Annotated in this window: 217 protein-coding genes, 1 tRNA gene, 1 other RNA gene, 1 pseudogene and 1 other annotated feature (2 of these 221 running past the window's edge); of the genes and pseudogenes, 170 read left to right on the top strand and 50 right to left on the bottom strand. The window is 41.3% G+C overall.

What is annotated here, in order from left to right:
• The 5 genes from rbsK to NST39_RS17565 form a co-directional block, all read right to left on the bottom strand.
• Nucleotides 1–108, bottom strand: the start of a protein-coding gene (gene rbsK, locus NST39_RS17585; RefSeq protein ID WP_341029561.1) for a ribokinase. Its footprint begins 771 nt before the window's first position; only the first 108 of its 879 coding nucleotides appear in the window; it begins with the start codon at nt 106–108; its stop codon lies off the left edge, out of view.
• Entirely contained in the window at nt 105–1,091 is a 987-nt protein-coding gene (locus NST39_RS17580; protein ID WP_044140089.1) for a LacI family DNA-binding transcriptional regulator, read from the bottom strand. The genes rbsK and NST39_RS17580 overlap by 4 nt, the downstream gene beginning before the upstream one ends.
• Before the next feature lie 117 nt (nt 1,092–1,208).
• Nucleotides 1,209–2,351 carry a Ger(x)C family spore germination protein gene (locus NST39_RS17575; RefSeq protein ID WP_341029558.1) on the bottom strand — a complete coding sequence of 381 codons (1,143 nt, stop codon included), beginning with the start codon at nt 2,349–2,351 and terminating at the stop codon, nt 1,209–1,211.
• Complete coding sequence (locus tag NST39_RS17570) at nt 2,341–3,438, bottom strand: GerAB/ArcD/ProY family transporter (RefSeq protein WP_044140087.1); 1,098 nt, start codon at nt 3,436–3,438, stop codon at nt 2,341–2,343. Before NST39_RS17570 ends, NST39_RS17575 begins: the two co-directional genes overlap by 11 nt.
• Nucleotides 3,428–4,909, bottom strand: a complete 1,482-nt coding sequence (locus tag NST39_RS17565; RefSeq protein WP_044140086.1) for a spore germination protein — start codon at nt 4,907–4,909, stop codon at nt 3,428–3,430. The genes NST39_RS17570 and NST39_RS17565 overlap by 11 nt, the downstream gene beginning before the upstream one ends.
• Nucleotides 4,910–5,656: 747 nt before the next feature.
• Between NST39_RS17565 and pgsB the strand changes: the two genes are divergently transcribed.
• The 5 genes from pgsB to NST39_RS17540 all read left to right on the top strand — a co-directional run bounded on the left by pgsB (nt 5,657) and on the right by NST39_RS17540 (nt 9,986).
• Complete coding sequence (pgsB, locus tag NST39_RS17560; protein WP_268453655.1) at nt 5,657–6,838, top strand: poly-gamma-glutamate synthase PgsB; 1,182 nt, start codon at nt 5,657–5,659, stop codon at nt 6,836–6,838.
• A gap of 15 nt (nt 6,839–6,853) precedes the next feature.
• On the top strand, nt 6,854–7,303 hold the full coding sequence (gene pgsC, locus NST39_RS17555; protein WP_012011488.1) for a poly-gamma-glutamate biosynthesis protein PgsC: 450 nt from the start codon (nt 6,854–6,856) through the stop codon (nt 7,301–7,303).
• An 18-nt stretch (nt 7,304–7,321) separates the two neighbouring features.
• A complete protein-coding gene (locus NST39_RS17550) occupies nt 7,322–8,488 on the top strand; it encodes a CapA family protein (protein ID WP_341029551.1) in 1,167 nt (388 codons plus the stop codon).
• Nucleotides 8,485–8,655: a hypothetical protein gene (locus NST39_RS17545; protein WP_165840213.1), complete on the top strand. Its 171-nt coding sequence runs from the start codon at nt 8,485–8,487 to the stop codon at nt 8,653–8,655. The genes NST39_RS17550 and NST39_RS17545 overlap by 4 nt, the downstream gene beginning before the upstream one ends.
• Before the next feature lie 107 nt (nt 8,656–8,762).
• Nucleotides 8,763–9,986, top strand: coding sequence for a C40 family peptidase (locus NST39_RS17540; protein ID WP_341029548.1), 1,224 nt, complete (start codon nt 8,763–8,765; stop codon nt 9,984–9,986).
• Between the two features lie 56 nt (nt 9,987–10,042).
• Here NST39_RS17540 and NST39_RS17535 read toward each other — a convergent pair whose 3' ends face one another.
• Both NST39_RS17535 and NST39_RS17530 read right to left on the bottom strand, forming a co-directional pair.
• The gene (locus tag NST39_RS17535; RefSeq protein WP_181462007.1) at nt 10,043–10,924 is read right to left on the bottom strand and encodes a Cof-type HAD-IIB family hydrolase; all 882 of its coding nucleotides are present in this window, start codon (nt 10,922–10,924) and stop codon (nt 10,043–10,045) included.
• A 586-nt stretch (nt 10,925–11,510) separates the two neighbouring features.
• Entirely contained in the window at nt 11,511–12,476 is a 966-nt protein-coding gene (locus NST39_RS17530) for an LCP family protein (protein ID WP_044140082.1), read from the bottom strand.
• A gap of 271 nt (nt 12,477–12,747) precedes the next feature.
• Here NST39_RS17530 and NST39_RS17525 point away from each other — a divergent pair, with 271 nt between their 5' ends.
• Nucleotides 12,748–14,112, top strand: coding sequence for a sugar porter family MFS transporter (locus NST39_RS17525; RefSeq protein WP_095117897.1), 1,365 nt, complete (start codon nt 12,748–12,750; stop codon nt 14,110–14,112).
• 137 nt (nt 14,113–14,249) lie between these two features.
• On the top strand, nt 14,250–15,647 hold the full coding sequence (locus NST39_RS17520) for a bifunctional glycosyltransferase family 2 protein/class I SAM-dependent methyltransferase (protein ID WP_185107751.1): 1,398 nt from the start codon (nt 14,250–14,252) through the stop codon (nt 15,645–15,647).
• A 13-nt stretch (nt 15,648–15,660) separates the two neighbouring features.
• Here NST39_RS17520 and NST39_RS17515 read toward each other — a convergent pair whose 3' ends face one another.
• The 5 genes from NST39_RS17515 to kduI all read right to left on the bottom strand — a co-directional run bounded on the left by NST39_RS17515 (nt 15,661) and on the right by kduI (nt 21,084).
• Entirely contained in the window at nt 15,661–16,806 is a 1,146-nt protein-coding gene (locus tag NST39_RS17515; protein WP_106067030.1) for a Ger(x)C family spore germination protein, read from the bottom strand.
• Nucleotides 16,803–17,903: a GerAB/ArcD/ProY family transporter gene (locus tag NST39_RS17510; RefSeq protein ID WP_113767778.1), complete on the bottom strand. Its 1,101-nt coding sequence runs from the start codon at nt 17,901–17,903 to the stop codon at nt 16,803–16,805. The genes NST39_RS17515 and NST39_RS17510 overlap by 4 nt, the downstream gene beginning before the upstream one ends.
• A 3-nt stretch (nt 17,904–17,906) precedes the next feature.
• Nucleotides 17,907–19,373 (bottom strand): spore germination protein, encoded by a 1,467-nt coding sequence (locus NST39_RS17505; protein ID WP_341029541.1) that lies wholly within the window; start codon nt 19,371–19,373, stop codon nt 17,907–17,909.
• A 105-nt stretch (nt 19,374–19,478) separates the two neighbouring features.
• A complete protein-coding gene (kduD, locus tag NST39_RS17500) occupies nt 19,479–20,252 on the bottom strand; it encodes a 2-dehydro-3-deoxy-D-gluconate 5-dehydrogenase KduD (protein WP_335351355.1) in 774 nt (257 codons plus the stop codon).
• A gap of 4 nt (nt 20,253–20,256) precedes the next feature.
• Nucleotides 20,257–21,084 carry a 5-dehydro-4-deoxy-D-glucuronate isomerase gene (gene kduI / locus NST39_RS17495; RefSeq protein ID WP_106067034.1) on the bottom strand — a complete coding sequence of 276 codons (828 nt, stop codon included), beginning with the start codon at nt 21,082–21,084 and terminating at the stop codon, nt 20,257–20,259.
• A 262-nt stretch (nt 21,085–21,346) separates the two neighbouring features.
• On the opposite strand from kduI, the gene NST39_RS17490 reads away from it, so the two are divergent.
• The 12 genes from NST39_RS17490 to NST39_RS17435 all read left to right on the top strand — a co-directional run bounded on the left by NST39_RS17490 (nt 21,347) and on the right by NST39_RS17435 (nt 35,787).
• The gene (locus tag NST39_RS17490; protein ID WP_335351354.1) at nt 21,347–22,357 is read left to right on the top strand and encodes a LacI family DNA-binding transcriptional regulator; all 1,011 of its coding nucleotides are present in this window, start codon (nt 21,347–21,349) and stop codon (nt 22,355–22,357) included.
• 86 nt (nt 22,358–22,443) lie between these two features.
• Nucleotides 22,444–23,460: a sugar kinase gene (locus NST39_RS17485; RefSeq protein ID WP_065097910.1), complete on the top strand. Its 1,017-nt coding sequence runs from the start codon at nt 22,444–22,446 to the stop codon at nt 23,458–23,460.
• Complete coding sequence (locus NST39_RS17480; RefSeq protein WP_268484653.1) at nt 23,432–24,031, top strand: bifunctional 4-hydroxy-2-oxoglutarate aldolase/2-dehydro-3-deoxy-phosphogluconate aldolase; 600 nt, start codon at nt 23,432–23,434, stop codon at nt 24,029–24,031. The genes NST39_RS17485 and NST39_RS17480 overlap by 29 nt, the downstream gene beginning before the upstream one ends.
• A gap of 118 nt (nt 24,032–24,149) precedes the next feature.
• Nucleotides 24,150–24,605 (top strand): GNAT family N-acetyltransferase, encoded by a 456-nt coding sequence (locus NST39_RS17475; protein ID WP_341029533.1) that lies wholly within the window; start codon nt 24,150–24,152, stop codon nt 24,603–24,605.
• A 67-nt stretch (nt 24,606–24,672) separates the two neighbouring features.
• Nucleotides 24,673–25,674, top strand: coding sequence for a sugar-binding protein (locus tag NST39_RS17470; RefSeq protein ID WP_341029530.1), 1,002 nt, complete (start codon nt 24,673–24,675; stop codon nt 25,672–25,674).
• Nucleotides 25,671–27,113, top strand: a complete 1,443-nt coding sequence (locus NST39_RS17465; protein ID WP_341029528.1) for a sensor histidine kinase — start codon at nt 25,671–25,673, stop codon at nt 27,111–27,113. The genes NST39_RS17470 and NST39_RS17465 overlap by 4 nt, the downstream gene beginning before the upstream one ends.
• Nucleotides 27,107–28,525 (top strand): response regulator, encoded by a 1,419-nt coding sequence (locus NST39_RS17460; RefSeq protein WP_341029526.1) that lies wholly within the window; start codon nt 27,107–27,109, stop codon nt 28,523–28,525. The genes NST39_RS17465 and NST39_RS17460 overlap by 7 nt, the downstream gene beginning before the upstream one ends.
• Before the next feature lie 101 nt (nt 28,526–28,626).
• Nucleotides 28,627–29,892 (top strand): ABC transporter substrate-binding protein, encoded by a 1,266-nt coding sequence (locus NST39_RS17455; protein WP_341029523.1) that lies wholly within the window; start codon nt 28,627–28,629, stop codon nt 29,890–29,892.
• Between the two features lie 61 nt (nt 29,893–29,953).
• Nucleotides 29,954–30,919: a carbohydrate ABC transporter permease gene (locus NST39_RS17450; protein WP_065098081.1), complete on the top strand. Its 966-nt coding sequence runs from the start codon at nt 29,954–29,956 to the stop codon at nt 30,917–30,919.
• On the top strand, nt 30,916–31,737 hold the full coding sequence (locus tag NST39_RS17445; RefSeq protein ID WP_341029520.1) for a carbohydrate ABC transporter permease: 822 nt from the start codon (nt 30,916–30,918) through the stop codon (nt 31,735–31,737). The genes NST39_RS17450 and NST39_RS17445 overlap by 4 nt, the downstream gene beginning before the upstream one ends.
• A 146-nt stretch (nt 31,738–31,883) precedes the next feature.
• Complete coding sequence (gene manA, locus NST39_RS17440; protein WP_341029518.1) at nt 31,884–32,834, top strand: mannose-6-phosphate isomerase, class I; 951 nt, start codon at nt 31,884–31,886, stop codon at nt 32,832–32,834.
• 322 nt (nt 32,835–33,156) lie between these two features.
• Nucleotides 33,157–35,787, top strand: coding sequence for a glucosaminidase domain-containing protein (locus NST39_RS17435; protein WP_268453695.1), 2,631 nt, complete (start codon nt 33,157–33,159; stop codon nt 35,785–35,787).
• Between the two features lie 17 nt (nt 35,788–35,804).
• Here the strand turns inward: NST39_RS17435 and NST39_RS17430 are convergent, their stop codons facing one another.
• A complete protein-coding gene (locus NST39_RS17430) occupies nt 35,805–36,992 on the bottom strand; it encodes a CDP-glycerol glycerophosphotransferase family protein (RefSeq protein ID WP_341029513.1) in 1,188 nt (395 codons plus the stop codon).
• Nucleotides 36,993–37,003: 11 nt separating this feature from the next.
• On the bottom strand, nt 37,004–37,774 hold the full coding sequence (locus NST39_RS17425) for a WecB/TagA/CpsF family glycosyltransferase (RefSeq protein ID WP_341029510.1): 771 nt from the start codon (nt 37,772–37,774) through the stop codon (nt 37,004–37,006).
• A gap of 374 nt (nt 37,775–38,148) precedes the next feature.
• Here NST39_RS17425 and tagD point away from each other — a divergent pair, with 374 nt between their 5' ends.
• From tagD to tagH, 10 genes are all read left to right on the top strand, one after another.
• Entirely contained in the window at nt 38,149–38,538 is a 390-nt protein-coding gene (gene tagD / locus NST39_RS17420; RefSeq protein ID WP_008343212.1) for a glycerol-3-phosphate cytidylyltransferase, read from the top strand.
• 97 nt (nt 38,539–38,635) lie between these two features.
• Nucleotides 38,636–40,102, top strand: coding sequence for an alpha-glucosyltransferase N-terminal domain-containing protein (locus NST39_RS17415; RefSeq protein WP_341029508.1), 1,467 nt, complete (start codon nt 38,636–38,638; stop codon nt 40,100–40,102).
• 48 nt (nt 40,103–40,150) lie between these two features.
• On the top strand, nt 40,151–42,409 hold the full coding sequence (locus NST39_RS17410) for a CDP-glycerol glycerophosphotransferase family protein (RefSeq protein ID WP_341029506.1): 2,259 nt from the start codon (nt 40,151–40,153) through the stop codon (nt 42,407–42,409).
• 298 nt (nt 42,410–42,707) lie between these two features.
• Nucleotides 42,708–43,919 carry a glycosyltransferase family 4 protein gene (locus tag NST39_RS17405; RefSeq protein ID WP_341029503.1) on the top strand — a complete coding sequence of 404 codons (1,212 nt, stop codon included), beginning with the start codon at nt 42,708–42,710 and terminating at the stop codon, nt 43,917–43,919.
• Complete coding sequence (locus NST39_RS17400; protein ID WP_341029501.1) at nt 43,916–45,205, top strand: glycosyltransferase; 1,290 nt, start codon at nt 43,916–43,918, stop codon at nt 45,203–45,205. Before NST39_RS17405 ends, NST39_RS17400 begins: the two co-directional genes overlap by 4 nt.
• 14 nt (nt 45,206–45,219) lie before the next feature.
• A complete protein-coding gene (locus NST39_RS17395; protein WP_341029500.1) occupies nt 45,220–46,497 on the top strand; it encodes a nucleotide sugar dehydrogenase in 1,278 nt (425 codons plus the stop codon).
• Between the two features lie 53 nt (nt 46,498–46,550).
• Entirely contained in the window at nt 46,551–47,294 is a 744-nt protein-coding gene (locus NST39_RS17390) for a hypothetical protein (RefSeq protein WP_341029499.1), read from the top strand.
• Nucleotides 47,295–47,300: 6 nt separating this feature from the next.
• Nucleotides 47,301–49,979 carry a glycosyltransferase gene (locus tag NST39_RS17385; protein ID WP_341029495.1) on the top strand — a complete coding sequence of 893 codons (2,679 nt, stop codon included), beginning with the start codon at nt 47,301–47,303 and terminating at the stop codon, nt 49,977–49,979.
• 258 nt (nt 49,980–50,237) lie between these two features.
• Complete coding sequence (locus NST39_RS17380; RefSeq protein WP_341029492.1) at nt 50,238–51,077, top strand: ABC transporter permease; 840 nt, start codon at nt 50,238–50,240, stop codon at nt 51,075–51,077.
• Nucleotides 51,078–51,096: 19 nt separating this feature from the next.
• On the top strand, nt 51,097–52,698 hold the full coding sequence (gene tagH, locus NST39_RS17375; RefSeq protein ID WP_341029491.1) for a teichoic acids export ABC transporter ATP-binding subunit TagH: 1,602 nt from the start codon (nt 51,097–51,099) through the stop codon (nt 52,696–52,698).
• Nucleotides 52,699–52,800: 102 nt separating this feature from the next.
• Here tagH and NST39_RS17370 read toward each other — a convergent pair.
• Both NST39_RS17370 and galU read right to left on the bottom strand, forming a co-directional pair.
• Nucleotides 52,801–54,152 (bottom strand): annotated as a pseudogene (locus NST39_RS17370) (IS1182 family transposase).
• Nucleotides 54,153–54,249: 97 nt separating this feature from the next.
• The gene (gene galU, locus NST39_RS17365; RefSeq protein WP_034660174.1) at nt 54,250–55,131 is read right to left on the bottom strand and encodes a UTP--glucose-1-phosphate uridylyltransferase GalU; all 882 of its coding nucleotides are present in this window, start codon (nt 55,129–55,131) and stop codon (nt 54,250–54,252) included.
• Nucleotides 55,132–55,400: 269 nt separating this feature from the next.
• On the opposite strand from galU, the gene wecB reads away from it, so the two are divergent.
• Complete coding sequence (gene wecB / locus NST39_RS17360; RefSeq protein ID WP_106067045.1) at nt 55,401–56,540, top strand: non-hydrolyzing UDP-N-acetylglucosamine 2-epimerase; 1,140 nt, start codon at nt 55,401–55,403, stop codon at nt 56,538–56,540.
• A gap of 81 nt (nt 56,541–56,621) precedes the next feature.
• Here the strand turns inward: wecB and tagU are convergent, their stop codons facing one another.
• A complete protein-coding gene (gene tagU / locus NST39_RS17355) occupies nt 56,622–57,542 on the bottom strand; it encodes a polyisoprenyl-teichoic acid--peptidoglycan teichoic acid transferase TagU (protein ID WP_044140056.1) in 921 nt (306 codons plus the stop codon).
• A 182-nt stretch (nt 57,543–57,724) separates the two neighbouring features.
• On the opposite strand from tagU, the gene NST39_RS17350 reads away from it, so the two are divergent.
• The 14 genes from NST39_RS17350 (at nt 57,725) to NST39_RS17285 (ending at nt 73,809) form a co-directional block, all read left to right on the top strand.
• Nucleotides 57,725–58,048 (top strand): hypothetical protein, encoded by a 324-nt coding sequence (locus NST39_RS17350; RefSeq protein WP_003212891.1) that lies wholly within the window; start codon nt 57,725–57,727, stop codon nt 58,046–58,048.
• Nucleotides 58,049–58,072: 24 nt separating this feature from the next.
• Entirely contained in the window at nt 58,073–60,181 is a 2,109-nt protein-coding gene (locus tag NST39_RS17345; protein ID WP_341029488.1) for a SpoIID/LytB domain-containing protein, read from the top strand.
• A gap of 15 nt (nt 60,182–60,196) precedes the next feature.
• A complete protein-coding gene (locus NST39_RS17340; RefSeq protein ID WP_341029485.1) occupies nt 60,197–61,687 on the top strand; it encodes an N-acetylmuramoyl-L-alanine amidase in 1,491 nt (496 codons plus the stop codon).
• Nucleotides 61,688–61,909: 222 nt separating this feature from the next.
• The gene (locus NST39_RS17335; RefSeq protein ID WP_408732768.1) at nt 61,910–62,497 is read left to right on the top strand and encodes a hypothetical protein; all 588 of its coding nucleotides are present in this window, start codon (nt 61,910–61,912) and stop codon (nt 62,495–62,497) included.
• 199 nt (nt 62,498–62,696) lie between these two features.
• Entirely contained in the window at nt 62,697–63,356 is a 660-nt protein-coding gene (locus NST39_RS17330; RefSeq protein ID WP_003213432.1) for a sugar transferase, read from the top strand.
• An 18-nt stretch (nt 63,357–63,374) separates the two neighbouring features.
• Nucleotides 63,375–64,826 carry a teichuronic acid biosynthesis protein TuaB gene (tuaB, locus tag NST39_RS17325; RefSeq protein WP_341029483.1) on the top strand — a complete coding sequence of 484 codons (1,452 nt, stop codon included), beginning with the start codon at nt 63,375–63,377 and terminating at the stop codon, nt 64,824–64,826.
• Complete coding sequence (gene tuaC / locus NST39_RS17320; protein WP_341029482.1) at nt 64,823–66,007, top strand: teichuronic acid biosynthesis protein TuaC; 1,185 nt, start codon at nt 64,823–64,825, stop codon at nt 66,005–66,007. Before tuaB ends, tuaC begins: the two co-directional genes overlap by 4 nt.
• A 79-nt stretch (nt 66,008–66,086) precedes the next feature.
• Nucleotides 66,087–67,424: a UDP-glucose 6-dehydrogenase TuaD gene (tuaD, locus tag NST39_RS17315; RefSeq protein ID WP_341029480.1), complete on the top strand. Its 1,338-nt coding sequence runs from the start codon at nt 66,087–66,089 to the stop codon at nt 67,422–67,424.
• A 14-nt stretch (nt 67,425–67,438) separates the two neighbouring features.
• Nucleotides 67,439–68,368: an NAD-dependent epimerase/dehydratase family protein gene (locus NST39_RS17310; protein ID WP_003212787.1), complete on the top strand. Its 930-nt coding sequence runs from the start codon at nt 67,439–67,441 to the stop codon at nt 68,366–68,368.
• Nucleotides 68,369–68,407: 39 nt separating this feature from the next.
• Nucleotides 68,408–69,865, top strand: coding sequence for a teichuronic acid biosynthesis protein TuaE (gene tuaE, locus NST39_RS17305; RefSeq protein WP_341029479.1), 1,458 nt, complete (start codon nt 68,408–68,410; stop codon nt 69,863–69,865).
• 72 nt (nt 69,866–69,937) lie between these two features.
• Nucleotides 69,938–70,615 (top strand): teichuronic acid biosynthesis protein TuaF, encoded by a 678-nt coding sequence (gene tuaF, locus NST39_RS17300; protein WP_341029476.1) that lies wholly within the window; start codon nt 69,938–69,940, stop codon nt 70,613–70,615.
• Nucleotides 70,616–70,638: 23 nt separating this feature from the next.
• Nucleotides 70,639–71,394, top strand: a complete 756-nt coding sequence (gene tuaG, locus NST39_RS17295) for a teichuronic acid biosynthesis protein TuaG (protein WP_341029475.1) — start codon at nt 70,639–70,641, stop codon at nt 71,392–71,394.
• Nucleotides 71,395–71,419: 25 nt separating this feature from the next.
• Nucleotides 71,420–72,610: a teichuronic acid biosynthesis protein TuaH gene (tuaH, locus tag NST39_RS17290; protein WP_044140361.1), complete on the top strand. Its 1,191-nt coding sequence runs from the start codon at nt 71,420–71,422 to the stop codon at nt 72,608–72,610.
• A gap of 131 nt (nt 72,611–72,741) precedes the next feature.
• Nucleotides 72,742–73,809, top strand: a complete 1,068-nt coding sequence (locus NST39_RS17285) for a glycosyltransferase family 4 protein (RefSeq protein ID WP_126741304.1) — start codon at nt 72,742–72,744, stop codon at nt 73,807–73,809.
• Nucleotides 73,810–73,845: 36 nt separating this feature from the next.
• Here the strand turns inward: NST39_RS17285 and NST39_RS17280 are convergent, their stop codons facing one another.
• Nucleotides 73,846–74,934 (bottom strand): LCP family protein, encoded by a 1,089-nt coding sequence (locus NST39_RS17280; RefSeq protein ID WP_065097931.1) that lies wholly within the window; start codon nt 74,932–74,934, stop codon nt 73,846–73,848.
• On the bottom strand, nt 74,919–75,587 hold the full coding sequence (locus NST39_RS17275; RefSeq protein ID WP_003212936.1) for a YigZ family protein: 669 nt from the start codon (nt 75,585–75,587) through the stop codon (nt 74,919–74,921). Before NST39_RS17275 ends, NST39_RS17280 begins: the two co-directional genes overlap by 16 nt.
• Nucleotides 75,588–75,808: 221 nt before the next feature.
• On the opposite strand from NST39_RS17275, the gene NST39_RS17270 reads away from it, so the two are divergent.
• The 24 genes from NST39_RS17270 to NST39_RS17155 all read left to right on the top strand — a co-directional run bounded on the left by NST39_RS17270 (nt 75,809) and on the right by NST39_RS17155 (nt 97,893).
• Nucleotides 75,809–76,984 carry a sensor histidine kinase gene (locus NST39_RS17270; RefSeq protein WP_003213166.1) on the top strand — a complete coding sequence of 392 codons (1,176 nt, stop codon included), beginning with the start codon at nt 75,809–75,811 and terminating at the stop codon, nt 76,982–76,984.
• A gap of 64 nt (nt 76,985–77,048) precedes the next feature.
• Nucleotides 77,049–77,738, top strand: coding sequence for a two-component system response regulator DegU (gene degU / locus NST39_RS17265; RefSeq protein ID WP_008348273.1), 690 nt, complete (start codon nt 77,049–77,051; stop codon nt 77,736–77,738).
• Nucleotides 77,739–77,955: 217 nt separating this feature from the next.
• Nucleotides 77,956–78,798, top strand: a complete 843-nt coding sequence (locus tag NST39_RS17260; RefSeq protein ID WP_113768803.1) for a DegV family protein — start codon at nt 77,956–77,958, stop codon at nt 78,796–78,798.
• A gap of 119 nt (nt 78,799–78,917) precedes the next feature.
• Complete coding sequence (locus NST39_RS17255) at nt 78,918–80,297, top strand: DEAD/DEAH box helicase (RefSeq protein WP_341029470.1); 1,380 nt, start codon at nt 78,918–78,920, stop codon at nt 80,295–80,297.
• 66 nt (nt 80,298–80,363) lie between these two features.
• Nucleotides 80,364–80,657, top strand: a complete 294-nt coding sequence (locus NST39_RS17250) for a late competence development ComFB family protein (RefSeq protein WP_106066158.1) — start codon at nt 80,364–80,366, stop codon at nt 80,655–80,657.
• Nucleotides 80,654–81,340, top strand: coding sequence for a ComF family protein (locus NST39_RS17245; RefSeq protein ID WP_341029469.1), 687 nt, complete (start codon nt 80,654–80,656; stop codon nt 81,338–81,340). The genes NST39_RS17250 and NST39_RS17245 overlap by 4 nt, the downstream gene beginning before the upstream one ends.
• 56 nt (nt 81,341–81,396) lie before the next feature.
• Complete coding sequence (locus NST39_RS17240) at nt 81,397–81,816, top strand: TIGR03826 family flagellar region protein (protein ID WP_341029468.1); 420 nt, start codon at nt 81,397–81,399, stop codon at nt 81,814–81,816.
• Nucleotides 81,817–81,895: 79 nt separating this feature from the next.
• Nucleotides 81,896–82,159: a flagellar biosynthesis anti-sigma factor FlgM gene (flgM, locus tag NST39_RS17235; protein ID WP_003213252.1), complete on the top strand. Its 264-nt coding sequence runs from the start codon at nt 81,896–81,898 to the stop codon at nt 82,157–82,159.
• A gap of 18 nt (nt 82,160–82,177) precedes the next feature.
• Nucleotides 82,178–82,660: a flagellar protein FlgN gene (locus NST39_RS17230; protein ID WP_034660146.1), complete on the top strand. Its 483-nt coding sequence runs from the start codon at nt 82,178–82,180 to the stop codon at nt 82,658–82,660.
• A gap of 15 nt (nt 82,661–82,675) precedes the next feature.
• Complete coding sequence (gene flgK, locus NST39_RS17225; RefSeq protein WP_282062832.1) at nt 82,676–84,196, top strand: flagellar hook-associated protein FlgK; 1,521 nt, start codon at nt 82,676–82,678, stop codon at nt 84,194–84,196.
• A gap of 9 nt (nt 84,197–84,205) precedes the next feature.
• Nucleotides 84,206–85,117 carry a flagellar hook-associated protein FlgL gene (flgL, locus tag NST39_RS17220; RefSeq protein WP_341029463.1) on the top strand — a complete coding sequence of 304 codons (912 nt, stop codon included), beginning with the start codon at nt 84,206–84,208 and terminating at the stop codon, nt 85,115–85,117.
• Nucleotides 85,118–85,165: 48 nt separating this feature from the next.
• The gene (locus NST39_RS17215; RefSeq protein ID WP_034660143.1) at nt 85,166–85,744 is read left to right on the top strand and encodes a DUF6470 family protein; all 579 of its coding nucleotides are present in this window, start codon (nt 85,166–85,168) and stop codon (nt 85,742–85,744) included.
• A 28-nt stretch (nt 85,745–85,772) separates the two neighbouring features.
• Entirely contained in the window at nt 85,773–86,207 is a 435-nt protein-coding gene (fliW, locus tag NST39_RS17210) for a flagellar assembly protein FliW (RefSeq protein ID WP_341029460.1), read from the top strand.
• On the top strand, nt 86,201–86,425 hold the full coding sequence (csrA, locus tag NST39_RS17205; RefSeq protein ID WP_003212955.1) for a carbon storage regulator CsrA: 225 nt from the start codon (nt 86,201–86,203) through the stop codon (nt 86,423–86,425). The genes fliW and csrA overlap by 7 nt, the downstream gene beginning before the upstream one ends.
• 153 nt (nt 86,426–86,578) lie before the next feature.
• Nucleotides 86,579–86,920, top strand: a complete 342-nt coding sequence (gene flaG, locus NST39_RS17200; protein ID WP_106066163.1) for a flagellar protein FlaG — start codon at nt 86,579–86,581, stop codon at nt 86,918–86,920.
• Nucleotides 86,921–86,940: 20 nt separating this feature from the next.
• The gene (locus NST39_RS17195; protein ID WP_341029455.1) at nt 86,941–88,470 is read left to right on the top strand and encodes a flagellar hook-associated protein 2; all 1,530 of its coding nucleotides are present in this window, start codon (nt 86,941–86,943) and stop codon (nt 88,468–88,470) included.
• Nucleotides 88,471–88,487: 17 nt separating this feature from the next.
• Nucleotides 88,488–88,892, top strand: coding sequence for a flagellar export chaperone FliS (gene fliS, locus NST39_RS17190; RefSeq protein ID WP_058013567.1), 405 nt, complete (start codon nt 88,488–88,490; stop codon nt 88,890–88,892).
• Nucleotides 88,889–89,230 (top strand): flagella biosynthesis regulatory protein FliT, encoded by a 342-nt coding sequence (gene fliT / locus NST39_RS17185; protein ID WP_003212921.1) that lies wholly within the window; start codon nt 88,889–88,891, stop codon nt 89,228–89,230. Before fliS ends, fliT begins: the two co-directional genes overlap by 4 nt.
• Before the next feature lie 13 nt (nt 89,231–89,243).
• On the top strand, nt 89,244–89,624 hold the full coding sequence (locus tag NST39_RS17180) for a hypothetical protein (RefSeq protein ID WP_003213093.1): 381 nt from the start codon (nt 89,244–89,246) through the stop codon (nt 89,622–89,624).
• 32 nt (nt 89,625–89,656) lie between these two features.
• The gene (locus tag NST39_RS17175; protein ID WP_341029451.1) at nt 89,657–91,342 is read left to right on the top strand and encodes a methyl-accepting chemotaxis protein; all 1,686 of its coding nucleotides are present in this window, start codon (nt 89,657–89,659) and stop codon (nt 91,340–91,342) included.
• Nucleotides 91,343–91,531: 189 nt separating this feature from the next.
• The gene (gene hpf, locus NST39_RS17170) at nt 91,532–92,095 is read left to right on the top strand and encodes a ribosome hibernation-promoting factor, HPF/YfiA family (protein WP_003213481.1); all 564 of its coding nucleotides are present in this window, start codon (nt 91,532–91,534) and stop codon (nt 92,093–92,095) included.
• A gap of 186 nt (nt 92,096–92,281) precedes the next feature.
• Nucleotides 92,282–94,807 carry a preprotein translocase subunit SecA gene (secA, locus tag NST39_RS17165; RefSeq protein ID WP_341029448.1) on the top strand — a complete coding sequence of 842 codons (2,526 nt, stop codon included), beginning with the start codon at nt 92,282–92,284 and terminating at the stop codon, nt 94,805–94,807.
• 67 nt (nt 94,808–94,874) lie between these two features.
• A protein-coding gene (prfB, locus tag NST39_RS17160; protein ID WP_217012112.1) for a peptide chain release factor 2 occupies nt 94,875–95,976 on the top strand; the annotation gives its coding sequence in 2 pieces (ribosomal slippage) (nt 94,875–94,946 and nt 94,948–95,976; 1,101 coding nt in all).
• A 123-nt stretch (nt 95,977–96,099) separates the two neighbouring features.
• Entirely contained in the window at nt 96,100–97,893 is a 1,794-nt protein-coding gene (locus tag NST39_RS17155; RefSeq protein WP_341029445.1) for a M3 family oligoendopeptidase, read from the top strand.
• A gap of 197 nt (nt 97,894–98,090) precedes the next feature.
• Here NST39_RS17155 and NST39_RS17150 read toward each other — a convergent pair whose 3' ends face one another.
• Entirely contained in the window at nt 98,091–98,825 is a 735-nt protein-coding gene (locus NST39_RS17150) for an alpha/beta hydrolase (RefSeq protein WP_265208588.1), read from the bottom strand.
• A gap of 189 nt (nt 98,826–99,014) precedes the next feature.
• On the opposite strand from NST39_RS17150, the gene NST39_RS17145 reads away from it, so the two are divergent.
• The 5 genes from NST39_RS17145 (at nt 99,015) to NST39_RS17125 (ending at nt 103,574) form a co-directional block, all read left to right on the top strand.
• The gene (locus tag NST39_RS17145; protein WP_003212797.1) at nt 99,015–99,863 is read left to right on the top strand and encodes a YitT family protein; all 849 of its coding nucleotides are present in this window, start codon (nt 99,015–99,017) and stop codon (nt 99,861–99,863) included.
• Between the two features lie 48 nt (nt 99,864–99,911).
• Nucleotides 99,912–100,247: a cytochrome c551 gene (gene cccB, locus NST39_RS17140; RefSeq protein ID WP_185107789.1), complete on the top strand. Its 336-nt coding sequence runs from the start codon at nt 99,912–99,914 to the stop codon at nt 100,245–100,247.
• A 380-nt stretch (nt 100,248–100,627) separates the two neighbouring features.
• Nucleotides 100,628–101,314, top strand: coding sequence for a cell division ATP-binding protein FtsE (ftsE, locus tag NST39_RS17135; protein WP_034660129.1), 687 nt, complete (start codon nt 100,628–100,630; stop codon nt 101,312–101,314).
• Nucleotides 101,307–102,197: a permease-like cell division protein FtsX gene (gene ftsX / locus NST39_RS17130; RefSeq protein ID WP_341029440.1), complete on the top strand. Its 891-nt coding sequence runs from the start codon at nt 101,307–101,309 to the stop codon at nt 102,195–102,197. The genes ftsE and ftsX overlap by 8 nt, the downstream gene beginning before the upstream one ends.
• A 111-nt stretch (nt 102,198–102,308) precedes the next feature.
• On the top strand, nt 102,309–103,574 hold the full coding sequence (locus tag NST39_RS17125) for a murein hydrolase activator EnvC family protein (protein ID WP_106067772.1): 1,266 nt from the start codon (nt 102,309–102,311) through the stop codon (nt 103,572–103,574).
• A gap of 49 nt (nt 103,575–103,623) precedes the next feature.
• On the opposite strand, the gene NST39_RS17120 is transcribed toward NST39_RS17125, so the two are convergent.
• Entirely contained in the window at nt 103,624–104,364 is a 741-nt protein-coding gene (locus tag NST39_RS17120) for a sulfite exporter TauE/SafE family protein (protein ID WP_341029438.1), read from the bottom strand.
• Between the two features lie 153 nt (nt 104,365–104,517).
• Here NST39_RS17120 and ctpB point away from each other — a divergent pair, with 153 nt between their 5' ends.
• The 3 genes from ctpB (at nt 104,518) to NST39_RS17105 (ending at nt 107,920) form a co-directional block, all read left to right on the top strand.
• Complete coding sequence (ctpB, locus tag NST39_RS17115) at nt 104,518–105,966, top strand: carboxy-terminal processing protease CtpB (protein ID WP_126741951.1); 1,449 nt, start codon at nt 104,518–104,520, stop codon at nt 105,964–105,966.
• Between the two features lie 344 nt (nt 105,967–106,310).
• Nucleotides 106,311–106,664 carry a swarming motility protein SwrAA gene (locus NST39_RS17110; protein ID WP_003212923.1) on the top strand — a complete coding sequence of 118 codons (354 nt, stop codon included), beginning with the start codon at nt 106,311–106,313 and terminating at the stop codon, nt 106,662–106,664.
• Between the two features lie 68 nt (nt 106,665–106,732).
• Nucleotides 106,733–107,920, top strand: a complete 1,188-nt coding sequence (locus tag NST39_RS17105) for a PDZ domain-containing protein (protein ID WP_341029432.1) — start codon at nt 106,733–106,735, stop codon at nt 107,918–107,920.
• A 10-nt stretch (nt 107,921–107,930) separates the two neighbouring features.
• On the opposite strand, the gene NST39_RS17100 is transcribed toward NST39_RS17105, so the two are convergent.
• Complete coding sequence (locus NST39_RS17100; protein WP_003213136.1) at nt 107,931–108,296, bottom strand: winged helix-turn-helix transcriptional regulator; 366 nt, start codon at nt 108,294–108,296, stop codon at nt 107,931–107,933.
• Between the two features lie 229 nt (nt 108,297–108,525).
• On the opposite strand from NST39_RS17100, the gene NST39_RS17095 reads away from it, so the two are divergent.
• Together NST39_RS17095 and NST39_RS17090 are read left to right on the top strand one after the other, a co-directional pair.
• Nucleotides 108,526–109,200, top strand: coding sequence for an NAD(P)H-dependent oxidoreductase (locus NST39_RS17095; protein WP_044139356.1), 675 nt, complete (start codon nt 108,526–108,528; stop codon nt 109,198–109,200).
• Between the two features lie 90 nt (nt 109,201–109,290).
• Nucleotides 109,291–109,515: a binding site (T-box leader), on the top strand.
• Nucleotides 109,516–109,590: 75 nt separating this feature from the next.
• Entirely contained in the window at nt 109,591–110,940 is a 1,350-nt protein-coding gene (locus tag NST39_RS17090) for an amino acid permease (RefSeq protein WP_341029429.1), read from the top strand.
• Nucleotides 110,941–110,986: 46 nt separating this feature from the next.
• Here the strand turns inward: NST39_RS17090 and NST39_RS17085 are convergent, their stop codons facing one another.
• The 8 genes from NST39_RS17085 to NST39_RS17050 form a co-directional block, all read right to left on the bottom strand.
• The gene (locus NST39_RS17085; RefSeq protein ID WP_341029428.1) at nt 110,987–111,979 is read right to left on the bottom strand and encodes a glycosyltransferase family 2 protein; all 993 of its coding nucleotides are present in this window, start codon (nt 111,977–111,979) and stop codon (nt 110,987–110,989) included.
• Nucleotides 111,980–112,009: 30 nt separating this feature from the next.
• Nucleotides 112,010–114,133 (bottom strand): ArnT family glycosyltransferase, encoded by a 2,124-nt coding sequence (locus NST39_RS17080; protein WP_341029426.1) that lies wholly within the window; start codon nt 114,131–114,133, stop codon nt 112,010–112,012.
• 148 nt (nt 114,134–114,281) lie between these two features.
• Nucleotides 114,282–115,700, bottom strand: coding sequence for a HAMP domain-containing sensor histidine kinase (locus NST39_RS17075; RefSeq protein ID WP_341029424.1), 1,419 nt, complete (start codon nt 115,698–115,700; stop codon nt 114,282–114,284).
• On the bottom strand, nt 115,697–116,383 hold the full coding sequence (locus tag NST39_RS17070; protein ID WP_113768125.1) for a response regulator transcription factor: 687 nt from the start codon (nt 116,381–116,383) through the stop codon (nt 115,697–115,699). Before NST39_RS17070 ends, NST39_RS17075 begins: the two co-directional genes overlap by 4 nt.
• Complete coding sequence (locus NST39_RS17065; RefSeq protein ID WP_341029421.1) at nt 116,380–117,363, bottom strand: YncE family protein; 984 nt, start codon at nt 117,361–117,363, stop codon at nt 116,380–116,382. The genes NST39_RS17070 and NST39_RS17065 overlap by 4 nt, the downstream gene beginning before the upstream one ends.
• A gap of 276 nt (nt 117,364–117,639) precedes the next feature.
• Entirely contained in the window at nt 117,640–118,974 is a 1,335-nt protein-coding gene (locus tag NST39_RS17060; protein WP_341029418.1) for an MFS transporter, read from the bottom strand.
• Between the two features lie 40 nt (nt 118,975–119,014).
• Nucleotides 119,015–119,587 (bottom strand): TetR/AcrR family transcriptional regulator, encoded by a 573-nt coding sequence (locus NST39_RS17055; RefSeq protein WP_341029417.1) that lies wholly within the window; start codon nt 119,585–119,587, stop codon nt 119,015–119,017.
• 90 nt (nt 119,588–119,677) lie between these two features.
• Nucleotides 119,678–122,209 carry a PEP/pyruvate-binding domain-containing protein gene (locus NST39_RS17050; protein WP_341029415.1) on the bottom strand — a complete coding sequence of 844 codons (2,532 nt, stop codon included), beginning with the start codon at nt 122,207–122,209 and terminating at the stop codon, nt 119,678–119,680.
• 284 nt (nt 122,210–122,493) lie between these two features.
• Here NST39_RS17050 and NST39_RS17045 point away from each other — a divergent pair, with 284 nt between their 5' ends.
• The 3 genes from NST39_RS17045 to uvrA all read left to right on the top strand — a co-directional run bounded on the left by NST39_RS17045 (nt 122,494) and on the right by uvrA (nt 127,904).
• Entirely contained in the window at nt 122,494–122,739 is a 246-nt protein-coding gene (locus NST39_RS17045) for a CsbA family protein (RefSeq protein WP_012011392.1), read from the top strand.
• A 295-nt stretch (nt 122,740–123,034) separates the two neighbouring features.
• The gene (gene uvrB / locus NST39_RS17040; RefSeq protein WP_044139364.1) at nt 123,035–125,020 is read left to right on the top strand and encodes an excinuclease ABC subunit UvrB; all 1,986 of its coding nucleotides are present in this window, start codon (nt 123,035–123,037) and stop codon (nt 125,018–125,020) included.
• A gap of 7 nt (nt 125,021–125,027) precedes the next feature.
• Entirely contained in the window at nt 125,028–127,904 is a 2,877-nt protein-coding gene (gene uvrA / locus NST39_RS17035; protein ID WP_065097951.1) for an excinuclease ABC subunit UvrA, read from the top strand.
• 233 nt (nt 127,905–128,137) lie between these two features.
• Here uvrA and NST39_RS17030 read toward each other — a convergent pair whose 3' ends face one another.
• On the bottom strand, nt 128,138–128,368 hold the full coding sequence (locus NST39_RS17030; protein ID WP_065097952.1) for a hypothetical protein: 231 nt from the start codon (nt 128,366–128,368) through the stop codon (nt 128,138–128,140).
• A 197-nt stretch (nt 128,369–128,565) separates the two neighbouring features.
• Between NST39_RS17030 and NST39_RS17025 the strand changes: the two genes are divergently transcribed.
• From NST39_RS17025 to NST39_RS17005, 5 genes are all read left to right on the top strand, one after another.
• The gene (locus tag NST39_RS17025; RefSeq protein ID WP_044139366.1) at nt 128,566–128,901 is read left to right on the top strand and encodes a membrane protein; all 336 of its coding nucleotides are present in this window, start codon (nt 128,566–128,568) and stop codon (nt 128,899–128,901) included.
• Between the two features lie 11 nt (nt 128,902–128,912).
• Nucleotides 128,913–130,004, top strand: coding sequence for a DUF4097 family beta strand repeat-containing protein (locus tag NST39_RS17020; protein WP_217012120.1), 1,092 nt, complete (start codon nt 128,913–128,915; stop codon nt 130,002–130,004).
• 6 nt (nt 130,005–130,010) lie between these two features.
• Nucleotides 130,011–130,205, top strand: coding sequence for a PspC domain-containing protein (locus tag NST39_RS17015; protein WP_044139369.1), 195 nt, complete (start codon nt 130,011–130,013; stop codon nt 130,203–130,205).
• Nucleotides 130,206–130,592: a phage holin family protein gene (locus tag NST39_RS17010; RefSeq protein ID WP_003213568.1), complete on the top strand. Its 387-nt coding sequence runs from the start codon at nt 130,206–130,208 to the stop codon at nt 130,590–130,592.
• 95 nt (nt 130,593–130,687) lie between these two features.
• The gene (locus tag NST39_RS17005; RefSeq protein WP_341029411.1) at nt 130,688–134,545 is read left to right on the top strand and encodes a metallophosphoesterase; all 3,858 of its coding nucleotides are present in this window, start codon (nt 130,688–130,690) and stop codon (nt 134,543–134,545) included.
• A 29-nt stretch (nt 134,546–134,574) separates the two neighbouring features.
• Here NST39_RS17005 and NST39_RS17000 read toward each other — a convergent pair whose 3' ends face one another.
• Genes NST39_RS17000 through nagA form a run of 3 tightly spaced genes read right to left on the bottom strand, consistent with a single transcriptional unit; the run spans nt 134,575 to nt 137,240 of the window.
• Entirely contained in the window at nt 134,575–135,300 is a 726-nt protein-coding gene (locus NST39_RS17000; RefSeq protein WP_341029409.1) for a GntR family transcriptional regulator, read from the bottom strand.
• A gap of 24 nt (nt 135,301–135,324) precedes the next feature.
• Nucleotides 135,325–136,050 (bottom strand): glucosamine-6-phosphate deaminase, encoded by a 726-nt coding sequence (gene nagB, locus NST39_RS16995; RefSeq protein ID WP_341029408.1) that lies wholly within the window; start codon nt 136,048–136,050, stop codon nt 135,325–135,327.
• Nucleotides 136,050–137,240 (bottom strand): N-acetylglucosamine-6-phosphate deacetylase, encoded by a 1,191-nt coding sequence (gene nagA, locus NST39_RS16990; RefSeq protein WP_341029407.1) that lies wholly within the window; start codon nt 137,238–137,240, stop codon nt 136,050–136,052. The genes nagB and nagA overlap by 1 nt, the downstream gene beginning before the upstream one ends.
• A 177-nt stretch (nt 137,241–137,417) precedes the next feature.
• Here nagA and hprK point away from each other — a divergent pair, with 177 nt between their 5' ends.
• From hprK to NST39_RS16950, 8 genes are all read left to right on the top strand, one after another.
• Nucleotides 137,418–138,350, top strand: coding sequence for an HPr(Ser) kinase/phosphatase (gene hprK / locus NST39_RS16985; protein ID WP_003212943.1), 933 nt, complete (start codon nt 137,418–137,420; stop codon nt 138,348–138,350).
• Between the two features lie 11 nt (nt 138,351–138,361).
• Complete coding sequence (gene lgt, locus NST39_RS16980; RefSeq protein ID WP_065097959.1) at nt 138,362–139,186, top strand: prolipoprotein diacylglyceryl transferase; 825 nt, start codon at nt 138,362–138,364, stop codon at nt 139,184–139,186.
• A gap of 20 nt (nt 139,187–139,206) precedes the next feature.
• Nucleotides 139,207–140,151 (top strand): nucleoside recognition domain-containing protein, encoded by a 945-nt coding sequence (locus tag NST39_RS16975; protein WP_044139376.1) that lies wholly within the window; start codon nt 139,207–139,209, stop codon nt 140,149–140,151.
• Nucleotides 140,148–140,798 (top strand): pyrophosphatase PpaX, encoded by a 651-nt coding sequence (gene ppaX, locus NST39_RS16970; RefSeq protein WP_065097960.1) that lies wholly within the window; start codon nt 140,148–140,150, stop codon nt 140,796–140,798. The genes NST39_RS16975 and ppaX overlap by 4 nt, the downstream gene beginning before the upstream one ends.
• Nucleotide 140,799: 1 nt before the next feature.
• Nucleotides 140,800–141,318: an acyltransferase gene (locus tag NST39_RS16965; protein WP_106067319.1), complete on the top strand. Its 519-nt coding sequence runs from the start codon at nt 140,800–140,802 to the stop codon at nt 141,316–141,318.
• 69 nt (nt 141,319–141,387) lie between these two features.
• On the top strand, nt 141,388–141,816 hold the full coding sequence (locus tag NST39_RS16960) for an Rrf2 family transcriptional regulator (RefSeq protein ID WP_003213266.1): 429 nt from the start codon (nt 141,388–141,390) through the stop codon (nt 141,814–141,816).
• A gap of 86 nt (nt 141,817–141,902) precedes the next feature.
• Complete coding sequence (locus NST39_RS16955; RefSeq protein ID WP_126740923.1) at nt 141,903–142,544, top strand: NAD(P)-dependent oxidoreductase; 642 nt, start codon at nt 141,903–141,905, stop codon at nt 142,542–142,544.
• Nucleotides 142,545–142,587: 43 nt separating this feature from the next.
• Nucleotides 142,588–143,226 carry a DsbA family protein gene (locus tag NST39_RS16950; RefSeq protein WP_126740922.1) on the top strand — a complete coding sequence of 213 codons (639 nt, stop codon included), beginning with the start codon at nt 142,588–142,590 and terminating at the stop codon, nt 143,224–143,226.
• 60 nt (nt 143,227–143,286) lie between these two features.
• On the opposite strand, the gene NST39_RS16945 is transcribed toward NST39_RS16950, so the two are convergent.
• Nucleotides 143,287–144,081 carry a C39 family peptidase gene (locus tag NST39_RS16945; protein WP_126740921.1) on the bottom strand — a complete coding sequence of 265 codons (795 nt, stop codon included), beginning with the start codon at nt 144,079–144,081 and terminating at the stop codon, nt 143,287–143,289.
• Between the two features lie 233 nt (nt 144,082–144,314).
• Between NST39_RS16945 and NST39_RS16940 the strand changes: the two genes are divergently transcribed.
• The 17 genes from NST39_RS16940 to NST39_RS16860 all read left to right on the top strand — a co-directional run bounded on the left by NST39_RS16940 (nt 144,315) and on the right by NST39_RS16860 (nt 160,024).
• Nucleotides 144,315–145,490 carry an ATP phosphoribosyltransferase regulatory subunit gene (locus tag NST39_RS16940; RefSeq protein WP_341029404.1) on the top strand — a complete coding sequence of 392 codons (1,176 nt, stop codon included), beginning with the start codon at nt 144,315–144,317 and terminating at the stop codon, nt 145,488–145,490.
• On the top strand, nt 145,483–146,124 hold the full coding sequence (gene hisG / locus NST39_RS16935) for an ATP phosphoribosyltransferase (RefSeq protein WP_003213329.1): 642 nt from the start codon (nt 145,483–145,485) through the stop codon (nt 146,122–146,124). The genes NST39_RS16940 and hisG overlap by 8 nt, the downstream gene beginning before the upstream one ends.
• A complete protein-coding gene (gene hisD / locus NST39_RS16930) occupies nt 146,121–147,410 on the top strand; it encodes a histidinol dehydrogenase (RefSeq protein ID WP_113768114.1) in 1,290 nt (429 codons plus the stop codon). Before hisG ends, hisD begins: the two co-directional genes overlap by 4 nt.
• Nucleotides 147,407–147,991: an imidazoleglycerol-phosphate dehydratase HisB gene (gene hisB / locus NST39_RS16925; protein WP_065097968.1), complete on the top strand. Its 585-nt coding sequence runs from the start codon at nt 147,407–147,409 to the stop codon at nt 147,989–147,991. The genes hisD and hisB overlap by 4 nt, the downstream gene beginning before the upstream one ends.
• Nucleotides 147,991–148,638, top strand: a complete 648-nt coding sequence (gene hisH, locus NST39_RS16920; RefSeq protein ID WP_065097969.1) for an imidazole glycerol phosphate synthase subunit HisH — start codon at nt 147,991–147,993, stop codon at nt 148,636–148,638. Before hisB ends, hisH begins: the two co-directional genes overlap by 1 nt.
• Nucleotides 148,635–149,372 carry a 1-(5-phosphoribosyl)-5-[(5-phosphoribosylamino)methylideneamino]imidazole-4-carboxamide isomerase gene (gene hisA / locus NST39_RS16915; protein WP_044139385.1) on the top strand — a complete coding sequence of 246 codons (738 nt, stop codon included), beginning with the start codon at nt 148,635–148,637 and terminating at the stop codon, nt 149,370–149,372. Before hisH ends, hisA begins: the two co-directional genes overlap by 4 nt.
• Entirely contained in the window at nt 149,369–150,127 is a 759-nt protein-coding gene (gene hisF / locus NST39_RS16910) for an imidazole glycerol phosphate synthase subunit HisF (RefSeq protein ID WP_341029402.1), read from the top strand. Before hisA ends, hisF begins: the two co-directional genes overlap by 4 nt.
• Nucleotides 150,124–150,753 (top strand): bifunctional phosphoribosyl-AMP cyclohydrolase/phosphoribosyl-ATP diphosphatase HisIE, encoded by a 630-nt coding sequence (gene hisIE, locus NST39_RS16905; protein ID WP_106066194.1) that lies wholly within the window; start codon nt 150,124–150,126, stop codon nt 150,751–150,753. The genes hisF and hisIE overlap by 4 nt, the downstream gene beginning before the upstream one ends.
• 130 nt (nt 150,754–150,883) lie before the next feature.
• A complete protein-coding gene (locus NST39_RS16900) occupies nt 150,884–152,341 on the top strand; it encodes a tetratricopeptide repeat protein (RefSeq protein ID WP_341029400.1) in 1,458 nt (485 codons plus the stop codon).
• A gap of 363 nt (nt 152,342–152,704) precedes the next feature.
• Nucleotides 152,705–154,096: a C40 family peptidase gene (locus tag NST39_RS16895; RefSeq protein WP_268453905.1), complete on the top strand. Its 1,392-nt coding sequence runs from the start codon at nt 152,705–152,707 to the stop codon at nt 154,094–154,096.
• A gap of 233 nt (nt 154,097–154,329) precedes the next feature.
• Nucleotides 154,330–155,280: a thioredoxin-disulfide reductase gene (gene trxB, locus NST39_RS16890; protein WP_034620189.1), complete on the top strand. Its 951-nt coding sequence runs from the start codon at nt 154,330–154,332 to the stop codon at nt 155,278–155,280.
• A 357-nt stretch (nt 155,281–155,637) separates the two neighbouring features.
• Entirely contained in the window at nt 155,638–156,102 is a 465-nt protein-coding gene (locus NST39_RS16885; RefSeq protein WP_003213484.1) for an 8-oxo-dGTP diphosphatase, read from the top strand.
• A gap of 39 nt (nt 156,103–156,141) precedes the next feature.
• Entirely contained in the window at nt 156,142–157,029 is an 888-nt protein-coding gene (rapZ, locus tag NST39_RS16880; protein ID WP_065098084.1) for an RNase adapter RapZ, read from the top strand.
• A complete protein-coding gene (locus tag NST39_RS16875) occupies nt 157,030–157,989 on the top strand; it encodes a gluconeogenesis factor YvcK family protein (RefSeq protein WP_126740918.1) in 960 nt (319 codons plus the stop codon).
• 17 nt (nt 157,990–158,006) lie between these two features.
• Nucleotides 158,007–158,957, top strand: a complete 951-nt coding sequence (whiA, locus tag NST39_RS16870; protein ID WP_044139391.1) for a DNA-binding protein WhiA — start codon at nt 158,007–158,009, stop codon at nt 158,955–158,957.
• Between the two features lie 26 nt (nt 158,958–158,983).
• A complete protein-coding gene (locus NST39_RS16865; protein WP_044139392.1) occupies nt 158,984–159,241 on the top strand; it encodes an HPr family phosphocarrier protein in 258 nt (85 codons plus the stop codon).
• 39 nt (nt 159,242–159,280) lie between these two features.
• Nucleotides 159,281–160,024, top strand: a complete 744-nt coding sequence (locus NST39_RS16860) for an arylamine N-acetyltransferase family protein (RefSeq protein WP_044139393.1) — start codon at nt 159,281–159,283, stop codon at nt 160,022–160,024.
• A gap of 50 nt (nt 160,025–160,074) precedes the next feature.
• Here the strand turns inward: NST39_RS16860 and NST39_RS16855 are convergent, their stop codons facing one another.
• Complete coding sequence (locus tag NST39_RS16855; protein ID WP_003212642.1) at nt 160,075–160,563, bottom strand: ribonuclease; 489 nt, start codon at nt 160,561–160,563, stop codon at nt 160,075–160,077.
• Between the two features lie 184 nt (nt 160,564–160,747).
• The gene (locus NST39_RS16850; RefSeq protein WP_065097976.1) at nt 160,748–161,725 is read right to left on the bottom strand and encodes a 2-hydroxyacid dehydrogenase; all 978 of its coding nucleotides are present in this window, start codon (nt 161,723–161,725) and stop codon (nt 160,748–160,750) included.
• Between the two features lie 554 nt (nt 161,726–162,279).
• On the opposite strand from NST39_RS16850, the gene NST39_RS16845 reads away from it, so the two are divergent.
• Both NST39_RS16845 and NST39_RS16840 read left to right on the top strand, forming a co-directional pair.
• On the top strand, nt 162,280–162,861 hold the full coding sequence (locus tag NST39_RS16845) for a beta-class carbonic anhydrase (protein ID WP_065097977.1): 582 nt from the start codon (nt 162,280–162,282) through the stop codon (nt 162,859–162,861).
• Between the two features lie 37 nt (nt 162,862–162,898).
• Entirely contained in the window at nt 162,899–164,521 is a 1,623-nt protein-coding gene (locus NST39_RS16840) for a SulP family inorganic anion transporter (RefSeq protein WP_185107815.1), read from the top strand.
• Nucleotides 164,522–164,549: 28 nt separating this feature from the next.
• On the opposite strand, the gene NST39_RS16835 is transcribed toward NST39_RS16840, so the two are convergent.
• Complete coding sequence (locus NST39_RS16835; protein ID WP_003213115.1) at nt 164,550–164,879, bottom strand: MazG nucleotide pyrophosphohydrolase domain-containing protein; 330 nt, start codon at nt 164,877–164,879, stop codon at nt 164,550–164,552.
• A 136-nt stretch (nt 164,880–165,015) separates the two neighbouring features.
• Here NST39_RS16835 and NST39_RS16830 point away from each other — a divergent pair, with 136 nt between their 5' ends.
• A complete protein-coding gene (locus NST39_RS16830) occupies nt 165,016–165,594 on the top strand; it encodes an LOG family protein (RefSeq protein ID WP_044139006.1) in 579 nt (192 codons plus the stop codon).
• A 59-nt stretch (nt 165,595–165,653) separates the two neighbouring features.
• Here the strand turns inward: NST39_RS16830 and clpP are convergent, their stop codons facing one another.
• A complete protein-coding gene (gene clpP, locus NST39_RS16825; protein WP_003212962.1) occupies nt 165,654–166,250 on the bottom strand; it encodes an ATP-dependent Clp endopeptidase proteolytic subunit ClpP in 597 nt (198 codons plus the stop codon).
• 225 nt (nt 166,251–166,475) lie between these two features.
• On the opposite strand from clpP, the gene NST39_RS16820 reads away from it, so the two are divergent.
• The 5 genes from NST39_RS16820 to abc-f all read left to right on the top strand — a co-directional run bounded on the left by NST39_RS16820 (nt 166,476) and on the right by abc-f (nt 171,423).
• Nucleotides 166,476–166,784, top strand: coding sequence for a TM2 domain-containing protein (locus NST39_RS16820; RefSeq protein ID WP_341029393.1), 309 nt, complete (start codon nt 166,476–166,478; stop codon nt 166,782–166,784).
• A gap of 117 nt (nt 166,785–166,901) precedes the next feature.
• Nucleotides 166,902–166,977: transfer RNA gene (locus NST39_RS16815), tRNA-Arg, on the top strand.
• A gap of 175 nt (nt 166,978–167,152) precedes the next feature.
• Complete coding sequence (locus NST39_RS16810) at nt 167,153–168,043, top strand: ABC transporter substrate-binding protein (RefSeq protein ID WP_341029989.1); 891 nt, start codon at nt 167,153–167,155, stop codon at nt 168,041–168,043.
• 165 nt (nt 168,044–168,208) lie between these two features.
• Nucleotides 168,209–169,378, top strand: coding sequence for a macrolide family glycosyltransferase (locus NST39_RS16805; RefSeq protein ID WP_106032178.1), 1,170 nt, complete (start codon nt 168,209–168,211; stop codon nt 169,376–169,378).
• A gap of 485 nt (nt 169,379–169,863) precedes the next feature.
• Nucleotides 169,864–171,423 (top strand): ribosomal protection-like ABC-F family protein, encoded by a 1,560-nt coding sequence (abc-f, locus tag NST39_RS16800; protein WP_341029988.1) that lies wholly within the window; start codon nt 169,864–169,866, stop codon nt 171,421–171,423.
• A gap of 15 nt (nt 171,424–171,438) precedes the next feature.
• On the opposite strand, the gene NST39_RS16795 is transcribed toward abc-f, so the two are convergent.
• On the bottom strand, nt 171,439–172,848 hold the full coding sequence (locus tag NST39_RS16795; RefSeq protein ID WP_268483100.1) for a polysaccharide deacetylase family protein: 1,410 nt from the start codon (nt 172,846–172,848) through the stop codon (nt 171,439–171,441).
• Nucleotides 172,849–173,133: 285 nt separating this feature from the next.
• Here NST39_RS16795 and NST39_RS16790 point away from each other — a divergent pair, with 285 nt between their 5' ends.
• From NST39_RS16790 to NST39_RS16775, 4 genes are all read left to right on the top strand, one after another.
• Complete coding sequence (locus NST39_RS16790) at nt 173,134–174,186, top strand: FecCD family ABC transporter permease (RefSeq protein ID WP_341029388.1); 1,053 nt, start codon at nt 173,134–173,136, stop codon at nt 174,184–174,186.
• Nucleotides 174,183–175,184 (top strand): FecCD family ABC transporter permease, encoded by a 1,002-nt coding sequence (locus NST39_RS16785; RefSeq protein ID WP_341029387.1) that lies wholly within the window; start codon nt 174,183–174,185, stop codon nt 175,182–175,184. The genes NST39_RS16790 and NST39_RS16785 overlap by 4 nt, the downstream gene beginning before the upstream one ends.
• Before the next feature lie 17 nt (nt 175,185–175,201).
• Complete coding sequence (locus NST39_RS16780; RefSeq protein WP_212045770.1) at nt 175,202–176,107, top strand: iron-hydroxamate ABC transporter substrate-binding protein; 906 nt, start codon at nt 175,202–175,204, stop codon at nt 176,105–176,107.
• A gap of 139 nt (nt 176,108–176,246) precedes the next feature.
• Nucleotides 176,247–176,471, top strand: coding sequence for a phage holin (locus NST39_RS16775; protein ID WP_106067305.1), 225 nt, complete (start codon nt 176,247–176,249; stop codon nt 176,469–176,471).
• Between the two features lie 88 nt (nt 176,472–176,559).
• Here the strand turns inward: NST39_RS16775 and slrR are convergent, their stop codons facing one another.
• Entirely contained in the window at nt 176,560–177,030 is a 471-nt protein-coding gene (gene slrR, locus NST39_RS16770; protein ID WP_106067304.1) for an HTH-type transcriptional regulator SlrR, read from the bottom strand.
• A 251-nt stretch (nt 177,031–177,281) separates the two neighbouring features.
• Between slrR and NST39_RS16765 the strand changes: the two genes are divergently transcribed.
• The 19 genes from NST39_RS16765 (at nt 177,282) to NST39_RS16675 (ending at nt 197,584) form a co-directional block, all read left to right on the top strand.
• Nucleotides 177,282–178,013: a YveK family protein gene (locus tag NST39_RS16765; RefSeq protein WP_335351267.1), complete on the top strand. Its 732-nt coding sequence runs from the start codon at nt 177,282–177,284 to the stop codon at nt 178,011–178,013.
• The gene (locus NST39_RS16760; protein ID WP_113768106.1) at nt 178,003–178,686 is read left to right on the top strand and encodes a CpsD/CapB family tyrosine-protein kinase; all 684 of its coding nucleotides are present in this window, start codon (nt 178,003–178,005) and stop codon (nt 178,684–178,686) included. The genes NST39_RS16765 and NST39_RS16760 overlap by 11 nt, the downstream gene beginning before the upstream one ends.
• A gap of 165 nt (nt 178,687–178,851) precedes the next feature.
• On the top strand, nt 178,852–180,726 hold the full coding sequence (locus NST39_RS16755; RefSeq protein ID WP_126740912.1) for a polysaccharide biosynthesis protein: 1,875 nt from the start codon (nt 178,852–178,854) through the stop codon (nt 180,724–180,726).
• Nucleotides 180,692–181,831: a glycosyltransferase family 4 protein gene (locus NST39_RS16750; RefSeq protein ID WP_268483088.1), complete on the top strand. Its 1,140-nt coding sequence runs from the start codon at nt 180,692–180,694 to the stop codon at nt 181,829–181,831. Before NST39_RS16755 ends, NST39_RS16750 begins: the two co-directional genes overlap by 35 nt.
• Before the next feature lie 2 nt (nt 181,832–181,833).
• The gene (locus NST39_RS16745; RefSeq protein ID WP_113768103.1) at nt 181,834–182,673 is read left to right on the top strand and encodes a glycosyltransferase family 2 protein; all 840 of its coding nucleotides are present in this window, start codon (nt 181,834–181,836) and stop codon (nt 182,671–182,673) included.
• Complete coding sequence (locus tag NST39_RS16740; RefSeq protein WP_341029381.1) at nt 182,666–183,796, top strand: glycosyltransferase family 1 protein; 1,131 nt, start codon at nt 182,666–182,668, stop codon at nt 183,794–183,796. Before NST39_RS16745 ends, NST39_RS16740 begins: the two co-directional genes overlap by 8 nt.
• Nucleotides 183,797–183,810: 14 nt before the next feature.
• Nucleotides 183,811–184,914 (top strand): EpsG family protein, encoded by a 1,104-nt coding sequence (locus NST39_RS16735; RefSeq protein ID WP_185107827.1) that lies wholly within the window; start codon nt 183,811–183,813, stop codon nt 184,912–184,914.
• A gap of 27 nt (nt 184,915–184,941) precedes the next feature.
• On the top strand, nt 184,942–185,964 hold the full coding sequence (locus NST39_RS16730; protein WP_065097989.1) for a glycosyltransferase family 2 protein: 1,023 nt from the start codon (nt 184,942–184,944) through the stop codon (nt 185,962–185,964).
• A gap of 5 nt (nt 185,965–185,969) precedes the next feature.
• Complete coding sequence (locus tag NST39_RS16725) at nt 185,970–186,998, top strand: polysaccharide pyruvyl transferase family protein (protein ID WP_065097990.1); 1,029 nt, start codon at nt 185,970–185,972, stop codon at nt 186,996–186,998.
• A gap of 28 nt (nt 186,999–187,026) precedes the next feature.
• Nucleotides 187,027–188,541 (top strand): MATE family efflux transporter, encoded by a 1,515-nt coding sequence (locus NST39_RS16720; protein WP_065097991.1) that lies wholly within the window; start codon nt 187,027–187,029, stop codon nt 188,539–188,541.
• A gap of 20 nt (nt 188,542–188,561) precedes the next feature.
• Nucleotides 188,562–189,155 carry a sugar transferase gene (locus NST39_RS16715; protein ID WP_081277146.1) on the top strand — a complete coding sequence of 198 codons (594 nt, stop codon included), beginning with the start codon at nt 188,562–188,564 and terminating at the stop codon, nt 189,153–189,155.
• On the top strand, nt 189,118–189,804 hold the full coding sequence (locus NST39_RS16710) for an acetyltransferase (RefSeq protein ID WP_065097993.1): 687 nt from the start codon (nt 189,118–189,120) through the stop codon (nt 189,802–189,804). Before NST39_RS16715 ends, NST39_RS16710 begins: the two co-directional genes overlap by 38 nt.
• Nucleotides 189,804–190,982 (top strand): DegT/DnrJ/EryC1/StrS family aminotransferase, encoded by a 1,179-nt coding sequence (locus NST39_RS16705; protein WP_065098089.1) that lies wholly within the window; start codon nt 189,804–189,806, stop codon nt 190,980–190,982. Before NST39_RS16710 ends, NST39_RS16705 begins: the two co-directional genes overlap by 1 nt.
• A 149-nt stretch (nt 190,983–191,131) precedes the next feature.
• Entirely contained in the window at nt 191,132–192,754 is a 1,623-nt protein-coding gene (nikA, locus tag NST39_RS16700; protein WP_065097994.1) for a nickel ABC transporter substrate-binding protein, read from the top strand.
• A gap of 18 nt (nt 192,755–192,772) precedes the next feature.
• On the top strand, nt 192,773–193,717 hold the full coding sequence (gene nikB / locus NST39_RS16695; RefSeq protein WP_044138987.1) for a nickel ABC transporter permease subunit NikB: 945 nt from the start codon (nt 192,773–192,775) through the stop codon (nt 193,715–193,717).
• Nucleotides 193,714–194,547, top strand: a complete 834-nt coding sequence (gene nikC, locus NST39_RS16690; protein WP_044138986.1) for a nickel ABC transporter permease subunit NikC — start codon at nt 193,714–193,716, stop codon at nt 194,545–194,547. The genes nikB and nikC overlap by 4 nt, the downstream gene beginning before the upstream one ends.
• 4 nt (nt 194,548–194,551) lie before the next feature.
• The gene (locus NST39_RS16685) at nt 194,552–195,367 is read left to right on the top strand and encodes an ABC transporter ATP-binding protein (protein WP_181462029.1); all 816 of its coding nucleotides are present in this window, start codon (nt 194,552–194,554) and stop codon (nt 195,365–195,367) included.
• Between the two features lie 13 nt (nt 195,368–195,380).
• Nucleotides 195,381–196,196 carry an ATP-binding cassette domain-containing protein gene (locus tag NST39_RS16680; protein ID WP_113768100.1) on the top strand — a complete coding sequence of 272 codons (816 nt, stop codon included), beginning with the start codon at nt 195,381–195,383 and terminating at the stop codon, nt 196,194–196,196.
• A 62-nt stretch (nt 196,197–196,258) separates the two neighbouring features.
• The gene (locus tag NST39_RS16675; RefSeq protein ID WP_106067299.1) at nt 196,259–197,584 is read left to right on the top strand and encodes an MATE family efflux transporter; all 1,326 of its coding nucleotides are present in this window, start codon (nt 196,259–196,261) and stop codon (nt 197,582–197,584) included.
• Between the two features lie 20 nt (nt 197,585–197,604).
• Here NST39_RS16675 and yvfG read toward each other — a convergent pair whose 3' ends face one another.
• Complete coding sequence (gene yvfG / locus NST39_RS16670) at nt 197,605–197,820, bottom strand: protein YvfG (protein WP_003213121.1); 216 nt, start codon at nt 197,818–197,820, stop codon at nt 197,605–197,607.
• 70 nt (nt 197,821–197,890) lie between these two features.
• Here yvfG and rpoN point away from each other — a divergent pair, with 70 nt between their 5' ends.
• Both rpoN and NST39_RS16660 read left to right on the top strand, forming a co-directional pair.
• Complete coding sequence (gene rpoN, locus NST39_RS16665; RefSeq protein ID WP_265208541.1) at nt 197,891–199,189, top strand: RNA polymerase factor sigma-54; 1,299 nt, start codon at nt 197,891–197,893, stop codon at nt 199,187–199,189.
• A gap of 172 nt (nt 199,190–199,361) precedes the next feature.
• On the top strand, nt 199,362–200,099 hold the full coding sequence (locus NST39_RS16660; RefSeq protein WP_106067297.1) for a FadR/GntR family transcriptional regulator: 738 nt from the start codon (nt 199,362–199,364) through the stop codon (nt 200,097–200,099).
• A gap of 28 nt (nt 200,100–200,127) precedes the next feature.
• Here the strand turns inward: NST39_RS16660 and NST39_RS16655 are convergent, their stop codons facing one another.
• On the bottom strand, nt 200,128–201,570 hold the full coding sequence (locus NST39_RS16655) for a sigma-54 interaction domain-containing protein (RefSeq protein WP_311771804.1): 1,443 nt from the start codon (nt 201,568–201,570) through the stop codon (nt 200,128–200,130).
• 209 nt (nt 201,571–201,779) lie between these two features.
• On the opposite strand from NST39_RS16655, the gene NST39_RS16650 reads away from it, so the two are divergent.
• The 13 genes from NST39_RS16650 to NST39_RS16590 all read left to right on the top strand — a co-directional run bounded on the left by NST39_RS16650 (nt 201,780) and on the right by NST39_RS16590 (nt 215,289).
• Nucleotides 201,780–202,973: an ornithine--oxo-acid transaminase gene (locus NST39_RS16650; protein ID WP_044138980.1), complete on the top strand. Its 1,194-nt coding sequence runs from the start codon at nt 201,780–201,782 to the stop codon at nt 202,971–202,973.
• A 106-nt stretch (nt 202,974–203,079) separates the two neighbouring features.
• A complete protein-coding gene (locus tag NST39_RS16645; RefSeq protein ID WP_341029372.1) occupies nt 203,080–204,495 on the top strand; it encodes an amino acid permease in 1,416 nt (471 codons plus the stop codon).
• Between the two features lie 314 nt (nt 204,496–204,809).
• Nucleotides 204,810–205,847, top strand: coding sequence for a sugar-binding transcriptional regulator (locus tag NST39_RS16640; RefSeq protein WP_003212739.1), 1,038 nt, complete (start codon nt 204,810–204,812; stop codon nt 205,845–205,847).
• 30 nt (nt 205,848–205,877) lie between these two features.
• The gene (gene gap, locus NST39_RS16635; RefSeq protein WP_044138978.1) at nt 205,878–206,885 is read left to right on the top strand and encodes a type I glyceraldehyde-3-phosphate dehydrogenase; all 1,008 of its coding nucleotides are present in this window, start codon (nt 205,878–205,880) and stop codon (nt 206,883–206,885) included.
• Nucleotides 206,886–207,098: 213 nt separating this feature from the next.
• Nucleotides 207,099–208,283, top strand: coding sequence for a phosphoglycerate kinase (locus NST39_RS16630; RefSeq protein ID WP_044138977.1), 1,185 nt, complete (start codon nt 207,099–207,101; stop codon nt 208,281–208,283).
• Between the two features lie 30 nt (nt 208,284–208,313).
• On the top strand, nt 208,314–209,075 hold the full coding sequence (tpiA, locus tag NST39_RS16625; RefSeq protein ID WP_003213530.1) for a triose-phosphate isomerase: 762 nt from the start codon (nt 208,314–208,316) through the stop codon (nt 209,073–209,075).
• The gene (gpmI, locus tag NST39_RS16620) at nt 209,068–210,603 is read left to right on the top strand and encodes a 2,3-bisphosphoglycerate-independent phosphoglycerate mutase (RefSeq protein WP_003213111.1); all 1,536 of its coding nucleotides are present in this window, start codon (nt 209,068–209,070) and stop codon (nt 210,601–210,603) included. The genes tpiA and gpmI overlap by 8 nt, the downstream gene beginning before the upstream one ends.
• A 29-nt stretch (nt 210,604–210,632) precedes the next feature.
• The gene (gene eno, locus NST39_RS16615; RefSeq protein ID WP_003212752.1) at nt 210,633–211,925 is read left to right on the top strand and encodes a phosphopyruvate hydratase; all 1,293 of its coding nucleotides are present in this window, start codon (nt 210,633–210,635) and stop codon (nt 211,923–211,925) included.
• A 256-nt stretch (nt 211,926–212,181) separates the two neighbouring features.
• Nucleotides 212,182–212,451 carry a hypothetical protein gene (locus NST39_RS16610; RefSeq protein WP_106032195.1) on the top strand — a complete coding sequence of 90 codons (270 nt, stop codon included), beginning with the start codon at nt 212,182–212,184 and terminating at the stop codon, nt 212,449–212,451.
• 58 nt (nt 212,452–212,509) lie between these two features.
• Nucleotides 212,510–213,277, top strand: coding sequence for an ABC transporter ATP-binding protein (locus NST39_RS16605; protein WP_341029370.1), 768 nt, complete (start codon nt 212,510–212,512; stop codon nt 213,275–213,277).
• Nucleotides 213,249–214,646: a hypothetical protein gene (locus NST39_RS16600; RefSeq protein WP_341029369.1), complete on the top strand. Its 1,398-nt coding sequence runs from the start codon at nt 213,249–213,251 to the stop codon at nt 214,644–214,646. Before NST39_RS16605 ends, NST39_RS16600 begins: the two co-directional genes overlap by 29 nt.
• Entirely contained in the window at nt 214,643–215,011 is a 369-nt protein-coding gene (locus NST39_RS16595; protein ID WP_341029368.1) for a hypothetical protein, read from the top strand. Before NST39_RS16600 ends, NST39_RS16595 begins: the two co-directional genes overlap by 4 nt.
• Nucleotides 215,008–215,289: a hypothetical protein gene (locus NST39_RS16590; RefSeq protein ID WP_044138971.1), complete on the top strand. Its 282-nt coding sequence runs from the start codon at nt 215,008–215,010 to the stop codon at nt 215,287–215,289. Before NST39_RS16595 ends, NST39_RS16590 begins: the two co-directional genes overlap by 4 nt.
• A gap of 22 nt (nt 215,290–215,311) precedes the next feature.
• Here NST39_RS16590 and NST39_RS16585 read toward each other — a convergent pair whose 3' ends face one another.
• Together NST39_RS16585 and NST39_RS16580 are read right to left on the bottom strand one after the other, a co-directional pair.
• Nucleotides 215,312–215,776: a GNAT family N-acetyltransferase gene (locus NST39_RS16585; protein WP_341029367.1), complete on the bottom strand. Its 465-nt coding sequence runs from the start codon at nt 215,774–215,776 to the stop codon at nt 215,312–215,314.
• 15 nt (nt 215,777–215,791) lie between these two features.
• Nucleotides 215,792–216,256, bottom strand: coding sequence for a hypothetical protein (locus NST39_RS16580; RefSeq protein ID WP_268484135.1), 465 nt, complete (start codon nt 216,254–216,256; stop codon nt 215,792–215,794).
• A gap of 117 nt (nt 216,257–216,373) precedes the next feature.
• Here NST39_RS16580 and NST39_RS16575 point away from each other — a divergent pair, with 117 nt between their 5' ends.
• A complete protein-coding gene (locus NST39_RS16575; protein WP_341029365.1) occupies nt 216,374–217,006 on the top strand; it encodes a MarC family protein in 633 nt (210 codons plus the stop codon).
• 55 nt (nt 217,007–217,061) lie between these two features.
• Here the strand turns inward: NST39_RS16575 and NST39_RS16570 are convergent, their stop codons facing one another.
• Nucleotides 217,062–217,598: a GbsR/MarR family transcriptional regulator gene (locus NST39_RS16570; RefSeq protein WP_012011291.1), complete on the bottom strand. Its 537-nt coding sequence runs from the start codon at nt 217,596–217,598 to the stop codon at nt 217,062–217,064.
• A 269-nt stretch (nt 217,599–217,867) separates the two neighbouring features.
• On the opposite strand from NST39_RS16570, the gene NST39_RS16565 reads away from it, so the two are divergent.
• The 4 genes from NST39_RS16565 to NST39_RS16550 are packed head-to-tail and all read left to right on the top strand — an operon-like array spanning nt 217,868 to nt 221,325.
• A complete protein-coding gene (locus tag NST39_RS16565; RefSeq protein ID WP_282061676.1) occupies nt 217,868–219,016 on the top strand; it encodes a betaine/proline/choline family ABC transporter ATP-binding protein in 1,149 nt (382 codons plus the stop codon).
• A gap of 13 nt (nt 219,017–219,029) precedes the next feature.
• The gene (locus tag NST39_RS16560) at nt 219,030–219,683 is read left to right on the top strand and encodes an ABC transporter permease (protein WP_003213477.1); all 654 of its coding nucleotides are present in this window, start codon (nt 219,030–219,032) and stop codon (nt 219,681–219,683) included.
• Between the two features lie 13 nt (nt 219,684–219,696).
• Nucleotides 219,697–220,614, top strand: coding sequence for an osmoprotectant ABC transporter substrate-binding protein (locus NST39_RS16555; RefSeq protein ID WP_044138967.1), 918 nt, complete (start codon nt 219,697–219,699; stop codon nt 220,612–220,614).
• Between the two features lie 21 nt (nt 220,615–220,635).
• Complete coding sequence (locus tag NST39_RS16550; protein ID WP_065098005.1) at nt 220,636–221,325, top strand: ABC transporter permease; 690 nt, start codon at nt 220,636–220,638, stop codon at nt 221,323–221,325.
• 80 nt (nt 221,326–221,405) lie between these two features.
• On the opposite strand, the gene NST39_RS16545 is transcribed toward NST39_RS16550, so the two are convergent.
• From NST39_RS16545 to NST39_RS16535, 3 genes are all read right to left on the bottom strand, one after another.
• Nucleotides 221,406–221,726 (bottom strand): winged helix-turn-helix transcriptional regulator, encoded by a 321-nt coding sequence (locus NST39_RS16545; RefSeq protein WP_106035619.1) that lies wholly within the window; start codon nt 221,724–221,726, stop codon nt 221,406–221,408.
• 82 nt (nt 221,727–221,808) lie between these two features.
• Entirely contained in the window at nt 221,809–222,210 is a 402-nt protein-coding gene (locus NST39_RS16540) for a helix-turn-helix domain-containing protein (protein ID WP_106029330.1), read from the bottom strand.
• Nucleotides 222,211–222,340: 130 nt separating this feature from the next.
• A complete protein-coding gene (locus NST39_RS16535) occupies nt 222,341–222,745 on the bottom strand; it encodes a helix-turn-helix domain-containing protein (protein WP_044138963.1) in 405 nt (134 codons plus the stop codon).
• A gap of 153 nt (nt 222,746–222,898) precedes the next feature.
• Here NST39_RS16535 and NST39_RS16530 point away from each other — a divergent pair, with 153 nt between their 5' ends.
• From NST39_RS16530 to ssrA, 7 genes are all read left to right on the top strand, one after another.
• Nucleotides 222,899–223,132 (top strand): helix-turn-helix domain-containing protein, encoded by a 234-nt coding sequence (locus tag NST39_RS16530; RefSeq protein WP_106067294.1) that lies wholly within the window; start codon nt 222,899–222,901, stop codon nt 223,130–223,132.
• Between the two features lie 26 nt (nt 223,133–223,158).
• Complete coding sequence (locus NST39_RS16525) at nt 223,159–223,449, top strand: AbrB/MazE/SpoVT family DNA-binding domain-containing protein (protein WP_341029363.1); 291 nt, start codon at nt 223,159–223,161, stop codon at nt 223,447–223,449.
• A 186-nt stretch (nt 223,450–223,635) separates the two neighbouring features.
• Complete coding sequence (gene secG, locus NST39_RS16520) at nt 223,636–223,869, top strand: preprotein translocase subunit SecG (RefSeq protein ID WP_003212746.1); 234 nt, start codon at nt 223,636–223,638, stop codon at nt 223,867–223,869.
• A 124-nt stretch (nt 223,870–223,993) separates the two neighbouring features.
• On the top strand, nt 223,994–224,740 hold the full coding sequence (locus NST39_RS16515; RefSeq protein WP_044138960.1) for an alpha/beta hydrolase: 747 nt from the start codon (nt 223,994–223,996) through the stop codon (nt 224,738–224,740).
• A gap of 19 nt (nt 224,741–224,759) precedes the next feature.
• Complete coding sequence (gene rnr, locus NST39_RS16510; protein ID WP_341029359.1) at nt 224,760–227,102, top strand: ribonuclease R; 2,343 nt, start codon at nt 224,760–224,762, stop codon at nt 227,100–227,102.
• Nucleotides 227,103–227,241: 139 nt separating this feature from the next.
• On the top strand, nt 227,242–227,712 hold the full coding sequence (gene smpB / locus NST39_RS16505) for an SsrA-binding protein SmpB (protein WP_003213153.1): 471 nt from the start codon (nt 227,242–227,244) through the stop codon (nt 227,710–227,712).
• A gap of 176 nt (nt 227,713–227,888) precedes the next feature.
• Nucleotides 227,889–228,250, top strand: a transfer-messenger RNA (tmRNA) gene (gene ssrA / locus NST39_RS16500).
• A 73-nt stretch (nt 228,251–228,323) separates the two neighbouring features.
• On the opposite strand, the gene NST39_RS16495 is transcribed toward ssrA, so the two are convergent.
• A complete protein-coding gene (locus NST39_RS16495) occupies nt 228,324–229,391 on the bottom strand; it encodes a site-specific integrase (RefSeq protein WP_319610335.1) in 1,068 nt (355 codons plus the stop codon).
• 252 nt (nt 229,392–229,643) lie between these two features.
• On the opposite strand from NST39_RS16495, the gene NST39_RS16490 reads away from it, so the two are divergent.
• Nucleotides 229,644–230,686, top strand: partial view of an AimR family lysis-lysogeny pheromone receptor gene (locus NST39_RS16490; RefSeq protein ID WP_319610334.1) — the 5' portion only. Its footprint extends 46 nt past the window's final position; 1,043 of the gene's 1,089 nt are visible here — the first part of the coding sequence; it begins with the start codon at nt 229,644–229,646; its stop codon lies beyond the right edge, outside the window.

Raw genomic sequence — 230,686 nt, 5'->3', positions numbered from 1 at the left:
GACGGTTTTAAATGATTCGCCTAACACTGTTTCACCGGTATTTGGTCGTTTATTCGAAGTGACGACTAAATCCATTGAACAGCTTCCTACTACGACAATATGACTCATTGTGAATCCACCTTTCTTGTGGTCTCTCGTTCAATAAAAGAGACGGGCATTTGGATAACTGGTTGATCTATAGGTTGTTTCTGAATCGCTTTGATTAACAGCTGTGCCGCTTCTTTTCCCATCTCATAGGCAGGCTGCCTAATCGTCGATAGGGAAGGGAAGAGCAGCTCGCTTTGCGGAATATCATCAAACCCAATGATTTGAACATCCTCTGGAACGGCTTTTCCGATCCGAAGTGCTTCGTGAATGACCGCTGTTGCGACGATGTCGTTACTGGCAATGATGCCATCTGTTTCAGGGTACAGCTGGAAAAGAGCCTTGGCACTCTTACGGGCTTCTTGAAAAGAAAATGAAGCATTAGACATCACATGGAAGTCGACACCCTTTTCGGTCAGTACATCGAGTGCACCCTTGAATCTCTGCCTCGCTGTTTGAAGGTGGGCAGGTCCTTTCAGCAGTGTGATCTGCCGGCTGCCGCGCCTGATTAATTCCATTGCAGCCATTTTCCCGCCAGCTGCAGTATCTGCAGATACAGAAGGTGCATGTGGAACGGTTCGATCTAAGAACACAACCGGCAATTCATCATCATTGTATATATCTGATTCAGGTTCGTTTGTGACAGCGATGACACCGACTACTTGATTTTGTTTAAATGTTTGTAAATAAGCCAATTCCTTTTCTCGATCTTCATCACTGTTTCCGAATAATAACCGAAAACCTTGCGCATGAATCTCATCCTCTACGCCTCTAGCAAGCTGAGGAAAGAAGGGGTTTGTGATATCAGGCAAGATCAAACCGATTAAGCGGGATTCTCTTTTGAAAAGGGATCTAGCCACTTCATTGGGAAAGTAGTTCAGCTCCTGCATCGCTTGTGTCACGCGAATTTTCGTATCTGAATGGACATATCCAGTATCGTTCAGTACGCGTGAAACAGTGGCAACAGACACTTGTGCAGCTTTTGCAACATCTTTAATTGTAGCCAATGGAGTGCCTCCCTTCGTGAATGTGTAACCGTTTACACAAATAGATTATCATGAAAGCTTTTAAATGACAATCTTAAAAAAATAAAAAAAGAAAAGAAAGATCACTTCTTCCTTTTCTTAACTAATAATCCCTGTTTGTGTAATATTGACTTTTACTTTTGGGATGATTTTTACATTTGGATAATCCGTAACCCAGTTCATTTTCATGAATTCATCATAGTGTCTTACCCGATATTTTCTGCCTAGGCTAAGGACGTCAGAGTTTGCTTCTTGCAGGGAGGCCACGACTTTTTCTGCTTCTTTTGTCAAAATTGCGGAAAGCCTTTTGTTGAGCATTTTAATTTTTTTATCTGTGTCTAGATTATCTTTCGGGTATTCAAGGATAGAGGTCGTGAATTCATACTCAAGAGAAAAGGTTAAGTTTCGATGGTCAGGATTGATAATGTTGATGTCTCTCTTTGAATCTGTCACTTGAATGGTGATGTAATTGTTCTCCTTTGATTTCATATCACTTCTTACTTTTTTAGTGAAGTTCGCATATTTGCCCATATTCTCGTCCATGACATTGAGAAGAATGGCATCTTGTCCGTACAGCTCACCTTTCTTTTTCTCATTATCAAATAGGGCTACGCCTTTTACACTCGTTAGTTTTTTCTCTTGATCATAGTAGAGTAACGGCAGTGTGAAATCCTCTCCGGTTTGCAGCATTTTGGAACGAATGCTTTGCATGTTTTTAGGTGCTACTTGGGAGGATTGAGATGCAGTGGTGATGAGGTTATTTAAATAATCGCTCACAATGACCTTTTCCTTGAGGAGCTGGTTGATTAATTCCACACAGGTTCCCCCCTGTACCACTGCAAGATTGGCGAGCAAAGGACTTTTTGGATCTCGATAGAACATATCTAAATAGGGGAGAAGGCTATTTTGAGCAAATTCATCACCGATTAGCATGACTCGCATTTTTGATATATCAATTTTTTGATCGACAATTCGGCTGAAGTTGGTTCTTGCTTTTCTTAATGTAGGAGCTTCAGTTGTAAGAACAGTGGTTAAATAGCTGCCTGTATTTCCTTGCGCCATGCTTTGAGACTGCTGCACTTTACGATAGGTGATGGAGAACTTCGCATTGTCGTCTTCTCCTTGATCAACCGTAGACGTTAACACAAGAGAGATATTTTTTAATAAGTTTTGATCCCAGCAGCCAGGCATGAAGATAAGCGATATACACATGAGGAGCGTCAGCGAAAACTTATGACGCATGCGATTTCACCTTCCCTTTAAGATGTTTGATAAAAATGATGATGGCCATAATGATCGGCAGTGTGTAAATAACTGAAATTTGAGCAATGGTCGTAAAGTCGTTAAAGCGCTGTATTCTAAAGTTATCGTTTGCGAGAAAACAGCAAGCCGCGTAGATGAAAATGGCAAAATAATAGACATATTTTTTATGCTCTTTTTTATTAAGTAGGCTCGCTAGGCCATTGGCACAGAAGTGAAGGTAATTGCTGAGTGTGGCAAGAATGACAAACACCCAGAAACTTAGAAAAATTAAATCTGTTCGTTCAATGATTCCGAATGTAATGGTCTTTAATAGATAAAGCACAGGATTTGGAATGATATCAAGCTCAATCGGGCTGAAGAACATAAAACAAATCAATGTAATAAATAGGTAGAAAAGCGTCGTGCATATATTTGAAATCGTCATGACCTTATACCGTTCTTTGATGGAACCTTTCATGAATGGAGAGATGATGAGAATCATTTCAAAGCCGTTCATCGAGAGCACCACATCTTTCAACCCAAGCTGGAACTGAGACAAATCCGTCTGGAAGAAAGGCATGAGGTAGTCAATATTGGTTCCTTTTAACGAATAGAACATGAGTAAAGACAACATGAGCAAAAAGGGGGTTAAGATAAAGTTAAACCTGACGACCGCTGTGATTTTTTCTTTTGCGATGTAGATGATAGAGATCGTCAGCAATAAATTAATGACCCAGTTTGGCGTAAGTGGCAGTACCCATATACCAAGTATTCTGGTGAAAATTGAGAGAACAACAATGCAGATCGAGGCAAAATAAACTGTATAAAGCCCGATTAAAATATGCCCTATCCATTTCCCATAGACTTTGATTAATGCTTGGAAGAACGATATGTCAGGATATTTTTGAATGATATAAATGAAAATGGTATTGATGATTTGAATAAATACGCCGGCTAAGATAATCGCCATCCAGCCATCGTGCCCCATATCTTTCATCAGCAAATGGGGAAGTGCTAAAATCCCAACACCAATTTGAGATTGGATGAGAAAAAAGACCGCTTGAGATGGAGATATTTTATTTTTCATTTTTCTTTTCCCATCCTCTCAATTGTTCAATTTGTTTTTTCCTTTGCGGATTTAAATAAACAGGACGCTGTTTGTACATCCACATAGGTAGTCGAATGACGGTGTCCTTTAAATCCTGCCAGTTAAAAGGTGTAACAGGTGATAAGTACGGTACACCTAATGATTCTAGGCGGCATAAATTCATGAGGACGATGGCAAGGCCAAATGAAATGCCGATAAAGCCAAACATTGACGCCATGAACATGAGCGGAAAACGCAGCATCCTGATGGTAGACGTCATTTCAAATGAAGGAAGGACAAAGGAAGCAACGGCAGTCACGGCAACGACAACGATAAGGACATTCGAGATGAGTCCTGCTTGTACTACCGCATCCCCAATGACCAAACCGCCTACGATCCCAATGGTCTGCCCGATGGGTTTTGGCAGACGCACCCCGGCTTCCCGTATGAGTTCAATGGTAATTTCCATCAGCATGGCTTCGATTAAAGGAGGGAAGGGAATCCCAATAATAGAATTCTTCATTGTCACGGCGAGTTCATCAGGGACCACCTCATAATGAAACCCAATCACGGCGATATAAAAAGATGGTAGTATGACTGCGATGATGCAGGCGAGATAACGCAAAATACGGATAAATGTAGCTGGAATCCAGCGGCTATTATAATCATCTGGTGATTGAAAGAAACTAAAAAAGGTGACAGGAAGAATAATTGCCATAGGGCTCCCGTCCATCAGCACCACAATACGACCTTCAAGAATGGCAGATCTCACCTTATCAGGACGTTCTGTATCAATCAGCTGCGGAAAAATAGAAAATGAATCATCTTCGATCGCCTCAACAATAGAACCAGGACTAATCAGCGTGTCTACTTTAATAGAAGAGATCCGTCTGTTTACCTCTTCTACCTTTTCCTGATTCGCTACATCAGAAATATAAACAATCGCAAGCTTTGTTTCTGATTTTGTACCGACCTTATGGTACTGAATGGCGAGCTTCCGATCATTTAAGTGAGAACGCAGTAAATATATATTCGTATCCAAACTTTCCACAAATCCATCATGAGCACCCGCAATGATGCTTTCTGAAGAAGGCTCAGAAATAGAGCGAAGCGGCGGCTGCCCGACAGCAAATAATTTGATCTGCGAGGAATTTTCATCAAGAAAGGCAATACTTCCTGCAATAATACTGTCAGTGATCAGAGTCAAGTCGCCTGTTTCAAGCGTACTAAGAGACTTTGTATAATCTTGTTTTCCAGGAGGACCTAACAAATTACCGATAATAAAGTTGTTCAGTTTGCCTTCATCAATTCTTGTTTTAATAAAAAACAGGACAGATTTCGTTTCATTCACCATTAACTCTCGGTATTCAAAATCGCCGCTTTGCTGAAATGTTTTTTTCAGAATCCGTATTTTTTCCTCGAAGCTGCCTGATAAAAAATGCAACCGTGTTTGCTCATTGCTGTTTGGCATCTTTAGCCTCCTCTCACAGATTTTTTAACCTTAGTGTAAGCGCGGAAGCTGATTTTATTCGTCGCCTTTGGGGAAAGCATGACATGAATTGACAACTTTCAACTAAAATCATATTAAAAATGTTAAGAAATGATGAATCTTGATAAAAACAAATGAATAATGTTTCATTGTGTAGGTCATAAGGATCGAATATCGTAAAGAACAGGCATTTCGAAATGATCAATAGTTGACATATTATCCCAATTTTTCGTGACCTGAAAATAAGCATATGACTTGATTTTTTATGAGGTGACCTTTGTCATAGGTCAACGTGTAGCGTTCTGACCGATGAAGATGACTTTCTAACCTGTTCCTTCAAAAATCAAAAACATTCCAAAACACGCACTATTCATTTAAAGCGCTGATACGACTGATGTTATAGAGTTTAAAGGGCTTTAAAACATTGATTCAAAATACATCTTAACAATTGTCAAAAAATTTAGGGAGAAAAGGACAAAAGATTTTTCGATGCTTGATGGTAACGCTTACTCTTGATTGAAGCCGAAATTCAGGCTGATTTTTGTCCGTCTTTTGGCCTTTTCATTTAAAGAGGAGCTAGGTCAATTCACCTTCTGATTAGAGGATTTTGGCATACGAGGAAGTGAAAGATTATGTTACATAATACCGATTGTGATTTTATGCTGAACCTATATACTGTTGATTGAATTTACATATCACACTCATAAAAAAAGGAGATGTAGATAAGCGATGTGGTTAATCGTTATAGCCTGTGTCATCATGTTAGGGATTGGCTTTATTGAAAAGAAGCGTCACCAGAAAAATATCGATGCCCTACCGGTGCGCGTCAATATTAATGGTATTCGCGGAAAGTCTACCGTTACAAGATTGACAACCGGTATCTTAATGGAGGCAGGTTATAAAACTGTCGGCAAAACAACGGGAACAGATGCAAGAATGATTTATTGGGATACGCCAGAGGAGAAACCGATTAAAAGGAAACCGCAAGGACCGAATATCGGTGAGCAGAAGGAAGTTATGAGAGAAACCGTTGAAAGAGGAGCAAATGCCATCGTCAGTGAATGTATGGCGGTAAATCCAGATTACCAAATCATCTTTCAGGAAGAGCTGCTTCAAGCGAATATTGGCGTGATCGTAAACGTTCTTGAAGATCATATGGACGTCATGGGGCCGACACTTGATGAAATAGCAGAAGCCTTTACAGCGACAATTCCTTACAATGGACACTTGGTTATTACGGATAGTGAATATACGGATTTCTTTAAAGAGATTGCGAAAAAACGCAATACAGAAGTCATTGTTGCAGATAATTCCAAGATTTCTGATGAGTATTTACGGAAATTTGAGTACATGGTCTTCCCAGATAATGCCTCACTTGCACTTGGTGTTGCACAGGCATTAGGAATTGATGAAGATACGGCGTTCCGAGGAATGTTAAATGCGCCACCTGATCCAGGAGCGATGAGAATTCTTCCATTAATGGATGCGAAAACACCTGGACACTTTGTAAATGGTTTTGCGGCAAATGACGCATCATCTACATTGAACATTTGGAAGCGTGTGAAAGAAATTGGCTATCCAACAGATGAACCGATTATTATCATGAACTGCCGTGCGGATCGTGTAGATCGAACGATCCAGTTTGCGGAGGATGTACTTCCTTATATTGAAGCAAGTGATCTCGTCTTAATTGGTGAAACAACAGATCCAATTGTAAAGGCATATGAAGATGGAAAAATTCCGGCTGACCACTTACACAACCTTGAATATCAATCTACAGAAGACATTATGAACATGCTTGAGAAAAAGCTTCATAATCGAGTGGTTTATGGAGTCGGCAATATTCATGGTGCCGCTGAACCGTTAATCGAAAAAATTCAAGAATACAAAATTAAGCAGCTTGTCAGCTAGGAGGAAATATAGAAAATGTTCGGATCAGATCTTTATATCTCGTTAATTTTAGGTGTTCTACTTAGTTTAATCTTTGCAGAAAAAACAGGAATCGTACCAGCTGGACTTGTTGTCCCAGGTTATCTGGCGCTTGTATTTAACCAGCCAGTCTTCATTTTAGTTGTCTTATCTGTCAGCTTGCTTACGTATGTCATCGTTCGCTTTGGTCTATCGAAATTTATGATTTTATACGGACGCAGAAAGTTTGCTGCGATGCTGATTACAGGGATTGCCTTAAAGCTAGTCTTTGATTTCTTCTATCCAGTGGTCCCATTTGAAATAGCAGAATTCCGCGGAATCGGTATTATCGTTCCTGGATTGATTGCAAATACGATTCAAAAGCAAGGTCTTACGATTACCCTTGGAAGCACGTTACTTCTAAGTGGTGCAACATTTGCCATCATGTATGTTTACTATCTATTTTAAGATAAGGTGTGTCCAATGATGAATAAAAAATTGAGCTTTCAGGAAAAGCTGCTGAAAATCACAAAGAACCAAAAGAAAAAAACGAATAAACATGTACTGATTGCTTTACCGATCGTCATTGCTTGTACATTTCTATTTACGTTTATCGGGCAAGCAAAAGTGCCAACTGTACAAAAGAATCCAGAAAACATCCTGACCGCTTCGTTTGTTGGTGACATTATGTTTGGAAGAAACGTAGAGAAAGTAACAGACCGTTATGGAAAACAGCATCTCTTTCGCTATGCCAAACCATACTTTGATGTGTCAGATTATGTGACTGGTAACTTTGAGCATCCAGTCGCATCAGACCTGGAACAAGCGGCGCAAAAGAATATTCATTTAAAAACAGATGAGGATTCTGTCAAAGCGTTGAAGGATTTGAATTTCTCTGTATTAAACTTTGCGAATAACCATGCGGCAGACTATGGTGAAAAAGGGCTAAACAATACGATTGATGCCTTTAAACAAGCTGACATGGATTATACAGGCGCAGGCCATAACCTTCAGGATGCGAAGCGGAACATTTCGTATAAAGAAGTAAATGGTGTCAAAATCGCTACACTTGGTTTTACTGATGTGTATGGGAAAGATTTTAAAGCAACGAATCGCCAGGCGGGTATCTTGCCAGCCGATCCATCTATCTTTATTCCGATGATTTCGCAGGCTGCTGAAAAGGCAGATATCGTCGTTGTTCATGCTCACTGGGGACAGGAGTACAACAATGAGGTAAACGATAGACAAAGAGAATTGGCAAGAGCGATGTCTAAGGCTGGTGCTGATATCATTATCGGTGCTCATCCGCACGTTCTTGAGCCAATGGAAGTCTATAACGGCACGGCGATCTTCTATAGCTTAGGAAACTTTATTTTTGACCAAGGCTGGTCAAGAACACGTGATTCTGCACTTGTTCAGTATCATCTGAATGAAGATGGAAAAGCGACATTTGAAGTTGTCCCAATGTACATCAAAGAAGCAACACCTGCTCCGGTTAAAGCAGGATCATTTGAATCAAAATCCATTATCCGTATGCTGACAAATGGTACGAATGCGGATTGGAAAGAAAAAGACGGACACATTTTCTTTGAAGTAGATCACGCTGATAAAGTTAAACACTTAAAAGAAAACGGAGGGAAAGAGAAGAAATGAAATTCATAAAAGCAAGCTGGCCGTTTGTTGCATTAATTTTAGTCTTTGTCTTTATGTCTGCTTTTAAATTTAGTGACAGCCTCACAGATCATGAAAAACAAAAGATCTCGGTTGAAATGCAGAAAATCGAACAACAAAAACAGTCAAAAACGGAAGCAAGTAAATAACTCTAACGAGCATAGAGGGCACGCATTGCGTGCTCTTTTTTGTCGAAAAAAGGTGTAAAAAGTTAGGTGTCATGCCGAAACTATAGAAGAAAGGAGGGAGAAAGATCATGAAATGGAAAGGAATAGTGATTGCTGGATGCGCGCTCGTAGGGCTGATGTTCATGTCTCAATCAGAAATATCTGCTCAAACAGTGTCTCCTTTGGAGCAAGCGGAAAAGCTGATTGGAACACCTTATCATAAAGGAGGAACCGATCCAAAAACGGGCTTTGACGCATCAGGGTTTACGCAATATGTGTACAAGACATCAGGAGTATTTGATTTGCCGCGGAAGGTAATCGACCAGTATCAGATTGGAAAAAAGATATCATGGGACAAAGCCCAGCCAGGTGACCTTGTATATTTTCGCAGCCTTGAAGAAACAAAGGATATCCCGACACATGTAGCGTTGTACGCTGGTAACGATCAGGTCATTCACATCACTCTTAGTCAAGGTGTCGTGAAAACAGACGTCAGCAAAAGCAAATACTGGACGGACCGATTTTATGCAGTCAAACGACTTCCCGGCACACCGGCAATCTCGGATAATCGTCTTGTGAAAGATGCGATGAAATATTTAGGTATTCCTTATGTATTTGGTGCAGCAGACCCTAAGATTGGCTTTGATTGTTCAGGCTTTTTACAATATGTATTTGAAAAATCACTAGGGATTTATTTGCCTCGAAGTGCTGAACAGCAGTGGATGGTTGGAGAAAAAGTAGCATTAAATGATATACGTCCTGGGGATTTTGTCTTTTTTAGCAACACATATAAGCCAGGCATTTCTCATGTAGGGATGTATATTGGCGGCGACCGTTTTATTCATGCGAGCCGTTCGGAAAGTGTGACGATTTCTTATTTGTCCGAATCGTATTGGCGAGAAAAATGGACAGGGGCGAAACGATTAACGGAGCTGAAATTAGCAAAAGAAGACCCGATTGTCTCAAAAGCCGCTACGTATATTGGAGAAGTTCCTTATGTCAAAGGTGGGACGAATCCAAAGCAAGGCTTTGACACAGCAGGGTTCACACAGTATGTGTATCGAGAAGTACTTGGTATTGAACTGCCTCGTTATGCGTCAGGTCAAGTCAAGGCAGGTACGCCTGTGAAACGGTCGGAGCTGAAGCCGGGAGATCTCGTTTTCTTTAGTGGAACGTCATTGATACCGGCCATTTATGCAGGATCAAATCAAGTCATTCATATGACCGTCTCAAATGGTGTCGTGCTTACGAATATGAAAACAAGTACGTACTGGAAGGATAAGTATGAGACGGCAGTTCGAATTAAAAAATAAAGAAAAAGCCCGATCCACGCTCGTATCGGACTTTTAGACTTCTCTCTAGGCGCTGATCAGACAAGCGTCTTTTTTTCGTGGAATTGATTTTGTAAAAGCAGATCAATAAAGTAAGCAACACCGTCTTCATGATTACCTTTTGTAATGTAGGTGCTCTTTTCTTTAATGACATCGACTGCATTCCCCATTGCAATGCGGTGGCCTGCTTCCTCAAACATGGATAGATCGTTGGGGCTGTCGCCGATCGCATAAATATGTGAGCGGTCTACGCCATAATGAGCTGCGAGCTTTTTAAGGGCATGTCCTTTTCCAGACTCTTTTGGAAGAACCTCAATGATATGTTTTCCAGAAGAGGTCAATGAAAGCTCAGGCATTTCCGCGAGGAGATCTCGTGCTTCCTGTAGTTTATTCATATCAAACGAGAAGCAGAGTAATTTATAGGTCGCTTCATTCAACTCAAAAATCTGACGAATATCATCCACTGGTTTGATGCCAAATTGTTTGAATTGAGTCATTGCCCCTTCCCATAAATCAGCTACATCTTCATTTGGATTCGCGCTTTTGATCACATCAAATTCTGCTTTCAGCTTCTCTTTTCCATCAAAAGGAGAGAGGAGCGCATCGTCCGTGTAGACCTCAAAGTAAATGTTTCGTTCTACTAATGCCTGAGCCGCTCGTTTTCCTGCTTCTTGGTCAAGTGTGATACGGCTGAAAAGTTCGTAACCTTCTGTATGAACGGTTCCGCCGTTTGCTGCAATAATAGGGATATCCAAATCGCCAAGCAGTTCCTTCACATCAAAAGTCGCCCGCCCTGTACAGATGGTGACAATATATCCCGCTTCCTTCGCGCGGATCAATGCCTCCCTGTTTTGAGCAGATATTTCACTTTTTGTATTTAAAAGTGTACCGTCTAAATCAATCGCAATCATTTTTTTCATCGCTGTCAAATCCTCCTTCATGCATGCAATAGCCTCTTCAAAGTATGTACGATTTCGTTCCTTCTCATGAGCAATACGATGCTTGTTCCTCTCTATCAAGGCTAAACAAAAATGATCGAATGATCAAGGAAATAAGCCAAAGGGGAAAAATCTGCATCATCGTCAGCAAGTAAAAAAGCGCCCCTTAGGGACGCTTTCAGCGTGTAGACAAACCCTCGCATTCGGTGTCAGTCCTGTGCGCCGATGCTTACGAATATTAAATTCGCTCCGCTTCTGTGCTCGTCCTTCCTAGAGTTCTATCGCGCTGAAAAGAAGACAAAGAGCTAAAATAAAAACCATTTTAGCCCTTTGTCAACAATCAAAAAGCGCCCTTTAGGGACGCTTCAGCGTGTAGACAAACCCTCGCATTCGTTGTCAGGTCTGCGCGCGGGTGCTCACGAATGTTAAATTCGCTCTGCGCCAGTGCTCGCCCTTCCTAGACTTCAAAGGTTTTCTATCACGCTGAAAAGAAGACAAAGGGCTAAAATCAAGATCATTTTAGCCCTTTGTCAACAATCTGAAGCGCCCTTTGGGGACGCTTTCTGTTTTATGATAATTCAAGCTGCTTCTTCAATTCAGTCTTCACTTCGTTTAGCTGGTTTTGATCCAATTGGTAATAATAAACCCCGTTTGGCTGGTAATCAGAGCCTTTAAGCTGAATGGTATCAACCGATTTCAATGACGTCAGAAGTGGGAAAAGCCCGACTAGCTCTTTCATTGAAAGGTTGGTCGCGACATTATCACCAAGCGTATCAATGATATTGTCATATGACGGAATAGATGTTAACGATTTTGATTTATCAAAAATGGCTTTTAATACTTCCATTTGACGCTGCCCGCGCATTAAATCACTATCTGCTTTTCTAGTTCTCACATATGCGAGAGCTTGATCACCGTCTAGCGTATGAGTTCCTGTTTGAAGCTGTACCTTGCCCTTTGTATCTTTTAGAACCTGTTTGACTACATATTCATCCTTGACGTTAATAGACACCCCATTTAGTTCATTGACGATCTCTTTAAATGCTTTGAAATTACTTTGGATCATAAAATCAACCGGAATATCTAGTAAATCTTCGACTGTACTCAAGGTTAAATCTGCACCGCCAAATGCGTGTGCATGTGTAATTTTGTCATAGCCATGCCCTGGAATATTTACATATGAGTCCCTTGGAATGCTTAATAATTTCACGGTTTTACTTGTACGATTGACGGTTGCTAAGACCATCGCATCGCTTCGTGCTTGTTTCACTGTTTCGCCCGGTCTGCTGTCAATACCAAGCAGCAAGACAGAAAAGCTGTCTTTACCAGGATCAAATGCTTCAATCCGTTTGACAGATTGAGCGCCGCGATCTAAAGATACTTGTGCTTTTTTTGCAGCGCTTGTCACTTTATAGTAGGCATAGCCTGTGACAGAAGCGGTTGTCAGTAAAAGGATACCGACTATAAATAGAGTGACTTTCACCCATGGTTTTAAACGCTTTTTTCCTTTGCGTTTGCTTCTTGATTGATCCATATATTTTAAACCCTCGCTATGATTTTTATAGTAAAGATGTCCCTCTTTTTACTTACAAACTAAAACAAATATACCTTAAAACGGGATATAGTGCGATGTTTTTTTCACTAACGCTTAATTGACGTTTCCTTATCGTAAAAAGTTTCAATGATACGCAAATGAAATATATTTGTCATAAAACATCGAAATGTTTGAAGTGACAGAAAGTGAGGAAAATGATTTTCCATAGAGAAACATCCAGTACATACAGAACAAAAGAGGGGTTATGAACATGAAAAATCGGAATGGATGGCTTTATTTTTTCGGCGCACTTGGCGGCGCCTTATATGGCTATGATACAGGTGTCATTTCTGGCGCCATCTTATTTATGAAAGAGGATTTAGGGTTAAACGCATTTACAGAGGGGCTTGTTGTCAGCTCGATTTTAATCGGAGCGATGCTCGGTTCCTCTTTATCTGGAAAGCTGACAGATCAATTTGGGCGGAAAAAAGCCATCATCGCCGCAGCGATTTTGTTTATTATCGGCGGATTTGGTACAGCCCTTGCTCCGAATACGGAAGTGATGGTCTTATTCCGAATTGTGCTAGGACTTGCTGTCGGGTGCTCGACCACGATTGTTCCATTATATTTATCTGAACTTGCTCCAAAGGAATCGAGAGGTGCACTGTCCTCATTAAATCAGCTCATGATCACATTTGGTATTCTTCTCGCCTATATTGTGAATTACGCTTTAGCGGATGCAGAAGCATGGCGCCTGATGCTTGGAATTGCGGTCGTGCCTTCTGTGCTTTTATTATGTGGGATTATGTTTATGCCAGAAAGCCCCCGCTGGCTGTTTGTCCATGGACAGGCAGACCGTGCGAAAGAGATATTATCTAAACTCAGAAAGAGTAAGCAAGAAGTGGAAGAAGAAATTTCAGACATTCAACAGGCGGAAAGTGAAGAAAAAGGCGGTTTTAAGGAATTATTTGAGCCATGGGTACGCCCAGCATTAATCGCTGGTGTCGGTCTTGCCTTTCTGCAGCAGTTTATCGGTACCAATACGATTATTTACTATGCACCAAAAACATTCACAAGTGTTGGCTTTGGTAATTCAGCGGCCATTTTAGGAACCGTCGGAATTGGGGCAGTGAACGTCGTCATGACGTTTGTGGCGATTAAAATCATTGACCGTGTAGGGCGTAAAGCGCTGCTCTTATTTGGGAATGCTGGCATGGTCCTAAGTTTAATTGTCCTGTCAGTGGTCAATCGATTTTTCGAGGGGTCAACAGCTGCAGGATGGACAACCATTATTTGTTTAGGACTCTTCATCGTCATCTTTGCTGTCAGCTGGGGTCCAGTCGTTTGGGTGATGCTTCCTGAGCTGTTCCCAGTACATGTCCGAGGAATCGGTACGGGCGTCTCTACCTTCCTCCTTCATACAGGGAATTTAATCATCTCGCTTACATTCCCAACTTTACTTAGCGCGATGGGTATCAGTAATCTCTTCCTCATTTATGCGGTCATTGGCGTAGGTGCCTTCTTATTTGTGAAATATATGGTGGCTGAAACGAAAGGGAAAAGTCTTGAAGAAATTGAAGAAGATTTAAAAAAGAGGAACCGTGCCGTCACAGGTGAAGAAGGAAAAACGGTGTGAACAATGACCAGCTGCACACATGCAGCTGGTTTTTCTTTGTTAAACAAACGTTTAATTAAGAAAGGACAATCTCTCATCTTCTGAACGTGCTGCATATGACATACATATGGAACAGACGGGCGAAAGGTGGAAATGAGATGAAAGGGAAAACGAGCATTGTCATCCTGACATACAATGAACTGCATTTAACGAAAAAATGTATCGACAGCATTAAGCAGCATACCCGAAGTGACCAATATGAACTCATCATCGTTGATAATGCGTCAACCGACGGGACGAAGGAATATGTGAGAGAGTTGAAAGATGTGATTTTCATAGAAAATGCAGAAAATCGAGGCTTTGCAAAGGGCTGTAATCAAGGAGCGAAAAAAGCGACAGGAGATAGCATTCTCTTTTTAAATAACGATACGATCGTGACGGAAAACTGGCTTTCTCCATTAAGAGAGGCGTTATTTGCATCAGAACGTATTGGGATGGTAGGACCAGTCTCCAATTATGTGAGTGGTCCTCAAATGGTCGAGCCATCGTATACAGATGTGAAGGAGCTCCCAGCTTTTGCGAAGAATTATACGGCTGCGAAAAAAGGTCAGAGAACTTATGTACATCGGCTTGTGGGATTTTGTCTGCTTGTGAAAAGAGAGCTTATTGAAGAGGTGGGTTTATTTGATGAACGGTTCGTGTATGGATCATTTGAGGATGACGACCTTTGTTTGAGATCCTTGCTCAAGGGATATCAGCTGCAAATCGTTCACGATTCATTTGTGCATCATCACGGTCATGCAACCTTTCGAGCAAATCAAGAAACGAACATCTCTACACTGTTTGCAGAGAACAGGCTTCGGTTTTTAGATAAATGGGGCATTGACCTCAATCTGATGGCTCCTCATCCGTACTTTGCGGCTCTGCTGCCTGAAGACGCTGTTTGTGTACTGGATGCGGGATGCGGCGCAGGAGCAACAGGGCTTGAACTAATGAATCGGCAGTCTGTTGACATGTACGGAGTAGAGGCTAATCCATTAAAAGCAGCCATCGCAAAGGCATATTACAAAGAAGTCATCGAGGCAAAAGCAGATAAGTACCCGTGGTTAGAGAAAGAGGCTTTTTTTGATGCGATCATTTTTTCGGATGTTTTAGAGCATGTGTCAGATCCTTGGCACATCATTGAACAAGCACACGCATCTTTAAAGCCAGGCGGCGTGATCATTTGTTGCCTGCCCAACATGATGCATGCAGAGGTGCTTCTCCCGTTAATGACAGGGGATTTTACGTATCAAGATGTAGGAATTTTAGACCGAGGTCACCTGAGGTTCTTCACACCAAATACAATGCGTGCGCTTTTCCCAGACCATTTGTTTGAACGGATGATCGAGCAGAGGATCAATGTTCCGATTAATCAAAACGTCCAATTGTTTTTTGACGAGGTGGCGAGAGTAGGAGTGTCACTTGGCTTTCAAACAAAAGCGTTGACTGATCAAGTGACTCTATATCAGCTTTTACTTGTCGTGCGTAAAAAAGGCGGCTCCCCTTCGGGATAACCGCCTTTTTGCTTTACCATTTAAAGCTTTTTGTTGCACCTTCTGCACCAAAGTTCAAGATGCTGACTTTGACATCGTAATCAATGGCTGCTTCTTGGAAGAGCCTATCCCACTCGGTACCATGCCGATCCCAATAGTCAGGATATTTCATACGGAACTGCTTGTTAAACAATATGGGATCAACGCCCACTTCTTTTTGCACATGATGGACCGCTTTTTGAATGCGTTCTTTAATTTTATGAGCAAAGATCCGCTCAAATCGTTTGATATACTGCTCATCGAATGAGTTTTCAGGAGGATATTGATCCTCAGACAATTTTCCATTAGTTTGTACGCTAATTTTAAAGGATACCTTTCCATTTTTCAGATAGGGCTCGACCTTCGTCTTTGCTTTTTTGATTTCATACGTTATCGGATAACCTTTGTAGGTGGCAGGTACAACGCCACCTGAAATTCGGTCCATCACCCAGTTTAAAGATTGGACATCCTTCGCAGGGATGAAACCGATCAGCTTACGTGTTTTTCCGTGAATGATGCCTGCTCCATCATAAATAAGTTCACCGTCTATCGCATCTACACTTTGCACAAGGAAGCTAACGCCCATCTGAAAGTAATCAGACGCCCGGCCAATACGTGTTGGCGGTGCGATCTTTCCGTTAAAGCTTCGATTTTTGGATGTTTCGAAGATATGCTCAACTGGGACCTTTTGCTGTGATTTCAATTTTTGGTTGATGATTTTTGACGCATCTCCTCGTGTCACGAGGAGATAGCTGCTTCGCCGAACCTCATCATCTCGAATAAAATGATTGAGTGTTCCTTGAATATCGTGTTGCTCCGCCTGGGTTTTACCAAACAAAAAGATTTTCAGGTGATCACTATAGATCGGCGGGTCCTTCAAGGCGACATTACTGACAGCCTCCAGCACATTTTTTCCCTTCGAGACAACATTCACATAGCCGGGAGAATCGGCTTCTTGTGTTCCGCCTGTTTTCGGTACAAGGTTTTGGTAGGTCAGCTTAACGCCATCCTCATCTTCCTCATCAATACCAACACCGCGTACAAACGATAGTTTTTCAATATCCTTTAAATCCCAGCATCCTGCTGATAGAAGGAAAAGACAGCAGGACAAAAAGATGAACATTACACGTCTTCCTCTCATGCAGAACGACCTCCCCATTTTTTGCGTATCATCAGCAGAACAGCTGTAATAAAAGGAATGGCTAAAACCGCGAACAATGCGTAGCCGAGTAAAGTAGAGTAGTAAAAGACTTCATTGATATTTCTCGGAAATAAAGAGAGGGCAGAGGTAATCAAAAACAGCAGCCATAGCAGTCTCGTTACATTGGTCGTCTTAAAGACCGTGTGACAGCCTTTAATCGCAAATTGGAAAAAGCCAAGCATACAAATAAACTGCTGGCACGTCCAGATCGTCAGCAAAAAAATGTCAAATCTTTCAATGAAGACCCCTTCAAGTTCTAGTGCTTGAATGAGGGAGACAGTGGGCCAGGTGAGGGATTTCGTTTCTCCAACGGTCATGGAACCAATCACAATAAAGAGCGTGAGAGAGTAGATAAGTGAGGTAATTCCGACCCCGATCGCAGCGGCCCATTTCGCCTTCGACCATTTGTCTTTATAAATAAGTGGTACAACAAACAAAATGACCTCAAAGCCTGTAAATTGAATAAATGTTTGAGAGAACAAATTACTGAAATCTTTAAACCCGTGTGCCATGACAGGACGTAAATAATCAAAATCGAATATTTTCAGACAAAACAGCATGAGCCCGATGTAAATGATCAAGGCGATGGGATAAATGTACGTGACCAATTTGACGACTGGGAAAATACCGCTTTTCAAATGATAGATCGCCACGAGAAGAAAAATCATCACAATTACTGCCATGGGAGTCGATTCCAGCAGGAAAAATTGGACCACTTCCCCGAGTACACGCGCTTCAAAGCCGACAATGCCTAGTAAATAGGCAATCAGCATTAAATTAAAGAACGTGCCAATGATGGCACCGGCTCCTTTTCTATTTGAGTCAAAAATGGTATCCGGCGCATTTTTTTCAGCAATCCATCCTAACAAAAAAGCAATGAAAGCAAAGATGACTCCCTGTATTAATACAATGATCCAGCCATCAGGGAATCCTGAATTGGCAGAACTGCGAGGAATGGTTAAAATTCCAGCGCCTATCATTGTAGAGCTGCACAGAATGGTGACTTGTAACAATGATAGCTTCTCAGCTCTGTACATCGTTTAATCTCCTTGTCTTTTGAGATTTTTTATTTTTGCTGTTTTCGGTCTCGATTTAAATAGCCCAATTGGTAAACGTACGTACGTATCCTTTAAATCTGAAAACGGTGAAGACAAAACAGGTGTGAAATAGTCAAAACCAAAGGTCTTTAATTGCATCAGGTGACAAAGCACAAATAAATAACACATGATTAAGCCATATAACCCCAACATCGCTGAACTGAAAATAGCCATAAACCGCAAGATACGCAGCGGGAAACTAAAGTCATAGGACGGTGCCGTAAAGTCAGCTAGTGCGGTCAGCGACACAATAATCACCATTAAGGCACTGACGATATTGGCTTGGACAGCCGCCTGACCAATGATGACGCCGCCAATGAGCCCAATTGTCTGCCCGATGGCTCTAGGAAGCCGAAGTCCAGCTTCTCGCAGCAGCTCTATCGTAAAAGACATAAGAATCGCCTCAACAACAGGAGGGAACGGAACATTCTGCCGGCTGCCTGCGATGGTGAGCGCCATCCGTGTGGGTAATAAGCCTGGATGATAAGAAACAAGTGCAATGTAAAGCCCGGGTAAAAAAATCGTGAGCAACACGGCGATATAACGGAGTAAACGTAAAAGAGTCGCGCTAGTCCATCTCTGATAATAATCTTCAGGTGATTGCATCAAGGCTGTAAAGGTCATCGGTAAAATGAGCGCAAAAGGAGTGCCATCGAGTAAAATTGACACTTTTCCTTCAAGCACAGATGCAATCACCCGGTCAGGACGTTCTGTATTTTGAATCTGCGGGAAAATGGAGATGTGGCTGTCCTCAATTAGCTGTTCAATATAGCCGGTTTCAGGGATGTCATCCATTTTGATTTCGGTCATGCGTGATAAAACATCTTCTACTAATTTAGGGTCAACAATATCACGAACGTACACAAGGGCTGCGGACTTTTTATTGCGAGTACCTACATTCACCTTTTGAATGACGAGGTTTGGGTCATTTGCCCGCTCGCGGATTAAAGCCGTGTTTTTTTCAAGATTTTCAATAAAGCCGATCCGAGGCCCTCTTACAAGGACTTCCGATTGCGGCTCTTCTACTTCTCTAAATTGAAAAAGGTTCGTTTGGAGCGCAAGTGCTTGAGCCGAGCCATCTACAAATAAAATAGCCCTGCCGTTATATAACTGCTCGATGGCAAGGTTCATATCCTCGAGCACGTCATTTTGGATGCCAAAGAACGTTTTAGACAGGGCTGGAAGCGTACTAGAATCAACCTCGGTGATATCCAGTTCCTTTTGCATGGGTGAAATGATTTGTTTGGAAAGCATCTCAAATTCTGTGAGTCCTTCAACGTACATGAGACATGCAGAGATAGCAGAAGGGCCAAATGAAAATGAGTGGAACACGATATCATCACTTTTCCCAGCAAAGCTTTTGACGCGCTTGATGACGGACGCTATATCTTGTTCAATACGACTTTTCATAATACCTCACCCTCATGTCATGTTTTTTATAGAGTGACTCGGATGGTGGAGAATTATGCAAATAGAAAAAAGAGAATCCCTGCAAATAGGAATTCTCTCGTCTGTTTATCTCGCAAGCCAACCGCCATCAACCGCTAAAATGTGACCGTTCAAATAATCAGAGGCTGGTGAGCTAAGGAAAACAGCCGCACCGGCTAGATCCTCAGGCTTTCCCCAGCGCCCGGCAGGAATTCGTTTGAGAATCTCTTCATTTCGATTCTCATCGTCCCGAATGGCTTGCGTGTTATTGGTCGCAATGTAACCAGGAGCGATCGCATTCACTTGTATATGCTGGTTCGCCCATTCGTTTGCAAAAGCCTTCGTCAGCCCTGCGACTGCGTGTTTACTTGCTGTATAAGCGGGGACAAAGACACCGCCTTGAAACGATAGAAGGGAGGCGATATTGACGATTTTCCCTTGCCTATTTTTCAGCATCTGCCGCCCAACCCTTTGGGTGAGGAAAAAGAGACTATTGATATTCACATCCATGACCGTATGCCAATCTTCCTCCGAATAATGAGCGGCCTGCTCTCTTTTAATGGTGCCAGCATTATTGATTAAAATATCGATCGTATGCTTTTGTAACATGGCATCGACAGCCTGCTTTGCAGTTTGAGGGTCGGAAAAGTCAACCTGAACCGCATGAAACGAGCGGCCCGCCTGTTCGACTAGTGTTTTCGTTTCCTCAAGCGGTGTGTGGTGGTATGTGCCGATAATATCTGCGCCTGACCTGGCAAGCGCCACAGCAATTCCCTGCCCAATGCCGGTTCCAGGACCTGTCACAAGGGCTGTTTTGCCTTCAAGAGAAAAGAGGGACGCTACATAGGATACTGTCGTCATCACATTACCTCAGCTGGTCCATTGGGACAAAGTCCATATCTTTAAACGTATAGTTCTCGCCCGCCATCGCCCAAATAAATGAATAATTCGATGTACCCGAGCCTGAATGAATGGACCAGGCAGGAGAAATGACCGCTTCCTCATTGGCCACAACGAGGTGTCTTGTTTCAGATGGCTCCCCCATAAAATGAAAGACACGAGCATCTTCTTCGATATCAAGATATAAGTACACTTCCATACGCCGATCATGAATATGAGCGGGCATCGTATTCCACGTGTTATTGGTTTCAAGCTGAGTGATTCCCATCATGAGCTGACAGCTTTGGATACCGTTTGCGTGGATGACTTGATACAGGTTTCGTACGTTTGAAGCAGACGCTTCCCCTAAGTGATTCGGTGTTAATTCAGCGATGGCTGCTTTTTGCGTAGGGTACGCTTGATGAGCTGTGGCTGATACAAGATAGAACTTGGCTCCCTCGCCTGATGAACTAGCAAACTGTACATCTTCGTGTCCAAGCCCAATATATAAGAAATCTTTGTGCTCCAGTACAAAGGCTTCACCATCAACAGTGACTGTTCCTTGACCGCCGACATTTACAATGCCGATTTCTCGTCTTTCAAGGAAATATTCCGTACGTAGAAAGTCGCCCGCATCTAATTTGAGCGGCTCTGCAGATGGCATGACTCCGCCAATCACCACGCGGTCCTCATGTGAATAGTAGAGCTTTAATTCACCGCTGACGAATAGTGTAGGAATATGAAAATGACGACGAAGTTCCTCTGTTGTAAAACGTTTGACCTGCTCAGGGTGTACAGCATAACGATTTTCCATTTGAAATAAGCCTCCCTTTCCATCTGAAACAAAGTATGGGTATTTTATTTGGTATCGGTTTCAAGGAAAATTTTAGAGGAAAAAGAGAGTGCCGTCAACTGTTATTTTGAAATCGCTTTCTTTTTGTTTATTTAAATGGTTTTTTGTCATCTCCAATCAAAAAAATCTTCTGGAATTTAAGAAATTATGATATGCTCATTTTAAGTTATTTGAAATCGGTTTCGAAACAAATGAGAAGATATTGATTGTGGGAGTTTTTTGAATGAAAGAGAAAAAGCAAACGAAAGTGACCATCAACGAAGTGGCCGCTTATGCAGGTGTTTCAAAATCAACTGTATCCAGATATATCAATGGCAGAACAAATGAAATTTCTACTGAAAAGGTCAAAAAAATTAAAAAAGCCATTGAGGAACTGCATTATCGTCCGAGTCAGCTCGCTCAAGGTTTGAAAGTAAGGAAAAGCAAGGTCATTGGGTTCATTGTAGCCGACATTACGAACCCATTCTCTGTAGCGACACTTCGCGGAGTCGAAGAAATTTGTGATGAATATGGATACAGCATCATGGTATGCAACACAGATAACCGACCAGAAAAAGAACGAGAAATGCTCCTCAAGCTGAATGCACATTATATTGAAGGGCTCATCATCAATACGACAGGTCAGAACAATGATATTCTGCAGGATTTGAAGAAAAACGGTGTGCCGATTGTCCTTGTTGACCGGAAATTACCTGAACTAAAAGTCGACACAGTGACAACGAATAACCGTGATATCACGATCCAGCTGCTTCAACAAATGTATGAGAAAGGCTATGAGCACATCGCCTTCTTTACTGAGCCGGTCGATGGAATCAGTCCTCGTGAAGAACGAAAAGAAGCATATGAACAGACAGCCATGAGTAAACATAAGAAGCCTATCATTGCAGAAATTGATTTGAAACAAAAGGAACAACTGCGAGAAGAGCTTGTCCATTTTGTCCAATTAAGCCAGCAGAAAAAAGCAATTTTAGCAGCCAATGGATTACTTATGCTGAAGCTGATCAGTGAGCTTGTAGAACTCGGGTTAAAGATTCCAGAAGATATAGGCATCGCAGGCTTTGATGATACAGAATGGTATAAGCTGATTGGGCCTGGAATCACAACGGTTGCCCAGCCATCTCATGAAATGGGGAAAGCCGCCATGCAAAAAATCAAGACTCGGCTTGAAGGGGATGAAAGTGCGCCCCAAACCATTCAGCTTGATGGAGAAATCATCGTAAGAAAATCCTTATAAACAACAGACAGAGAAGAGTATACATACGTGCATGCTCTCTCTTTTTCAACTAATTTGAAACCGGTACCGAGAAAGGGGAGAAATGAGTGAAAGCATTGGATGCGGTCACATTTGGGGAATCAATGGCGATGTTTTACGCAAAAGAAGCCGGAGAGCTTCATCAAGTGCATACATTTCAAAAGGCGCTTGCTGGTGCCGAAAGTAACGTAGCAGTCGGTTTGGCGAGGCTAGGTTTTGATGTGGGATGGATGAGCAAAGTCGGAGCAGATTCACTTGGCACATTTATTTTAGAAGAGCTTCAAAAAGAAGGAGTCGATACAAGTGCAGTGATCCGTTCAAATGATGGGTCTCAAACAGGGATTTTACTTAAATCCAAAGTGATAGATGGAGACCCTGATGTCACGTATTATCGTAAAGGCTCTGCTGCGAGCACAATGAGTCCAAGCGACTTTCCCGCGAATTATTTCAAACAGGCAGGACATCTCCATATGACAGGTATTCCGCCTGCATTATCCAGTGAAATGAGAGCGTTTTCTTTTCATGCTCTTCAAAAGATGAAAGAAGCAGGCAAAACCATTTCATTTGATCCAAACCTTCGGCTGCAGCTATGGGAAGAGGAGGAAGATATGATCCATACAGTGAATCAGATGGCTTTTCAAGTGGATTGGTTTTTTCCGGGGCTTGCAGAAGGGCAAAGGCTCACAGGCTGTCACGAGCCGGAAGAGATTGCAGATGTTTATTTGCAAAAAGGCGTCAAGCTTGTGGTCATTAAGCTCGGTGCAGAAGGTGCTTTTTATAAAAGTGCATCCAGTCAGGGGATTGTGAGCGGCTTTTATGTGTCAGATGTCGTGGATACAGTCGGTGCCGGTGATGGGTTTGCCGTGGGGGTTATCAGCGGGTTACTGGACGGTTTATCATATGAAAAATCTGTGACAAGAGGCAATGCTGTAGGGGCTCTTGCGGTGATGTCTCCAGGCGATAAGGACGGCCTGCCTACTCGGGAAGAGCTTCAGGCCTTTATGAAAGAAGCCAAGCGATATCACAGAAGGGAATATATGAAGGAGGATGAAGGATATGGGAAAGTCAGCAAGTTTGAGCGTTAAAGAACGTCTCGCGGCTTGTAAGCTGATCGCAGTGGTGAGAGCGGAGAGCGAAGCAGAAGGCATTGAGATCATTGAGCGTTTAAAGAAAAAAGGCGTTCGTGCCATTGAAGTGACGTATACCACGCCCAATGCTGAACACATCATCGCATCCTTTCAGCATGAGCAAGATCTGATTGTAGGAGCAGGCACAATCACCACCCTTCAGCAGGCGCAGTCAGCCATTGACGCAGGCTCGCAATTTATTGTTAGTCCAGGGTATCTCCCTGTCATTGGAGAGCATCTCTCATTTCACGACACACTCTATGTACCAGGTGTCCTCACCCCAAGTGAAATCATGCATGCAAAAGCAGCTGGATACTGCTTGCTCAAACTTTTTCCAAGCGGCTCCTTCGGTTTATCCTATATGAAAAACTTACAAGGCCCATTTCCAGACATTGAATTTATTCCAACGGGGGGTATTCATCCAGCCGATGTGCCAAAATGGCTGAAAGCAGGTGCAGTGGCAGTAGGGGTCGGAAGTCAGCTGGAAAGCAGTACGGCAGAAGAATTACAAGCAGTTCTTTCTTCATAAATAGGCACTATCAAATGAACAACTGGCAGATGAATGCCGGTTGTTTGTTCGTTTATCTGACATAATAGCAGGTGAATGCTGACTCTTCACGTACAATATTTGTGAAGGAGTGATAGATGTGTACATTCAACAAGATACACTCACGGATGGACAAATAGAGCAGCTGATGACCGATCATATAGAAGAAATGAAAGAGCATTCCCCGCCAGAAAGCATTCATGCCCTTCTGTTAGCTGATTTGAAAAAGCAAGATGTCACAGTGTGGAGTGTGCGAGATGGAGAGGAGCTTCTTGGCTGCGGAGCGTTAAAGGAGCTGTCAAGTGATCACGGCGAAATCAAATCCATGAGGACTGCAGCTCTCCATATGCGAAAAGGTGTAGCAAGGTATATGCTGAACCATCTTCTCCAAGAGGCAAAAAGCCGCGGCTATTCACGTATCAGTTTAGAGACAGGTGCGATGTCTTTCTTCGAGCCAGCAAGAAAACTATATGAGAGTGTTGGGTTTTATATTTGTCCGCCTTTCGGTTCATATCAAGAAGATCCAAACAGTTTATTTATGACAAAGGAATTATAGAGGTCGAGAGAGTATGCTTATAAGCAGCTCTTTTTTTATGCGCAATTTTTGAAAGGGGGAGGATGTGGTGAAAGTATCAAAGTGGATCGGGGTGAGCGCCTTTCTCACTTTTTGTGTCGTATCTGTCATTTTTTTAACATCATTAGGTCAAGATTTATTTAGAATTGAAAGCGCTTCCGAAAAGACGTCAACAACCTATCAATATCACTTTGTCCTTGTACCGGAGGAACTTGATAATGAATATTGGCAGCTGGTACAAAAGGGAGCTGCTGATGCGGCAGCCGCTCATCGCGTGTATTTAGAATATTTGGGTCCGAAGCAAGCCGATATAGACGACCATTTGAAAACCATTGATATGGCAATCGCAGGGCATGTCGATGGCATTATGACACAGGGTCTTGATGCGAAGAAATACAAACCGCTTTTTCAGAAGGCGAGGGATAAAGGCATTGATGTTGTCACCGTTGATACGGATGCAGAGGGGAGCAAGCGTCAAGTGTATGTAGGCACAGACAATTATTATTCTGGCTTTATCGCAGGACAGGCACTCATTGCAGATACAAAAGGCGAACAGTATGTAGGAATTGTCACAGGCAGGCTTGATGCCGTTCATCAAAAGCAGCGCGTCAAAGGGTTTCGAGACGCCGTCGCCGTTGAAAAACGCATTCATATTGCTGGAATAGAAGAATCAGCCATTACCAAATCAGGGGCCTCCGGTGCCGCGTATAAACTATTAAACGATCATGCGAAGCTCACTGCATTTTACGGTACGAGTGCATTAGATGGTGCAGGTATCATTCAAGCAACAGCGCAATATCAATCGTCCACAGACTTTTATGTACTCGCATTTGATACGTTACCAGATACGATTCAGTCGCTCGATGATGGAGAGATTGATGCCGTCGTTGTTCAGCACCCTTATGAAATGGGCTACCAAGCAGTGGAATCGCTTGTGCGTTTGCAGAAAGGTGAAAAAGAAGAACCGCTTCAATACACAGGAACGAGTGTGATTCGGCGCGAGGATCTGCCGCTGCAGCAAACAGACAGAAGGCAGGGGGTGCAGCCGTGAGAAGGATTCGAAGTAAGTTGCTACTGGCATTTTTAATCCTTGTGTTTGTTGGTAACGTGGCCGCTTTTTTCGTCTATTGGAGCAGCTCGAATATCACATCAGAATATAGCAGAAGCTTTCGTTCTTTTCTCCTGCTTAATGATATATCGACAGAGGCAAAAACGATGTATGAAAAGGTCAATGCGTATGCGATTGAAAAGGATCAGCAGTTTGCCAAAGAATATCTAGCTTCAAAACAAATAATGAAATCCTACGACCAGGCATTGCGAAAAGATGCCGGGCTTCATGCGGCAATTCCTTCTATTGAAAAATATCAATATATGATGCGGACGCTCATCAATGAAAGTGATGCGACCATGACATATGTAAAAGAAGGGAAAATCAAAGAATATGCAGCAAGTGTGAAGGAAGTAAGAACCGTCTCCTCCTACATACAAGAGCAAACGATGACCCTGCTTGATGATGAATTGTCTGAGTATCAAGTACTTTATCAATCTCTGCAAAAAAGACACCAAACCTATGCGCTCTTTACCCTATGTTTGTTTACGCTGTCCATTGGGGTCGCCTTATGGATGGCGTATATGATTGCTGGCGGGATATCAAGACCGATCGTCCATCTCTCTCGAAGCGTAAAGGAAGTATCAGAAGGAAACTTTGATGGAGCGGACTTGCATGTCACCTCAAAGGATGAAATTTCTGTATTAAATGAGGCTTTTCAGCGAATGCGTCAAGAGATGAAAATGATGATTGAAGAGATGAAACAAAAGGCAGCCTTAGATCAAAAAATCAAAGACATGAAGCTGAAAACGCTGCAAAACCAAATGAACCCACATTTTTTATTTAATACCTTAAACATCGTCTCACGCATGGCTTACTTAGAATCAGCGGATGCCACATCGAGGTTGATCCAATCTGTTTCCACTCTCATGCGTTATTCGCTGTCAGCTCTCAGTGCATCCGTTACGCTCGAACAAGAAGTAAAAGTGGTCAAAGAATATTTTCATATACAAGAAACGAGATTTGCCGATCGTATCACATGCAAAACGATCATAGATGAATCGTGTTTATCTGTACATATCCCAAGTCTCACCTTACAGCCGCTTGTTGAAAATGCCTTTATTCATGGCGTCGAACCAAAGGAGGAAAACGGGCTTGTCGAACTCTCGATCTATCAAGAAGGCGGCTATGTGATGATTCGGATTCGGGACAATGGGATGGGAATCAACGAACAAGAGAAAAGGAGATTGCTATCAGAAAAAGAAGAGGAAGATCCAAACATCTTGAGTAAAGGGCACTCGACAGGGATCGGTCTTCGAAATGTGATGTCAAGGCTGCATTTGTTTTATGGGGTAAAAGATGCCCTGCAAATTGACTCAAAGCCAAACGAAGGCACCACCATTCAATTGGCTATTCCGATGAAGGAGGGACCATCATGCTGAACGTGCTGATTGTGGATGATGAAAAAATAGAACGACTAGCAATGCGGAAGTTCATGACGGATTGGCTTCCAGAGTGTCATATCGCAGGAGAAGCTGAAAATGGAAAAAAGGCGGTTGAATTCGTGCGGACTGAGCCCGTTCATCTTGTACTCATGGATATTCAGATGCCGGGAATGGATGGACTCACAGCGATCAAGCAAATCAAAGCGAGCAGCCCTCATACAAAATTTATTATGCTGACAGCCTACGATACGTTTGATTATGCCAAGCAAGCGATGCAAGAAGGGGTGAAGCAATACCTCGTCAAACCGGCTGACAAAGATGAAACCATCGCCGCCATTCGCACGGTTGCGGCAGAGATTCAGCAGGAGGCGTCTCAGCGGCAGGCGGTGGCGGCCGGGCAGCAGTCAAAGTGGCTTGAAACTCATGTCATAAACGGTCAATCCTATACCTCTACGGAGTTTCAACAACTGTTTCATGAATTCGAAGCAGGTCTTGTCATCGCTGTGCAGCGGACAATCGGGGATCAGCTGTTGATGGATTTACAGACATCTCCCCTTTTTCATACGGTACCGATTCAGGTGAGTGGTGAGTTGTTTACATGTCTCATTTATCGTCACCAAGCGCCTGGTCATTTAAAGGCAGATGTCCTACAGGCGATTCGAACTGCCACCACAAACGATCAGCCTTCACCTGTCGTTGGCATAGGACACCCGGTCTCAAATCCGCTTTATCTTCAGAAAAGTGCAGCAGAGGCGAAGCTTTCCTATTATCAGCGAAAAAAGAGCCCCGGCGTTGTTCGTTATGGTTTTTACCAAACAGAAGAACAGTCTCATCCATTGATCCATCTGCCAGAGCTTGCAGACGATATGATGCAGGCAATGGAAGAAGGGAGAAGAGAGGATGCGCTCGCTTTATTCGATGCCTTTGAGCTAGAGGGGGCGACCCTTTCACAACTAAAAGAGCTGCTGATTTTATTTAAATCACGGCTACGAACAGACTGGCCAATATTAACGATCAGCACCGCAGCTGAATGCCGTCAGTGCTGTGAATATTTATTTGACGTGTACGAAGCAAGAAACCAGACTGTGAATGATATCGAGCGGGCAAAGCGATACATCAAAACGCATTTTTGTGAACAGATCACGCTGGAGCAGACTGCCGCCTATGTTGATTTAAGTCCAACCTATTTCACAAAACGGTTTAAAGACGAGACAGGGCTGACATTTAAAGAGTATGTGACCACCTGCCGGCTGGATAAAATCAAACAGCTTCTCAAAGACAGCTCGCTTAGTTTAAAAGAAATTACTTATCAGGCAGGATATACAGACCCCAATTACGTCAGCCGTGTGTTTAAGAAGATGGTGGGTTGTTCACCGAAGGAATATCGAAAACAGACCGTAAAAAAATGAAGAATTTCATAAAAAAGTGAAGAAGTTTGCCTAAAAAAAGCAAGGATCTGCCATTATACTTATTATGATAACGCTTACAAAATAGGGATGGGGGATCAATCATGAAGGTTAAATTAGGCTTTACGCTGTTAGTGCTTTGTATGCTTATCGTCACTGCCTGTAGTTCATCGACGAGCTCAGGTGCGAAAAAAGAGGGCGGAGCAGAGAAGCTCGACATTTTCTCTTGGTGGACTGGAGCAGGTGAAGAGGACGGACTGAAAGCACTTATTCAATTGTTTGAAGAGAAAAATAAAGACATCCCAATTGAAAATGCAGCCGTCGCAGGTGGTGCTGGTACAAATGCAAAGGCTGTTCTGACTAGCCGGATGCAAGGAAATGACCCGCCAGCTACATTCCAAGTACATGGCGGAGCGGAGCTGAATGAGAGCTGGGTCGCAGCAGGCAAAATGGAGCCGCTGGACGATCTATATGAAAAAGAAGGCTGGAAGGACAAATTTCCGGAATCACTCATCGACCTTGTCAGCAAAGATGGGAAAATCTATTCAGTACCAGTGAATATTCATAGGGGCAATGTGCTTTGGTATAACAAGAAGGTATTTGATGATGCAGGCTTAGAGCCGCCAACGACCTTTGATGAATTTTTCAAAACAGCAGATGCATTAAAGAAAAAAGGCATTACACCGCTTGCACTTGGTGATAAAGAGCCTTGGGCAGCGACGCATTTGTTTGAGAGTGTGCTGCTCGGCGTTTTAGGCGCTGATGACTATCAAAAACTTTGGGCTGGCGACATGAAAATGGATGACGCAAAAGTGAAGGAAGCGGCAGACATCTTTGGACGTATGCTTGAATATGTCAATGATGACCACAGCTCACGTAACTGGCAGGATGCCTCGCAGCTCGTAGCAAAAGGGGAAGCTGCAATGAATGTCATGGGCGACTGGGCGAAGGGGTACTTTGTGAATGATCTGGATCTGAAGGTGAATGAAGACTTTGGATACGTGGCGACTCCTGGCGCAGAGGGAAGCTTTATGGTGATCACCGATACATTTGGACTGCCAAAGGGCGTGAAACAGCCAGAAAACGTGAAGAAATTCTTATCTGTCTTAGGATCTGTGGAAGGACAGGATGCATTTAATCCGCTGAAGGGATCGATTCCGGCACGTGTGGATGCAGATGTTTCTAAATATGATGAATACGGAAAATCGGCGATGAAGGCATTTAAAGAATCAAAGCTGGCGCCGTCTCTCGCGCATGGTTCAGCTGCTGAAGAAGGGTTTGTGACAAAAGCGAATCAAGCCGTCAATATCTTCGTCACACAAAAAGAGAGCAGCCAGTTTGTTTCATCTTTAAAAGATTCAATGAAATAAAGACGAGGAGGCGGCGACTAAGCACCGCCTCTTTTTTAAAAAGGAGTGTAGCTTCATGCGTATGGATACATCGCCGATCACAAAAGCAGCAACACCTAAAGTCAAACGTGTTCAGAAAAAATGGAGTGGGGATCAGCTGCTTGCGCTTCTATTTTTAGCCCCGTCGGCTGTGTTGTTATTCATCTTTGTTTACGGCTTTATTGGCTGGACAGGGTATGTGTCATTATCAAATTGGACCTCGCTTGTTCCTGATTTCTCTTTCGCAGGGCTTCAAAACTATATGATGCTGTTTCAAGATTTCCGCTTTCAGTCTGATCTTCGGAACACGGTCTTTTTTACGCTATTCTTTATTGGAGCCGTTATTGCCTCTGGGCTCGCACTTGCGATTTTACTAGATCAGAAGATCAAGGGTGAATCTCTATTTCGGAATTTATTTTTCTTTCCAATGGCCCTTTCCTTCGTTGTGACAGGGGTCGTCTGGCAATGGATTTTAAACCCGTCCACTGGGGTGAATCTATTTTTAAAGACGCTTGGTATCCAGCCTAAGTGGTACACGGATACGAACATTTTAGCCGGATTTGTCTGGGGGAAAATTGAGTTTGGTATCCCTGCGGCAATGATTGCCGTCGTGATTGCAGCTGTTTGGCAGATGACTGGATTTTCTCTAGCGATGTATTTGGCTGGTTTGAGAGGCATTCCAGAGGAAGTAAGAGAGGCTGCTAGAATGGATGGCGCAACCGAGTGGCAGATTTACCGGAAGATTATTTTTCCTCTATTAAAACCGATTACTGCAAGTGTCATTATCATTATGGCTCATATTTCATTAAAGATTTTCGATTTGATTTACTCGATGACAGGACCGGGTGCAAACTTTGTCACAGATGTTCCGGGTGTTTACATGTTTGAAATGACCTTTAGAGGAAACCATTATGCAGGCGGTGCCGCCATCGCGATTGTGATGCTGATCTCTGTTGCGGTCTTTATCGTGCCATATCTCCTGTCGAGCCGGAAGGGGGCGTCATCATGACAGCTAGATGGTTTGTCCGTCCAGTCCTTTATGCTTTATTGATTTTGTGCAGTCTCTTTTTTCTGATGCCAGTCTATGTCATGCTCGTCACAAGCTTGAAGCCATTAAGTGAAGTGACCCTTGAGAAAATGTGGACGCTGCCGTCAACACTCGATTTTTCAAGCTATCAAATCGCATTTGAAAAGCTAGCGCCCAATTTAATGAATTCTCTTTATCTAGTCATTCCGGCTACCTTATTGTCAGCTGTCTTAGGGGCGATGAATGGCTATGTCCTATCAAAATGGCGTTTCAAAGGGTCAGAAGTGGTCTTTACACTGATGCTGTTTGGAATGTTTATTCCATATCAAAGTATCCTCATTCCACTCATTCAATTTTTACGCGAAGTCGGATTGTATAATTCGATTCCAGGTTTGGTGCTTGTCCATGTCGTATATGGACTCCCAATCACAACGCTCATGTTTCGAAACTTCTATGTGAGCATTCCTGATGAAATGATTGAATCGGCAAAAATGGACGGTGCAGGGTTTATCGGGATTTTCAGACATATGATTCTTCCGCTTTCGATCACAGGATTTGTTGTGGTCGCGATTTGGCAGTTCACAAATGTATGGAATGAGTTCTTATTTGCAGTCACGATGACCACTGCAGAGCATCAGCCAGTAATGGTTGCCTTGCAAAATCTATCTGGCAGTCAAATTGTGCAATGGAACGTCCAAATGGCAGGGGCGATATTGGCCGCACTGCCGACACTTTTGGTTTATATTCTGCTCGGAAAATACTTTGTCAAAGGGCTTCTCGCAGGCTCTGTCAAAGGATGAAATATTTTTGTGTTATCGTTTTCATTTGGTGTACTGAAAGGATTGACTTCTCTTTAGATAGCGTCATAATAAAAGTTGAGACTTGCTAGTTTTCATCAAGCTTGGCAAGGATTATCAAAGGGTAGCAAAGGGAGGAGTCATCCTGAATGAAGCAGTCACCAATTTTTTTACTGCCTGAATTGAAGGAGAGAATATGGGGAGGTACAGCCTTAAGAGATCAATTTGGCTATGATATTCCTTCTGATCAAACGGGAGAATGCTGGGCAATTTCTGCTCATCCAAACGGACCAAGTGTCGTGCAAGTCGGTCCATATAAAGGGAAAACGCTGATCGAACTATGGGACAATCACAGAGAATTGTTCGGGGGAATAAAAGGCGATCGATTCCCGCTGTTAACCAAAATTTTAGATGCAAACCAAGACTTGTCCGTTCAAGTTCATCCAGATGATGATTATGCGGAAAGACATGAAAATGGCGAGCTTGGAAAAACAGAATGCTGGTATATCATTGACTGCAAAGAAGGAGCAGAAATGATCTATGGGCACAATGCAAGAACACGAACTGAGCTTGTGACCATGATGAACAGTGGAGATTGGGAAGGTCTTTTGCGTCGTGTGAAGATTAAGCCTGGTGATTTTTATTATGTGCCAAGCGGTACCATTCATGCGCTGTGCGAAGGAACGCTTGTCCTCGAAACGCAGCAAAGCTCAGATACAACCTATCGAGTATATGATTATGAACGAAAAGATCAGAATGGCAATGAACGTGAACTTCATTTTGCGCAAGCCATTGATGTCACAACGGTTCCCCATGTAGATGGTTATGCAGATGAATCAGTTGAAACACGCCGTGGGCTGACCATTCGAACTTTTGTTGAAGCAGAGTATTTCTCTGTGTATAAATGGGAAATTGATCAAGCAGTAGAGCTTTCGCAAGATTATCCATTTTTGCTGTGCAGTGTAATTAGCGGGGAAGGGGCTCTAACGCATGATGGACATACATATCCACTGCCTAAAGGGGCTCATTTTATCCTGCCAGCTGAAACAGGGAGCTTCTCAATTGAAGGAACTTGTGAGCTGATTGTATCGCATATATAAAGGAAAAGAGGACTTCGAAGGGGTCCTCTCAGATTGTTGACAAAGGGCGAAAATGACCTTTATTTTTGCCCTTTGTCTTCTTTTCAGCGTGATAGAAAACCTTTGAAGTCTAGGAAGGACGAGCACCGGAGCGGAGCGAATTTGACATTCGTGAGTACCGAAGCGCAGACCTGACACCGAATGCGAGGGTTTGTCTACACGCTGAGAGGACTTCGAAGGGGTCCTCTATTTTTCTATTGCATAAATGACTTGAAAGAGTACTTGTTTTTGTCGATAAAGAGATTAGTAGACTATTATGCAAAGTAAGAGAGGGACAGTGAACGTGAAAAAAACCATCAAGATTATGTTACTCGCAGCTGCCTTTGGTATGACAATACAGACGGGCAAAGAAGCGCAAGCAGCCTCCTATGTCGATCAATCCATTTATACGATGAACACCTCAAAGGTATTTACAACAGAATCAGAAGTAAAAAAAGCAGTGGAAACATTGAAGAAGGACAAAAAGTGGACAGCCACTTATCAAACCTCAGGAAACACGTCGACCTATCAGCTCACTGCCTCAGGATATGAGTCACAAGCAGCAGCGAGTGCAAGTGCAGCTGCATTAAAAAAAGAGACGGGCATGAGCGGTACAGTGTCGCCAGTAGGTGACCGGCTTCCTTTACAAAAGGTCGTATCTGACCCCGTCAATGATCAAGCTCAGGCGAAAAAGCTCTCGCTCGAGCTAACGAAAACATCAGGACTTAATAGCACCTATGAAGTCATCAATCAAAGCAGACCTTCTTATCAGATCATTTCAGGAACCATTGATTCTGAAACGAAAGTCAAAAGTATTCAAACCGAATTACAAAAGCAGGCCGGTGTCACCAGTACATACCAAACTGAAAACAAAGCTGGCACTGTGTATCAGTTGATTTCAGGCGGTATCGTTGGACAAAGTAAGGCGAATACGATCCTACAAGGCTTTCAAAAGGAGTCTGGTTTAAAAGCGGTACTTCAAACGGTGACAGCAGGCAAGCCATATTACATCGTCACATCAGCTGCACAAGTGAGCCAGTCAAAAGCACAGACGCTTCTTACCCAGCTCCAAAGAGAAGCAAAGATCAGCGGAAAGATTCAAAAGACAGGCGCTTTAAAAAATGTGTATCGCTTGGAATCAGGCTATTTCAAAGACAACAAACAAGCATCCTCGGCTGCGGCCCAGATTAAGAAACAAACCGGCGCTACAGGGACTGTGCAGCGAGTGGGAAAAACAAAAAATTATATCGTGAAGCTCAATCAACTGAACGATACAGCATACGGAAAAACGGTGGCCTTTTTCAAGAAAAAGAAATGGCGCTACACATCAAAAAAGATCTCTTCTACACAGCCATATCAAGTAGTGACTGGAAACCTATTGGGAGATGATCAAGCGAAAAAAGCAGCAGCTTTCTTCCAAAAGAAAAAGGTATCAGCGACAACGAAAAAAACAGGTAAAGCATCTGACAGCACGTATCGACTTGTCGTCAATCAATCAGCGGACCAAGCGAAAATAAATAAAGGTGCCGCATATTTAAAAACGCAGAAGGTGACAAGCAGCATCACAACAAGTAAGGGACAAGCTGTCAGCAAAACGTATAGTCTCAAGACAACACCTGTATATGAGCAAAGTAAAGTCAAGCAGGCTCAAGAAATTATCAAGAAAAATGGCGTTGCCAGCAGTACAAAAACGCTGACAGAAGCGGTTAAACAATACCGGATCACGACAGAGCCGACGGTGAATCAGACAAAACTGAATCAAGCACTAAGCTATTTAACGAAACAAAAAATGAAAGCAGCTGCTCAAAAAACAGGCGCAGCTGATTATGCTCAATATCAGATCAAAACCGGTGCCATCTCAACAGCCGCATTGCGCGATCAAGGCATGGCATTTTTCAAAAAACGGAATGAACCAGCTGCTTATCAAACAACAACGAAGCCAACCTACAAAATCAACATTACGCAGCAATTCACAGGATTACCAACTGTAAATGCAGCGATTGCTTTTGTGAAAAGTCAATATGGCTGGACAGCTACAGCTGTAAAAATCAAAAATGGCCCAATGGTCATGCAAACGAACTACAACCTCACTGTCAATGAGATGGTGAACAAGCAAATGAAGGTGTCACCACAGACCGATGGCGCAGCCTATGTATATGCACCATATGTCGACACGGCGACGTCAACTGTGAATACGGACGGCTTAAATGTTCGTTCGACACCTGATTCGAGCTCTGCAAGCAACATCGTGGCACAGCTGAATAAAGGAGCAAAAGTGAAACAGCTTGGGAAAGAAGGAAACTGGATCAAGATCAGCCTTGGCTGGAGAAATGCAAGTGCAGCAGAGGTGCAAAAATATGTAGACCCAGCCAATATTGCGGAGGGCACTCAATCTTATTTTCAATTTCTGAAACTCTCTGAAGCTGCGAATCTCAATCCGGCAGAAGTGAATTCAAAGATTCTAGCAGGCAAAGGGATTCTTGCAGGTAAAGGACAAGCCTTTATTACGGCAGCGAAAACGTATCATATCAACGAAATTTATCTCATTTCTCACGCGTTGCTTGAAACAGGTAACGGAGGTTCCATTTTAGCGAATGGTACGATGTTTAATGGAAAGAAAGTATATAATATGTATGGCATTGGCGCATACGACAGCAATCCGAATTACCTCGGTGCAAAATATGCGTATGAACAGCAATGGTTTACGCCAGAGGCAGCCATTATTGGCGGGGCAAAATTCATTGGCAACAGCTATATCAATCACGCCACATACAAACAAGATACGATTTATAAAATGCGCTGGTCTAGTGCAGCGACTCATCAATATGCAACAGATATTGGCTGGGCATATAAGCAAGTCACTCGTATGTATAGCTTGTATAACTTACTTGATAACTATACGCTCTATTACGATATCCCGGTTTATAACAAATAAAAAAACGTCCGTGCTTCCTAATGAGAAGCCGGACGTTTTTTGTGTAAGAGCTGCTGTTCAATAAAGGATAAGAGTTGCTCACTAGACCTTCCCTTTGAATATTGATTCCATTCCTCGGCGAAGGTTTTGATTCGTTTTAGTTGATCTGATTCATTTAGATGAAGCAGCTCATTCAAGAGCATGTCTTGAGTGACGCAAGCCTTCCCAGGAATGATGTCCTCATACCGATCGACTAAACCGCGCTTCTCGCGATAAGTGTCTAAGTCATAAGTGAAGAATAAAACAGGCTTTTCAAGCAGCGCATATTCAAACACAATCGACGAGTAATCTGTGATCATGACATCGCATGCACAAAGCAATGGATAAAGCGACTGATCGGACACATCAAATATCCATTCATCGTCTGTTTCCGCCTTCGCTAAATGTTTGACCGCAGGATGAAGCTTGACGAGCAGAATATAATCGCCGTTTAGCTCTGTTTGTAATTGCTCCTTTGAAAAAGGCAGGACAAGCCCGTCCATTGCAAAGTCTCGATAGGTCGGTGCATAAAGCAGGATCTTTTTCCCTTTAGGAAATTCGTTTGGCTTCAAGGAAGACGGGCGCTGATCATAGTACACATCCGTCATCGGGACCCCAGTTGGTAAAAAACGTTCATCATTGACTCCAAATGAAGACTTAAAAATCTCTCGCATATGATCTGAGCCTGTAACGATATAATCGAAAGACGTATAGACTCGTTTGAACCGTTTGATGTCATCAGGACTTCGTTCCGAATTTGAAGCATCTTCAAGGCCGAATTTTTTCAACGCCCCATTGGCATGCCATACTTGAATACAGGTGGTAGAAGGACGTTTTCTGAGTACAGTTGTCATGAGAAAGTAATTATCTGTCACGACAACCTTGCTTTTAAACATCGTATAAATACATTGAATGAGATGGAGAGGATTTTTTTCATGAAAATAGCGAAATGACAGATGAGACTCGTCCTTTTCTATCGCAGAAGCATGCTTCGTATAGAGGACAGTAAGCTTCATCGTCATGTTCGCCTGTTTTTGATAAGTATCAATAAGAGCAGCTGCATTCTCTTGAAATGAAACAAGCAGCGTCACCTGGTTTTCCCGTGGTTTGACGCCGCTCATCAGCCATCCAATGAAAGAAACGAAAGCTGCATAGCTTGAAATGATCATTGAGCGTATATTTATCATTGGTCAGTCTCTCACAGCTGCTTCGTCTGATCCTTTACTTGCTCAGGATAGTAACGTTTTTTCCCTTTGTTTTCTTTCAATACGGCAAAAGCGTATTTAGGAATATTCAGCATTCGTTTCCATCTCCATGGATTCACAACAAGTCTGTACAGCCATTCTGTATTTGTTTTAATCATCCAGCGTGGTGCACGCTTCACCGTTCCGCTAAATACATCAAAGCTTCCGCCTAAACCGATGCAAACAGCCTGCGGGAATAAATGACGGTATTCATAAATAAAGTTCTCCTGATTTGGATATCCTAAAGCAACGAACACCATATCTGCTTTCGAGCGAGCGATTTGCTTTGCTACGAAACGTTTATCGGCTTGATAACCGTCACAGCTGCCTGCAATGACCACATTTGGATATTCCGTATCAATTCGCTGTTTAACAGCCTCAAGCACTTCTTTTTTTGCCCCATATAAAAAGATACTTTTAGACTGCTTGTTTGCTAGATCAAGCATAGACATGAAGACATCAAAGCCAGCAATTCTTGACTTAAGTGAACTTTGTATCATGCGTGACATCAGTACGACGCCCACGCCATCCGGCAGTACATAATCTGCAGAGGAGAGCACTTGATGATATGCATGATCCTTCATAGCTGCATAGCCGATCTCTGGATTCACTGTAGCTATCATTGCGCCTCTTTTCTGAGAAATATGGTGCTGGTTCATATAGCTAATAAATTCATCTAAATTGCTGTTTACATAAGAAAGGTTAGAGACCATCTCAGTTTGCATTGTTTAGACCTCCTTTTTTATCTAGTTATCTATAAACGTTCGTTCATTGTAAATTCATTCTTAACCTATAGATTATTTTATCACAGATGTTCCATGAAACATTAACAATAACTTTACAATCCTTTAAATTTCATGACATTTTCATCAATTCATATGAACGATACTCAATAAAACATTGATTTTTCGGACTTTCACTATTTTATCCATTAAATTGGAAATAGTTTGTCTTTACATTTTCTTAACCTTTCATAGGCATTGTGATATAATGAGGTTCCGAAGAATGAAAAAATACGAACGAAGATCATAGGATTACGGATAAACATTACTGCTTGAAGCAGACGAATAAGGATGAAAGAAAGGAGTTTATGTTTGCAATGAAGAAGGTTATTACTTACGGTACATTTGATTTATTACACTGGGGGCATATTAAGCTGCTCGAACGTGCAAAGCAGCTTGGAGATTACTTAGTGGTGGCCATTTCGACAGATGAGTTTAACTTACAAAAATCAAAAAAGGCTTATCATAGCTACGAGCATCGAAAGCTGATTCTTGAAACGATTCGTTATGTAGACGAAGTCATTCCAGAAAACAGCTGGGATCAAAAAGTCCGTGACGTGCAAGAGCACGATATTGATGTGTTTGTCATGGGAGATGACTGGGAAGGTAAATTCGATTTCTTAAAAGAGCATTGTGAAGTCGTGTATTTGAAAAGAACAGAAGGCATCTCGACAACACAAATTAAGGAAGAAATTGCTGGACTTTAATAGATCGAAAAAAAGTACTTCTTATCTTTTGGTGAGAAGTACTTTTTCATGTAAAATACAATGAGAAAGTTATCAATATTATTAAGGAGAGCTTCCTTTGTTTCAAAATTGGATGAAGAAAAAAGTTGAACACACATTGGATCAACCTGAACAACATGAAACAATGACATCAGTTGACATGCCTGATATGGACTACTACTTTATCATGGGTGATGTACCAAAACACGGTGAGCGCTTAACGAAGTCTTTAAAAGCGAGATTAAAGCCATTGGCTGACAAACATAAACGTAATGCCATTTTAACTTTGAATTATGATGCAAATGTGAAAGAACATATTCATAGCTTGGAGGAGACCCTTCTGCACCAAGTTGACATCTTGAATGTATTTGAGCACTATATTCTACCGGAAAGCGGAAGTAAAAGGCGTTACTCGGAATTTATCATCGGTACATCTTTTCAATCGATCAATGAAGCAGTGATGCCAGCAGAAGAATCAACAGTTCAGGTGACGAGATATGAACTGCCATCTTCCCCTATTTGTTATATTGATCAATATAATGAAGAGCAGCAATTAGTAAAGAGGGAAGAGTACAATTGGCAGGGCGTTTTGTGCAGAGTACAAAGCTTTGTTCCTCATACAGGCGCTCTTTACTTGGAGGAATTGATCAAGGATGATGGCAGCATCTTTATGGAGATCATTTACTCTGGTGATGCAAAAAAGAATCCAGTTCGCCATATCAATTGGTATAAAAAAACAGGAATTCAAACATTCACAAAGAAAACAGATATAAAACAACAATGGCTATCCAGCGTTCAATCACAAAATGACCGTATGAAACTGATGATCACAGAGGACCGAGATCAGGATCGCCACCTGTTTAAAATAGATCAACCTGAAACAACTTATTATGCTGCATTTGTGCATGATGCCCATTATGAAGAAGATCCACATCAACTCTATTCACAATATGGAGAATTATTTAAACAAATAAGGAAACAGCAAGTGGATGCCGTCTTCTTTGGGGATACTAAGCATAAAGAAGATGTCGAGAAGGTATTGGGAGAACAAGCCTATTTTTATCTTGTGCCTTCTGACGAAATGTCTGTTTGGAATACAGCCCTTCACCATATGCTCGAAAATCGTGAGCGTAAAGATGAACTGAGAAGGATCGTGGACCGCATGAAATGGGTTTTGCGTGATCTAGGCGCTGAACATCATGTTCTTCATCTTCAGCTTGAGCTGAAGGACGAAATGAGTCATGCGGATCATGTGCAAATCGATTTCGCAGGATATGATCGAGTGAATGGAGCTGAAATCATATCTCAAACAATCGATGAAAACCATCAAGTCAGCTTCCCAATTGGGCATTTTCAAACAAAGAAAAATATTGAAACCAATCAAACAAAATACGTTGATTTTTACATTCGTTTTAAAACAGAAGAACTTCAGGAAGTTTTGCAGCGTCTAGAAGTAGAGGAAGAGCTGCTCACCAATAAACCATCGTCAATCGATGGGTGGTCGTATCAAACGAAACAAGGAAACTATTCTTGGAAAGTAAAATAATGTGACAACACAGCGGTAAGATTTCTGAACAGAGGAGATTAACGATTAATGATTGAAGAGGGTATTCAAAAGAAGAGTGTCGTTGAAGGGTTAAAAAATCATCATGAGAAACTAGAAATGCTTATTCGCATCGACGATGACATGCCATTAACAGATAGAGAATTTTATTTGTTTATGAGGGAAAGGGTATCCAAACAAGAGCTTTTCCTTCCGCTTGTTCATCAAGAAGACAATCTATTCAAATTGGTATTGAGTGAATCAACGCTTCCGCTTGCATTAGAGCAGGGTCAGACATACAACCTGTATGTGACGGACTATCTGAGTGCAAACAAAGAAGAGGATGAGGACGAGCTTGAGGACTCGGCCTATGATTCTGATTCGGAAGAAGAGGAAGAAGAACTTAAAGAAACGGATCATGCCAAAGTAGAAGAGAAGTCGCCATACTATAAACGCCGTTTAAAAATGGAAATAGAGAAGCCAGAGCTGACTTTTTTAGAAAATAAAGGCGCGATGCTGAATGTCATCCCATATCGTACGGATAAAGGAAATGCATCGTTTAAAATCAAGCGTGAGCTAAAGGTTGTGAAATTCAATCATATCGAGCTCAACAAAGATTGTACGTTATCTTTATCTGGTTATGCAGGCATTCTCAGTGCAGAGCATCCTTATGAGATCAAGGAAGTAAAGCTTCTAGTGAAGAGAAATGGCGAAGAGCCAATTGAGCATCGTTTTCCGGTAAATATGACTCCAATAAAAGAGGAAGTGGTCAAATACCGTGATGATCAACAGGTACCTCAGCTTTATCAATTTCTAGCAGAAGTTCCTTTAGAGGAATTGACCTATTCGTTAAACAACCGCCTTGTATATCGCTTCTATTTTGAATTTATTTGCGATGTAGGTGGAGTAGAGGAGACTTTAACGACCACTTCTCTAGTCCTTGGAGATCGCTCAAACAAACTCAAAGGGCTTGTTCAAATTCATAAAAGAAATGATGTACCGATTCGATATGAGGTGTATCGAAAGAAAAAAAGACAAACGCTTGGTATTCGAATTAATGATTATACAATGAAAACACGTGCGAAGTACTATGTCAAAAGCAAGTGGAAGAAGTTCAAAAAGCAAATCGGCAAAATAAAAAAAGTCCGCAATCGTCTTGTGACAAGGACTTTCCAAACGACCTTTAAGCTAGCAAGTAAGCTGTCCGTTAAAAAGAAAACCGTTGTTTTTGAAAGCTTTAATGGAAAACAATTTAGCTGTAACCCGCGTGGGATCTATGAGTATATGAAAGAAAATCATCCTGAATATACATTGATCTGGAGCGTGAAAAAAGGGCACGAAGCACCGTTTAAGGAAAAGGATATTTACTATATCAATCGTCTGTCATTGAAATGGATTTTTGCTATGGCAAGAGCTGAGTATTGGGTCGTCAACAGCCGTTTGCCGCTTTGGGTCCCAAAACCTGACCATACAACATACCTGCAAACTTGGCATGGTACGCCGTTAAAACGACTGGCGATGGACATGGACGAAGTGCATATGCCTGGAACAAACACGAAGAAATACAAAAAGAATTTCACGAAAGAAGCATCGAATTGGGATTATCTCATTTCTCCTAATGCATACTCGACTGAAATCTTTACACGTGCCTTCCAATTTGAAAAGACCATGATTGAGTCAGGATATCCGAGAAATGACTTCCTTCACAATCAAAACAATGAAGAAACGATGAGAGCACTCAAACAAAAAATGAACCTGCCGCTTGATAAAAAGTTAATCTTATATGCTCCGACATGGAGAGACGATCAATTTTATAAAAAAGGGCAGTACAAATTTGATTTAGACCTTGATTTGCATGAGCTAAGAGCATCTATCGGAGACGACTATATCATCATTCTTCGTATGCACTATTTAGTAGCTGAAAACTTTGATTTAGGACCATATGAAGGCTTTGCCTATGACTTTTCTCATTATGAAGACATCAGAGACCTCTATATGATTTCTGATCTGCTCATCACAGATTACTCATCCGTGTTCTTTGATTATGCAAACCTCAAACGTCCGATGCTATTCTATGTGCCAGACATCGAAACATATCGTGACAAGCTGAGAGGCTTCTACTTTGACTTTGAACAGGAAGCACCTGGACCTCTTGTGAAAGAGACAGCAAGTGTCATTGACTGGGTAAGAGAAACAGAACAGCCAACCTTTTCTTTGCCAGCTTCATTCGCACCGTTTTATGAAAAATTCTGCTATTTAGAGAGCGGAGAGTCATCGAAACGGGTCGTAGAGACCGTTCTGAAATATTAATATTAAAAGATGAAGGGCATAAATCAGTTAACATACGATCGTTGTATGTTTATCTGCTTTATGCCTTTTAGTTACTTTAGTTTTAGAACTTTAAGCCTGAAATTATCTATTTTTCATAGTTGAATAGAGCTTTTTTTATCGAATCATGTTGAAATATAAAAGATTTAAAGGCTTTAGAATCAAAAATATGTTGTTTTTAATGCATCATAAACCTATAATTGTTGTTATAGTTAAAAAATTGTTTAAATATGTTGTGTTTTCCAATATCGATTGTCAATTGAAAGTGCAGGGGATTTGATTGTCAAAAAGGATTTTATTAATTACTCAAAATTTCTACCCTGAAATAGGTAGCGCTGGTAATAGACTCAAGAATATATTTTTGATGCTGCACAGAAAAGGTTACGATGTCAAAGTTTTAACAACTGATCCAACTTATCCAGAGAAGAACTTTTATGACCATCATGACCTTTGGGATGAAGAGGAATTAAATAACCAGGATGAAAGATTTATAAGAGTAAAAGTAAAGAATAAGAATTACGCATTTAATTTTTTAAATAGGCTCTTCTATTATTTAGAGATAATGTTTAGAATGATCATATTTATTTTTAAGGATAAAAATAAATATGATCTAATTTATGTTACAACTCCGCCAATATTTGTTGCCTTTGCTGGAATACTTGCTAAATTTAGATACAAAACAAAAATGATATTGGATATAAGAGACTTGTGGCCAGACTCATTAAAAGGAGTGGGTATATTTAAGAATCCAATGATCATTGGATTTTTTAAACTTGCAGAAAAATATGTTTACTCCAAGTCTGATCATATTATCATCAACAGTCAAGGTTTCCAAAAACACTTACAGGATCAAGAGGATAAATTGACTTTTATACCTAACTCTGCAAGACGTGAAGAGCTGCCAAAAAGTATAGCCAAAATGTCCAAAGAGTTTAAGGTAGTATTTGCAGGAAATTTAGGTTTGGCTCAAGATGTAAACGTCTTTCGAGATATTGTGATTAGATTAAAAGATTATAATATAAAATTTATGATTCTAGGATATGGTGTAAATAAAAAAGAATTAGAGAGAGAGATACTAGAAAGAGAATTGAATCAAGTTGAATTTATTATGCCAGTATCGAGAAAAGAGTGTCTTAAAATAATGGCAAATTGTGATATTGGGATAGCAACATTGAATCATTCAATCATTTTTGAAACGGTTCTGCCAGGACGTATTGTAGATTATTTGAGCTGTCAGTTACCTGTAGTGGCTTCACTTTCTGGATATTCAAAAAAATTGATTGAGCAAGAAAACGTAGGTTTAGTAGCTAAAACAAAAACGAGCGATGAAATGGTTTCTCTTATTTTAAGTCTATATCATCATCCGGAGTTGGTTCAAGAAATGAAAACAAATTGCGAGAAGTTTATTGAGAAGAATTTTTTATGGGATAATAATATTGTAATTTTAGATGATGTAATCAAAAATACTATAAAAAAGGTTAATGAAGCATGAAAAAAAATATATGTATGTTTGTATGGAATCACTTTACCAACGATGCTAGAGTTTTGAGAGAGTGTACTGCCCTGTCAGAAGCCGGATGTGATGTAGACCTAATCTGTATACACGATCCATCAATGGCTGAATTAAAGACATATGAAGAAATAAATGAACGATTCCGTGTCCACAGGGTGAAAAGGTACCCACAATGGTTAATTCTATTTCAATCCATGATGAAATTGTTAAAAGAGAAAAAATATCTTTTACTTCTTCTTATATTGGTTTGGGTCGCTGGTGTTTTTTATTTGCCGTTAATAACGATCCCTTTGACCATCCTTTTTTCAGTATTACTGATTAAAAAAGTAAGAACATTAATCATTAGAATAAGCATTTTTTTAAGAATGATCTTTAAAGGATTGCAAAAAAATTATGACGTATTTCATTCTAATGATTTAAATACCTTACCGCAGGGTGTTATTTGTTCAAAGGTAAAACTTTTAAATAGAAAAAAACTGATCTATGATTCGCATGAAGTTCAAACAAGTAGGACAGGGTATGATAGCAAACTATATGGGAAAATGGAATTTTTTCTGTTGAAGTTTGTTGATCAAATGATAGTCGAAAATCACACTAGAGCAAAATACAATGAAGATCTCTATGGTTTTTATCCTAATGTAGTGCATAACTATCCGTTCGATCAAAAAAAAGAAATAAAGAAAATTGATTTGCATGGAATTTTAAACATTCCTAAAAATGAAAAAATTTTATTGTATCAAGGCGGCATTCAAACTGGTAGAGGTTTAGAGAATTTAGTTAAGGCGGCACCTAATTTTAAAGAAGGAATCCTAGTCTTTATTGGTGATGGCCGAATTAAAAAAAATCTTATGAAATTAACTGAAGATATGAAGCTCACGGATAGAGTCAAATTTTTACCAAAAGTACCTTTGGAAGATCTCCCTAAGTATACAAAAAATGCATATTTAGGTTTTCAAGTACTGAATAACGTGTGCTTTAACCATTATTCAGCATCTTCAAATAAATTATTTGAATATATTATGGCTGGTGTACCTGTCGTTGCATGTGATTTTCCAGAAATCAAAAAAGTTGTTTCTGGTGAAAATATTGGAGTAGTAGTTGATTCTCACGATCCAAATTCAATCGCAGCTGGTGTAAACGAGTTAGTGTTAAATCTTGAAATGCGAAATCAGTACAGTGAAAATTGTTGGAAAGCAAAGCTTAAATACAATTGGGAACAAGAAAAAGAATCACTTCTAGCAGTTTATGGAAAAAACCAATATTAAGGAGAGTAAAGATGATGAAACTTTGTACAGTAGGTTTGGGGTATATTGGTCTGCCAACTTCAATTATGTTTGCGAAGCATGGAGTTGAGGTTGTAGGAGTAGATGTAAAACCAAGTGTAATAGATTCTTTAAATAATGGCACAATTCATATAGAAGAGCCTGGACTGCAAGATGCTTTAACTGAGGTCATTAAACTTGAAAAATTTAAAGCTTCATTAACACCAGAAGAAGCAGATGTTTTTATCATTGCTGTCCCTACTCCTAATAATGATGATATTTATAAATCATGTGACTTAACTTATGTTGAGAGCGCAGTAGAGAAAGTAATTCCATTCTTGAAAAAAGGAAATGTTGTTATAATTGAATCTACAATTGGTCCAAGAAGTATGGATGATGTCATTAAACCATTATTCGAAGAAAAGGGTTATGTTATTGGTGAGGATATATATCTAGTGCATTGTCCAGAGAGAGTGCTGCCAGGTCAGATCCTTCATGAACTAATCTTTAATAACCGAATTGTTGGCGGAATTACAGAAGCTTGTACTGAGGCTGGAGCAAAAGTATACAAAACGTTTGTTCAAGGCGAAATTATTAAAACAAATGCTAAAACAGCAGAAATGTCAAAACTAATGGAAAATACATTTAGAGATGTTAACATAGCACTGGCAAATGAATTGACAAAAGTGTGTAATGATCTAGACATTAATGCTTTAGATGTCATAGAGATGGCAAATAAGCATCCACGTGTAAATCTTCATACTCCGGGGCCGGGTGTTGGCGGTCATTGTTTAGCAGTAGATCCATATTTCATTATAGCAAAAGCTCCGGAAACAGCGAAAATGATTAACTTATCAAGGTCCATTAACACTTCTATGCCGTATTACGTTGTCGAAAATGTCGAAAAACTGATGCAAAAGGTATCAGGAAATAAGATTACAATTTTCGGACTTACGTATAAAGGAAACGTAGATGATATTCGAGAAAGCCCAGCAATGGAAATTTATCATTTATTGAAAAATCTCAATAAATATGAGATCAATGCATATGATCCGCATGTGAACCAGGATTTTGTAATAAGTAATTTGGAAGATTCGGTTGATCAATCTGATTTAATTCTGATTTTAACAGATCATCAAGAGTTTAAAGAATTTGATTTTGAAAAAATAGATGGTATGAATAATAAATTGATTTTTGATACGAAAAATGTTCTTCAAAATCGTCATGAAAGCTTCACTTATATAAATTTTGGGAATCTTTCTTCGGAGTTAAAAAAAGAAGAAGCCTTGGTTTAAATTTGATTTTCCTTGGTGGATGTAAAGCTTGGTTTTCATAGAAAGGAGCAGCAATGGATACACCTTCAAAAGAAATTTTTAATATTTTTAAAGAAAATGCTGAACAACCAGATAACTGGTTATTAACAAACACTAGGGGAAAAAGAGTCTTCTTTCAATTTGATTTAGGAGAAGAGGAAAAAAAATATCTATCTTTTATAGGCAAAGAAATCATTGAAGAAAGTTCTTTGTCCAAGCAGTCTGAAAAAATAGATACAATCGTGTTGGGGAATGCAACTGAATTTATGTTGGACACATATCGATTAGTGGACAAGACGTTGCCATTTTTAAAAGATGATGGTGTTTTGTTATTTTGGGTTAACCATGACCAAAATTCAATGCAAGTAAAGTCAATTTTATCCCTGTTACTTTACTTGCATAAAAAAGATTACAGGTTGGAACAAGTTGTTAGACCGTTATGGACAGGGTTTATTGCTATCCAGACAAGTTCTTATGAAATAGACTTTGCAGAAAATCTTTTAAGTGTTTTCTCTCGAATAAAACAAATAGAAGAAAAAAATCAAAATGAAAATCAAGTTACTGAATTAACTTCAAAGCTGTTAAAAAGGTTAGTAGAGGCAAAAGAAGAAAAGTTGAATTTAGTAACTAATGAGAGAAAAATATTAGAACAAGCTAATAAGACTGAAAAAGAACTAAACTTAATAAAAAGACGTTATGAAGCACTATCCTCATCCAAATTAGGTAGATTGACTCTAGCTTACTGGAGATATAAATCTCAAAAAAGAAAGAATAGGTGAATTTGTGTGGGGAAATACCAGAACCATTTATTACTAAATCAAAAGAAAAAAACAAGTGCTAATCAAGAGCTCGCCTATTATAAGGAAATGCTAAAAGTTTTTAATCAAAATAAAGACTTTAAAGAGCTAGAAAAAATATTGGAAAAAAAGCCTGTTTTTACAGTTTCGCATCATCCTTCAGATGCTGTGAAAGTTTCTGAGCACAAGAAAAAAGAATATGTTCAATACCTAAAAAAGAATCATAAAAAGGGCTTTTATGATTCAATCAAATCTCAAATAGCAAAGCTACCCCCAAGTAATGGAACGAAGTACTTTCAAAAAAGTAATGTTTCTATTGGGATTATCGCGGATGAATTCTTGTATAAAAGTTTAAAGGATGCAGCAAACTTTATTTATATTCATCAAGCTAATTATAAAAAAGAGGCAGAAAAGATTGATTTGTTTTTATTGTCAACCGCTTGGAAAGGGTTGGACGGGAAATGGAAAGGACTTGGCAATCCTAAAATAAAAAAAGTAAGGAACGAAATAAAGGCCATTATTCAGTTTTATAAAAGCAAAAATATTCCGGTGATTTTTTATTCAAAAGAAGATCCAGTTAATTATGAATATTATGTTGATTTGGCACAGCAGGCGGATCATATTCTTACAACATGCAGTGAAAAATTACAGGACTACAAAAATGATTGTCCGAATGCTAAATCATATAATGTACTAGAATTTGCAGTTAACCCGCTTTATCATAATCCAATTGGTACTAGAATAAATAGAAGAGAAGATATTTTATTCGCAGGTTCTTGGTACCAGAAATACCCATCAAGGCAAGAGGATACACGGGAGCTATTTGAAGGCGTTATAAATGCAGATAAAGACTTGACTATTGTTGACAGAAACTTCGAATTAGAATCTGACCGTCATTTTTATCCAAAAGAATATGTGCCATTCATTGTAGAATCCACGGATCATGAAACTCTGCAAAAAATACACAAATTATATGACTTCACTTTAAATCTAAATTCTGTTAAAGATAGCAACACAATGTTTGCTAATCGAGTATATGAACTTCAAGCTACGGGTACAGTTGTCATATCGAATTATAGTGTCGGGATTAATAGCAAATTTCCTAATGTGTTTTTAGCTAATACGAGTGAAGAACTGAAAGTATATTTGCAAAAAATGTCTAAAAAAGAGATGTATCAAACCCAAATGGAAGGTGTTCGAACAGTTTTGAGGTCAGAAACCGCCTTTCATAGAGTGCAGGAGTTGATACAAATAGTAAGTGATCATCAGACGAATTTTTTGACACGGAAAGTTCTTGTTGTTGCGGAAAGTCTAGACGAACATATAATAGAAATGTTTAATAAACAATCCTACCCTGATAAGAAACTCATTTCTCAAGATGAAATGACTGAGGAATTGTATAGAAGTTTTGATGTTGTAGCTTGTTTTAGCAATAAATATGAATATGGTCAATTTTATTTAGAAGATATGATCAATGCATTCAAGTACACAAATTGTGACTATATAACAAAAGATGCCTATGAGCATAACGGTGAAATAACTAAAGGTGTAGAACATAATTATATTGAAAGAATAGAAGATCGTTTTAGAACTGTTTTTTGGAGAGACTCATTTAATTGGGAAGATATTAAATCAATATCAAATGCCTCCATTCCTAATGGATATAGTGTTGATCCTCTAGAGCTATCAGTAACTTCAAATAATGTCGTGAGAAGTAAGCAAGTTCGTGAGTATGACTTATCTGTTATTATTCCTATTTATAATAATGGACGGCATCTTCTTTATAAATGTTTCAAAAGCCTACAAAGAAGTTCTATTTTTGAAAATATGGAAATTATCTTAGTTGACGATGGTTCGACTGATAACATTACTCCTTATATAGTGCAGGCTCTGGATAAACATTTTGACAATGTAAAGGTGTTTATGTATCCACAAGGTGGAAGTGGCAGCGCGTCTAGACCAAGAAATAAGGGCTTGGAGTTTGCTTCTGCGAAATGGGTAACTTACTTAGACCCAGATAATGAAGCCATAACTGATGGATATAAAGAACTGCTAGATAGTTCACTAGAAGAAGAGCATGATATGTTTATTGGGAATATGGTTAGGCTATCAGATATAAAGGGAGTGTCTTCTTATTATCCTAATATGATGTCGCTTAATGACGGGATTGATTACAAACATGCCCCACATTCAGACTTTTTAATTAAGGCTTCATTTAAAGCAATGAGTATACAGGCCTTAATAGTAAAAAGAGATTTATTATTAAAGAATCAACTTAAAATGGTTGAAGGAGCAATTGGTGAGGATACCTTATTCTTCCATGAGATTTTGATGAAGACTAAATCTTTTAAGGTGCTGAATACGCCCGTCCATATTTATTATGCCATGGTAGAAAATTCATCGATCAATCGAATCAATAAGAAGTTTTTTGAAAAGTATTTAGTGCTAGAAAAAGAAAGAATCGATTGGTTAAAGCGCGAAAATTTATTAGCGGCTTATAAAAGAGATAAGTTGGAAAATTATGTGGAGAATTGGTATTTAAAGAAATTTAGCAATATTGAAGATGAGGATCGAAGTGAGGCAAAAGAAATATTAAAAAGTATTTTGAAATTGTATGAAGGTATGAAATGGAAAAACGATAAAATAATAGAGTTTCTAAAAGATTAAGCTTAATTCTAAACGCCTTATGTTTGACATAAGGCGTTTAATATTTGAAGCGTAAACAAAATTTCTTGTGAATTCATCATCTCAAGAGTTTTCTTCATGAGCTTACGGAGAAATCGTTTTAAAATATTTGTTACACAAATGTGATTACCTTGTATAAAGGTGAAAGATGAAAAGAAACAAATTTTCTGTTACAATTATGAGCGGTACTTTTATCAATATAGGATCTATTCTATTTAATTAAAATTAAGGAAGATTAGAGTGAATGCATTGTATAAAATTCTAAAAGAGCAGTTTGGTTCAATGCCATTAATTTTAAGGTTAGCTATTTATGAAACAAAATCAAAATATCAATTGAATTATCTGGGTGTGCTGTGGCAATTACTGAACCCGTTAATTCAAATTATGGCTTATTGGTTTGTGTTCGGTTTAGGTCTCAGAGGGGCTGGAAGAACCGCAGAAATGGCAGATGGTTCTCACGTAAGTATTCCTTTTCTCATTTGGATGTTAGCTGGTTTAATTCCATGGTTTTTTATCAGCTCGACTATTACAGAGGGTGCAAATAGTGTTTTTAAACGTATTAATTTAGTGTCCAAAATGAATTTTCCTATTAGCGCACTGCCTTCAGTAGTCATCACATCAAATTTATTCAGTTATTTTTTTATGATGGCTATCTATGTAATTATGCTCATAGCAAATGGCATATTTCCTGATATCCATTGGATTCAATATATTTATTATCTTATTTGCATGATTGTGTTTATGTTTGCTTTCAGCCTATTTAATTCAACGATTAGTGTCCTTGTTCGGGATTATCAACAACTATTACAATCGTTGACAAGGTTACTTATGTTTTTATTGCCTATCTTGTGGGATATTGGAGATAAATTTACTGGTAAGTATGAATGGATTGCTACTACCTTAAAATTAAATCCCTTATACTATATAATTGATGGATTTAGGAAAAGTTTTATTAAAGGAGATTGGTTTTTCCAAGATGTCAAATATACGCTCTATTTTTGGCTGATCACATTCCTCCTTTTAATAGTGGGCTCATTGCTACATTTGAAATTTAGGGATAAATTTGTCGATTTTCTTTAAAAAGTAAGGAGATTATACGATGAAACTAAAGGTTTCGTTTCGAAATGTATCCAAGCAGTATTTTCTATATAAAAAGCAGTCAGATAAAATCAAAGGACTGTTTTTTCCTAATAAAAATAATAAAGGTTTCTTTGCTGTTCGTAACGTTTCCTTTAACGTATATGAAGGTGAAACGATTGGTTTTGTAGGGATCAACGGATCTGGAAAATCAACGATGTCGAACCTTCTAGCGAAAATTATTCCACCAACAAGTGGTGAAATTGATATGGACGGTCAGCCTTCGTTAATTGCCATTGCGGCAGGACTGAACAACCAGTTAAGCGGGAAAGACAACATTCGCCTAAAGTGCTTAATGATGGGGCTCACGAATAAAGAGATAGACGAGCTTTATGAAAAAATCGTAGAGTTTGCGGATATTGGTGACTTTATTGATCAGCCTGTTAAAAGCTATTCAAGCGGAATGAAGTCACGTCTTGGCTTCGCCATTTCAGCGCATATCGATCCAGATATCTTGATTATTGATGAAGCGTTGTCTGTTGGCGACCAAACCTTCTATCAAAAATGCGTGGATCGAATCACAGAATTCAAAGAGCAAGGAAAGACGATCTTTTTTGTCAGTCACTCCATTGGTCAAATTCAAAAGATTTGCGACCGGGTTGCTTGGATGCATTATGGTGAGCTTCGTATGTTTGATGATACGGATAAGGTCGTGGAAGAGTACAAAGAGTTTGTTCATTGGTTTAACAAGCTTTCCAAGAAAGAGAAGAAAGAATACCAACTGAAACACAAGGAAGGTCGAAAAGGCGTACAAAAGACAGCAAAGGTGTCTCGTTATAATGAAAACGGGAAACGACGTTCATTTTTTGGACCAGCATTTCAAGTGACCATTATAGCGGTCTTAACCATCTTGCTTGCCCTTTCTATGTTTTCGGATCGCCCACTTCGTATGCTAGCAACATTTGGTGCAATACCATCAGATAAGACAGAGGTGCTTCAGTCAAAGAATCCTAAGATGAAGGGTGCACCTAATATGAAAAAGGTGGATCAACAGGCCGTTGTCACGGCAGATCCAATGACGGTTTACAGAGATCAAGCCATGAAAAAAAAGGTGGATGTCACTTTACCATTTGGACAAGAAGTACAGGTTGTGGCTGAAAATAAACAAACTGTTCAAATCAAAACAGCGTCAGAGACGTATTTTGTGAAACCTGATGCACTGCAAGCTGCAGATGAATTGAAGCCATTATCCATTGGACCAGGACAGTTCAATTCTTATGTATCACCTGCATCAGCAGGTTCGTATGAGTACTTACTTTCTTTCCTTGGAAAAGAAGAATCTGTGCTTCAGCAAAGAATACAAACGCTGAGCTCGATCAAAAGTGATCAAGGCGACACCATTGAGCGATTGACCACAGAGAAAATCGATTATGTGATTCAAAATGGTCAAGCACACGCGATTGTGTTCCGCGAGATTATGCCAATTTCTCCTTCAACACTTGGGCTGACAGAACAAAATGTCTGGATGAATGAGAAACAAACAAAATTCGCAGTGAAGGGCAAAAACAACCTGTTTGTCATTGATAATGAACAGCATACGCTGACAATTTCAGCGATCAAATAAAAAGCTGCCGATGCCGGCAACTTTCAGACCGTAGACAAACCCCACCTTTACTTCAAGTAAAAGTGGGGTTTTCACTTATTTCGATAAAATCTATCTGATTTCTTACTCTGGACATGGTTCTTTCCATGTCCAGTTTGCAAATTTTTTAAGATTCATGGCAGCAAAAGTAAGCATCGCTTGCATTGAAACTTTTTTTAGTCCACGAAGTTTCGTCCAACGCATACCATGCTTTTCTTTTGCATCCGCAAAGACGCGTTCTATTGTTTCTTTCCGTTTTGCATAGATGTCCTTATTCATTTGTGTGAGTCTCAGATGGTCTGCTTCATCTAGATAGTCCTGCCAAATATGCCGATGAATTTGTTTGGTATGATTTTGACTTTGTGTACAGTTATCTAGAAATGAGCAGGACTTACATACCTCTGAAACGGACGCATATTGTTTATAACCTTCTCTAGTCGTTGTACGATAAGAAAGAATTTGCCCGTTTGGGCAAATGTAACAATCAAAATGTTCCATACACATATTCATTCTTTTTCAAGTAACCAGCTTTTGTTCTCGGATGAGTGTAAGGCATGACAGGTCTTATCTCTTGATCCATTAAAAACTTGGCGATGTAAGGTGTTTTATATCCAGCATCTACTTGCAACTACATTTGGTTTTCCGACTTTCTTTGTCACCTTTGATACGAGTGAATCTAACATACGACTATCATGAACATTTCCACCAGTGACCAGTGATCCTAAAATAAATCCTTTTGAATCACAAGCTGTATGAAATGAATAAGCAAATAACTTTTCACGTTCATCCTTTACATAGTAGCCACTCTCTGGGTCAGTTGTACTGACCTTGATTTCTTTTTCCTTTTCTTTATTCTGTAGGGGGAAGGGTTTTTTCCATGTTCTTCACGATCAATATTGATCTCCTCATGAAGCTGATTTTGATAACTTCTTGTTTCTACTCGAACGATTTTCTTTTCAAGTTTTTTCTTATTAGCGTTCGCTTTTACATGGGTTGAATCAATGAAGGCGATAGAAGGGTCAACGAGACCTTTTTTCATCGCTTCTCTTAAGATTCGGTAAAAAATTTGTTCGAATAAATCTGTATCGTGGAAGCGTCTCACGTAGTTCTTACCGAAGGTAGAAAAGTTCGGAATTTTCTCCGAAAATCCATACCCAATAAACCAACGATAAGCCACATTGGTTTCGATTTCTTTAATGGTTTGACGCATGGAGCGAGCCGAATAGATATTGAATCAAAACCATTTTAATGAGAACAACGGGATCCACACTTGGTCTACCGTTATCAGAACTATAATGATCTTTGACGAGATCATAAACGAAATCAAAATCGATCGCTTGATCAATTTTTCGTACAAGATGATCTTCAGGCACTAATTCATCTAAAGCCACTACTTCTAATTGATTTCTTCTTTCTTCTTCACGTTTCGATAACATGTTCATCCCCCACAGAATTGTGTTATTACCCTTATTATATAAAAAAGCTTGTAGACTTTGTCTACAAGCTGAAAGCTGCCGATTCCGGCAGCTTTTTTTAATTCACTTCTTCTTTTTCGAGAAGCTGTTTCATAAATGGAATGAGTTTCTTTTTCAGATCCTCATCTTGAAGGGCAAACTCGAGAGTCGTCTCGATGAAGCCTTGCTTCTCACCAACATCGTATCGTTTTCCTTCGAAATCATAGGCGAATACACGCTGGATATCATTCAGCTTTTGAATGGCATCTGTCAGTTGAATTTCCCCACCTGCACCAATTTCTTGCTGATCAAGGTACATAAAGATCTCTGGCGTGAAAATGTAACGTCCTAATATTGCTAGATTGGATGGTGCTGTACCTTGCGGCGGCTTTTCCACAAAGTTTTTCACTTGGTAGCGGCGTCCTTCTTGTGTAAGAGGGTCGATGATCCCGTAGCGATGCGTATCGCTGTCTGCTACCTGCTGAACACCGATCACAGATGAAAGGGTCTTTTCGTATTCATCCATCAGCTGGCGAAGCCCAGGTGTTTCGGCTTGAACAATATCATCACCTAATAAAACGGCGAAAGGTTCATCACCAATAAAGTTGCGTGCGCACCAAACGGCGTGTCCCAGTCCTTTAGGTTCCTTTTGACGTATGTAATGAATGTCAGCAATGTTAGAGGATTTTCTCACCTTTTCTAGAAGCTCGCTTTTCCCTTTTTCCTCTAGGTTGCGCTCTAGCTCTGGTGCAAAATCAAAATGATCCTCAATGGCTCTTTTTCCTTTTCCAGTGACGATAATAATGTCTTCAATTCCTGATTCAACAGCTTCTTCAATAATATATTGAATGGTTGGTTTATCAACGATTGGCAGCATTTCTTTAGGCATAGCTTTTGTTGCAGGGAGGAAACGTGTCCCAAGACCTGCAGCTGGTATAATGGCTTTACGTACTTTTTTCAATGAACTTTGCACCTTCCTTACATAGATAAACGATTTAATCACTCAATGTTTGTTCTTGGTCATCTGTTTAAAGTGTAACTTACAAATCATAGGAAAGACAAATGATTTCACTAAAATGAATTTTAGATAATTCATATTTTATATGTTAAATGTAAAGGAAAGAGAAATTTAACGTTAATTCAATGTAAATTTCTTTTTTTATACCATTAAATTTATCCTCCAAATTGTGTATAATTGAAAGTACTATACTAGGAAAGAGGATTAAACAAGTGAAAAAACTAAATGTAATGACTATTTTCGGTACTAGACCTGAAGCGATCAAAATGGCACCACTTGTCCTTGAATTAAATAAACATCCACAGATAAATTCGATTGTCACTGTGACAGCCCAGCACAGAGAAATGCTTGATCAAGTTCTTGAGGCTTTTTCAATTACGCCAGATCATGATTTAAACATCATGAAGCAGCGCCAGACATTATCTGAAATCACATCAAATGCACTGTTAAAGCTAGACCAATTATTCCAAGAAGAAAAACCTGATATTGTCCTAGTCCATGGGGATACTACAACAACCTTTGCAGGAAGCTTGGCAGCATTTTATCACCAAATTTCAGTTGGGCACGTCGAAGCAGGATTGAGAACACACAATAAGTATTCGCCTTTCCCAGAGGAATTGAACCGTCAAATGACAGGCACTATTGCCGATATTCATTTCTCTCCTACAGAGGAAGCGAAGCAGAATCTTTTAATTGAAAATAAAAAAGAAGAGACCATTTGTGTGACAGGGAATACAGCGATTGATGCCCTGCAAACTACAGTTACTGAGCATTATCAGCACCCTATTTTAGAGAAAATAGGCACGGATAAAATGATTTTGTTAACGGCCCACCGCAGAGAGAATCTCGGCCAGCCGATGAAAAATATGTTTAGAGCCATTAGACGTGTTGTAGAAGAGTTTGAAGATGTTCAGGTCGTTTATCCTGTTCATTTAAACCCTGCCGTACGTGATGCAGCTCAGACAGAATTTAGCGGTCTCGATCGTGTACACTTAATTGAACCGCTTGAAGTCGTTGATTTCCATAACTTTGCTGCCGCTTCGCACTTTATCTTAACGGATTCTGGCGGTGTACAAGAGGAGGCGCCTTCTCTAGGGAAGCCAGTTTTAGTGCTCCGTGATACAACAGAACGTCCAGAAGGCGTGAAAGCCGGCACACTTAAGCTTGCAGGTACGGATGAAGAGACCATTTACAAAATGGCTAAAGAGCTGCTAGTAGATCAGAAGGAGTATGACAGCATGTCGAAGGCGTCTAACCCTTATGGTGACGGACAAGCATCGAGACGAATTGTCGAGGAGCTCCTCCATCGATTTGGATTAAGTGAAGAAAAACCTGCCCCATTTAAATCATAAAAAAAGAAGACAAAGAGCTAAAATAAAAACCATTTTAGCCCTTTGTCAACAATCTGAAGACTACAGTCATGTAGTCTTTTTTTACTGCTCCAAACTGTCCTTCAATTCCTTCTTCACTTTAGCCAAACTGCTATCATCAAGCTGATAATAATAGATATTATTGATGCGTGCTCCCGTTCCTTTCAGCTCGTGCTGCTTCACACGCTGTCTTGCGTCACGGTAGTCATTCATCATCGTCCACATATCATCAAATGACATGTTGGTCTTCATATTGTTTTCCACGACTTTGAACATATCGCCGAACTTCGTAATAGATGAAATGTTTGCCCCTTTAGCAATGATGCCTTCAATGACTTGACGCTGCCTTTGCTGACGTCCGAAGTCACCCTTTGGATCTTGTTTTCTCATTCTTGTGTAGGCAAGGGCTTGATCGCCATTTAGATTAATTTCTCCTGTACCAAATGAATGACCATCATAGCTGAAAGCAAATGTGCTGTTCACTGTAATACCACCAACTGTATCGACAATATCCTTAAAGCTTTCCATATTGACTTTCACGAAGTAATCAACAGGTACATCAAGCAATTCCTCTACAGTATCAGCTGCCATTTGTGTGCCGCCGAATGCATAGGAGTGGTTAATTTTATCCATTGTGCCTTTTCCGACAATTTTCGTATACGTATCACGCGGGATACTCACCATCTCAGTCGTTTTGGTTTTTGGGTTAACGGTCATGTATATTAATGTATCCGCACGGCCTCGGTCATTTTTTCTTTCGTCAACACCCATGACTAAAATAGAAATCGGGTCTTTCTTATTTAAATCGACATCTTTGTCACGCTTATCTGACTTCTTTAAATTCTCCTGAATGCCTGCCACGGTTGAAGCTGCTGTATTCCAAAGATGATATGCATATCCGCCAGTTGCTAATACGAATAAGCCAATAATCGATAAAACAATCCAAAGAACCTTTTTCTTCTTTCGTTTTCTTTCAGCTCTCATAATGTCCCTCACCTTTTCTATGATTCTTCCATGATTATAGGTTTACGAATCTTGATAAACAAGTTATTTTTTTACTCTGAACCTATATATAGACGTTGTAACAAAAAAAAGGTTTCAAAAAACCTTAAATTTACCTTAAAATATTAAGTTATAAGACGATACAAAGACATGAGGTGAAAAAAATGAAGAAAATCGTCGTTTTACCGTTCTTAATACTACTACTTGGTATCGTGCTCACAGCATGTGGAACGGCTGAGCAGTCCTCGGGAGAAAACAACACAAGCAGTTCAACTCCTCAGGTGCTGGAAGAAAAAGCTGAATTTATTGGAATGGCTGATGCACATACAGTCGAAGTGAAAAAAGTGAATACGACCTTAAGCTATGAATTTACGGATAATTTTAAAGATGTGTTAAATGAATTCAAACCAGGAGACAAAGTAGAAATCTCTTACTTTATCAATGACAGTGGTCAAAAGGAAATTCAAAAGATTGAAAAACAGAAGTAAAAAAGATGGGCGGGATGAATAAAATTGAAGAAAATGATTTTATCAATTATTGTACTTTTTATGTTGACAGTTTCTCTTCAACCAATGCAAATGTTTGCGTCAAGCTCTGTAATTTCAGTTAAATTGTCAAATTACGTGGGTAATGAAAAAAGTTTAAGCGTATCCACTACTGGTGCTTATAAAGTAGTTGGTAACAATGTCTCAACAGTCCAACGATATGCTGGTAAGACTTTATATGATACTGCTAATCTCATTGCTTCGAATGGTTGGAAGAAACCTGCAACAATAGTTGTTGTAAATAAAGATGCATTTTCAGATGCTATCTCAGTCGCACCACTGGCTTATAAATTAAATGCACCAATTCTTTATACAGAAAAATCAGTTTTAACTAAGGCGACAGAATCACAAATAAAAAAAATGAATCCTGATAATATATTAATTATTGGTGGAACTTCTGTTATATCAACAAAAACAGAAACAGCCTTAAAGAAATATGGAAAAATCAAGAGAATTAGTGGGGCTACTCGATACGATGTTTCCAAAAATATTGCTAAGGAAATGGGTACATATAGTCAGGCAATTGTGGTAACTGGAAGAGTTTTTGCAGATGGAGCAGCTATTGCACCTTATGCGGCTAGGAATGGTTACCCAATCTTACTCACACCTAAATCTAAGTTGCCTAATTATTCACTTCCTAAAAAAGTAATGATAATTGGTGGAGAGAATGCAGTAGGTAAAAGTGTGGAAAAACAAATCAAAAAAACATCAAGTGTTACACGTATTGACGGAATGACTCGATATGATGTTGCTGCAAATATAGTTAAGAAATTAAATATGGGAGCAAAAAAGATTTACTTAGCAAGAGGCTCATCCTTTTCAGATGCAATTCCGCTTTCGTTAATAGCTGCAAAGAATAATAGCCCTATGGTGTTAATTAAAAAAGATGATATAACGACTCCTGTAAAAAACATTCTCAAAGAAAAAGGAACATACTCATTTCACATAGCTGGTGGAACGGGTGCCGTAACGGAAAAGGTTCAAAAGAAATTAGCTAATGAATTTTATCTTCAAACAAACACACCATACCAATTGAATATTTCTAACGGAAAAATTTCATTAAAAGGCATAAAGACGTATAACAATGTAAGAGTTGTTCCTGAGAAATATTCAACGAGTAATATCCTTCAAATTGCAGGGAAGCCGTACTTAGGCAACGTCAACTTTGCAATTGAATCAGGTTATATCAGGCCGACTCTCGAAAATATCCCATTTGAAGACTATCTAAAAGGCGTGGTACCAAATGAAATGCCTGCAAGCTGGCATGTTGAAGCGCTAAAAGCACAGGCAGTGGCCGCTAGAACGTATTCAGTGAAAAGTATTGGAAAAGTCGTACCTGATACAACTGCCTTCCAAGTATATGGAGGATATAACTGGTACACGAATTCGACAAAAGCTGTCGATGCCACAAAAGGGAAAGTACTGAAATACAACAATCAGCTCATTTCAGCCACCTATTATTCTAGTAATGGCGGATATACAGAGGCAAGTGAAGAAGTGTGGGCAAATGCACTGCCGTACTTAGTGGCCAAAAAGGATACAAAAGATCCGGTCAATGCATGGACACTAAAACTCTCTAAAAAACAGCTAGGCACCACATTGACTGCTAGCACAGCAGCATCTCAGTGGTCTAAGGCAAAAGAGACAAATGCAACGGATCTTGCTGGTCTCAAATCATGGCTGCTCAAAAACAAAGAAACAGCTGCATCTGATATGAAGATTGCATCCATCTCAAGCCTGACGTTCTCAGGAAAAACAAAAGGCCAACGTGCGAAGACGGTATCAATCAAGCTGACATATCATCTGAAAAATAAAACAGGCACATATGCAGTAAACAAAAATACAACGGCAAGTATGAAGATGACCGAGTTTAGATCCATCATGGGCGCAACAAAGGTGAAAAGCACATTTGCGTCAGTCAAAAACAATACAAATGACTTTACGATTTCAGGAAAAGGATATGGTCACGGCATTGGCATGAGCCAATACGGTGCCAAAGCTAGAGCAGAATCTGGAAACTCATATTCTTCCATACTTTCGTTCTACTATCCAGGTACAAATCTAACAAACTATTAACAGGAGGAGAAGATTATGAACGCTACTATTAGAGCTTTTTTTATCAGTTTATTAGTGCTGTTTATGTTTACTCCAACTATATTGGCTGATAATGCTGTAACGAAAATAGATGGCAGTACACGTTATGCAGTAGCAGTAAATGCAGCCAAAACAGGTTGGAAAACAGCTGATACAGTTGTGTTAGTTGGGAAAACGGCATATGCTGATGCACTTACTGCAGTGCCTTTTGCATATCAAAAAAACGCACCAGTTTTATTTACAAATAAAGACACATTGTCTGCAGCGACCAAAAAAGGTTTGAAAGATCTAAAAGCAAAAAAGGTTATTATCATTGGTGGTGGAAACACAGTTTCTAATAATGTTGCAACTACAATGAAAAAAATGGGTATTTCTGTAACGAGAATTTATGGCCAAACTCGCTATGATACAGCTTCATTAATTTCAAAACAAATGAGGAGTTCAAGTGTCGCAATAGTTGCAAATGGTTTTTCATATGCAGATGCAGTAGCAATCTCTCCGTATGCTGCTAAAATGGGATATCCAATTTTGTTAACAAACGATAGAAGTTTAGTTAAAGTTACAGCATCAACTATTAAAAGTAGAGGGGTCAAACAAACTATTGTAATCGGTGGAGAATCAAGAATTAACAGAACGACATATAATCAGTTGCCTTCTCCAACTCGTGTTGGTGGTGCAACTCGTTATGATACGGCAGCAAGTATCGTAAATAAATATAATATGAGTACAAGTAATACTTATCTCAGTAACGGTTTTGCATATGCTGATGCTGTAACAGGCGCAAGTATTGCAGCTAAAAAGGGAAAAGCATTCTTGTTCACAAATAAAAAAAGTCTACCCGTTGCAACTAGAAGTGCGATAGGTAATAAAAAAATAAATAGTTTTAGTACAATTGGCGGTACAAATGTAATCTCAACAAACGTTTTAGCACAATTGAAAAACCCTGTCGTCGGGAAAAAAGTATTCATTGACCCAGGTCATGGCGCACATGATTCAGGAGCTGTAGGCTACGGGTTATATGAAAAGAACTTGAATTTAGATGTAGCCAAGCGTTTAAATACGAAATTAAACAACGCGGGTGCACTTGTTACCATGTCAAGAACATCAGACACATTTGACAGTCTTCAAACACGAGTGAGCAAAGGTGCGTCAGCAAATGCAGATATCTTCATCAGTGTCCATGCAAACTCAAATGATAACAGCAGTGCAAACGGAACAGAAACGTATTATGACAAAACATATGCGTCTGCAAACAGCTTGAAGCTTGCGCAAAACATTCAGCCGAAAATGGTCAGTGCACTTGGTACAAGAGACCGTGGTGTGAAAACAGCTGGATTCTACGTGATTAAATATTCTAAAATGCCGAGTGTTCTTTTAGAAACTGGTTTTGTGTCAAGTCCAGTTGATTCAAACATCTTGAAATCGGCTACGTATAAAGATCGTTTAGCGTCAGGCATTTCAAGCGGTGTGTCAGGTTACTTTAGATAAGAAAATACAAACATGAGGGGTGCCTCAGATACTCCTCTTAGGCTGCTCGAGAACGTCTCTCGGCAGCCTTTTTTCAAAAGTCTATGAAGTGATCGGGTCATCAATAATGTGTCAAGTTAAAAATACATTTCATTTCTAGTTATCTTTGTTATAATTGAAACATAAAAGGTGAATGGTTTACGCGTGAATCTAAGCGACAGCCAATCGACAAATCATGAAGAGGTGACAATTTTGAAAAAATTAATCACAATGCCGTTCCTAGTATTGCTTCTAGGTGTACTACTCACAGCATGCGGCACAACAAATCAATCAAGCGACAACAATAAGGATGACAGCAAAAAGGAAACAACCGAAGCAGCTGATCAAAAGAAAGAAAATGCTTCAGAGAAAAAGGAAAAAACAGAAGATCAGTCATCAAATGAAAAAGCAGATGATCAAAGCAAAGAAACAGTTGCTCCAAAAGAAGAGCAATCTGGTCAATCTGATGAAGAGGCAAAAGACAGCTCAAGTAAAGAAATCACAAAAGAAGAACCTACTAAGGAACAATCAAAAACTGATTCTAAAACAAAGAAAGAATCAACAACAAATAAGAAAAATGAAGTCACCAAGGAAGGCACATATGTCGGCTTGGCTGATGGACATACCATTGCTGTGAACATTGATGGCAAAGAAGTCGCTATTCAATTCGGAAATACGTTTTCTAAACAAGTGAACAGCTTAAAAGAAGAATCAAAAGTGAAAGTCACTTATACAAAAGATGCAAACGGAACCCTTCGATTAAAAACGATCGAATCTGTTAAAGCAAAATAAAGAAAAGACCCGGAGACCCGCAGAATTGCGGGTCTTTTTTACGTTGAAAAGGGCATAACTTGATATAAGTGCACATTCTTAACACAGTTTTACAAGACTTAACAGCGCATTTACATTTGCTTAATGTTGCTCTGCTAAACTGACTTTCATAGAACATCTCTTTACACAACAACTACTTTGAATGGTGAGGTGCAGGTCAGTGAGTGCAGAGAAAGCGATGAATCTTTATAGGGAATATGAAGTGAGACGAAACCACTCTTTTGCTTTAACAGAACATATGGTTCGTTATTTATTTGCAAAACGTTTCATAGATTTAATGTTCTCGTTCATCGGATTGATGTTGAGTACGCCAATCATTTTGCTGTTTGCTCTTTTGATTAAGCTGGAAACACCGGGACCAGCCTTTTATATGCAGGAGAGGGTCGGGAAAGACGGTGTTTACTTTAAATTATGGAAGCTCAGATCGATGAGAACCGATGCTGAAAGCGGAGGAGCGAAATGGGCACAAAAAAACGACCCACGTATCACCAAAGTGGGAGCCTTCATTCGTAAAACAAGAATCGATGAACTCCCTCAATTCATCAACGTGTTAAAAGGAGAAATGAGTATCGTAGGTCCGCGTCCGGAAAGACCGATGTTTACCGCAGAATTTAATCGGACGATTCCAGGTTTTACGAAAAGATTAACGGTCAAGCCGGGACTGACAGGTCTTGCACAAGTAAATGGAGGATATGAAATGAGTCCAAGTGAAAAATTAACACACGACTTACATTATATTCAAAACTTGACATTTTCTCTCGACACGAAGATTATGGTAAAAACGTTAAAAGTCATCATGACGGGTGACGGAGCCAGATAAGTAAAGTAGGGAAGAGAAATGGCAAGTATGAAAAAAAGCATGCTAGGCGGGGCAAAATGGACAAGCTTGTCCGCATTCATCATTACGATCATCCAAATTGCACAGTTCGCCTTTTTAGGGAATGTGATGTCACTGAAGGAGTTTGGACTCGTTGGCATGATCACAACTGTCACAATATTTACGCAGATTTTACTTGATCTAGGGATCGGGGCAGCGATCATCCAAAAGGAACAAACAACAGAACGTCAATTATCCACATTATATTGGATCAACTTACTCACTGGAGTTGTCTTATTCTGTTTACTCATTCTAGTTAGCCCGATGATTGCCGCCTTTTATAACCGGCCAGAGCTGGAGGGGTTGCTGAAACTATTATCAATCATGTTTTTGATTGCTCCTATTGGCCAGCAATACCAATACATGATGCAAAAGGACCTAGCCTTTAAAACATTAAGTGCCATTGAAGCCGTTGCAACCATGATATCGCTGATTGTTTTACTCGCTTTGGCCTTCTTCATCAATCCGATTGTTGCCTATGTCATTTCTCAAGTGCTGCTGCAATCAGGAAAAGGGCTTATGTATGCCGCAGCTTATTGGAAGAAGTGGCGCCCAGCACCTGTTTTTGCATTAGGAGAAGTGAAAGAATTTTTCTCATTTGGTGCATTCCAGCTCGCATCCAGACTAGTCAATCGAGCAGGATCGAACATAGACATGATTTTAATCGGCCGGTTTCTTGGAGCAGAAGCGTTAGGTATTTATAGCTTGGCGTATCAAATCGTGACGATCCCCGTGCTGAAGATTAACCCAATCGTGACGAGAGTGGCTTTCCCGGTTTTCGCAAAAAGTCAGCGTGATCACTCCATGCTGCGAGAGGGCTTCCTCAGTATGACGAATATGCTCGCATTGATTAGCTTTCCGTTATTAATCGGTCTTGCTGCCGTATCAGATAGCTTTATAGAAGTAGTGTTTGGCGAGAAATGGCTCGTAGCTGTTCCGGTTCTTAATATATTGTGCATTGTCGGACTTCTGCGTGTGCTGATGAATCCAAACGGGTCAATACTTCTTGCAAAGGGGAGAGCGGACTTAGCCTTTTATTGGGATACGGGGATGCTTCTTGTGTATGGATGCGCCTTATATGTAGGTGTCAGCACAGGCAGTCTGCTCACAGTAGCTTGGGTTTACTCAGGTGTCAGCCTGCTCAACTTCATTGTCGGCAGATGGCTCATGGCGTATGTCATTCAGCTAGATATGAAGGTTTATTTGAAATCACTTGGCAAGCCTGCTGCTATGACGCTATTGATGGCCGCCTGTGCGGTAGCCCTCCATCAAGGGATGAAGCTGACGTCAGCCGACATTTTCCTTCAATTAGGATTGACGATTTGTGTCAGCGCAGCATTGTATGGCTTGCTGCTCATCAAAATGTATCCGCAGGTTGCAGGCAAATTATTGAGAAGAGGTCGTTCGTCATGAAGGTGCTATGGCTGACAAGTGTATATCCTAGTGAAAAACATCCAAGTGAAGGCGTATTCCATGAAACGCAAGTGCAGGAGCTGCTCAAACAAGGAATACAAGTGACCGTCATATGTCCCAACCCGGTCAATCCACCGGTTTTGCGGATGCTGAAGGCGTCCTATCGGCAGAAAAAAGATCTGCCCGAGCAGGAAGTGAGAAACGGAGTGACCGTATACAGGCCGCCCTATACAGCGCTCCCTGGACAGCTGAAATGGGCACAGCCGAGTAAACGAATAGCTTCTACAGTTCTCAGCGCCATGCAGCGTTATCAGCTGTCACCAGATTTTATCCATGCGCACTTTGCGATGCCATCTGGCGGAGCGGCGGCTGTGATTCAGAAAAAAACGCAAATTCCTTATCTTTTGACCTTACATGGCAGTGATGTGAACGTGTATCCGAGCTATAGCAAAGGGGCACATGCAGCCTTTGAAACGGCGGTGAAACAGGCATCTGCTGTTCTGACGGTGAGCGAGGAGCTTGCTAAAAAGACACATGACATGACAAAGGTAGAAGCGAAATGCCTCCCGCTCGGTATTCCGCTCCAGTCATTTTCTAAAACGGAAGAAGATCAACAAGGCATCAGGAAAAAGTTAGGCTTACCCCTTCACGACAAGCTCGTTGTCTTCGTCGGACGATTAGTCAAAGAGAAGGGCTTACTTGAATTAGCTGATGCTGTCAGCGGCTTGGATGGTGTGAAAGCAGTTTTTGTTGGAAAAGGCCCCCTTGCAAAGGAGCTCACAGAACGTGCTGGAGCATCCATTCTACTCCCAGGGCAGGTGCCGAATGATCAGGTGAAAGACTATTTAATAGCAGCCGATTTGTTTGCACTCCCATCCTATAGTGAAGGAATGCCAACCGTCGTTCTGGAGGCACTCGCTTTAAAAGTACCTGTCATTGCGACAAGAGTCGGTGGTCTCCCAACCTTATTTTCTAGCTATCAACACCTCCTCGTTGATCCGCATTCGGTAAATCAGTTAAAAGAGGCCATTCACGCCTACCTTTATGAAAATAGATGGAATGAGCAAGTGAAAAACGATCTTTATCAAATCGTTCATACAGAATATTCATCAGCAAATAATACGAAGCAGCTCATACAGCAATATGAAAAGGTGCTTCATCAATCAAGATCCATCGTTTAAACAAGATGAAATGTGCAAAGAATGATAGATAGATAAACAGCTTGGAACGGACAATATGCTTTTACTGAGAGGATGAAAAATGTTGAAGAAAATTGCTGTGATTGGAACAGGGTATGTCGGGTTAGTATCGGGTACTTGTTTTGCTGATATCGGAAATCGTGTCATCTGCTGTGACATCGATGAATCAAAAATCAACAGCTTAAAAAGTGGTGTCGTTCCCATTTATGAACCGGGTTTAAAGGAATTGATTGAAAAAAATACGGAAGAAGGAAGACTGTTTTTTACAACCAATATTCCTGCTACTATCCGGGAATCAGAAATTATCTATATTGCTGTAGGGACTCCGATGACAGCACAGGGGGAAGCAGATTTAACGTACGTGAAAGCTGTCGCTCAAACAATTGGTGAACATCTAAATGGCTATAAAATCATCGTCAATAAAAGCACAGTGCCCGTTGGAACAGGCCGGCTCGTTCAAGCCATTGTCGAAAAAGCATCGCGCAGTAAATACCCTTTTGATGTCGTATCCAATCCAGAGTTCCTCAGAGAAGGCTCTGCCATCCAAGACACGATGAATATGGAGCGGGCAGTAATCGGCTCAACAAGCACCCATGCGTCAACCATCATCAAAAGATTGCATGACCCGTTTCAAACAGAGGTTGTGGAGACCAACTTAGAAAGTGCTGAAATGATTAAGTATGCTGCAAATGCCATGCTTGCCACAAAAATCTCATTCATCAATGACATTGCGAATATTTGCGAGCGGGTGGGCGCTGATGTTGAAAAAGTTAGCGAAGGCGTTGGATTAGACAGCCGCATCGGGCATAAATTTTTAAAAGCGGGCATTGGATTTGGGGGTTCTTGTTTCCCGAAAGACACGATGGCTCTTCTCAAAATTGCCGAAACAGCCGGCTACCGGTTCAAGCTGATCGAGTCCGTGATTGAAACGAACAATCACCAAAGAGCGCACCTTGTCAGCAAACTGATGAGTGTATTCGGTGATATTAGAGGAAAAACCATCTCTGTTTTAGGTCTCGCATTCAAACCGAATACGAATGATATGCGTTCTGCACCTGCATTAGACATTATCCCAATGCTGAGAGAGCTAGGTGCTTTTGTGAAGGCCTATGATCCGATTGCTTATGTAGAAGCAGAACGAGAACTTGGCCCGCAGGCTGTCTTCAGTAATGACCTGTATGAAACAGTAAAAGATACGGATGCTTGCCTCATCCTAACAGAATGGGATGACGTACAGAAGATGGATAAAGATCAAATCAAGCAGCTGCTTCGTTCACCGATTGTAATTGATGGAAGGAATTTGTTTGATCCAGCAGAAATGAAAGAGAGAGGATTTATTTACCAGTCTATCGGCCGCCCAGGCGTATGGGAAGCAGAATTGGTATCAAAGGCACAATAACAGGGGGAGCTTGGATGAAGAAAGTATTGGTTACTGGGGGAAGCGGATTTATTGGATCACACACGGTAGAGGCTTTACTAGAAAAAGGCTACGAGCCCATCGTTCTTGATAACTTTTCAACTGGATCTCGGGAAAATATTGACCACCTTTCCGTTCAATGCATTGAGGCAGATGTCACAAAATCAGAAACGGTCGATTTGATCAAACAAATAAGACCGGATTATATCATTCACCTTGCAGCACAGGTGAGTGTCGCCGTTTCCGTTCAGAATTTCGTTTATGACGAAGAGGTCAATATCAAAGGGTCTCTGAATGTCATGAAAGCAGCTGCTGAAACGGGGGTGGAGAAAGTGGTATTTGCCTCATCAGCAGCTGTCTATGGAGATCCAGTGTATTTGCCAGTAGACACCGCTCACCGGCTAAAGCCTGGTTCGCCTTATGGTTTATCGAAACTCACAGTAGAGCGATATTTAGAAATGGCAAAATCACTGTATGATGTGGACTATTGTATTCTTCGGTATAGCAATGTTTATGGTCCGCGACAAGATGCACTTGGCGAAGGCGGGGTTGTCTCTATTTTCTCTGATAAGTTTGCAAAGGATGAGGCTCCTTTCATTTTTGGAGACGGGGAACAAACACGAGATTTCATCTATGTAGGTGATCTAGCAGCAGCGAATGTTGCGGCTTTAACAGCTCAATCAAACGTTTGTTTAAATATTTCATGTGGTGTTTCGATCACTGTGAATGAGCTATTTCAAACGATGAAGCGAGTGACGAGGTCGCATCTTGAACCAATTTATAAGCCGCAGCGTGCAGGAGATATTGTGCATAGTACATTGGCAAATGAGGAAACGAAACAAGTCTTAGCATGGGAGCCTGTTGTGAGTTTACAGGAAGGTTTGGCTCGTACCATTTCCTACTATGAACAGGAAGTCAAGGCTTAATCCCTCAAATCGGATGGGTTGCTTAGGAGGAAAATGGGTATGAGTGTGAAACAAACAGCATGGCAAATCATGATTGGATGTATTTTGTTTGCAGCAGGGATCGGGCTTGTACAAATGGCATCCGCGCAGCCCGTCGGGTTAAAGAAGATGGTAGCTGTTCCGATTATACTTCTGATCCTGTTGGCTGCTCTCGTGTTGATGAAGCTGTACATGAATGGTGAGCAAATCTTCATGTCAGCCATCTATCTTTTGATTACATTGACCTTTCTCAACAACGCGTTCTTTTCTATTAGTGCAGGATTCTTTAGTCTTTTTCTCTACCGTATCATGCTCATCGCCACCTTTACTTTATTCATATGGCGGATGAGAGATAAGGGGACGTACATATCGCAGTGGCAGCAGATTCGTGTCAAAGGACTTCTTGGTTTTTTCGCTGCATGGTTTCTTTACGGGCTCATCTCACTGCTTTGGGCTCATTCGGTCACATACGGCCTGAAATATATGTCCCTTCTTGCAATGGGGATGGGATTTGTCTTTCTAGTCGTCATGTATATTCAGCGAATGGATCAAGTGGTGACTTTTTATAGCATTTGGCTTGTTATGACTGTGTTTGTAATGGGGATTGGGTTCTATAATCACTTTACATTGAACCATTTACCGAATACCTCATTATATCTAGGGCCAGTGTATAAACAGCACTATCCTACATCTGTCTTTTTTAATCAGAATGACTTTGCAACGTTTTTATCGATTAGTTTCTTTTTATATCTAGCATGCATGCGTCAAATGAAAAACGGTTATATCAAAGCGTTTGGATTATTAGGTGCAATCGCAGCGCTGTATCTCATTTTGTTAACCGAATCCCGCGCTAGTCTGCTTGGGATATTTGCAGGAGTGGCGATCTATGTGTGGTTGCTGCTGCCGCGTTTTCTCAAAAAGTGGTCAATCGTTGCAGCAAGCGGACTTGTCGTCATCGGTATCGCTGTCTTTTCAGCCAAGATTTATTCGATTTTTTATGACTTGTTTCTCGCTTCTCAGGTCGCGCATTCTTTTAGTGAACCACTCCCGTCTAACATCGCGAGAGCGAATTTAATCAAAAATGCTTGGCACTTCTTTACGAATTCATATGGATTCGGAGTTGGAGCGGGGAATGTGTCTTACTACTTAGCTCACTTTTCGATCTTTGACACAGACCAGGTCGTAGAAGTGCACAATTGGCTGCTGGAATTGATGACGAACTTCGGATTTGCAGTCATGCTGGGCTATATCTCAGTATACGCCTATCTCATGTTCACACTGTACAAACAATACCAATGGGCTGACACAAGATCGGCAAAAATGATCATTGAGGGGTTGCTTGCAGCCATGCTGAGCTTTCTCGTTTCAAGTATCAGTCCTAGCTCCGTCTCGAATTTATATTTCCACTGGGTATTTTTAGGACTGGTGATCGCAGCGGTGAATATGCTGAAAAACAAACAACGTCTCAAGCTGTGGTAAACCGTGTGTGATGCTTTGTTTGTATGGCTACACTAGTGAAAGAGCAAATACGTCAATGTTGGGAGAATGAACATGTCTGGTTTCATATCTAGGATAGGGAAGCGAATCAAAAAGTACATCGTATGGCTCATACTGCTGCCTGTCGTATTAGGCGTTTTTGGTTTCTTTTTTGCTAAAGGAACGACGCAGCAGTCTAGTTACACAGCTGCTGTTACCCTCACTCTCGGTAAATATGATGATGGGGTGTATAACAATATGGCAGAAGTGACATCTCTATTAAAAAGCGATGCATTTCTAAACGAAGCACTCAGTGATGTGAAAGAAGAAGAAAGACAGGATGTGAAAACCCGTCTCATCCTTACCAATCAATCGGATACACAATTACAGCTGTCTTTCACGGATGCCGATAAGGATCGTGCTTTGACTGTCGTGAAGCAGGTGTCAGATACATTTCTCAAGCAAGATAAAGCGTTATTTACAAAAAGACAGCAGGTGATTGAAAGTAGATTAGCTGCTCTTGAAGACGAATCGGTCAGCAATGATTCCAAAGTCGATAAAGAACGATTCTTATATGAATTGGAGTCAACAAAGCTTGGAATGAAGCAGGCAAAAATTGTTGATCCTGCCCAAGTACTTGATGAAGGCAATAAAGGCATGTCAGCTAAAAAACGTGCACTTCTTGGGCTTGTCATTGGCTTTAGTATCTCGCTCATGTTTGTGGTCTTACCCGAAGTGTTCAAAGAATCTTAATGATGAACTGGAGATGAGTCTAGGTGAACAATCAACCGTTAGTATCCATCATTACACCTGCGTATAATGCGGAACGTTATTTAACGGATACAGTTCATTCCGTCCTTGCCCAAACCTATTCCAATTGGGAGCTGATCATTGCAGATGATTGTTCTACAGATGGAACTAGAAAGCTATTAGGGGATTTAAGTCAAGCGGACGACAGAATCAACGTCATTTATTTAGAGGAAAATGGGGGAGCTGCCCTTGCTAGAAACGCAGCCATCAAACAGGCAAAAGGACGCTTTATCGCTTTTTTAGACAGCGATGATATGTGGAAAGAGACGAAGCTCGAAAAACAGGTAGACTTCATGCTGACAAATGATTACGCCTTTACATTTACGGCATATGACATCATTGCAGAAAACGGAGAATCATTAGAAAAAACCGTCACTGCGCCAGCGAGATTAGACTATAATGAAGCCCTGAAAAACACCATTATCGGCTGTTTAACGGTCATGCTTGATCTTCAAAAGGTAGGACATGTGGAAATGCCGAACATTCGCACAAGGCAGGATTTAGCTACTTGGCTGTCTATATTAAAAAGAGGATTTACAGCCTATGGTATGAGTGAACCGCTCAGTGAATATCGCATCGTTGGGAACTCCATCTCTAGTAACAAGTGGAAAGCAGCGAAAAAAACGTGGTTTGTCTACAGAGAAATTGAGCAGCTTCATTTTGTCAAAGCGTCTTGGTGTTTTATGCACTATGCGACAAATGCTGTGAAGAAGCGCTTATAAACAGAAGGGAAAAAAGGTGATAAAGGTGAAAGCAGACTCGATCATACATGTTGTCGTAGCGACGGGAGAATGGGGACAGGACGGACTGAGGTACAGACGGCATCGGCTGGCCGAATTTCTAGCATCTGATCCAGAAACAAAAGAGGTCATCTGGGTATGCCCGTCATCATCTCGTCATACAGCTCCCTTTCAGCCCATAACAGATCGAATGAAGCAATTGACCATTCCTGATGTGCTCAAGAGCAAATTATTTCGCTTTGGTCGATATCAAGACATGTTCTATATTCATAAATTATCCCCTCTTCTTGAACATTTGCGGCAGGAGGAAAAGATGGGGATCGCCGTTTGTTTATGGTATACGTTTCCGGGCTTTCCGCTCTTATCTTCTTTATTTGAATGGAAACATATTGTCTATGATTGCAGTGACCTGTGGGGAGAGCCGATAAGCGGCAACCATAACATCCTTTCTTATATGAGGCAGCGTGTCATTGTCAAAGCAGAAAACCGAATCATTAAATATGCACACAGCATTACATGCTCTTCTCAATATTTACACGATCAAATCAAAAAACGTCTTATGGGAGAACCGAAAGATGTGTTTACGGTGGAAAATGGTGTCGAGTACGATGTGTTTGCGAAAAGCAATCTTCCGTGTAAAGAAGATGTGCTGGAAGGAAGAGAAGGGACTGTGCTTGGTTTTATCGGAGGAATTAAGCCAAAGCTAGATTTTGACATGATGGCTGAAGCTGCTCGTATGCGGCCTGATTGGACATTTTTATTTGTCGGTCCGGATGGAACGAATGGAGATCCATCTTTTCAGCATGCACTCAAACTGCCTAATGTGATTTGGACAGGTGCTGTTGCTCCAGAAGAAGTGCCTGCTTATATGAAGCTGATCGATGTAGGTATGATGCCATATAAACAATCCCCTTACAATCAAGCGGTGTTCCCTCTCAAGCTTTATGAATTTTTAGCCGCTGGAATACCGGTTGTCGGTTTAAATCTCCCATCAACGGAAAGGCTAAAAGAGAAGGATGTGTATGAATATTTAGAGGGCGATGATCCTGCGCTCTTCGTAGAAGCCTGCCTGAAAGTGATCAGCAAAAAAGACGACACGAGCTATAGACATCTAAGACAAAGCCGAGCGAAGAAAAAAGATTGGCACGCGCTGTTCACAAACATGGTGGAACTAACGAATATTAAAGAAAACGCATAATTCATTCGGGATTGTGCGTTTTTACTTGTTTCATCACCGGGGAAGGTTGTGATCATCCTCTATTCAATTGTATAATGGAAAGAGCGGCCAATATACAAAATACAGATTTCAATTTAGAAGGAGACTGACCTATGGATTACGAACGCGCCTTATTAGCGTTTTTTGTCTCTCTGGCTACAGTTTTAATTGTGACACCAATCGTCAAAAAGTTTGCAATTAAGATTGGTGCAGTGGACCAGCCGAATAAACGAAAAGTTCATGATAAAGTAATGCCTCGAATGGGTGGTTTGGCAATTTTTATTGGAGTAGCGGCTGGAGCATTAGCAGGCGGGCTGTTTCTACATAATAAAATTACAGCAATTTCAGTTGGTGCCGTACTCATCGTCATTTTAGGTATATTTGATGATAAATATAATTTAAGTGCAAGATTTAAATTTCTCGTACAAGTCCTTGTTGCTTGTTTGATTGTGAGCACGGGCTTAAAAATGGACTTCTTCTCTGTTCCTTTTTTAACAGATCGAATTGAGTTAGGCTGGATGGCATATCCCCTCACCGTGCTATGGATTGTGGGCATCACAAATGCCATTAATTTAATTGACGGCCTTGATGGACTAGCTGCCGGTATTTCTGTCATCGGTTTATCAACGATTGCAGTGATGGCATTTTCTGCTGATAAGATTCTGATTCTTTCTTTATCTCTTGTCGTCATTGGCAGTACGATCGGCTTTCTCTTTTACAACTTTCATCCGGCGAAGATTTTTATGGGAGATACCGGTTCGTTATTTTTAGGCTATATGATCTCGGTGCTGTCACTTTTAGGGCTATACAAAAGTGTCACTTTGTTTAGTGTTGTTGTTCCTGTGATCATTCTAGGTGTTCCTATATTTGATACGACCTTTGCAATCATTAGACGCATATTAAACAAACAGCCGATTTCATCACCGGACAAATCTCATATTCATCATAGACTAATGGCCTTTGGCTTGTCCCATCGCATGGCTGTCATCGTGATTTACATGATTGGCTTAGTCTTTAGCTTAAGCGCGATTTTGCTGACAAGCGCGACCATTTGGTTATCGCTGATCATTATCTTTTTACTGGTGATGTTTATGCAAGTGATTGCGGAAGTCACGGGTTTGGTCAACGAAGAGTATAAACCATTTACGAAATTCTATAAACGAATGGTGAAAAGACAATAAAAAACAGCCCGTTCCTAGGGAACTGGGCTGTTTTTATTATTGTCCTGATGTGCTAGAAGGATTAGTTGTATCACTTGATCCTGTTTCACCAGAGGATGGATTGGTTTGTGAATCTGTTTCAGTCGAAGATTCAGTAGGAAGCTTTAAATGCGTCCGTAATTCATTTTGTACGTTAGCTAGATTGGTTTGATCTGGCTCAAAGTAATACGTTCGATTTGGCCCTAAATAAAGATCTGACCCTTTAATAGAAAGTGTTTCTGTGTCGTCTCCCTTAAACCCGCTGTAGATTTGCTGAAGCGCAAGACCTTCTGTGATACGGAAGTTGGTCGTAATGTGATCACTGACTTCTTTAGCGATATTATCGACGTTCGCAATGTTATTTGCCTTCGACATTTGATCAATCATTGCGCGTAAAATTTGTTTCTGACGATCATTACGTCCAAAATCACCGCGTGGATCTTGTTTTCTCATCCGAGCGTAAGCAAGTGCTTCTTCCCCGTTTAAATGCATATTGCCTTTTTTGAAGTAAATCTTTTTCGATTTTTTCACATCACTTTTTTCATTGAAGTCAAATGGAACATTGATATTAATTCCGCCGACTTCATCAATGACATCCTTGAATCCGTCAAAATCAACGGTGGCATATTTATCAATTGGAATATGCAAGAATTGTTCGACAGTTTCAATCGTCTCGTCTTTACCGCCTTTAGCAAATGCTGCATTGATCTTTTCTTTACTTCCTGTCGTGTCACTTGCAAGCTGTACGCGTGTGTCACGAGGGATACTAACCATTTTCATCGTTTTGTCTTGAGGGTTAATCGTTGCAACAATAAGTGAATCTGAACGGCCATGATCACCATCTGTGGCATAATCCTCAATTCCGACAAAAAGTACAGAGAAGGGTTTCTTTTTAATATCAATGACCGCATCACGAAGCTTCGATTTCTCTCCGCGGTTTAGTTCGTCATATGTTTTGTCAGCGGCTTGAAGTGTATTGACTATTTTATAGACTGCAAATCCGCCCATGCATATGATAAGAAGCAAAAATAAGACCAGGATACGTTTGAAAATTTTCTTCTTCTTACTCTTTTTCTTTCGTACACGCACTTTTACTCGTTGTGCCATTCATCTGTCTCCTTTATCGGACCAATGTCCTTTTCTAAATAAATCAGTTCGCCTTCTTTTGTAACACTCTTTCCATTTGTCAGCTCAGTCATCCATTCAATGAACTGCTCTGTTTGTGTTTCTTCTACATACGTCTCAAAAATAACATCTTCTGCATAATGAATTTCTTTTAGCTGAAAAGATGAGGCTCTAAGCTCATTCTCTACCTTTCCAAGCCATGTATAATCTATTGTTGTGTGCATCGTACGCATTAAACAGCGCTCTACCATCCCAACATGGTTGATGGCTTCTGATACAGATTTTCCGTAGGCACGAATCAAACCACCGGCGCCTAGCTTAATACCGCCGAAATAACGAGTGACTACTACGACTGTATCTTTCAGCTTCCGTTTTTTTAACACTTCAAGCATTGGCACACCTGCTGTCCCACTTGGTTCACCATCATCATTCGCTTTTTGAATCAGGTCATGTTCTCCAATGAGATAGGCAGAACAATTATGTGTGGCATTCCAATGTTGTTTTTTAATGGATTGTATAAATGCTTGTGCTTCTTCTTCTGAGACAGCACGCTGTATATGACAAATAAAACGTGATTTTTCAATGACGATCTCATGCTCGCCACGACTTTTTACTGTAAGATAGCGATGCAGCAAAAGACATACCCTCCTGAAAAGCAAATTGTAAGACTAGAGAAAATTTGCTTTGATTTTAGAATTTTACAGCGTATTTTGTTATGATGATAGGGGTAGAAAAAGGGTCGTCATAAAAACTTCATGATTTATACGCATTCTTTCATTATAATTCGACATAAAATGCAGATCAATGACATTTATAATAAAAAAAGATGACATCACTGTTACGGGAGGGAAAAGCCATGACAACACCTAAAATGGATCCGAAATTATTGGATTCAATCATCATGAAAATGCTAAGTACAGTTGATGGCAGCAAGGACGAAGTATTTAGGATAGGCGAACAGTCCCGTCAACAATATGAAAGCCTTGTAGAAGAGCTGAAGCAAATCAAGCAGCAAGTAAACGAAGTAATTGATTTTGGGGATAAACTAGAAGTCCATACGAGACATGCTAGGAATCGCTTATCTGAGGTCAGCAGAAATTTTAACAAATTTAGCGAAGAAGAAATACGCGAGGCCTACGAAAAAGCACATAATCTGCAAGTGGAACTCACCATGATCCAGCAGCGTGAAAAGCAGCTGAGAGAAAGAAGAGATGATCTAGAAAGACGATTGTTAAGCCTTCAAGACGTCATTGAACGCTCTGAAACGCTTGTGAGCCAGATCACAGTTGTTCTCAACTATCTCAATCAGGACTTACGCCAAGTTGGCGTGTTACTTGAAGATGCTCAGGCAAAACAAGATTTTGGACTTAGAATTATTGAAGCCCAAGAAGAAGAGCGCAAAAGGGTATCCCGTGAAATTCATGACGGTCCGGCCCAGATGCTGGCAAACGTAATGATGCGTTCCGAATTAATTGAACGGATTTTCAGAGACCGTGGGACAGAAGAAGGCTTTAAAGAAATTAGAAGTCTCAGACAGAATGTGCGAAATGCTCTGTACGAAGTGAGAAGAATCATTTATGATTTAAGACCAATGGCTTTAGATGATTTGGGTCTCATTCCGACGCTAAGAAAATATTTAAACACAATCGAAGAGTATGATGGAAAAACCAAGATCACGTTCCAATGCCTAGGGGATACAGAAAGCGAAAGAATTGCTTCACAATTTGAAGTGGCACTGTTTAGACTAGCCCAAGAAGCTGTCACCAATTCACTAAAGCATTCCGAAGCTGAAGAAATCTCTGTAAAAGTAGAAGTGACGAAAGACTTTGTCACGTTAATTATCAAAGACGATGGAAAAGGCTTTGATATGAAAGATGTGAAAACAAACAAAAACAAATCCTTCGGTTTACTTGGCATGAAAGAACGCGTAGACTTACTGGAAGGTAAAATGACCATAGACTCAAAAATAGGTCTAGGGACATTCATCATGATTCGCGTGCCATTAACATTGCAAAATAAAATTGTAAAATAGAGACAAAAGACATATTGACCATAAAGTTCAGGTGTAGAACAATAAACATGGGGAGGCGTAGCTTGTGACTAAAGTAAATATTGTAATTATTGATGATCACCAATTATTCCGTGAAGGTGTCAAACGGATTTTAGATTTTGAACCTACTTTTGAAGTAGTTGCAGAAGGAGACGACGGAGACGAAGCTGCACGTATCGTAGAACACTATCATCCGGATGTTGTCATTATGGACATTAATATGCCGAATGTAAATGGTGTAGAGGCTACAAAGCAGCTAGTTGAGCTTTATCCCGAATCAAAAGTCATTATTCTATCTATTCATGACGATGAAAACTATGTGACACATGCATTGAAAACAGGAGCAAGAGGCTACCTGTTAAAAGAAATGGATGCAGACACGCTCATTGAAGCAGTGAAAGTTGTAGCTGACGGAGGATCTTATTTACATCCGAAAGTTACTCATAACTTAGTAAATGAATTCCGACGCCTAGCGACTAGTGGCGTTTCAGCACATCCACAGCATGAAGTATATCCTGAAATTCGCAGACCACTTCATATCTTAACGAGACGTGAGTGCGAAGTACTTCAAATGTTAGCTGACGGAAAGAGCAATAGAGGAATTGGTGAGTCGCTCTTTATTAGTGAGAAAACAGTCAAAAACCACGTGAGTAACATTTTACAAAAAATGAATGTAAACGACCGTACACAAGCTGTTGTTGTAGCAATTAAGAACGGCTGGGTAGAAATGAGATAATGTTCCGGACAAGTACTCCTTTTTCGCCTGTTTTTGGTTCTCTCACATGTCAATTGGAGAGAAATGATAGGTAGATAAGGAGTCTTTTTCGGATATAACGGGCTTGCCTATTGATTAGGCAGGCTTTTTTGATTACTATTATAAACCTAATGAATAACAATGATCATTCTTTGAAAATAAAAAAGAGCAACTTAACGGATAAGGAAGGTATTTAAGAATGAAAATAGCCGTTGTAACAGACAGTACTGCTTATATACCACAAGAGCTGCGTGATAAACATCATATTCATATGATCCCTCTTAATGTCATTTTTGGCAACGAATCATACCGTGAAGAAATAGAAATGGATTGGAAGACATATTATGAAGAAGTCAAAAAGCATAAAGACCTTCCAACCACCTCTCAGCCTGCTTTCGGTGAACTAATAGAATTATATGAAAAACTAAGTGAAACATACGATGCCGTGATTAGTATTCACCTTTCTAGCGGAATTAGTGGAACATATAATAGTGCAGCCTCAGCAAATGACCTAGTTGACGGAATTGACATTTATCCGTTTGATACAGAAACTAGCTGTATGGCGCAAGGTTTTTATGTGATAGAAGCTGCTGAAAAAATCCAAGCTGGTGCTTCTCCAGAAGAAGTGTTAGCCCATCTCAATTACCTGAAAGAGAATCAGAGAGCTTATTTTATGGTAGACGATTTAACTCATTTACAAAGAGGCGGCAGATTAAATGGTGCTCAGGCTTTTATTGGGAGCCTCTTAAAGGTAAAGCCTATACTGCATTTTGACAACAAGCTAATTGTCCCTTTTGAGAAGATTCGTACACGGAAAAAAGCCATTTCACGTATGTTTGAATTATTTGACGAAGATGCATCTCGTGGTGTCCCGATGAGAGCAACAGTGATACATGGTAATAGAGAAGAAGAAGTAGACGATTTAATTGCGCACTTATCAGAAAAATATCCTCATGTTGAATTTTATAAAAGCTATTTTGGTGCCGTAATCGGCACTCATCTAGGCGAAGGCTCTTTAGCTCTTGGCTGGATGATTAGATAAATCCTAAAAACCTCTTTTCTCTTAGAAAAGGGGTTTTGTTTTTCTTTTTTAGCTGTTGGACGAAAGGTCATGTCTTTGCGCATAATAGGCAAACATCAGTTGAAAGGTGTTTGTTGAAATTGAACATGGACAAAGCAATGGAACTAGGGCAGTATCTGCAGTCACGCCACCTGCTTACTGCTGAAACAAGATGCTCACAGTCTGATTTGGATTGGTTGGAGGAGAAAGGGTTAGTTATCCGAACACCTTCTATTGAGAGGAAAGCAAATGGTCTAATTTGCTGCAGATGTGGTGTGTCAAAAAATCGGTACTTTGCCCACTCTCCGTGTGACAAGTGTCAAAAAGATTGTGTGTATTGTAGATCATGCATCATGATGGGGAAAACAACGGAATGTGGCTTTCTTTATGAATGGACGGGTCCACAAATGGAAGAAGCATGTCACTCGGAATTAACATGGCAGGGAGACCTGTCTAAAGGACAAAAAAGAGCGTCAGAAAAATTGATAGAAGCGATAAAACACAAAACTGATCTACTCATCTGGGCAGTTTGCGGGGCAGGGAAAACAGAGGTGCTTTTTCACGGAATAGAATATGCCTTACATCAAGGAATGAGTGTCTGCATTGCGACACCTAGAACTGATGTTGTACTTGAACTAGAGCCGCGGCTTAAAAAAGCTTTTCAAGGAATGAAAATAGCTGTTCTTTATGGAGGAAGTCCTCAAAGGTTCCAAATAGCACCGTTAGTAATCGCTACAACTCACCAGTTGATGAGATATAAACATGCATTTGATGTGCTCATTATAGATGAAGTCGATGCCTTCCCTTATTCAATCGATGAACGTCTCCAATTTGCTGTTTTAAAGGCAATGAGAAAGAAAGGGGTTAGGGTTTATTTAAGTGCGACGCCGTCTAAGAAAATGATAAGAGATGTATCTCGTGGACAACTAGAAGCCGTAAAAATTCCTCTGCGCTTTCACCAACAACCTTTACCGGTCCCATCCTTTCAATGGATTGGACATTGGAAGAAGAAATTAAAAAAGAATCAGCTCCCACCTAAAGTAATGAATTGGATGCAGAAACATATTACAAAAAAGAGAAGGGTTTTACTTTTTGTTCCTTCTATTTCTACTATGAAGAAGGTAACGAAGGTTCTTAGAAAGCACCACTTAAATGTAGAAGGGGTGTCTGCTGATGATCCAGACAGGAAACAAAAGGTCCAGCAATTCAGAGATGACAAATACGATGTACTAGTTACAACCACAATTCTAGAAAGAGGCGTAACCATTCCAAATGTGCAAGTGGGGGTACTAGGTGCAGAATCTACTATCTTTACAGAAAGTGCACTTGTTCAGATTTCTGGTAGAGCAGGTAGACATCCCGATTTTTTTAAAGGAGATGTTTTCTTTTTTCATTTTGGTTTAACGAGAAGTATGAAACAAGCAAAGAAGCATATTGTAAAAATGAATGATACAGCTGAAAAAGAGTTCTCCGAAAAATAATGTAGGTTCAACTAAATTTCATGGTACATTTATATTATCAATACACAAATGGCAGGAGAGACAAATATGCTGCTCAATGCAAAAGAAACACTACTCAAGGAAATCCTCTATCAATATCTCAACCAATTAAACATGATTTGTCACTGTGAAAAGTGTATAGAAGATGTATTAGCGATTTCACTAAATCAAGTGAAGCCTCAGTATATAACAGATATCGATAAAATATCTTACAGTAAATCAGAGATGGTGGACAAACAGAAGAATACGGCCATGCTGGTCATTCTCACAGAAGCCGCTTCAAAGGTCTCCACATTTCCAAGATGCGAAAATCGTCTGCCGATAAATAAGGATAACAATTGATCTGCCTCATTTGTGAGGGGCATTTTGTCGCTTCTTTTACATGGAAATCATTACTTCTATTAAATGATGATCGTCTATGTATAGCATGTAAGCATCACCTAGAAAAAATTCAAAGCCCGATTTGTCCAGCCTGCGGGAGAGCACAGTCGAACGATCAATTATGTCAAGACTGTTCCAGGTGGAAAGAACGCCCTGATTCTACTACATTACTTGTGAAAAATAGGTCTGTCTATGCTTACAACGATTTGATGAAAGATGTCCTTTCCCGCTTTAAATTTCGAGGTGATACAGCTTTAGCTGAGCTTTTTAAACAAGATGTCCAAGCAGTATTTAAGCGCTCTTTTTCAATTAAAGAACCTGTGCTGATCCCGATTCCTTTAAGTAAAGAAAGACTAAAGGAAAGAGGGTTTAATCAGTCCGTCATACTTGCTTCCTTGATTGGTGAGCCGATCCTTCAGCCACTTGTGAAAATACATCAAACCAAACAGTCCAAGAAAAAGAAAAATGAACGTTTAGATCAAAAAGGAATGTTTCAAATCAAACAGACAGATGCGATCGTTCAAAGGGATGTTATCTTAATTGACGACATTTATACAACAGGGGCCACCATTTATGATGCGGCGAGAATTTTAAAAGAAGCAGGTGCCAAAAGTGTTTCCTCTTTTACGTTGATCCGTAGTTAAAATTCAGGATAATTAACCGATAATAAGAAGAGAAAATAACGTAAGGGGTTTTGGTTATGAATCAATTGGCAAACTGCCCGCAATGTAATCAGCTGTTTTTAAAAACGACCATCCAAACGGTTTGTAACAAATGCTTTGAAGAAGAAGAACGTTCTTTTGATATCGTTTATAAATTCTTGCGAAAGCAAAGTAATAGACAATCAACCATTGCTGAAATAGTAGATGCAACAGAAGTTGATGAAGAATTAATCTTGAAATTTATCCGTTTGAAAAGACTTCAAATTAGCCAATTTCCGAATATCAACTATCCTTGTGAAAGATGTGGCCAACCGATCAGAAAAAACAAGCTGTGCAACCAATGTGAACAGGACATTCATTCGCAAATGAGTCAAATGAACCAAGAAGAAGAGCGTAAAAGGGAGATTGAATCTAGGGAAAAAGACACCTATTATGCCATTAATCCTAAAAACGATTGATTCCCTAAACTAAGTTGCAGTTTGGTCGATAAAATGAATAGAATCAAGACAGACTGTAACGGAAAGCGAGAGGAATCCCGTGAAAATTAATCGATATGGAACACAACCAGTAAATCCTTACAAGAAAACATATGAGAAACAAACGTTGCAATCAAATCAAGCAAAATCAACTGATAAAGTCGAAATTTCTAAAAAGGCAATCGAAATGCAAAAGGTGCCGAATATCATGAAAGAACGCCAAGATAAAATAGACCAAATTAAAAAAAGCATTGAAGCCGGAACATATCAAGTAGATACAAAGGGCATTGCTGATAAAATGTTGAATTTTTATAAACAACAATAACAAAAGGGAGTAGCGTGAATGTCAGTTAAAATAATCATTGAAGAGCTGCATCGTCTCTATGGATTGCATGAACAGCTTTTGAAGCTGTCGAAGGATAAAACAGAAATGCTGAAAAGTAATGAGATTGATGCTCTTTCAGAGGTTCTGAATTTAGAGCAAAAATATATTCAGGCCATTTCTCAATTAGAAGAAAAAAGAATTGAAGCGACAGTTCAATTTTTACAAAGTGATGAACCGCCAACCATCACCGCGTGTATCGAAAAGGCTGAAGGTTCGGATCAAGAAGAGCTCATTTCGTTATATGACAAATTAAATGACATCATGGTGGAACTGAAAGATGTAAATGAACTGAACAAACAGCTCATTCAGCAGTCGCTTCAATTTATTTCACTGACATTCGATCTCGTTAACCCTAATAAAGAAAATATGAATTACGGACAAAATGGTCTTGAGAGTTCAAAGCCTAAACAGCAGAGGGCTTTGTTTGATTCAAAGGCGTAAACAAGGAGGATACCAATGGGTTCTACATTCATGGGACTAGAAACGGCAAAAAGAGGAATCACAGCCCAGCGTGCAGGGCTTTATGTCACATCAAACAACGTCTCCAATGCAAATACAGATGGCTACTCAAGACAAAGAGTTACCTTTAAAGCAGATAATCCTTATCCAGTCATTTCAGTTTATGACGGCAAGACGTATGGCCAAATGGGGACAGGAGTTCAAGTTGGAACCGTTGAAAGAATTCGAGACAGCTTTTTAGATCTGCAATTCAGAGATCATAACAATAACTTGTCTTACTACTCAACAAAATCTGATGCCCTTTCGCAAATGGAGGGAGTTATGAATGATTTGACGGATGAAGGCTTAAACAGAGCTTTTGATAACCTTTGGAAATCATTACAGGTCCTATCCGAAACAAAAAATGCCGATACAGCGTCTGCGCGTACAGTTGTTAAAACAAGTGCACAGGCTTTAGTAGATCAATTCCGTCTACTTAATTCGTCTTTAACAACGATACAAAAGAATTTAAAAACAGAACTCGATTCAACAGCCAAAAATGTGAACACGATTTTATCTCAAATAGATGAAGTGAACAAACAAATTGCAGCAGTTGAACCAAACGGGTATCTTCCAAATGATCTATATGATACGCGTGATGCGTTGGTAGATCAATTATCTTCACTTGTTGATATTAAAGTGAGCTATAATCCATCTGGTGGGAATGCACTCAAAATTGCTGAAGGAACTGTCAACATCGAAATTATCGGTGCAAATGGACAATCTGCTGGAACGATTTTGAATGGCATTACAAGCGAAAAATCTGAACTGCAAATCTCCTATGATAATACAACGGGACTTGTTAACTCACTTCAATTCGGAACAACAACCATTGCAGCAGATCAGCTTCAAGTGAATGGTAAAGTAAAAGCACTTGTTGAGGCTTATGGCTACATGTCAAATGGTGCTGAAAAAGGCATGTATCCAGACATGCTTGCAGAGCTTGATGAAGTAGCACAAGTCTTCATGGATACATTTAATGATGTGCATAAGCAGGGGTACACATTAAATGGCACAAGTGGACAAGACTTTTTTGATATCGAGAATAATAATGATCTGAATAAAGGTTTAGCTGCTCGTATCAAAGTGAGTGATGTTATTTTAGCATCAACAGATAATATTGCAGCATCTCTCAATCAAACAAAAGGTGACGGTTCGAATGCTACGAAATTAGCTGGTATTCAAGACTTAAAGGTACCAATCGGCGGCAATACAACGACGATCCAGGATTACTACCAAAATGTCATTGCTGAGATGGGGATTCAAGGGAAAAAGAACATAACGCTAGAAAGCAGTTCAGCCGCTCTTGTCAATTCAGCCAATGAGCGTAGAATGTCGACGAGTGCTGTTTCCATTGATGAAGAAATGACGAATATGATCCAATTTCAGCATGCATATAATGCAGCTGCGAGAGTTGTGACATTACAAGATGAAATATTGGATAAAGTAATAAACGGCATGGGTGTCGTAGGAAGGTAGGTATAACTGATGCGAGTCACACAAGGTATGATTTCTCAAAACTCACTTCGTAATATTAGTAAAAGTTATGAAAAACTTTCTAAAATAAATGAGCAAGCACAAACAGGGAGACGTTTCACAAAAACGTCTGATGATCCCGTTGCAGCAGTAAAAAGCCTTCAATATAGCACAGCAATGTTTCGAAATGAACAATATCAAAAAAACTTAAATGAAGCACAGAACTGGATTGATACATCTGAAACAAGTGTCACTGAAATCATTGATATTATGTCAAATGTACGAGATAAAGTGCTTGATGCGGCTAATGGAACAAAGCAGCCAGAAGATTTAGAAGCTGTCGGAGTAGAAATTGGCCAGATGAAGAAACAAATCATTGACGCGATGAACACTCAGATGTTAGGTAAGTTCGTATTTAATGGAACAAATACAAATGTCAAACCAGTTGTTGAGAACGCGGATGGTACGTTTACGTTTAACTTTGAAAACTATACAGATGCAAATTCTGTTAAGTCGAACATTTCTGATGGTATCACTTTAAATGTGAACTCAAATCCAATTTCAGCGTTTGGTGGACAGTCTGCCAGCGGTCAAAATGTCATTGAAATGCTGACGGATTTAGAAAACTCATTGAAAAATGGAACGTTCGCAAATTCTGATGATGCGTTAGGAAATATCGATCACTTTAAAGAAGTGATGAGTGCTGAGCGCTCGGATTTAGGAGCCCGTTCAAATCGTGTTGACTTAGTAGGCAGTCGCTTGACTTCACAATTCGAAGTACTGAAAAATGCCAAATCAGATAATGAAGATGTAGAAAGTGAAAAAGCAATTATTGATCTTCTTCAACAAGAGGTTGTGAATAGAGCTGCTTTAGCAACGACGGCTAAAGTTATTCAGCCATCCCTTGTCGATTTCTTAAGATAATAAAAAGCATCCGTTGGGTGCTTTTTTGCATCATGGAGGTGTACCTATATGCAAATCCCTAGATTGTTAATGCAACAAACCTATGCAAAGCTGCAAATGTCGACAACTCCTTCTCGGCAAGAAGTAGAGCAGCCAAGAGCAGACCTTGAGATTCAGCAGCCCAGAGCCGTCATGAATATGACAAGAACACCGTCAAAATTAACAATAGATCAAACCGAAGCATTTGCCGATATGGATATTAAATCGATTTTTAGGCGTTCTGAAGAATGGGCAGCTGAGGGGAAACGTGCTGTTGGAGAGGGAATGGGCCGAAGAGCGGAAGAAGGCAGTGAACTCATCAAGATCGAGAATGGTGGGAATGCAATTGCCGAGTTTGCCAAAATCAATGGCACTCCTCCAGCCAAACAATTCACCATTGGTGTGATCCCTTCATTCTTTAGTGTCAAAATTCACTATCAGCCATCTGAGCTTCAAATTGATGTGGAGCCTCAAAAAGCTATTATAGAGGCAACACCTCATAAACCAATCGTTAACTACCAGCCAGGTAAGGTCAATATTGATATGTTACAATACCCAGATTTAAAAATAGAAGTTGACGAAACGGGCCAAAATGGTGATAAGGTATAGTTAAGAAAAATGAAAAAGGTCGTGAATTATGATCATTCAAACAAAATACCATGGTGAAATGACAATCAAAGAGGAGCAAATCATCAACTTCTCTAATGGAATACCAGGATTTCTAGATCAACAACAGTTTGTCATTTTACCTTTATCAGAAGAGTCTCCATTTTTAGTTCTTCAATCATTGAAAAACGCAGAGTTAGGCTTTATTGTCAGCAGTCCGTTTTTATTCTTCAATCAATATGAATTCGATCTAGACGAAACGATCGTAGATATTCTAGAAGTAGAAGATGCCAATGATGTGGAAGTTATGGTGATCTTAACAATGGAATCTTCTATTGAAAAAACGACAGCCAATTTAAGAGCGCCTATTATTGTGAACCGGAAAAACATGAAAGCCAAGCAGGTGATTTTGCATGATTCAGCCTATCATACAAAACATTTGTTAGAGGTGGCATCCTCATGTTAGTTCTCTCGCGTAAATTAAACCAGTCGATTCAAATTGGCGATGATATTGAAGTCAAGATTATTTCAATCGAAGGCGATCAAGTGAAAATCGGGATTGAGGCTCCTAAGCACATTGATATTCACAGGAAAGAAGTGTACCTGTCTATTCAAGAAGAGAACAGTCGTGCTGCGAGTTTATCCGTAGATCTCCTCTCTCAATTATCCTCACAAAAAAAGTGAGGATTTTTTTATCTGATTCAGCTATCCTTCTCCACGTTTCTGTGTGGATGTTCACCATCTATATGAAACTTTAACAAATCGGTCCATCTATATTTAATTTGAAAATTCAAAGCCGATATAAAAGGTAGATTAAAGCACAGGAGCTGAATAACTATGTCTGTTGGTAAGTTGACATCGCTAGAGCCAATTATCGATGCATTTCAAACCCGTGTTTCTAATAACCAGAATGACAATGTAAACTCTGACTCACAAGCAAATGGCAAGGTTGTTTCAAAAGAAGAAATTGAAAAAACGCTTCAAGGAGCAAACAAGCTAATTGAACCCACTCAATTTCATCTGCAATTTGAATTACATGAAAAACTCAATGAATATTATGTCAAAGTCGTAGATAACCAAACTGAAGAAGTCATTAGAGAAATTCCTTCCAAGGAATGGCTTGATTTCTATGCGGCAATGACAGAAATTGTCGGTTTATTTGTAGATAAAAGAATGTAAGTGAAGGGAGAACATAAAAAATGGTCAATCGAATTACTGGATTTTCAAATGTGTTTGATATTGATGAAATCGTATCAAAACTCATGAAAACTGAGCAAGCACCACTTGATAAAATGACACGCCAGAAACAAACACTTGAATGGCAAAGAGACAGCTATCGCGAGGTCAATTCGAAGATCAAAGAATTAGATGATTTGATCAACAGTTTAAACTTAACGCGTCCAACTACATATGGCGCCAAAAAAGTGACAAGCTCAAATGAATCTGCTGTCACAGCAACTGGATCAACAAATGCTGCCTCTGGCTCAATCAATGTCACCCAACTAGCGACAGCTTCCGTCTTCAAATCGTCTGGTACTTCTGGTTTTACACCTGCAAATGGCACGTTTACATTCGAGGTGACGACACCAGATTCGACAGAACCGAAAACGGTGACGATCAATACTTCTGATACCGATACAATTGATGACATCGTGAAAAAGCTGAACAACTCGCAATTAGGTGTGACAGCTTACAAAGGACAGATCTTTGACGGATCTAACTACGTCGATACGGTCGCTCTCACTTCTCGGACAACAGGTGAAGGTGTCAGCATTAAAGCAGCTGATGGTAATTCAGCTTCATTCTTCACTCAATTAGGCTTCCAAGTGGATGGAGATAACAAATTAGTTGCGACGACTCAAGGACAAAAAGCGCAATACGAGATTAATGGTCTAAAAATGGAAAATAACAACAATATATTTGAGCAGGCTGGTATTACGTACGAGCTTAAAGGGACAACCGATCAGCCTGTCAGCTTAAACGTTTCAACAGATGTGGATGCAATCTTTGATAAAATTAAACAATTTGTTGATAAATACAATGAGCTCGTTGAGCAAATTAATGGTAAAGTCAATGAAAAGAAAAACAGAGACTATCAACCATTAACGGCCGAAGAGAAAAAAGGGATGTCTGAAAAAGAAATAGAGCTATGGGAAACGACCGCGAAGTCTGGCTTGCTGAGAAGTGATTCCATTTTACGATCTGGTGCCTCTAAAATAAGAAGTGATTTATATGCTAATATTACGACAAGTGATGCGAATAAAATTCAGCTTACACAAATCGGTATTACGACATCATCCAAGTATAAAGATGGCGGAAAGCTGGAATTTAGTAAGGATATGAATGGAGTAGAGAAATTAAGAAAAGCCATTGAAGAAGACCCGGAGAAAGTCAGACAAATGTTCATCTCGGGTAGTTTAAATGTGGATTCAAAAGATAAAGACAAAGCACAACAGCAATATCAAGAACAAGGAATCATTTATCGTGTCAAAAATTCCTTAACTGCCTTCACGAAGAGCATTCAAACAAAGGCGGGAAGCACAACAATGGAATTAAAGGAATACGGACTTGGTAAGGACCTTGATTCTTTAACAAAACGAATGGATACATTCCAAGATCGTTTAAAAATGGTGGAAACCCGCTACTACAAAAAGTTTAGCGCCATGGATAGCGCGATTCAAAAGCTAAACAACCAATCTGGCTATCTTTCTCAACTGCTTGGACAATAATTGGAGGTTTATAACATATGGCAATTCAGAACCCTTATGCCGCCTATCAGAAAAATTCTATTGAGACTGCAACACCTGCCGAGTTGACGCTTATGCTTTATGAAGGCTGCTTAAAGTTCATTAGACTAGCGAAGTATGCCATTCAAAAAGAGGATGCAGAAACGAGAAATGTGAACCTGAAAAAGGCTCAAAACATCATTCAAGAATTAAATGTCACCTTAAATCGTTCTTATGACGTATCAAAGAGTATGGCAAGTATGTATGATTACATCTATCGCAGACTGATTGAAGCCAATCTTCAAAATGACGAAGAGATGTTGAATGAAGTAGAGCAATACGTAACTGATTTTCGTGATGCGTGGAAGGAAGTTATTCAAACCGATCGAAAAGGGCGCCACCACTCTATCGGGGGATCTCTATGAGTATTGTGGACCAGCTGCATGACCAAACATTAAAAATGGCAGCCGAAATAACGGCAAATCCGCAAAGTGACACCTTGGTTGAAGACTTTGATGCCTTTTTAATTGAGAGAGATGAATTAATGAGAGATATTCAGCATGAGCTGACGGATCAAGAAAAAGAAAAAATCAAAGAAATAATCCAAACAGATCAACAGATGGCGAAGCAATTAACTGTGATCCAAAATGGGATCAAAGCAGATATTCAAGCCATTCAAAAAAAGAAAACGAAACAGCTGAATTATCAAAATCCATACCAGCCTATGACGAGTGACGGCGTATATTACGATAAACGGAAATAATTAGGTGAGACCTGTGGCGTATCGTTCAGATGACTATATTTTATTAACCACATATTATGAACTTCTATTTACAATAGAAGAGAGTCTAAAATATTTAGATGAAATTGAGAAGGATTTTGCTAAAACAGAAGGGGATCGGATCTTTAATGATCTGATCCATGCCTTCTTTCATTTAGAGACAACACATCCCCTTCTGCTTTCAATTATAGAAAATGAGCACTTTGCCAAAACGATTCGTTCGTTTGATCAAATTTTTTTAAGTTTTGATATACTAGCTTTCTATACATTCCCTTCAATACACTTCCAATCATTCCTTAAAGCATATTTTATACCTGAATATAGAAAGTGGATGGATGAAATACATGCCTGTATGAGGCCGTATGTCATTCATTAATTTTTGTTCAATTCAGACTTTCGGAGGAAATTATGAGACTAAAAAATCAATTTTTGTTTGGGCTTATTATCATATGTGTATTGTTTGTCAGTATTTTAGGATTCTCAAGCTTTATCTATTACAAAACAGATCAATCCTACAAGACGCTTCTCAGTAAAGAAGTGAAACTTTATCAGACCTCACTGGAATTAGAGGCGCTTTTGCAAAAGCAGGAAGCACAAATTAAAACATATGTTGTCATGCGAGACAGGGAAATATCGCAAAAAATTGAAGAAACCTATGTTGATATTAATAAAACAACAGGGGAGGCTTTAAAACTTAGTACAGTCAAAAAGGCAAAACAATTATTAACAAAAATATCTCAAAAGAATGAACTCTACTATGAATCCACAAAAAGGTTATTTATCTCATTAAATACTAACAATCAAAAAGAATTTAACACACGCCTCAATCAAGAATTACAACCTATCGAACAAGAAATACATACCTTTACAAAAGAATTTGCTCAAACCCAGTTGAAGCAACGTGACCAAAAAATCAATCAGCTCAACCAAGACAGTAATCAATTACTATTCACTCTCATTCTAGTTAGTGCGGTCATTATTGTTGGCTTTTTGTTGATTGGGACAAGATTCGTTTATCGTATGACAAAGCCGATTGTGTCTGTCACAAATGCTGCGAGAAGGATGGCAGATGGTGACCTTACACTTGAAGAGATTGAAGTGACCTCTAAAAATGAGATTGGTCAACTCGGTACTGCTTTTAATCAAATGACAAAGCATTTGCGTCAGCTCATTTTACAGGTGCAACATGGATCAAGACAATTAGCTGATTCTGCTGCTCAGTTTGAGGAAACGATTCATCAAACCATATCGGCTAGTGAGCAGACGTCTAGCTCGATTGAACAGGTCAGTGAAGCTTCACGTGAACAATCAGACGCGGTCGGAAAAGTAGCTTCTGCCATTCAAGAAGTCTCAACTGGTATGCAAAATGCAGCTGAACACACATCCGATGTTTCGGGTCACTCAATTTCAGTGACTGAAAAGGCTGAAGAGGGTGCAGCGCTTATTCAGCAATTCGTAAAACAAATGAGCTCTATCAAAGCGTCTGTGAACGAGCACCATTCCACAATGGATCATGTACAAGCCCAGTTTACAGGCATTGAAGATTTGTTAGGTCATATCCATGCCATCGCTGATCAAACGAATTTGCTTGCTTTAAATGCTGCTATTGAAGCGGCAAGAGCAGGAGAGCATGGGAGAGGCTTTGCGGTGGTAGCAGATGAAGTGAGGAAACTGGCGGAAGAATCTAGTCAGCTGACAGATCAAATTAGTCAATTGCTCGCGAACGTGAACAAAGATACTGAAAAATCATCACATTCGATGACAAAGGTTGAGCAGGATGTAGCAGAAGGTGTGAAAGTATCGCAATTGTCAGAACAGAGTTTTCATGAAATCCTGGAATCTATTCGTGATATTTCGATGAAAGCAGAGGAACTTTCAGCCACTGCAGAGGAGATTTCAGCTAGTACAGAGGAAATATCTCAGACGGTTGGAGTCATTGAAGAAGGAGCCAAACGCAATTCAGAAGAGACGGAGTACATGTCTGCGGCTGTTGAAGAATCATTGGCAGCAAATGAAGAAATGCAAGCAGCGGCGGAGGACTTAAAAACCTTATCTCAATCGCTGAAAACATCAATATCATCTTTCACCATTTAAATGTGCGCTGGTCTTTTTCAAGAATGAGCCGAATATATATTCATCACCTATCAAGTAACAGTTGATGCACCGCAAAATTCGACAAATTTCAATAAAAATTCACATTTTTTTTACGTTTGAGCAGGAGAAAAGGAGGGAAAAGTAGAAATAGGTTTACATATCCTTAATTTTAAAGGAGGCGTTCTTTACATGAATTACAATGTCAGAGGAGAAAACATCGACGTAACACCTGCACTAAGAGATCATGTCGAGAAAAAAATTGGAAAGCTGGAGCGTTATTTTGAGACAGACGTAGATGCTTCAGTCAACGTGAACTTGAAGTTTTACAATGATCAAGAATCTAAAGTTGAGGTTACCATTCCAATGACTGATCTAGCACTTCGAGCTGAGGTGCATAATGAAGATATGTACAATGCAGTAGACCTAGCAGCCAGTAAATTAGAACGTCAAATTCGAAAACACAAAACAAAAGTAAACCGTAAATTCCGCGAACAAGGTGCCAAAAAGCACTTATTTGCTGGAGGAAATGGGACGGCTGACGTAGCTGTTCAAGATGACGAAGAAATTGATGAAACAGAAATCGTCAGACAAAAACGTTTCAATTTAAAACCGATGGATAGCGAAGAGGCCATCCTTCAAATGAACATGTTAGGTCATAGTTTCTTCGTCTTCACAAATGCTGAGACAAATTTGACCAATGTGGTCTATCGCCGAAATGATGGAAAATATGGACTGATTGAGCCGAACGCTTAATCTGATCTAAAAACAACCTAAAAAAAGTAAACCCGTTCCCTCCATGAGGGGCGGGTTTTTTGTGCGAAATCATTGCAAATTCTTTGGAAATGAAGGAAGGTATGGTATGATAAATGCAGGTAAATATGGACCTGTCAATCTTTTGGACATGCCGAAAAATTGCATGAAATAGAGGAGCGTTATTATATGCTTGGAATCTTAAACAAAGTGTTTGATCCTACGAAACGTACGATCAGCAAATATGAAAAAAAAGCAAATGAAATTGAAGCTCTTGCTCAAGATTTTGAGAAATTATCTGACGAGGCTTTACGAAATAAAACGAACGAATTTAAAGAAAAACTTGAAAAGGGACAATCCGTGGATGACCTGTTGGTTGAAGCATTTGCAACGGTTCGCGAGGCATCACGCCGCGTGACAGGAATGTTCCCATTTAAGGTGCAGCTCATGGGGGGGATCGCGCTTCATGAAGGCAACATCTCTGAGATGAAAACAGGTGAAGGTAAAACGTTGACTTCAACAATGCCTGTTTATTTAAATGCTCTTTCTGGAAAAGGCGTCCACATTGTGACAGTCAACGAATATTTGGCAAGCCGTGATGCAGAGGAAATGGGCAAGATTTTTGAGTTTCTTGGCTTAACAGTTGGCTTAAACTTAAACAGCTTAGACAAAGATGAAAAAAGAGAAGCATATGCTGCTGATATTACGTATTCAACAAACAATGAACTTGGCTTTGACTATTTACGAGATAACATGGTGCTTTACAAAGAGCAAATGGTTCAAAGACCGCTTCATTATGCCGTGATTGATGAGGTTGACTCCATCTTAGTTGATGAAGCGAGAACACCTCTTATTATTTCTGGACAAGCTGCGAAATCTACAAAGCTTTACGTACAAGCGAATGCATTTGTTCGTACATTAAAAATAGAAGATGATTTCACATACGATATTAAAACAAAAAGTGTACAGCTGACAGAAAGCGGAATGACGAAGGCAGAAAAAGCATTCGGCATCGAGAACTTATTTGATGTCAAACATGTCGCACTGAACCATCACATCGCCCAGGCGCTAAAGGCACATGTTGCGATGCAAAAAGATGTGGATTATGTCGTTGAAGAAGGTCAAGTCGTTATTGTTGACTCGTTCACAGGACGTCTAATGAAAGGACGCCGTTATAGTGAAGGTCTGCATCAAGCCATTGAGGCAAAAGAAGGTCTCGAAGTGCAGAACGAAAGTATGACCCTTGCAACGATTACGTTCCAGAACTACTTCCGTATGTATGAAAAGCTTTCTGGTATGACGGGTACAGCGAAAACGGAAGAAGAAGAATTCCGTAACATTTACAACATGCAGGTTGTGACAATCCCGACCAATCAACCAGTGGTTCGTGATGACAGACCTGATTTAATTTACCGCACAATGGAAGGTAAATTTAAAGCAGTGGCTGAAGATGTTGCACAGCGCTATATGACAGGGCAGCCAGTGCTTGTCGGAACAGTAGCGGTTGAGACGTCTGAGCTTATTTCTAAGATGCTTAAAAATAAAGGGATTCCTCATCAAGTGTTAAATGCGAAAAACCATGAGCGTGAGGCACAAATTATTGAAGAGGCTGGTCAAAAGGGTGCCGTCACCATTGCGACCAACATGGCAGGACGTGGTACGGACATCAAGCTTGGCGAAGGCGTCAAAGAGCTTGGCGGTCTAGCTGTAATTGGAACAGAGCGTCATGAATCACGACGTATTGATAACCAGCTGCGTGGACGTTCTGGTCGTCAAGGAGACCCAGGGATTACCCAATTCTATCTCTCTATGGAAGATGAATTGATGCGCCGATTTGGTGCAGAGCGCACGATGGCCATGCTTGACCGCTTTGGCATGGATGACACTACGCCTATCCAAAGTAAAATGGTGTCTAAAGCCGTTGAATCATCTCAAAAACGCGTTGAGGGGAACAACTTTGATTCCCGTAAACAGCTTCTGCAATATGACGATGTGCTTCGTCAGCAGCGTGAAGTGATTTACAAACAGCGCTTTGAAGTCATTGATTCTGATAACTTAAAATCGATTGTGATCAATATGATTCAGTCTTCAATTGAGCGCGCTGTTGGTTCTTATACGCCGAAAGAAGAGCTTCCTGAAGAATGGAAACTAGATGGGCTTGTTGAATTAATCAACACGAACTATTTAGATGAAGGAGTCATTTCGGTCAAGGATATTTATGGTAAAGAAGCAGGTGAAATCACCTCCTTCATTATGGATCGTATTAAAGAAAAATACGATGCAAAAGAAGAAACATATGGCGATGAACAAATGCGAGAATTTGAAAAAGTCATCGTTCTTCGTGCGGTGGATTCAAAGTGGATGGATCATATCGATGCAATGGATCAACTGCGTCAAGGGATTCATTTACGTGCGTATGCACAAACAAATCCGCTTCGTGAGTATCAAATGGAGGGATTTGCGATGTTTGAGCATATGGTCGCTTCAATCGAAGATGATGTGGCCAAATATGTCTTGAAATCAGAAATCCAAAACAACTTAGAACGTGAAGAAGTCGTTCAAGGTCAAACAACAGCTCATCAGCCTCAAGAGGGTGATGAGGAGAAGACAGTGAAAAAGAAGCCGGTACGTAAAGTCGTAGACATTGGTCGAAACTCACCATGTCACTGCGGAAGCGGCAAGAAATATAAAAATTGTCATGGGAAGACAGAATAAGTAATGGAAAGAGGTGAAAACCTCTTTCTATTCATGTCAGCCCCCATACATCTATGAGGTGAAGGATATGGAATTAGTAGAAATTAGACAAGAGCTTGAAAATATGGCTAGCAGGCTAGCTGATTTTAGGGGGTCTCTTTGACCTCGAAACAAAAGAAGCCAAAATTGCAGAACTCGAAGCGACCATGTCAGAGGCTGATTTTTGGAATGATCAGCAAAAGGCACAAGGCGTTATCAATGAAGCCAATGCACTAAAGGATAATGTGAATTCATACCATGAGCTCAGTGAATCTCATGAAGAGCTGCAAATGACACATGACCTATTAAAGGAAGATTATGACGAGGAGCTTCATGTAGATCTTGAGAAAGAGCTGAAGAACTTAACTAAGCAATTTAACGAGTTTGAACTGCAGCTTCTCTTAAGTGAACCATATGATAAAAACAATGCCATCCTCGAGCTTCACCCAGGCGCAGGCGGTACTGAATCACAGGACTGGGGTTCTATGCTTCTGAGAATGTATACTCGCTGGGCAGAGCGCAGAGGCTTTAAGGTTGAAACGCTTGATTATCTTCCTGGTGATGAAGCAGGAATTAAGTCTGTGACACTGCTCATCAAAGGGCATAACGCATACGGGTACTTAAAAGCAGAAAAAGGGGTCCATCGTTTGGTTCGTATTTCTCCTTTTGATTCATCTGGCCGTCGCCATACATCGTTTGTTTCCTGTGATGTCATGCCTGAGTTCAATGAAGAAATCGATATTGATATTCGAACAGAAGATATCAAAGTAGATACGTATCGGGCAAGCGGCGCAGGTGGACAGCACGTCAATACGACTGACTCTGCCGTTCGTATCACACATATTCCAACCAATGTCGTGGTGACATGCCAAACAGAAAGATCACAAATCAAAAACAGAGATCGTGCGATGAAAATGCTGAAATCGAAACTTTATCAAAGACGGATCGAAGAACAGCAGGCTGAATTGGATGAAATCAGAGGAGAGCAGAAAGAAATTGGCTGGGGAAGCCAAATTCGCTCTTATGTATTCCATCCGTATTCTCTTGTGAAAGACCATCGAACCAATACGGAGATGGGAAATGTTCAAGCGGTCATGGATGGAGATTTAGATTCATTTATCGATGCTTACTTACGTTCGAAATTATCATGAAACTCGGCTTCTTGCCGGGTTTTTTTTATTGTGAGAAAATATAATGAATATAAAGGAATACATACGCCATACTGACTCTATATCCTTTGTATGATGAAATTAGCAAATAAAGGGGGAAATATTTTGGGATTAACAACATTACAAGAGACGTGGGATTTAGATGCCTTTTTTAAAGGAGGCAGCTCTTCACCAGAATTTAAAACATACTTGCAACACATTCAGCAGCTATTAGATGAATTACGACAAAAGGTCGATGCCTTTTCAAAAGAAGATACACACATTGAAAATAGGTTAACGTCTGTCCTTGACACGTATGAAACCACATATAAAAAACTGTCTCAAGCAGGTTCATTTGTTTCCTGTCTTCAATCTCAAAATACAAAGGATATGAAGGCTGGCAGTCTTCGAGGTACGATTGCTAAGCTGGAAGCTGATTTAGGTACCATTCTTGCGCTGTTTGATCAGGCGCTTGCTGCCATCTCTCCTGAAAAATGGGAGGATCTCATGAATTCAGAGACCTTTTCAGATGTTCGCTACATATTAAATGAACGCAGAGAGCGCGTGAAGGATCAATTGCCTGTTGAACAAGAAACATTGATTCAAAAGCTAGCTGTTGATGGCTACCATGCGTGGGATGAGCTTTATTCTAGCTTAGTGAATAAGATTACGATTCCGTTTGAACAACATGGTGAAACGCAGATGATCTCTGTTGGCCAAGCGGAAAATGCGATGGATGATTCAGACCGTGAAGTCAGAAAGGCTGTTTACCATAACCTAGAACATGCATGGACGCAGGACGAACATCTATTTGCAAGCACGCTCAATCATCTGGCAGGTTTTCGTTTGCAAGTATATGAAGCAAGAGGCTGGGATCATATCTTAAAAGAGCCGCTTGATATTTGCCGGATGAAACAAGAAACCCTTGATGCCATGTGGTCTGTGATTGATGAACATAAGCAGCCATTCATTGATTATTTACATCGAAAGGCTGACATGCTTGGAGTGGATAAGCTAAGCTGGTTTGATGTTGGGGCTCCTATTGGCAGTGAGACCAAGATCTATCCGTATCAGGAAGCAGCTGCTTTTATTGTGAAGCATTTCGCTGGATTTGGAGAAGAGCTTGCTGCTTTTACAGAAAAGGCCTTTAATGAGCGCTGGGTAGAAGCTGAGGATCGCCCGAACAAACGAGTAGGCGGTTTTTGTACAAATTTCCCTGACAGCGGAGAGTCACGCATTTTTATGACCTTCTCAGGCAGTCCATCCAATGTGGCGACACTCGCGCATGAGCTTGGTCACTCGTTCCATCAGGAAGTGATGCAGGATGTTCGCATTCTTAATCGCAAATATGCGATGAATGTAGCTGAAACGGCGTCGACATTCGCAGAAATGATTGTGGCTGATGCTTCATTAAAAGAAGCGGCAAATGAAGAGGAGCGCCTCAGCTTGTTAGAGGATAAGCTGCAGCGAAGTGTAGCTTTTTTCATGAACATTCAATCTCGTTTCTTATTTGAACAGCGCTTTTATGAAGAGCGTAAACAAGGAGAAGTGCCGGCGGACCGGTTGAATGAGCTGATGGTAGAAGCGCAGAAAGAAGCCTTTGGCGACTCACTAGATGAATACCATCCGCATTTCTGGGCGTCTAAGCTGCATTTCCATATCACGGGTGTACCGTTTTATAATTTCCCGTACACATTCGGCTACATGTTCTCACTAGGAATTTATGCAAAGGCCTTGCAGGCTGGTACTTCGTTTGAAGAAAAGTACATTGCATTACTAAAGGATACAGCTTCAATGACAGTAGAAGATTTGGCCTATAAGCACTTAGGTGTCGACCTTACCCAAAAAGAATTTTGGGAGGAAGCCATTAGCCTCGCTGTAGCAGACGCTGAAGAGTTTTTAGAAGCGACGAAAAAGTGAAAATGAAAAGCTCCCATTACGGAAGCTTTAGATTGTTGACAAAGGGCTAAAATGATCTTTATTTTAGCCCTTTGTCTTCTTTCGGCGTGATAGCTAGAAAGGACGAGCACTGGCGCGGGGCGAATTTGACATTTGTGAGCACCAGCGCGCAGGACTGACAACGAATGCGAGGGTTTGTCTACACGCTGAACCTCCCATTACGGGAGCTTTTTTGCTGGTTTTAGCCATTCAAGCATCGTTTGAATGATATCCTTTTGCTGTGTGAGGGCTGGAATGTCCGCTGGCTGATCACCTTTTTGTTTACCATACAGGCCAAACTGAGCATGGTTCCCGCCTTTTATTTCATGATAAACGGTTTGAGACGGCAAATTTGTTTTCGATTGCTTGATTTTCTCTTGTGTCGCAAGTCCATCCTTTTCACCTGATATAGAGAGGACGTTCAAGGACGATGATTTCAGCTCATCTGATGCTGGATAAGACGCAAGGAAAAAAAGACCGTCGAGCTTGCGCTGATTTTTTTCTGCAAACATAGCGGCGGCTGTTCCGCCTAGTGAATGACCGCCAATATACCAATGTTTGATCGTTTGATGATCCTTCATGATATCTTGTGCTTTATTTGTATGAAAAATCGCAAACGAAAATGGCATGTCAGGGATAAAGACAGAGTAGCCTTTTTTCATCAATTCATTCCCGATATAGGCGTATGAAAGTGGTTCTACCTTTGCTCCTGGATAGAGAATGATGCCCGTATCGCTTTTTGTTGATGCAAATGTATAGACGTCGTTTTTATGTTCCACTTGCTCGATGTTCACTTGCTTTTTTAATGCGGCAGATGGTCCGTATGTAAAGCGGCTCCATGTATAGAAAGCACCAAAAGCCAAAATGATCAGTGCAAGTAATGTAATGCCTATGATCTTCAGTATTTTCTTCATCGCATGTCCCTTCTTTCTCTTGTACATATTAAATATACCATCATTTGCTCCTATGCCAAACGGCAAGCACGCTGATCCGTTTGTGTGATAAAGTATTAATCCATTAGCACTGCATTTGGCTGTTATTTACATTCGTAATAGGAGGGCTTAAAATAGGTGTGCATTCAGAAGTAACGGAGGAAGACAGACATGAAGCAGGGACATTCACAATTATGGATTGAAGCAAAAAATTACTTGTTCATTTTAATCGGATCAGCCATTGTGGCGATTGGATTTAATACGTTATTATTACCGAATCAAATTGCCGCAGGTGGTGTGAGCGGGATTAGTACGATTATGCAGTCATTCGGCTTTGAAGCGGCATATGTGCAGTGGGGGCTCAACATTCCGCTGTTTATCGCTGGCTTTTATTTATTAGGCGGTACATTTGGCGTGAAAACGCTCGTTGGCTCTATTTTCTTACCTTTGATGGTGTTTGTCACAAGACATATTGCACCTGTGACACATGAAGCGCTCTTAGCAGCCATTTTTGGCGGAGTGGTGATTGGGATCGGCATAGGGCTCGTGTTTCTTGGAAATGGATCAACAGGTGGAACGGCGCTCGCTGCCAAAATCATCAATAAATATACAGGCCTCACGCTTGGCACCTGTTTAGCGATGATGGATGGCCTAATTGTACTGGCTGCGATGACTGTTTTCGGGATTGAAGAGGGACTGTACGCTGTCATTGGTGTGTTTATTTCAAGTAAAACGATTGATGTCGTACAGGCCGGCTTCAGTCATTCGAAAATGGCGATGATCATTACAGGGCATGAGGATGAAGTCAGACAGGCAGTATTTGATCAAATTGACCGTGGTGTCACAAAAATCTCAGCAGTCGGAGGATATACCGACCATGACCGTCCAATTCTAATGTGTGTCGTTGGACAGTCACAATTCACAAAGTTGAAACAAGTGGTGAAAGCAATCGATGCATCAGCATTTGTCATCGTAATGGATGCAAAAGAGGTGCTTGGTGAGGGTTTTAAAAGGGCGTAAACAAGGATATAATAGCGTTGACCAAATGATTGTAAGGGAGGGAAATTGATGCAAAAGAGCGGATTAATGATGCTGTTTGTAGTGATGCTTCTTGTTCTTGCGGCTTGTGGAGGTAATTCAAGCAGCAGTGACAGTGACAAAGAAGGCAGCAAAAGTGCTTCAACTGTGAGCAGTGGTGAGGAAATTTATCAGCAAAACTGTATTGGCTGTCATGGGAAAGACCTATCTGGCGGAGGCGGACCAAGCCTGAAAGAAGTAGGGAAGAAATATAATGAAAGCCAAATTGCAGATATTGCACAGAATGGTAAAGGCTCTATGCCAAGCGGAATGGTAGATGAGAAGCAAGCAAAAGAAGTAGCAAAATGGCTTGCAGAGAAAAAATAAAACCTTTGTCTAATCGACAAGGTTTTTTTGTTTTTATATGTAGAAAAAGACTTTTGAATAGTATGAAAACGCATTATATTAAATTTTATTTAAAAAATAAGGGTAAAAAGACACACTTTTCGGTTTTAAACGTTGTTTTTACCTTTTAACGATAAGTTTTGAAATATAAATGTAATACCATTGCGTCGATTCATGACGTATAATTGGAGTTGTTGAAATTTAGACGATTCATTTTTTTCATCTTTTTGGATGAAAAGGACATAAATTGCTTGTACGTATCGAAGGGTATGTGCGTGACCATACATAACGTTTTTTGACGATAAGTGTCAAAACATCATGATAAGCTGTTAGTCAGCAATAAGAAAAGATTAGGTGATTACATGATTGAAATGAAGGAAGTCTACAAGATCTATCCTAACGGTGTAAAGGCGATCAATGGAATCAATGTCTCTATCCACCCAGGAGAGTTTGTGTATGTTGTTGGTCCCAGTGGTGCTGGTAAATCCACTTTCATCAAAATGATGTATCGTGAAGAGAAGCCAACCAAAGGGAAAATCTTAATTAATAGCAGAGATTTAGCCTCAATTAAGGAAAAAGAAATTCCTTACGTAAGAAGAGAAATTGGCGTAGTGTTCCAAGATTTCAAACTACTTCCAACCCTCACGGTGTTTGAGAACGTGGCATTTGCTCTTGAAGTCATTGGGGAACAGCCTCATATCATTAAGAAAAAAGTGCTGGATGTACTTGATTTGGTACAGCTCAAGCACAAAGCACGACAATTTCCTGACCAGCTGTCTGGCGGTGAACAGCAGCGTGTATCTATCGCTCGTTCAATCGTGAATAGTCCTGAGGTTGTCATTGCAGATGAGCCGACAGGAAACCTTGATCCAGATACATCTTTGGAAATCATGAAGACACTCGAAGAGATTAATAACCGCGGAACAACAGTCGTCATGGCGACACACAACAAAGAAATTGTAAACAGCATGAAGAAACGCGTCATCGCAATCGAAGATGGAATGATTGTGCGTGACGAAGCAAGAGGGGAGTACGGCATTTATGATTAAAACTCTCTTGCGGCATTTACGTGAGAGCTTCCGTTCACTTGGAAGAAACACGTGGATGACATTTGCATCAATTAGTGCGGTCACTGTCACATTGATTTTAGTTGGGGTTTTTCTTGTGATTATGCTCAACTTGAACAACATGGCATCGAATGCTGAAAAAGAAGTAGAAGTAAAAGTGTTAATCGAATTAACGGCGAATCAAAAGCAGCAGGATGAATTAAAAGCAGAAATTGAGAAGATTCCTGAAATTAGTGATGTCAAGTACTCATCTAAAGATGACGAACTAAAAGCGCTGATTAAAAGCTTTGGTGAAAATGGACAATCCATGGGACTTGTTGATCAAGAAAACCCATTAAACGATGCGTTTATTGTGAAAACATCAGATCCACACGATACACCAAAAGTAGCGAAGAAATTAGAAAACCTAAAAGGTACGTATAAAGTAACCTATGGAAAAGAAGAAGTCAGCCGACTATTTAATGTTGTCGGAGTGGCGCGAAATGTAGGGATTGCGCTCATCATTGGGCTTTTATTTACAGCTATGTTCTTGATCTCTAATACGATCAAAATTACGATTTTTGCTAGACGTAAAGAAATCGAGATTATGAAACTCGTAGGTGCAACGAACTGGTTTATCCGCTGGCCATTCTTCATTGAAGGATTACTGCTTGGTGTATTTGGTTCCATTATACCAATCGCTCTATTGCTTGGCACATATCAATATGCAGTGGGCTGGGTGGCACCAAGAGTACAAGGCTCATTTATTTCCATGCTTCCATATAACCCCTTTGTCTTTCAAGTTTCACTGGTCCTTCTATTGATCGGTGCAATCATTGGTGTATGGGGCAGCTTGACATCCATTCGTAAATTCTTAAAAGTATAAATCTATTTTTGATGGCAGCACTCGAGAATTTGCTAGAAGATGTGACCGGTTGAACCGATTCATCCGGTCGACTCTTCATGCAGGCAGTTGTCATAGGAGGGGAATATCGTTTTGAAAAGAAAGCTGATGATGGCTGGAATGGCAGCGTTTATTGGAACAACGTGGCTATACATTCCAGGGAACGAGAATCGTGCATTCGCATATCAAGACCTAGATCAAAAACGTCAACAAATCGAAGAGAAAACATCAAAGACTGAATCAACTTTGAAGAAAAAGAAATCAGAGCTGGCTAAGCTTGAAAAGAAAGAATCCAAGCTCAAAAAAGAAATTGAAAAGATTGACCACAAGGTAAGTGCTGCAACTGAAAAAGTCGCTGAAAAAGAAAAAGAAGTCAAACAAACGAAGCAAGAGATCAAGAAACTAAAAAAAGACATTCAAGTCATCAATGATCGAATTGAAAAAAGAAAAGCTATATTCAAAGATCGAATTCGTTCGATGCAAAAAAGCGGCGGTACGATCAACTATTTAGATGTGCTGCTGGGTGCTCGCAGCTTTAGTGATTTTGTCGGTCGTGTTGGGGCTGTCACAACCATTGTCGAAGCAGACAAAGACATGATTACAGAACATGAAAATGATTTAAAGCTGGTTGAGCAAAAAGAAGCAGAGCTAAATAATCAGCTAAGTGGACTTGAAACATCTCTGAAAGAGCTAGAAGAGTTGAAAAAGGATTTGTCTAAACAGCAAAAAGAAAAAGAGAAAATCTTAGGGAATGTAACAGATAAAAAGAATCATACTCATGATGAATTAGGCAAACTTGAAAATGAACAAGAAATTTTAGCGAACCAAAAAGCGGCTGTGAAGTCTGAGGAAGCACGCCGCCAAAAGGAAGAAGCAAAGAAAGCGGAACAAGCAGCTGCTGAAAAAAGTGCACCTACACCTCAAAGTGGCGGTTCAGATCAAGTATCTGATACACCAGCAAGCAGCTCAGGCTTTATTAAACCAGCTGCTGGCCGATTCTCATCTGGCTTTGGCGGACGTTCTGGCGGAAACCACTTTGGATTAGATATTGCAGCAAAAGGCACAGTATCTGTCGTCGCAGCTGCATCTGGAACAGTCACGAACTCAAGCTACTCATCGAGCTACGGGAATGTAATATTCATTACGCATAATATCAATGGACAGACCTATCAAACGGTATATGCTCACCTATCTACAAGAAGTGTGTCCACAGGGCAGAGAGTCGAGCAAGGACAATTCCTTGGATATATGGGGAATACAGGCCAGTCACATGGTCAGCATCTCCATTTTGAAATTCATAAAGGATTATGGAATGGCGCAAAATCAAATGCAGTCAATCCAGCGCAATATATTCGCTAATCAAAAAGCCGATAACATCACGTTATCGGCTTTTCTTATTCTAAATAAATTAAAATAACAGCAGTAAACCGGCAATAATAGGTGTTAACAGTACAGCCGATTTCAATAAAAGCTTCGGTGCAAGGCGTGTGAATTTTGCGCCAATATATGCGCCTAATACTGTTCCGATTAAAATTTGAATGAGCAAGATAAAATCAACATAGCCCTCTGTAATATATCCAATTCCACCACCGATGGAAATCGGAATAATGACAAGCATTGTCGTGCCAACTGCCTGTCGAATGGAAAGTCTCAGTAAAATCAAAAGTCCTACTTGGATAAATGGTGCGGACCCGATACCAAACATACCTGACAGCAATCCGGATACAAGTCCTAAAATAATACCCCTTATGAGCAGCTGACGTGAAGAAAGCGGCTGCTGCTCAGCAGCTTCCTTTAGAACAAATAATTTGATCATCATAAACACAGCGGATAAAAAGAGCATGCCAGCTGTTAAATAGTGCAGATTTCCTTCTGGGATAAAAGGAGCAATCTTAGCTCCTGCAAAGGAAGCAAAACAAGCCAAAGCTCCGACGATCAAACCAGATTTCAGCTGAATATTCCCTTCCCGGTAATGGCTGTATGCACCTGATAACGTCGTAAATGCCATTGCGGCTAAAGATGTCCCAAGTGCGGTATGGATAGGGATATCAAAAATTAACGTAAGCAATGCGATGACAAAACCAGCACCGCCTGCTCCTACAAATCCTAATAAAATTCCTAATAATAGCATCGTCAATATAATATACATAGCGAAGACTCCTTCTCGATCATAACAAAATAAAAATTACACCTAATAAAATAATTAGTCAAGCCTTCGCGACAGAATGTCTTTACATGAAATCCCTTCTTCTGGCATATAATAACTCAGGTCATCAGGAAGAGTTGAAGAAGGAGGCCAAATATGAAAAAACAAATCGCATCTATTATGGCAAGTGTCGTTCTATTAATCAGTGCAGGGGTGATGACGCATAAAGAGGGAACTCATGCAGAGTCACCGCAAGCAGCTGCTGCAATGGCTGGACAAGCTCAATCAAGTGATAAGGCGAAAGAGAATGGGATGGAGAAAATTGAGAAAGCCTATGACCTTATTTCGAATGAATATGTAGAGGAAGTGGATCGCCAAAAGCTGCTTGAAGGTGCCATTCAAGGAATGCTTTCAACTTTAAATGATCCGTATTCAGTATACATGGACAAGCAAACCGCCAAGCAATTTTCTGATTCGCTTGATTCTTCTTTTGAGGGAATTGGGGCAGAAGTGGGGATGGATGAAGGAAAAATCATTATCGTCTCTGCCTTTAAAAAATCCCCTGCAGCAAAAGCAGGTCTAAAGCCGAAAGATGAAATCATCAGCATTGATGGTGAGTCGATGAAAGAAAAAAGCTTAAACGATGCTGTACTGAAAATAAGAGGGAAAAAAGGAACATCCGTCGCTCTGAAAATCAGACGAAATGGGATTGAAAAAGAGTTAACGTTCCAAATCAAACGAGAAGAAATCCCACTTGAAACCGTGACTTCCTCTGTGAAAGAGGTAAATGGTCATAAAACAGGCTATATCGCGATCTCAAGCTTTTCAGAAGATACTGCGAAGGATTTCACGTCAAGCCTGAAACAGCTCGAGAAAAAGGGCATAGAAGGTCTTGTGCTTGATGTGAGAGGAAACCCTGGAGGCTATCTGCAAAGTGTAGAAGACATTCTGAAGCACTTTATTACAAAGGATCAGCCTTATATTCAAATTGCAGAACGGAACGGCGACAGGAAACGCTATTTTTCAAAGCGGAAAGAACAGAAGCCTTACCCAGTTAATGTCTTAATCGATAAAGGCAGTGCATCCGCTTCTGAAATACTTGCTGGTGCTATGAAAGAAGCCGGAAAATATGAAGTCGTCGGTGATGTCTCCTTTGGTAAAGGCACTGTGCAGCAGGCGGTTCCAATGGGTGACGGCAGTAACATTAAATTAACGTTGTATAAATGGCTCACGCCAAAAGGGAATTGGATTCACAAAAAAGGTGTCGTACCAACGATTGCGATTCATCAGCCAGATTACTTTACTGTAGGACCGCTTCAGCTGAAAGAACCACTTCAGCTTGATATGAACAATGAAGAAGTGAGACAAGCACAGACGTTATTAAAGGGATTGTCATTCGACCCCGGCAGAGTAGACGGCTACTTTGATGAAGAAACGAAAAAGGCGGTATTAGCCTTCCAAAGCACATACAATCTCGATAAATCAGGTGTAATTGATCTGAAGACAGCGAAAATGATGAACAAAATGGTGGATGAAGTGAAATCCTATGAAAAAAATGATCTTCAACTGCAGACTGCACTAAAAGCACTATATCTTAAAAAATAAAGAGGCGAATAAATGCCTCTTTTTTTTGGTTCATAAGTGTCACAAACATGTAATAGTTTATTCTTAAAAATAAATTATATCGAGAAATATATTCATTTATTTTACAAAAAACATAACATTCCTTCGATTTTACCCGATAACTTATTTATATAAGAGACTTTCTGTTGATTTAAACATGTCATGAAAATGAAACTTTTGAAAGTTGTATGTTACATAAATAATTCTTACAATATAAAGTAGCACTCATTTTAAATATTTTATTTTTTGCGGATATTCAGCTTGAGCATTAAGCTGTACCGAGGTTTGCGCTTTTCTTAAAAGAACTAGTAAATGGGGGTACACAATTGAAAAGGGCAAGTATTGTGAGAGAGAAAAAATATTACGAGTTGGTAGAGGAGCTTAAGAGTCGTTCGAAAGATGTGACGTTTTCCGCTACAAAGGCATTAAGTCTGCTCATGCTGTTAAGCAGGTACTTGGTCAATTACACAACGGTAGAATCAGTCGACGAAATCGATGAAGACTGTGCTGAGATATACTTCAATTATTTAATGGATAATCATAAGAGACTTGGTATAAACTTAACCGACATCAAGAGGTCGATGCAGCTGCTCGGCGGCATACTAGATGTAGATGTCAATCACTACTTAAAAGATTTTTCACTGTCGAATGTCACACTTTGGATGAATCAGGAGAAATAAACCTGGTGTCAAGCATCGATTTATTTGATAGAATAAGAGAAAATGCTTGACTTGGGCGGTGAACGATAATGAGCTCGGAGTGGATGGGAGCTGGATTAAAAGCGGTCGGTCTATTTTTAATCCACCCTCTTTTTTATTTCATGATATTAATCAGCCTGTTACATGGCTACATCCGCGTAAAGCGGGAGAGAAAAACGTTTCAAACAAGAATAGAAGATGTATACGATGAACTTAAATTTACATATTCAAAAGGATGGATTCTAGGGATTTGCCTATCCGTCATTTCAGTAGGCTTAGGGATTGCCCTCCCACCTGGATTCATCGTGCTGATTGCAGCGATGACCATCGTTTGCTCTTTATTCTTTAAGGCGAGTGCGCTTTCGTCTGCATACACACTCGGTTTCAGTTTTATTGCGGCACTAGGACTCATGTATTTCCAAGTGAGCCATTCATGGCTGCCGCAGCTCTCAATGATGAATGCATCAGCCGTTGTTATTCTGCTAGGTCTTTTATTAATGACCGAGGGGATTCTAGCCTATCGAACGGCGCATTTACGAACATCGCCTGCAATGGTGATGAGTGCGAGAGGACTTTTGATTGGCCAGCAGCGGGCAAACCGTCTGTGGCTTTTACCGCTTGTTTTGCTGATGCCGGCAGGTGAATTTACTTCTTCTCTGCCATGGTGGCCGGTGCTTCAAGTACACGATCAAAGCTTTTCATTTATTTTGATTCCATACATCATCGGTTTCGGGCAGCGGATTCAAGGATCGCTGCCAATTGTGAGCATTCAAATTACGGCACGGCGTATTCTCATGCTTGGACTCGCTGTTGCTTTACTAGGTGCTGCAAGTATTTGGTTTACGCCGATTGCATGGGCAGCTGTATTGATAGCGATTGCCGGAAGAGCTATCCTTTCATGGAAACAGAGAGTTAACGACAATGCGGCTCCATTCTACTTCTCTAAGCGTAATCAAGGGCTAATGGTGCTGGGAATCATTCCGAATACACCTGCAGCTGATTTAAAGCTTGAGATCGGAGAAGTCATTACAAAGGTGAATGGAATTGAAGTCAAAACCGTTTCGGAATTTTACGAAGCCCTTCAAACCAATCGTGCTCTGACAAAGCTTGAGATCATTGGCTTGAATGGTCAGACAAGGTTTGAGAAACGCGCTTCTTACGAAGGGGAGCATCATCAGCTTGGCATCCTGTTTGTGAAGGATGATCCACAGCAAGAATCAACGGCGATTTCATCATAAAAAAAAGCTGCTAGAGATGGCAGCTTTTTTCTTTTGGGCGCGCTTCTTTTCCATAGGATTCGCCCCATTCACGCATAGCGAAGATGATAGGCTTTAACGTATCTCCTAGAGAAGTGAGTGAATATTCGACACGAGGAGGGACCTCCTCATAGACTTCTCTGTGAACAACGCCGTCTTGTTCTAGCTCGCGCAATTGCAGCGTAAGAACACGCTGAGAAATTCTTGGCAGAAGCCGGCGTAATTCGTTGTATCGTTTTGGACCGCAAGTCAAATGATAAAGGATCACTCCTTTCCATTTTCCTCCTATTACACTCGAGGTGGTTGAAACGGGACAGCCATGATTGACAATACTGACTGGATTGGATGGTGCACTCATTTTTACACTCCTTTCTAAGACGAAATGGGTGATAAACGAACATGATTGTACCTAACGAACAAAAATGTGCGTACTTGAATCAAAGGAAACTTTTCTTTTACCATAGAGGTATCACATCACACATTCGGGCTGTTTGTTTTCTTATCATAACAATTTCTATATGGGAATGGAAAGAAATTGGATTCGTGAAACTTCACACCCTAATCGTTCACTAGAAAGGATGAATACCATGCGAGACAAAGAGCAATTAAAAAAAGAAATCATTGAGGCGTATGAATTCCGTCATGCGACAAAAGAGTTTGACCCGGCGAAAAAGATTTCAGAAGATGACTTTGCGTTCATTTTAGAAACAGGAAGACTTTCTCCAAGCTCTGTCGGCTTTGAGCCTTGGAAGTTCCTCGTCGTTCAAAATGAAGCATTTAGAGAGAAATTAAAAGAATATACATGGGGTGCGCAAAAGCAGCTTCCAACTGCCAGCCATTTTGTGATCATTTTGGCAAGAACAGACGCCCGGTATGATTCACCATATGCAGAATACATCAACAAGGAAATCAAGGGAATGACAGACGAAACGTTTGAGATGGTAAAAGAACGCTACAAACAATTCCAAGAGAATGATCTTCATTTGATGGAAACTGACCGTACGCTCTTCGATTGGGCTTCCAAGCAAACGTATATTGCCCTTGGAAATATGATGACAGCCGCGGCACAAATCGGCATTGATTCATGCCCTGTTGAGGGATTCAGCTACGATGAAATTCATCGTATGCTTGAGGAAGAAGGATTACTTGAAGATGGTCAGTACGACATCTCTGTCATGGCTGCCTTTGGGTATCGAGTCATTGAGCCAAAGCGCGGCAAAACGCGTCGTCCAATGGATGAAGTAGCCGTTTGGATTCGTTAAAAGAAAATGTCTGAAAAAGGCTGTTGACAATTGCGTGGTTAGTCAGTATATTTAAAAAATAAAATCTTTTATAAATAGACAAATTGACTATAAAACGCTTTGACTTGAGAATAGTAAATGAATATCCGTTTTCTAAGAGAGCTGCGGGTTGGTGCAACGCAGTAAAACGGATCATTGAACTCGCTCAAGGAGCGGCAAGACTGAATGAATAGTAAGTCTTTACGTGTGACCTCCGTTATCGGGTTTCAAGTTGGATTCAGCTATGTCTGAGTCAATAAGAGTGGTAACGCGGTTGCAAGGTCAGTCGTCTCTTCAAGGAGATGACTGGCCTTTTTATATGCTTTTATCTTATATTTGTCTGAAGATTCAAATTTAAAGGAGCTATAGAAAATGGAAAAGGAACATGTGCAGTTAAAACGAACAATGACGTCAAGGCATATCATGATGCTCGCACTTGGCGGAGCCATCGGTGCTGGTCTGTTTAAAGGAAGCAGTTCTGCCATTGATATCGCGGGTCCTGCTGTCATTTTGGCATATATGATTGGTGGTCTTATTTTATTATTTATTATGCAAGGACTTGCCGAAATGACAGTTGCACGACCTGGCGCTAGAACATTCCGTGATTTAATTGAACCTGTGTTAGGCAAATACCCCGCCTATTTCTTAGACTGGATCTATTGGAAAATGTGGGTGTTGAACATTGCAGCAGAAGCGATCGTGTCTGCAATCTTTATTCAGTACTGGTTCCCGCAAGTACCGATTTGGACACTTGTGTTAATCATTTCACTTGTTGTGACATTGATCAATGTTTGTTCAGTCAAAATGTTTGCTGAAACAGAGTACTGGTTAGCTTCTATTAAAATTGCTGTCATTCTTTTATTTATTATCATTGGGTTAACGATGCTGTTTGTCTCATTCGGACAGCATGCAGCACCGGGATTATCCAACTTAACCGAACACGGAGGATTTTTCCCGAATGGAACAGGCGGCTTAATTGCGGCAATGCTGGTGGTCGTGTATTCATATGGCGGAACTGAAATGATTGGGGTTACATTAGCAGAAACGAAAAACCCTGAAAAAGTCATCCCAAAAGCCATTCAAAGTACATTTGTACGAATCATCGGTTTTTATGTACTTCCGTTCTTCATCATCGTCAGCTTAATTCCTTGGAATCAAGTAAACAATGAACAAGTGAGCCCATTTGTCACGGTGTTTGCAACGATTGGTGTGCCATATGCAAGTGATATCATGAACGGGATTATTTTATTAGCGATCTTGTCTTCTATGAACTCTGGTCTGTATGCTTCTTCAAGGGTACTATTTACGCAGGCAATGGATGGCCGTATATGGAAGGGCTTTTCGAAGCTGTCGAAACAGCAGGTGCCAGTCAGAGCGATTCTAGTATGTACATCTACTTTGTATGCAGCCGTATTAATCTCTCTTTTTGTAGGAAGTCAAACCTTTAATTATTTAATGGGATCTTTAAGCTACACAGTTCTATTCATCTGGTTTATCATTGCCGTCGGTCATTTAAAATCTCGAAGCGTCGCACAGCCAGGCGGATATCGCGTGAAGCTGTATCCTTTCACAACGTGGTTTTCCGTCATTGCGATCATGGCCATTTTTGTCGGCGTTGTTTTAAATACACCAATTGTCCAAACGCTGGTCACAATGGGCATTTATTTAATCATTACACTTTCATTCTTTTTTAATAGAAAACGGTTTGAAACAGTTGTATAAGCTAAAAAGCGTGCAGGACCTTCTGAAGGGGTCTCGCACGCTTTTTTTAATGCTGTTTATATTGCTTGAAATGAACAGGGGATTGAACTGGATGTGGCTTTGCCTGAAGGCCATAGCTATCTCTGACGATATAAAGCGGCCGGTCCTTGGCTTCATCGTAGATTCGGCCAATATACTCTCCGATCATGCCTAACATAAAGAGGATAATCCCGCTAAAGAATAGCTGAATGACAATTAATGAACTCCAGCCGGTGATGGTGCTGTTTGTAAAAAGCTTTAAATATAAAACTAGAAACATCGAAATGAAGCCAATAGCTGAAAGGGCAATACCTGCCACGCTGGCTAGTTTTAAAGGTTTGTAAGAAAAAGATGTGATCCCATCCATCGAGAGCTTGAGCATCTTTTTGAGAGGGTACTTTGTTTCTCCTGCGAGCCGCTCATCCCGAACATATTCTACCGCAACCTGTTTGAAGCCGACCCAGCTCACTAATCCGCGGACAAATGGATTTTTCTCACGGATTTTTCTCATTTCATGACATACTTTACGATCCAACAATCTAAAGTCGCCGGTGTCAATAGGAATATCTACTTCGGTGATTTGACGTAGCACTCGGTAGAAAAGGGAGGCGGTGTATTTTTTAAAAACCGTTTCGCCTTTTCGTTTGGTACGGACTGCGTATACGACCTCATAGCCTTCCTTCCATTTTTCAATCATGTCTAAAATCAATTCAGGTGGATCTTGTAAATCCGCATCAATCACTACGACAGCTTCACCCTTTGCATAATCCATTCCCGCTGTAATTGCAATTTGATGTCCAAAGTTACGAGAAAAATCAATAAGTCTCACATTCGGATCGGTCTGGCAGTATCCTTTAAGCAGTTCAGCTGTTCGATCCATACTGCCGTCATTGACGAATAGAAGCTCATATGCTCCTCCCGTTGAATCCATGACGGTCTTAAGGCGCTGATACGATTCATTGATCACAAGTTCTTCATTATACACTGGGACTACAATAGAATATTGTATGTTCTTTTCCATCAGTTATCGTTCCTCCCTTTAATAGATGAATTAATCAACGGATAGTTCATAAAGAGTACCGCTCTCCATTCCGCCCATTCGTCCATTTGACTGATCATTTTGTTCTGATTGTTGGCTGTCTGAGCTGTCTGTTTGCTGGTTCGTTTTGGATGTAGAGCTGTGCTGCCATTTAGAAGCAACTACTTCTTTGCCATTTTTTTGAATCCAAGTTAGAATGTCAGAGCTGCCGCCTCTCATACCAGAAAGATAGAAGTATTTGATTTTGCCGTCTTTGACGAGCTGTTTGAATTCACTAAGCGTGAGAATGTTATCAGATCCACTAAATCCACCTAATGCCATAACAGCTTTTCCTGTTTTAATAATGTAAGGTGAAGAAGTGGTTGCATCTGTTGTCCCGAATAGGAATTCTTCTCCCGTATTGTTTTTCTCAAGATAGCTGATCAGCTTTTCATTGACTTGTGAACTCATGCTGCCATTTGAAGTTGCAAGCTGAGGACCAGCCTCTGGAAGCATACTGTTTCCTCCATAAAGAAGAGGTGTGCTTGCCCAGTATAGTGGTGCGATCAGCATGCCAAGGATGGCGATGAGAGACACGAATTGTTTTAGTTTTTCTTTTCCTTTTATCAAAAGCAGAGAAAGGATTGTTCCAACACCAATGATACCGACTGCAATGCTTAGTCCAAGACCGATCGTGCTTGTAAAAGTGGATAGGATAAAGATTTCAAATGCGGTTGTGACGAATATCGCAATTGGAAGAAGCCATTTTTTAAAGCCAGTTCCTGTTTGAAACAATTGAGTCATAGAAACCGATCCGGCTCCTGCTAATACAGCAATTGGCGGTGCCAGCATGATTAAATAATAGTGATGGAAAAATCCTGCTACACTGAAAAATGCAGCAACAGGTATAAGCCAAGCTAACCAAAATAGTGTTTCTTTTTGTTTTGTATTGAGACGTCTTCTTTCAAAGGCTGTCGAGAAGAAGATACCAATCGCACCGAAGAGCGCCAACGGAAGCAGCCAGCTGATTTGATCAGATAGTTCAGATTGGAGCAGACGTAACGGCCCTTTTGTTCCTGTTCCAAACATGCCAGAACCATTTCCCATCTTTCCGCCCCCGCCATTTGGAGGTCCATCACCATTACCGGGTGAAGGCATATCAGGTGGTATTGTGCCGTTTGCACTGCTTGGTGGTCCTTGCATTGAAGGCTGTTCCTGACTGAATGATTGGTTTGAATTGTCTGAGTTGTTTTGATTACCATTGGATGGCAGCTGAGGCATGGTGGATGAATCATTGTCATTTTGCTGATCACCCTGCTGTGAAGGTGGCTGCCCCTGCCCCTGATTTGTACCGCCTCTCCCGCCAGACTGTTGACCAGTTAACCGCTGAAGACCGTTGTAACCAAAGGCTAATTCTAGTGCTGAGTTCGATTGACTTGATCCCATATAAGGACGATTGTCTTTGGAAGTGAGATCAACCGCTATAGACCAAGAAGCAGATACACCTAAAAGAACAATCATTGAAATCATCAGTGATAACAACTTTTTCTTCCATGTCGTTCGGAAGGCAATGATGTAAAACAGGACGAGAGCCGGTACAATCATATACGCTTGAAGCATTTTTGTATTAAAACCGACACCGATCATTGCAAAAGAAGCAATCGCCCAAAGCAGCTTCTGCTGTTTCATAGCCTTGAACATCATGGCTGTTGCGAGTAATAGAATAAAGACGAGTAAGCTGTCAATGTTATTTGTACGAGATACAGCAACTGCGATTGGTGTGCACGCCATAATGAGTGCTGACAGTCTTGCAGCAGCCTGGCCAAATGTAGGTTTGACTAGGCGGTAGATTAAATAAACAGATCCAATGCCAGCTAAAGCTTGGGGTAAGATCACACTCCAGCCATGCAGGCCGAAAATTTTGGCACTGATCGTTTGCAGCCAGAAGGCGAGCGGCGGTTTATCCACCGTGACATAACCTGAGGGATCGAACGAAGCAAAGAAGAAATTATGCCAGCTTTGCATCATACTTGTGACCGCCGCTGTATAATAAGCGTTCACCGTATCGTCGTTCCAAATGTTATAAATGTTTAAAATGGCAGATAAAATCAATATGAAAAATAAATAAAGATCAAATTTCTGAAAGCGTTTAATCAAAAGCTTGTCACTCCTTTTTCTTAACTTGAAAAAAGTGTAACAAGCAAATATGAATAAATTATTAATAAAAAAAGGCCAATTCTTTATTTTTCTGTTAAATAAAAACAGCTCTAGAAAAGAGCTGTTTGGTTTAAGGTGTCATCTTATTTTATGGGGAGACAGGCGGAATTTCAGTGCTCTCTGCACTTGGTAATTGTATAATAGCGGTCGTACCTATGCCTTGTTCAGATTGAAGAACGAACGTGCCACGATGTTTTTTAATAATTTGATAAACAATGGCTAGCCCAAGACCAGAGCCGCCATCTTTTCTTGTGCGCGCTTTATTCACTCGATAAAAACGCTCAGAAACATGAGGGAGTTCTTCTTTTGGAATTCCGCTACCTTCATCTGTAATACTCAATTCAGCAGTGTTTTGGTGAACGAATAATTCAATCGAAATCGATTTTCCTGACGGCGTGTAATGGATGGCATTGTCCAATAAATTACGAACGACTTGCTCAAGTCGATCGCTATCACCATAAATAATACAATCCTCTTCGAGTGCTCGGTTGAACGAGATTCCCTTTTGACTAGCAATGAATTTCATTTGATCAAGAACATCATGAATAAGCTGTGCAAAGACGAGAGGCTCCATCGTTAGTGGGTAAGATTCCCCCTCTAACTGCGCGAGATCTAGAAGGTCATGTACGAGCCTGCTTAATCGTGTGGATTCGTCTTGAATAATCTGCATGCCTTTCTTTTGATCAATAATGCCCTCTTCAATACCTTCAGCATATCCTTTCATATAACTTAGCGGAGTTCGAAGTTCGTGGGAGACATTCGCAAGAAATTCCCTGCGGTGCTGCTCAACTTTTTCAAGGGTAGAAGACAGTTTGTTAAAAGAGCGGCTCAGCTGATTTAACTCATCTCCGTTTTTGGTCACAGCCATCCGTTTTGAAAAATCACCAGATTCCATTTCCATCGCAATTTCTTTCATTTGATTAATTGTCCGAACGACTTTATTGGAGCTTTTATATCCGATAAAGAAAATCAGGAGCAGAATTAATAAAATGGATATGCCAAGTGTCAATCTGATTTGGACAAAGGGTTCATATACATCCGATAAGGGCATGGATAGAAAAATTGTCCCTGATAGCTCATCTTTGCTTGAGAAAACAGGGATGGCGATGCCAAGAATATCTTGATGAAACTGTGAGTGTTCTCTAATCAACACGACGGTTTCCCCTTGAAGGAGCTTTTGGCGTTCCTTAAACGTGATGAGGTTATCATTTGTGTTCGTATCAAAAGGAAGACCACTTGAAAGTTCCATTGGGTCATCTGTAAAAATAATGTTCGCCTGACTCGAGTCGTTAGCCCATTTTATTCTATCGGTAAAATACGTATCTTTCCCGTGTTGATGATAAATTTGTGCCAGCTTTTTACCTTGTAAACTTAAGGAATCAATCTGCTTATCAACATATAAATGCTGGTATAAGTAATAGGTGAGGGCAAGAGCTGAGGCAGCAACGATTCCGGTCACTACAAGGATTAAGAAGAGCACTTTCTTTTTAATCGATAAAGGCTTCATTCTTCCTCCTCAAACTTATAGCCGACACCCCAAACGGTTTTTATATGCCGTTCCGCTCCCTTTAATTTCAGTCGCAGTGTTTTGATATGTGTATCGACTGTTCGTAAAGAGCCGCTCGTAGAATGTGATTCCCACAATTTTTGATAGAGCTGTTCTCGTGAAAACACTTGGCCTTGATTGAGTAAAAGAAACATGAGCAAATCGAATTCTCTTCTAGTTAAATTAATGGGCTCCTGATGGATATAGACTTGTCTACCATCCTGATCAATCTCCATGTCACCAAACTGTATGCGGCTGCGCTTTAGCGAAAGACCTCTAATTCGTCTCAAAGTTGTTTCAATTCTTGCTGCAAGCTCACGTAGACTGAAAGGCTTCATGATGTAGTCATCCGCACCAATTTCTAGGCCTCTAATTCGATCCTCCTCATAACTTCTAGCTGTTAAGAATAAGATGGGGATTTGAGATGTTTGCCTGATACGCTGGCAGACTTCAAATCCATCCATATCAGGCATCATGATATCTAGTACTACAAGGTCAACAGGTTCTTTTTCAAGCTGACGTAAGGCATCCAATCCATTACTAGCTGTGATGATGTGAAAGCCTTGTCTTTTTAAGAAGGATCCGATTAACTCAAGCATATCGAACTCATCGTCTACGATTAAAATATGCATTTGTTCTTTCATTTCTTTTCCTCCAACACGATAGCATAAGGTCCTGATGGGACATTCAGTCGATTTTTCATCATGAATGTATGTTTATCGATAATTGATACTGAATTGTCATCTAAGTTACTCACATATATTGATGTGGTATCAGCGGTGATATAATTCGGATTTTGACCAGTTTCAACAGAAGCAAGCTGCTTATTCGTCTCTGTATCTACTTTGTATAGCGTATGATCTCCATGACAAAGTACATATAAAGTAGAAGAATTTTTCTCTGAAAAGAATGCAACAGGCATAACGCCTAGTTTTATTTCTCGCTGCTTTTTACCTGTTTGAGGGTCGTAAGCAAAAATGCTCTTATTTAAAGTGCCTGGTTTACCGTGACCACCGATCCAAATGGATTGTCCATCAAAATGAATACCAGAAGGTCGTTCAAGTACAGAGAACGTACGTATATGTTTTTCCTTCTCAATATCTATGACAGAGACAGTATGACTTTCTGCATTTAATACAAATAAAGTACCTGACGGAGAAAGTGTCATAGAAGAAGGTAACTTTCCGGTCTTCACAGTTGCTTTTATTTTTTTACGCTGCGGATCAATAAAATAAACGACATTTTTCTGTGAATCCGCTGCAATTAAGGTGTGAGAAGCTGCATCATATGTAAGGGAAGTCAGTCCTTTATTCACATCCATATAATCTGTTGCTGTACCTTTTTTTAAATTAATTTCGATAAGCGATTCTCCTTCTTTACTAGTTGCGATGATGACGTCTTTGTTGATTTGGATAAGATCAGTGAGCGGATGTTTTAAATCAACGGAAGAGATCATTTTATTCTTTTGTAAATCAACGATTGAAAAGGAGGCTTTTTTTAATTGAGAGATGACCGCGATCGATTGAGAGCTGCCAGGTGGAGTAAACTGCTGGTCTTTTCCACAGCCTGACAGGAATAACAATAGAGCTGATAAATAGATCAAAACATATTTTACACGTTCCATTCTTCCGCTCCTTTGCGTCCTCTATTTTCAAAAAGCATACCACAAAAATTGTGAAAAAAAATCGAAGTTATCAATGCTGAAAGAGTTGAAAAACAGATCTTAGGTGGATGAATGAGGACAATTCGATTTAAAGTTCCTTTTTTGTCTAGTCATATGGCTTTTTTTCCTCTTTAAAAAAGGATTTTCAATATTTGATTCCTGTGCCTGTTATAGCTTACAGTGATAAAAATAATGAAAACTCCCCCGCTCTAAATCGACATAGAGCGCAGGGAGTCATTAGGCAGAATGCCCAGATGATGGGGAGGTAGATTTCGTTTTGACGCGTTGGGATAAAAGGAAGCCAAGGATTCCTGCGCCCATTAATACAATAAATAAAGGTTGGAAACCACTCATGATACCAATCAAAGTCGACGAAATGATACTGCCAAAATATCGAAAGGTTGAGAAAATACCAGATGCCGAACCAGATAAACTTTGATCAACAGCTGTTAAAGAAGCCATCTGCATACTTGTCATACCAATCCCTGATGAAATTCCACCTGCGACTAGTGTCACGATCAAGAGTGGTAAGGTTGGGTACTGACTCAGTGTAATTAACATGATGCCTGTTAAAGTAAGGCAGAGAAATGAAAAGCGAATCATTTTTTTCGCGCCTTTTTTTGGATGGAGTCTTGCGCCTAATAAACCGCTAAGAGACATACAAAGAGAAAATACCGATAGAATCATACCGCTTTGTGTATGAGAAAGGGCAAGTTGCTGTTCCATAAACAGTGGCATGATGAGAAGGATAGCATACATCACAAAATTACTTAGCATGATCGACAGATTCGCATTTGTAAATGAACTGTTTTTAAATAGGGATAAATCGATAATTGGATTCTTTACTTTCCGTACATGTTTAAAGAATAAAGGAATGACAATCAATGCTAGAATGCCATAAATTAAATATTCATTTAGTAGCTGGCTTTTTGTGCATAGAATGATTGTGGCAATTCCGATGGTTAAATACAATGAACCGATCATATCTACCCTTGCTTGTAAACGTGTATGCTTTATGTTTGGAATGAGAAAAACGCCGGTGACTAGTGTAAGAAATAGGAATGGGATATTCACTAAGAATATGGAATGCCAATCAAAACTCTGAATGAGAATCGATCCAAGAAAAGGCCCAAGTGCGGCACCAATACCAGCACCAAATCCAAAGTAACCCATTGTTTTAGATAGCTTTTCTGGTGAGACTGTTGCACGAATCAAAGCAATGCTATTCGGTGTTAAAATAGCCCCGCCAGCTGCTTGAATGGAGCGAAAGATGATGAGAAATGCTAGATTAGGTGCTAAAGCACAGCCAATCGAGCCAATTAAAAAGAGTGTCACTCCGGTTAAATACATGCGGCGGTGTCCGTATATATCTCCTAACTTACCAGCGATAGGCTGGGTGACCGCCATGACAATAAGATAAATCGTGACAACCCAAGTAATGTTTGAAATGGATTGATCATAATAAGTTGATATGGATGATAAAGCGACTGCGATCATCGTTGAGTTGACCGGAACTAGTATAGCTCCAAGTAACAAAGAATAGATGATCAAGCTCTCTTTTTGTAACTTCAATGTGTATACCACCTTTTGTAAAAAAGAAGAATTCCACCCTTTAAGCGGGAGAAATTCCTCTCATGAAAATGTGTGTGTATGTCTCAATAAAATCATCTTTTTGTGTTAATACGAGCTGGAAGTCTTGCTCAAGCTGCTGAATAAAAAAACCGAAATACGTACTAATGAAAATGTCTGCATAAATGTCTTCTTTTCCTTTTAAGACATGATGCTGAGCACTCATCTTTTTGAAATATTGTATCAGCATTTCCCTTAGTTCTTGAGGATAAATTTTTTCATGACTGGTCAAATCTTTAAACATAGCTGGTTCTCGCATGCTGATATAAATAAATTCTTTGTTTGAAGTTAAATCTTCAAGGAAATATGAACCGAGAAACTTTAAATCGGTGTATAAATCGCCTTTAAATTCTGCTTCTAAGGTTTTTGTCGGTGTTGATTTCATTTTCATAATGGCAGCAATGACGCCGCGTTTGTTTTTAAAGTTGCGGAAAATAGTCGCTTCACTGACATTCGCTTTTGTGGCTATTTCTTTGGTTGTGGTTTTTTGATAGCCCTTTTCAGTTAATAAATTCATTGTTGCGCGAATGATTCGTTGATTTGTAGATTTTAACAAGCATACTCACCTCAGGTCATGAATGTGTTTGCAACAAAGTAAGTATACCGATAAAACCTATGACCGCCAATATGATCCAAAACAATAAAGTTAGGCACGTGCATGCTGTTTTAATATCTGAATGCGTCCATTGCTTCCATCTACTGTCACAAGGTCACCGGATTGAAGTGTTTCAGTCGCTATTCGGGTACCTAGGACAGCTGGCATCATATACTCTCTAGCAATAATAGCTGAATGAGACAAAATGCCTCCAGCATCGGTTATGACTGCTTTTGCATCTCTAAATAAGCTCGTCCATAAAGGTGTGGTTGTTTTGCAAACTAAAATATCATCCTTTTGAAATTGTGAGAATTCCTCAGCACATGTAATGACTTTTACTCTTCCAGAAACAATACCGCTAGATGCGCCAATTCCATAGATCATATCGCTTGTGTTGTTTTCATTTTCTCTTAATGAACCGAGCATTCTTTCTACTTGCTGCAATTCAGATTCAGTTGGGGTGCCCATATAAGCTGGTGGCTGAATGGCTTCATTTTCTTTCATGTCAATTTTTCTGTGTGCGATGACCGTATTAAATGTTGTAGACGTTGTGAGCGCTGTGTGTACCTCCTCATCGTAGAGATACCATAGATCTTCTTGATGAGGAATCGCTCCTTTTTGTACAAGAAGTTCACCAATTTTTAATAGATATACCCTGGCTTTAGCATCTAACATGGCATCAATGTAGAAGTGGTGATCATCACGGATATTAGCGGCCTGTAGAGCAAATTGATAAAGTGTCTCAAATTTCGTTTTAAACGCTTCATCCTTCACTTGGCTCATAAAATGTTCATATGTCTCTTGTCTTTTGATGACGGCTTGTGCAAATTCTTCATCAAAATCACATTGGTGTTGAATGTTGTTTCTGATGATATCTAGTATAAACTCAGGGTTTTCCGCCCATGTCACCTCCGTAAGATCATGACTTTTAACAGATCGCCAGCCATAGACTTGAAGAAATTCCTCTAATTCCGAAATGAAGTGTCTGCCTTTTTCCGATTGAGTGAGTGCATCAAGCAGCTCTGGGTTCTTTTCATGCTTCATAAACGCTTGATGAAGTTCAGTATCTTGAAGGACACTCTTTGCAAAATCAGATAGCTTCTTGTCTGTTTCAAGAGATTTGTTCATCACGCCTATCATCATCTCATGCAGCAGGATCACTTGTGATTGATCACCAGTATACGTCACAAGCATGTCTTCAATCATAGTCGATAAAATGACTTGAGGTATGACAATATCAAAATGATCATCGTATGCTTGTATATAAAAAGTCTTTAATTTTTCGAAGCCGACGATGGCGTCTTCAATGGTCATCGGTTCCTTCATTTGGCGATCGATTTTTTCATAAAAGGGAAAGAAATTTTTCTCTAAAATCTCATACATACGTTCACTTAAATGTGGAAATAACTCAAATATGCTCTCATCAAAAACTGGTGCAGTTTCTGCACTCGCTTCAGGCAGGGACGGTGATGAATACAGGTGACCTCTATAAAGCTTGATATCTTTAATATTCAGATCAGGCACTTGATATTTTTCACCATTTTTCCTCATACCGCTTTTTAATGCTGGGATGATCAGACTTGAAAAGAGAGGACTTGTTGGGCCCGGCATATGATCGTCCATTGAGATCCAGAAATCCTGCAGCTCGTCTGGCTGCATTTGAAAAGAAGCGCCCGCTGTCTCATCTGCTGCTTTTGAGAGGGCTGTAGTAATCGGCCTGGCTTGAAGTAAATAAAATGTGCCATTTGCTATTCCAAATTCGATATCGACGCTATGACCATAAAGTGCTTCTACTTGTTTGGTGATTTGCGTGATTTCTACTAATTGGTCATCATTCAGGCAAAACTGACCAGCCATTTCCTCAGTTACTGATTGTTCAATGACACCTTCTTGATAAGGTACAATTTGCAGTTCTTTCGTTCCAAGTGATTTTTCAATAGAAAGTGTCTCTTTGTCTACAATAAATGTGTCTGGTGTCACAATCCCGGAGACGATTGCTTCTCCTAGTCCGTAGCTTGCTGTGAGCATCATTTCATTTGTTTGTCCTGTTACGGGATTTTCACTAAAGATGACACCGGAGACGTCAGAATGGATCAATCCTTGAACGACAACAGCCATGAGCGGCATCTCTTCCTCGTTTTCATCCATCTCTTCCTTATATTCTGTCACTCTCGCTCCAAAATAAGAAGACCAGCATTCTTTGACAGCCTGTAAGAATTCTTCATTTGTTTTGATATTTAAATAGGTCTCGTACTGTCCTGCAAATGAGGCGCCTTCGAGATCTTCAGCAACAGAAGAGGATCGAACTGCAACTGAGGGATAAGTCTTCCGCAATGATTGAAAGGACGAAAGGAGTTCTGCTTCCATTTGAGAAGGGAACGATGCTTCTTTGATTTTGTCAGCAAGGTTTTGTTCAGTTGGATGCAGGTTGTGATATGAAAGAAAGCTTGAAAAGCTGTTGGTTTTGATAATAAATCCATCTGGTACTGGCAGGCCGTGATTGTTTAATTTGATTAAATTCAGGCCTTTTGCCCCTGCGAGTGCTTCGGATTCTTCAGCCGCATGAAATAAAACTGAATACATGGGAATGCCCCCTTATCCAAATAGCCAATGGTTTGTCTGTCTCTCTATTGTTTTTAAAATGATAGTGCGCACTATCATTTTAATCATAGGATTTATTGGATGTTACTGTCAAAGACGGAAAGACCTATCTTTACAAAGGGGACATTCTCACTAATTTCCTTCTATATCTATAACAAAAGTCTCCGAACAGAAAGAAAAATAGGTGAAATTGAAAACTGTGAATTGTTCAATATGCCAATCTTTACTATAATCAAGGGAGTAGACCAAGAAGAGGGAGGGTTTATGTGATTACAAAAGCCATATTTGCACTTGTTTTTCCTTTCCTGCTCGTTATTTTATTTTCAAAGGTTACTTATAATCATTATGTGGGCATTGCATTAACAGCAGCGCTTTTATTTGCCTCGTACATGAAGGGCTATACAGAAACCTACTTTATTGTGGGATTAGATATCATTTCTTTAGTAGCTGGGGCATTATATATGGCTAAAAAAGAAATTGAAAAGAGAGAAAAGGCTGAAAAACATCATTGATATCATCATCAAGAGCATGTTAGGCAGAAAGATGACGTTTTATAAGCTGTGCTTACGAATTCTAGTGAGTGCAGCTTTCTTTTTGTGCTCTTTTTCTGCTCATCGAATATCTCACACCAAAATGTTCCATACTGAAAGGAAGGTTTTCGCAAGAGGGTTATTTGGTATTGAAGAGAGGGTATGACTGTATTGGAAATAAAAATCAAGCAAGAGCCGAACTTTAGTTCGTATTTTTGTGTTCTTTTATGATAATATATTCATTAGATAGATTTCGTAACGAAACGGAGGCTTTGATGTGAGTGACCGCTTTGAATTAGTTTCTAACTATCAGCCCCAAGGAGACCAGCCGAAGGCGATTGAAAAGCTTGTTGAGGGGATCCATCAGGGAAAACAGCATCAAACGCTGTTAGGTGCTACAGGTACGGGAAAGACCTTTACTGTATCCAACCTGATCAAAGAAGTGAACAAGCCGACACTTGTCATTGCGCATAACAAGACACTTGCCGGTCAGCTATACAGCGAGTTCAAGGAATTCTTTCCGAATAATGCTGTCGAATATTTTGTGAGTTACTATGATTATTACCAACCAGAGGCGTATGTGCCTCAGACTGATACATTTATTGAAAAGGATGCCAGCATCAATGATGAGATTGATAAACTGAGACACTCCGCTACGTCCTCGTTATTTGAGCGGAGAGATGTCATCATCATTGCCAGTGTCTCCTGTATTTATGGCTTAGGTTCGCCAGAGGAATATCGAGAGCTTGTGCTGTCTTTACGTACTGAAATGGAGATTGAACGCAATCAGCTTCTTCGTAAGCTGGTGGACATTCAGTATTCTCGTAATGATATAGATTTTCAGCGTGGAACCTTCCGAGTACGAGGAGACGTCGTTGAAATTTTCCCTGCTTCACGTGATGAGCATTGTATCAGAGTGGAGTTTTTCGGTGATGAAATTGAACGTATTCGTGAAGTGGATGCACTGACTGGAGAAATACTCGGTGATCGTGAGCATGTGGCTATTTTCCCAGCATCTCACTTCGTCACAAGAGAAGAAAAAATGGAAAAAGCGATTATTAATATTGAACAAGAGCTTGAAGAGCAGCTCGAAAAACTTCGAGATAATGAAAAATTGCTAGAAGCGCAGCGTCTTGAGCAGCGGACAAGATATGACCTTGAGATGATGAGAGAAATGGGCTTTTGTTCAGGAATCGAGAACTACTCAAGGCACCTGACCTTGCGTCCTCCTGGTTCAACACCTTACACATTGCTTGATTATTTCCCAGATGATTTTATGATTGTTGTCGATGAGTCACATGTGACAATACCGCAAATACGCGCGATGTACAACGGGGACCAAGCAAGAAAGCAAGTGTTGGTTGATCACGGATTCCGTCTGCCTTCAGCACTTGATAACAGACCGCTCACCTTTGATGAGTTTGAAAAGCATATTAATCATATTGTACATGTATCTGCCACTCCTGGTCCTTACGAGCTTGAGAAAACCCCAGAGGTTGTGGAACAAATTATTCGTCCAACAGGTTTACTTGATCCAATCATTGAAGTGCGTCCGATTGAAGGGCAAATTGATGACTTAATTGGAGAAATTCATGCGCGGGTTGAGAAAAATGAACGTGTGCTTGTGACGACGCTGACGAAGAAAATGTCTGAGGATCTTACAGATTACTTAAAAGAGATCGGAATCAAGGTCAATTATCTGCATTCAGAAATTAAGACCCTTGAGCGGATTGAGATTATTCGCGATTTACGTCTCGGAAAATATGATGTGCTTGTGGGAATCAACCTTCTTCGTGAAGGACTGGATATTCCAGAGGTGTCGCTCGTGACGATTTTAGATGCAGATAAAGAAGGCTTCTTACGCTCTGAAAGATCCCTTATCCAGACGATTGGCCGGGCAGCGAGAAATTCAGAAGGCCGAGTCATTATGTATGCAGATAAAATGACCAAATCAATGGATATTGCGATTCAAGAAACGAAGCGAAGACGAGAGCAGCAAGAGGCGTATAATGAGAAATATGGAATTACTCCGCAAACCATCCATAAGAAAATCAGAGATGCCATTAAAGCAACAAAGATACATGAAGAATCGGAAGAATATGAAACAAATGCAGCACCAAAGCTGTCAAAAATGAGCAAAAAAGAACGAGAAAAAGTGATCGAAAAGGTCGAGATGGAAATGAAAGATGCAGCAAAAGCGCTTGATTTTGAAAAAGCAGCAGAATTAAGAGATCTATTGCTAGAGCTAAAAGCGGAAGGATGATTGCCTGATGGCTATGGAACGAATAGAGGTGAAAGGTGCTAGAGCCCACAACCTTAAAAATATTGATGTGAATATCCCGCGTGACCAGCTAGTGGTCATCACGGGTTTATCTGGTTCAGGAAAATCGTCTCTTGCCTTTGATACCATTTATGCAGAGGGTCAGCGCAGGTACGTTGAATCTCTTTCAGCGTATGCGCGCCAATTTCTCGGTCAAATGGATAAACCGGATGTAGATGCCATTGAAGGTCTTTCTCCGGCGATTAGTATTGATCAGAAGACGACGAGCCGGAACCCTAGATCAACAGTTGGAACCGTTACTGAAATCTATGATTATTTACGACTCTTGTATGCTCGAGTTGGGAAACCTATTTGTCCGATACATGGGATTGAAATTACGTCCCAAACGATTGAGCAGATGACAGATCGTATTTTAGAATATCCAGAAAGAACGAAATTGCAAGTGCTAGCGCCGGTCGTATCTGGCCGCAAAGGAACACATGTTAAAGTACTTGATCAAATTCGAAAGCAGGGCTATGTTCGAGTAAGAGTCGATGGAGAGATGGAAGATCTGTCAGAAGAGATCGAGCTTGAAAAGAACAAGAAGCATTCCATTGAAGTCGTGATTGATCGAATCGTGGTGAAGGAAGGCGTTGCGGCTCGGCTGTCTGACTCCCTTGAAACGGCGCTGCGACTAGGTGAAGGCCGTGTGATGATTGACGTGATTGGACAAGAAGAGCTGTTATTCAGTGAACATCATGCCTGTCCGCACTGCGGATTTTCTATTGGTGAGCTTGAGCCAAGAATGTTTTCATTCAATAGTCCTTTTGGTGCCTGTCCGAGCTGTGATGGGCTTGGCTCTAAACTAGAAGTTGACCCTGAGCTTGTCATTCCTAATAAGGATTTGACGTTACGACAGCATGCCATTGCCCCTTGGGAGCCGCAGAGCTCACAATACTATCCTCAGCTCCTTGAGGCAGTATGTACACATTACGGCATCGACATGGACATTCCAGTGAAAGATATACCGTCGCATTTATTCGATAAAATTTTATATGGCAGCGGCTCTGAACGGATTTATTTTAAATATGAAAATGATTTTGGTCAGGTACGTGAAAATGAAATTGAATTTGAAGGTGTTCTTCGTAACATTGAACGACGCTATAAGGAAACCAGCTCTGATTATATTCGTGAGCAAATGGAGAAGTATATGGCGAACCAGCCATGTCCGACATGTAAAGGATATCGTCTGAAAAAAGAGACGCTTGCGGTTCTGATCAATGGCAAACATATCGGAGAAATCACTGATTTGTCTGTCTCTGATGCCCTTGATTTATATGGTGAAATCGAGTTGTCTGAGAAAGATTTGCAGATTGCCCAGCTCATTTTACGGGAAATCAAAGAGCGCTTGTCCTTTTTAAATAATGTGGGATTAGATTACCTCACATTGAGCCGCTCGGCTGGCACACTATCCGGAGGAGAGGCGCAGCGGATTCGTCTGGCGACTCAAATTGGGTCAAGGCTGACGGGTGTTCTTTATATATTAGATGAACCATCCATTGGCCTGCATCAGCGTGATAATGACCGGTTGATCGGGACATTGAAAAACATGCGCGACATCGGGAATACCCTCATTGTCGTAGAGCATGATGAGGATACAATGCTAGCCGCTGATTATTTGATTGATATTGGACCTGGAGCAGGAGTTCATGGAGGAGAAGTGATTTCAGCTGGGACGCCGGAAGAAGTCATGAAGGACAAGAAATCTTTAACAGGACAATATTTATCTGGAGAGAAATTTATCCCGCTACCGATTGAAAGAAGAAAGTCTGACGGCCGCTACATTGAGATCAAAGGGGCAAAAGAAAACAACCTGAAAAACGTCAATGCGAAGTTCCCTCTAGGCATCTTTACAGCTGTGACCGGTGTGTCAGGTTCAGGGAAAAGTACGCTTGTGAATGAAATTCTATTAAAATCACTTGCGCAAAAACTGCACAGAGCGAAGACGAAGCCAGGACAGCACAAAGAAATCAAAGGAATGGATCACTTAGATAAGGTGATTGATATTGATCAATCTCCAATCGGTCGTACGCCGAGATCCAACCCTGCCACGTATACAGGCGTATTTGATGATGTGCGGGATGTGTTTGCACAAACCAATGAAGCAAAGGTACGAGGGTATAAAAAAGGTAGATTCAGCTTTAACGTCAAAGGTGGGCGCTGTGAGGCATGTCGCGGAGATGGCATCATTAAAATCGAAATGCACTTTTTACCTGATGTGTATGTGCCTTGTGAGGTGTGCCACGGGAAACGGTATAACCGCGAGACACTTGAGGTCACATATAAAGGGAAGAACATTGCTGATGTGCTTGAAATGACCGTGGAGGACGCACTCCAATTTTTCGAGAACATCCCGAAAATTAAGCGGAAGCTTCAAACGATTTTTGATGTTGGACTAGGGTACATTACACTTGGACAGCCTGCGACGACATTGTCCGGGGGAGAGGCGCAGCGTGTGAAATTGGCATCTGAGCTTCACCGCCGTTCAAACGGAAGGTCTCTTTATATTTTAGACGAGCCGACAACAGGTCTGCATGTGGATGATATTGCCCGTTTATTAAAAGTGCTTCAGCGTTTGGTCGAAAACGGAGATACGGTGCTAGTGATTGAGCACAACCTTGATATTATTAAGGCTGCTGATTACCTCGTTGATCTCGGACCAGAGGGCGGTGCAGGCGGCGGAACGATCATTGCCTCTGGGACTCCTGAGCAAATTGCAAAAGAAAAAGCTTCTTACACTGGTCGATACTTAAAGCCTATTTTAGAGCGTGACCGTAAACGAATGAAACAGTTGGTCAAAGAAACGGAACGTGTGACATCGTCATAAGAAAAAACCCCTCTTTATCGAGGGGTTTCAGCGTGTAGACAAACCCTCGCATTCGGTGTCAGTCCTGCGTGCTGGTGCTCACGAATGTCAAATTCGCTCCGCGCCAGTACTCGTCCTTCCTAGGACTGCAAAGGTTTTCTATCACGCTGAAAAGAAGACAAAGGGCTAAAATAAAGAACATTTTAGCCCTTTGTCAACAATCTGAAACCCCTCTTTATCGAGGGGTTTTCCTTTTATTGCGCATCTTCCTTCGGCATTAAATGACTGAGTTGCGTTAAATCCTTTAAAATATGCGTGCTGCTGCTGTCGAGCAGTACTTTTAAATAACGGATATCACCATACTGTGGATGAGACGGATGAATGGTCTCAAGCTCCCTGATCATATCGCTGTTCATGCTTTTTTGTTTCTGTATAAGGTCTAAAAGCGCTTGAGCCGTGTGGTTAGTATTATGATGATCTGTCAAAATAATTACCCCCTATAATGATAATCACCATCTTTTCAACATATTTTAAAGGGTAATCCGTGAAGAATCTACACTTAGGTGCAAAAAGATGTAATTTGTGTCTAAGGTCATATGTAAATCGAATGATTTTGAAACTTTTGATACGCAATAAACGTATGAGTTAGAAAGGAATTTTCATCATGAAGGAGCGAATATATATGAATAGAGATCAGTCGATCATTGCATCAATTTGTTATTTTAGTGTATTTTTTATGCCGTTTATTGTACCGATCGTGGCATATTTTGTAGTCGACCAAAAGGAACCGAAACGGCACGCGATGCGGGCATTATGGTCACATGTTTTGCCAGTCGCAGCGTGCGTGTTGCTGGTTTTTGGATCTATTCCATTTTTATTATCGACACAGGCAAGTGACTCACTCATGCCAGTGATCACGATGCTCATCCTGTCCTTTTTAGTCGCCATTGGCTTTTTGATCTCTGTCATTTGGAATATCATTCAAGGTATTAAAGTACTTCAATCCATCAAATCGTAGGAGGGCTATGTATGAATGAAAAAGAACGCATTTTAAAATTAGTAGAAGACGGGACATTATCGGCAAAAGAAGCGATTACGCTGCTTGAAAAACTGGAGGAAAGTCCGTCTGTTTCATTAGAAAAATCAACGGCTGACCACACCTTTCATGAAGAAAAAGCTGGCACAGAGAGCAAAGGAACTGGTACCGAAAATCTTGGTGCAAAGCTGTTTGGCTGGTTAGATTCTGCGGTGAAAAAGGTGAAAGACGTAGATCTTGATTTGAACTTTGGACAGTCGGTCGACGTTGAGCACATTTTTCAGTTCAAAGACGCCTCACTCTCTCATTTAGATATTCAATTGGCGAACGGCAGTCTCAATGTGATGCCTTGGGACGATGGCGATATTCGAGCAGAATGCCATGCGAAAATCTACCGTGCAGAAGACGGAGAGCAGGCAAGACAGCAATTTCTCAATCAATTGGACTGCGGCCTCGAAGGGGATAAATTTTTTATCCGGACCGAAAAGAAGACAATGAAAGTCAATGTCACTTTATATGTACCGCGTATCCAATACGATAAAATCAAGGTTAAACTGTTTAATGGTCCGATTCGCGGGGAAAAGCTAAAGACAAAAGAACTTGCTGCGAAAACCACCAATGGTGTTGTCTCTTTTGCCTCTCTACAGGCTGAAAAGGTTGGAATTGAAACAGCAAACGGACAAATTAAACTGGCGGATCACGAGTGTGGTATGATTGAAGTAGAAACCATCAATGGGCTCATTGACCTACGCGGGAAAAGTGAATCAATTGATGCCCAAAGCTTTAACGGAAACATAGCGGTTCAGCTGTCGGATGAAAAGTGCCGTTCCATTTATGCGAAAACGACAACAGGCAGTGTGGACGTCGAGATCCCGCGTGCGTGTGCAGTGACCGCTGAGCTGAAAAGCAATCTTGGGTCTATTTCTCACGATTTGCTTGATGCAGAGATGATTAAAGAGAAAAATGAGACATTACAAAAAGAGAAAATGATCAAAGCCAACCAACAGGCAGTGAACAGTATATCCATTTTTGCAGAAACAAAAACAGGTTCAATACAAGTAAAGCACCAATCAGACAAGGAGTGATTCTACATGAAGAAGCTTTATCGTTCAGCAACAGATAAAAAAATAGCGGGTGTTGTTGGTGGACTTGCCGAATACTTAAGTGTCGATGCATCTCTGCTTCGCATTTTAACGGTCATCATCGGATTTATGACAGCATTTATGCCAATTTTCTTGGTCTACTTCATCTGGTATTTTGTTGTTCCGGAAGAAGGCACTAACTAAATGCTTAGATGGATCGTCAGTATTTTAGTCAATGCATTACTTTTAATCGTCATTGCGGGATATTTTGATTCAGGCATTCTGCCAGGGCTTGGGAGCGTATATATTGAAGGGTTTGGCGCAGCCATTGTGGCAAGTATTATTTTATCCTTGCTCAATATTTTAGTGAAGCCGTTTTTGATCATTTTAACGCTTCCAGTAACCGTTCTTACACTAGGATTGTTCTTATTTGTGATTAATGCCATCACACTTATGATGACATCAAGTTTTATGGGTGATAGTTTTAATATTGATGGGTTTGGAACGGCCATTTGGATGGCTGTCATATTATCCATTTTCCACCTGTTGATACAAAAAGGAATTGTGGAGCCGTTAGCGAAAAAAAGCTAACGGTTTTTTTTGACCCATTTTGTATCGTTTCTCCGTTTCATCTGACATAAAAACTTCCTTCAGGAGACACAATATCCGAAGGGAGGCGGTGCACGATGGTGAACATGAGCAGACAAATCATGCTTTTATGTTTTTTTATCATTCTTTTTTGTTTCAATCAGCCTGCTTCAGCAGGGCCTTTTATTCAAACACAAGTCAATATACCGGACAAGCCTTTTTCTCCTATTATCTTTGATCCCTTTCATGTGGATGTCCGTCCAGTTCTAGGGGAAAAAAGCCGTGATCTCCAGTTTCGTGCGTCAATTACGGATCCGGAACAAATTTTGTCTGCGAACTTGTATTATAAACAAAGTGATGAGCTAGGGTACCGTTTGATCCCAATGGAACGGCTGCCAGGTATGAAGCCAGAATTTACAGCGAAAATTCCGCCAGATCAATTATGGAATTCAACCGTTCGTTACTATACAGAGTTTCTTACGCAAAAGTCCGTGATCAAAACGGCAGAACAATCTGTCCACTTAAATGGATTTGAAGAGGACCTTTCGCGCATTCCGGACTTAGTCATCACAGAAATTGTTGTCAATTCAAAAAATCGCAAAGGCAAAGATGCATTTGAATTTATTGAGGTGTATAACACAACACATGAGCCTATCTCTCTTAAACATTATCAGCTTCGCTATCGCAATCCTGCACAAGGAACTGAAATGGATGATGTGTATTCCTTTCACACAAATCCAGTCACTCTTTCACCTGGAAAACCGTATGTTTTCTGGCTGAGGAAAAAAGGACAGGAGCATTTAACTGTAGCGGACTTCAATGCTATGTACAAAAGTCAATTAAAAGAGGGAGAGCATGTATCTGTCATCGAAAGCAAAGGGCTGTCCAACTCTAAATCTCGTCTTGTTTCCATCACAACAAATATAGGGGAGGAGATTTCATCAGCAGCATTTCGCTTAAAGCCTTCATGGTTTAGTGAGCATAAATCTTTGCTATTCAAATATCCAATGGACGGTACTTCGCAAATGAAGCTGATCTCCAAAATTGAAGAAGAGCCTACGCCTGGAAAAGTGCTAAAAGCACAAATTCCATCTGAGAAAAAAGAAATTTCTCAAGATATCCATAAACCTGTGATTGAAGATATGACAGTGAGAAAACCAGTGAAACCAACTGAAAGCATAGAGATTAAAGCAGATGTACAGGATGATCAGGTCGTCAAAACCGTCAAGCTTCGCTATCGAACAAATCGGAAAGATGATTTTAAGGAGATACTGCTTCAAAAAGATCATAACGACCGGTTATTTCATCATATTATTTACTCACCTGTGTTGATTGGTAAAGAACAATTGGAATATCAGCTTGAAGCGTCAGACGGTGAAAATACAGCAATGACGATGAAAAAAATAATTGATGTGGAGCAAGTTAGCAAAGCTCATGGCCTTCGATTCAATGTAGAAGAAGGAGATACGGTTTCAGGATTATTTCCATTAAAAGCAACGTCTGATCAGAAAAAAAGCATTGAATTATTGATAGATGGAAAGCGGAATCAGCAAGTGTTTTCTGCCCTTGAAGCAGATCCATATATTGCATTTGATGTCAAAGGGACAAATTTATATTTTAAAAATGGTGTGTCCATAGGTAAGCACTTACTTTCTATTTTTGATGATTCGACAAAAGTGTATCGTACCTATACAATGCCAATACCAGAAGCAGAGATGAAAAAAGAAGGTCTCCAAACAATCTCCTTCCATGCTGGAACAAAATCTTCTCCAGTTGATCGGCTGCCTGGAGAGAATCACGATGATTTTGAATTAAAAAACGTCCGGATGATTTTGTCGAATGGAACTCAAATTCCTCCAATCAATGCAAAGCCGGAAAAAGAATGGAGAATGGGAGACAGTGGTAACGCCAAAAAGGTCAGAACATTTCAATTTGAAATACCAAAAGAAGCTTATGTTTCAACGTTTATGAAGTGGGATACAAGAAGGTTGAAAGAGGGGCCGCACCTGATTGAGGCCAAAACCTCAGACGAGCATGCATCTGTACATGTGATGGTCGATAATACAGGTCCAAAAATTAAGACCAATGTCCAAACAAAGGATCCATATAAAGGAGCCTTTACGTTAAAAGCAAAGGTAATGGATCGCTGGAGTGACATAGAGGAGATGAAGGCATATGTAGATGGCAAGCCAATTTCGTTGCCATACCAGACGTCCTCTAGCGAATTAAACCCGGGGGAACACACGTTGACAATTAAAGCAAAAGATGCAGCAGGGAACATGACGACGGTGAAAAAGGAATTCAAGACGGTGCATGAACACCCTGAGCCACCAGAACGTGTAGCAGATAAGACGAAAATGAAATCGTCAAAGCAAACTGTGCTCACCAAGGACCCAACGAATGATAAGCTGGATTATTCCTTTTACCGTGCCTATCAATATACATCGTTGCATCCATCAATGAACATTTTGAAATATGCAGCGGAGACAGAACCGCCAAAGAGCTTTAACGAAAAAGGAGAAATGATTTTTTCTCATCAAGAAAGGAATCGCATTGCATTTGCTGATGGTAAGTCAGTTGAAACGAAGGATTTACATCGTTTTCCCTATCATCGTTTTCAAATCAAGGTTCATCAAGATGTACGTGAAAAGGATGTCGTCGAGGCGATGTGGAAAGGGAGTTCATTGTCAGGGAGAAAGGTAACCATGTATGCCTGGAATCATCAGCAAGAAAAGTGGGATAAAATCACTCATCATTTTGCTAAAGATCAAAAAGAATTTTACCTGAAAGGACTGCTGTCAGTCAGACAGTACATGAAGAATCATACGTTTGATTTGCTTGTACAGGATGAAATCAGCAAAGCGCAAAAGCCATATAAGATGGTTTGGATGTCTGACACACAATATTATGCAAAGAGCTATCCTCATATCTTTAAACAAATGGTCGAGTGGATCAGAGACCAGAGAGAAAAGTTAAACATCCAATATGTGTTCCATACAGGTGACATTGTGGATGATTCAAAAGATAAACAATGGCATCGTGCTGATACGTTTATGCGTGTGTTAGATGAGCATCAAATTCCTTATGGAGTTTTAGCAGGAAATCATGATGTTCGACATAAGGACGGTTTTTATGCGGAATATGGGAAATATTTCGGGGAGAAACGCTTTGCAAATAAACCGTACTATGGTGAATCCTATCAAAACAATCGAGGTCATTATGATCTCATCTCTGCCGGTGGCAATGATTATATGATGGTATACATGGGCTGGGGGATTAAGCAAGATGAAATTGATTGGTTGAACCGTGTGATTTCTGAGCATCCAGACCGTATTGTCATTTTAAATTTCCATGAGTATTTGTTGGTCAGTGGCAACCGCAGTCCGATTGGCGACCTCATTTTCCATCAGGTAGTGAAGCGCCATCCTAATATTGTGGCAGTATTTAGCGGTCACTATCACGGAGCGAGCAGGAAAGTAGATGAGCTTGACGATGACAATGATGGTAAAGTAGACCGGAAAGTATATCAAATACTCGCTGATTATCAGTCAGGACCTGAAGGTGGACAAGGGTTTATGCGATTGATAACAGCCGATCAAGAAAAAAACCAGCTTCATTTTACGACATACTCACCTTACATGAATCAAGAGCATTTCTACGATCCTAAAACGTATGGAGATCAAGATGAATTTTCAATCGATGTGGATTTGACACCAAAAATGAAATCTGTCAAAACCAACTATTTTGAACTCAATGTGTACACAAATGTTTTGATAGGAGAGGCGCGCGGCGTAAAAAGCGGCAAAAAAGCAAGCTTTGAGTGGAAAGGCTTAAAGCCAAATGAAGAATATTATTGGTACACCGTAGCAAAAGATCGTTTTCAAGGAAAAGCGATTTCACCTATATGGAAAATTCATACAAAAAATGATCGTGAAGCAACATTTCTTAGGAAATAAAAACAGTGCTCCTTTGATAAGGGCACTGTTTATCTTTCCATTGTATGAATGAGCTTGTAACGATCTCCTCTATAAACGGAAAGAACATATTCAAACGGAATATCATTCTGAAAATAAGTCGTTCTTGCGATTGAGAGCACGGGATCGCCTGTTGAAATAGACAGCACGTGTGCTTCTTCATTTGAAGCAACATTCGCTTCAAGCTCTTGTTTTGCATGAGCAATTGTAAGGCCTGTTTGAGTCTCTATATATTCATATATAGAGCCAGTTAAATGTTCCCTTGTTAAATCTCCTGCAAATGCTTCAGGGATATAGCTCGTTTCAATCGCCATCGGTTCATCATTTGCGAGGCGTATCCGTTTGAGTTCATATATAGCATCGTCATTTGACAGTTGTAAGACAGGCAACAAGTGATCTGGACAGACGGTTTTTGTGAAGTCAATCAGCTGGCTTGAAGCTTTAAGACCACGCTGACGCATATCCTCTGTAAAGCTTGTTAAACCTTGAAGCGGCTGTTCAAATTTTTTTCGGCTCACAAAGGTGCCTTTTCCTTTTTGTCGATACAAATATCCTTCGTTCACAAGATTCGATAAGGCTTGTCTGACAGTCATTCGACTTATACCAAAGCGTTCGGCATATTCTCTTTCAGAAGGAATGAGTGTATCAGGTGCTAATGTTCCATCCTCAATCTGTTTTTTCAAATTCTCCATAATCTGATGGTACATCGGAATAGGTGACTGCTTATCAATAAACATGTGAAAATCCTCTCGTGCTTAGCTTTAGCGTAGTGAACCAGCTTCTCGATCAATCAAAATCGTCACATCTTCATGAAGTTTCAGAGCAGATGCTGGGAAGTCTGGATGTATCTCAGTCTGTTCTAAATATTGTATCACTTTCGCTTTTGATTTTCCTGATGCAAGAAGGAGAATCTTTTTACTAGAAAGAATGCTCGCAATGCCCATGGTGATGGCATGTGTAGGCACTTCATCAATAGAAGAAAAGTATCTTGCATTGGCCTGCCGGGTATTTTCATCTAGTTGCACGACATGAGTCTTTGAGTTAAACGGAGTACCGGGCTCGTTAAAACCAATATGTCCATTTTGACCGATTCCAAGAAGCTGAAGGTCGATGCCGCCTATGTTTTGAATGAGCTGATCATATCTTAAGCATTCCTTTTCTAAATCAGGTGTAGCGCCATTTGGAAGGAAATACTGATCCTGTGGAAGATCAATATGATCAAATAAATGACGTTTCATATAGGTCATATAACTATTTTCATGATCTGGATCAAGCCCTGCATATTCATCTAAATTGACTGTTTTTGTTTGTTTGAAAGACAATTGGTGTGATTGATGAAGGTGAATTAACTCTTGATACGTATCAAGAGGTGTACCGCCAGTTGCCAGGCCGAGTACGGCATCTGGTTTAGAAGCGATTGTGCGCGCGATCAGGGCTGCTGCTTCTTTTCCTAATTGTTCTTTATCTTCAAATTCAATGATGTTCATTAGTGGTTGGCCTCCTTTTTCTCAAAGACGATTTGTCCATGGCAGATCGTCATCATTAGTTCACCAGACTCATCCCAGATCACAAGGTCTGCTTGTTTTCCAACTTCAATCGAACCAAGCTGCTGATCAAGTCCTAGCTGAATGGCTGCATTAGTTGAGGTCATCTTTGCTATCTCTGTCCATTCACAATGTGTGATCTGTTTCATTCGTTTGACGCCATCTTTCATTCGCAGAATTGATCCTGCAAGTGTACCATCTGCCAGTAAAGCTTTTTCGCCGCTGACTGTGACTGTTTGGCCCCCAAACTCATACGTGCCATTTCCAAGTCCTTTTGCGCGCATCGAGTCTGTGATCATCATTAAACGATCACTTCCTTTTGCCAAATACGCCAGCTTGATGGCAAGTGGGTGGGAGTGTATCCCATCCGTAATCAGCTCAGTATGGAGATCCTTGTTTGTAAGAGCAGCTCCTACAGCGTTTGGTTCACGATGCTGAAACGAACTCAGTGCATTATAAAGATGCGTGACATGGCGTGCACCATGCTTTGCTGCTAATTCAATCATGTCATGATGGGCATTCGTATGTCCAATAGAAGGAATAATGTTTTTTTCTTGCAACAAGGAAAGAAAAGCAAAATCAGGGTCTTCCTCAGGTGCGAACGTGACGATTCGAATAAGCTGTTCAGAAGCATCCAGCCATTTTTCAAAAAGAGGGCGATCGGGCTGCTTTATCCATTGAACAGGCTGTGCCCCTGCTTTATCTTTAGAAATAAAAGGACCTTCAAGATGGATACCTAAACATTGTGCCTGAACGCCTGCTTGTTCTTCATTGTATTGTTTCCACTGGGCGACATTTTTAAGTGCTTGCTCTATCTCATGATGGTTTTGAGTGATGGTTGTGGCTAAAAAACTTGTCGTTCCTTCTGATGGTAAGTTGTCAGCGAGTGTATTCATGGCTTCTGATGTCGCATCCATCATATCTGCTCCATATCCGCCATGGATGTGAATATCAATCATTCCGGGAAGTAAATAAAAGTTTTCCCGGGAAATATATACTTTTTCATAATTTCCTGTCGGTGGTGTTGTTGAAATATAGTCAATCTTGCCGCCGCGTAAACCGACAAAACCGTTTGCAATCATTTCGGTCTTTGTCACAATATGAATATTGGAGAGCAATAAAGAGTTGCTCATGATTGTGCCCCCTTTAGTCATTGTCTTTGACTTAGTTTACCCTTTTTAAGTATAGTTGTCTATACCAGTAAATGAACGGAAACAGGATCAGGATAAAATACTGTTTTGGGATCATCATTGAAAGTGATAAAATAGAGCTGTATTTCTGAATCGCCTGTGATAAAAGGAGGAAGAAGCGTGCCGAAAGTTCGTACGAAGGACATAATGGAACAATTTCATCTTGAACTGGTAAGTGGGGAAGAAGGGATTAATCGTCCCATTACAATCAGTGATCTTTCCAGACCAGGTATTGAAATGGCTGGTTATTTTACATATTACCCAAAAGAAAGAGTTCAACTTTTAGGGAAAACAGAGCTTTCTTTTTTTGAACAGCTCCCAGAACGCGAACGAAAGCAGAGAATGATGTCTCTTTGTACTGATATTACCCCTGCAATTATTTTGTCACGAGATCGTGAAGTGCCGAAGGAATTAATTGAAGCTTCAAATGAAAATGGTGTACCTGTGTTACGTTCAAGCCTAAAAACGACAAGACTTTCGAGTCGTTTGACCAACTTTTTAGAAAGCAAGCTTGCACCTACGACCGCGATTCATGGCGTACTCGTTGATGTATATGGTGTAGGTGTATTGTTAATTGGAAAAAGCGGAGTAGGAAAAAGTGAAACAGCCTTAGAATTAGTGAAGAGAGGACACAGGCTGGTCGCAGATGATTGCGTGGAAATCCGTCAAGAGGATCAGGATACGTTAGTCGGAAGCGCACCAGAGCTGATTGAACATCTTTTAGAAATCCGTGGATTAGGCATCATTAATGTGATGACCTTATTTGGAGCTGGGGCTGTCAGAAGCTATAAGAGAATTACGATTGTCATGAACCTTGAGCTTTGGGAACAAGGCAAACAGTACGATCGTTTAGGACTTGAAGAAGAGAAGATGCGAATCATCGATACAGATGTACCGAAGCTGACCATTCCTGTCCGCCCTGGTCGAAACTTAGCGGTTATCATTGAGGTGGCTGCGATGAACTTCAGGTTAAAACGCATGGGACATAATGCGGCGGAACAATTTACAAGTAAACTAGCCGATGTCATTGAAGACAATGGCCAAGATGAATAGGAGTTGTCTATATGAACGAAGCGATTCAGCCAATTGATCCGATTGCTTTTCAGCTCGGACCTCTTTCGGTTCATTGGTATGGTGTGATCATTGGGATCGGAGCTTTACTAGGACTCTGGCTCGCACTGAGAGAATGTGAGAAAAGAGGAATCAATAAAGATACGTTTATTGATTTAATCTTATTTGCCATTCCAATAGCGATTATTTGTGCACGAATTTATTATGTATCCTTCGAATGGGATTACTATCAGCAGCACCCAAATGAAATCATTAAGATTTGGCATGGCGGAATTGCCATTCATGGCGGGCTGATAGGTGCTGTGCTGACAGCGATCGTATTTGCAAAAGTGAAAAAGGTGTCCTTCTGGAAAATAGCCGATGTAGCAGCACCTAGTATTTTACTAGCGCAGGCCATTGGACGCTGGGGGAACTTTATTAATCAGGAAGCGCATGGTGAGGCTGTTTCAAGAGCCTTTTTAGAGAATTTGCATTTGCCTGAGTTTATCATTAATCAAATGTATATTGATGGGACGTATTATCACCCAACGTTCTTATACGAATCATTATGGAATCTTGCCGGTGTTGTGATCTTGATTTTATTACGTAGAACATCGATGCGCAGAGGCGAAATCTTCTTGTCTTATTTAATTTGGTATTCAATCGGTCGTTTCTTTATAGAAGGTATGAGAACGGACAGTTTGATGCTGACAGAACATCTTCGAATCGCTCAAATGATTTCGATTGCCATTTTTGTAGTGGCTGTTCTGCTGATGATCTTTAGAAGAATAAAAGGGTACGCATCGATTCCGTATAAAGAGAACAACTCATCGAATTAAAGCAGGGGGGATCAGAAGAGATGGGGGATACATGGAAAAACGGCTTAAAAGCAGGGCTATCGACAACTTGGACACTTGGAAAAGTCATCTTTCCAGTTACCATTCTCGTCAGTATCTTGCAGCATACGCCTGTTATGGATTGGATCATTCGATTCATACGGCCATTTATGGGGTTGTTTGGTCTTTCAGGAGAAGCGGCCATTCCACTTGTATTAGGAAATGTGCTGAATTTGTATGCGGGCATAGCTGCCATTTTGACACTAGATCTTCCTGTGAAGGAAGTGTTTATTTTGGCCGTGATGCTGTCCTTTTGCCATAACCTGATCATCGAATCGACTGTGGCAGCAAAGGTTGGACTGAGAGTGTCTGTCATTTTGCTTGTCAGAATCAGTCTTGCTGTTATTTCGGCTATTGTCATTCATCTCGTTTGGCAGGGAGGCCAGGAGCCGGCACAATATGGACTGCTGACAGCAGCTCAGACGGCTGATGTGCCTTCCAGTTGGTACATGATCGTCCTTCTCGCTTTACAAAAAGCCGTACTCGGTGTGCTCCAGCTCGCCTGTATCGTCATCCCTCTCATGATCATCATTCAATTCATGAGAGATTTAGGATGGCTCCATACGCTGTCTAAGTGGCTGTCTCCATTTACGAGAATGCTTGGAATGAAAGAAAATACGTCGATGACGATGGTCGCTGGGTTAACCATTGGTCTGGCATACGGAGCTGGCGTGATGATGAAGGCAGTGGAAGAGGACGGCGTGAGTAAAAAAGATTTAACCCTTGCTTTCATTTTCCTTGTTGCCTGCCATGCAGTGGTCGAAGACACGCTGATATTTATTCCACTTGGGATTCCTGTGTGGCCGCTTCTTGTCATCCGCCTGATATCTGCTATTTTATTAACAGCTGCCATTAGCTATATTTGGCGAAAGCGCGAGCTCGCAGCTGTTAGAAAGGAAGCCATATGAACGAATCAACTATTAACACCGTGCTGTTTGATTTAGATGGCACATTAATCAATACGAATGAATTAATTATTGCTTCATTTCAACATACGCTTGATCATTATTACCCTGGTCAGTACAGCCGTGAAGAGATCCTCCATTTCATTGGTCCGTCATTATTTGATACATTCTCTGCGATGGACCCTGATCTAACGAATGACATGATTCAGATGTACCGTACGTTTAATCATGAACAGCATGATCTGCTCGTGACTGAATATGAGACTGTTATAGATACATTGAAAGTCTTGCAGGATCGAGGATTTAAGCTTGGAATTGTCACAACAAAGATACGTGACACAGTGTTAATGGGATTGAAGCTGACCGGTTTAGAGCCATTCTTTGAGGTGATTGTGACGCTCGATGATGTCCAAAATGAAAAGCCGCATCCGGAGCCTGTCCAGCTGGCATTATCCAAGCTTGGCAGTGATCCACATGAAGCGGTGATGGTTGGCGATAATTATCACGATATTTTGTCTGGTCAAGCGGCGGGGACAAAAACAGCAGGTGTTGCTTGGTCAATTAAGGGAGAAGAGGCCCTTTTAAAGCATCGCCCTGATTTTATGCTAAAGAAAATGAGTGATCTCCTGGCGATTGTTGGAGCTGATTGAGTTGAGAAAAACAGATCGTTATCCTGTAAAAGGGGTCAATTCGTTACGACAAGTCTATCGGACGGTCCCCTTTTTCAAAGTGGTGAAAAACTTTATTTTCATTCAAATCGCACGGTACACGCCTTTTATGGGAATGAAAAATTGGATATACCGAACCTTTCTTCGTATGAAGGTCGGCGAAGATACAGCGTTTGCCTTAATGGTCATGGTGGATCTCATGTTTCCTGAGAAAATCACGGTCGGTCGAAATTCGGTGATTGGCTATAACACAACCATTTTGACCCATGAGTATTTGATTAAAGAATACAGACTTGGGGAAGTCTATATTGGGGATGAAGTCTTAATTGGAGCCAATTCCACCATTTTACCTGGTGTGACCATTGGGGATGGGGCGATCGTGTCGGCTGGTACACTTGTTCATAAGGATGTTCCAGCAGGCTCATTTGTTGGAGGAAATCCAATGCGCATGATTTATACGAAAGAAGAAATGAAAGCACGTCAATCTACGTCTGCTGAGTAGCTCGGCAGACTTTTTTGTTGACAATATGTTATGGTGTAACTATAATGATTACAACAGAGGTGAGAAAACATGAAAATCAGCAGCAGATTTACTGTCGCTGTCCATATTCTGGCCTTGCTATCACTTGAAAAAGGATCATTACAGACATCGGAGGATATCGCGGGAAGTGTGAATACAAACCCAGTGGTCATCCGCCGTATTATGAGTAAATTAAAAAAAGCAGGCTTAATCTCAACGAGTCTTGGCAAAGGCGGTTCTCAGCTGAACCGCAGTGAAGACGATATCACGCTGCTTGATGTGTATAAAGCGGTTGAAGTGGTGGATGAGGGAGAATTGTTTCAAATCCATGAAAGCCCAAATCCTGACTGTCCGATCGGTGCAAATATCCAGGCTGTGCTTGAGTTAATCTTGTGCCGCGCTCAAAGTGCGATGGAGCAAGTGCTTGCTGAGATCAAATTAAGTGAACTAACGCAGGTGTTAATCAAAAAAATTGGATGATCTATTCAATTTTTTTTACCTCTGTTGTAACTGAATTGGTTACATCTTTGTTTATCAAATAAAATCATTTTACAGGAGGAATTCATATGAAAATCGGTATTATTGGCGCTACAGGTAAAGCAGGACAGGAAATTGTAAAAGAGGCTCAATCAAGAGGACATGAGGTAACAGCCATCGTTCGAGATGCGAAAAAAGTGACAGGTTCATCCGTAGCTGTTATTGAGAAGGATGTGTTTCATTTACAAGCAGAAGACATCAAAGGCTTTGATGTTATCGTCAATGCATTTGGCGCACCTGCTGGACAAGAGCACCTTCACGTAGAGGCAGGGAAAAAGCTGATTGATATTTTGAAAGAGGTATCTGATACGCGTTTAATCGTTGTGGGCGGAGCGGGCAGTCTTTTTGTTGATGAAGCCAAAACAACAAGACTTGTTGATACACCAGAATTTCCAAAGGAGTATGTGCCTACTGCTTCACAGCAAGGTGAAAACCTAAAAGATCTTCAACAAACCGAAGGATTCAAATGGACTTTCCTCAGCCCTGCTGCATTCTTTGATCCAGCTGGCAAACGCACAGGTTCTTATGTGAAAGGGAAAGACCAACTGATTGTCAATTCTAAAGGTGACAGCTATGTGAGCTATGCCGACTACGCCATTGCGCTTGTCGATGAAATTGAGCAGTCTGCCCATGTTGGAGAACGTTTTACCGTTGTATCTGAAGCAGAATAAGTGATTCGTTGCCGCTAAAAACGATGAGTGAGGAGTTTAACGTATGAATGATCAAGAATTGTCTCTCATTTATGTATGGGATGCGTATTGTGGCTGGTGTTATGGGTTTTCCAACAGTATCCGTACTTTGCATGAGAACCATCCTGAAATGTCACTGACGCTCGTATCTGGCGGCTTATTTGTAGGAGAAAGAAGTCTTCCAATAAAGGAATATCCACATATATCAGAAGCAAATCAACGGATCAGTCAGCTAACTGGCGTTGAGTTTGGTGAACGTTATCAGAAGCTGCTAGCAAACGGGACATTTCTCTTAGACTCTGAGGCTGCAGCCATTGGGTTTTCAGCATTAAGATCCTTTGCTCCAGATCGTGCATTGTACTTGGCAGCATCGATGCAAAAGGCTTTTTATCAAGACGGAAAAAGCCTGAGCGATGATGAAACGTATCAGGAGATTGCTCTGGCACATTATCTTGATCCTAATGCCGTCATTGAACGAATGAAAACAAAAGAAGTCTTCAATGATGCGTATGCCGACTTTGCGAAGGTTCATCAACTTCAAGTGAATGGATACCCTACCCTTTTATTAAAAAAAGGGGATGAATACTTCAGTGTAGGCGGAGGAGCGATGACAGCTGAAAAGCTTGAGGAGCGCCTGAAGGAAATCATAGAAGCATCATCATGAAAAAAACCATCCTCTATTCGGATAGAGGATGGTTTTTCATGTTTTCAAAGAGAAATTGTTCTAGGCTTTAATGATAATCGCCTGCCTGCCCATCTGTTCCCAAGAATCTTCAAACTGATCGCGATCGACTTTTTGATTCTTTTCTCCGTATGGGTTATTTAAGTAGACATGCTCCTTGTCATAGCCTGTGATGACCACGCTATGCATATTAAAGCTTACATCTATTTTGCCATTTGGTGTATTCCATGTTTCGATGTTATCTATTTTGTCAAAGGTGGATGTGGTAATCACCCAAACAGGATACCCTTTTTCAAGTGATTGATAGATGGCCTTTTTGACAGGTTTTCCGCTTAAGTCGACGACTTGAGCGCCCGCATGTTTTTTCGCAAGCTGATAAATAGGTTCATGGTATACACCAAGACCTGGTCCATTCTCCATATCGCCTACAAACCCGTCATGTGGGTCTCCTTTTAAGCCATTTTCATAATTGAGTGGAACACGTTTAATTTCATTTGCCAATGTGTCTTTCGTCACTTGCTCGTAGCCGCTGTAATGAAGAAGCATCGCTAAGCTTGTGACTTCGCATCCATTATAAAGCTTTGGGGCATCCATTTGATTGTAGAGGATGACGTCCATGGCTTTTTTGCTTCCTTTTAAGGAAGAATAGGTGGTATCTGTTTTTTTCGTTAATCGTGTTTCTTCAGCTGCGAGTGCCGTATCGTTTTCTTTTTCTTTGGCTGCTTCGTGTGGTGAAGCTGTCTTCTTGACTTGGTCGATTTGTGTCACGTATATAAAGCCGAAATAAACAAGGCATGCGCACAACAAAGTTAAGATTAATGTCTGGATGAACTTCACTGTAATCTCCTGTGTTATTCAATATTTTTATGTATTATAGCACGTTCTTTCATCCAACATGCAGAAAAGAGACAGGTGTCACTTGAATGTAATAATTCCACAAATTTTTCATGAAAATAGAGAGAAAATAAAAATGATTGATTTAATTACTTTATTTTGTTAGCATGTTATCATATTAGCGAACTAAAGGATTCGGAATTTTTTGTTTTAATGTGTTGGAGGTGTAGAAGAACATGTTTATGTTTGAGAAACCATATGGTATGCGGGATTCATTACCAGGATTGTATGAGACGAAGAAAAAAGTGAGACATTCCTTAACAGAGGTCATGAATGGTTGGGGTTACCGGTTGATGGAAACACCAACGCTTGAATTTTACGATACAGTCGGTGTTCAATCGGCGATTACAGATACACAGCTCTTTAAGCTGTTAGATCAGAACGGGCAAACCCTTGTACTCAGACCTGATATGACGGGACCTATTGCTAGAGTGGCAGCATCAAAGCTTCATGAACAGGCGTATCCACTTCGCGTTGGGTATGCGGCCAATGTGTTCCGGGCACAGGAAAGAGAAGGCGGGAGGCCATCAGAATTTGAGCAGGTCGGAATTGAGTTAATTGGAGACGGTTCGATTAGTGCAGATGCTGAAGTGATCGCGCTTGTCGTATTCGCATTAAAAAATGCTGGGCTCAAGTCCTTCAAAATCGCGATTGGGCATGTCGCTTTAGCAGAGACGTTATTTGTAGATGCACTGGGAAATACAGAGCGTGCAAACGTTCTTCGCCGATTCTTATATGAAAAGAATTATGTAGGATACCGTCAGCATGTGAAGCAATTGCCACTCTCCTCCATCGATAAAACGAGGCTGTTACAGCTTTTAGAGTTAAGAGGCGGCCAGGAAGTCACAGAGCGGGCAGAGGACATCGTCGTTTCACAAGAAGGAAAAGAGGTGCTTACGCAGTTAAAGTCGCTTTGGGAGACACTTGAAGATTACGGCTGTACAGAATATATCCGTCTAGATTTAAGCATGGTGAGTCATATGAGCTACTACACGGGTATTTTGTTTGAAGTATTTGCAGATCATGTTGGGTCAGTCATCGGAAGTGGCGGCAGATATGACCAATTGCTTGCTCATTTCGATGCACCTGCACCAGCTACAGGATTCGGACTTCGATTAGATCGTCTGCTTGAAGCACTTGATGCAAAAGAAATCAATGAACCGCAGGAGGCAGTGATTTTTAGTAAAGAACAAAGACTGGAAGCTTTTGCTTTTGCAGAAAAGGAGCGGTCAAAAGGGAAAAAGATCGTGCTGCAAGACTTAGCAGGGATTGAAAATATTGACGCGATGACCAAGGTATTTGAGCAGGTGACTTATTTTATCGGCGCTAGAAAGGGAGAGCAAAATGGGTAAAGTGTTGACGATGGCGATGCCAAAGGGCCGAATATTTGAAGAAGCCGCAGGGCTGTTAAGGCAGGCAGGATATCAACTGCCAGAGGAATTCGAGGATTCAAGAAAGTTAATCATCGATGTACCGGAAGAAAACCTCCGCTTTATTTTAGCGAAGCCAATGGATGTGACGACTTATGTAGAGCACGGTGTAGCAGATGTTGGCATTGCAGGAAAGGATGTCATGCTCGAAGAAGCTCGTGATGTGTACGAGGTGCTTGATTTAAACATCAGTAAATGCCATTTAGCGGTTGCCGGATTGCCGGGAGCCAGCTGGGGCGGTGTTGCACCACGTGTGGCAACAAAGTACCCAAATGTCGCATCTTCCTATTTTAGAGAACAAGGGGAGCAAGTAGAGATCATTAAGCTGAATGGTTCCATTGAATTAGCACCGCTCATCGGACTCGCCGATCGTATTGTAGACATTGTCTCTACAGGTCAAACACTCAAGGAAAACGGACTTGTTGAAACGGAGCATATTTGTGATATTACATCACGGTTTATTGTCAATCCTGTGAGCTATCGGATGAAGGATGCGGTGATCGATGAAATGGCGCAGCGCCTTGCAAGAATCATTGAAGGGGAGGAAACATCATGAACATCACCTACATACAAGAAGGTGAGACAGAGACACTCTCGCTCAAACGGACTTTAGATACAGGCACGGAAGAGCAGCGCCTGGCTGTTCAGCGGATTATACAAGAAGTGAGGCTAAATGGTGATCAAGCGGTACAGTCTTTTACAAAGCAATTTGATGGGGTGCTGCTTGAAGATCCGCTTGTCACAGACGAGGAAATGACAAAAGCCTCCGAACGTTTGGACCCAGCCATGATTCAAGTGATCCAAACGGCTATCCGTCATATTCGCACATACCATGAGCGTCAGCTGACCTCCTCTTGGTTTTATCACCAGCAGGATGGCTCGATGCTCGGACAAAAGGTGACACCACTTGATGCAGTTGGTGTGTATGTCCCCGGCGGAACAGCTGCTTATCCATCATCTGTTTTAATGAATGTGATTCCGGCGCTTGTCGCTGGTGTTAAGCGAATTGTCCTTGTGACACCCCCAGGGAAAGACGGCTACCTCTCTGACGCTGTACTCGTTGCTGCGAAGGAGCTCGGTATTACAGAGATGTATAAAATGGGCGGTGCACAGGCGATTGCGGCACTTGCCTATGGAACAGAAAGCATCCAGCCTGTTGATAAAATCACAGGTCCAGGCAACATCTATGTCGCACTGGCAAAGCGGGAAGTATTTGGTCAGGTAGACATTGATATGATTGCCGGTCCAAGTGAAATTGCGGTTCTAGCAGACGACACGGCCATAGCACATGAGGTGGCGGCCGATTTACTTTCTCAGGCAGAGCATGATGCGCTGGCATCTAGTATTTTGGTGACCCCATCTAAGACACTTGCTGAAAATGTGCGAGCTGAGGTGCAAGCGCAGCTGGACACCTTGCCAAGAAAATCAATCGCTGCACAATCCATACAACATCATGGCCGTATATACGTGACAGATTCCATGGATCGTGCAGTAGACGTCGTCAATCAGTTAGCGCCAGAGCATTTAGAGGTGCTGACAGCATTTCCAGAATCATTTCTTGGTCAAATCAAGCATGCAGGGGCGATTTTTTTAGGGCGTTATAGCCCTGAGCCGGTGGGAGATTATTTTGCAGGACCGAATCACGTGCTGCCAACCAACGGAACAGCTAGATTTTCTAGCCCGCTTGGTGTGACCGATTTTCAAAAGAAAACGAGCATTATTTCATATAGTCAAGAAGCCTTTGAGACACACAGGGATAGCATTGCGGCTTTTGCCAGGTTAGAAGGGCTCGAAGCACATGCAAGGTCGATTGAATCGAGAAAGCGGGGGGAATCGTCATGAGACAGGCGGAAACAGCGAGACAAACAAATGAAACGAATATTTCATTATCGTTAGAGATTGATGGGGAAGGAAAAGCGGATATTCAAACAGATGTCCCTTTTATGACACACATGCTCGATCTATTTACGAAGCATGGACACTTTAATTTGACTGTTGATGCGAAAGGAGATACAGATGTTGATGATCACCACACAACAGAAGATATCGGCATCGTGCTTGGGCAAATGTTTAAGGAAGCGTTAGGTGATAAAAAGGGGATTAAGCGGTACGGGTCCAGCTTTGTTCCAATGGATGAAACGCTTGCCCAGGTCGTGGTCGACTTAAGTAATCGTCCTCATTTGGAAATGAGAGCGGCCTTTCCAAGTCAAAAGGTCGGTACCTTTGATACAGAGCTCGTACATGAGTTTCTTTGGAAGTTTGCGTTAGAAGCTCGTATAAACCTTCATGTAATTGTTCACTATGGAAGCAATACGCACCATATAATTGAAGCTATTTTTAAAGCGATGGCACGTGCTTTGGATGAAGCAACAACCATTGATCCACGTGTGAAAGGGATTCCTTCGACAAAGGGGATGCTCTAATGATCGGAGTCATTGATTACGGAATGGGAAATTTGTTCAGCGTATCAAAAGCACTGGAACGAGCAGGTGCCCGTTATATTGTCTCCGCTGATGTGGAGGAGCTCAAAAAGGCAGATGCTTATATTTTGCCTGGGGTCGGTTCGTTTCGTGATGCGATGCAGCTGTTAAAACAGACAGGGCTTGAGGCGTTTATCCACCAAGTAGTGCAGGAAGGAAAGCTGCTATTTGGCATTTGTCTTGGGATGCAGCTGTTATTTGAAGAAAGCGAAGAGGCAGGGCGTACGAAAGGTTTGGGGCTGCTAAAAGGGCGTGTCGTTCTTTTAAAGGATCGTGACCAGGATGGGCAAAGGCTGAAGGTGCCTCATATGGGGTGGAATGAGCTCACATTTCATCAGCCCTCCCCATTGTTTGACGGGGTATCCGAAGGATTTGCGTACTTTGTTCACTCTTATTATGTGAGGGATATGAATCCAGAAGAGCAATTAGCAAGCGCAGACTATGGCGTTCAAGTACCCGCAGTTGTCGGCAAGGGAAATGTGCTAGGCGCACAGTTTCACCCTGAAAAAAGCAGTACAACGGGCATGGCGCTCCTCAAACAATTTATTCAATTAGCAAACGAACCAAACGAACAGAGGGTGAACAAATGAGTGAATTTACATTGTATCCAGCGATTGATATGAGAAATGGCAAATGTGTACGGCTCGTGCAAGGAGATTATGATCAAGAAACCATTTATGGAGATTCGCCGCTCGATATGGCGACGCGATTTGCAAATGAAGGAGCAAAGTGGATTCATCTCGTTGATCTAGATGGTGCGAAAGCGGGGAATCGCGTCAATCATGAGCATGTGCTGGCGATTGCTTCATCCTTAGATGTAAATGTACAAATTGGTGGCGGCATTCGGACGGAAGAAGACGTTGCCTTTTATTTAAACAATGGTGTAGCTAGAGTCATCCTTGGCAGCTCGGCTGTTTCTAATCCTGCCTTTGTGAAAAAAATGCTTGCGCAATATGGGGAGAAAATAGCGATTGGCATTGATGCGCGAAATGGATTCGTATCGACTGAGGGGTGGCTTGAAACATCGAAAGTGAAGGCAGAGGAACTCGGCAAAGAATTGGCAAAGGAAGGCGCGGAGGTCTTTATTTTCACGGATATTCAAATGGATGGCATGCTGGCTGGTCCTAATGTAGAAAGTACAGTTCGCTTAGCAGAAGCTACTGGCAAACAAGTCATTGCTTCAGGCGGTATCAGTTCGGTAGCCGATCTCCAAAAGCTGTCAGCACAAAAACAGTCAGGCGTTTCTGGTGCGATCATTGGAAAGGCACTTTATACGGAGCGGTTTACTTTAGCTGAAGCAATTGAAGGGCTTGACCGCGTATGATGACAAAACGAATCATCCCATGTCTCGATGTGAAGGAAGGTCGTGTGGTCAAAGGGGTGCAATTCCTCGGCTTAAAGGATGCTGGTGATCCGGTAGAATTAGCGCAGATATATGATGAGGAAGGGGCGGATGAACTCGTCTTTCTTGATATTTCTGCCTCTTATGAAGGCCGGAAAACGATAGTAGATGTGGTCAAACAAGTGGCGTCCACTCTTGCCATCCCTTTTACGGTAGGCGGGGGAATTAACCACCTTGAAGACATGAAGCGCATATTAAGAGCGGGTGCAGACAAAGTATCTGTGAATACAGCGGCAGTTTTAAGACCAGAATTGATTTCAGAAGGTGCTGATTTTTTTGGTTCCCAGTGCATCGTCGTCGCAATAGATGCAAAGTACGATGAAGAGAAAAAAGCGTACATGGTTTATACACACGGAGGGCGCCGTCAAACGGATATAGAGGTTAGCGATTGGGCAAAAGAAGCCGTGCTGAGGGGGGCAGGAGAGATCTTGCTGACAAGTATGGATGCCGACGGTGAGAAAAAGGGCTTTGATCATCGATTAACAAAGCTTGTGTCAGAAGCTGTCACCGTACCTGTCATTGCCTCGGGAGGTGCTGGCAATGCTCAGCATATGCTGGAGGCATTTACAAAAGGAGAAGCGGATGCAGCTTTAGCAGCTTCCATTTTTCATTATAAAGAGACTTCAATTCAAGAGGTAAAGACATACTTGAGAGAACACGGGGTGAAGGTCAGATGAAACAGGCAAACGAATTATCCTTTCATGAGGCAGGCCTGATACCTGCGATTGTACAGGATGCTCAAAGCAAGGAAGTATTGACATTGGCGTATATGAATCAAGAATCCTATGAAAAAACACTAGAGACAGGGGAAACATGGTTTTACAGCCGATCAAGAAACGAGCTTTGGCACAAAGGCGCCACATCTGGACATACTCAGCGAGTCACATCCATTCGATATGACTGTGACAAGGATGCTCTGCTTATTCTTGTCTCACCAAGTGGACCAGCGTGCCACACTGGCAGCTATAGCTGCTTTTCGGAAGAAGGCGTGAAGCGTCAAACGGAAGAGCAGGATCGTTTTGCAATTTTAAATGAACTTGAACAGGTGATTGCGAAACGTCAGGCAGAAATGCCAGAAGGCGCTTATACAACCTATCTATTTGAAAAAGGGGTCGATAAAATCCTGAAAAAGGTAGGGGAAGAAGCGTCAGAGGTCATCATTGCAGCAAAAAACCGGGATCAAGAAGAATTGAAATGGGAAACAGCCGATCTTCTGTATCACCTGCTTGTGTTATTACGTGAACAGCAATTGCCGCTTGATGATGTATTAAAAGTATTAAAAAAACGTCATCAAGGCGAGTGAAAAGCCGGGGGCACCTCTGGCTTTTTACTTTTGAGTGAAAAACAAATCCTTCCTTTTCTTTTGTTCTATGTGACGACTCTTGAAGTATGTTATACTACACACGGTACACTGTTCGAAATGGAGGGTATCAGTGAGTAAATACACTTCTCAAAATAATCACACACAAGTCGTCCAGCTATTCCAAGATGGGCATTACTTTTTTCATAAAGGTCTAAAAGCTTATAGAGAAAGAAATCTATCTAAAGCGAGTAAGCTAATACAGCGGGCTATTGTACTTGAGCCTGAAAATGTAGAAATGCTGTCACAGCTTGCTATTATTTATACTGAAATGGGTCATTTCCAACAATCAAATGAACTGCTTGATTTCATCCTTGAACATATTGATGAAAATATGTCTGAGTGTCACTATTTTAAAGCCAATAATTATGCGAATCTAGGACTCTTTCAAGAGGCATATAAGTCAGCGACTGCCTATGCTTCATTAGAAGAGAACGGGGAATTTGCAGATGAAAATGATGACCTTCTCGACTTGCTCGATATGAGTGACGAAGAGGACGAAGATTTTCCTTACGATCAGGATGACCTGATTGTGAAGCAGGATCAAGCAAATCACTTGCTGGAAAGCGGCAGGCTTGATGAAGCCATTGAGATGCTGGAACAGATGATTGTTGAGTATCCAGAATTTTGGTCAGCGTACAATAATCTCGCATTGGCCTATTTTTATTCTGGTCGAATCCATCAGGCGAAAGAGATGCTGAACCGGGTTTTAGATGAAAATCCGGGTAATCTGCATGCCCTTTGCAACCAGCTTGTCTTCTATCATTATGAAAAAGAAGAAGAAAAGGTCAATACGTTAGCAAAGCAATTAACGCACGTGTATCCAATATTAAGTGAACAGCGTTATAAGCTTGGCGCAACATTTGCCCTAGTTGGAGAATTTGAATGGGCCTTTAAATGGCTTTATTCTTTGTACAAAACAGGCTTTCAGGGAGATAGTACATTTTTATACTGGCTCGCAAGCGCAGCTTATTATACAGGTCACAAAACGCTTGCACAGACGGTTTGGGATAAGATGGTCGAAGAAGATATCGATGCAGATGAAATCAAGCCGTGGCAGGATAAACCTGAGGAGACTGAGCCAATGGTCTCCATTGAGGAGCGGCTGACGGCGTACTATGTAAGCAAACAAAAAGGGGAACGTGATGTTCTTCAATCTGTTCTTGATGCACGCGCAGCGAAAACCGCTTTTGAACAGCAATTCATTGAACTGCTCTTATACGAAGATGAAATGGAAGAACGGTCTTTTTCAGAAGATGCGGTTTTTGCAAAACAGGCGGCATCCAGCTTGGAAGAAGCTGTTCAGCCTGACAGCCATATGCCTTATTTTTGGTTATTCCATATTATTCAGCAGGCACGTGCTTCTGGCGTAGATAAGAAAAATGCGCCTGCATGGGCAGCAGCATCTTATTATTTATGGATGCAGGAGCAAGAAGAATCTATGAGCAAAAAAGAGATTGCATCCTCTTTTCAAATCAGTGTTCAAACACTGTCTAAATATGAACAAGTCATTTGTACATTAATTGATTGAATAGGTAAATAGATTTAGAAGATTGCAGCATGGCCGAAAAGGTCATGCTTTTTTCTTGGATAAAAAGGTGGGATTTGCAAGGATTTGGCGAAGTATGACAATCACGACATGTTTTTGAAACATAAATGTAATAAAAATATTAGCTCATTTTGTCGATGTCTCATGTATAATGAAAATCGTGGATTAAAACAAAGACATATATTTAGATATTTTACTATACATAATGAAACACCTAGTGATAGAAACAATCTGGTCAACATCTGACTGATCAATCAGGAAGAAAGACATAGATAGCACAGATTGGTCGCAGAGAATTTGCTGCTTTCTCATGTCGCTTGGAAATTGTCAAAGGAGGAACTATTCGTGAAAAAGTTTATTACTTTCGGTTTAGCTTCGGTCATCGGAGCGAGCAGTTTATTTATCCCATTTACTCATGAAGCAAACGCACAGAACTTTGAACAAAAGAAACAAGAGCTGGACAGCAAGCAATCTGAGGTCAACAAAAACCTTCAAAAGAAAAAAGATGAGCTTTCAAAGCTTGAAGCAAAACAAGAGGCACTTGCACTAAAGCTAAAAGAAATTGACGAGAAAGCTTTAAAAACAAGTGATCAAATCGAAGAAAAACAAAAAGAAAATGAACAAACGAAAAAAGAAATCAATGCACTCAAAAAAGACATTGCTGATACTGAAAAACGTATTGAAGATCGAAACAAATTTTTGAAAAAGCGTGTACGTGCGCTTCAAGAAAGCGGCGGTTCTACGAAATACATAGATGTATTACTAGGAGCGAAAAGCTTTAGCGATTTCATCAGCCGTGCAGGTGCAGTATCTACACTCATCAACGCAGACAGCGAAATCATTAAAGAGCAAGAAAAAGACAAAGCTGAGCTTCAAAAGTCTGAAAACGAATTAAACACAAAGCTTGAAGATGTTCAAAAGACACTTACAAAGCTTGAAACACTTCAAACAGACTTGAATAAACAGCTTGATGAAAAAGACAAGCTATTCAAGCAAGTGAAAAAGCAAAAGGGAAGTGCTTCTTCTCAAATCAGCGAGTTAAACAGTGAGGCTAACAGCATTGCATCTGAAAAAGACGCAACAATCGCTGCTCAAAAACAAGCTGAAAAAGAAGCAAGAGAAGCAGCTCAAAAAGCTAAAGAAGAAAAAGTACAAAGACAACAGCAGCGTCAAGCTAGTGTTCAAGCAGAAGACAACAGCTCAACGAACGACAGCAGACCGTCTTCAAATAACAGTAACAGTGGATCTTCAAATAACAACGATAATAACAACAACAGCAGTTCACCAAGCAAGAAGCCATCTACTGGCGGTGGATCACCTGTTAGCAGTAACGTAGGCGGAATCGAAGGTGCGATCAGCACAGGTTCTACCATTGTTGGACAATCTCCATATAAATGGGCTGGCGGCAGATCTCAAGCTGATATTGACGCACGTCGTTTTGACTGTTCTTCATTCGTTCGCTGGGCATTTGCATCAGCAGGCATCAACCTTGGACCAGTTGGCGGTACAACAACAGATACGCTTGTAGGTAAAGGAAGAGCTGTAAGTGCATCTGACATGAAACGCGGAGACCTTGTGTTCTTTGATACGTATAAAGTAAATGGACACGTTGGTATTTACTTAGGAAATGGTACATTCTTGAACGATAACAGCTCTCGAGGTGTTTCAGTTGACTCTATGAGCAATGTTTACTGGAAAAAAGCATTCAATGGCGTTGTAAGAAGAGTCGTTGAATAAATCATTACTTACTATATAACCGTAAACAGGCTTCCTTAAACAGCAGTTTAAGGAAGCTTTTTCTTTTTTTGAAGATATGAGCAAATGATTCGCTTATTATCCACAGATTTAATAGGATATGGGTAAGGAATAAAACTAAGAGTGGGATGGATGCTTTCTGTCATGAATGGAAGCATCACCCAAGGGCATTCTAATAAGAAATGCTAGCAGTAATTGAAGAGGGAGTGACAGTTGTGTCAGAAGAAAAAATCTACGATACGATCATCATTGGAGCGGGACCTGCCGGAATGACAGCCGCTGTTTATACATCACGTGGAAATCTTTCAACATTGATGATTGAAAGAGGGATTCCAGGCGGTCAAATGGCTAATACGGAAGATGTCGAGAACTATCCTGGCTTTGAAAGCATTTTAGGGCCAGAACTTTCAAATAAAATGTTTGACCATGCGAAGAAATTCGGTGCTGAGTATGCATATGGCGATATCAAAGAAATCGTAGACGGTGAAGAGTACAAAATCGTCAAAGCCGGTTCGAAAGAATACAAAGGACGCTCTGTCATTATTGCAGCAGGTGCGGAATACAAAAAAATCGGTGCACCAGGTGAAAAAGAACTTGGCGGCCGAGGCGTCTCTTACTGTGCAGTATGTGACGGTGCTTTCTTTAAAAACAAAGAGCTCGTCGTCATTGGTGGAGGAGACTCTGCGGTAGAAGAGGGTGTGTACCTCACACGCTTTGCGTCAAAAGTAACGATCGTTCATAGACGCGATAAGCTTCGTGCACAAAGCATTTTACAAGCACGTGCTTTTGATAATGAAAAAATCGACTTCATGTGGAACAAAACCGTTAAACAAATTAATGAAGAAAACGGTAAAGTCGGCAGTGTGACTTTGATTGATACGGTGACTGGTGAAGAAGAAGACTTTAAAACAGATGGCGCCTTTATCTATATCGGAATGCTGCCACTGTCTAAACCATTTGAAAATCTCGGCATTACAAATAAAGAAGGCTACATCGAAACAAACGAAAGAATGGAAACGAGAGTGGAAGGCATTTTCGCCGCTGGTGACATTCGTGAAAAAACACTCCGTCAAATTGTGACAGCAACAGGTGACGGAAGTATTGCCGCACAAAGCGCACAGCATTATGTAGAAGAGCTTGCTGAAAAGCTCAAAGCAACGAAATAAAAGGCTGTCGTAAATCCTTAATATAGCGTCATGGGCTTTTAACTGGAATGTAACACGGGTGAAACAATTTTCCGTTATGATAAAACTAGTAATTGACCCCCTTTTATAAGGAATACATGTTTGGCACGGATGAGAATCCGTGTCCTTTTTTTTGCTTAAAATCAGAAATTCATGAGATGTTCACAAATGACGCATGGAGAACCATTAGTTGCTGTAAAATAAAGAGTAGAAAAATTGCCCGCCACTTCTTTCAGACGAAATTCGGTCTGATTTCGGTGAAGAAGGGGCATGTTCATTGTGGGAGTCAGGATGAACCTGTATAATAAGTTAAAGACATAAAAGAGTAGGTGACAGCTGATGCAACGAGTAACCAATTGTGTGCTGCATCACGAAGATCAAGTTCTCTTGCTGCAAAAGCCAAGACGGGGCTGGTGGGTAGCGCCGGGCGGAAAAATGGAAAGCGGAGAATCGGTCAAGGATTCAGTCGTTCGAGAGTATAGAGAAGAAACAGGAATTTATATTTTAAATCCACAGTTAAAAGGTGTTTTTACCTTTATCATAAAAGAAGGCGATCAAATCGTTCAAGAGTGGATGATGTTCACCTTTATGGCAGATTCATTTACTGGAAAAAACGTGACAGAGTCAGAGGAAGGCATTTTAAAGTGGCATGAAGTAAAGGATGTGCCGCATTTACCGATGGCACCAGGAGATTCCCATATTCTTGATTTCATGCTAAAGGGAAAAGGACTTCTTCACGGTACTTTTACGTATACACCTGATTTTGAATTGATTGCTTATCGGTTAGACCCTCAAGGAGACTAATACATGAACCGTTTTTATAAAGAAGGAGAGGAAGCAGGCATGAATACGCACAAACAAGGAGATATTCAGCTTGTGATTATTACAGGAATGTCAGGTGCGGGGAAAACCGTTGCCATTCAAAGCTTTGAAGATTTAGGTTACTTCTGTGTAGATAACTTGCCGCCATCACTTTTACCAAAGTTCCTAGAACTCATGAAGGATTCTAATTCGAAGATGAGCAAGGTCGCCCTTGTGATGGATTTACGCGGACGAGAATTCTTTGACAGCTTAGTTGCAGCCTTAGATGAAATGAGTGATCTTGGCTGGATCACACCAAGAATATTATTTCTAGATGCAAACGATAAGGTGCTTGTCTCAAGATACAAAGAAACGAGACGTTCGCATCCTCTTGCGACAACAGGTTTGCCGCTCGAAGGAATCGCAATGGAACGCGATCTGTTAGAAGAGTTAAAAGGCCGGGCTCAAATGATTTTTGATACATCGGATTTAAAACCAAAACAGCTTCGAGAAAAAATTGTCGCGCACTTTGCCACGACTCAAGGGCAGGTGTTTACAGTGAATGTGATGTCCTTCGGTTTTAAATACGGTCTGCCGATTGATGCTGATCTTGTATTTGATGTGAGATTTCTGCCGAATCCTTACTATATTGAGAGCATGCGTCCACAGACTGGAAACGATGAAGAAGTGCGTTCCTATGTAATGAAATGGAGCGAGACACAAAAATTCACAGAGAAATTAATTGACCTTCTCAACTTTATGCTTCCGTCCTATAAACGAGAAGGAAAAAGCCAGCTTGTGATCGCTATTGGCTGTACAGGCGGACAGCACCGATCAGTGACGCTAGCGAACTACTTATCGGAGTATTTTAAAAATGACTACTACACTCATGTCACTCACCGGGACATTGAAAAGAGAAGCAGAAAATAGATGACGACACTTCCAAAGGTGGTCATTCTTGGCGGGGGCACTGGCTTATCTGTTTTGCTCAGAGGGCTAAAAACAAAGCCAGTGGATATTACCGCTATTGTAACGGTTGCTGATGACGGAGGCAGCTCAGGCAGACTGCGGCATGATTTGAATATTCCGCCTCCAGGCGATATTCGAAATGTCCTTGCAGCTCTCTCTGATGTTGAACCACTTGTAGAAGACTTATTTCAGCACCGTTTTAACAAAGGGAATGACTTAACAGGCCACTCACTTGGCAACCTCATTCTTGCGGCCATGACAAATATAACCGGTGATTTTTTTCATGCCGTCACAGAAATGAGCAAGGTCTTAAATGTAAGAGGAAAAGTCTTACCAGCAGCGAATTCAAGTGTTGTTCTACATGCTGAATTAGAAAATGGGCAAGTGGTAACAGGAGAATCAAAAATCCCAACCTACGGTGAGCGAATTAAACGCGTGTTCCTCACACCCAATACGATTGAGCCGCTCCCAGAATCGATTCAAGTCATTCGTGAAGCCGATTTGATCGTCATTGGACCTGGCAGCTTATATACAAGTATCTTGCCAAACTTACTTGTACCGCATATTGGTGAAGAAGTGATTCGTTCGAAGGCGAAAAAAGTGTATATTTGCAATGTCATGACGCAACCAGGGGAAACGCTTTCCTACAGTGCAGCTGATCATGTGCAGGCATTAAACGATCATATGGATCGTCCATTTATTGATACCATTTTTGTGAACAATAAAGAAATTCCAGAAGAGATCAAAGCAAAATATGCAGAAGAACAGGCACAGCCTGTACAGTTCGACACAGATGTACTCAAGGCAATGGGACTGGAAGTCATCCCTGGGGAAATCATTACATACGACCAGCATGTGATTCGTCACGACACGCTGAAAGTAGCCGCGCTGCTTGTCGACCTGTTGCATAAGAAAAAATAGGAATGGGGGTGGCAAGGATGTCATTTGCATCCGAAACAAAAAAAGAGCTGACTAATCTGGACGTGAAGGACTGCTGCACAAAAGCAGAGCTTTCTGCCCTCATCCGTATGAACGGTTCATTATCTTTCTCTAATCGAAAATTAATTCTAGATATACAGACAGAGAACGCAGCCATCGCAAGACGGATTTATACGCTGCTAAAAAAGAAATATGATGTCACAGTCGAGCTGCTCGTTCGTAAGAAAATGAGATTAAAAAAGAATAATGTGTATATTGTCAGACTGGTAGAACGAGCGAAAACCATTTTAGAGGATTTGAAAATATTAGGTGAGCATTTTGTATTTGAGCGCAATATTTCAGAAGAGCTTGTAAAGAAAAGGTGCTGTAAGCGCTCCTATATGAGAGGTGCTTTTTTAGCAGGCGGTTCTGTGAATAATCCAGAAACGTCTTCCTATCACCTTGAGATTTTTTCACTATATAAAGAACACAATGATGCCCTTTGTGAGCTGATGAACCAATTTCATCTCAACAGTAAAACACTTGAGCGTAAAAAAGGCTACATCACATATATGAAAGAAGCCGAAAAAATTACCGAATTTTTAAGTGTTGTAGGTGCGCATAATTCACTTCTTCGCTTCGAAGACGTTCGGATCGTCCGTGATATGCGGAATTCCGTGAACCGGCTCGTCAATTGTGAAACAGCAAACTTGAATAAAACGATTGGTGCATCGCTGCGTCAGGTCGAGAATATTCAATTCATTGATGAAAAAATTGGACTTGATGCTCTGCCAGATAAGCTGCGTGAAATTGCAAAACTGCGAGTCGACTATCAAGAGGTCACGCTAAAGGAACTGGGAGAAATGGTGGAAAGTGGCAAGATTAGCAAATCAGGCATTAATCACCGCTTAAGAAAGCTAGATCAAATTGCAGAACAATTACGAAACGGACAAGCTGTTACACTCAAATAGGAGAATGAAAAAGGGAGGCAGATCATATGGTGGAAAAAACGGTCACCATCCAGTTGAAAACAGGCTTGCAGGCACGTCCCGCTGCTTTGTTCGTACAGGAAGCGAATCGCTTTGGAGCTGAAATTTTTCTAGAGAAGGACGGAAAAAGAGTCAATGCGAAGAGCATTATGGGTCTCATGAGCCTTGCGATCAGCTCTGGGGTCACTGTTAAACTGATAGCAGATGGTGCGGATGAACAAGAAGCCATTGATGCGTTAACGGATTTTATCAATCAAGAAAACTGAGTCTCTTCACAGACTCAGTTTTTTTAGAAGGGAATGAACATGATGCAATCAGCATTTTTACAGAAGATCGGATACGAAGGCCAGTCCATCACCTTTGATGACCTGCCTGTATTATTAAAAAAGATGGCCTACACCTTTCCATTTGAAAATAGATCTGTGCTGAACAAACAATCCTATGCCTTGAATCAAGAAGGATTGAAAGAGCATCTTCTTGAAGGAGGCAGAGGAGGTCTTTGTTACGATCTCAATCCTCTTTTATATTATGTGTTAAAAGAGGCAGGACTCGCTGTACAGCTCGTTCAAGGGACCGTGTATAACAAGGAAGCGGGCATATGGGCAATTGATGGTACGCACGTAGCCATGACGTTGAATCATCAAAACGAACGGTATCTTATTGATGCGGGTTTTGGTGTGAATTTACCTCTCCAGCCTGTACCCTTTACTGAAGAATGGGTGGAAGGAGCGTCTATTCGGTTTCGAGTCAAAGAAGAAGAAACTGAAAAAGGTACGCATCTTCTCCAATTAGATAGAGGAGAAGGCGCTGAAACAGGCTATGCATTTACATTGGAAGAGGTGAGTGAGCCTACATTGGTCCAAATGAGAGAGGAGATTTATGAAAATGAAGCCTCTCCTTTTAACAAAAGACCACTTGCTTCAAAGCTCACACCAACAGGACGTGTAATCGTCACCGAGGATCATGTCACTATACATGAACATGAAGAAGTGTCGAAAAAACCGCTGTCTCTGCCTTTTGAGGAATACGTGAAAACCCTGCTGCCATAAGTGGCATCAAAAAAACAGCCCTGCGTCAAATGGGGCTGTTTTTTGATTGATTATCGAATCCGTGTGAATGTCGCGTAATGGTCTGTTGTTTTGTAAATGAGCCAGTCACTTGAATACACGAGGCGGTCAGCATTGCGGAAGCCTGAGACGTAGTTGATATCTGCTTCACGCCATGTGCGGCCGCTTGCTGAAGGGAGACGTCCCTCCCGGTTAGAGAAAACATCTCCACCGATGCTTTTGCCTGGGGCAACCTCTGCTAGATTTCCCTTCGATGCCACCCATCCAAGAGCACTTGCTTGTGATTTTGTGATGTAGTTATCAGGCAGTCGTTTGTAGCGAATCAAATAATCTGCTACACCATCAAACGTATTAATGACGGCAAGGGTATGAACATCTGATGTCAGTTGAATAGAAGCTGTTTTATTTGTGGCGGTCGGTGTAAGTGGTGTTTCGGCATAGGCTTGCTGCGGAATAAAACCAGAAAACAGAATAGCAGCGATCAGAGCAAACATAGTAAAAACCGAACTGATTTTTTTCATCTTCATCCTCCTATTAAGGAAATCGGAAGCTGTCCTCTTGATGCTTGTCTACCTCATATTATAGCACCCGAATATGAAGGAAATGTAAAGAAACAGGATCTTTGCTAAAATGAGGCTTTTCTCCTGATATTCTTCTGATGAAATAAATAAAAAGACGCAGCTCTGAATCCTGCGTCTTTTCCGATTAAGATGAAGCAAGCTCCTTCACAATATCTACAGGGGCTTTGCCATCAATTCCATGAATCACATTATGAATGGCTCGTTTCAGCATAAGATCCCGCGTTGTTTCAGTAGCGGAACCGATGTGGGGAACAAGGGTGACATTGTTCATTTCTTTGAAAGGATGATTCTCCTGAAGCGGTTCCTGTTCAAACACATCAAGACCTGCGCCTTTGATCCATCCCTCTTGAAGCGCTTGAATGAGGCTTTTTTCGTCCACTGTTTTCCCGCGGGAGATGTTTACAAATAAAGCCGTTTGCTTCATTAACTTCAATTCTCGTTCGCCAATCATATGATACGTTTCATCGGTCAGCGGTGTAATCAACACAATGATATCAGCTTGCTTTAGTAGGTCATCAAGTGTGCAATATAAAGCGCCATATGCTGATTCAGCCTTTTCATTCCGGCTGCGGTTATGATACAGGACATTCATATCAAAACCATGTGCAGCTCGTTTGGCGACTTGCTCTCCGATTCGTCCCATGCCAATAATGCCAAGCGTTTGATGATGGACATCGATGCCAAAGATATCTTCTTCCTGTACAAATTTCGTCCATTTCCCCTCACGGATAAAACGATCAAGCTCGGCAATTCTTCGCGCAGAGGAAAGAATGAGTGAAAATGCAAGGTCAGCCACAGTATGATCGAGTGTATGAGGCGTGTGCGTTCCGATTATGCCTCTTTGCCTCATCACTTCTATATCGAAGTTGTCATAGCCAACAGAGTTATTGCTCACGACCTTGAGTTTTGGTGCGTGATCTAATAGCTCTTGATCGATTTTCGTCCCAGACGTTAAAAGACCATCAGCATGCTGCAATTTTTGAAACAAAATATCTTTTGGAATGGGGTCTTTGGATTGCCACACCTCGTATGTACAATGTTCCTTTAGTATTTCCTCAAATGAGGCAGGTAATGGTTTGGCGACAAAAATATGTGGTGTCACAGTCAACTCGCTCCTTTCACATGGTCATCTTGCTCCTTTTATTATAAAGCAACCATTTCGTCTGAACACGTTTGAAGGTTATCTGCTCAATATTTAATATACTAAAATAACGGAAAAGAGAGACATTTTCTTAGTGAAAAAGATTATTTATATGCCATCTGCTGCATTTATTACTTAGATGGAAATCAGCTAATGGGAGATGTGACATATGAAGAAGCCGGTTTTTCTGAGAGATTATCTGACAAACTGGAAAATAGATCGAGATTTTTTGATAGAAAAATGATTATATTTGAAACATATTAAACGGGAAGGTCGTTTTCTACTAAACCATTTCATCGTCTTTTGGCGAGCAGAGAACGATAGATTGAAAGGAAGACCGCGTCCCCCTTGCGATGAAGCGTAAATGAGAGAAAATGATCTCATTTCTTCTCATCGTTTTCTCATTTTTTTCTTTTTTTTCTATCATTTTTCATCTTTAAGCTTGAGAACACACGAAAGAAAAGGAGGACAGGCAGGAGCTTACGTGACTTATAAAAAGATTGGGAGTTGGCAAAATGGGATCAAAATTAGAACAGATTCTTCAGCACAATTCAAAATTCGTACAAGAGAGACATTATGAGCCTTACAAAGTGGGGAAATTTCCTGAAAAGAAACTCGTCATATTAACTTGTATGGATACACGTCTTTTGGAATTATTGCCGCAATCCATGGGGCTGCGCAACGGTGATGCGAAGATCATTAAAAATGCGGGCGCCATCGTAACACATCCTTTTGGCAGTGTGATGCGGAGTATTCTGCTAGCAATCTATGAACTAAAGGCAGAAGAGGTATGCATTGTAGGACATCATGAATGCGGAATGGCAGGTCTTGCGGCAGATCCTTTACTTGAAAAGGCGAAAGCGCGTGGCATTGAAGAGAAATGTTTGAGCATTGTGAAAAACTCAGGAGTTGATTTAAAGGGATGGCTGACAGGCTTTGATTCGGTTGAAGAGAGCGTGTCCCAAAGTGTGAAATTGGTCAAAGAGCATCCACTTATGCCAAGTGATGTGGCTGTTCATGGACTTGTCATTCATCCAGCAACGGGAAAGCTGGATGTCGTTGTGAAAGATAATCAGATTGACGCACAGTATACCTAAATCATCTACACATACTTGAAGGAGGCCAACACATACCATGCGTTTTTATGGAAGATTTGAAGGATATGATTCATCAAAATTTAGACGTGATTTAATCGCTGGGCTTGTCGTGGGCGTTGTGGCAATTCCTTTAGGCATGGCTTTTGCCATTGCATCTGGTGTCGGACCAGAATATGGATTATACACAGTCATCGTTGCCGGCATTTTGATTTCATTGTTTGGTGGTTCAAAGTATCAGATCGGCGGGCCGACTGGGGCGTTTGTTCCAATTTTATTTGGTATCGTCAGCCAATACGGTATCGAAAACTTACTCATTGCCGGTTTTATGGCAGGGTGTATGCTTGTATTATTCGGGATATTCAAACTAGGGAAGCTCATGAAATTTATTCCTCGTCCGGTTATCATCGGCTTTACTGCTGGCATTGCTGTCATTATTTTTTCAGGGCAGATTGCCAACTTCCTCGGATTAAAGGGTGTTGAAAAGCATGAAAGCTTTTTCCTCAATATGAGAGAAATTGTGGTCCATCTCGGTACCGCAAACAGTCTTGCCATCATCACAGCTGTGATTGGGCTTATTGTGATTTTGGCGGCACAAAAATACATTCCCAAAATACCTGGTGCTCTATTAGGTCTATTGGCTTCAACGTTTCTAGCTGTTCTCTTTTTCCAAGGACAAGTTGAAACGATCGGCTCGGCATATGGGGAAATTCCTCGTCAGCTGCCAAGCTTTGCTTTTCCTGAATTAACGATTGAAAAAATGATCTACCTCCTCCCTCCAGCGATTGTCATTGCGCTTTTAGGTGGCGTGGAATCAATTTTATCGGCAATGGTCGCAGACAATATGAAAGGCTCAAAGCATGACAGCAATAAGGAGCTTGTTGGGCAAGGAATTGCCAATATGGCGGCACCGCTGTTCGGAGGAATTCCGGCGACTGGGGCGATTGCCCGTACGGCAACAAACATCAAAAATGGCGGAGCAAGCCCGATTTCTGGTGTTGTGCATGGCGTCGTCGTGCTGCTCATCTTAATGCTATTTGCGCCATATGCGTCGATGATTCCACTTGCTGCGATGGCACCGATTTTAATGTTTGTTGCTTGGAATATGAGTGAGAGAAAAGAGTTTATCAATATTGTAAAAGTGAAAAATGCGGATTCCCTTGTACTTGTTGTGACCTTCCTGCTGACGGTCATCGGTGATTTGATTATTGGCGTCACCGCAGGGCTCATTTTAGCCTTTATTGCTTTCATCAAAAAAATGAGCCAGACGACCAGCATTCATCCAAACGTTGCGGTTCCCCAGATGGAAACAGCAGCAGCTTTAGAAAAACAGACAGACCAGCAAGGCATTAGTATGTACGCCATTGAAGGGCCGCTGTTTTTCGGAACAACAGATTCACTCGAAAATTCGATTCTGGACCATGTTCAGACAAAGCCAAAAACGCTCATTCTGCTCATGAATAAAGTCAATTATATGGACACATCAGCAGAAGCGGTGCTGATGAATATCTCCAACCGGTTAAAGCATCATAATGGTAAGCTGATGATTGTCGGACTTCAATCACAGCCGAAAGAGCTTTTGCGTCGAACAGGTCTTTTCCATCATATTGGAAAACAGCATTTTTTTGAACGAACAGATGATATCTCACCACAGCAGCTATAAAGGTGGAAAAAAGCACGTGACGATGTGGTCACGTGCTTTTCAGTTCTGAAAAACGCTTTGTGAGTTTCTGTTGATGAGAGGAGAAGATCTCTTCTACTGTGACATCATAGAGATCGGCTAAAATAAGTAGATTCGCTAACACATCTCCCATTTCTTCAACGAGTTCTTTCTTCAACTCAGATGATTTTTGTTTTTGCTCGTCAGGCCGGTCACGTCCGATCTCGATGGCTCTAACAGCGCGAGCGAGTTCTCCTGTTTCTTCCATCAGGAACCCTAACCGGATAAACGGTCCGTATTCTGTCCAATTTCTCTTTTTGTAAAAATCCTTGATCCATTTCTCCATCTCATTTGTTTGCATTCTCTTTATACAGCTCCTTATATGGTGTGCACCTTTTGATTTTACACTATATATAGACGAAGCGGTTGTTTTTAAAAAAACAATTATAGTAGAATGAGTGGGTGAAGAAATCATAGAGAGAGATGGAGCTGTTTTGATGAAAACGATTTGTGTGTTTGCTGGTTCGAATCCAGGCGTGAAGGACGTCTACAAAGAAAAGGCTGTAGAGCTGGGGACTTATATGGCAGAGCATGACATCCGTCTTGTATACGGCGGTTCACGAATTGGATTGATGGGTGCCATTGCAGATGAGGTTTTAAGAAATGGCGGGCAAGTCATTGGAGTTATGCCTAAGGGGCTTTTTAGAGGAGAAGTTGTGCATCAAGAGCTGACAGAATTAATCGAGGTAACAGGAATGCATGAACGAAAAGCGAAAATGAGTGAGCTGGCTGATGGATTTATTGCGATGCCAGGCGGCTTTGGTACATATGAAGAATTATTTGAGGTGCTATGCTGGGCACAAATCGGCATTCACCAAAAGCCAATCGGCTTGTATCAAGTGAATGACTATTTCAATCCGCTCATTGACATGGTGAAGTTCAGTGTACAGGAAGGTTTCTCGAATGAATCACACCTCCAATTGTTACATGCCTCCAGCGAACCGGAGGAATTAATCACGCAGATGGCTTCTTATCAAACACCATCTCTTCAGCAGAAATGGACGGAGCTGTCTTAAAGCGTATTTCAACCACAAAAAACCGTCTGTTCGAGGAGCAGACGGTTTGTTTTGTCATATTATTTTTGTTCTTCTGCATTACGGGTCAAGACTTTGTCAATGAGTCCGTATTGAAGTGCTTCTTCCGCTGTTTTGAAGTTGTCACGATCTGTATCGCGCTCAATCACTTCGATTGGCTGACCAGTACGTTCAGCAAGTACTTGGTTCAGTTTATCGCGTAAAGAAAGGATTCGTTTTGCCGCAATTTCAATTTCTGTTGCTTGACCTTGGGCACCACCTAGTGGTTGGTGAATCATGACTTCACTGTTTGGAAGAGCATAACGCTTACCTTTTTCACCAGCAGCAAGCAGGAACGCACCCATAGATGCAGCCATACCAATACAAATGGTTGATACCTTTGGTTTAATAAATTGCATCGTATCGTAAATGGCCATACCAGCTGTGATTGAACCGCCAGGGCTGTTAATGTAGATAGAAATATCTTTTTCTGGATCTTCAGCTTCTAAGAAAAGCAGCTGTGACACGATGGAGTTGGCAACATTGTCATCGATCGCAGAACCAAGCATGATAATACGGTCTTTTAAAAGACGAGAATAAATGTCGTAAGCTCTTTCCCCACGATTTGTTTGTTCAATGACTGTAGGTATTAAATTCATAATGTTCCTCCTTCACCTTTTAGGTAAGTATGTAATTCAATGATACATTTTTGGTCAATAAAGGTCAAACAAAACGCAATCAAAAAATTCGACAGCCACATGTTATTTTTCCCAAAAATTATTTTTCTTAAACCACGGAAAAGGTTTAAAAAAATATGGTAAAACTTTCTGTTATGAGGTAATATTACCTATGTTATTATTATATATAGTCAGAAAGAAGGAAAAATGGTGGATAATCTTTTGGAGAAAAGTAGTTTGACTGATCAACAGCGTATTGTTGTATCAACTGAACTTCAAGCCAAAAAAAAGTCGAAATTAGTTGTATTTATTTTGTGGTGGTTCCTTGGAGCTATTGCCGTTCATCGTTTTTATCTTGATGAAAAGAAAGGCTATGCAGTGACCATGCTTCTCCTAGGATGGTTGACATTGTTCATTTGGCCATTTATTGATGGGATCATTTGTCTTGTCAAAACAGTGGATGAAGTAAATGAAAATATGGAACGAAAAATTATTGCATCTGTTAAAAGTGCATAAGTCGACATGTCTGCATCTTTTCGGTGCAGGCTTCTTCTTTGAAGTCATCAGAATATCATTGCTTTCTTGCAGCATTTCCCTTATAATTTGATATGCTGACGTTCAAAAACATATCGTGCGCTCGTAGCTCAGTTGGATAGAGCGGTGGTTTCCGGTACCACGTCTGCCGGGGGTTCGAATCCCTCCGAGCGCGTACTTGGGCTTGTTCACGATTGATAAAGGTCCAATTTAAACCCTCTCCTTTGGAGAGGGTTTTTTCGTTTTACTATATGTATCATTCACTTTTAAAACTGTTCATTTAATGGTTGTCTAATTATGCTATAATTAATAATTATTCTCAATTAAAGGTGGTTTCGCAAGTGAAAAAAATGATATGGTTGATCAGTTTGATGGCATTATTGTTAGTGGCATGCGGGCAGAAAGAGAATAAAGAGCAAGCAGCAAGTACACGTACATATACAACTGAAACGGGTGAAAAGATCACCATTCCTGCCAAGCCAAAGCGAGTTGTTGTTTTAACGGCGCAGCTTGGAAGTTTCCAAAAGCTTGGTGTGACACCAGTTGGGATGACGGATGTTTATCCTAAATCATCCTTTTTAGATGAAACAGGTGTGAAGCGGGTGCCTATCGAAAATGTGGAGGCGATTGCAAAGCTGAAGCCTGATTTGATTATTGCTTATTCTCAAAACGCACAGGTTGAAAAATATAAAAAGATTGCCAAAACGATCACATTCACGACAAGTGAACACAGCTTCAAAGAGATGCATATTGAAATCGGAAAGATTCTTGGAAAAGAAGCGTTAGCAAAAAAACAAATAAAAGAAATGGATGAGCAGTTAAAGAAAGACGGAGAAGAAGTCAAAGCAAAAATAGGTGATGACAAGACGTTCTCCATCATGGATGTCCAGCAAAAGCAAGTATACTTATTTGGTACTGATTTTGGCCGCGGCGGGGAAGTTATCTATCAAGGCTATGGATTCAGCCTGCCTGCAAAAGCAGAAAAGGCACTTCCAAAGGAAGGCTATCTTGGCATTTCGTTAGAAGAGATGAACCAGTATACAGGTGACTATTTACTTGTCCCCACAAAAGATGGAAAAGCGCCAAACCTAGATATCACGGGCAGCGGTGTATGGAAAAAGAATCGAGCGGTGAAGCAGGGACATGTTCTTTATTATTCAATCAATGAATTTATCTATGCAGATCCGATCTCAATTGAAAAACAGTCTGCTGCGTTTAAACAAATGCTGCTCAAAAAATAGAAAAAGGACAAAGCACTTAACTTGGGGCTTTGTCTTTTTTCTTCTAGTCATCTCTTAAAATACTGGTCATAAGACTCATTTCTTCCCTTTACAGGCGTATTTGTTGAGTCCGCTGGCTGTATATGATTAACATGGAAGAGAATTGACAATGAGGAGGGATTTCTTGTGGCAAAGATTTTATTGATTACATTTCCCGCTGAAGGGCATGTGAATCCTATGTTAGGGATCATCAAAGCTTGGGCGGATCGTGGAGATGAAGTGCATGCGGTCACAACTGTACATTATGAGGAACGAATCAAACGCTTAGGCGCTCACGTACATAAACATCCAGACTATATTCGAACATTACACGTGGATGAAGGAAATCTCGATTCCATGCAGCCATTCTTTCATGCCATGTTGCAAACATCATTTGATATTTTAGAGGTGGTAGAAACACTTTCTCAGCAGCATTCATTTGATTTTGTCTATTTTGATATGTTTGGTGCAGGGGAGCTTGTTCGAGATTATTTACAAATTCCAGGAATCGGTTCAAACCCATCTTTTGTGCTGCAAGAGGCGCATTTTGATACACCGCTATACAGAAAGGATGAGAAAGCCGATCATCTGTTAGAAAGCATACAAGAGCGTTTTGGCGTTCAGCCAACGCGTTTGATGCAATTCATGAAAAATCGCGGAGAACTGAATATCGTGTATACAAGTGAATATTTTCAGCCGTCTGTCGATGCAGTGAACGACTCATTTGTTTTCATTGGACCGAGCTTTCTAAAAAGGGCAGATCAGCATGATTTCCCGCTGGAAGCACTTGAGCAAGAAAAAGTCGTCTTTATTTCGATGGGCACCGTTCTTGGGGATACAGAAGCATTTTTTAATATGTGTATTGATGCATTTGCCGACTTTGATGGAAAAGTGGTGCTCGCAACAGGTGAAAAAGTGGATCGGTCTCTCTTGAAAGAAGCACCTTCTCATTTTCTGATCGAGCCTTATGTGCCGCAGCTTGAAGTGCTTGATCTGACAGATGTGTTTGTGACGCATGGCGGAATGAACAGTGTCAATGAAGGCATTCATTATCACGTTCCGATGGTTGTCATTCCGGTCGACAAAGATCAGCCGATGGTCGCACAAAGACTGACCGAGCTATCTGCTGCCCGTGCACTTGATAAAGACCAACTGACAGCAAAGCAGCTAAGAGAAACCGTGGAATCTGTTCTGGGAAGTAACACATACCGTGCTGGAATCGAAAAAATTGAAGAAAGCTTCCAAACAGCAGGCGGAACAGATAAAGCATTGCGGACGATTGATCAATGGATGCAGACGAAACAGACTCAATCATGAGTCTGTCAGCGTGTAGGCAAACCCTCGTATTTGGTGTCTGACGTGCGTGAAAGTGGAATTGCTCTGCTTCGGTACCAGTCCTTCCAAGACTTCAAAGGTTTTCTATTATGCTGAAATGGACTCACCTGTGCCATTTCAGCTTGACAAAAAATAACCAATCTTTTATTGTAAACGTAACAAACGACGGAAGGGTGACCCAATGCAATGAAGTACTAATCCTATGACCTGTAAGCAAAATGAAAAAACGAAGGCAGTGAGCAAACGATTGGTTTGCCATGTTTGCTGCGTTTTCATTTTTTAGCTTCGGAATAGGATGGTACAGCTTGGGAATCAAAGAATGAGGAGATTGATACGGGGATGTGTGTGTTCAAATAGGAACGGCACGTCATCCGGGATTGATCCGCTTATTTTTGTACACCATTTTGCCTCCTATTCTGAGAATGGGAGGCTTTTTCATGTCTCCTGATACGAAAGGAGTGGGTTGGATGTTAGTAAAAGCCAATCAGTTAAAGGTGTTTCGAAAAGATCGATTGTTATTTGATATTGAGGAACTTACCATCCATCAAAGTGACCGCATTGGACTTGTCGGGGCAAATGGCAGCGGGAAAACAACGTTATTGCATGTGCTCGCGGGACAAGAGACACCAGACAGTGGCACGTTTGCTGCCACAACGACCTGCACACTGCTTCCTCAGCTAAAACAAGCGGATGGCATACAGAGTGGTGGTGAGATGACCCAGACTTATATTGAAAGCGCGTTAAACCGTCCTTCTGCCCTTTTATTAGCAGATGAACCAACGACTCATTTAGATACAGAGCACATTGAGTGGCTGGAAGAGAAGCTTCACAATTATCAAGGAGCCCTCATTGTCGTTTCACATGATCGTGCTTTTTTAGATGCGGTATGTACGGAGATTTGGGAGCTGGATCATGGACGGCTCAATCAATACAAAGGCAACTACACGCAATTTGCACATCAAAAAGAGCTGGCGCATCGTCAGCAGGTGGAAGCGTACGAAGCTTATACACAAAAGAAAAAACAGTTAGAGCATGCGCTAGAAAAGAAAAAGAAAAAAGCCGACAAAGCGACAAAGCCATCCCAAAAGCTGAAATCCTCAGGGCCAAAAATTGCAAAGCCCTACTATGCAAATAAGCAAAAAAAGCTGCAAAAAACAGCCAAATCGATTGAAACAAGGATGGAGAAATTAGAAAAGATTGAGAAAGTAAAAGACATTCAGCCCATTCAAATGACGCAGCATACAATGAAGGAAGTAGCGAGCCGTACCATTTTGCGAGTGAAAAATGTAGATGGCAAGGCGGGCGATCAATTGCTTTGGAAGCAGGCGAATGTGGAAGTGAGAGGCGGGGACAAGGTCGCCATCATTGGTAATAATGGGAGCGGGAAAACGACATTTCTCCGAATGCTGGTAAATGGACATCTCGGAGTTTCTCGCTCAGAAGCTGTCAAGATCGGCTATTTTCGTCAAGATCTTTCAGGATTAAAGGTAGATGAATCGATTTTACAAAATGCGCTGAAAGAGGCAGTTCAAGATGAGACAGTGGTACGAACGGTTTTAGCGAGACTTGGATTTCGAGGAGATGACGTTCATAAACCTGTTGGGGTGTTAAGCGGGGGAGAACGGGTGAAGACTATGCTGGCGTCCCTGCTTGTCAGCGATGCCAATGTTCTCATGCTGGATGAACCGACGAACTTTCTAGATCTGGCGGCAGTTGAAGCGCTTGAAGGTCTATTGAAGGATTACCCGGGTACTGTTGTGTTCGTTTCCCATGATCGCAGACTGATTGAGAAGGTGGCGACTCGCATTTTCCATGTTCATGAAAAGCGTATTGAAGCTTTTTGTGGCACATATGAAGCGTATAAACAAAAAGGCGACAAACCAGCTGTTACCCAAAGAGAAGAGGAGCTTCTGTTAATTGATTTACAGCTGTCTGAAGTGCTCAGCCGGTTAAGTATTGAGCCGTCTCAGGAGCTGGAGGAGACATTTCAAGCATTATTGAAACAAAAGAAATCTTTGGAGTCATAAAGAAAACCCCTGTGTTTATTGCACAGGGGCTTGTTCATGTCGTTCTTTTTTTAATTGATCAAGTTCACTGACTGTGACAAGCTGATAGCCTTGTTTGGTGAGTTCATGAATGATCTTCACTGCTGCTTGAGCTGAGCTGTCATAAATATCGTGCATCAACACCGTTCTGCCATCTGCTGCATGTGAAAGAACGTGGTTTGTGATCTGCTGGCTGTTGCGAATTTTCCAATCCTCAGGATCGACATCCCATAAAGAGACCTTCATCCCAACTGCTTGATTGATGTCTTGATTTGTCCCACCATATGGCGGTCTAAAGTGCGTAGGTGTATACCCGCTCGCTTTCTCAATCAGCTTCTGAGTGTCCTTCACTTGTTTCACCGCCTCCTTTAAAGGCAGTCTTGTTAATAAAGGATGACTGTAAGAATGGTTTCCGATTTCATTCCCGCCTTTTAGAATATCGGCAAGCATATTAGGATAATACTGCACCCTGCTGCCTAATACGAAAAAGGTCGCATGTCCTTTATTTTCCTTCAGTGCTTCTAAAATTTTTGAGGTGGTCGCTGGATTCGGACCATCATCAAATGTGAGGGCGATGGCTTTTTTATTTGGATCAAGCTTTGATTTTTGCGGCAGCTTGACGGCTTTTCTTTTCGGATTTGGTTCTTTCATTTCATTTTGATTTTTGGTTTTATTCATATATTCTGGCTTCATTATATCTTTCAGCAGCGTCTTTTTAATCGCAAGTGTTTGGGGACCAAGATCTTCGCCGGCTACTTGAGATGCTGGGAAATAAAATTCTACATATTTCTCTTTCAAGGCAAATTGACTGAAGTTTTGAGCAGTAGGGGCTGTTCCTTTCTGAAGGAGCGTCTGATCCTTAGATAAGGTTTTGTCCTTTTGAAGCTCCGAATATGTAATGTAGGATAATTTCTTCAAAAAGTTGGTTTTAGGTAGAAATAAATCTTTTGTGTCAAGAAAGGTTTTTTTCTGAAAATCATAGTTGATCGTGAGATGATTGGTGATCCCATTTTGCTGACCTGTATAGGTATAAGTCGTAAAGCGAATAGCAGCCGACTGCTTCGCATAATGCACCATATCATAATCAATATTCAGTTCAAAGCGTTTGTTTTCATCGACGTCCTTGGCTTCACTAAACGTCTTTTTGAAATGCTCTAAAGCTGAATTGGCGTAGCTTTGAATCTTGTCATCTAGCTCTTTTTGATGAAAAAGAGGATAGTTGACTGCATATCTCATAAATTTCCCGTCATTTACGAGAGTGACGATTTCGACGTTTTTATAGTTCGTATCCTGCTTTACATTTTTCTTCTCGGTACCACTTGCTTGTTGATTCTGAAAGAAAGCAACGACTCCAATGACGATCGCAAGTGCAAATAGGCCGATACTCCATTTTCCTTTTAATGACACAACGTTCAAATCTCCTCTCAAGACGGGTCATTCTTTATCAGTTTGACATCTGTTTGTAATATTTTTATAACATTTGACTTGCTTTTGTCATTTTAGAGGATATTCAGGCGGAATGTCAACTATTTTCCTATTAAACTATGAGAAAAAATGATAGGTCATTTCAAACGAGCAAAGACTGTCATCTGCATACCTTCATTAATTAAAAAATAAGGTGTACATTGATTTTTGAGAGGCAGGCAGATATAATTTTGATGATTATGATTCTCATTTTCAAACAGACTTTTAATGAAGAAAAGGATGACACCGATTTTGCAGGATAAGCGAACACCTCAACAAAAACGATCATCATATATTCTGTTCCTTTTGATATTTTTTCTCGCCGTCCTTAGTTTGGCGGCTGCCATGTTTTTGGCTGTGTCATATGGTGCCAAAACATTGTCTCTGCAAACGGTTTGGACAGCTGTATTTGACTATCAGTCAGATGTCACAGAGCAGCAGATCATCCATGAATTAAGACTTCCTCGTGTTTTAGGAGCAGCTCTTGTTGGAGCGGCATTTGCCGTAGCGGGTGCGCTCATGCAGGGGATTACAAGAAACCCGCTGGCCGATGCGGGGATTTTAGGCATCAATGGCGGTGCGATGTTCGTGGTCGCTCTTTGTTTTGCTTTTTTCCCAGGAATCCCTTATTCGGCACTTATGTTGTTTTCCTTTATTGGTGCAGTGCTCAGTACGCTGCTGATCTTTGCGATTGGTGCGGCTGGTGGCGTTTTGACACCACTGCGCTTAACAGTAGCAGGAGCCGTTGTGGCTGCATTGCTTCATGCACTTAGCTCTGGAATCGCGATTTATTTTGACTTAAGTCAGGACCTTGCGTTTTGGTATGCAGGCGGAGTGGCAGGTGTGAAATGGCCGCAGCTGACAATTCTTGCCCCGGTCATTCTCGTAGCGATCGTATGGGCGATGCTATTAGGACGGTCACTGTCGCTACTGTCGCTTGGTGAAGATGTAGCGGCAAATTTAGGGGTGAAAACGCGACAAGTGCGAATACTAGGAATGGTAGCTGCTGTATTATTAGCAGGGGTTTCTGTATCAGCAGTCGGCTCCATTGGGTTTGTCGGTCTTGTCATCCCACATATCGCACGAAAGCTGGTTGGTGTAAACTATCGTTTCGTCATTCCGATGTCAGCGATATTAGGCGCGGTACTGCTTGTGTTTGCTGACCTTGCCAGCCGCACCGTTCATCCGCCGCGAGAGCTTGCCATTGGCGTGATGGTGGCACTTGTCGGTGTTCCTTTCTTCTTGTATATTGCCAGAAAAGAAGGGAGGAACCTGTCATGAGAGAGAAACAGCGGGCTCTTGTTGTGACAGTCGTTTTGCTTTGTTTAAGTGTGGTCGTTGTGCTGTATAGCTTAAATACCGGTACGCTGAAACTAAATCCTCTTGTAGTCGTCAAAACGTTATTCGGCTTTGGAGATTTTCAAAGTGAAATGGTGCTGTTTGACTATCGTCTGCCTCGAATCGTGGTAACGATGCTAGCGGGAATTGGTCTTGGTATTGCGGGAGGCATTTTGCAAAGTCTATCTCGTAACCCGCTGGCCGATCCAGGGATTATTGGACTGAATGCAGGCGCTGCATTTGGCTTAATCGTGTTTGTGACGTATTTCCACGCACTAGAAGGCAATCCCTCTCTTCTTATTCCGCTCTTTACATTTGGCGGAGGGCTTCTTGCGGCAGCGGTCATCGTGCTTTTGGCGTATGACCGGCAGGAAGGGCTCGTTCCCATCCGGCTGATCCTAGTAGGAATTGCAGTTGCCGCGGGATTCAGTGCTTTGACGTTATATTTGTCATTGAAGCTAGATGAAGATACATACACATTTGCTTCAAGATGGCTTGTCGGCAATGTCTGGGGGAGAGACTGGATTCATGTCTTAGCGCTTCTGCCTTGGATTGTATGCCTTGTGCCGCTTACGCTGATGCAGTCAAGCACGCTCAATGCGTTGACATTAGGAGATGCTGTCGCCTCAAGTGTAGGTGTACGTGTTCAGCGTCAGCGTCTCCTTTTGCTGACCTTAGCTGTTGGTTTGGCGAGTGCAAGTGTTTCGATGACAGGCGGTATTGGTTTTATTGGACTTGTCGCTCCGCATTTGGCAAGGCGGCTTGTCGGCTCACTCCATCAATATTTTTTACCAGTTAGTGCACTGATTGGCTTGTTGATTTTGGTCAGTGCCGATACAATTGGACGTTCCATCTTTGCCCCAAATGCCATACCAGCGGGTGTCGTTGTGGCTTTTATCGGCGCTCCTTATTTTCTCTACTTATTAGCAAAAACGAAATAAACAAGAAAGAGGAACTCATCATGAAAAAATTACTTGTGCTTGGTTTAACGCTCTGTTTTATCTTGCTTGCCGCTTGTGGTCAACAGGAAACAAAGAATAAAGCAACTCAAAATGATCATGGAACACCGAAAATTGCTTCCTTGTCTATTCATTTAACGAATGACTTATTAGCACTCGGTATCAAGCCAGCAGGCTCTGTTGTAGGAGGGGATTTAAAAGATTTCCTTCCACATGCCAAAAAGCAGCTGAGTGGTACGAAGAAGCTGGGCATCGCAGCCGATCCTGATATGGAGTCGCTGCTTGCATTACAACCAGATGTTATTTACGTTGATGAAGAACTAGCTGGACAAGATTTATCGAAATATAAGAAAATCGCCAAAACGGAAGTGTTTGATTTAAATAACGGCACTTGGCGTGATCATTTGAAAAAAATCGGCAAGCTCGTCAATAAAGAGAAAGAAGCCGATCAATATATTCAGGATTACAATCAAGAAGCAAAAGAAGTCAAATCGCTCATCAAACAAAAGATTGGAAACGGAAAAGTAATGGCGATCCGTGTGACGGCAAAGGAGCTTCGAGTATTTAGCATGAAGCGCCCAATGGGTCCAATTTTGTACGAGGATTTAGGCCTCACACCTGTCGATGGGGTGAAGAAACTGGACAGCAAACGGCCATTTGAAGTGATTTCTCAAGAGGTTCTTCCTGACTATGATGCAGATGCTATCTTTGTCGTCGTGAACCGTGATGATAAAGCGCAGCAGGCATTCAAGCAATTAGAAAAGACGCCGATTTGGAAGGGGCTAAAAGCCGTAAAGAACAATCAAGTCTATCCGATTGCCGATCAGCCATGGCTCGATTACTCAGCACTAGGCAATAAAATGGCTTTGGATGAAGCGAAAGAGATGTTTTCTACATCAAAATAAGATGAAATCAGGCATCATTCCTTATATAGGCATGATGTCTCTTTTTTTGATCCGGTCTTCTATTCTTTCGGTTTTTGCATACATATGAGAGAGAACGAGCCGTACCGGCCGTGAAGGGGAAGAAAGGGAGGGGTTACAGTTGGAAGTTCAAAAAATGAGTGCAGGTACAATCGCAAGGCTTGTGCTGCTTTTGCTCGCACTTGTCAACAGTGCGCTAACCGCTGCGGGAAAAAGCCCAATTCCTATTGATGAAGAAGGTATTCAGCAATTCATCACGTTAGCCTTTCTTGGAATTACATCTCTCTGGGCTTATTGGAAAAACAATGATATAACGAAAAAAGCACGAACAAAAAAAGCAGAATAAGAGGAAAAAGAGCCTTTTCATGATAAAAGGCTCTTTTTCAGCGAAGCGTCAAACGCTTCTCCCCGCAATTTGACTCTTCCTGAAAGGCTTACGCCCGTCGTTCTCCCATGTTGGCGAGGAATGCTTTTACTTCCTCAATGCTTAAGCCGATAGCTTTCGCCTCACTCATCAGACGTTTCCACTCTGTTATATTCGAATCCGTCAACTTTCTATGAGTGACATGTAACGTCTTTTCTTCCTGCTTCTTTCGGTACGTTTGGAGCAGCTGATAGAGTTCTTCTTTTGGCATGCCGGATTGGACGGCATTGACGATATGCTCCCGCCATTCGTGTTCACCACTCTCAGAGTCATGAAACATCAACGTCTCTGCATCAAATAGCTCTTGTAAATCAATCTCTAGCGAAGAGGATACCTTTTTTAAAAACTGGACAGATGGATTTCTGTGGACACCACGCTCAATCTTACTCAAATACGATTTAGAAACATGGGCATCTTCAGCCAACTGCTGAATGGAGTATCCTTTCCTCTTTCGGTAAATGCGTATCACCTTTCCTATCATTCGATCATCCCTTCTCCCTGGCGAATCGTACTGAGACCTTTTCGTTCATTATAAGAAATAATTTGTTCTTTATAAAATTCAAAAACGTAAGAATTAGGAAGTAAACAAAAGAAAACGAACGATTTCGTTCTTTAAAAAGAACTATAAGACCTATTATGACATTTTTCTTTGCGGGTATTATCTTTTATAATCCAATCATTAACAAAAAGAAACCATATATAACCTTTTTATGATGAAATCGGGAGGTATCTATGAATGAGATTATAGGTTTTAAGCAGCTGTTTTCTGTCATTAAAGAGAAAATGGCCCTTCTGATCCTGATTGTCCTGATCGTAACGGGCATTTCAGCCTACTATCAGTTCTATGTCTCGACTCCTGTATATCAGGCAACCACTCAAATTCTTGTTCATAAACGCAGCAATGACGCACAAGCGAACTTAAACGATATTCAGATGAACCTTCAATATACACGTACCTTTCAAGTTTTATTAAAAAGTCCGATCGTCATTGAAAAAGTAAAAGAAACACTCAACCTTACAGATTCAGCTGAAGGATTAAAACACAAAATTGCCACAAGTACAGAAAATGAGTCTGAGGTCATCAATATTTCTGTACAAGATGAGGATCGCGCAAAGGCAGTTGCCATTGCGAATACTGCAACAGAGGTGTTGCAAGAAGAAATCAAAAAAACCATGAATATGGATCGCATTAATGTTTTGTCTGAAGCCAAGCTGTCCAATACGATTCTTATGAATTCAAGAAAATTCGTTCATATCGTACTGGCACTAGGCGCCTCTTTATTAGGGGGGGTAACACTCATTTTCTTAATGAACCTACTCGATGATACTGTAAAACGAACACATCAAATAAGAGAAGAGATCGGATTGCCGTCGCTCGGCAGCGTCTATCGGATGCAGACAGACAGGAGGGCAAAAAAAGACAAGCAGTCCGTCATAACGGGAGGACAGAACATTGATCTTTAAGAGAAAGAAAAGAGAAAAGAGAGATTTATCCTGTATTTCTGTATTAAATCCTCACTCTGTCATAGCAGAACAATTTCGTACGATCCGAACGAACATCGAATTCACATCAATCCAAACAAGGCTGAAATCCATATTGGTGACATCCTCCTTGCCGAAGGAAGGGAAATCATTTACGGCTGCAAATCTAGCAGCTGTTTTTGCACAGCAGAAAAAGCGGGTGCTGCTAATGGATGCTGATTTGCGAAATCCGGTTGTTCATGAATATTTTGACCTGAGTCATCACACGGGCTTGACCAATGTGCTATTAAATAATTGCAGCTTGGAGGAAGCTATTTTACCCACACCTATTGAGCATTTAGAGCTGCTTCCGAGTGGAACCATTCCGCCGAATCCAGCTGAGCTGCTCTCCTCACCTGTCATGAAGCAACTTTTTTATGAAATTGAACAGCAATATGACATGGTGATTGTTGATTCTGCGCCGCTTCTGCCAGTAGCCGATGCAAAGATCCTGGCGAACCGGACAGATGGAAGCATTCTTGTTGTCTTAAGCGGCAAAACCAAGATAGCTGCGGTGAAGAAATCAAAAGAAGTGTTAGACGGGACAACAGGTAAACTGCTTGGGGCTATGCTAAATGGCAAGAAAGAGAAAAAGGGAAGGCTGTATATGTATTAACAAGATTGATAGGTGATGTCTCCTAATCTTTAACAATGGAGGCACTCGATCCTGCTGTGGGCATGACCAATGCCTTAGATGCTCGTCATCAATAGTGGGATGTGAGGACGGGTTTGATGCCCATTTTACGTAAGAATAGTGATGCTTTAAAAAGGGGGAGGAGCGTTGACTTACGCCCAAAGATTATCAATCATCGTGGCACTAGATTCATATCTCATCTTAGTGGCTGTCTTTTTTGGTTTTCAATTTGTCCAAGAAGCGGCGTTAACTGTTTATACATTTGAAATGCTCGTCATTTCTTCGCTCAGTCTACTCATTGGGCACCATTTGTTTTCGTATATTTTTCACGTGTACAAGCAAGTATGGGCTTATACAGGGGTAAGAGAGCTATTTTCTTTAATGAAGACCTTTGTATGTTCTTTTTTATTTTCGATGGCAATGCTGTACCTCTTCGTGCAGACATGGCCCTTCCGTTTTTTATTCATCGTATGGCTTTTTCACGTATTATTCATCGGTGCATCTCGAATGGCGTCCCGGCTATTTCATGATGGGGCAAAGCGGCTGCAGGTAGAAAAGGAGCGGGCATTAATCATTGGCGCCGGATCAGCTGGGACGATCATCGTTCGTCAGCTTCAGCAATCGAGTGATGTAGATATTGAACCAGTCGCCTTCATAGATGATGACAAGACGAAGCATAAGCTTGAAATCATGGGACTGCCTGTTCTAGGGGGAAAAGAACAGATTCAAACAGCTGTTGTGATGATGGATATTCAAAAGATCATCATCGCCATTCCGTCCAAAAGCAGCCATACGTTAAAAGGGCTTTATAAAGAATGCGTAGCGACTGGGGTTAAAACGCAGATCATGCCGGAGATGGAGCAGATTTTAAAAGGAACCCATGCACTGAATCAATTACGAGATGTACAGCCAGAGGATTTATTAGGTAGAGAACCAATTCAATTAGATTCAAGCCGTCTATCTGTCCATTTAAAGGGGAAAACCATCATGGTCACAGGGGCAGGCGGATCGATTGGATCAGAAATCTGTCGTCAAATTTGTGTGTTTGCTCCTCAAGCGATAGTGCTTGTGGGACATGGAGAATTTAGCATTCATTCTATTTTACTAGAGCTGAAAGAAATGTATGGGGATACCATCAGTCTCTATCCGCAAATTGCGGATATCCAAGATAAACAGAAAATGAGTGAAATCGTTGGTCAGTTTCAGCCGGATATGATTTATCATGCTGCGGCACATAAGCACGTCCCGCTCATGGAGATCAGTCCAAAAGAAGCAGTGAAAAACAATATTATCGGGACAAAAAATGTCGCAGAAGCTGCACATGAGCATGGCATTGAAACATTCGTCCTTATTTCCTCTGACAAAGCGGTCAATCCTGCCAATGTCATGGGCGCCACAAAGCGATTTGCTGAAATGCTGATCATGCAAATGGGGGCAAGCAGTGACACAAAATTTGTCGCGGTTCGGTTTGGAAATGTACTCGGAAGCAGGGGAAGCGTCATCCCAATTTTTAAGAAACAGATCGAACAAGGCGGGCCGGTCACGGTCACACACCCAGCCATGACAAGATATTTTATGACCATTCCAGAGGCATCGAGACTTGTCATTCAGGCGGGTGCCTTGGCAGAAGGAAGACAGATTTTCGTATTAGATATGGGGGAGCCAGTGAAAATTGTTGACCTCGCAGAAAACCTCATTCACCTCTCAGGTTACACCACAGACCAGATTCCGATTACGTTCACAGGCATTCGTCCTGGGGAGAAAATGTATGAGGAACTACTCAACCAACATGAAAAAGCACAGGAACAAATTTTCCCGAAAATTCATATCGGCCATGCGCTGGACGGGGACCCATATGTGCTGAACCGCTTTATCCATGAATTTGACATGATGAGTGAAGAGCAAATGAGAGAAGCATTGTTTGTTGCCATCGAATCAGATGATTTGTTGTCTGAACAGATGAAAAGAGAGGGGGAAGCGCTTGCTGATGAAGAAAAAAGTCTTGTTTTGCGCAACGGTTGATTATCATTTTAAGGCATTTCACCTTCCGTATTTCCGGTGGTTTCAGGAACAAGGATGGGAAGTGCATACAGCGGCAAATGGTCAGCTGGAGCTTCCCTATGTGGATCAAGCGCACTCGATTCCGATTCAGCGATCTCCTTTTCATGTGCACAACCGGTTTGCGTATGTGGAGCTGAAGAAGCTGTTAGCGAAAGAGCACTACGACTTCATCCATTGCCACACACCAATGGGAAGTGTGATTGGCAGACTTGCAGCCAAAAGCGCGCGCAAAAAAGGGACGAAGGTTCTTTACACAGCACATGGCTTTCACTTTTGGCAAGGAGCGCCGCTTCAAAACTGGCTGCTCTATTATCCGATTGAGCGGTGGCTCGCCCGCCATACAGACGCTCTGATCACCATTAATGGAGAGGATTTTAAAAGAGCAGATCATCTATCAAAAGAGCGGACATCTGTTTATTATGTTCCTGGTATGGGTGTGGATATGAAACGATTTGCACCAGTTAATGAAAAAGAGAAGCAGCGTCTTCGTACAGTCCATGGCTTTTCTTCAGAAGATTTTATTGTGCTGTGTGCTGGCGAATTAAATGCGAATAAAAACCAAGGAATGCTCATCAAAGCATGTGCCCAGCTATATAGGAAAATACCAAATGTGAAGATCGTGTTTGCCGGGGAAGGGGCAATGAGGCCGATGTATGAAAAGCTGGTTCATGAACTCCATCTTGAAAAGCATGTCCACTTTGCTGGTTTTTACAAACAAATTGAGGAATGGATGCATTTGAGTGATGTATGTGTGTCGACTAGTTTAAGAGAAGGGCTCGGCATGAATCTGCTTGAAGCGATGTCTGCGGAAAAGCCGGTCATTGCAACAGAGAATAGAGGACACTGTGAGCTGATCAGACATGGCGTGAATGGTTTTTTAGTCAAACCGCATGATGTGAATGATTTGGCTGAATATTTGCACCAGCTTTATCATAAAAGAGATCAGCTGCCCCTCATGGGAAAAGCGGGGCGCTCCTTAGCCCATGCATTTGCACAGGAGCAGACGGTGAGTGCTATGGAAGAAATTTATACAACTTACATGGATCAAGCAGAGAAGGTGATGTGAGCATGCGTAAGCCAAAGGTGTCTATCATCATGGGCGTCTACAATTGCCAAGACACAGTAGAAGAAAGTATTGAATCCATTCTTCATCAAACATATGACAACTGGGAGTTCATCATATGTGATGACGCATCAACAGACGGCACCTATGAAAAAGTGCTGTCCTATACAAAACGAGACCCTGAAAGAATTCGCCTTATCCGCAATGAGCATAATCAAAGGCTTGCTGCCAGTCTGAATCGCTGTCTAGTTGAAGCGAGGGGAGACTTGATTGCAAGGCAAGATGGCGACGATATATCAGTACCTGATCGTTTAGAAAAACAGGTGCATTTCCTTGAATCACATCCTGAATATGATGTGGTCGGGACGGCGATGACCGTGTTTGATGAATCGGGTACAAAAGGTGTACGTGCACTGATTTCAGAGCCTGATCGAAAAGTGCTGGCAAGAGGGACGCCTTTTTGTCATGGAACCATTATGATGAGGGCGGCTACGTACAAGGCTTTAAATGGATATCGCTCTGTGAAAACAACGAGGCGGATGGAAGATATTGATCTGTGGATTCGTTTTTTTGCTGCGGGGAGAAAAGGCTTTAATTTACAAGAGCCGTTATACCTTGTGAGAGAGGATGAAGCGGCTTTTCAGCGTCGTAAGTTTCAATATTCGATAGATAATGCCTGGCTCGTTTTAAAAGCATGCTGGTTATTAAAATTGCCGCCGGTTCATTATTTGTTTGCGTTAAAGCCGGTGGTCCGTGCCTGTTTATCACCGAAGATCATGAAATTTTATCATCAGCGGAAGCTGGAGGCGTCTTTGTTGAAAAGGAGGCCGATTCGGGATGAGTGAGCCAAAGCGTGTACTTCATATTGTGGGCGGGATGAACCGCGGCGGAGCTGAAACGATGATCATGAACATCTATCGTGCGCTCGATAGAAATGTCCTCCAATTTGACTTCATTACCCACCGGAAGGGTGTCTGTGATTATGATGAGGAAATTCAGAGGCTCGGAGGACGTATCTTTTACGTCCCGAGTATTGGGGCGTCCTCTCCTTTGGCATTTGTCAGAACATTGACAAAGACGATCAAACGAACAGGACCGTATCAAGCAGTGCATGCACATACAGATTTTCAAACAGGCTTCTCTGCCCTTGCTGCGAAATTGGCGGGTGTGAAGGTGCGGATTTGTCATTCGCATAATACAGCTTGGAAACAGTCGCCAAATTGGGTAGATCATATGATGCTCAAAGGGTTTCGCCGGCTGATTTTTGCATTTTCTACAAAGCTTGTTGCATGCGGTGAGGATGCCGGTTCCTTTTTATTTGGGCAGAAAAAAATGAAGAATGGACAGGTTGAGGTGCTGCCGAATGGGATTGATTTATCCCTTTTCTTTCAGCCTAATCCAGAAGAAAAGGTGAAGATCAAAAAGCAGCTGAGTCTTCAGGAAAAGAGTATGGTGATAGGTCATATTGGCCGTTTTCATGAACAAAAAAATCACGTTTTTTTTATGGAACTGGCACAGACCTTAAAGAAGCAGGGGGTCTCATTTCAGCTCGTCCTTGTAGGGGATGGACCGCTGAGACAGGTGGTTGAATCATATGCGGAGAAGGCCGGTTTGTTAGACAACATTGTCTTTACAGGCGTCGTATCGGACGTTCCAGAATATATGAAAGCATTTGATGTTTTTGTCATGCCTTCCTTGTTTGAAGGCCTTCCGCTTGTTTTAGTGGAAGCACAGGCATCTGGATTGCCTTGTGTGATTTCAGATCATATTACAGAGGAAGTAGATTTAGGCTGCGGTCTTGTGAAAAGAATGTCGCTACGGGATTCCGCGCATGAATGGATGAAGGCGGTGCTTGAAGCGTATCATGCAGAGCCTCCTCTTCAAGAGACCATTACGTACCAGCTTGAACAAAGAGGATTTGATGTCAAACAGAACATCACACGTGTGATGAATGGATATGGACTGTAAGGAAGGAATGGCAGATGGCGGTATATTTGGTGAACATGATCATGGTCTATTTATGGTCGAGCTTTGCCGCATTTTACGGCAGGCGTGATGATACCATTCAAAGCGGATGGCGGCCTAACAAGATTCTCGTGTTATTTCCGTTTTTGTTTCTTTGTATTGTCGCTGGTATTCGGTACAAAGTAGGAACCGATTTTGTCACATATGGACAGATGTATGAGTTCTCCGTCAATTATGAAAAGCCTTGGCACATCTTCGGATTTGGTGTGGACAAGGCGGCCACTGACCCAGGATTTACATTTATTTTATGGATGCTCAATCAACTGTCCCATGATCCGCAAATCATGTATATCTCGGTTGGGGCGATCACTTATTTTTTTATCATCAAGACGCTCATTCAATATGGCCGTCCCTTTGAGCTGAGTATGCTGCTTTTTCTCGGCACCTTTCATTATTACGCTTCGTTTAATGGCATGCGTCAGTATATGGTGGCGGCGGTTCTTTTTTACGCCATCCGTCTTGTGATCAATGGTCAGTGGAAATTGTATTTTCCGCTTGTCCTCGTATGTTCATTGTTTCATTCATCGGCTCTTATCATGATTCCTGTGTATTTTATCGTGAGAACAAAATCGTGGTCATGGATGATGCTGGTCTTATGCATGATTTTCTTAGGGTTAACCGCTCTTTATGACCGATTTGTTTCCGTGTTTGTCGTGATGCTGCAAGGCAGTTCGTATGGGCATTACGAGGAATGGCTCACAACGAATACAAATGGAATGAATGTGACAAAAATCGGTGTATTGATTTTGCCGCTTTTGCTTGCTTTTCTTTATCGAAAACGGCTTCGTGAGCTGACGCCTGAGAGTGATTACGTTGTGAATTTTTGTTTGCTCGGTTTCTTGTTTGGGATCCTTGCCACAAAGGATGTCATTTATGCAAGATTTCACATTTATTTTGGCTTGTATCAGCTTATTTTACTGCCGTATTTCACACGCATTTTTGATCAGCGGTCTAATGTCTTTATCTATGTAGGGATTGCTGTTTGTTATATTCTGTACAGCATCATGCTGATGCCGTTCGATTCATCTGTGTTACCGTACAGGACGATATTTACAAAGTAGATTTTGAGAAAGGTGGGGCATGTTGTAATGCCAGCTATCAGTCTATTGGTCGCAGTCTACAATACGAGTCAGTATGTGGAGCAATGCCTTCAATCAATTGCAGATCAAAGTTTTTCAAATATAGAGGTCATTCTCGTAAATGATGGATCTACAGATCATAGCGGAGAATATCTTGAAGCATTTGCTTCGCAAGATCAGCGGTTTCGGGTCATTCATCAAACCAATCAAGGGTTAGGCGCTGTGAGGAACCGGGGCATCGAAGAAGCAAAGGGCACGTATATTGCCTTTGTTGATTCAGATGATATTCTAGCGCCTCATTACTGCGAAGCCTTGTATGAAAAAGCTGAAATGACCGGCGCAGATCTAGTTGTCAGTGAGTACTGGATTCAATTTGAACAGTCAAAGCGAACCATACCAACGACGTTGTTAGCCGAGCGGTCGGCCGAAAAAACGAGTTTAATTGAAGCGTTATTGCATGGAGACATTACGGGGTTCTCATGGAATAAGCTGTATCGACGTGCCTTTATCGAAGAACATCACATTCGATTTCCGCTGCGGGGGGAACTTGAGAACATAGAAGATCAATATGTGACGCTGCGCTGTTTTTCTTTATCACGCGGCATTGCCTTTGTTCATGAACCTCTTTATTACTACCGGGTTCATCTGTCTTCTATTGTGCAGCGATATCAGAAGCAGTATTTTCATCATGGACTAACCTTTTATCATGCGCAGCGCTTGTTTTTGACAGAATATGATGACATCTCTCTGTATGAAAAGGCACTTGATTTTTTTATTGTCAATCATACCCTTCATTGTATGCTCAACGAATGGAAGAGCCAAAATGCACTCTCTCTTCGGGAAAAGCTTGATCACATGCGGGAAATGGTGACACACGAGGCTTTTCAGCATGCTGTCAAACAAGTGGAACCATCGAAGCTCACCGCTCGAAAGCGAATGATTTTATTCCTTGCGAAGTGCCGGCTGGTTTATCCGCTGTCTGCCGCCGCTTCTAGCTATCAAAAATGGATCGAATATCAAACAAGGAAATAGGGGTGATGAGATTGACATTGCAGCAATTGAAGGCGCACGCCGCAGAGTGGCTGCTCTTAAAGGTTAAATATCCGCTTGAATATCGACTGAGCCGCCAAAGCCTGCCAGAGCGGAGTCATCAGAAGAAAATCATTCTCACGCTGCTGCCAGGACATGATAATTTAGGGGATCATGCGATTGCCTATGCGAGTTATTGTTTTTTAAAAGAGTACTTTCCCGCCTACGACATCATGGAAGTGGACATGAAGGAGATCTATCGCCTCGCCCGTCCGTTAAAGCGTATGCGGCACCCAGAAGATATCGTCTGTATCATCGGTGGGGGCAATATGGGGGACTTATACCGTTATGAAGAATGGACGAGACAATTTATCATGAAAACCTTCAAGTCCTATCCGGTGATTCAATTGCCGGCCACTGCCCATTTTACAGAAACAAAGAGAGGAAAAAGAGAGGAACGCCGCGCCATTCAAACATACAAACATCATCCAAGGCTGCTTCTCATGGCAAGAGATCAAACAACCTACACTTGGATGAAGCAGCACTTCCCTGATCAAGATGTGTGGAAACAGCCTGATATGGTGCTGACATTAGATGAATCAAACAAGGAACAAAAACGTGAAGGGGTTTTACTTTGTTTGCGAGAGGATAAGGAAGCGTATCTCACTGAAAAGGAGCGGCGGCAGCTAAAGCAGCATATTCAAGAGACATTTGATCAAGTCGGTTTGATCACAACGACAATTGGCAAACGAGTGGATCGAACGACTCGCTTAGATGAATTATCTGCTTTATGGAAAGAGTTAAGTAAGGCACAGGTCGTCGTGACAGACCGGCTTCACGGCATGATTTTTTGTGCGATTACGCAAACACCGTGTGTTGTCCTCAGGTCGTTTGATCATAAGGTGATGGAAGGGTATGAATGGGTGGCTCATCTTCCGTTTTTGACGCTATTAAAAGAACCGAATGAGGCGTCTGTGAAAGAGGCGATTCATCAGCTGATGAAAACGAGCAGACAAAAGGGAGAGGAAGCTGGATGAAGGCTTTTACACGCTGCGTGAAATCAAAATGAATCGAGCGTTTCTTTACAATGCCAGTGCAAACATCATGACGTTTGTCTTGATGATGCTTATGTCTGTTTGTTTAACACCGTATATCGTTCATACACTTGGAGTCGAAGCATTCGGCTTAATCCATCTGACGCAAAATATGATCAACTATTTATCGGTTATTACGGCGTCATTAAGTGCTGTGGTGGTGCGCTTTTTTTCTGTGGCGGCTCATAAAGGAGAAATGGAGAAGGCGCAGCGCTATCTCTCATCTTATTTCGTCAGTTCCATTTTTTTATCGATTAGCCTTTTTTTGTTTTGTCTGTTCATGTCCCGCCAGCTGGTAGAGTGGCTTCATGTGCCTGATGATCTCGCCAAGGACACACAGACCGCCTTTATATTAGGAGGTCTTTTATTTATGCTCAATTTTGTCATGTCCGGCATTGGGGCTGCGCCGTTTTATGCGAATAAGTTATATGTATCAAGTATTGGTCAGACCATTCAAATGTTTTTGAGGGCACTGATGATTGTGCTGCTGTTTACATGGATGGCACCCGCCATCTGGCATATTCCACTTGCGGCTGTGATAGGAAGCTTGGGGGCTATGGGAATTGGTATCTATTATTTTAAAAAACTCATCCCTTGGTTTTCGTTTAAGTGGCGGCACGTTTCACTATCTTCTAGTCTCACACTTGTTCGATCAGGGGTCTGGCATTCTTTTGAGCAAATGGGGATTTTGCTATTTTTACAGATTGATTTATTGATGACGAATCTGCTCATTGGAGCGGAAGCGACGGGACAGTATGCGGCGATATTACAATTTCCATTATTATTACGCACACTCGCAGGGACATTGGCGGTTGTATTTGCCCCAACGATTACGAAATTTTACTCGAATCAAGATGAAGAAGGTCTCATTCAATATGCAGCCAGTGCCATTAAGTGGAGCGGATTATTTGTCGCGTTTCCGGCCGCTCTGCTAGGAGGACTTGCCGGTCCGCTCATGCTTTTATGGCTTGGACCTGCCTTTGAAGAGCTGAAATGGCTTCTTATGATTCATGCTGCTTATTTATGCTTGACCTTGATGTTTTTACCGTTGACATATGTGCCGACCGCTTTTAATCGATTGAAGGTTCCAGCGGTGGTCACGCTCATATTAGGTGTATCCAATGTACTTTTTGCCTATGGATTGACTCATACGCTTCAGCTTGGTTTATACGGCATTGCATCAGCGGGAGCGATTGTTTTATTGATCAAAAATATTGTGTTTCTGCCATTTTATACGGCCCGCATCACGAATCAGAAACGCACCATCTTTTACAAACATACGATGGTTCCACTTGCAGGAGCGCTCATGATTTGGGGCGTCTGTGCAGGAATTCAAGCGATTTATGACGTGACGTCCTGGTGGGAGCTGTTTTGTATTGGCGGTCTATGTTTCTTTCTTTATATGGGCTACTTGTATCAATTTGCAGGAACAAAACGAGAGCGGCAGCAGCTGGTGCATAAGGTAAAACAAGCTGTTTCCCGCTAGTGAGAAAAGGAGATTTCATGATGAAAAGAATGTTAGATGTGATGGTGGCATTGACGCTGCTCATCGCAGGCAGTCTTCTTTTTCTTCTGCTTTATGGATTGATTCGGTGGAAAATTGGGAGGCCTGTGTTGTTTCGGCAGAAGCGGCCTGGTCTGTATGGTCGGCCATTTATGCTATATAAATTTCGGACGATGACCGATGAGCGTGACGAGCACGGGGTGCTCCTGCCAGATCATCTTCGATTAACAAAAACCGGCGCCTTGATTCGCAAGCTCAGTCTTGATGAATTGCCGCAGCTAGTCAATGTCCTAAAAGGAGAGCTCAGTCTCGTTGGACCAAGGCCGCTTCTGATGGAATATCTACCGATGTATACAGAGGAGCAAGCAAGGCGCCATCTTGTCAAGCCTGGCATTACTGGATGGGCACAGGTGAATGGAAGGAACACGATCTCCTGGGAGGAGAAATTCTCCTATGACCTCTGGTACGTCGAGCATCAATCATTTTGGCTTGATATGAAAATTTTATGGATGACCTTGCTGAAAGTCATCAAAACAGAGGGGGTGCAGCAGCCGCATCATGCCACAGCTGAAAAATTCAAAGGAACCGATATGTAAAGAGCAACCGATTGGTTTAATTGGTGCTGGTGGGCATAGCAAAGTCATTCAAGAAATGATTGCTGCCCATCCCGATTACTCATTATGTGCCGTATTAGATGATCAATTTGAAGAGACTACGACTCAAAGCAGTATCTTGTATGGACCGATCTCCGTGAGTCAACAGCTGAGAGAGACAATGCCACATATGAAATGGCTGATTGCGATCGGACAAAATGAGAGCAGACAGTTAGTAAAGGAACGCCTCTCCTTTGAAAACACGGCATTTTCCACACTCATCCATCCACAGGCGGTCGTAAGTCCATCAGCGGTCATTGGAAGAGGAGCTGTCGTAATGGCAAGGGCAGTAGTTCAAGCAGATGCAGTAATCGGTGAACATGCGATTATCAACACAGGATCTATCGTAGAGCATGACTGTATACTCGAATCATTTGTCCATCTGTCACCGGGAGCAGTGTTAACTGGCTGTGTGTCTGTACGAATGGGAACCCATATTGGGGCAGGTGCTGTTGTGATACCCGGGACATCAATCGGAAGCTGGACAATCATTGGCGCAGGAGCCGCAGTAACAAGAGATATACACGATCAGAAAGTCGCTGTAGGCATTCCTGCAATAGAAATCAAAGATCGGAGAGAGGGTGGGAAATGATGCAAGAAAGAAAACGGATTTACTTATCACCACCGCATATGAGCGGAAAAGAGTATTTGAAAATAGAGGAAGCTTTCAAGAGTAATTGGATTGCACCGCTTGGACCTCTTGTGAATGAATTTGAGCAGGCAGTCGCGCGCTATGCAGGAGTGAATGCAGGAGCGGCTTTATCTTCTGGAACAGCAGCAATTCACCTCGCATTAAAGCTTATTGGCGTTGAAAAAGGGGACATTGTCTTTTGTTCCACCCTCACATTTGTGGCAACTGCAAATCCGATTTTATATGAACAAGCCACGCCCGTTTTTATTGATTCTGAAAGGGATACATGGAATATGTGCCCGCTTGCTTTAGAGAAAGCCTTTGTGGAATCAAAACGACTTGGAAAAAGACCCCGTGCAGTCATTGTCGTGCATTTATATGGACAAAGCGCAAAAATGGACGAGATCCTGGCGTTGTGTGAAGCATATGATGTGCCAGTCATTGAGGATGCGGCTGAATCGTTAGGTGCTCTATATAAAGGAAAAAAAAGCGGCTCAATGGGCAGGTTCGGCATTTATTCGTTTAATGGCAATAAAATCATTACAACATCAGGCGGCGGAATGCTTGTGAGTAATGATGAAGCTGCGATCGAACGCTGCCGCTTTCTCGCTTCACAGGCAAGAGAGCGCGCGATGCATTATGAGCATCAAGAAATAGGATACAACTATCGCATGAGCAACCTGCTAGCAGGCGTCGGGATTGCTCAGATGGAAATATTGGACGAGCGTGTTGAACAAAAGCGCCGCATTTTCAAGCGGTATCAGGATGCGTTATCTAAAGTAGAGGGTCTTTATTTCATGTCTGAATATCAAGACACCAAGTCCAACCGCTGGCTGACGACATTGACCATTGATCGCGATAAAAGAACCTCTCCAGTGGACATCATTGCTGCACTAGAAGAAGAACAGATTGAAGCAAGGCGTGTATGGAAGCCGCTGCACCAACAGCCGCTCTTTCGTGATTGTCCCTTTTATTCAGCGGCGAAAGGCACTCCCGTATCTGAATTGTTATTTGAAACAGGGCTTTGTCTCCCCTCTGGAACAAGTATGACAGACGCTGAACAGGATCGTATCATTGACACACTTCGTCATGCCCTGCGAGAAAAAACCTTCACCTCTTCACAGGCTGCTCACTCGTAAGCAGCCTGCCTCTCTTTTTATCAAATTCATCAATTTGTGGAATAAATAGGTTTATTTATTGTCAATTCGTTTTAAATATGATATTGACAACGGGGTCCTTCCTCCTTAAAATGAAAATGATTATCAGCATCAATTAGGAGGAACATCTTATGTTTATTAGGAGTCAATTTTTTCCGAAAATTAAAATAAATACAGTCATCCCTTTCCTGCTTATCTTTTTATTAGTAGGCTGTTCTCAAGCAAACAATGGGGCAGATGGAAACAAGGATCATCCTGACATGATCACGATGGCTTGGCCGAGAGATATTGGCGAAATGAATCCGCACGTATACAACCCATCACAATTGTTCGCGCAATCAATGATTTATGAGCCATTGGTCAGCTATCAAAAGAATGGAAAGCTAAAACCTGAATTAGCGAAATCATGGGATGTGTCAAAGGATGGCAAGGTGTACACGTTCCATCTTAGAGACAAAGTGACATTTTCAGATGGATCTGAGTTTAATGCAAACATTGTGAAAAAGAACTTTGATTCCATCTTAAAAAACAAGGATATACATAGCTGGTTAGGTGTGATAAAAAAGATCAAAAAGACAGAAGCAGTAGACAAGAAAACATTTAAACTCACATTAACAGAGCCATATTATCCAACTGTTCAAGAATTAGCCGTTGTCCGCCCGGTTCGTTTCTTAGGCGAAGCAGGCTTCCCTAAAAACGGTGATACGTCAAAAGGAATTGAAAAACCAGTGGGGACAGGCCCTTGGGTATTAAAAACATATCAAAAAGATGACTATGCCATTTTCGAACGAAATGATCATTATTGGGGAGAAAAACCAAAGGTCAAAGAAATCAAAGTCAAGGTCATCCCAGATGCGGAAACGAGAGTCATGGCATTTGAAAAAGGTGATGTAGACATCCTTTACGGAGAAGGAACCATTAGCCTGGATGCCTACAAACAGTTAGAGGCGAGCGGTAAGTATGAAACAAAAATGTCAGAGCCTGTAGCAACGAGACAGCTTGTCATGAACACAAAAGTCGATCAGCTGTCAGATGAGAAAGTGCGACATGCCCTTCAATATGCGATCAATAAGAAATCAATGGTAGAAGGTGTCACCTCTGGCTTAGAGGATGAAGCAGATCACATATTGCCGACCAACATGCCTTACACATCTGATATTAAGGTGAAGTCGTTCCAATATGATGTAGACAAAGCGAAAGCATTGCTGGATGAAGCAGGCTGGACACTACCAAAAGGAAAAACCGTTCGTGAAAAAGATGGAAAAACGCTTGAATTTAGTATGATGTATGATTCAGCAGAATCGATTCAAAAAGCGATGGCTGAGACGCTTCAAGCAGAATGGGGTGCCATTGGCGTTGGTGTCAAACTTGAAGGTGTGGAACTGGCAACACAGGTGCAGCGCTTTAAAGCTAATAAGTTTGATATGAACTTCTTTAGCAACTACGGAGCGCCATATGATCCGCATACATTTATGAACGTCGTCTCATCAGATGGTTTTGGATTCAAAGAAGCCATCTCAGCCTATCCAAATAAGGACAAGCTGATCAAAGAAATGAGCGAAATTCCATCAACAACCAATGAAAACAAACGAAAAGCACTTTATTCGTCTGTCTTATCTTCATTACAGGATCAAGGGGCAATTGTGCCAATCTCTTATTTTAAAAAGACAGCCGTTTATCAAAAAAATGTGAAGGACTTTGAGTTCCCAGCAAATCGCGACGAACATCCATTCACAGGTATTAAGCTGAAGTAATAGAAGGAAGGTTAGGAAATGGGCCGCTATATCGTCAAACGCATGCTATCAATCATCCCTGTATTTTTATTAGCCACTCTTTTCACGACTGGTATGATTCACCTTTCGCCAGTTGACCCGGCTGAGGCATATTTAGCAGCGGCTCATATCCAGCCAACGGATGAAATATTAGCGCAAAAACGAAGTGAATTTGGTTTAGACCAACCGTTTTATATGCAGTATCTTCACACCATTGAAAAAGTCATTCATCTTGATTTTGGCAAGTCATATATGTCCAACCAGCCTGTGCTCAATGAGGTGATCTATAGAATACCAGCGACGATTCAATTGGCGCTGACTAGTCTACTGATTGCAATTTGTGTCAGCATTCCACTCGGCTTTTTCAGCGGCATGAGGAAAAATGGCATCGTTGATCATGTGAGCCGGCTCATTTCTTTCTTAGGAGCATCTATCCCTACGTTTGTCTTGGGGTATTTGCTCATCTTCTTTTTTTCAGTGAAGCTCGATCTTCTACCGGTAGAAGGGGTGGGAACATGGGAGCATCTCATCCTGCCGTCGGTCACACTGGCCGTCCCTTTAATTGCGATGTATACAAGGCTATTACGATCAAGTGTGAGTGAGGCGCTTCAAGAGCCGTTTGTTCAATATGCGAGAATCAGAGGATTAAAGGAACGGTCGATCATGTTCAAGCATGTATTGAGAATCGCGATATCGCCAATGCTGACAGGGCTTGGGGTGAATCTTGGCAAGCTGCTGACAGGAACCATTATCGTAGAGGCAGTTTTTTCATGGCCAGGGTTTGGGCGTTTCTTTATTGAAGCGATCTTTAACCGGGATCTGCCGGTCATTCAATTCTATGTCCTCATGGCAGCATGTATCTTTATCTTGAGCAGCTTGATTGTGGACTTACTTCAGCTGATCATTGACCCCCGTATTTCCAGAAAGGAAGGCCGCCAGACATGATGACAAAAGGAAAAAATCTCTTCTCTCATCAAAAGCTGATCTCGATCTGCGTGGTGCTCCTTGGTCTATTGCTGATTGTGACAATATGTGCGCCGTGGATCGCTCCACATGATCCGGCGGCTGTCAATCTAGCGATGAAGCTAAAGGGGTCTTCGTGGGAGTATCCTCTTGGGACAGATCAATTAGGCCGATGCAATTTATCTCGAATTTTATATGGTGCACGTGTTTCACTAGGCTGTGCGTTATTAATCTTTCTCTCTTCTTTATTGATTGGGTTAATCGTTGGTTTGTTGTCAGGTTACAAAGGTGGCTGGATCGATCACGTCTTAATGAGAATCTGCGACGGGATCATGGCATTCCCGAACCTAGTGCTGATCCTCGGATTAGTCGGCATCTTCGGTCCTGGACTTTCTCAAGTAGTGCTTGCCTTGATGCTTGTGCAGTGGGTATACTATGCTCGCGTCTTCCGAGGGATGGTGCTAAGTTTAAAAGAACAGAACTTTATTGCTGCTGCGAAAATTAGCGGAACATCCCACTGGAACATCATGAGAAAGCATATGATTCCAAATGTCCTGCCGCCACTCGCGGTCATTGGCACACTCGAAATGGGCTGGGCAATTATGGACATTTCAGCGATGTCCTTTCTCGGATTAGGCGTTCAGCCTCCTATGCCTGAATGGGGAGCGATGATCCATGAAGGGAAATCGTATATTCAAACGAATCCTCAGTTGATGCTGTATCCAGGTCTTGTCATCATGGCTGTCGTCGTCCTCTTTAATTTACTAGGAGAAGCCCTTTCAGAGAAATATGGTATCAAACGCCGTGTGTAAAGGAATGATCAATGTGCAAGAGTCCATTTTACAAATAGAGAACCTGCATGTGCAGACGAAAACGCCTCATGGGACAACCTCTCTTATTCAGGACGTATCGTTTGAAGTAGGGCGAGGTCAAATCGTTGGATTAATAGGTGAGAGCGGCTGCGGGAAAACGGTGACAAGTATGTCGATCTTACATATGCTTGACCGGAAAACAACGGATGTTACTGGTAGCATCACATTACAAGGACGAGAATTGATCGGTATGAGTGAAAGGGCTATGCGCTCTATTCGGGGCAAAGACATCTCATATATTATGCAAAATCCAATGAACAGCTTTACGCCAGTATGGACGATCGGTCATCAGCTGATTGAAACCATCCGCCGGCATACCACTGTCAGTAAAAGGCAGGCAAAAGCGAAGGCAATGGATGCGTTAGCGCAGATGAATCTGCCGCAGCCAGATAAGCTGTTAAACAAGTATCCTTTTGAACTAAGCGGCGGCATGCTGCAGCGTGTCATGATTGCCATGGCTGCCTGTATGCACCCGCCTCTCCTCATAGCAGATGAACCAACAACTGCTTTAGATGTACACACACAGAAGCTGGTGCTTGAGCATCTGAACCAAATTCGTCATGAGTATGGAACCGCCATTTTGCTCATTACTCACGACCTTGGCGTCATTGCAGAAATGGCAGATCAGGTTGTTGTCATGAGACAGGGAGAAATGGTTGAAAAAGCAGAAGTGCTTGAGCTTTTTGAAAACCCCAAGCATGATTATACAAAGAAACTATTAGCAGCTCGTCCATCCATCCCAGCTGTTTGCCCGATTTGAGGTGAGAAGGCCCTTGCATTTATTAGAAGTGAAAGCAGTTAGTCATTCATACAACAGCCGGTCGTTTCTGATGAGAAAAAAAGGCGCAGACCAAGTCTTAAACGGCGTCAATTTAATCATTGAAGAAGGCACGTGCGTCGGATTGCTGGGGCAAAGCGGCGCAGGGAAAAGCACGCTAGGCCGTATCATACTTGGTCTAGAGAAGCCAAAAGCCGGTCAGGTTCTTTTTGAAGGGCAGGATATTTATTGTGCAGATCAAAGAACACGCAAACATTATCGCCGGCATGTGCAAGCGGTGTTTCAAGATTCGTACTCGGCGGTGAATCCAAGGTGGACAGTCGAACAAATTTTATCCGAACCGCTTGAAAACTATGAAACCATGAGCCGAAAAGAACGCAAAATCGTGCTGATCCATTGGCTGGAAAGAGTCGGGCTCAGCGAAAAGGACTTGTCTAAATATCCGCATCAATTCAGCGGTGGCCAGCTGCAAAGGATCAACATTGCAAGAGCCTTATTGCTGCAGCCAAAGCTCGTCGTACTGGATGAATCCGTCAGTAGCTTAGACATGGTCACACAGGGTGTCATTTTAGATTTATTAGTAGAATTAAAGAAGGAACTAGGTGTCGCTTACTTATTTATTACACATGATATGACGGCAGCCTATCACTTAAGTGATCAATTGGCGATATTGGATCAAGGTGAACTTGTTGCTCAATTTCGATCAAAGGATGATTTCTTTTCATCTGAAGAGAAAGCGGTGCAAAAGATGAGAGATGCAATGCTCGCAGACCATCCTTTGTCCCGAACAATTGGCAGACCGATTCGATAAATCTTCATTACATCAATGCCTCTTTTAGAAGAGGCTATTTTTCATGAAAGGCAGGTGGCATCGTGAACCATCGAGCGTATTTAGCTTTAGCCATTCCTTTAACCATCTCAACGATGACCACTCCATTACTTGGAGCTGTTGATACAGCAGTTGTCGGTCAGCTTGCCAACCCCGCGTATATTGGAGGCGTCGCGGTTGGCAGTCTCATTTTCAGTACACTCTATTGGCTCTTTGGTTTTTTGCGGGTGAGTACATCTGCTTTTGCCGCTCAGGCAAACGGGGCGCAGAGTGAAGAGCAGGGCGTACTTGCTTTTCTAAGACCCTTTTTAATCGCCATCATTGTCGGCCTTTGTTTTATTGCCCTACAATGGCCCATTATTCAATCTGCTTTTCTCGTGATCTCTCCGGCTGCGGATGTACGGCAATTTGCAGCAGATTATTTTCATATTCGGATTTGGGGTGCGCCGTTTACCTTAATGAATTATGTGATATTAGGCTGGCTGATGGGAATGGCAAAAATGAAAGAAGCCCTCTCTTTACAAATCTTGATCAATGTCATGAATATGGTCCTTGCCCTCCTGCTTGTTCATGTGTTTTCGTTTGCAGTCAAAGGGGTGGCGGCCGCGACATTGATATCTGAATTAACCGCCTTTGTATTAGGCGCATGGATCATCATGAAACATTCAAAAAACGGGTTCCAGATGCCGTCTATTAAGAAAATCATGGATACACAGGCAGTTCAGAAAATGTTTCATGTGAATAAAGACTTGTTTATTCGGACGATTTGTCTGCTTGTCGTGATTAACATGTTTACAGCAAAAGGTGCTTCTTTTGGAACAGAGATGCTGGCGGCCAATGCCATCTTATTTCAAATTCACTACATCATGGCTTATTTGTTCGATGGTTTTGCCAATGCATCCAGCATCCTTGTGGGGAGATCAGTTGGGGCAAATGATCGCACCCTTTATGAGAGAACTTTAACCCTTTCGAGGCAGTGGGCACTTGTCATGGCATGCCTAATTGCGTCGGTTTATTTTCTCTTAAAAGAGCCGATCTTGGGCTTGTTTACAAATCTTCCCCGTCTTTTAGATGTGACATTAGGCTATGCAGACTGGCTCGTTCTCTATCCGTTTGCCGCTTGTTTCGGTTTGGTCATATACGGTGTATTTACAGGTGCGACAGAAATTGCCCCTGTCAGAAATTCAATGCTGTTTGCGATGATCTTGTTTATCGTTGTTCAAGCAGCGGTTACGCCTATTTGGCATAATCACGGATTATGGTTTGCCTTTATCATCTATACTACCGGACGGTCTGGCTTTTTGATGATGTACAAATCAAGGCTGGATCAGAAGCTTTTCGCAAATGAAAAACACCCTTTGCCATCATGACAAAGGGTGTTCATGTTCATTCATTCGCTTTCTTTTTTCACCTTTTGATACGCCTCATCAAGGTGCTGAATTCGCTTCAAAACCACAGCATTTTTGGTCAGCTGATCTTGTACAAGCGTTGACACCACTGAGCGGTAATAGGCATTCATGGCATGAATCTTGTCTTCATTTTGATTCATGGCGATGTGTTGTTTCAAGTTGTCAACAAAGTATGGAACGGAAAAAAGTTCAGACATGGGAATCACTCCTATTTCGTATATACGGTCCGTCAATCTTCATGTAAAATGATGAGAGGGAGGGGAGACAATGAGCCTTAATCTGCAACAAGAACAAGTATTAAAGCAGGTGCTCACACAAGAACTCCGGCAGGCCATTACATTGCTCCAGCTGAATAGCACTGAGCTTGGCGAGTATCTTGACCAGTTAGCGCTTGAGAACCCTCTGATTGAGCGGAAAGACACGGACAGCTATCAACCAGTTTATCATAAAAAATCTCAAGACCGAATGACAGAGCCGTATCGAACGCATCAAAAAGAAAGCCTGCAAATGTATTTAAAGAAACAAGCCATTGATTTGAATTTAAGTGAAAAGAATCAAAGGATCTTTCATTTTATGATCGAGTCCATTGATTCCAATGGCTATTTAAATGAACCAGTTGACGAGATGGCAGCAGTCTTAAAGGTGTCAGCTGAAGAAGTTGAAGCCGTCCTTCATCAGCTTCAATCGCTAGAGCCTGCCGGTATTGGCGCAAGATCTTTACAAGAATGCATCCTGCTTCAGCTGAGAAGAAAAAAGGAGCGCTGGTATGAAGCTGAGCTGATCATCGATGAGCACTTCTTTCTCTTTGCAAGAAAGGCATGGAAGGAAATCGCGGCGAAAACAGGTATTTCCATGAAAACACTTCAAGCGGTACAAGATGAGGTGTCGCAGCTTGAACCAAGACCAGGCATCCATTTCTCATACGAAGAAGACCATGTGTATATAGAGCCGGATGTGACGATTACTGTCGTGCAAGACCACATCGCATTTGAGCTGAATCAGCGCGCTTTCCCAGACGTTGAAATGAATGAAGGATACTTCGCTATGATTCAAGACCGAAAGCGGCATGAAGCATATGTGTATCTAAAGGAAAAAGAGCAACAGTACAATTGGCTTCTCCAAGCGCTGAAGCAAAGAAAACAAACGATGACCCATGTCGTTCGTGAGATTATCTTACACCAGACAGATTTTTTCCTTACAGGGAAACATAAAATGAAACCGCTTACGATGAAACGTATCGCAGATATATTGCAAGTGCATGAGTCAACAGTCAGCCGAACGGTGAAAGGGAAAATGGTGCAAACCCCTTATGGCCTCATGGAAATGAAGCAATTTTTCCAAGCAAAGCTAGAAGGGCCCTCACTGGAAGAGGCGTCCAGCTACACAGTCAAGACGTACATTGCCGAGCTGATCCAAACGGAAAATAAGAAAAAACCGTATTCAGATCAGCAAATGATGACGCAGCTTCAGCAAACCTTTGGCATTCGAGTCTCACGCCGAACCATTGCGAAATATCGTGAACAAATGAATCTTCCATCATCTACACTGCGGAAGCGCTATGATTAAAAAGAAGTACTTGCCAGAAACATGGCAGGTGCTTCTTTTTTGTTGAAAGGGAGGCACATAGAAGATTTTTTGAAAATTAAATCGGGGAGACGTGTGAACGGAAATTTTGGGGTAAAGTATAAGATAGGGCATGAGCCGAAAAGGATAGACAACAGTGATGAGGTGAGACCAATTGAAATATAAACAAATCAAAACCAAAAAAATATATGAAGAAATTGCGGATGCATTAATCGAATCCATTCGCACTGGTGAGCTTCTTCCGGGAGAAAAATTAGATTCGGTTCAAGCGCTCTCAGAAAACTTTCAAGTCAGCCGTTCCGCTGTGAGAGAGGCGCTGTCTGCTCTCAAAGCGATCGGATTAATAGAGATGAAGCAAGGGGAGGGCACATATGTGAAGCAGTTCGATCCTGAACAGCTCGCATTTTCTTTATCTCCTGCATTTTTAATGAAGCAGCATGATGTCAGGCAGCTCCTTGAAGTGAGAACCATTATTGAAACAGGAGCTGTCAAAAAGGCGGCGCTGCTTCGGACGGACGATGACCTTCATCAGCTGCGTGATGCACTTGAACAAATGAAGCTGGCAGAAGCCCATGAAGAAATTGGTGAAGAGGCAGATCTCACCTTCCATCTCGCCTTAGCCAAAGCCTCGAAGAATGATGTATTAAAGGTGTTAATGAATCAGGTCTCATCCTTGTTAGTAGAAACGATGCGGGAAACGAGAAAAGTCGTGTTATTCTCAACGAAAGCCTCCATTCGGAAGCTTTACGAAGAACATGAACAAATTTACAAAGCCATCGTTGCAAGGCAGCCAGAAGAAGCAGAGAAAGCGATGCTTACGCATTTGAAAAATGTAGAAAATCTGCTCGGTGATGTGCTGCAAAAACCAGCAGAACAAACAGATACACAATAAGCTGTGCCGAAATGATGGCACAGCTCTATTATTGACGAGAAATATGTAGCTTTTTCATTCGATATTGCAGACTTTGCCTGCTCATGCCCAATAACTTTGCAGTCTGTGAAATATTATCGTCCATTTTTTCTAAGTAATGGACGATGTATTGTTTTTCGAATCGTTCCATTTGGGTTTGGAAATCAGTCGTCTGTTCTGGGCTTGTATACACAAAGGTGTCAGCAGCTGCGGTTTGCTGCAAAGAATTTGTTTGCAATTGCGCCTTAGGACGGTCTTCCCCGTGTTTAAATCTAAAATGATAGGGAAGGTGATGCATGCTTAAGTCGTCTTCATCCATCATCATATTCATCCCCGCCTCAATCACATGCTCAAGTTCTCTTACATTGCCTGGCCAATGATACGCCTTAAAAAGGGCAAGTACCTCTTCATCAGCCGCCTTCACCTTCATTTGAAACAGCTCATTATATTTTTGAATAAAATGATTCACAAACGTAGGAATGTCCTCTTTTCGTTCAGAAAGCGGCGGAATAAATAAGGTGACAATACCGAGACGATAAAATAAATCCTTGCGCATACGTCCACCTGCGATTGCATCCACAGGGTCCTCATTCATATTGGCAATCACTCTTACATCAACAGCAATTTCCTTTGTGCTTCCTAGCCTTCTCACACGTTTCTCCTGTAAGACGCGCAGTAGTTTTGCTTGAAGATGAGGATTTAATGAGTTGATCTCATCTAAAAGCAAGGTTCCTCCTTGCGCCTGCTCAAATAAGCCAGGCTGATCAGCTGCTCCCGTAAAAGCCCCTTTTTGTGTACCAAAGAGCAGGCTTTCAATCAAATTATCAGGCAGTGCCGCACAATTTTGGGTAATAAATGGTCCGGATGACCGGCTGCTGCCGTTATGAATGCTTTGAGCAAACAGCTCTTTCCCAGTCCCAGTTTCGCCAACAATGAGCACATAGGAAGAGGTGCGTGTCGCTCGTTTCGCATGCTCAATCACCTCTAAAAAGGCAGGGCTTTGTCCAATAATAGAATCGAAGGTAAAGCGAGTGCTTCCTTTTTTCTTCATATTGTGATGAATCAGCCGTTCTAGCTTCGTCACATCATTCGAAATTTCAACTGCCCCTTGAATGAGACCGTCTCGAACGAGCGGGTATGTATGGTTAATCGTTGTGATTTCTTTTCCGTTGTAATTATGATACGTCTGCTTGGCATGTACGGTTTGTTTCCCGGTACGCAGCGCTTGGACAAGTGTACTGTGCATCTCATCTTGAAAGGCGAAGAAATCGAGTACATTTTTATGGAGAACATCTGAGCGTTTCAATGATTCAATTTCCATCATTTTTTTATTATAAACAACAGTATTGCCATTCTCGTCAATGGCGTGAACCCCGACATCAATTAAATCGAGCATTTGTTTATATAAATCAATCTCATTTTCAAGCTTTGCGGTATGCATATCTTTTTTCACTTGCGCCACCTCCTGACGTTACCTCTATTTTACATGAAAAATTTTGCAGTTTCCTCTAAAAAATTTTGCGCATGCAAAGATATTTTGCGTAATGAATGAGGTAAACCCTTATGATCAAGCGGTCAGAAAGTTGGCACGATCCTTGCATAACATATGGATGAAGATGAACCCAATTGAAAAAAGCTACCTTACAGAAGGAGGAATAGATGATGACACAGACAAATGAATTGATTCAACAAACAGAACAATATGGAGCGGCAAACTATCATCCGTTGCCAATTGTAATTTCAGAGGCTGAGGGAGTGTGGGTGACAGACCCTGAAGGCAATCGATATATGGATATGCTGAGTGCGTATTCCGCAGTGAACCAAGGACATCGCCATCCCCGCATTATTGAAGCGCTCAAAAAACAGGCAGATCGCGTGACACTCACGTCGAGAGCCTTTCATAATGATCAGCTTGGTCCTTGGTATGAAAAAATTTGCAAACTGACGAATAAAGACATGGCACTGCCAATGAATACAGGTGCTGAAGCTGTAGAAACCGCTGTAAAAGCAGCGAGACGCTGGGGCTATGATGTGAAAGGAATCGAAGAGAATCGTGCAGAAATCATTGCGTGTGTTGGCAATTTCCATGGGAGAACGATGACGGCTGTGTCTCTTTCCTCAGAAGCAGAATACCAAAGAGGTTTCGGCCCAATGCTTCCTGGAATTAAGTTGATTCCTTACGGAGATATAGAAGCGTTACGTGAAGCTATCACACCACAGACAGCGGCTTTCCTCATTGAACCGATTCAAGGTGAAGCGGGTATTGTCATGCCGCCAGAAGGCTTCTTGAAAGATGCCAAAACGCTTTGTGAGCAAGAAAATGTGCTGTTCATTGCGGATGAAATTCAAGTGGGGTTAGCACGAACAGGTAAGATGTTTGCGTGTGATTGGGAAGACATTGAGCCAGATATGCTGATTCTTGGGAAAGCTTTAGGCGGCGGAGTATTCCCAATCTCGTGTGTTGTAGCAAACCGTGATATTTTAGGCGTATTTAACCCTGGTTCTCATGGATCTACCTTTGGAGGAAATCCTCTTGCGTGTGCGGTGTCGCTTGCTGCACTGGATGTTTTAATCGACGAAAAGCTTGCAGCCCGCTCTATGGAGCTTGGTGAATACTTCAAAGACAAATTGGCACGCATTCAAAGTCCTGTGATTAAAGAAGTGCGCGGCCGCGGACTATTTATAGGCATGGAGCTGACAGAGGCAGCTAGACCTTATTGTGAAAAACTGAAGCAAGCAGGTTTGTTATGTAAGGAAACTCATGAAACAGTCATCCGTTTTGCACCACCGCTGACTATTTCAAAAGAAGATTTAGACTGGGCGATTGGTCATATTGAAGCACTGTTTCAAGCTTAAATGGCAAAGGGGGAGGAAGCTTCACTTTCTCCCTTTCTTTTTCAACGAACAGCGAATTTTGTCAAAGGATGCTGAATAGAAGAGGGAAAGTGGGGAAGTGGATTTGATGCAAGAACAGCATAATGAACTAGAGCGTTCCATGAAAAGCAGACATCTTTTTATGATTGCCTTAGGCGGCGTCATCGGTACGGGCCTTTTCCTTGGATCAGGATTGATTATCCATCAGGCAGGGCCGGGGGGAGCCATTCTATCGTTTATCATTGGCGGACTGTTCATGTATTTGGTCATGCTGTGTCTTGGAGAATTAGCAGTGGCGATGCCAACAGCCGGTTCCTTTCAGGAATATGCAACCAAATATATAGGCCCGTCCACAGGCTTTATGATTGGTTGGCTGTACTGGTTTAGCTGGGCGTGTACGATTGGTCTGGAGTTTACATCAGCAGGCATATTGCTCCAAAGGTGGTTTCCAGATATCCCGGTTTGGCTCTGGTGTCTAGCATTTAGCGTGATATTATTTGCCGTGAATGCCATCTCTGCTCGCAGCTTCGCTGAAACGGAGTTTTGGTTTTCAGCTATCAAGGTTGCGGCCATCCTATTGTTTATTATCATCGGAATTGGCGCAATTTTCGGAATGATTCATTTGAAAGGCGGAGAACCAGCCCCTTTATTTCGTCATTTGACGGATCATGGCGGACTATTTCCTAATGGTGTTTTTGCTATTTTATTAACCATGGTCACGGTCAATTTCTCCTTCCAAGGAACAGAACTTGTAGGGATCGCAGCAGGTGAGAGTGAAAGCCCTGAAAAAACATTGCCTCGATCAATACGGAATATTATTTGGAGAACGATGGTCTTTTTCGTTTTATCAATTGCGGTTCTGGCAGCACTTCTTCCATGGCAGACAGCAGGCGCTGTCGACAGTCCGTTTGTGGTCGTGCTGGACAAGGTCGGCATCCCATATGCCGCAGATATCATGAATTTTATTATCATCACCGCTGTCTTATCTGTAGCAAACTCTGGATTATATGCGTCATCACGTATGCTCTGGTCGCTTTCAAAGGACGGGAAAGGACCTGCTTTTACGAAAAAGCTGTCCAAGCGTAAAATCCCGATCAATGCATTATTGGTGACAATGGGTGTATCCGCTCTATCTCTGCTCACAAGTGTTGTGGCACCAAAAACGGTGTATGTGTGGCTTATTTCGATTTCTGGAATGGTTCTTGTTGTGGTGTGGATGTCCATTTGTTTGTCTCAATATTTCTTTAGAAAACAATTCATAAAAGATGGTGGAGATGTAAAGGATCTCGTCTTCCGTACACCGCTCTATCCATTTGTCCCACTAGCAGGCTTCATCGCATTTGGCATCGTGCTCATCAGCCTATTCTTTATTGAGGATCAGCGGATTGGCCTTTATTGCGGCGTTCCGTTCATGGCAGCCTGCTACATCATTTATTATCTCAAAATCAAACCGAAGGAAGAGGCAAAGCGTTTTGCCGAAGAGGAAGGAATCCCAAAAACATAAAAGACGACTATATCAAAAAAATGTGCATGCGGACCTCTTACGCATGCACACTTTCATTGATGAATTCATTCAATATAGAAAAAAATAAAATATTTTGAAAAGAAATATCATAGCAAGAACCTTGATGACAAGCAGGCTATCGGTGAAAATGTGTCTATTTTTTGTCTAAATGTGTTTGTAATAGTTGAAAATGCAAGATGATCCTGTTAAAATAATTAAAGAAAGCAGGGATTGATTTTTTTTGGCTGTGGCGGGACGTTTTTTGTCACAGTGGGACGTTTTTAGTCCAACGTGAAAAGAAAGGGTCGTTAGCCATGAATCGTTTATTGGAAGCTCAAAAAAAATTATTGCCAGATCTTCTCATCGTTATGCAAAAACGCTACGACATTTTGCAGTACATCAGATTAGCTGAACCAATCGGCCGCAGAAGTCTTGCGACGAGTCTTGGTCTCAGTGAGCGCATCTTACGTGCTGAAGTTCAGTTTTTAAAAGAACAAAATCTGCTGGATGTCAAAACGAGCGGCATGATGCTGACGAGTGAAGGCCACGCTTTGCTTGAAATGCTTGAAGGAATGATGAAAGACGTTTTAGGTTTAACCTTTTTGGAAAATACATTAAAGAGGAAGTTAGGCCTAGAAGAAGTCGTGATCGTTTCTGGTGACAGTGACGAATCCCCGTGGGTGAAGCAAGAAATGGGAAGAGCTGCTGTCCAATGTATGAAAAAAAGGTTTACTGGAAATAATATCGTCGCCGTCACTGGCGGAACGACGATGGAAGCCGTTGCCGAAATGATGACCCCTGATGCCAAAAACAGAGACATGATGTTTGTCCCTGCGAGAGGCGGTCTTGGGGAGAATGTAAAAAATCAGGCAAACACCATTTGTGCCCACATGGCTGAAAAAGCTTCCGGTACTTACAAACTGCTGTTTGTTCCAGGACAGCTGTCAGAAGGTGCTTACTCTTCCATTATTGAAGAGCCGTCAGTCAAAGAAGTGCTTCAAACGATCAAATCATCCACGATGCTCATTCATGGAATCGGTGAAGCAAAAACAATGGCGATGAGACGAAACACACCAGCTGAAGATTTAAAAAAGATTGATGAGCATGACGCAGTGACAGAGGCCTTTGGCTATTACTTTAATCGTGATGGTGAGGTCGTCCACAAAGTGCACTCCGTCGGCATGCAGCTAGATGATTTAGAAAGCATTCCACACATCATTGCTGTTGCAGGTGGATCATCAAAGGCAGGGGCCATTGAAGCTTATTTCAAAAAACCCCGCCGAACGGTTCTCGTCACAGACGAAGGAGCCGCAAAAGAGTTATTAAGGGAGTCAATTGATCCCTCAATATAAACATTGTGACCTATAAAAGGAGGAAACATCATGGCAGTAAAAGTCGGTATTAACGGATTTGGACGTATTGGACGTAACGTATTTCGTGCAGCATTAAACAATCCTGAAGTTGAGGTAGTAGCGGTTAACGATCTAACAGACGCTAACATGCTTGCACACCTTTTACAATATGACTCTGTTCACGGAAAACTAGATGCAGAAGTTTCTGTAGACGGTACAAACTTAGTAGTGAACGGTAAAACAATCGAAGTATCAGCTGAGCGTGATCCTGCGAAATTAAGCTGGGGTAAACAAGGCGTAGAAATCGTTGTTGAATCTACTGGATTCTTCACAAAACGTGCAGACGCTGCAAAACACTTAGAAGCTGGCGCTAAAAAAGTCATCATCTCTGCTCCTGCTAACGAAGAAGATATCACAATCGTTATGGGTGTAAACGAAGACAAATACGATGCAGCTAGCCACGATGTCATCTCTAATGCATCTTGTACAACAAACTGCTTAGCTCCATTTGCAAAAGTACTTAACGATAAATTTGGTATCAAACGCGGTATGATGACAACAGTTCACTCATACACAAATGACCAACAAATTCTTGATCTTCCGCACAAAGACTACCGTCGTGCTCGTGCAGCTGCGGAAAACATCATCCCAACTTCTACAGGTGCTGCGAAAGCTGTTTCACTTGTATTGCCTGAACTTAAAGGTAAATTAAACGGTGGCGCTATGCGTGTTCCAACACCTAACGTATCTTTAGTTGACCTTGTGGCTGAATTAAACCAAGATGTAACTGTTGAAGATGTAAATGCAGCACTTAAAGAAGCAGCTGAAGGAGAACTTAATGGAATCCTTGGCTACAGCGAAGAGCCACTAGTATCTAGTGACTACAATGGTAATGCAAACTCTTCAACAATCGATGCTCTTTCTACAATGGTCATGGAAGGCAGCATGGTGAAAGTCATTTCTTGGTACGATAACGAGAGTGGATATTCTCACCGCGTTGTTGACCTTGCAGCTTACATTGCAAAACAAGGTCTTTAATTTCTCACACTGAAGGAACTCACTTGGTTCTTTCCTAGAGACACGATATAATGAAGACGGACAAGGGAAGGGGAAGCATCCCTTTCCCTTTTTCTCTGTTTTTATCCGTTCTGCACGATTTCTCGTTTTGATGAGGGCAAAATGGGAAAAGGATAAAGAGAGACTTGTCCAATGTGTAAGGAAACCAGAATAAAGGAGGATCTCCTGACGAGCATGAATAAGAAATCAGTAAAAGACATTGACGTAAAAGGTAAAGTTGTGTTCTGCCGCGTAGATTTTAACGTTCCAATGAAAGACGGAAAAGTGACGGATGATACTCGTATTCGCGCAGCATTACCAACGATTGAGTATTTAACAGGACAAGGCGCAAAGGTACTATTAGCTAGTCATTTGGGTCGTCCGAAGGGTCAAGTTACTGAAGAATTGCGTCTGACACCTGTAGCGAAACGTCTTCAAGAGCTTCTTGGACAAGAAGTGAAAAAAGCGGATGAAGCTTACGGCGACAACGTGAAAAAGCAAATCTCTGACTTAAAAGAAGGAGATGTGTTAGTGCTTGAAAACGTTCGTTTCTATCCTGGTGAAGAAAAGAACGATCCTGAACTATCAAAAGCATTTGCTGATTTAGCCGATGTGTATGTCAATGATGCGTTCGGTGCTGCACACCGTGCACATGCATCCACTGCTGGTATTGCAGCATATCTTCCGGCTGTTTCGGGCTTCCTCATGCAAAAAGAGCTTGAGGTTCTAGGAAAAGCCATTTTAAACCCTGATCGCCCATTTACAGCGATTATTGGTGGCGCCAAAGTAAAGGATAAAATCGGTGTGATTGAAAGTCTTCTTGATAAAGTGGACAACCTCATCATCGGCGGCGGACTTGCTTACACATTTGTGAAAGCACTAGGCCACGAAGTAGGAAAATCTTTATTAGAAGAAGACAAAGTAGATTTAGCGAAATCCTTTATGGACCGAGCAAAAGAAAAAGGCGTGAACTTCCTGATTCCAACAGATGTTCTGGTAGCCGACGACTTTTCAAATGATGCGAATACAAGCATTGTGCCAATCTCTGAAATTCCAAGTGATCTAGAAGCACTTGATATTGGAACAGAGACAATAGGCAAGTACGCTGATGTTATTAAAAACAGCAAACTTGTTGTTTGGAACGGACCAATGGGTGTATTTGAAATCGACGCATTCGCTAAAGGAACAAAAGCAATCGCAGAAGCACTGGCAGAAGCAAAAGATACATATTCTGTCATTGGCGGTGGAGATTCAGCAGCAGCTGTTGAGAAATTTGGTCTTGCTGATCAGATGAGCCATATTTCTACAGGCGGCGGCGCTTCACTTGAATTTATGGAAGGCAAAGAGCTTCCAGGTGTTACTGCATTAAACGATAAATAAGACCAAAACTGCTATAAGGAAGTGTCAATCATGAGAAAACCAATTATAGCTGGGAACTGGAAAATGAACAAAACACTTGGCGAAGCGGTTAGCTTCGTTGAAGAAGTCAAGTCATCCATTCCATCTCCTGACAAAGTGGAATCCATTGTCTGTGCGCCAGCCCTTTTCCTTGAAAAGCTAAACAGCCTTTCTAACGGAACAGACCTTAAAATTGGTGCACAAAACATGCACTTTGAAGAAAATGGTGCATTCACTGGTGAAATCAGCCCTGCTGCACTAAAAGATCTTGGCATCGGCTACTCAGTGATCGGTCATTCAGAGCGCCGTGAATTCTTCGCTGAAACAGATGAAACAGTGAACAAAAAAGCACATGCTGCATTCAAACATGGCATCGTTCCAATTATCTGTGTAGGTGAAACGCTTGAAGAGCGTGAAGCTGGCAAAACAAATGAACTTGTCGCTGATCAAGTGAAGAAAGCACTAGCTGGTTTAACAACTCAGCAAGTCGCTGAATCTGTTATTGCATATGAGCCAATTTGGGCAATCGGTACAGGGAAATCTTCTACAGCGAAAGATGCAAACGACGTTTGTGCGCATATCCGTCAAACGGTTGCAAGCGAATATGGTCAAGAAGCGGCAGACAGCCTTCGCATTCAATATGGCGGAAGCGTGAAACCTGCGAATATTAAAGAATATATGGCAGAATCCGATATTGACGGTGCTTTGGTAGGCGGCGCAAGCTTAGAACCTCAGTCTTTCGTTCAATTATTGGAGGAAGGTCAATATGAGTAAGAAACCAGCTGCATTAATCATCTTAGACGGATTCGGTTTAAGAGGCGAAACAGTTGGTAACGCTGTTGCCCAAGCAAAGAAACCGAACTTCGACCGCTACTGGAACGAATTCCCGCATCAAACCTTAACGGCTTCTGGTGAGGCAGTAGGCCTCCCGCAAGGTCAAATGGGGAACTCTGAAGTTGGGCATTTGAACATCGGTGCAGGACGCATTGTGTATCAAAGCTTAACAAGAGTGAATGTTGCCATTCGTGATGGGGAATTTGAGAAAAACGAAACGTTCCTAGAGGCAATGACTTATGCAAAAGAGAATGACAAGGCCCTTCATTTATTCGGTCTCCTGTCAGACGGCGGTGTGCACAGCCACATTCAACATCTCTTTGCCCTGCTAAAGCTGGCGAAAAAAGAAGGCTTAACAAAGGTATACATTCATGGCTTCTTGGACGGACGTGATGTTGGTCAGAAGACAGCCAAAGTGTACTTAAAACAGCTTGAAGAACAAATCAAAGAAATCGGTGTCGGAGAAGTGGCAACACTTTCTGGACGCTATTACTCAATGGACCGTGACAAACGCTGGGATCGTGTGGAGAAAGCATATCGCGCGATGGCGTATGGTGAAGGCCCAAGTTATCAAAACATCTATGATGTCGTTGATGACTCCTATGAAAATGGAATCTACGATGAATTCGTTATTCCATCTGTCATCACGAGAGAAAATGGTGAGCCAGTTGCAAAAGTAAACGACGGCGATTCTGTGATTTTCTATAACTTCCGCCCAGACCGTGCGATTCAAATTTCGAACACCTTCACAAATGAAGATTTCCGCTCGTTTGATCGCGGAGAAGCACATCCGAAGAATTTACACTTCGTCTGCTTCACACACTTCAGTGAAACAGTTGATGGCTATGTTGCCTTCAAACCAGTGAATTTGGATAACACAGTAGGAGAAGTGCTAGCGCAAAATGGATTGAAACAGCTGCGGATTGCTGAAACAGAGAAATATCCTCACGTGACGTTCTTTATGAGTGGTGGACGTGAAGAAGAATTTCCTGGTGAAGACCGCATCTTGATCAATTCGCCAGATGTGGCAACCTATGATCTCAAGCCAGAAATGAGCGCTTATGAGGTAAAGGATGCACTTGTTGCAGACATCAATGCTGACAAGCATGATGCGATCATCCTGAACTTTGCTAACCCGGATATGGTTGGTCATTCAGGTATGCTCGAGCCAACAATCAAAGCCATTGAAGCAGTAGATGAGTGCTTAGGAGCTGTTGTCGACGCAATCCTAGCAAAAGGCGGACATGCCATCATCACAGCAGACCACGGTAACGCAGACGTGCTGATTACCGAAGAAGGAAAGCCGCATACTGCACATACGACAAACCCTGTTCCAGTCATCGTAACGAAAAAAGGTGCAACGCTTAGAGAAGGCGGCATTCTAGCCGATCTATCTCCAACGCTTTTAGACTTACTTGGTCTTGAAAAACCAAAAGAGATGACAGGAACATCATTGATTCAGAAATAACAAATTGATTCAAAAGGAGAGAAATAACGATGCCATACATTGTTGACGTATATGCACGCGAAGTATTAGACTCTCGCGGTAATCCAACAGTTGAAGTAGAAGTTTACACAGAATCTGGCGGCTTTGGCCGTGCACTAGTACCAAGTGGTGCTTCTACTGGTGAATATGAAGCAGTAGAACTACGTGACGGAGACAAAGACCGTTACCTTGGAAAAGGTGTTCTGACAGCTGTAAACAACGTAAACGAAATCATTGCACCAGAGCTTTTAGGCTTTGATGTCACTGAACAAGTAGCAATTGACAAAATGTTAATCGAACTTGACGGAACAGAAAACAAAGGGAAATTAGGCGCAAACGCAATCCTTGGCGTATCTATCGCTGTAGCACGTGCGGCTGCTGATTTCTTACAAATTCCACTTTACCAATACCTTGGTGGATTCAACTCCAAAACGCTTCCAGTGCCAATGATGAACATCGTCAACGGCGGAGAGCATGCGGATAACAACGTAGACATTCAAGAATTCATGATTATGCCTGTAGGTGCTCCGAACTTCCGTGAAGCACTTCGCATGGGCGCACAAATCTTCCATAGCCTGAAATCTGTATTAAGTGCAAAAGGCTTAAACACAGCTGTAGGTGACGAAGGTGGATTCGCTCCAAACCTTGGTTCTAACGAAGAAGCACTTCAAACAATCGTTGAAGCGATTGAAAAAGCTGGTTTCAAACCAGGTGAAGAAGTGAAGCTTGCAATGGATGCTGCATCTTCTGAGTTCTACAACAAAGAAGACGGTAAATATCATTTATCAGGCGAAGGCGTTGTGAAAACATCTGCTGAAATGGTTGACTGGTATGAAGATATGGTATCTAAATACCCAATCATCTCGATCGAAGACGGCCTTGATGAAAACGACTGGGAAGGTCACAAACTATTAACTGAGCGCCTTGGCAGCAAGGTTCAGCTAGTAGGAGATGACTTGTTTGTTACAAACACGAAGAAGCTTTCTGAAGGAATCAAAAACGGCGTTGGTAACTCAATCCTAATCAAAGTAAACCAAATCGGTACATTAACTGAAACATTTGATGCAATCGAAATGGCAAAACGTGCAGGATACACAGCTGTTATCTCTCACCGCTCTGGTGAAACAGAAGACAGCACAATTGCAGACATCGCTGTTGCAACAAACGCTGGACAAATCAAAACAGGTGCTCCGTCTCGTACGGATCGTGTGGCGAAATACAACCAATTACTTCGCATCGAAGATCAATTGGCTGAAACAGCACAATATCACGGCATTGCAACATTCTATAACTTGAATAAATAATGCCAGCAACGCGCTGCGTTCCGCTCTTATATCAGAGTGGGCGCAGCGTTTTTTTGTGTTGAATGAGATCCCGCAGCTGTTTCAATAGTCACATCCTATTTTTGTAAAAAATCGTCCTTCAGTCAGAGGGAAAGCGCGCAGATTCACCATTTATAAGCAATAAATCATGAAAAATCGACTAAAAATATGATCTGAAATGAACTTATGTTTTCTGTAAGGGGGTGGTATCATTTTACATATATTAGGGGGTGATGAGATGCTGAATCCTTTTAGCCTTCGTTTTCCAGTAGGTGTGTATATGTATATTCTCCACCTACTGGCGGCATATGATGAAAGGAAGCAACGAATTCTAACTTCTAAGAATGTACAGAAAAACGCATTTTGGATTTATGTCCTTGCCGCTATATTGGGCATTATTTCACTTGGAGCATTGATTTGGGCATGTAAGACCTTTGGAAAGGGCTCCAAATTTTTAGGAGAGTTCAAATTATTAGGCATGTACGTTAAAATCCAATGCGGTTTCTAACAGGGATGAGAACAGATGCAAGGTCATCTGTTCCATCTGAAACAAACGGAGGGATATGATGCTGTCATTACAATTACAAGAAAAAACGTATAGCCGCACCTTCTCTCTCCGTAATATTCAAATGAACGTGGAGAAAGGCCGGACGATGCTTCTTTTAGGGCATAATGGTGCAGGAAAGACAACGATGATTCAAGCTATGTTTGGGCTGACGTCATTTACTGGATACGTTTCCTTACATGGTGAACAGCTGAACCTTCAATCCTCAGCTCATATTTCCCTTTTAAAAAAACATGTTTCCTATATTTCTGACGATCATGCGTTGTTCGATTATTTAACACCGAGGGAATACTTTCAACTACTTCAGCTGCCACATGAGCAAGATGTCACACGTGAAGAGACATTCACCGATTTGTTTGAGCTGAGTCCGTATATGGATCAGCCAATCGCTCAGCTGTCCCATGGCAATCAAAAGAAAACACAGATCATTTCGCAGCTTCTCAGACCGTGTGATTATTATGTGTTCGACGAGCCAACGAACGGACTTGATCCAGATATGATGATCATCTTAAAAAAGGTGCTCATGAAGCTGAGAGATCAAGGCGCTGGCATCCTGATTTCAACTCATCATTTGAGCTTTGGTGATACATTATATGATCATCTCATGATCTTAAGAAATGGTGACGTGAAGCTGAATATGTCCCGCCAAGAAACGAATGAGACATTTCCTCATCAGGCACTTGAAGAGATTTATAAAGAAGTAAATCGAGATTACTATATGCAGGTGGAGAGGTTACTCAATGATTTGGACACGACACGTTCTTCATAAAATCGAATGGGGCATGCTGACAACGAAAGGAAAGCAGCTTGGAAAAAAGTATCCTTTGCAGCTTCTCGCAGCTGCCGTTTTTTTCTTGCTCATCTATGCAATATACGTTGTCATCAGCCTGCGCTTTTACATGCAGGCAGGTGAAAGTGAGCCAGCTGCGCTATACCTCCAATTTGTCAAAATGTCGCTCTTACTAGTAGGAGCAGGGATTGTGTTATCCCGCAATAAACTGAAGCGCCAAGAATATCAATTCTACTTTTTGAACAGTGCGATACAAAGTGTACCCTTTGTCCTTTGTGCGTATTTCTTTCCAGTGCTTTTTTGCTTCCTCATGGCTGGATTACTTTTTTTACCGATTGTATTAGGTCTTTTGATCACGGGTGTCACCCCATCTCTGTATTGGATCATCGTTGTTTGCATCACATGCGGCATATTGGCACTTTATACGCTCTCTTCATGGATGCTAATGCGGGTCGGTGTAAGTCATTTCGTATCAAAAACAAAGGAGCATTTACTGCTACAAACAATCGGCTTTGCGGCATTTCAAGTACTCATATTTCATCTTTTTCAAAAAGCAGTGGAGATGATCCATGTATGGCCGGCTGTCTATCTGACGTTGCTGGTGATTCTTCTAAGCGCTGGCTGGCTATGGGTGAAGGGCTTAGCAGCTTGCTATGTTCATCAAATGTTTTTGCAGCTGAAAACAGAGGTAAAGTCATTTTCTTACCAGAAAATTAGGACGTACTCTTCCTTTCTGACGCACCTGCGGCAGGAAATGGTCTATTTCATTCGATCAGCTGTTTTTAAAGAACAAGGCATTTTGTTCCTCTTTCTCGTTTGTTTGACGGCTATGCTCCCATTTGTTTTTACACCTGAAGAAACTGGATGGCTGTATGCCTTTATTGTGCAGTTTGCGTTAAAGGAAATATTGATCATGCTTCCACTGATGATTGGCAGAGAATATCATCTCAATCAACGGGCCATCTTTATGTTAAATACATCAAAGGGCGCGTATATATTGTCAAGAATTTTATTTTATTACACAATCAATTTACTCATTTATTTTGTGTATATTGGCCTTGCTTATTTGGTGATCGGTATTGAAAGTGAAGGTCATGGCTTGGCGAGTTTGTCCATTTTATTCATGACCGTCATGGCAGCCTGTACGGGGTTTGTCGTGAAGATCAGTGATTTTAATAAACTGTTTGTCATCGTGATGATGATTGCTGTATTCAGCTTCATCGATATGCTTTTATTAGAGTGGCTGTCATCTAATATGTCTCTACTCGCCACCGCTTATCTGCTTGGTTCACTTGCCTTTTTCAGTTGTATATATGCAGTGATGTTAAAAAGGCCGATATTGCGATGATGGGGCTTGTCATTAGTTTACTAGCGGTTGTGCTCATTCATGAACTCGGTCATATGCTGATGGTCATGGTGTGCAACAACATTGAAAAAAGACCGCTCTTTGATTTTGTGGTAACGATTGATTGGAAGCATGTGGCGATCGTCCATGAGACATTTGCCCGGCCGAGCTTTAATCTGATGGTGGCACTTGCAGGTCCGCTGTTTCCGGTGCTCTGCTCGATTGTGCTTTTTTTAATGTGGAAGCATCCGGTGAGTCATCAGCTGCTGTTTTTTTCTTTACTGAACACTGTGATGCTGCATCCAGCTTGCCCAGACGGGAAAAATATCACAGCCAGTTTAAAAGAGATGAAGGAGAGAAAGAGATGATCAAAGTATTTCATTCGTTTTCTAGCGGCTTAACACTTGCGATGCTGTATATATTTTCTGTGTTTATGACCCCTGTCTTTTTACTGCTGCTAGAGGTCAATCATATTGAATCAAGTCCAACGCTGTTTGGCATGCCATTTTATATTATGAAAATTGAAGAGTATCAATTCAGCTCTGAGGCGACGCTTTTTGGATGCGTTGTCTGCTTTTTAGCTGGCGCTGTGCTTTATTTTTTCATTCAATATGTGATTCATGCTATGAAGAAACGAAGAGCATAAAAAAAGCAGGCTGAACAAATAGTCAGTCTGCTTGAAATGTGAGAGACAGCCGTACCATATCCATACACTGAATCCCGTTTTCATAAATTGGTTCATCATAATGCTTAAGGAAGAAATCACGATAAATCGACGTTAGGCGGAAGCCGCATTTTTGATAAAGTGCGAGCTGCTGAATACTCGAGTTGCCTGTGCCGATTTCAATCGTATGAAAACCAGTGGCTTTCGCTTCAGCGATCGCATGGCGGATCAGCTGCTTCCCAATTCCCCTTCCTTGCCATGACTCCTTCACAGCAACATTCATGATTTCCACTGAATGCTGAGAGAGCGATGATAGCACATAGACACCAATCACTTCCTGTTCATGAAAGGCGGCATAACAAGAGCCGGATTGCACATAAGCGAGAACCTTTTCCTTTGAAGGATCAGCTAATAGTAAAAGATCCATAGGGAGAGAGTGATCATGAGATAATGGCCGAATCTGTATCACATTTTTTCATCCTTTCTATTCTTTAATATACCCTTGTTTCACGCCCCAATCATATTGGTCCTGTACCCACTGAGAGGGAGGATGATGAGTGACATTCGGGTCTTTTTTGACAGTTGGTTTCCTTGTAGACTGAGTGGTCTGCTTATTTGCTTGAGCAGTGGCTTTTGCTGCCGTCAGCTCTTTTTGAAGCTGGTCGACTTTTATCTCAAGCGCTTTACGCTGTTTGACCTCTTTTTCATAGGCTTTCTTTTCTTTTTTGAGCTTTTTTGTGACGGTGGCTATTTGCTTTTTTTGTTCATCGTTTTTATGCTTCATATCTGTTTGATCTGATGTTAACTGCGAGAGCTTCAGATCGCTCGTTTTGCTTTCTTGCTGGTGTGTTTTCTCTGCTTTTTCGATGGTCTGCTGCTGCCAAACAATCCAGCCACCTAAGGCAATAACTGCTACGGAAAGAAGAATGATCGTCATTGTTTTCTTCATGTGTGAACCCCTTTCTTTAAACCACTATTATCATCGGTTAAAGATATACAGGTTTTAACATCACAAGGGCATATTCACATCAGAATGGCAGACACTATGCAAAAAGGAGGGTGTCTGTTGATTTCCTTTATGATTCATGTTGTCGTCTCATTATTTGCTGTATCAAACCCCATAGGAAACGTACCTCTTTTCATCACCTTAACAGAGGGCTATACAGAAAAAGAGCGCTCCCAGACAGCCAAAAAAGCCATCGTGGTCTCTTTTATTATTTTGATTGCCTTTCTATTGGCAGGCAGGCTCATTTTCAAATTGTTTGGGATCGATATTCATGCACTCCGCATCGCTGGTGGTATTTTTATTTTTGGTATCGCTTACAATTTACTGAATGCAAAAGAATCACACGTCCAAAATCCTCATTCGGAGGAAAAGGCAGAAAGCAAAGAGAAGTCAGATATCTCCGTTACGCCGCTCGCCATTCCGATCATCGCTGGTCCCGGTACAATCGCTACAGTGATGAGTTTAACCCCGGGAAGTCAAGGGATGCTCCACATGTTTTCGATTCTAATCGGCATTGTCATCGTTCTTGCCATGACGTATTATGCCTTTCATTATTCAAGTTTTATTATGCGAAAAATGGGGAAAACAGAGATGAATGTCGTGACACGTTTGATGGGATTAATTCTGGCTATAGTGGCAGTTGAAATGATCGGCGCAGGCTTAAAAGGGATGTTTCCGATGTTTATGTCATAAGTGTATATAAAAAAGCTGTTTTTTTCTACAATGATGTAAAATAAAACAGCTTTTTTTAAGGTTTCGGCACATGCTTAAATACTTCTTCACTTTCAAAGAACTCAATTAAGCGGCTAATCCAATCATAGTAATCAAGACTTTCCTTGATTTCTGAAAGAAGCAGATTGATTTTATCCTCTGTTTCTTCTGGTAAATCTTCCTGTTCAAGCAGCTCTTGCAATTCCTTGCACGTTTTCTTATGTGCTTTACGGTTTTTACTGACAACACGTGTCCAATTGGCTGCAAACAATGAAATAAACGTTTGGTATTGATCTTGCTCAACATCATAAAGATCTTTACGTATTCCTTTTTCATAAACCTTTTCCGCAATATTTAAATCAAGCATTTCTCGAACGACTTGACTCATCCTCGTTTTGCTCATGCCGGTCGCCTCTGATAGCTCTTCCAGCGTCATTGGTTTACGGTTCATGTGAATGATACCAAGCACTCTACCCACTGTAGAAGAAAGACCAAAGGCATTCATGTTCTCTGCAGCTTTTTCAATATAATGATCCTGTGCTTTTTGAATGGCGCCTAGCGCTTGCTTGTCCACTCCCCGCTTCATCCCTTCACGACTGACAATTTGTAACACAATATATCATATACCTGTTTGTTGATGAAAACAATAAATATTGAGTAATTGCTAGTAATTTGGAGGAAAAAGGAGAGATATCTAGATATTACGGCGTTAACTGAAAATTTTATATAAATGTTATGCAATACAAACACATTATAAACTTTTTATTTTATAAAGTTTGCACTATAATGAATAAGGTGTAAATTTTCTGAATATATAGATCCAACTAATTGGAGGTGTCTCATTTGCTGAAACTAGAGAATGTATCTAAGACGTATAAAGGTGGAAAAAAAGCTGTCAAAAATATTGATTTAGACATAGCAAAAGGAGAATTTATTTGTTTTATTGGACCGAGTGGCTGTGGTAAGACCACAACCATGAAGATGATCAACCGACTCATCGAACCTTCCTCAGGAAACATTTTTATCGAGGGAGAAAATATTATGAAAAAAGATCCAGTTCAATTAAGAAGAAAAATCGGTTATGTGATTCAGCAAATTGGACTGTTCCCCCATATGACCATCGCGCAAAACATCTCACTTGTGCCGAAGCTCTTAAAATGGCCGGAAGAAAAACGGAAGGAACGAGCACGCGAACTGTTGAAGCTCGTCGACATGGGCCCAGAATTTTTAGAGCGCTATCCTCATGAACTCAGTGGAGGACAGCAGCAGCGCATCGGAGTTCTTCGCGCACTGGCAGCAGAACCCCCTCTGATCCTCATGGACGAACCATTTGGTGCACTTGATCCAATTACACGAGATACATTGCAGGAAGAATTTAAGAAACTGCAAAAAACGTTAAATAAAACCATCGTATTCGTCACACATGACATGGATGAAGCGATTAAACTGGCTGACCGAATTGTGATTTTAAAAGATGGAGAGATTGTCCAAGTAGGCACACCTGAAGATATTTTGCGTAACCCAGCCAACGAGTTCGTAGAAGAATTCATCGGAAAAGAACGCCTGCTTCAATCAAATCCGAATATGGAACGTGTAGAACAAATGATGAACACGTCACCAGTCACCATTACAGTCGAACAAACGTTGACTGATGCCATCTACATCATGAGAGAAAAGCGGGTCGATTCCTTGCTTGTAGTAGACGAACATGATGTGTTAAAAGGCTATATCGATATTGAAACAATTGATGCGAACCGCAGAAAAGCGGCTTTCGTTGGTGAGATCCTAAATACAGAGTTCTATACTGTACAAGAAGGCGCACTTCTCAGAGACACCGTTCGGAAAATCTTAATACGCGGTATTAAATATGTACCGGTTGTCGATGCCAAAGGGCATTTAAAAGGCATTGTGACACGGGCAAGTCTTGTAGATGTTGTGTACGACTCCATTTGGGGAGACGATACGCCAGCGTCTGCCATTGAAATGAACTAAGGGAGGTGGACACATGGATCAAATCATCGATTTTCTAGAGAAAAATGGTGGGGAACTCCTCACAAAAATGTGGGAGCATTTATATATTTCCTTAATCGCTGTCGTGCTAGGAATTATCGTTGCCGTTCCTTTAGGCGTCGTTCTCACGCGAATGAAACGAGGCGCAGGCTTTGTCATCGGTGTCGTGAATATCTTTCAAACACTCCCTAGTTTAGCGATTCTTGCATTTTTTATTCCTATTTTGGGGGTTGGGAAAATACCTGCAATCGTTGCTCTCTTTTTCTATTCGGTATTGCCTATTTTGAGAAATACGTATGCCGGCGTCCAAGGTGTGAACAAAAATCTGCTTGAATCCGGTAAAGGGATCGGCATGACGACATGGGAGCAAATTCGTCTTGTGGAACTTCCGCTTGCTGTACCGATCATTATGGCAGGTGTCCGAACGTCAACGATTTATTTAATTGGTTGGACAACACTTGCTGCTTTTATCGGTGGAGGCGGTCTTGGTGACTACATTTTGATTGGACTTCAGCTATACCAGCCGGAATACATTATTGCAGGTGCCATCCCAGTCACTATTTTAGCGGTCATCATTGACTTTACATTGATGAAGCTGGAGAAAAAAGTAACACCAGAAGGCTTAAAAGGATTGAAGGAAGTTTCATAAGGAGTTGGCTTATGTGAAAAATCGAAAAACAAAATGGATCAGTGCACTGCTTGCCGGATGCTTGCTATTGATAAGCGGCTGTTCACTTCCTGGACTAGCCGGCTCCTCAGGCAATACGCTGCGGGTGGGAGCACAAAACTTTACCGAATCAGAAATCATGGCCTATATGGTTAGCGAAATCATCGAACATTACACAGATAAAAAGACAACGATTGTGAAAAACTTAGGCTCTAATACCGTACAGCAGAAAGCAATGGAAAATGGAGATATCGATATTTCTGCGACAAGATATACAGGGACAGATTTGACGAGTACGCTTGGAATGGATGCGGAAAAAGATCCAGAGCGTGCAATGGAAATCGTCCAAAAAGAATTTAAGAAACGCTATGATTACAAATGGTTTGATTCGTATGGCTTTGATAATACGTATGCCTTTGCCGTGACGCAAAAGATGGCGAAGGAAAACAAGTTAGAAACGGTCTCTGACTTGAAAAAGAATGCGAAGAATTACCGGTTCGGTGTCGATAATATATGGCTCAAAAAGAAAGGCGACGGGTATGAAGGATTCGTGAAAACATACGGAATTGAATTTGGAAGCACGTATCCAATGCAGATTGGTTTAGTCTACGATGCATTAAAAAATGAAAAAATGGATATTGTGCTTGCCTATTCAACAGATGGACGAATCAAAGCCTATAACCTCAAAATCTTAAAAGATGATAAGCGGTTTTTCCCGCCATATGATGCATCGCCCGTTGTCCCGGAAAAAGTTTTAAAAGAGAACCCAGGGCTTGATAAGGTGATCAACAGACTGATTGGAAAAATTGATACAGAACAAATGCAAGAGTTGAACTATCAAGTCGACGGAGAGCTTCAAGAACCAGCCACCGTTGCGAAGAATTTCCTGAAAAAGCACAATTACTTTGAGTAAGATGGGGAGGTGTCACGGCTGATGGACACACTGCAGCAATTATGGACGTATTATCAGCAGAACGGTTCATATGTGTTAGAAGAATTTTATCGGCATTTTCTCATGTCAGCGTATGGGGTGCTGTTTGCGGCAATAGTCGGAATTCCAGTAGGCATCTTTGTGGCGCATTACCGTAAGCTGAGCAATTGGATCTTCGCCATTACCAACGTCATTCAAACCATACCGGCGTTAGCGATGCTTTCCGTGTTGATGCTCGTGTTAGGACTTGGGGCAAATACAGTCATCTTATCACTCTTTCTGTATTCGCTTCTGCCGATCATCCGCAACACGTATACAGGAATTGTCAGCATTGAACATGCTTATTTAGAAGCGGGTAAAGCGATGGGCATGACGAAATGGCAAGTGCTGAGAATGGTTGAATTACCGCTCGCTTTATCGGTTATTATGGCTGGTTTAAGAACTGCACTGGTCATCGCCATCGGCATTACAGCGATTGGGACATTTGTTGGTGCAGGAGGTCTAGGTGATATCATCATCAGAGGATCAAACGCCACAAACGGAACAGCCATCATTTTAGCAGGCGCTATTCCAACTGCCCTCATGGCCATTATCGCTGACCTAGTCATGGGCTGGCTCGAACGCTATTTAAGCCCAACGAACAAGAAAAAAGAAAGAAAAGCATTAGCTGAAAAAAACATGACATCTGCTTAAGCGGTTGAAAAGACAAAACCTCCCTTACATTTGTAAGGGAGGTAGTTTTATGATGATCAGGCAGTTCACATGCGGGTATTTTATGATTCAAGCGTGATCCATTCAGTAGACCACTTCGAAATTTCCTCAAAAACGGGTGCAAGGGAACGCCCCATATCAGTTAAAGAATACTCAATACGCACGGGTGTTTCAGCAAAAACCTCCCGTTTTACAATGCCTGCTGCTTCCAGCTCTTTTAATCTCTCAGATAATACTCTTCCGCTTAAATTTGTCAGAGCGGCCTCAATTTCACCAAAGCGCTGCGGACTTGAGAGAAGCTGAAAAACAATCAGTGCAACCCAGCGTTTACTCAATAACTCAACTGCTTTTTCAAACCGCGGGCATATGTCAGATTGATTCATCTTTCTTCACTCCAATCTGAACTCATTATACCGTAAATTTGTCATAAATCAGCTCTAAAAGCTTGTCAATGATCAAAACATTCTATGATGACGAACGGCTGTTTAATATAAATAACAGATAGCGGTTAAGATCTTCTATTTCTTTTTTCGAAAGAGTTGACCAAATGTCTCCATCAAATAGCTCGAGATCACCAAGTTCATATTGCGTTGCGGCTTCCTTTATTTTGGATAATGCCGTTTCCTCTTCCTTCAGCTGATGGACAGAAGAGGCTTCCTCAATATAGCCCGCAGCCTGCATCATTTCCTCATAAGGGACCTTTAATGCACCGGCTAGTTTTTTTATCGTAGGAGGCTTCGGAATGCCGCGTTTCCCATTTTCAATACGAGAAATACCAGCAGCACTGACCTCTGAATACATCGCTAATTGGTTCACTGACAGCTTCTTTTCCTCACGTAATGCTCTTAAGTATGCACCAAAGTTCATCAAGGCAAAACCTCACATGGTTATAGATTAGATATGTCTATTTTACTTGATTTATTGACTATTGGCAACAAGTATACCATGAAAATATTGACATTAGTTAATAGTGAATGTATCTTAGGGTTATGCCCCGCTATTTGTTCGTCTTTTTTTGGTTGATGAGCGTGAGAAAGTATTCATTCAGCTGGCTGATGTCTTGTGCGGATAGCCTTTCCCATAGGTCTCCGTCAAAAATGGGAAGATGTTCTACATCCTTTTGAAGCGCCGTTTGATAGATTTTCAACACGGATTCATATTTTGGTTTCATTTCATGAACTTGTTCCTGTTCAATATGACCGGCAAGCAGCATTAAATCCTCATAAGGCACCTTCAAGGCGTGTGCTAATTTTTTTATGGTTAAAGGCTTCGGCACACCACGCTTTCCATTTTCAATACGAGAAATACCAGCAGCGCTTACACCTGAATACATGGCGAGTTGATTGACAGACATTTTTCTATTTTCTCTTAAAATGCGTAATTGTTCACCAAAGTGATTCATGACATCGAACCTCACATTTCAGTATATGACTTATTTTAGTATGATCATTGACCAAAGGAAATAGCAGAGGGGTAAAAGTGTTGACTTAAGTTAATGGATCTGTTTCATGTGAGCACCTACACGTTGTACATATTGATTCCATAGGAGGTTGTAATGATGGTCGAAAAGATTCAGATCAGGCGGACTTTTGTCATGCAGTATATGATCGAAAACGATATGTCTTTAAATCAGCTGGCTGATGAAATTGGCATTTCTCCTGCCACACTCAGCAGGGTATTAAATGGTCATCGGAAACCAGGCCAGCTTGTCATTGGCAAAATGATTCATTACTTTGATAAAAAATTTGAAGATCTATTTTACTATGAAGATGTTGACAAAAGTCAATGAATAAAATGATCAAGGAGGCAATGTCGTTGAAAAGAACTGGGATGGTCAGACATATTGATTCACTAGGCAGAATTGTTCTGCCTTCAGAAATGCGCAAGGTACTCAATATTAAAGAAGAGCAGCTTTTAGAAATTTTCGTTGAAGATCAAACCATTATGCTGAAAAAATATGATGCAGATAAGAGCTGCCTGTTAACTGGACAAGTGACGAAGTATAACAAAAGCTATGGAAATGGGAAAGTGATGCTGAGTCTTGAAGGAGCTGAACGTTTGTTAGTAGAATTAAAACAGCTATTGAAAGAAGAAGCAACCCGTTAAAAACGTGTTTTTAACCGAAAATTGCATATAAAAAATGCTGCATACTACTCTTTGGAATGAAATTGAATCAAAATAACGAATAAAGTCGACAATATAGAGGGAATCTTTATTTTGATGTTTCGTGACATGCACCTTGTTTTCATGTAAAATAAAGTTATGTGTACCAGTTTGTCTGGAGGTGTTTTCATGCACGCATTTGTTATCACATTACTCGTAATTGTCAGTATCGCACTTATCATCGTTGTATTGTTACAATCTAGTAAAAGTGCTGGACTGTCAGGCGCTATTTCAGGTGGAGCCGAGCAGCTTTTCGGTAAGCAAAAAGCGAGAGGTCTTGACTTGATACTTCACCGTTTAACGGTTATTTTGTCAGTGCTTTTCTTCATCTTAACACTTGCATTGGCATATTTAGGCGTGTAAAGCGCGAGTAACAGAAGGTCTGATCTTTTTTCAGACCTTTTTTTATTATCAGCACTCTTTTGTGTTTGTTTCATACATACAAGTGGAAAATATAAACCATATCGGAAGGAAAGGAAGTCACATCATGAAAGTTGTTACACCAAAACCATTTACGTTTAAAGGTGGAGAAAAGGCGGTGCTTCTTCTTCACGGTTTTACTGGGAATACAGCCGATGTTCGAATGCTTGGCCGTTATTTGAACGAAAGAGGGTATACGTGTCATGCACCACAATATAAAGGACACGGTGTGCCGCCAGAAGAGCTTGTCCATTCAGGCCCTGATGACTGGTGGAAAGATGTAGAAGAAGGCTATCAATTCTTAAAAGATGAAGGCTATGAGGAAATTGCGGTTTGCGGCCTATCCCTCGGAGGAGTTTTTTCATTGAAATTAGGTTACACTGTACCTGTAAAGGGAATTGTACCTATGTGTGCACCTATGTACATAAAAAGTGAAGAAGTCATGTATCAGGGTGTACTAGAATATGCCCGTAACTATAAGAAATTCGAGGGTAAGTCAGAGGAGCAAATTGAACAGGAAATGGAAGAGTTCAAGAAAACGCCAATGGATACACTGAGGAGCCTGCAAGAACTCATTGCAGATGTTAGAAATAATGTCGACATGATTTATTCACCTACTTTTGTTGTTCAGGCACGTCACGATCATATGATTAATACAGACAGTGCGAATATCATTTACAACGAAGTAGAGACAGATCAAAAGCATTTGAAATGGTATGAAGAATCAGGCCATGCGATCACGCTTGATAAAGAGCGCGAAAAGGTTCATCAGGATGTATATGCATTCTTAGAATCACTTGATTGGTCAGTTTAAATATATAGGGGGTTAGAGTGTGCAAAAAGAAGAATTTATGAATGAATTACTCGCTTTTATGAAAGATGAAGCGTATAAACCGTTAACCGTTCAAGAGCTGGAAGTGATGATGGAGATTACCAATCCTGATGATTATAAAGAGCTCGTCAAAGCACTTGTGATCCTAGAAGATCAAGGGCTCATCGTTCGCACGCGCAGCGATCGCTACGGTGTACCTGAAAAAATGAACTTGGTAAAAGGAAAGCTGTCTGCTCATGCAAAAGGCTTTGCATTTGTGACACCAGAAGAGTTTGGACAGGATGATATTTTCATTCCACCTAATGAGCTAGGCACAGCGATGAATGGTGATACGGTTATGGTTCGTGTCAGCCACAAATCAAACGGCACAAAAAAAGAAGGAACGGTCATCCGAATTCTGGAGCGTAATACTCAGACGATTGTCGGTACCTACACAGAAACGAAAAGCTATGGCTTTGTCATTCCTGATGATAAAAAAATCACAACCGATATCTTCATCCCGAAATCCGCTAAAAATGGAGCGGTCGAAGGGCATAAAGTGGTCGTGACGCTGACTAGCTACCCAGAAGGAAGAATGAGTGCAGAGGGCGAAGTGACTGAAATCCTTGGTCATAAAAATGACCCTGGCATTGATATACTATCAATCATTCATAAACACGGCCTGCCAGGTGAGTTCCCTGAAGAAGCGCTCCAGCAGGCAGTAGACACACCTGAAACGATTGATGAAAAAGACCTAGAAGGCAGACGTGACTTGCGCAACGAAACGATTGTAACCATTGACGGAGCAGATGCGAAGGACTTAGATGATGCCGTTACGGTGCAAAAGCTGGATGATGGCAAATATAAGCTAGGGGTGCATATTGCAGATGTCTCTCATTATGTCACAGAGAATTCCCCGATTGATCAGGAAGCTTATGAGCGTGGAACGAGTGTGTATCTCGTAGACCGCGTCATTCCGATGATCCCTCACCGCCTGTCAAACGGTATTTGCTCATTGAATCCGAAGGTCGATCGTCTCACGCTGTCTTGTGAAATGGTCATTGATCGAAATGGGAAGGTCGTCAAACACGAGATTTTCCAAAGTGTGATCAAAACGACGGAAAGAATGACCTATACTGATGTGAATAAGATTTTAGTCGATCAAGACGAAGAGCTTATAGACAAATACGAGCCGCTTGTGCCAATGTTCCAAGAAATGGAGAAGCTTGCAGAGATCCTTCGCGACAAACGAATGGAGCGCGGGGCAGTAGACTTTGACTTCAAGGAAGCAAAAGTGCTTGTAGATGATGAAGGAGCGGCGAAAGAAGTTGTCGTTCGTGAGCGTTCTGTCGCAGAGAAATTAATTGAAGAATTCATGCTTGTTGCAAACGAAACGGTTGCAGAACATTTCCACTGGTTGAATGTACCTTTCATCTATCGAATTCACGAAGAACCAAATCCTGAGAAGCTTCAGCGCTTTTTAGAGTTCGTGACAACGTTTGGTTACATTGTAAAAGGAACGTCGACAAACATCCACCCGCGTGCACTTCAAAGTGTACTTGATGCTGTGAGGGATCAACCAGAAGAAGTTGTGATACAAACTGTGATGCTTCGTTCGATGAAACAGGCGAAATATGATCCAGAAAGCATCGGTCATTTTGGTTTATCAACGGAATTCTATACACATTTCACATCACCGATCCGCCGTTATCCGGATCTAATCGTGCATAGACTGATCAGAACCTATTTGATTCAGAAAAAGACAGACGAAGCAACTCTAGAAAAGTGGGGCCAGCTGCTTCCTGAAATTGCAGATCATGCGTCTACAATGGAGCGCCGCTCAGTTGATGCAGAGCGTGAAACAGATGATCTCAAGAAGGCAGAATTTATGCTTGATAAAATCGGTGAAGAGTTTGATGGAATGATTAGTTCCGTGACGAACTTCGGACTATTTGTTGAACTGCCGAATACAATTGAAGGTCTTGTCCATGTCAGCTACATGACAGACGACTACTATCGCTTTGATGAGCAGCACTTTGCCATGATCGGTGAACGCACAGGAAATGTCTACCGTATCGGTGATGAAATCACAGTCAAAGTGGTGAATGTCAATAAAGATGAGCACTCGATTGATTTTGAAATCGTCGGCATGAAAGGCACCCGCCGTAAATCGGCAAAAGATTTTAAGTTTAAAAAACGAACAGATTCACCAGCGAAAAAAGGGCACGGAGGCCAAAATGCCTCTGGGGATAAAGCCAAAGAGGATAAAGGTGGAAGTGACTGGTTCACAGGCCGTAAGAAGAAGAAAAAGAAAAAACGCGTATTTGATAACGCACCAAAACAAAAGCGTAAAAAGAAAAAGTAACGTGACAAAAAGCAAATAGGGCATCACGCTCTATTTGCTTTTTGACCACATAACGTCAGCATTGTCGAAAGCTGGATTGTCTGATAAAATAATCCGTACGATTTGGACCGTGTTTGTGTCAAAAGGAGGGTGTACGCCAATGCCAAAGGGAGAGGGAAAGGTTGTTTCCCAAAACAAAAAAGCAAATCATGACTATTTTATAGAAGAAACGTATGAAGCTGGCCTTGTGTTACAAGGAACTGAAATCAAATCGATTCGTGCAGGAAAAGTGAATTTAAAAGATTCCTTTGCCAAAATTGAGCGAGGAGAAGTGTTTCTTCACAACATGCACGTGAGCCCATACGAGCAGGGGAACCGTTATAACCATGACCCGCTTAGAACAAGGAAGCTGCTGCTTCATCGCAAGCAAATCAGTAAATTGATTGGTGCGACAAAGGAAGAAGGCTACTCACTCGTGCCTCTGAAACTCTATTTAAAAAATGGCTTTGCCAAAGTGTTGATCGGAATTGGTAAAGGGAAAAAGAAATACGATAAACGTGAAGATCTGAAGAAAAAAGATGCAAAACGTGAAATCGACCGTGCCTTCCGTGATCGACAAAAGCAATTCTAGATTCATGCAGATGTCTTGCTGAGAGCGGAAGCATTATGCTACAATATGTTATGCAGTAAACAATCATCGCTTTTCTTACAGAAACCACCAGTTGTTTCAAGCGATGAGATTGTTATAATAGTTATATACGGAAGCAGTTAAGCTGAACGTTTCCATCCCGTATATCCCTTTTACAAGGGGACGTTACGGATTCGACAGGGGCGGTTCGAGCTTGAGCTGCGAGCCGAGAGGCGATCTCGTTAACACGCACTAAATGTAACTGGCAAAACTAAAAGTTTTAACCAAAACTTAGCACTAGCTGCCTAATAAGTGCAGCGAGCTCTTCCTGACATCGCCTATGTGTCTGTGAGGAGCCCAATGAAGTAGGCTACGCTTACGTTTTCGTCTGAGGACGTAAGAAGAGATCCATCAGACTAGCTCTCCAAGCGCCCGTCAGCAGGCATGAGGATGAGTGAACACCAAATATGTTGACTACGCTCGTAGACGCTTAAGTAATCGATGTCTCTGGACGTGGGTTCGACTCCCACCGTCTCCATCAAAACTTTTAGAATGCAGTCACATCAAGGGTTTGAAAACCCTTGATGCGGGTCTGGCAACATTTTGGCAACATTTTAGAAAACCTCTTCCTCCATGAAAGCAACTACTTCTTTTTGTTTAGAAGGATAAAGGTGACTATAAGTGTTCAGTGTTTCAGCAACATCTGAGTGACCTAAACGATTTGCCAGCACCAAAGGATTGCAGTTCTTATTGATTAAATATGAAGCGTGAGAATGGCGAAATTCATGAATGACAATTTTTTTAACATTTGCTTCTTTTAAATATTTTGCATAACGTCTGTCGATAGTGCTTGTAGCGATACTATCGTAAAACTTTCCAAAAACTCTATAATCATTTTTTACTGGCGCTATTTTTTCGGCGTCTTTTTTTATGTCTTTTAATAGGTCCATCACCTGTTTAGGCATCAAAATGATCCGTACAGAAGCGGCTGTTTTCGGCGGAGTGATTTCTCTATTGTACTCTGTTTTATTGATGTCAATATAGTTCTCATCAAAATTCACATCTGCCCAAGTGAGTGCGAGCAGTTCACCTTTTCGAGCTCCACTAAAATAGAGTGTAGAGAAAAAACCTTTGTATAAAGTATCATCGACAACACTTATAAAAGTTTTAAATTCATCAAACTCCCAATAATTCAACCTTTTATTGACACTCACTTCAAAATTGCCAACCACTTTTGCAGGGTTATTTTCTGTATTATGATACTTTGCTGAAAAATTAAAAACGGCTGATAAAGTTGAATGGATTTTTTTTAAGAAATCAGGAGCATATTTATGTATAATTTTATTTTGATAAAGCATGACATGTTTTGGTGTTATTTTCTTAATTTCTTTCTCACCGAATTCATGAATCAAATGATTGAATATTATGTTTTTTATAACTTGGACTGATGATTTTTTCCGTCGAGCTTGATACCAATTAAAATAAGATTGAGCAGCCTCTTGGAAAGTTACCTCAGACACTGTATCGTCATTATAACCAAGCATTAACTGTGCTTCGGCCTCCAGAGCATCTTTCTTCTTCTTAAATCCTCTTTTTTTAGCATGTTTTTTTGTTCCATCACTTAAAGTAATTCTTTTAGAAAAGTAATAAGTATTGGTTTTCTTATCCTTGTGCACAGACATCGTATCACCTCTAGCAAACTGACATTTTCTTCTTAGTTTAGTTTTAAAGATAGCATGTTTGTTGTTTTTTTAAAAGATTTCTTTTCTAAAAACACGACTATGTCATCAAGAAAAACGTGTAAATTATGGTATAATAAAGAATTAAAGGAATACATTTTATCCAAAAAATCAAATAATTCTAACTTTCATCGCCACAATTCGACATAATTTTTCTCAGTAGAATGGTAAATTGTTATTGAAAAGGTGATATTTATGACAGTCAAGGAAAAAAAGGATATTGGGAGAATATTAAAGGAAAGATTAGATACATCAGAAAATACTCAGATAGAGATTGCAAAAAGTATTGGTATAACTAAAGGTTATATGAGCAAATTTCTCTCTGGGAAAGAGATAGCCTTTTGGATGGTTATTCAAGCTGTTCAATACATATCTCCTGATAAAGAAAAAGAATTGATGAAAGATTACTGTAAAAGTGGAATAGATAAAAAATACATTTTTTGCGCTTTGGAGTATTGTTATACACAAAAGATGTTCGATGTTATGAGATACTTGATTGTAGAATACTCAGCGGTTGCTCCTGAACCTTGTATACTGTATAAATGGATTTTGAATTATAGAGGAAATTTTGACATGCAGAATATTAGTAAGTTACGCATGAATAATTTCAAAACAAAAGAAGCAAAAACATTGTTGCTAATCCTTGAAACTTATGGTTACTATAATTTGGGGAAGTACGATATGGCCCATCTGTATATTAACAAAGCAGATTCTTGTATGAATAACATGAAAGACCCTTTTCTGAGGAAGAGTTTCAGTGCCAGAATAGATGAGGTATTAGCAAATGTTTACCTGAAGCAAGAAAATAATGTTGAACTTGCAAGACTTGCAGCCACTTCACTTCTTGAAAACAAAATTAGTGAAAGTCATGAAATAACTGCTAACCATCTGCTTGCGTTATCTTATTTCTTAACATCTTATGAAAAATCAATAACTTATTATAATAAACTTTTAAATCTCATGGAGCAGCATCCAGAAAGAGTAGATGAGATTTTACACAATAAAGAGGAGATAGCAATTTTACAATATTATTGGAAGACTAATATTGATTCTAGATATAATGTTTCTGAATTCACCAAAAATCTAAAGGAACATAAAAAATTATCTGACTATTATAGTGATGAACGCCTTAAACCATATGCATACTTATTCGATGGAGTAAAAGAAGTGAGAGCAGATAAAATTCTGTTATCACTTCACTATTTCTCAGAAAAAAGGGAGTATTTCAGAGCTAATAT

This window comes from Bacillus sp. FSL W8-0645 (genome assembly GCF_038007905.1).
GTDB classification, from domain to species: domain Bacteria; phylum Bacillota; class Bacilli; order Bacillales; family Bacillaceae; genus Bacillus; species Bacillus pumilus.
The sequence above is the reverse complement of the archived record's forward strand: the minus strand, read 5'-3'. Positions and strand labels throughout refer to the sequence as shown.

What these genes read in the sequence shown, in the direction of transcription:
- NST39_RS17575 (WP_341029558.1), bottom strand. Translation starts at nt 2,351, where the DNA reads ATGCGTCATAAGTTTTCGCTGACGCTCCTCATGTGTATATCGCTTATC.
- NST39_RS17570 (WP_044140087.1), bottom strand. Translation starts at nt 3,438, where the DNA reads ATGAAAAATAAAATATCTCCATCTCAAGCGGTCTTTTTTCTCATCCAA.
- NST39_RS17565 (WP_044140086.1), bottom strand. Translation starts at nt 4,909, where the DNA reads ATGCCAAACAGCAATGAGCAAACACGGTTGCATTTTTTATCAGGCAGC.
- pgsB (WP_268453655.1), top strand. Translation starts at nt 5,657, where the DNA reads ATGTGGTTAATCGTTATAGCCTGTGTCATCATGTTAGGGATTGGCTTT.
- pgsC (WP_012011488.1), top strand. Translation starts at nt 6,854, where the DNA reads ATGTTCGGATCAGATCTTTATATCTCGTTAATTTTAGGTGTTCTACTT.
- NST39_RS17550 (WP_341029551.1), top strand. Translation starts at nt 7,322, where the DNA reads ATGAATAAAAAATTGAGCTTTCAGGAAAAGCTGCTGAAAATCACAAAG.
- NST39_RS17545 (WP_165840213.1), top strand. Translation starts at nt 8,485, where the DNA reads ATGAAATTCATAAAAGCAAGCTGGCCGTTTGTTGCATTAATTTTAGTC.
- NST39_RS17540 (WP_341029548.1), top strand. Translation starts at nt 8,763, where the DNA reads ATGAAATGGAAAGGAATAGTGATTGCTGGATGCGCGCTCGTAGGGCTG.
- NST39_RS17535 (WP_181462007.1), bottom strand. Translation starts at nt 10,924, where the DNA reads ATGAAAAAAATGATTGCGATTGATTTAGACGGTACACTTTTAAATACA.
- NST39_RS17530 (WP_044140082.1), bottom strand. Translation starts at nt 12,476, where the DNA reads ATGGATCAATCAAGAAGCAAACGCAAAGGAAAAAAGCGTTTAAAACCA.
- NST39_RS17525 (WP_095117897.1), top strand. Translation starts at nt 12,748, where the DNA reads ATGAAAAATCGGAATGGATGGCTTTATTTTTTCGGCGCACTTGGCGGC.
- NST39_RS17520 (WP_185107751.1), top strand. Translation starts at nt 14,250, where the DNA reads ATGAAAGGGAAAACGAGCATTGTCATCCTGACATACAATGAACTGCAT.
- NST39_RS17515 (WP_106067030.1), bottom strand. Translation starts at nt 16,806, where the DNA reads ATGAGAGGAAGACGTGTAATGTTCATCTTTTTGTCCTGCTGTCTTTTC.
- NST39_RS17510 (WP_113767778.1), bottom strand. Translation starts at nt 17,903, where the DNA reads ATGTACAGAGCTGAGAAGCTATCATTGTTACAAGTCACCATTCTGTGC.
- NST39_RS17505 (WP_341029541.1), bottom strand. Translation starts at nt 19,373, where the DNA reads ATGAAAAGTCGTATTGAACAAGATATAGCGTCCGTCATCAAGCGCGTC.
- kduD (WP_335351355.1), bottom strand. Translation starts at nt 20,252, where the DNA reads ATGACGACAGTATCCTATGTAGCGTCCCTCTTTTCTCTTGAAGGCAAA.
- kduI (WP_106067034.1), bottom strand. Translation starts at nt 21,084, where the DNA reads ATGGAAAATCGTTATGCTGTACACCCTGAGCAGGTCAAACGTTTTACA.
- NST39_RS17490 (WP_335351354.1), top strand. Translation starts at nt 21,347, where the DNA reads ATGAAAGAGAAAAAGCAAACGAAAGTGACCATCAACGAAGTGGCCGCT.
- NST39_RS17480 (WP_268484653.1), top strand. Translation starts at nt 23,432, where the DNA reads ATGGGAAAGTCAGCAAGTTTGAGCGTTAAAGAACGTCTCGCGGCTTGT.
- NST39_RS17460 (WP_341029526.1), top strand. Translation starts at nt 27,107, where the DNA reads ATGCTGAACGTGCTGATTGTGGATGATGAAAAAATAGAACGACTAGCA.
- NST39_RS17455 (WP_341029523.1), top strand. Translation starts at nt 28,627, where the DNA reads ATGAAGGTTAAATTAGGCTTTACGCTGTTAGTGCTTTGTATGCTTATC.
- NST39_RS17450 (WP_065098081.1), top strand. Translation starts at nt 29,954, where the DNA reads ATGGATACATCGCCGATCACAAAAGCAGCAACACCTAAAGTCAAACGT.
- NST39_RS17445 (WP_341029520.1), top strand. Translation starts at nt 30,916, where the DNA reads ATGACAGCTAGATGGTTTGTCCGTCCAGTCCTTTATGCTTTATTGATT.
- manA (WP_341029518.1), top strand. Translation starts at nt 31,884, where the DNA reads ATGAAGCAGTCACCAATTTTTTTACTGCCTGAATTGAAGGAGAGAATA.
- NST39_RS17430 (WP_341029513.1), bottom strand. Translation starts at nt 36,992, where the DNA reads ATGATAAATATACGCTCAATGATCATTTCAAGCTATGCAGCTTTCGTT.
- NST39_RS17425 (WP_341029510.1), bottom strand. Translation starts at nt 37,774, where the DNA reads ATGCAAACTGAGATGGTCTCTAACCTTTCTTATGTAAACAGCAATTTA.
- tagD (WP_008343212.1), top strand. Translation starts at nt 38,149, where the DNA reads ATGAAGAAGGTTATTACTTACGGTACATTTGATTTATTACACTGGGGG.
- NST39_RS17410 (WP_341029506.1), top strand. Translation starts at nt 40,151, where the DNA reads ATGATTGAAGAGGGTATTCAAAAGAAGAGTGTCGTTGAAGGGTTAAAA.
- NST39_RS17400 (WP_341029501.1), top strand. Translation starts at nt 43,916, where the DNA reads ATGAAAAAAAATATATGTATGTTTGTATGGAATCACTTTACCAACGAT.
- NST39_RS17395 (WP_341029500.1), top strand. Translation starts at nt 45,220, where the DNA reads ATGAAACTTTGTACAGTAGGTTTGGGGTATATTGGTCTGCCAACTTCA.
- NST39_RS17390 (WP_341029499.1), top strand. Translation starts at nt 46,551, where the DNA reads ATGGATACACCTTCAAAAGAAATTTTTAATATTTTTAAAGAAAATGCT.
- tagH (WP_341029491.1), top strand. Translation starts at nt 51,097, where the DNA reads ATGAAACTAAAGGTTTCGTTTCGAAATGTATCCAAGCAGTATTTTCTA.
- tagU (WP_044140056.1), bottom strand. Translation starts at nt 57,542, where the DNA reads ATGAGAGCTGAAAGAAAACGAAAGAAGAAAAAGGTTCTTTGGATTGTT.
- NST39_RS17350 (WP_003212891.1), top strand. Translation starts at nt 57,725, where the DNA reads ATGAAGAAAATCGTCGTTTTACCGTTCTTAATACTACTACTTGGTATC.
- NST39_RS17340 (WP_341029485.1), top strand. Translation starts at nt 60,197, where the DNA reads ATGAACGCTACTATTAGAGCTTTTTTTATCAGTTTATTAGTGCTGTTT.
- tuaB (WP_341029483.1), top strand. Translation starts at nt 63,375, where the DNA reads ATGGCAAGTATGAAAAAAAGCATGCTAGGCGGGGCAAAATGGACAAGC.
- tuaC (WP_341029482.1), top strand. Translation starts at nt 64,823, where the DNA reads ATGAAGGTGCTATGGCTGACAAGTGTATATCCTAGTGAAAAACATCCA.
- tuaD (WP_341029480.1), top strand. Translation starts at nt 66,087, where the DNA reads ATGTTGAAGAAAATTGCTGTGATTGGAACAGGGTATGTCGGGTTAGTA.
- NST39_RS17310 (WP_003212787.1), top strand. Translation starts at nt 67,439, where the DNA reads ATGAAGAAAGTATTGGTTACTGGGGGAAGCGGATTTATTGGATCACAC.
- tuaE (WP_341029479.1), top strand. Translation starts at nt 68,408, where the DNA reads ATGAGTGTGAAACAAACAGCATGGCAAATCATGATTGGATGTATTTTG.
- tuaF (WP_341029476.1), top strand. Translation starts at nt 69,938, where the DNA reads ATGTCTGGTTTCATATCTAGGATAGGGAAGCGAATCAAAAAGTACATC.
- NST39_RS17285 (WP_126741304.1), top strand. Translation starts at nt 72,742, where the DNA reads ATGGATTACGAACGCGCCTTATTAGCGTTTTTTGTCTCTCTGGCTACA.
- NST39_RS17280 (WP_065097931.1), bottom strand. Translation starts at nt 74,934, where the DNA reads ATGGCACAACGAGTAAAAGTGCGTGTACGAAAGAAAAAGAGTAAGAAG.
- NST39_RS17270 (WP_003213166.1), top strand. Translation starts at nt 75,809, where the DNA reads ATGACAACACCTAAAATGGATCCGAAATTATTGGATTCAATCATCATG.
- NST39_RS17260 (WP_113768803.1), top strand. Translation starts at nt 77,956, where the DNA reads ATGAAAATAGCCGTTGTAACAGACAGTACTGCTTATATACCACAAGAG.
- NST39_RS17250 (WP_106066158.1), top strand. Translation starts at nt 80,364, where the DNA reads ATGCTGCTCAATGCAAAAGAAACACTACTCAAGGAAATCCTCTATCAA.
- NST39_RS17240 (WP_341029468.1), top strand. Translation starts at nt 81,397, where the DNA reads ATGAATCAATTGGCAAACTGCCCGCAATGTAATCAGCTGTTTTTAAAA.
- NST39_RS17230 (WP_034660146.1), top strand. Translation starts at nt 82,178, where the DNA reads ATGTCAGTTAAAATAATCATTGAAGAGCTGCATCGTCTCTATGGATTG.
- flgK (WP_282062832.1), top strand. Translation starts at nt 82,676, where the DNA reads ATGGGTTCTACATTCATGGGACTAGAAACGGCAAAAAGAGGAATCACA.
- flgL (WP_341029463.1), top strand. Translation starts at nt 84,206, where the DNA reads ATGCGAGTCACACAAGGTATGATTTCTCAAAACTCACTTCGTAATATT.
- NST39_RS17215 (WP_034660143.1), top strand. Translation starts at nt 85,166, where the DNA reads ATGCAAATCCCTAGATTGTTAATGCAACAAACCTATGCAAAGCTGCAA.
- fliW (WP_341029460.1), top strand. Translation starts at nt 85,773, where the DNA reads ATGATCATTCAAACAAAATACCATGGTGAAATGACAATCAAAGAGGAG.
- csrA (WP_003212955.1), top strand. Translation starts at nt 86,201, where the DNA reads ATGTTAGTTCTCTCGCGTAAATTAAACCAGTCGATTCAAATTGGCGAT.
- flaG (WP_106066163.1), top strand. Translation starts at nt 86,579, where the DNA reads ATGTCTGTTGGTAAGTTGACATCGCTAGAGCCAATTATCGATGCATTT.
- NST39_RS17195 (WP_341029455.1), top strand. Translation starts at nt 86,941, where the DNA reads ATGGTCAATCGAATTACTGGATTTTCAAATGTGTTTGATATTGATGAA.
- fliS (WP_058013567.1), top strand. Translation starts at nt 88,488, where the DNA reads ATGGCAATTCAGAACCCTTATGCCGCCTATCAGAAAAATTCTATTGAG.
- fliT (WP_003212921.1), top strand. Translation starts at nt 88,889, where the DNA reads ATGAGTATTGTGGACCAGCTGCATGACCAAACATTAAAAATGGCAGCC.
- NST39_RS17175 (WP_341029451.1), top strand. Translation starts at nt 89,657, where the DNA reads ATGAGACTAAAAAATCAATTTTTGTTTGGGCTTATTATCATATGTGTA.
- hpf (WP_003213481.1), top strand. Translation starts at nt 91,532, where the DNA reads ATGAATTACAATGTCAGAGGAGAAAACATCGACGTAACACCTGCACTA.
- secA (WP_341029448.1), top strand. Translation starts at nt 92,282, where the DNA reads ATGCTTGGAATCTTAAACAAAGTGTTTGATCCTACGAAACGTACGATC.
- NST39_RS17150 (WP_265208588.1), bottom strand. Translation starts at nt 98,825, where the DNA reads ATGAAGAAAATACTGAAGATCATAGGCATTACATTACTTGCACTGATC.
- NST39_RS17145 (WP_003212797.1), top strand. Translation starts at nt 99,015, where the DNA reads ATGAAGCAGGGACATTCACAATTATGGATTGAAGCAAAAAATTACTTG.
- cccB (WP_185107789.1), top strand. Translation starts at nt 99,912, where the DNA reads ATGCAAAAGAGCGGATTAATGATGCTGTTTGTAGTGATGCTTCTTGTT.
- ftsE (WP_034660129.1), top strand. Translation starts at nt 100,628, where the DNA reads ATGATTGAAATGAAGGAAGTCTACAAGATCTATCCTAACGGTGTAAAG.
- ftsX (WP_341029440.1), top strand. Translation starts at nt 101,307, where the DNA reads ATGATTAAAACTCTCTTGCGGCATTTACGTGAGAGCTTCCGTTCACTT.
- NST39_RS17120 (WP_341029438.1), bottom strand. Translation starts at nt 104,364, where the DNA reads ATGTATATTATATTGACGATGCTATTATTAGGAATTTTATTAGGATTT.
- ctpB (WP_126741951.1), top strand. Translation starts at nt 104,518, where the DNA reads ATGAAAAAACAAATCGCATCTATTATGGCAAGTGTCGTTCTATTAATC.
- NST39_RS17105 (WP_341029432.1), top strand. Translation starts at nt 106,733, where the DNA reads ATGAGCTCGGAGTGGATGGGAGCTGGATTAAAAGCGGTCGGTCTATTT.
- NST39_RS17100 (WP_003213136.1), bottom strand. Translation starts at nt 108,296, where the DNA reads ATGAGTGCACCATCCAATCCAGTCAGTATTGTCAATCATGGCTGTCCC.
- NST39_RS17095 (WP_044139356.1), top strand. Translation starts at nt 108,526, where the DNA reads ATGCGAGACAAAGAGCAATTAAAAAAAGAAATCATTGAGGCGTATGAA.
- NST39_RS17090 (WP_341029429.1), top strand. Translation starts at nt 109,591, where the DNA reads ATGGAAAAGGAACATGTGCAGTTAAAACGAACAATGACGTCAAGGCAT.
- NST39_RS17085 (WP_341029428.1), bottom strand. Translation starts at nt 111,979, where the DNA reads ATGGAAAAGAACATACAATATTCTATTGTAGTCCCAGTGTATAATGAA.
- NST39_RS17075 (WP_341029424.1), bottom strand. Translation starts at nt 115,700, where the DNA reads ATGAAGCCTTTATCGATTAAAAAGAAAGTGCTCTTCTTAATCCTTGTA.
- NST39_RS17070 (WP_113768125.1), bottom strand. Translation starts at nt 116,383, where the DNA reads ATGAAAGAACAAATGCATATTTTAATCGTAGACGATGAGTTCGATATG.
- NST39_RS17065 (WP_341029421.1), bottom strand. Translation starts at nt 117,363, where the DNA reads ATGGAACGTGTAAAATATGTTTTGATCTATTTATCAGCTCTATTGTTA.
- NST39_RS17050 (WP_341029415.1), bottom strand. Translation starts at nt 122,209, where the DNA reads ATGTATTCAGTTTTATTTCATGCGGCTGAAGAATCCGAAGCACTCGCA.
- uvrA (WP_065097951.1), top strand. Translation starts at nt 125,028, where the DNA reads ATGGCTATGGAACGAATAGAGGTGAAAGGTGCTAGAGCCCACAACCTT.
- NST39_RS17025 (WP_044139366.1), top strand. Translation starts at nt 128,566, where the DNA reads ATGAATAGAGATCAGTCGATCATTGCATCAATTTGTTATTTTAGTGTA.
- NST39_RS17020 (WP_217012120.1), top strand. Translation starts at nt 128,913, where the DNA reads ATGAATGAAAAAGAACGCATTTTAAAATTAGTAGAAGACGGGACATTA.
- NST39_RS17015 (WP_044139369.1), top strand. Translation starts at nt 130,011, where the DNA reads ATGAAGAAGCTTTATCGTTCAGCAACAGATAAAAAAATAGCGGGTGTT.
- NST39_RS17010 (WP_003213568.1), top strand. Translation starts at nt 130,206, where the DNA reads ATGCTTAGATGGATCGTCAGTATTTTAGTCAATGCATTACTTTTAATC.
- NST39_RS17005 (WP_341029411.1), top strand. Translation starts at nt 130,688, where the DNA reads ATGGTGAACATGAGCAGACAAATCATGCTTTTATGTTTTTTTATCATT.
- NST39_RS17000 (WP_341029409.1), bottom strand. Translation starts at nt 135,300, where the DNA reads ATGTTTATTGATAAGCAGTCACCTATTCCGATGTACCATCAGATTATG.
- nagB (WP_341029408.1), bottom strand. Translation starts at nt 136,050, where the DNA reads ATGAACATCATTGAATTTGAAGATAAAGAACAATTAGGAAAAGAAGCA.
- nagA (WP_341029407.1), bottom strand. Translation starts at nt 137,240, where the DNA reads ATGAGCAACTCTTTATTGCTCTCCAATATTCATATTGTGACAAAGACC.
- lgt (WP_065097959.1), top strand. Translation starts at nt 138,362, where the DNA reads ATGAACGAAGCGATTCAGCCAATTGATCCGATTGCTTTTCAGCTCGGA.
- NST39_RS16975 (WP_044139376.1), top strand. Translation starts at nt 139,207, where the DNA reads ATGGGGGATACATGGAAAAACGGCTTAAAAGCAGGGCTATCGACAACT.
- ppaX (WP_065097960.1), top strand. Translation starts at nt 140,148, where the DNA reads ATGAACGAATCAACTATTAACACCGTGCTGTTTGATTTAGATGGCACA.
- NST39_RS16960 (WP_003213266.1), top strand. Translation starts at nt 141,388, where the DNA reads ATGAAAATCAGCAGCAGATTTACTGTCGCTGTCCATATTCTGGCCTTG.
- NST39_RS16955 (WP_126740923.1), top strand. Translation starts at nt 141,903, where the DNA reads ATGAAAATCGGTATTATTGGCGCTACAGGTAAAGCAGGACAGGAAATT.
- NST39_RS16950 (WP_126740922.1), top strand. Translation starts at nt 142,588, where the DNA reads ATGAATGATCAAGAATTGTCTCTCATTTATGTATGGGATGCGTATTGT.
- NST39_RS16940 (WP_341029404.1), top strand. Translation starts at nt 144,315, where the DNA reads ATGTTTATGTTTGAGAAACCATATGGTATGCGGGATTCATTACCAGGA.
- hisG (WP_003213329.1), top strand. Translation starts at nt 145,483, where the DNA reads ATGGGTAAAGTGTTGACGATGGCGATGCCAAAGGGCCGAATATTTGAA.
- hisD (WP_113768114.1), top strand. Translation starts at nt 146,121, where the DNA reads ATGAACATCACCTACATACAAGAAGGTGAGACAGAGACACTCTCGCTC.
- hisB (WP_065097968.1), top strand. Translation starts at nt 147,407, where the DNA reads ATGAGACAGGCGGAAACAGCGAGACAAACAAATGAAACGAATATTTCA.
- hisH (WP_065097969.1), top strand. Translation starts at nt 147,991, where the DNA reads ATGATCGGAGTCATTGATTACGGAATGGGAAATTTGTTCAGCGTATCA.
- hisA (WP_044139385.1), top strand. Translation starts at nt 148,635, where the DNA reads ATGAGTGAATTTACATTGTATCCAGCGATTGATATGAGAAATGGCAAA.
- hisF (WP_341029402.1), top strand. Translation starts at nt 149,369, where the DNA reads ATGATGACAAAACGAATCATCCCATGTCTCGATGTGAAGGAAGGTCGT.
- hisIE (WP_106066194.1), top strand. Translation starts at nt 150,124, where the DNA reads ATGAAACAGGCAAACGAATTATCCTTTCATGAGGCAGGCCTGATACCT.
- NST39_RS16885 (WP_003213484.1), top strand. Translation starts at nt 155,638, where the DNA reads ATGCAACGAGTAACCAATTGTGTGCTGCATCACGAAGATCAAGTTCTC.
- rapZ (WP_065098084.1), top strand. Translation starts at nt 156,142, where the DNA reads ATGAATACGCACAAACAAGGAGATATTCAGCTTGTGATTATTACAGGA.
- NST39_RS16875 (WP_126740918.1), top strand. Translation starts at nt 157,030, where the DNA reads ATGACGACACTTCCAAAGGTGGTCATTCTTGGCGGGGGCACTGGCTTA.
- whiA (WP_044139391.1), top strand. Translation starts at nt 158,007, where the DNA reads ATGTCATTTGCATCCGAAACAAAAAAAGAGCTGACTAATCTGGACGTG.
- NST39_RS16865 (WP_044139392.1), top strand. Translation starts at nt 158,984, where the DNA reads ATGGTGGAAAAAACGGTCACCATCCAGTTGAAAACAGGCTTGCAGGCA.
- NST39_RS16860 (WP_044139393.1), top strand. Translation starts at nt 159,281, where the DNA reads ATGATGCAATCAGCATTTTTACAGAAGATCGGATACGAAGGCCAGTCC.
- NST39_RS16855 (WP_003212642.1), bottom strand. Translation starts at nt 160,563, where the DNA reads ATGAAAAAAATCAGTTCGGTTTTTACTATGTTTGCTCTGATCGCTGCT.
- NST39_RS16845 (WP_065097977.1), top strand. Translation starts at nt 162,280, where the DNA reads ATGGGATCAAAATTAGAACAGATTCTTCAGCACAATTCAAAATTCGTA.
- NST39_RS16840 (WP_185107815.1), top strand. Translation starts at nt 162,899, where the DNA reads ATGCGTTTTTATGGAAGATTTGAAGGATATGATTCATCAAAATTTAGA.
- NST39_RS16835 (WP_003213115.1), bottom strand. Translation starts at nt 164,879, where the DNA reads ATGCAAACAAATGAGATGGAGAAATGGATCAAGGATTTTTACAAAAAG.
- NST39_RS16830 (WP_044139006.1), top strand. Translation starts at nt 165,016, where the DNA reads ATGAAAACGATTTGTGTGTTTGCTGGTTCGAATCCAGGCGTGAAGGAC.
- clpP (WP_003212962.1), bottom strand. Translation starts at nt 166,250, where the DNA reads ATGAATTTAATACCTACAGTCATTGAACAAACAAATCGTGGGGAAAGA.
- NST39_RS16820 (WP_341029393.1), top strand. Translation starts at nt 166,476, where the DNA reads ATGGTGGATAATCTTTTGGAGAAAAGTAGTTTGACTGATCAACAGCGT.
- NST39_RS16810 (WP_341029989.1), top strand. Translation starts at nt 167,153, where the DNA reads ATGATATGGTTGATCAGTTTGATGGCATTATTGTTAGTGGCATGCGGG.
- abc-f (WP_341029988.1), top strand. Translation starts at nt 169,864, where the DNA reads ATGTTAGTAAAAGCCAATCAGTTAAAGGTGTTTCGAAAAGATCGATTG.
- NST39_RS16790 (WP_341029388.1), top strand. Translation starts at nt 173,134, where the DNA reads ATGAAGAAAAGGATGACACCGATTTTGCAGGATAAGCGAACACCTCAA.
- NST39_RS16785 (WP_341029387.1), top strand. Translation starts at nt 174,183, where the DNA reads ATGAGAGAGAAACAGCGGGCTCTTGTTGTGACAGTCGTTTTGCTTTGT.
- slrR (WP_106067304.1), bottom strand. Translation starts at nt 177,030, where the DNA reads ATGATAGGAAAGGTGATACGCATTTACCGAAAGAGGAAAGGATACTCC.
- NST39_RS16765 (WP_335351267.1), top strand. Translation starts at nt 177,282, where the DNA reads ATGAATGAGATTATAGGTTTTAAGCAGCTGTTTTCTGTCATTAAAGAG.
- NST39_RS16750 (WP_268483088.1), top strand. Translation starts at nt 180,692, where the DNA reads ATGAAGAAAAAAGTCTTGTTTTGCGCAACGGTTGATTATCATTTTAAG.
- NST39_RS16745 (WP_113768103.1), top strand. Translation starts at nt 181,834, where the DNA reads ATGCGTAAGCCAAAGGTGTCTATCATCATGGGCGTCTACAATTGCCAA.
- NST39_RS16740 (WP_341029381.1), top strand. Translation starts at nt 182,666, where the DNA reads ATGAGTGAGCCAAAGCGTGTACTTCATATTGTGGGCGGGATGAACCGC.
- NST39_RS16735 (WP_185107827.1), top strand. Translation starts at nt 183,811, where the DNA reads ATGGCGGTATATTTGGTGAACATGATCATGGTCTATTTATGGTCGAGC.
- NST39_RS16730 (WP_065097989.1), top strand. Translation starts at nt 184,942, where the DNA reads ATGCCAGCTATCAGTCTATTGGTCGCAGTCTACAATACGAGTCAGTAT.
- NST39_RS16725 (WP_065097990.1), top strand. Translation starts at nt 185,970, where the DNA reads ATGAGATTGACATTGCAGCAATTGAAGGCGCACGCCGCAGAGTGGCTG.
- NST39_RS16720 (WP_065097991.1), top strand. Translation starts at nt 187,027, where the DNA reads ATGAATCGAGCGTTTCTTTACAATGCCAGTGCAAACATCATGACGTTT.
- NST39_RS16715 (WP_081277146.1), top strand. Translation starts at nt 188,562, where the DNA reads ATGAAAAGAATGTTAGATGTGATGGTGGCATTGACGCTGCTCATCGCA.
- NST39_RS16710 (WP_065097993.1), top strand. Translation starts at nt 189,118, where the DNA reads ATGCCACAGCTGAAAAATTCAAAGGAACCGATATGTAAAGAGCAACCG.
- NST39_RS16705 (WP_065098089.1), top strand. Translation starts at nt 189,804, where the DNA reads ATGCAAGAAAGAAAACGGATTTACTTATCACCACCGCATATGAGCGGA.
- nikA (WP_065097994.1), top strand. Translation starts at nt 191,132, where the DNA reads ATGTTTATTAGGAGTCAATTTTTTCCGAAAATTAAAATAAATACAGTC.
- nikB (WP_044138987.1), top strand. Translation starts at nt 192,773, where the DNA reads ATGGGCCGCTATATCGTCAAACGCATGCTATCAATCATCCCTGTATTT.
- nikC (WP_044138986.1), top strand. Translation starts at nt 193,714, where the DNA reads ATGATGACAAAAGGAAAAAATCTCTTCTCTCATCAAAAGCTGATCTCG.
- NST39_RS16685 (WP_181462029.1), top strand. Translation starts at nt 194,552, where the DNA reads ATGATCAATGTGCAAGAGTCCATTTTACAAATAGAGAACCTGCATGTG.
- yvfG (WP_003213121.1), bottom strand. Translation starts at nt 197,820, where the DNA reads ATGTCTGAACTTTTTTCCGTTCCATACTTTGTTGACAACTTGAAACAA.
- rpoN (WP_265208541.1), top strand. Translation starts at nt 197,891, where the DNA reads ATGAGCCTTAATCTGCAACAAGAACAAGTATTAAAGCAGGTGCTCACA.
- NST39_RS16650 (WP_044138980.1), top strand. Translation starts at nt 201,780, where the DNA reads ATGACACAGACAAATGAATTGATTCAACAAACAGAACAATATGGAGCG.
- NST39_RS16645 (WP_341029372.1), top strand. Translation starts at nt 203,080, where the DNA reads ATGCAAGAACAGCATAATGAACTAGAGCGTTCCATGAAAAGCAGACAT.
- NST39_RS16640 (WP_003212739.1), top strand. Translation starts at nt 204,810, where the DNA reads ATGAATCGTTTATTGGAAGCTCAAAAAAAATTATTGCCAGATCTTCTC.
- gap (WP_044138978.1), top strand. Translation starts at nt 205,878, where the DNA reads ATGGCAGTAAAAGTCGGTATTAACGGATTTGGACGTATTGGACGTAAC.
- NST39_RS16630 (WP_044138977.1), top strand. Translation starts at nt 207,099, where the DNA reads ATGAATAAGAAATCAGTAAAAGACATTGACGTAAAAGGTAAAGTTGTG.
- tpiA (WP_003213530.1), top strand. Translation starts at nt 208,314, where the DNA reads ATGAGAAAACCAATTATAGCTGGGAACTGGAAAATGAACAAAACACTT.
- gpmI (WP_003213111.1), top strand. Translation starts at nt 209,068, where the DNA reads ATGAGTAAGAAACCAGCTGCATTAATCATCTTAGACGGATTCGGTTTA.
- eno (WP_003212752.1), top strand. Translation starts at nt 210,633, where the DNA reads ATGCCATACATTGTTGACGTATATGCACGCGAAGTATTAGACTCTCGC.
- NST39_RS16610 (WP_106032195.1), top strand. Translation starts at nt 212,182, where the DNA reads ATGCTGAATCCTTTTAGCCTTCGTTTTCCAGTAGGTGTGTATATGTAT.
- NST39_RS16605 (WP_341029370.1), top strand. Translation starts at nt 212,510, where the DNA reads ATGCTGTCATTACAATTACAAGAAAAAACGTATAGCCGCACCTTCTCT.
- NST39_RS16600 (WP_341029369.1), top strand. Translation starts at nt 213,249, where the DNA reads ATGATTTGGACACGACACGTTCTTCATAAAATCGAATGGGGCATGCTG.
- NST39_RS16595 (WP_341029368.1), top strand. Translation starts at nt 214,643, where the DNA reads ATGATGGGGCTTGTCATTAGTTTACTAGCGGTTGTGCTCATTCATGAA.
- NST39_RS16590 (WP_044138971.1), top strand. Translation starts at nt 215,008, where the DNA reads ATGATCAAAGTATTTCATTCGTTTTCTAGCGGCTTAACACTTGCGATG.
- NST39_RS16580 (WP_268484135.1), bottom strand. Translation starts at nt 216,256, where the DNA reads ATGAAGAAAACAATGACGATCATTCTTCTTTCCGTAGCAGTTATTGCC.
- NST39_RS16560 (WP_003213477.1), top strand. Translation starts at nt 219,030, where the DNA reads ATGGATCAAATCATCGATTTTCTAGAGAAAAATGGTGGGGAACTCCTC.
- NST39_RS16550 (WP_065098005.1), top strand. Translation starts at nt 220,636, where the DNA reads ATGGACACACTGCAGCAATTATGGACGTATTATCAGCAGAACGGTTCA.
- NST39_RS16545 (WP_106035619.1), bottom strand. Translation starts at nt 221,726, where the DNA reads ATGAATCAATCTGACATATGCCCGCGGTTTGAAAAAGCAGTTGAGTTA.
- NST39_RS16540 (WP_106029330.1), bottom strand. Translation starts at nt 222,210, where the DNA reads ATGAACTTTGGTGCATACTTAAGAGCATTACGTGAGGAAAAGAAGCTG.
- NST39_RS16535 (WP_044138963.1), bottom strand. Translation starts at nt 222,745, where the DNA reads ATGAATCACTTTGGTGAACAATTACGCATTTTAAGAGAAAATAGAAAA.
- NST39_RS16530 (WP_106067294.1), top strand. Translation starts at nt 222,899, where the DNA reads ATGATGGTCGAAAAGATTCAGATCAGGCGGACTTTTGTCATGCAGTAT.
- secG (WP_003212746.1), top strand. Translation starts at nt 223,636, where the DNA reads ATGCACGCATTTGTTATCACATTACTCGTAATTGTCAGTATCGCACTT.
- NST39_RS16515 (WP_044138960.1), top strand. Translation starts at nt 223,994, where the DNA reads ATGAAAGTTGTTACACCAAAACCATTTACGTTTAAAGGTGGAGAAAAG.
- smpB (WP_003213153.1), top strand. Translation starts at nt 227,242, where the DNA reads ATGCCAAAGGGAGAGGGAAAGGTTGTTTCCCAAAACAAAAAAGCAAAT.
- NST39_RS16495 (WP_319610335.1), bottom strand. Translation starts at nt 229,391, where the DNA reads ATGTCTGTGCACAAGGATAAGAAAACCAATACTTATTACTTTTCTAAA.